Origin of the sequence: Cytobacillus massiliigabonensis, assembly GCF_900199725.1 — a bacterium.
Taxonomy (GTDB): domain Bacteria; phylum Bacillota; class Bacilli; order Bacillales; family Cytobacillaceae; genus Cytobacillus; species Cytobacillus massiliigabonensis.
In genome coordinates this window covers 733,375-899,053 of the sequence record NZ_LT904902.1, presented here as the reverse complement: position 1 = coordinate 899,053, position 165,679 = coordinate 733,375, and the positions used below count along the sequence as shown (strand labels likewise).

General features: G+C 37.6%; 156 protein-coding genes, 1 tRNA gene, 4 pseudogenes, 3 riboswitches and 1 other annotated feature. Of the genes and pseudogenes, 120 read left to right on the top strand and 41 right to left on the bottom strand.

What is annotated here, in order from left to right:
• Positions 1–76: 76 nt before the first annotated feature.
• Positions 77–1,197 (top strand): IS3 family transposase gene (locus tag C1726_RS04885; RefSeq protein ID WP_142385044.1). Its coding sequence is split into 2 segments (ribosomal slippage): positions 77–326 and positions 326–1,197, totalling 1,122 coding nucleotides; the frame shifts between segments, so codons are not numbered across the junction.
• Positions 1,198–1,568: 371 nt separating this feature from the next.
• On the opposite strand, the pseudogene C1726_RS04880 reads toward C1726_RS04885, so the two are convergent.
• Positions 1,569–1,949, bottom strand: a pseudogene (locus C1726_RS04880) (Cthe_2314 family HEPN domain-containing protein); the annotation flags it as partial.
• Positions 1,950–2,013: 64 nt separating this feature from the next.
• Complete coding sequence (locus tag C1726_RS04875) at positions 2,014–2,322, bottom strand: hypothetical protein (protein ID WP_102272139.1); 309 nt, start codon at positions 2,320–2,322, stop codon at positions 2,014–2,016.
• A gap of 507 nt (positions 2,323–2,829) precedes the next feature.
• Here C1726_RS04875 and C1726_RS04870 point away from each other — a divergent pair.
• The 3 genes from C1726_RS04870 to C1726_RS26085 all read left to right on the top strand — a co-directional run bounded on the left by C1726_RS04870 (position 2,830) and on the right by C1726_RS26085 (position 4,813).
• A complete protein-coding gene (locus C1726_RS04870; protein WP_102272138.1) occupies positions 2,830–3,261 on the top strand; it encodes a nucleotide excision repair endonuclease in 432 nt (143 codons plus the stop codon).
• Between the two features lie 335 nt (positions 3,262–3,596).
• Positions 3,597–4,565: an Rpn family recombination-promoting nuclease/putative transposase gene (locus C1726_RS04865; RefSeq protein ID WP_102272137.1), complete on the top strand. Its 969-nt coding sequence runs from the start codon at positions 3,597–3,599 to the stop codon at positions 4,563–4,565.
• 77 nt (positions 4,566–4,642) lie between these two features.
• Complete coding sequence (locus C1726_RS26085; RefSeq protein WP_180968099.1) at positions 4,643–4,813, top strand: hypothetical protein; 171 nt, start codon at positions 4,643–4,645, stop codon at positions 4,811–4,813.
• Positions 4,814–4,998: 185 nt separating this feature from the next.
• Here the strand turns inward: C1726_RS26085 and C1726_RS04860 are convergent, their stop codons facing one another.
• Positions 4,999–5,604 carry a restriction endonuclease gene (locus tag C1726_RS04860; protein ID WP_235822694.1) on the bottom strand — a complete coding sequence of 202 codons (606 nt, stop codon included), beginning with the start codon at positions 5,602–5,604 and terminating at the stop codon, positions 4,999–5,001.
• A 129-nt stretch (positions 5,605–5,733) separates the two neighbouring features.
• On the opposite strand from C1726_RS04860, the gene C1726_RS04855 reads away from it, so the two are divergent.
• The 7 genes from C1726_RS04855 (at position 5,734) to C1726_RS04825 (ending at position 13,897) form a co-directional block, all read left to right on the top strand.
• On the top strand, positions 5,734–5,994 hold the full coding sequence (locus C1726_RS04855; RefSeq protein WP_102272136.1) for a hypothetical protein: 261 nt from the start codon (positions 5,734–5,736) through the stop codon (positions 5,992–5,994).
• On the top strand, positions 5,991–6,374 hold the full coding sequence (locus C1726_RS04850; protein ID WP_102272135.1) for an aspartyl protease family protein: 384 nt from the start codon (positions 5,991–5,993) through the stop codon (positions 6,372–6,374). Before C1726_RS04855 ends, C1726_RS04850 begins: the two co-directional genes overlap by 4 nt.
• A gap of 304 nt (positions 6,375–6,678) precedes the next feature.
• On the top strand, positions 6,679–7,956 hold the full coding sequence (locus C1726_RS04845) for a DUF2399 domain-containing protein (protein WP_102272134.1): 1,278 nt from the start codon (positions 6,679–6,681) through the stop codon (positions 7,954–7,956).
• On the top strand, positions 7,932–9,341 hold the full coding sequence (locus C1726_RS04840; protein WP_102272133.1) for a hypothetical protein: 1,410 nt from the start codon (positions 7,932–7,934) through the stop codon (positions 9,339–9,341). Before C1726_RS04845 ends, C1726_RS04840 begins: the two co-directional genes overlap by 25 nt.
• A complete protein-coding gene (locus tag C1726_RS04835; RefSeq protein WP_102272132.1) occupies positions 9,301–10,008 on the top strand; it encodes a hypothetical protein in 708 nt (235 codons plus the stop codon). The genes C1726_RS04840 and C1726_RS04835 overlap by 41 nt, the downstream gene beginning before the upstream one ends.
• Positions 9,989–13,192: an AAA family ATPase gene (locus tag C1726_RS04830; RefSeq protein WP_102272131.1), complete on the top strand. Its 3,204-nt coding sequence runs from the start codon at positions 9,989–9,991 to the stop codon at positions 13,190–13,192. Before C1726_RS04835 ends, C1726_RS04830 begins: the two co-directional genes overlap by 20 nt.
• A 483-nt stretch (positions 13,193–13,675) precedes the next feature.
• A complete protein-coding gene (locus tag C1726_RS04825) occupies positions 13,676–13,897 on the top strand; it encodes a hypothetical protein (RefSeq protein ID WP_102272130.1) in 222 nt (73 codons plus the stop codon).
• 180 nt (positions 13,898–14,077) lie between these two features.
• On the opposite strand, the gene C1726_RS04820 is transcribed toward C1726_RS04825, so the two are convergent.
• Entirely contained in the window at positions 14,078–15,181 is a 1,104-nt protein-coding gene (locus tag C1726_RS04820) for a 5-methyltetrahydropteroyltriglutamate--homocysteine S-methyltransferase (RefSeq protein WP_102272129.1), read from the bottom strand.
• A gap of 355 nt (positions 15,182–15,536) precedes the next feature.
• Positions 15,537–15,637, bottom strand: a riboswitch (SAM riboswitch).
• Between the two features lie 218 nt (positions 15,638–15,855).
• Positions 15,856–15,902, top strand: a riboswitch (PreQ1 riboswitch).
• Between the two features lie 126 nt (positions 15,903–16,028).
• Here C1726_RS04820 and queF point away from each other — a divergent pair.
• The 5 genes from queF to C1726_RS04795 all read left to right on the top strand — a co-directional run bounded on the left by queF (position 16,029) and on the right by C1726_RS04795 (position 20,296).
• Positions 16,029–16,529, top strand: a complete 501-nt coding sequence (gene queF / locus C1726_RS04815) for a preQ(1) synthase (protein ID WP_102272128.1) — start codon at positions 16,029–16,031, stop codon at positions 16,527–16,529.
• 56 nt (positions 16,530–16,585) lie between these two features.
• Positions 16,586–17,254 (top strand): 7-cyano-7-deazaguanine synthase QueC, encoded by a 669-nt coding sequence (gene queC, locus C1726_RS04810; protein ID WP_102272366.1) that lies wholly within the window; start codon positions 16,586–16,588, stop codon positions 17,252–17,254.
• Positions 17,255–17,275: 21 nt separating this feature from the next.
• Complete coding sequence (locus C1726_RS04805) at positions 17,276–17,818, top strand: VUT family protein (protein WP_102272127.1); 543 nt, start codon at positions 17,276–17,278, stop codon at positions 17,816–17,818.
• A gap of 326 nt (positions 17,819–18,144) precedes the next feature.
• Positions 18,145–19,242: a TcaA NTF2-like domain-containing protein gene (locus tag C1726_RS04800; RefSeq protein ID WP_102272126.1), complete on the top strand. Its 1,098-nt coding sequence runs from the start codon at positions 18,145–18,147 to the stop codon at positions 19,240–19,242.
• A 388-nt stretch (positions 19,243–19,630) separates the two neighbouring features.
• Positions 19,631–20,296: a hypothetical protein gene (locus C1726_RS04795; RefSeq protein ID WP_102272125.1), complete on the top strand. Its 666-nt coding sequence runs from the start codon at positions 19,631–19,633 to the stop codon at positions 20,294–20,296.
• Between the two features lie 527 nt (positions 20,297–20,823).
• On the opposite strand, the pseudogene C1726_RS26510 reads toward C1726_RS04795, so the two are convergent.
• A pseudogene (locus C1726_RS26510) lies at positions 20,824–21,133 on the bottom strand (sugar phosphate isomerase/epimerase family protein); the annotation flags it as partial.
• A gap of 270 nt (positions 21,134–21,403) precedes the next feature.
• Between C1726_RS26510 and C1726_RS04785 the strand changes: the two are divergent.
• From C1726_RS04785 to C1726_RS04760, 6 genes are read left to right on the top strand one after another with little or no spacing between them, the layout of a single operon-like run.
• Positions 21,404–22,384, top strand: a complete 981-nt coding sequence (locus C1726_RS04785; RefSeq protein ID WP_102272124.1) for an HNH endonuclease — start codon at positions 21,404–21,406, stop codon at positions 22,382–22,384.
• 57 nt (positions 22,385–22,441) lie between these two features.
• The gene (locus C1726_RS04780) at positions 22,442–22,843 is read left to right on the top strand and encodes an SMI1/KNR4 family protein (RefSeq protein WP_102272123.1); all 402 of its coding nucleotides are present in this window, start codon (positions 22,442–22,444) and stop codon (positions 22,841–22,843) included.
• Positions 22,844–22,862: 19 nt separating this feature from the next.
• Positions 22,863–24,539, top strand: coding sequence for a dynamin family protein (locus C1726_RS04775; protein ID WP_180968098.1), 1,677 nt, complete (start codon positions 22,863–22,865; stop codon positions 24,537–24,539).
• 12 nt (positions 24,540–24,551) lie between these two features.
• Positions 24,552–26,783: a dynamin family protein gene (locus tag C1726_RS04770; protein WP_102272121.1), complete on the top strand. Its 2,232-nt coding sequence runs from the start codon at positions 24,552–24,554 to the stop codon at positions 26,781–26,783.
• 23 nt (positions 26,784–26,806) lie between these two features.
• A complete protein-coding gene (locus C1726_RS04765) occupies positions 26,807–28,132 on the top strand; it encodes a dynamin family protein (protein ID WP_102272120.1) in 1,326 nt (441 codons plus the stop codon).
• Positions 28,129–30,669, top strand: a complete 2,541-nt coding sequence (locus C1726_RS04760) for a tetratricopeptide repeat protein (RefSeq protein ID WP_102272119.1) — start codon at positions 28,129–28,131, stop codon at positions 30,667–30,669. Before C1726_RS04765 ends, C1726_RS04760 begins: the two co-directional genes overlap by 4 nt.
• A gap of 242 nt (positions 30,670–30,911) precedes the next feature.
• Here C1726_RS04760 and C1726_RS04755 read toward each other — a convergent pair whose 3' ends face one another.
• Positions 30,912–31,880: a sugar phosphate isomerase/epimerase family protein gene (locus C1726_RS04755; protein WP_102272118.1), complete on the bottom strand. Its 969-nt coding sequence runs from the start codon at positions 31,878–31,880 to the stop codon at positions 30,912–30,914.
• A 372-nt stretch (positions 31,881–32,252) separates the two neighbouring features.
• Here C1726_RS04755 and C1726_RS04750 point away from each other — a divergent pair, with 372 nt between their 5' ends.
• The 5 genes from C1726_RS04750 (at position 32,253) to C1726_RS04730 (ending at position 37,474) form a co-directional block, all read left to right on the top strand.
• Positions 32,253–33,242 carry a LacI family DNA-binding transcriptional regulator gene (locus tag C1726_RS04750; protein ID WP_102272117.1) on the top strand — a complete coding sequence of 330 codons (990 nt, stop codon included), beginning with the start codon at positions 32,253–32,255 and terminating at the stop codon, positions 33,240–33,242.
• Positions 33,243–33,256: 14 nt separating this feature from the next.
• On the top strand, positions 33,257–34,264 hold the full coding sequence (locus C1726_RS04745) for a Gfo/Idh/MocA family protein (protein WP_102272116.1): 1,008 nt from the start codon (positions 33,257–33,259) through the stop codon (positions 34,262–34,264).
• A 295-nt stretch (positions 34,265–34,559) separates the two neighbouring features.
• A complete protein-coding gene (locus C1726_RS04740; RefSeq protein ID WP_102272115.1) occupies positions 34,560–35,366 on the top strand; it encodes a sugar phosphate isomerase/epimerase family protein in 807 nt (268 codons plus the stop codon).
• 10 nt (positions 35,367–35,376) lie between these two features.
• On the top strand, positions 35,377–36,369 hold the full coding sequence (locus C1726_RS04735) for a Gfo/Idh/MocA family protein (RefSeq protein ID WP_102272114.1): 993 nt from the start codon (positions 35,377–35,379) through the stop codon (positions 36,367–36,369).
• A 145-nt stretch (positions 36,370–36,514) separates the two neighbouring features.
• On the top strand, positions 36,515–37,474 hold the full coding sequence (locus tag C1726_RS04730) for an ABC transporter substrate-binding protein (RefSeq protein WP_102272113.1): 960 nt from the start codon (positions 36,515–36,517) through the stop codon (positions 37,472–37,474).
• A gap of 102 nt (positions 37,475–37,576) precedes the next feature.
• Here C1726_RS04730 and C1726_RS04725 read toward each other — a convergent pair whose 3' ends face one another.
• Positions 37,577–38,026, bottom strand: a complete 450-nt coding sequence (locus C1726_RS04725; protein ID WP_102272112.1) for a hypothetical protein — start codon at positions 38,024–38,026, stop codon at positions 37,577–37,579.
• Positions 38,027–38,477: 451 nt separating this feature from the next.
• Here C1726_RS04725 and C1726_RS04720 point away from each other — a divergent pair, with 451 nt between their 5' ends.
• The 3 genes from C1726_RS04720 (at position 38,478) to C1726_RS04710 (ending at position 41,736) form a co-directional block, all read left to right on the top strand.
• A complete protein-coding gene (locus tag C1726_RS04720) occupies positions 38,478–39,977 on the top strand; it encodes a sugar ABC transporter ATP-binding protein (RefSeq protein WP_102272365.1) in 1,500 nt (499 codons plus the stop codon).
• Positions 39,978–39,983: 6 nt separating this feature from the next.
• A complete protein-coding gene (locus tag C1726_RS04715) occupies positions 39,984–41,042 on the top strand; it encodes an ABC transporter permease (RefSeq protein ID WP_102272111.1) in 1,059 nt (352 codons plus the stop codon).
• A 259-nt stretch (positions 41,043–41,301) separates the two neighbouring features.
• Complete coding sequence (locus C1726_RS04710; RefSeq protein ID WP_102272110.1) at positions 41,302–41,736, top strand: NUDIX hydrolase; 435 nt, start codon at positions 41,302–41,304, stop codon at positions 41,734–41,736.
• A 780-nt stretch (positions 41,737–42,516) separates the two neighbouring features.
• Here the strand turns inward: C1726_RS04710 and C1726_RS04705 are convergent.
• The gene (locus C1726_RS04705; protein WP_102272109.1) at positions 42,517–42,888 is read right to left on the bottom strand and encodes a VOC family protein; all 372 of its coding nucleotides are present in this window, start codon (positions 42,886–42,888) and stop codon (positions 42,517–42,519) included.
• A 202-nt stretch (positions 42,889–43,090) separates the two neighbouring features.
• Here C1726_RS04705 and C1726_RS26080 point away from each other — a divergent pair, with 202 nt between their 5' ends.
• Both C1726_RS26080 and C1726_RS04700 read left to right on the top strand, forming a co-directional pair.
• The gene (locus C1726_RS26080; RefSeq protein WP_180968097.1) at positions 43,091–43,258 is read left to right on the top strand and encodes a hypothetical protein; all 168 of its coding nucleotides are present in this window, start codon (positions 43,091–43,093) and stop codon (positions 43,256–43,258) included.
• A gap of 92 nt (positions 43,259–43,350) precedes the next feature.
• Positions 43,351–43,827: a hypothetical protein gene (locus C1726_RS04700; RefSeq protein WP_102272108.1), complete on the top strand. Its 477-nt coding sequence runs from the start codon at positions 43,351–43,353 to the stop codon at positions 43,825–43,827.
• A gap of 329 nt (positions 43,828–44,156) precedes the next feature.
• Here the strand turns inward: C1726_RS04700 and C1726_RS04695 are convergent, their stop codons facing one another.
• The 6 genes from C1726_RS04695 to C1726_RS04675 all read right to left on the bottom strand — a co-directional run bounded on the left by C1726_RS04695 (position 44,157) and on the right by C1726_RS04675 (position 47,236).
• Positions 44,157–44,348 carry a hypothetical protein gene (locus tag C1726_RS04695; protein ID WP_102272107.1) on the bottom strand — a complete coding sequence of 64 codons (192 nt, stop codon included), beginning with the start codon at positions 44,346–44,348 and terminating at the stop codon, positions 44,157–44,159.
• Between the two features lie 153 nt (positions 44,349–44,501).
• Positions 44,502–44,849, bottom strand: a complete 348-nt coding sequence (locus C1726_RS04690; RefSeq protein ID WP_102272106.1) for a cell division protein FtsK — start codon at positions 44,847–44,849, stop codon at positions 44,502–44,504.
• Between the two features lie 106 nt (positions 44,850–44,955).
• Positions 44,956–45,510, bottom strand: a complete 555-nt coding sequence (locus C1726_RS04685; RefSeq protein ID WP_102272105.1) for an alpha/beta hydrolase — start codon at positions 45,508–45,510, stop codon at positions 44,956–44,958.
• Between the two features lie 175 nt (positions 45,511–45,685).
• Positions 45,686–46,456 (bottom strand): isocitrate lyase/PEP mutase family protein, encoded by a 771-nt coding sequence (locus tag C1726_RS04680; RefSeq protein WP_102272104.1) that lies wholly within the window; start codon positions 46,454–46,456, stop codon positions 45,686–45,688.
• A 153-nt stretch (positions 46,457–46,609) separates the two neighbouring features.
• Positions 46,610–46,762, bottom strand: a complete 153-nt coding sequence (locus C1726_RS26075; RefSeq protein WP_180968096.1) for a hypothetical protein — start codon at positions 46,760–46,762, stop codon at positions 46,610–46,612.
• A 39-nt stretch (positions 46,763–46,801) separates the two neighbouring features.
• A complete protein-coding gene (locus C1726_RS04675) occupies positions 46,802–47,236 on the bottom strand; it encodes an NUDIX hydrolase (RefSeq protein ID WP_102272103.1) in 435 nt (144 codons plus the stop codon).
• A 306-nt stretch (positions 47,237–47,542) separates the two neighbouring features.
• Between C1726_RS04675 and C1726_RS04670 the strand changes: the two genes are divergently transcribed.
• The 28 genes and pseudogenes from C1726_RS04670 to C1726_RS04535 all read left to right on the top strand — a co-directional run bounded on the left by C1726_RS04670 (position 47,543) and on the right by C1726_RS04535 (position 73,626).
• Positions 47,543–48,007: a DinB family protein gene (locus C1726_RS04670; RefSeq protein WP_180968095.1), complete on the top strand. Its 465-nt coding sequence runs from the start codon at positions 47,543–47,545 to the stop codon at positions 48,005–48,007.
• 144 nt (positions 48,008–48,151) lie between these two features.
• Positions 48,152–48,574, top strand: a complete 423-nt coding sequence (locus tag C1726_RS04665; RefSeq protein WP_102272101.1) for a hypothetical protein — start codon at positions 48,152–48,154, stop codon at positions 48,572–48,574.
• A 134-nt stretch (positions 48,575–48,708) separates the two neighbouring features.
• Positions 48,709–49,278: a dihydrofolate reductase family protein gene (locus C1726_RS04660; protein ID WP_102272100.1), complete on the top strand. Its 570-nt coding sequence runs from the start codon at positions 48,709–48,711 to the stop codon at positions 49,276–49,278.
• 405 nt (positions 49,279–49,683) lie between these two features.
• Complete coding sequence (locus C1726_RS04655; protein ID WP_102272099.1) at positions 49,684–50,055, top strand: DUF2089 domain-containing protein; 372 nt, start codon at positions 49,684–49,686, stop codon at positions 50,053–50,055.
• Positions 50,055–50,444 carry an SHOCT-like domain-containing protein gene (locus tag C1726_RS04650; protein ID WP_102272098.1) on the top strand — a complete coding sequence of 130 codons (390 nt, stop codon included), beginning with the start codon at positions 50,055–50,057 and terminating at the stop codon, positions 50,442–50,444. Before C1726_RS04655 ends, C1726_RS04650 begins: the two co-directional genes overlap by 1 nt.
• 3 nt (positions 50,445–50,447) lie before the next feature.
• Positions 50,448–50,717: a hypothetical protein gene (locus C1726_RS04645; protein WP_102272097.1), complete on the top strand. Its 270-nt coding sequence runs from the start codon at positions 50,448–50,450 to the stop codon at positions 50,715–50,717.
• Positions 50,718–51,033: 316 nt separating this feature from the next.
• Positions 51,034–51,654: an alpha/beta hydrolase gene (locus C1726_RS04640; protein WP_102272096.1), complete on the top strand. Its 621-nt coding sequence runs from the start codon at positions 51,034–51,036 to the stop codon at positions 51,652–51,654.
• 204 nt (positions 51,655–51,858) lie between these two features.
• A complete protein-coding gene (locus C1726_RS04635; protein WP_102272364.1) occupies positions 51,859–52,350 on the top strand; it encodes a DUF2798 domain-containing protein in 492 nt (163 codons plus the stop codon).
• A gap of 250 nt (positions 52,351–52,600) precedes the next feature.
• Positions 52,601–53,650 (top strand): DUF418 domain-containing protein, encoded by a 1,050-nt coding sequence (locus C1726_RS04630; RefSeq protein ID WP_102272095.1) that lies wholly within the window; start codon positions 52,601–52,603, stop codon positions 53,648–53,650.
• Between the two features lie 222 nt (positions 53,651–53,872).
• Positions 53,873–54,628 (top strand): ABC transporter ATP-binding protein, encoded by a 756-nt coding sequence (locus C1726_RS04625; RefSeq protein WP_102272094.1) that lies wholly within the window; start codon positions 53,873–53,875, stop codon positions 54,626–54,628.
• Entirely contained in the window at positions 54,629–56,554 is a 1,926-nt protein-coding gene (locus C1726_RS04620) for an FtsX-like permease family protein (RefSeq protein ID WP_102272093.1), read from the top strand.
• Positions 56,555–56,796: 242 nt separating this feature from the next.
• Complete coding sequence (locus tag C1726_RS04615; RefSeq protein WP_102272092.1) at positions 56,797–57,159, top strand: YxeA family protein; 363 nt, start codon at positions 56,797–56,799, stop codon at positions 57,157–57,159.
• A 72-nt stretch (positions 57,160–57,231) separates the two neighbouring features.
• Entirely contained in the window at positions 57,232–57,939 is a 708-nt protein-coding gene (locus tag C1726_RS04610) for a response regulator transcription factor (RefSeq protein WP_180968094.1), read from the top strand.
• 2 nt (positions 57,940–57,941) lie between these two features.
• Positions 57,942–59,348 carry a sensor histidine kinase gene (locus C1726_RS04605; protein ID WP_102272090.1) on the top strand — a complete coding sequence of 469 codons (1,407 nt, stop codon included), beginning with the start codon at positions 57,942–57,944 and terminating at the stop codon, positions 59,346–59,348.
• A gap of 317 nt (positions 59,349–59,665) precedes the next feature.
• Positions 59,666–61,735, top strand: a complete 2,070-nt coding sequence (locus C1726_RS04600) for a methyl-accepting chemotaxis protein (protein ID WP_102272089.1) — start codon at positions 59,666–59,668, stop codon at positions 61,733–61,735.
• 250 nt (positions 61,736–61,985) lie between these two features.
• Positions 61,986–62,426: a CoxG family protein gene (locus C1726_RS04595; RefSeq protein WP_102272363.1), complete on the top strand. Its 441-nt coding sequence runs from the start codon at positions 61,986–61,988 to the stop codon at positions 62,424–62,426.
• A gap of 1,057 nt (positions 62,427–63,483) precedes the next feature.
• Positions 63,484–63,945 carry a DinB family protein gene (locus C1726_RS04590; RefSeq protein ID WP_102272088.1) on the top strand — a complete coding sequence of 154 codons (462 nt, stop codon included), beginning with the start codon at positions 63,484–63,486 and terminating at the stop codon, positions 63,943–63,945.
• Positions 63,946–64,016: 71 nt separating this feature from the next.
• Positions 64,017–64,847 carry a GNAT family N-acetyltransferase gene (locus C1726_RS04585; RefSeq protein ID WP_102272362.1) on the top strand — a complete coding sequence of 277 codons (831 nt, stop codon included), beginning with the start codon at positions 64,017–64,019 and terminating at the stop codon, positions 64,845–64,847.
• 112 nt (positions 64,848–64,959) lie between these two features.
• Positions 64,960–65,235: pseudogene (locus C1726_RS04580) on the top strand (DUF2441 domain-containing protein); the annotation flags it as partial.
• A 38-nt stretch (positions 65,236–65,273) separates the two neighbouring features.
• Complete coding sequence (locus C1726_RS04575) at positions 65,274–65,708, top strand: NUDIX hydrolase (RefSeq protein WP_102272087.1); 435 nt, start codon at positions 65,274–65,276, stop codon at positions 65,706–65,708.
• A 223-nt stretch (positions 65,709–65,931) separates the two neighbouring features.
• A complete protein-coding gene (locus tag C1726_RS04570) occupies positions 65,932–66,897 on the top strand; it encodes a quinone oxidoreductase family protein (protein WP_102272086.1) in 966 nt (321 codons plus the stop codon).
• 79 nt (positions 66,898–66,976) lie between these two features.
• On the top strand, positions 66,977–67,570 hold the full coding sequence (locus C1726_RS04565) for a hypothetical protein (RefSeq protein ID WP_102272085.1): 594 nt from the start codon (positions 66,977–66,979) through the stop codon (positions 67,568–67,570).
• A 75-nt stretch (positions 67,571–67,645) separates the two neighbouring features.
• Complete coding sequence (locus tag C1726_RS04560) at positions 67,646–68,302, top strand: HAD family hydrolase (protein ID WP_142385063.1); 657 nt, start codon at positions 67,646–67,648, stop codon at positions 68,300–68,302.
• Between the two features lie 719 nt (positions 68,303–69,021).
• Complete coding sequence (locus C1726_RS04555) at positions 69,022–69,405, top strand: hypothetical protein (RefSeq protein ID WP_102272083.1); 384 nt, start codon at positions 69,022–69,024, stop codon at positions 69,403–69,405.
• A 171-nt stretch (positions 69,406–69,576) separates the two neighbouring features.
• Entirely contained in the window at positions 69,577–70,014 is a 438-nt protein-coding gene (locus C1726_RS04550; RefSeq protein ID WP_180968093.1) for a hypothetical protein, read from the top strand.
• Positions 70,015–70,356: 342 nt separating this feature from the next.
• Entirely contained in the window at positions 70,357–70,902 is a 546-nt protein-coding gene (locus C1726_RS04545; RefSeq protein ID WP_102272082.1) for a sigma-70 family RNA polymerase sigma factor, read from the top strand.
• Entirely contained in the window at positions 70,871–72,235 is a 1,365-nt protein-coding gene (locus tag C1726_RS04540) for a DUF4179 domain-containing protein (protein WP_102272081.1), read from the top strand. The genes C1726_RS04545 and C1726_RS04540 overlap by 32 nt, the downstream gene beginning before the upstream one ends.
• A gap of 116 nt (positions 72,236–72,351) precedes the next feature.
• On the top strand, positions 72,352–73,626 hold the full coding sequence (locus C1726_RS04535; protein ID WP_102272080.1) for an MFS transporter: 1,275 nt from the start codon (positions 72,352–72,354) through the stop codon (positions 73,624–73,626).
• Between the two features lie 103 nt (positions 73,627–73,729).
• Here C1726_RS04535 and C1726_RS04530 read toward each other — a convergent pair whose 3' ends face one another.
• Positions 73,730–74,791 carry an undecaprenyldiphospho-muramoylpentapeptide beta-N-acetylglucosaminyltransferase gene (locus tag C1726_RS04530; RefSeq protein WP_102272079.1) on the bottom strand — a complete coding sequence of 354 codons (1,062 nt, stop codon included), beginning with the start codon at positions 74,789–74,791 and terminating at the stop codon, positions 73,730–73,732.
• 480 nt (positions 74,792–75,271) lie between these two features.
• Here C1726_RS04530 and C1726_RS04525 point away from each other — a divergent pair, with 480 nt between their 5' ends.
• The 6 genes from C1726_RS04525 (at position 75,272) to C1726_RS04500 (ending at position 78,831) form a co-directional block, all read left to right on the top strand.
• Positions 75,272–75,724, top strand: a complete 453-nt coding sequence (locus C1726_RS04525; RefSeq protein ID WP_102272078.1) for an NUDIX hydrolase — start codon at positions 75,272–75,274, stop codon at positions 75,722–75,724.
• Positions 75,725–75,752: 28 nt separating this feature from the next.
• A complete protein-coding gene (locus C1726_RS04520) occupies positions 75,753–76,151 on the top strand; it encodes a VOC family protein (RefSeq protein WP_102272077.1) in 399 nt (132 codons plus the stop codon).
• A 221-nt stretch (positions 76,152–76,372) separates the two neighbouring features.
• Positions 76,373–76,843, top strand: a complete 471-nt coding sequence (locus tag C1726_RS04515; RefSeq protein WP_102272076.1) for a hypothetical protein — start codon at positions 76,373–76,375, stop codon at positions 76,841–76,843.
• A gap of 2 nt (positions 76,844–76,845) precedes the next feature.
• Positions 76,846–77,349: a hypothetical protein gene (locus tag C1726_RS04510; protein WP_102272075.1), complete on the top strand. Its 504-nt coding sequence runs from the start codon at positions 76,846–76,848 to the stop codon at positions 77,347–77,349.
• A 278-nt stretch (positions 77,350–77,627) separates the two neighbouring features.
• The gene (locus C1726_RS04505; RefSeq protein WP_102272074.1) at positions 77,628–78,161 is read left to right on the top strand and encodes a sigma-70 family RNA polymerase sigma factor; all 534 of its coding nucleotides are present in this window, start codon (positions 77,628–77,630) and stop codon (positions 78,159–78,161) included.
• Entirely contained in the window at positions 78,145–78,831 is a 687-nt protein-coding gene (locus C1726_RS04500) for a DUF3600 domain-containing protein (protein ID WP_102272073.1), read from the top strand. The genes C1726_RS04505 and C1726_RS04500 overlap by 17 nt, the downstream gene beginning before the upstream one ends.
• Positions 78,832–79,114: 283 nt before the next feature.
• Here C1726_RS04500 and C1726_RS04495 read toward each other — a convergent pair whose 3' ends face one another.
• The 3 genes from C1726_RS04495 to asnS all read right to left on the bottom strand — a co-directional run bounded on the left by C1726_RS04495 (position 79,115) and on the right by asnS (position 82,581).
• Positions 79,115–80,032, bottom strand: coding sequence for a serine hydrolase domain-containing protein (locus tag C1726_RS04495; RefSeq protein ID WP_102272072.1), 918 nt, complete (start codon positions 80,030–80,032; stop codon positions 79,115–79,117).
• A gap of 806 nt (positions 80,033–80,838) precedes the next feature.
• Entirely contained in the window at positions 80,839–81,036 is a 198-nt protein-coding gene (locus C1726_RS25870) for a hypothetical protein (protein WP_142385056.1), read from the bottom strand.
• 153 nt (positions 81,037–81,189) lie between these two features.
• On the bottom strand, positions 81,190–82,581 hold the full coding sequence (gene asnS, locus C1726_RS04485; protein ID WP_102272360.1) for an asparagine--tRNA ligase: 1,392 nt from the start codon (positions 82,579–82,581) through the stop codon (positions 81,190–81,192).
• Positions 82,582–82,634: 53 nt separating this feature from the next.
• Positions 82,635–82,876, bottom strand: a binding site (T-box leader).
• Positions 82,877–83,198: 322 nt separating this feature from the next.
• Here asnS and C1726_RS04480 point away from each other — a divergent pair.
• The 4 genes from C1726_RS04480 (at position 83,199) to C1726_RS04460 (ending at position 85,966) form a co-directional block, all read left to right on the top strand.
• Positions 83,199–84,041 (top strand): DUF5700 domain-containing putative Zn-dependent protease, encoded by an 843-nt coding sequence (locus C1726_RS04480; RefSeq protein ID WP_142385055.1) that lies wholly within the window; start codon positions 83,199–83,201, stop codon positions 84,039–84,041.
• Positions 84,042–84,097: 56 nt separating this feature from the next.
• On the top strand, positions 84,098–84,559 hold the full coding sequence (locus C1726_RS04475; RefSeq protein WP_102272069.1) for a GNAT family N-acetyltransferase: 462 nt from the start codon (positions 84,098–84,100) through the stop codon (positions 84,557–84,559).
• Between the two features lie 345 nt (positions 84,560–84,904).
• Positions 84,905–85,333, top strand: coding sequence for a GNAT family N-acetyltransferase (locus tag C1726_RS04465; RefSeq protein WP_102272067.1), 429 nt, complete (start codon positions 84,905–84,907; stop codon positions 85,331–85,333).
• A gap of 96 nt (positions 85,334–85,429) precedes the next feature.
• Entirely contained in the window at positions 85,430–85,966 is a 537-nt protein-coding gene (locus C1726_RS04460) for an SMI1/KNR4 family protein (protein WP_102272066.1), read from the top strand.
• 101 nt (positions 85,967–86,067) lie between these two features.
• Here C1726_RS04460 and C1726_RS04455 read toward each other — a convergent pair whose 3' ends face one another.
• The 4 genes from C1726_RS04455 to C1726_RS04440 all read right to left on the bottom strand — a co-directional run bounded on the left by C1726_RS04455 (position 86,068) and on the right by C1726_RS04440 (position 88,598).
• Complete coding sequence (locus tag C1726_RS04455; protein WP_102272065.1) at positions 86,068–86,817, bottom strand: ABC transporter permease; 750 nt, start codon at positions 86,815–86,817, stop codon at positions 86,068–86,070.
• The gene (locus C1726_RS04450; RefSeq protein WP_102272064.1) at positions 86,818–87,579 is read right to left on the bottom strand and encodes an ABC transporter ATP-binding protein; all 762 of its coding nucleotides are present in this window, start codon (positions 87,577–87,579) and stop codon (positions 86,818–86,820) included. It lies immediately after the preceding gene.
• A gap of 282 nt (positions 87,580–87,861) precedes the next feature.
• Positions 87,862–88,206 (bottom strand): DUF1048 domain-containing protein, encoded by a 345-nt coding sequence (locus C1726_RS04445; protein WP_102272063.1) that lies wholly within the window; start codon positions 88,204–88,206, stop codon positions 87,862–87,864.
• Positions 88,207–88,277: 71 nt separating this feature from the next.
• The gene (locus C1726_RS04440; RefSeq protein WP_102272062.1) at positions 88,278–88,598 is read right to left on the bottom strand and encodes a PadR family transcriptional regulator; all 321 of its coding nucleotides are present in this window, start codon (positions 88,596–88,598) and stop codon (positions 88,278–88,280) included.
• Between the two features lie 396 nt (positions 88,599–88,994).
• Between C1726_RS04440 and C1726_RS04435 the strand changes: the two genes are divergently transcribed.
• A complete protein-coding gene (locus C1726_RS04435) occupies positions 88,995–89,429 on the top strand; it encodes a helix-turn-helix transcriptional regulator (protein WP_102272061.1) in 435 nt (144 codons plus the stop codon).
• Between the two features lie 2 nt (positions 89,430–89,431).
• Entirely contained in the window at positions 89,432–90,619 is a 1,188-nt protein-coding gene (locus tag C1726_RS04430; RefSeq protein ID WP_102272060.1) for a macrolide family glycosyltransferase, read from the top strand.
• A gap of 178 nt (positions 90,620–90,797) precedes the next feature.
• Here the strand turns inward: C1726_RS04430 and C1726_RS04425 are convergent, their stop codons facing one another.
• Complete coding sequence (locus tag C1726_RS04425; protein WP_102272059.1) at positions 90,798–91,736, bottom strand: LysR family transcriptional regulator; 939 nt, start codon at positions 91,734–91,736, stop codon at positions 90,798–90,800.
• A gap of 259 nt (positions 91,737–91,995) precedes the next feature.
• Between C1726_RS04425 and C1726_RS04420 the strand changes: the two genes are divergently transcribed.
• The 7 genes from C1726_RS04420 to C1726_RS04390 all read left to right on the top strand — a co-directional run bounded on the left by C1726_RS04420 (position 91,996) and on the right by C1726_RS04390 (position 98,887).
• Positions 91,996–93,174: an amidohydrolase gene (locus C1726_RS04420; protein ID WP_102272058.1), complete on the top strand. Its 1,179-nt coding sequence runs from the start codon at positions 91,996–91,998 to the stop codon at positions 93,172–93,174.
• 21 nt (positions 93,175–93,195) lie between these two features.
• A complete protein-coding gene (locus C1726_RS04415; protein WP_102272057.1) occupies positions 93,196–94,386 on the top strand; it encodes a M20 family metallopeptidase in 1,191 nt (396 codons plus the stop codon).
• 42 nt (positions 94,387–94,428) lie between these two features.
• Entirely contained in the window at positions 94,429–95,616 is a 1,188-nt protein-coding gene (locus tag C1726_RS04410; protein ID WP_102272056.1) for a hypothetical protein, read from the top strand.
• A 32-nt stretch (positions 95,617–95,648) separates the two neighbouring features.
• The gene (locus tag C1726_RS04405) at positions 95,649–96,920 is read left to right on the top strand and encodes a metal-dependent hydrolase family protein (protein WP_102272055.1); all 1,272 of its coding nucleotides are present in this window, start codon (positions 95,649–95,651) and stop codon (positions 96,918–96,920) included.
• A gap of 175 nt (positions 96,921–97,095) precedes the next feature.
• Positions 97,096–97,551, top strand: coding sequence for an SRPBCC family protein (locus tag C1726_RS04400; protein ID WP_102272054.1), 456 nt, complete (start codon positions 97,096–97,098; stop codon positions 97,549–97,551).
• A gap of 129 nt (positions 97,552–97,680) precedes the next feature.
• A complete protein-coding gene (locus C1726_RS04395) occupies positions 97,681–98,076 on the top strand; it encodes a VOC family protein (RefSeq protein ID WP_102272053.1) in 396 nt (131 codons plus the stop codon).
• Between the two features lie 103 nt (positions 98,077–98,179).
• The gene (locus tag C1726_RS04390; protein WP_102272052.1) at positions 98,180–98,887 is read left to right on the top strand and encodes a DNA alkylation repair protein; all 708 of its coding nucleotides are present in this window, start codon (positions 98,180–98,182) and stop codon (positions 98,885–98,887) included.
• 303 nt (positions 98,888–99,190) lie between these two features.
• Here C1726_RS04390 and C1726_RS04385 read toward each other — a convergent pair whose 3' ends face one another.
• Positions 99,191–99,952 (bottom strand): SDR family oxidoreductase, encoded by a 762-nt coding sequence (locus tag C1726_RS04385; protein ID WP_102272051.1) that lies wholly within the window; start codon positions 99,950–99,952, stop codon positions 99,191–99,193.
• A gap of 157 nt (positions 99,953–100,109) precedes the next feature.
• Between C1726_RS04385 and C1726_RS04380 the strand changes: the two genes are divergently transcribed.
• The 4 genes and pseudogenes from C1726_RS04380 to C1726_RS04365 all read left to right on the top strand — a co-directional run bounded on the left by C1726_RS04380 (position 100,110) and on the right by C1726_RS04365 (position 104,422).
• Positions 100,110–100,685 (top strand): TetR/AcrR family transcriptional regulator, encoded by a 576-nt coding sequence (locus C1726_RS04380; RefSeq protein ID WP_102272050.1) that lies wholly within the window; start codon positions 100,110–100,112, stop codon positions 100,683–100,685.
• Between the two features lie 28 nt (positions 100,686–100,713).
• Positions 100,714–101,973 (top strand): annotated as a pseudogene (locus C1726_RS04375) (mechanosensitive ion channel family protein).
• A 170-nt stretch (positions 101,974–102,143) separates the two neighbouring features.
• Positions 102,144–103,307, top strand: a complete 1,164-nt coding sequence (locus tag C1726_RS04370) for a DUF4317 domain-containing protein (protein ID WP_102272359.1) — start codon at positions 102,144–102,146, stop codon at positions 103,305–103,307.
• A 254-nt stretch (positions 103,308–103,561) separates the two neighbouring features.
• Positions 103,562–104,422 (top strand): YitT family protein, encoded by an 861-nt coding sequence (locus C1726_RS04365; protein WP_102272049.1) that lies wholly within the window; start codon positions 103,562–103,564, stop codon positions 104,420–104,422.
• 34 nt (positions 104,423–104,456) lie between these two features.
• Here the strand turns inward: C1726_RS04365 and C1726_RS04360 are convergent, their stop codons facing one another.
• Complete coding sequence (locus C1726_RS04360) at positions 104,457–105,383, bottom strand: DMT family transporter (RefSeq protein ID WP_102272048.1); 927 nt, start codon at positions 105,381–105,383, stop codon at positions 104,457–104,459.
• 129 nt (positions 105,384–105,512) lie between these two features.
• Between C1726_RS04360 and pdxR the strand changes: the two genes are divergently transcribed.
• Entirely contained in the window at positions 105,513–106,904 is a 1,392-nt protein-coding gene (gene pdxR / locus C1726_RS04355; protein ID WP_102272047.1) for a MocR-like pyridoxine biosynthesis transcription factor PdxR, read from the top strand.
• Between the two features lie 55 nt (positions 106,905–106,959).
• Here pdxR and phnE (C1726_RS04350) read toward each other — a convergent pair whose 3' ends face one another.
• The 4 genes from phnE (C1726_RS04350) to C1726_RS04335 all read right to left on the bottom strand — a co-directional run bounded on the left by phnE (C1726_RS04350) (position 106,960) and on the right by C1726_RS04335 (position 110,324).
• Entirely contained in the window at positions 106,960–107,763 is an 804-nt protein-coding gene (gene phnE, locus C1726_RS04350; protein WP_102272046.1) for a phosphonate ABC transporter, permease protein PhnE, read from the bottom strand.
• On the bottom strand, positions 107,760–108,554 hold the full coding sequence (gene phnE / locus C1726_RS04345; protein WP_102272045.1) for a phosphonate ABC transporter, permease protein PhnE: 795 nt from the start codon (positions 108,552–108,554) through the stop codon (positions 107,760–107,762). Before phnE (C1726_RS04345) ends, phnE (C1726_RS04350) begins: the two co-directional genes overlap by 4 nt.
• Positions 108,554–109,324 (bottom strand): phosphonate ABC transporter ATP-binding protein, encoded by a 771-nt coding sequence (gene phnC, locus C1726_RS04340; protein WP_102272044.1) that lies wholly within the window; start codon positions 109,322–109,324, stop codon positions 108,554–108,556. The genes phnE (C1726_RS04345) and phnC overlap by 1 nt, the downstream gene beginning before the upstream one ends.
• Positions 109,325–109,406: 82 nt before the next feature.
• Positions 109,407–110,324 (bottom strand): phosphate/phosphite/phosphonate ABC transporter substrate-binding protein, encoded by a 918-nt coding sequence (locus tag C1726_RS04335; protein ID WP_102272043.1) that lies wholly within the window; start codon positions 110,322–110,324, stop codon positions 109,407–109,409.
• Between the two features lie 193 nt (positions 110,325–110,517).
• Here C1726_RS04335 and C1726_RS04330 point away from each other — a divergent pair, with 193 nt between their 5' ends.
• Positions 110,518–112,116 (top strand): bifunctional metallophosphatase/5'-nucleotidase, encoded by a 1,599-nt coding sequence (locus tag C1726_RS04330; RefSeq protein ID WP_102272042.1) that lies wholly within the window; start codon positions 110,518–110,520, stop codon positions 112,114–112,116.
• A gap of 25 nt (positions 112,117–112,141) precedes the next feature.
• Here C1726_RS04330 and C1726_RS04325 read toward each other — a convergent pair whose 3' ends face one another.
• From C1726_RS04325 to C1726_RS04290, 8 genes are all read right to left on the bottom strand, one after another.
• The gene (locus C1726_RS04325) at positions 112,142–113,587 is read right to left on the bottom strand and encodes an MFS transporter (RefSeq protein ID WP_102272041.1); all 1,446 of its coding nucleotides are present in this window, start codon (positions 113,585–113,587) and stop codon (positions 112,142–112,144) included.
• Between the two features lie 82 nt (positions 113,588–113,669).
• Positions 113,670–114,452, bottom strand: coding sequence for a TrmB family transcriptional regulator (locus C1726_RS04320; RefSeq protein ID WP_102272040.1), 783 nt, complete (start codon positions 114,450–114,452; stop codon positions 113,670–113,672).
• Between the two features lie 81 nt (positions 114,453–114,533).
• The gene (locus C1726_RS04315; protein WP_102272039.1) at positions 114,534–115,337 is read right to left on the bottom strand and encodes an alpha/beta hydrolase; all 804 of its coding nucleotides are present in this window, start codon (positions 115,335–115,337) and stop codon (positions 114,534–114,536) included.
• Between the two features lie 8 nt (positions 115,338–115,345).
• Complete coding sequence (locus tag C1726_RS04310; protein ID WP_102272038.1) at positions 115,346–116,146, bottom strand: ABC transporter ATP-binding protein; 801 nt, start codon at positions 116,144–116,146, stop codon at positions 115,346–115,348.
• A gap of 14 nt (positions 116,147–116,160) precedes the next feature.
• Complete coding sequence (locus C1726_RS04305) at positions 116,161–117,156, bottom strand: FecCD family ABC transporter permease (protein WP_102272358.1); 996 nt, start codon at positions 117,154–117,156, stop codon at positions 116,161–116,163.
• Between the two features lie 28 nt (positions 117,157–117,184).
• Positions 117,185–118,192 carry a FecCD family ABC transporter permease gene (locus C1726_RS04300; protein WP_142385062.1) on the bottom strand — a complete coding sequence of 336 codons (1,008 nt, stop codon included), beginning with the start codon at positions 118,190–118,192 and terminating at the stop codon, positions 117,185–117,187.
• A 20-nt stretch (positions 118,193–118,212) separates the two neighbouring features.
• On the bottom strand, positions 118,213–119,190 hold the full coding sequence (locus C1726_RS04295) for an ABC transporter substrate-binding protein (protein WP_102272036.1): 978 nt from the start codon (positions 119,188–119,190) through the stop codon (positions 118,213–118,215).
• A 430-nt stretch (positions 119,191–119,620) separates the two neighbouring features.
• On the bottom strand, positions 119,621–121,846 hold the full coding sequence (locus tag C1726_RS04290) for a YcdB/YcdC domain-containing protein (protein ID WP_102272035.1): 2,226 nt from the start codon (positions 121,844–121,846) through the stop codon (positions 119,621–119,623).
• A 242-nt stretch (positions 121,847–122,088) separates the two neighbouring features.
• Here C1726_RS04290 and C1726_RS04285 point away from each other — a divergent pair, with 242 nt between their 5' ends.
• The 3 genes from C1726_RS04285 to C1726_RS25865 all read left to right on the top strand — a co-directional run bounded on the left by C1726_RS04285 (position 122,089) and on the right by C1726_RS25865 (position 130,930).
• The gene (locus C1726_RS04285) at positions 122,089–123,225 is read left to right on the top strand and encodes a response regulator (RefSeq protein WP_180968092.1); all 1,137 of its coding nucleotides are present in this window, start codon (positions 122,089–122,091) and stop codon (positions 123,223–123,225) included.
• A 255-nt stretch (positions 123,226–123,480) separates the two neighbouring features.
• Positions 123,481–124,080: a class D sortase gene (locus C1726_RS04275; RefSeq protein WP_102272032.1), complete on the top strand. Its 600-nt coding sequence runs from the start codon at positions 123,481–123,483 to the stop codon at positions 124,078–124,080.
• A 16-nt stretch (positions 124,081–124,096) separates the two neighbouring features.
• Entirely contained in the window at positions 124,097–130,930 is a 6,834-nt protein-coding gene (locus tag C1726_RS25865; protein WP_142385054.1) for a collagen binding domain-containing protein, read from the top strand.
• A 61-nt stretch (positions 130,931–130,991) separates the two neighbouring features.
• Here C1726_RS25865 and C1726_RS04230 read toward each other — a convergent pair whose 3' ends face one another.
• A complete protein-coding gene (locus tag C1726_RS04230; protein ID WP_102272031.1) occupies positions 130,992–132,152 on the bottom strand; it encodes a transglutaminase domain-containing protein in 1,161 nt (386 codons plus the stop codon).
• A 40-nt stretch (positions 132,153–132,192) separates the two neighbouring features.
• A riboswitch (cyclic di-GMP riboswitch) is annotated at positions 132,193–132,276 on the bottom strand.
• A gap of 281 nt (positions 132,277–132,557) precedes the next feature.
• Here C1726_RS04230 and C1726_RS04225 point away from each other — a divergent pair.
• From C1726_RS04225 to nagE, 3 genes are read left to right on the top strand one after another with little or no spacing between them, the layout of a single operon-like run.
• Positions 132,558–133,040: a PTS sugar transporter subunit IIA gene (locus C1726_RS04225; protein WP_102272030.1), complete on the top strand. Its 483-nt coding sequence runs from the start codon at positions 132,558–132,560 to the stop codon at positions 133,038–133,040.
• A 35-nt stretch (positions 133,041–133,075) separates the two neighbouring features.
• Complete coding sequence (locus C1726_RS04220; RefSeq protein WP_102272029.1) at positions 133,076–133,906, top strand: PRD domain-containing protein; 831 nt, start codon at positions 133,076–133,078, stop codon at positions 133,904–133,906.
• A 29-nt stretch (positions 133,907–133,935) separates the two neighbouring features.
• Positions 133,936–135,384 (top strand): N-acetylglucosamine-specific PTS transporter subunit IIBC, encoded by a 1,449-nt coding sequence (gene nagE, locus C1726_RS04215; RefSeq protein WP_102272028.1) that lies wholly within the window; start codon positions 133,936–133,938, stop codon positions 135,382–135,384.
• A 630-nt stretch (positions 135,385–136,014) separates the two neighbouring features.
• Here nagE and C1726_RS04210 read toward each other — a convergent pair.
• Positions 136,015–137,214: an iron-containing alcohol dehydrogenase gene (locus tag C1726_RS04210; protein ID WP_102272027.1), complete on the bottom strand. Its 1,200-nt coding sequence runs from the start codon at positions 137,212–137,214 to the stop codon at positions 136,015–136,017.
• Positions 137,215–137,409: 195 nt separating this feature from the next.
• Between C1726_RS04210 and C1726_RS04205 the strand changes: the two genes are divergently transcribed.
• Positions 137,410–137,483: transfer RNA gene (locus C1726_RS04205), tRNA-Gly, on the top strand.
• An 82-nt stretch (positions 137,484–137,565) separates the two neighbouring features.
• Here the strand turns inward: C1726_RS04205 and C1726_RS04200 are convergent.
• The gene (locus C1726_RS04200; protein ID WP_102272026.1) at positions 137,566–138,234 is read right to left on the bottom strand and encodes a B3/B4 domain-containing protein; all 669 of its coding nucleotides are present in this window, start codon (positions 138,232–138,234) and stop codon (positions 137,566–137,568) included.
• 98 nt (positions 138,235–138,332) lie between these two features.
• Here C1726_RS04200 and queG point away from each other — a divergent pair, with 98 nt between their 5' ends.
• From queG to C1726_RS04180, 4 genes are all read left to right on the top strand, one after another.
• The gene (queG, locus tag C1726_RS04195; RefSeq protein WP_102272025.1) at positions 138,333–139,466 is read left to right on the top strand and encodes a tRNA epoxyqueuosine(34) reductase QueG; all 1,134 of its coding nucleotides are present in this window, start codon (positions 138,333–138,335) and stop codon (positions 139,464–139,466) included.
• A 167-nt stretch (positions 139,467–139,633) separates the two neighbouring features.
• Positions 139,634–140,512: an amidase domain-containing protein gene (locus C1726_RS04190; protein ID WP_102272024.1), complete on the top strand. Its 879-nt coding sequence runs from the start codon at positions 139,634–139,636 to the stop codon at positions 140,510–140,512.
• 58 nt (positions 140,513–140,570) lie between these two features.
• Positions 140,571–141,044 carry a tRNA (uridine(34)/cytosine(34)/5-carboxymethylaminomethyluridine(34)-2'-O)-methyltransferase TrmL gene (trmL, locus tag C1726_RS04185; protein ID WP_102272354.1) on the top strand — a complete coding sequence of 158 codons (474 nt, stop codon included), beginning with the start codon at positions 140,571–140,573 and terminating at the stop codon, positions 141,042–141,044.
• 440 nt (positions 141,045–141,484) lie between these two features.
• Entirely contained in the window at positions 141,485–143,380 is a 1,896-nt protein-coding gene (locus C1726_RS04180) for a PrkA family serine protein kinase (RefSeq protein ID WP_102272023.1), read from the top strand.
• Between the two features lie 49 nt (positions 143,381–143,429).
• Here the strand turns inward: C1726_RS04180 and C1726_RS04175 are convergent, their stop codons facing one another.
• Positions 143,430–144,848, bottom strand: coding sequence for a zinc ribbon domain-containing protein (locus C1726_RS04175; RefSeq protein WP_102272022.1), 1,419 nt, complete (start codon positions 144,846–144,848; stop codon positions 143,430–143,432).
• Between the two features lie 213 nt (positions 144,849–145,061).
• Here C1726_RS04175 and C1726_RS04170 point away from each other — a divergent pair, with 213 nt between their 5' ends.
• The 24 genes from C1726_RS04170 to C1726_RS04060 all read left to right on the top strand — a co-directional run bounded on the left by C1726_RS04170 (position 145,062) and on the right by C1726_RS04060 (position 165,115).
• Positions 145,062–145,268, top strand: coding sequence for a hypothetical protein (locus C1726_RS04170; RefSeq protein ID WP_102272021.1), 207 nt, complete (start codon positions 145,062–145,064; stop codon positions 145,266–145,268).
• A 264-nt stretch (positions 145,269–145,532) separates the two neighbouring features.
• Positions 145,533–146,654, top strand: coding sequence for an AAA family ATPase (locus C1726_RS04165; RefSeq protein ID WP_102272020.1), 1,122 nt, complete (start codon positions 145,533–145,535; stop codon positions 146,652–146,654).
• A complete protein-coding gene (locus C1726_RS04160; protein ID WP_235822693.1) occupies positions 146,647–147,891 on the top strand; it encodes a CpaF family protein in 1,245 nt (414 codons plus the stop codon). Before C1726_RS04165 ends, C1726_RS04160 begins: the two co-directional genes overlap by 8 nt.
• A gap of 16 nt (positions 147,892–147,907) precedes the next feature.
• Entirely contained in the window at positions 147,908–148,855 is a 948-nt protein-coding gene (locus tag C1726_RS04155; protein WP_235822692.1) for a type II secretion system F family protein, read from the top strand.
• Between the two features lie 6 nt (positions 148,856–148,861).
• Complete coding sequence (locus tag C1726_RS04150) at positions 148,862–149,725, top strand: type II secretion system F family protein (protein ID WP_102272019.1); 864 nt, start codon at positions 148,862–148,864, stop codon at positions 149,723–149,725.
• 33 nt (positions 149,726–149,758) lie between these two features.
• Positions 149,759–149,950, top strand: a complete 192-nt coding sequence (locus tag C1726_RS04145) for a Flp1 family type IVb pilin (protein ID WP_102272018.1) — start codon at positions 149,759–149,761, stop codon at positions 149,948–149,950.
• Positions 149,951–149,966: 16 nt separating this feature from the next.
• Complete coding sequence (locus tag C1726_RS04140; RefSeq protein WP_102272017.1) at positions 149,967–150,599, top strand: TadE/TadG family type IV pilus assembly protein; 633 nt, start codon at positions 149,967–149,969, stop codon at positions 150,597–150,599.
• Between the two features lie 32 nt (positions 150,600–150,631).
• The gene (locus C1726_RS04135) at positions 150,632–152,704 is read left to right on the top strand and encodes a DUF5702 domain-containing protein (protein ID WP_102272016.1); all 2,073 of its coding nucleotides are present in this window, start codon (positions 150,632–150,634) and stop codon (positions 152,702–152,704) included.
• A 26-nt stretch (positions 152,705–152,730) separates the two neighbouring features.
• The gene (locus C1726_RS04130; protein WP_102272015.1) at positions 152,731–153,393 is read left to right on the top strand and encodes a hypothetical protein; all 663 of its coding nucleotides are present in this window, start codon (positions 152,731–152,733) and stop codon (positions 153,391–153,393) included.
• A gap of 275 nt (positions 153,394–153,668) precedes the next feature.
• Positions 153,669–154,334 carry a hypothetical protein gene (locus C1726_RS04125; RefSeq protein WP_102272014.1) on the top strand — a complete coding sequence of 222 codons (666 nt, stop codon included), beginning with the start codon at positions 153,669–153,671 and terminating at the stop codon, positions 154,332–154,334.
• 108 nt (positions 154,335–154,442) lie between these two features.
• Positions 154,443–155,087, top strand: a complete 645-nt coding sequence (locus C1726_RS04120; protein WP_102272013.1) for a DUF4352 domain-containing protein — start codon at positions 154,443–154,445, stop codon at positions 155,085–155,087.
• Between the two features lie 337 nt (positions 155,088–155,424).
• Positions 155,425–155,748, top strand: coding sequence for a hypothetical protein (locus tag C1726_RS04115; protein WP_102272012.1), 324 nt, complete (start codon positions 155,425–155,427; stop codon positions 155,746–155,748).
• A 73-nt stretch (positions 155,749–155,821) separates the two neighbouring features.
• The gene (locus C1726_RS04110; protein WP_102272011.1) at positions 155,822–156,262 is read left to right on the top strand and encodes a hypothetical protein; all 441 of its coding nucleotides are present in this window, start codon (positions 155,822–155,824) and stop codon (positions 156,260–156,262) included.
• A 4-nt stretch (positions 156,263–156,266) separates the two neighbouring features.
• On the top strand, positions 156,267–157,037 hold the full coding sequence (locus C1726_RS04105) for a hypothetical protein (protein WP_102272010.1): 771 nt from the start codon (positions 156,267–156,269) through the stop codon (positions 157,035–157,037).
• Entirely contained in the window at positions 157,038–157,445 is a 408-nt protein-coding gene (locus tag C1726_RS04100; protein ID WP_102272009.1) for a hypothetical protein, read from the top strand.
• Between the two features lie 47 nt (positions 157,446–157,492).
• On the top strand, positions 157,493–157,765 hold the full coding sequence (locus tag C1726_RS04095) for a barstar family protein (RefSeq protein ID WP_102272008.1): 273 nt from the start codon (positions 157,493–157,495) through the stop codon (positions 157,763–157,765).
• 24 nt (positions 157,766–157,789) lie between these two features.
• On the top strand, positions 157,790–157,963 hold the full coding sequence (locus C1726_RS26070; RefSeq protein ID WP_180968091.1) for a hypothetical protein: 174 nt from the start codon (positions 157,790–157,792) through the stop codon (positions 157,961–157,963).
• Positions 157,964–158,026: 63 nt separating this feature from the next.
• The gene (locus C1726_RS04090; RefSeq protein WP_102272007.1) at positions 158,027–158,596 is read left to right on the top strand and encodes a TadE/TadG family type IV pilus assembly protein; all 570 of its coding nucleotides are present in this window, start codon (positions 158,027–158,029) and stop codon (positions 158,594–158,596) included.
• A gap of 14 nt (positions 158,597–158,610) precedes the next feature.
• The gene (locus C1726_RS04085; RefSeq protein WP_102272006.1) at positions 158,611–159,138 is read left to right on the top strand and encodes an A24 family peptidase; all 528 of its coding nucleotides are present in this window, start codon (positions 158,611–158,613) and stop codon (positions 159,136–159,138) included.
• A 39-nt stretch (positions 159,139–159,177) separates the two neighbouring features.
• A complete protein-coding gene (locus C1726_RS04080; RefSeq protein WP_102272005.1) occupies positions 159,178–160,839 on the top strand; it encodes a DUF6382 domain-containing protein in 1,662 nt (553 codons plus the stop codon).
• Positions 160,840–160,845: 6 nt separating this feature from the next.
• Entirely contained in the window at positions 160,846–161,790 is a 945-nt protein-coding gene (locus tag C1726_RS04075) for a PP2C family protein-serine/threonine phosphatase (RefSeq protein WP_102272004.1), read from the top strand.
• The gene (locus C1726_RS04070) at positions 161,783–162,697 is read left to right on the top strand and encodes a serine/threonine protein kinase (RefSeq protein WP_102272003.1); all 915 of its coding nucleotides are present in this window, start codon (positions 161,783–161,785) and stop codon (positions 162,695–162,697) included. Before C1726_RS04075 ends, C1726_RS04070 begins: the two co-directional genes overlap by 8 nt.
• Before the next feature lie 100 nt (positions 162,698–162,797).
• Positions 162,798–163,598: a zinc ribbon domain-containing protein gene (locus C1726_RS04065; RefSeq protein WP_102272002.1), complete on the top strand. Its 801-nt coding sequence runs from the start codon at positions 162,798–162,800 to the stop codon at positions 163,596–163,598.
• Positions 163,599–163,648: 50 nt separating this feature from the next.
• Entirely contained in the window at positions 163,649–165,115 is a 1,467-nt protein-coding gene (locus tag C1726_RS04060; protein ID WP_180968090.1) for a type VII secretion protein EssB/YukC, read from the top strand.
• Positions 165,116–165,679: the final 564 nt, after the last annotated feature.

The following is a 165,679-nucleotide window of genomic DNA, read 5'->3' as shown; positions in this document are numbered from 1 at the left end:
TGGATAGGCTACACTTAGTTGGACAGAATTTTTAAGGTCAAGTAGACTACAAATAACACATTTGAGGAGAATCTACATGACTAAAAGAGAACGCCGAACATTTACTGAAGATTTCAAGCAACAGATCGTGCAGCTGTACCAAAATGGAAAACCAAGAAAAGAGATTATTCGTGAATATGATCTTACTCCTTCATCTTTAGACAAGTGGGTGAGTCAGAGTCAAAAATCAGGTTCTTTTAAGGAGAAAGATAATTTAACAGATGAACAAAAAGAATTGATGGAACTCCGAAAAAGAAACAAGCAACTAGAAATGGAAAATGACATTTTAAAGCAAGCCGCGCTGATACTAGGACGAAAGTAAATGTAATTAAGAATAATCAACACAAATACTCGATATCAGCAATGTGCAAAGTCCTGCAAATCCCTAGAAGTACTTATTATTATGAAGCAAAAGAAAGAGTATCGGAGGATCCCGTTACCTCTGATGTAATCGATATTTTTCACGCAAGCCGTCAGAACTATGGAACACGTAAAATCAAAGTAGAATTAAAAAAGCGCGGTCATATTGTTTCCAGGCGAAGAATTGGGCGCATCATGCAGGAGCAGGGTCTCGTTTCTTCATACACAATCGCTCAATTTAAACCACATACAAAATCCTGTAATGAATCAGAACAAACAAATGAACTAAATCGTGCATTCGCACAGGAACAAGAAATGACTACAATCGTTAGCGATTTAACGTACGTAAGAGTCAATCAAAAATGGAACTACGTATGTGTCTTTGTCGATCTCTTTAATCGGGAAATCGTCGGTTTTAGTACAGGGCCAAATAAAGATGCATTACTCGTTTATCGTGCGTTAGCTTCTATCAAAGTCGATCTTAATAAGATACAGCTTTTTCATACGGATCGTGGAAATGAGTTTAAAAACAATTTGATTGATGATGCTTTAAAGACTTTTAATATCCAACGATCCTTAAGTATGAAGGGCTGCCCGTATGATAATGCAGTAGCTGAAGCAACATTTAAAATCATCAAAACAGAGTTTGTGAAGGGCAGACATTTTAGTAGCTTAGAAGAATTAACAAGGGAATTACAGGACTATGTTCACTGGTTTAATAACTTACGAATTCATGGAACCCTTGGATATGAAAGCCCAATTGAGTACAAACATAGACACCTTAAAAAAATTGTCTAGTTTAGTGTTGACATACCAGAATGGACCGCGGAGGATTTACTTCCTTATGTAGAAGAGAAAGAGTTTTTTACATCTAAGTACGCAGCGTTTATTGATGAGTCCCTTCGTGTGAAAATGCATGTAGGGAATGAGGTTGATATTGAGGGAGCGGTGGGGTATTTTGAGAAGTATGAATTTAAGAGTATTGTTTTAATATAGAAAGTTTCATTAGTTTTGACGAAGGAATTTTTAGATTAGAGTTTAATATCATGGAATTGGCTGTATAAATGAACGTTTTAAAAGGCTCAATCAGAGGAGGGGGCATTAGATAAAAGTAATTAATGCCCTTGTTTTTATATACAGATTACATGTTAAAATGCCCATTTTATATTTCAATTCATAGGGATAAATTTTTCTCTTATTCCATCTATCATTTTTCCCATTAAATCAATACTATCTTCGCTGCTTTTAACAAACTCTGTAGTTGTAGTATAGTTACCAAGACCCCCAGATATATGGACATGATTACCTTTCCGTTCTCTTTTTATACTTGAATCAATTTGAGTAGGTCTATAATTATGAGTTAAATCATTTCTAAACTTGTTTACTGTTTTATAAATTTCTACTTGACGAATGTTTATTAAGAATGAATAAAGGGAATTGTCGCTAGATTTCAATTTTTCAGCAACTTTATTACCGAAACCAAGAGTAGGTTCAAGATAAAATCCATAATTAATGTTGATAAGATGGTAGACTGTGTCTATTAAACTGAAAAATCTAGTAAATTATCCATCCATGTAAAATGTAAACCAATAAAAATAGGCATGGTGATCTTCTTCAAAGTGAGGAAAAAAATATATCCTCCTTTTTGTTCTTTGTAACCCATTCTTCATCTGGAATTCCCTTATCATAGTAATGAAACAGCATTACATAACTATTAGCCAAATCGAATGCTTTATCATTAAATTCATCAAGCCAAAAACTTAATTCCATGTCCTGTATGCCTTTACTACTTAAAATTGAAAAGCTCTGGTTTCCTTCTTTCACTTGTAAATAGATCTTATCAAACGATTCCTTTTTTCTGTTATAAATTTGTATCCAATTTTCTTCTGTTGGGTAATCTGCACAATCAAATATACTTCCCATATTTATTCCTCCATAATTTTCCTACTAAATTCAAGAGTAATATATAATTAGTGTGATATACAACAGATAAAGAAGGTATTTTGGAGGATAGGGTTAGATTGATGTAACTACTAAAAAATGTTCTACTTTAAATTACTGATTGGGTAATTTTGGGTATTAGGATTCATATAATTATTTTTAGACTAACCTTAAAAAAATTATCACAAATTAATTAACTAACAGTAAAAACCAGTTTGAAAGATTGAACAATAGGGAGGCTAGCTGCAGCTTTGCTGAATAGGTCCACCCCTTTGGTGTTTACATCCATGATAAGGGCCCAGTCTTCTTCGTTAATAACAATGGCATAATTGTGAAAATCACCACGTTATTTACTAAAAAATCTAAACGGCTAAAGTGGCTCACTATAGTTTGAACCGTTTCTTATACTCGATCCCTTTTTGTAACGTCGGTTTAGATCTAACTTATGTTATATTTAGGTAATTAAAGTTTTCTAGGAAGGTGAGAAAAGTGGATCTTACAATTTATCCGAGGGATGCATTGAAAGTGATTTTCCCTCTTTTAGGAAAATCAAATATGAGTGGTATTTACTTTATTTTCGGAGAAGATGGAGAATTAATTTATATCGGTAAGGCAAAATGTCTTTATTCAAGGTTGCGCTCACACTTTCATAGTTACTGGGATAATATATGGGATTATGAAAAGGAACTGTATTATTTTTCATATATTGTATTAGAAGCTTATTCATTATTAAAGAATGTAGAAAAGAACTTAATAATAAAATACCAACCTAAATTAAATGGTACCTATAACAAAAATACATTTCGAATTGACGATTTACAAAGGAAAAAAGATAAATACTTCGAGAGTGTTGCAAGAAGTAGAGGGTTTAAAGATGCTCAGGAAATGGTAGATCATGCAATGAACGATTTTTTTTTATAAAGATACTCTATCTAAATTTGATAAACTTCAGTATGAATATGAAAATTAAACAATAATTCATTTAAATTTCGGGTTAAACATTAATAATGAAAAGTAACTTGAATTAATTGAAAAGTGGTATAAATGTGCTATGTTCCAGCAGGAATTCCTAAAAGTTTGTCGAAAGAAGATGATTAAATACAGATATCCTTTTCTATGTCTCTACTAAATTGTAAATAAATTAGTACCCAGCCCATGTTTGCTTATCCTTTTTTATTAAAAGTTTTATTCACTCCTCTGAAGAAGATCCCCCCAACAAATTTTATAAAATTAATTCCCCGAAAGGATGACTCCACATGACAAAAGAATACCTCGATTTAAAAATGGATTTCATGTTTAAGCAATTATTTGGTGATCCTAGAAGAGAAAACATTACCATAACCTTCCTAAATGATTTACTTCATCGAAAAGGGAATGACCGAATTGTAGACGTGCATTATGAAAATACGGAACGGATCAAGGAAGATCCTGATGGAAAAACAAGCAGATTGGATATACTAGTATTTACCTCAACTGGTGAAAGAATTAATGTCGAAATCCAATTAGCGAACCAGCATGATATGGCAGAACGTGTGCTTTTTTACTGGTCTAAATTATTTTCTAGCTCTTTAGCTGCTGGAGAAAATTATCGACAATTGCCCCCTACCATTATGATAAGCATCTTAAACTATCCTTTATTCCCATATGAAACAGATAGCTTCCATAATGTATTTCATCTCAGAGAGGACACAGAACATTTCCTGTGGTGCCCCCATATAGAATTTCATGCCTTTGATCTTTCACAGTTCATGGTAAAATGGAGAAAATACAGACGTGAAATGAAAACAAATCCACCACCTGAATTGCCATGGTTAATGATGTTAACAGCCACTGATTATGAAAAGAAAACCGGTGATGCTGAAATTTTTCATGATTTGGAGGAATTAGCCATGAACGAACAAGAAGTACGCGAAGCACTGGTTGAATGGGAAAGTCTCAGTGCTAATAAAGAAAATAAAATGTTATATGAAGCTAAACTAAAATACTTACGTGATCAGCTCTCAAACATTAGAGGAGAAAGGCGGTTAGGGAGAGAAGAAGGAATAGAGGAAGGATACAAAAAGGGAATTCAAGTTGGGGTTGAAAAAGGTATTAAAAAAGGTATTAAAGAAGGAATGGCAAGTATTGTACGGAAAATGGAGGAAAGCGGCTTGTCTATTTCAGATATCGTCAGCATGACAGGGCTGAAAGAGGAAGAAGTAAAGGAAATGTTGATAAACACATGAAAATTAAGTAGTTCTACTGCAAAAAATCCATGATATTAAATGATTCGCCGCTGTTGTTTCAAGGGACGGTAGTAGAATTGTTTGTATTAGAATTGGCACTTGAATTTGTATTGTTATTTGTGCTGTTTGATAAAGAAGATATTGTATTGCTGCTGGATGTTAGTTTTTTAGAATCCGTATCTGAGGAATTAGCATTCTTAGTTGGGGAGCTAGAAAATAGCACATTTTTAGTCCCCGTACGATGGTGACACACTCAAGGGTTCTAATTGAAAATATTCTGCAGAAAGTTATGGAATATGAAACAATCGGAGGCACTAAATGTTCATGGGCCAAATTCAAACGATGACTATGCTTTGAGACTCTGGTTCATACAGCTGATCATATAGCTGAAATAAATTGTCCCCTAACCATCTATCTGATTAGGGGACAGTTCTTAAATCGGCGTATCAATTTTATTTGTAGTTTGGTTATGAACCGACTGTATTTTTATACTTTCAGATAATGGATTAGTATAATTCAACCACATTTCCACTAAATCAGTTCCAGTTATCAAATCTATCTGTAAACCTTGAGCATATGAACGAGCATTTTCAGTAAAGTTAGAAGTTGTTACAACATATCCCTGTGAAACATTTTGCTTTACCATATTAGAATGTAATAAAGCTATCGGTTCATAGCTAACATCATCTTTGTAACATTTTACTTGTCCTAAAACTTTCTCTTCGCCAACGCCATGTTCTATATCAACACCAAAATCCCCTGAACTTTTCGTTACAAACGTACTTCTACCATATTTATGTTTAAATATATCAGCGATGAAATGTTCAAATTCTAAGGGATTATTTTTTAAAAAGATTGATGAATAAGATTTTTCTTCATTCTCTTTACAAAAACGTTGATAAATACCAAAAGCTAACGTTCTTTTAAATTCTTCAGTGGCTAAATAATTTTTATAGGTTTCTTCCGATCTAAAATTTTTTATTTTATTCCAATGATAAAAGATAAATCCTAACAAAACACATAATAAAAAATACTCCACATTATCACCTCAATCACCAGTATTATCAAATTTATGGAAAGTATTCAAACTTGAATTAAGAATGAAACTCAATCAATTAAAAATGCTATAATTTAAAATAAATTAGGCATAAATTGGAGGCGTATATAAATGAAATGGTCTGAAGTACGTAAGCATTTTCCAGAACGTTGTGTCTTAGTAGAATCATTAATATCAGAAACAAGAGGAAAAGAAAGAATCATCAAGGAAATGTCTGTAATTGATGACTTTGAAAACGGCAATGCAGCATGGAAAGTGTATAAAAAATTACATGCAGAAAATATAAATCGTGAATTATATATCTTTCACACCAATAACGAAGAAATAAAAGTAATTGAGCAGCCATATATAGGAGTGCGAGGAAGAGTATGAAATTTGAAATGAATGATTATCTGCCGCTAGTCGCTGTTCAGATTGAATACAACGGAATGAAAAGGACTTTTACTAATGTACTGCTTGATTCTGGTTGCTCTTCAAGTATTTTAGATACGGATTTATGCGAAGAAATTGGGTTAATGCTCGATTTAGAAAATGCCATTACACGTAAAATGTACGGAATTGGTGGGACTGAAATTTGTATAGAACAAAAAGTGAGCGGCATGACAATAGATACGTTCCACCTGAGAGATTTCACTATACAGCTCGGTGATGTAAGAGAAATGCATGGATTTGACGGAATCATCGGAAGTGATTTTTTTCTTGCAAATAAATTAATCATCGACTTTGAAAATATGGAAGTACGAAAAAACTAGTTTAAGGTAAACATTACTACATCTATATGAATCTGCCATCACCATCCAATCCATGGAATACTTAGTTTTTTACCTAGGTATAGATTACAATCCCCACAGGTTCCATCGTCCTTACACAATTCCTCTCAAACCTTTCAAATGACGTAATATCCTGGATTATTAAATGCAAATAGGCCTGTTAATGCCAATGAATTCTGATATAAAAAGTAGGTAAAGTACAATTCACATATATTGTTATTTCTTTAGCAGAAAGCTACTCCCTGCTCTATGATAAAATAAAATTGTGGTAGAGGGGGATTAGGCTTTGATTAATAATACATGGATAGATTATTTGTATGAAAATATTTTATTAAAAGATGAGGAACTTAATCTACTTGATATTAGAGAAAATAATGGGATTATCGATATTCCTATAATAAAAAAGACTACTAGAACTAGAAGGACGGTTGCAATGTTAACAGTGGGGGGGAATAACCAAACTGTACCACCAATAAACCTGGTGAAAACCTTCACAAGCCCAAGAACTAAAAAACAATTTGAACTTACAAATATGATATATGAATGGATTAGAAACGGATGGGTCATTCGTGAGTATCGCTTGGCAAAAGACGAGCGAACGGTGAAAAGTGAACAGTTTCGAATGGGAGTGTCTTTATTCCAGTATAAAAAGCAAATAAAGGATCAACAAGAAACAGAGAAAAATGAATCCTTCCTCGAATGGAAGAATCAATGGAAACAAATACAGAAATCTTATTCTTCACCTAACCTTAAACGTAAAGAAAAGCTTAATAGATTAAATGATATTTTTGATGAAATGGCGACGAAGGGGAATATTGACGATATTGGCTCTACGTGGAGGTTTCAAAAACAACTGCTATTTTTACACTTTTTAACTGCGTTTTATCAAATTTCAACAATCGAACATCATTTTGATTGGAAGCAGATTGGTGCAAGTTATTACCGGAAAATTGGTGGCTCGAAAGAATTCGATGCTTATAAAAAGGAATTCATTGAAGTTGCCGAAGAGTTGCTTGAATATCCATTGCAATTACTAGGGCTAAGCAGTTTAGGGACGATTACCCCCATTTATTTTACAGGACCTATGGAAGGGAAAAGTGTTTCGTACAAGTATGGACCGATACATGCAACAACCGATTTAGCGGTTTTTACCGAGGATTTTCGAACGGATGCAGAAGTCTTGTGGGTAGTTGAGAATCGAGGAATTGTTACACGGATGGCTTATGAAAAGAACTTCCTGATCGATTCAAAGAGCTTTGTAGTAGGAATTGATGGTCAATTAAGATCTGCCCATCGACGATTGATTGAACAGCTTGTATCAAATGTAAAACAAGTGATTATTTGGACCGATGTGGATGAAGCAGGACTTATCATTGCTAAAGATGTAGGACAAATAGTAGGAAAAAGCCAGGCAGTAACGAAATGGGTTGTTCCACCATTAGAAGTCGTTCTGAATTTAGAAGCGTTTCAATCAAGATATGAAGGAGCTATACAAGTTCAGAAAGAGGAACAGGAGCAAGAGATTGGGGGCGTAGAACGGTGGGAAAAATGGATCAGTCCCTAATTTCTATATTTAATATGGATATGGAGAAACCGGAGCTTCTCCAAACGATGCGTGACATGGCTGCATTAGCAGGTGTTTTAAATGAGTTAAGTGATAAGGAATCGTTCCATGCTCCAATGAATGTATTACGTTTTATCCGTGTACTCAATCTCATTAATCAAGAAGCACTGGGGATGACCGATCCAATTGAAAATGAGGACACACTCTTTTATCGGTATCGTCACACGTATGGCTATGACGAAGGGATGACGATTGAATATGTGAAACACTTAACTTATATATTGTTGAAGTTTAATTGGATAACGAAAACAGCGAAGCGTATTAAGATGCGTGATCTTGGAAAAAGAATGATGGATGTTTTAATTCGATTGGCCAATGATTCGCTTGCTTATTATATGAATGACGATGTTGCCAGGTCCTTATTCCAAGCGAAAAGGGATGCAGAAATTAGTGAAGCCTATGATGACAAAGGCATTTCTGGAGGAAATAAGTTAGCCAGTATGATTAAAAATGTAGAGGAAGCTATTTCGCTGCTTACTGAAAGGGAGTTAGAATATTTAGCTGATCGAAATGCATTATCCCAAGTAGAAGTCATCCATCAATTAATGAAAGAATTGGAAACGAAAATGGTGGAGCGTCTGGCCAAATTTGAAACTTTTGATCAGGAATTAGTATTCGCCCCCATTAAACAGAGAGGGTTGACAGCGATAAGTGCGGGAACAAAGATAAGTCTTGGTACCATTAATAAAATTCTCAAGTTCGCACACTTACAAAAAACAGATTTCATTGAAACGATCCAACCAGATTTACTAAGAAATTTTATCGTGCAATCATTTGATCCGCCGATTGGTTCGGAAATTCCCAATGCACATCAAATCCTTAGTTTTATGGAACAAGGTCAGTATGAGGACGAAGATTTAGATGGTCTATGGGTACCTGTTAAATTCGCTAGTCCCTTATCTCCAAATGCGATTGACGAGGGGATCGACCATATTGAAAATTACGAACCAATTACTGATGAAATTGAAGAAGAACTGGTGGAGGATTTTCAAGAGATTGATGAAATCATGGAAGATCATTTAGAAGAAATTATGGGCGATTCTAAATGGCAAATGACGAAGCAAATGATTCATACGGAAGATATTGAAAAATACCTTGATGAGGTAGAAGAAGCGGGATTAGATGAGTTGGTCATACAAGCCGGTTCCGACAAGTGGAGTGATGTATTGAACGGCTTAATCGGAGTGTCTGCACTCGTTGCAAATAAAAAGGCAGATATTGATGAAAATGCAAACAGAAAAGTACACGGAAATATGGAAGAAAGAGATTGGAGGTGGACAGAAGATGAACAAGGAAGCTATGGAATTAGAAAACGAAGAAAATGAGTACATGAACGATCATCCTTTAAGTGCATTACAGTCCATTCAAGGATTTTTAACAAAGGAAGAAGAGCTTACATTTATGCAAATTTTGTTTTCCTCCTCTGCTACCATTCGAATGGGGAATTTTGGGCTTTCCCGAAAAGAGGTAGAAAAATTGCTCGGTGCAAATAGCGAGGAAGAATTTTTTTCTTTTTTAAAACGAGTGAATCAAGCTGTTTGCCGTTATTTCAAAGTGATTTATGATGAACGCAGGAATCAAGTTGTCGCACTGATGCATGTTCCTGCAAAACAAGCAAAAAACGTATTAAATAAAGAAGGCTTAGCCATTCTTATGTTTATTTTTTATCATCAGGAAGTGCTGCAGAATGAGTATACCTTGTTCTCTCAATTGATCAATAGCTTTGGGCATGAATCTTTACAGGTGACAAGGAAAATACAAGCAAATTTAGATCCCTTGAAAAAAATTGGTGCAATTGAAATCTATGATACGAACTCGGATGAAGAGGCCTATCAGTTAACAGCGATTGGTGCGCATCTTTTTTCTGATTCATTTTTACGGAGATATGCTGAGTTCAGTCAATCGAATCAGCTCCATATGGAGGATGTTCTCCGGTTCTTTAAACGCTATAACATGAATGGAGGGGTACCGGATGATACCATGGAGACTTAGATTCTCTGGGATCAGGGATTATATTCCAACCGTAATGGATTTATCCGGGGAGCATGATCATATTCTTATTTCCGGCCCTAACGGAGCGGGTAAATCAACGGTAACCTTTTGTATGGGTGGAGTTCTTTACTCAAGTAAAGTGGATGTGGATGGATTAAAGTCTAATAATCTACCAGCTAATCAGACGTGGCGAGCTAAAATTGATCTTCTATTCAAAAATGCTGGGAAAATGAAAGTTGATGCCCCCCTATATGTACAATTTCGCTTGGAAATAGAGCAAAAACCTGGTGATCCCATTAAAAGAGAGTTTTACATTGAAGAGGGGGATGAAATTGACAAATGGGAGCGGACGACGAAATTTACGAGTGGCGGCAATTTGAACTTTTCGGAATACAAAAATCAAGTGCTGTATAAGTATGCGGTCGACCCAGATGCCTTTTATTTAATTTGGTATCAAAAAGAAGTCAATCAGTTTGCCATCATGCATCCAGAAGAACGTTTCCGAATTTTTAGCGAAATGAATGGCATTGATAAAATCCAGAAAAACTGGGAAGAAAGTAAAGAGCTTGTTAAAGAGACAGAACAAAGCCTGAAAGAAGCGGAAAGCAAGCAAGGTTTAAATAAAATGCATTTAAAGCAAAAGAAAATGGAACTGGATCGCTACCATGATCGCAATCGCCGACGCGAAGAAGGCTTTACCCAATATTACCGTGGATTAAAATGGCTGGAAACCCATTATCTAAATCAAATCGACTCTTTAAAGTTGCAAATAGAAGAATTGTTAACGGATAAAGAGGAAAAGATTGATGCCAAACGAGTGAAGGAAATTCATTTCTCTGAGAAAAAGGATGAGCTTGAACAGTTCAGGCTGCTGCTTCGTCAGCTTGAAGGCAGAGAAGATGAATTGGGGCTTGAAGTAGAGGGAATAAATAACGAGCTAAAAATAACCAACGAGAAGATCGATGAAATATCTGAACAAATTGCCGAAATTACAAAACAAGTCGACCGGATTGGACTGTCAGAGGCAGACGTTCAGGTTAGCCTGAGTGAAGCGGAAAAGAAATATAAAGAAATCGATGCTTCAATTAAAGCAATGGATTCAAAGGTTATTAGTCTATCGAATCACCGAATGGATTTAATTGAAGAAAAGGCGATCTTGTCTGTAAAAATAAATCAGGATAAAGATCAGGAGAAAAAGTTTAAGGAATTAATTGACACGTATCAAAGCAGTAACGCCGTTCAAGCTGAGATGGATAAAAACAATCTTGAAATGGAGCAGAACAAAGATAGATTACGTGTTTTAGATGAAAGTGAACGAAAGATTGATAGAGAACTGACACTGCTAAAAAATAATAAAGTGTATAATCCCCGTCAGGAGCAGTCCATCCGCTTTTTTAAAAAGAATCAAATCGAAGCCTACCCTTTACGTGAGCTTGTGGAATTAGATGAGACAGCGAGTCAGCAGGATGAATATGTTTTCGATACGATCAAATATACATTATTCGTTAATAAAAAGGCATTTGAAGCACCTAATGACCTTTATCACGTTTCATTACCTAACCTAATTCCAGACAAAACCATCATGCATTTACCGGACAAGCATCTAAAGGTTAAAGATCGTCTAGAGGAGCACCTTTACCCCTATGCAATAAAAGCTCTTTGGTGGGTTGAGTCATTTTTTAAAGAAGAAAAACCTTTGATTGTGAATGGTCAGCTTGTAGATGAAAAAGGGATTCGTGGACCCCAAGAGGATAAACGAATTATCTTAAGTGAGAAAGTACTGCAATTCCAACAAGCGAAATTGGAAGAAGACCTAACACGGATAAAAGAAGAAAATCTTCAATTAGAAGAGGACAATCTTAGACGCAATAATCGAAATTCAACTCTTTTTAACAGGAGAGAGTCGTTAAAAGAGGCAGAAGCATTTTATACGAAAGAAAATGAAAGAGAATGGCGACAAAGTCAGTTTGATAAAGTATGTAAAGAGATAGAAACGATTGAAAAGGAACTTCGAATGATTCAAGTTGAGTTAAATGAACAGAGAACGTTATTCGCTCAATGGGAGCAATCCCTATCAACTCACCGAAAGTATCTAGAAATCTACGAACAATTTCGTAAAGAACAAGCAAAAATAGCGGAAGTTCAGAGGTTAAATAGCCTGCTAAAGGAGCTTAAGCAACATAAAAAGGAAAAAACGCTTCAATTAGATGAAATCTCAGATACATTAGATATAAAAAGACGTGACGAAAAACAGCTATCAAGAAGACTGGAAGATTTAGATGTGGGTCTTTATCAGCAGGATCGAGAAATCGAACAAATAGAGCGGCAAATAAAAATAAGGTCAGAAGAGCGAGTATCAAATGAAGAGGGATATTCTCGTACAAGAAAAGATATACAAAAGCTTCAAGAAAGCGCAAAAGACTTAGTTGCTAAGTACAATGAAGAGGAGGGACATGTTGCCGAGTTAACAAAACCGCAAGCTGGGGACTTATGCAATAATGGACGATCAGTCTTTGAATTTGCGGTAAATGAAAAGGGGATAGATGAAGCTGCACCTGAAAATTATGCAAAGATGAAAGAAGAATACGATCGGTCAGAGAATGAAGTGAAAAAATCGAGACTATTATTAGAAGAATATTCGGAACGAATGGAACGATCGAAAGAAGACTTAGAAGATACCATCAATATGAAGATCATTGGTGTAAACCAGAAATTTGTTAACTATATGTCTTTATTCGGTTTTGAAGGAAAAATTGAATGGGATATGAACACCGATCGTCGAGGACAGATTCGGTATACCCTTTTTATTAAGGCAAGAAAAGAAGGGCACCGTGGGAAATTAGAAGATGTTAGTGTGAAAGCACGTGGCGGCAAGGTAGGAAAAGGTGTATCAGGTGGAGAGGAGTCACTTAGTTCTTTATTGTTTGCACTCGCGTTATTGCAAACAATCGAAGCATCACCAGGATACATTGTATTAGATGAATTTGATAGTGCCCTTGATGAAGGCCGAAAAGATAAAGTGTTCGAATTATATGAACAAGAATTACAGCGGAAAATGATTATTCTTACACCAAAATCCCATGAAGAAGAATACCTGTATCGTTTCTCTAAAGCATATGTGGTGCATCACAATCCAAATATACCAAAAAGTACTGTGTTTAAAGTGAAGCGGGTCAGCTACTAAAGGATCGATTTATCGTATTTAGGGGTCAAATTTAAAAAAAGAACAATTTTGAAGAGATGTAAATAAAATAGTTTTGGATATTTTACTATGAGCACCATAATATATCATAGACGAATGATAGCAGTGAGGATATTAAGCTCTTAGTTGAATATGTGAATTGTGCAGGAAGTGGATCTTCGTCAGTATAATCAGAATCAGCTAAGTATCCTGAGGGCAGTCCGAAAAGTGGAAATCTTCTAAAATGTAAAACTCAAGAATGTTGAAATATCAAGGTTATAAAACAACAAAAGGGGGCATCCAGAAGTTGAAAATAAGACTTTTTGGACAGCCCCTATTTCTGTGGGATAAAAAATTGCTTGTCTGATTAATTGACATCAAAGATATTATTTATTTAAGATATGCATCTTATTATAGATGAAGTTAGAATAATTAGATACTTTTGCAATATATGTTAAAATATTACTATAAAAAGGAGGGACTCCAATGGATGAGAAGAAGAAAAGAAAACTAACAACTTGGTTAATGATTGTCATGATCGTTTCACTTGTAGGTTCTTTTGTACTATTTTTTATGGGTCATTATATGATTGCTTTTGCAGTTGGTGGGGTTTTTATGATTCTGGCTACCTTTTTAGGGCAGTGGTCTTCAAACAAAAGTAAAGATTACGTACATAGACATACGCATAATAACAATAATAAATGGTAAATGCGTTTGGATTTTATTCCAAACATTTTTTTCTTCTTAAATCAATTCAACGGTTATGATATTGATTTTTCGCACCCCGAAATGACCAAGAAAGCAACACTCTATACGAAAAAACAGCCTAATTAATAATAAAAAGGAAAGTAAAGTGAACATACTCATTATGATGTTCACTCCACTTTTTTATCCCCAAATCTCCTCCGAAATCTCAACAATATACTTCAGCTTCGCCCACTGCTCCTCTTCCGTTAAGATATTCCCATGGTGAGTAGAGGCAAACCCACATTGCGGACTGATGCATAATTTTTCAAGCGGGACATACTGAGACGCTTCCTTCACACGTGCGAGGATGTTTTCCTTCGCTTCTAATTTGCCATGCTTGGATGTAAATACGCCAAGAACGACCCGCGGGCCATCATTTGGAATATGTTCTAATGGCGTGAAATCGCCTGAACGGTCATCATCGTATTCTAGGAAAAAGCCGTTTACTTTCTCTTTCGCAAACAGGACAGGTGCAATTTTTGCATAGCTGCCTTCGAATGCCCAATTGGAACGATAGTTGCCGCGGCAAAGATGGGTAGTAATGGTTAAATCCTCTGGTTTGTCCTCGAGCACCCCATTTACAACCTTTAATGCCAATTCAATTAATTCCTCGCGGGTCGCACCGCTATCATTAAAAGGAATATTAGGTGCATTCAGTCCTGCTATGTACACATCATCCAGCTGCAGGTACCGGCAGCCAGCCTCGTAAAAAGCCTTGATTGCAGCGCGATAGGTTTGAATCACATCATTTGCATATTCCTCAATGTTCGGATAGATGTCCTTGTTGCGAATCCCAGCATTAAATAATTGATTCGGGCTTGGAATCGTTTGTTTTGCAACGGCACGATCGCCAACAATTTCTTTAAATTCAACAAAGTCTTTAATATGCGGATGGTCAGGGTTAAACGAAATTTTTCCAACGACGCGCACATCATAGCGCTCCGTTTCTTCTCCCTTAAATTTAAACCCGTGTTCAGGCACATACCCCTCGACCCCATTTAAGTGCTCAAGGAAATCGGTATGCCAGAATCTCCGGCGGAACTCGCCATCTGTCACGGCTTGTAAGCCCACTTCAATTTGCTTATCGACTACTTTTTTGATTTCTTCTGTTTCAATTTCGTGAAGCTCCTGAGCCGAGAGTGTTCCTGCTTGGAAATCCTTTCTTGCTTGATGAATTCTTTCAGGGCGTAACAAACTTCCCACATGGTCTGCACGAAATGGAGCTTTAACTAATGTTTTTGTCATTTTCATCTTCTCCCAATTTTTTTTTATCGCTCTGATATTTTCGTGTATGTATGAGAACTAATAAGCGGAGAATTTCCGTCTATTTATTGAAAAGAGGCATAAGAAGCAGAAATAAGCGGAGATATTCCGGTTAACTGCTCAATTTCAGCCAAAATCCAAAGATTTGGAGACGATAAGCGGAAAAACTCCCTTTATTTTTAAGGAAATATAGGTATTTCCCGATTTAACCGGAATGTTTCCGTCTATTTCTCAAACACCGCAAAATCAGCATTCAGTTATAACAGAGCATTTAATACAAAAAACCCTCTTCTTGAAAATAAGAAGAGGGCTAATTATATACATGAGTGGTCCGCTCTTCTTATCTTGTAGCAATTTGCTACTGGAATTGGCACAGTACTTAAAAAGTCCGCTGCCGAGGCTTCAAAGGGCCAGTCCCTCCACCTCTCTGGATAAGAAAATTTGAAAATATGAAATTATTAACCAATTTACACGTTAAAAGGCAGAATGTCAACTCGATTTTTAAAATAAATGCATAATTGCATGGAAAGGATGCTGGGAACGGGAGGCTGTTCCTTTTCTTTCTAGAAGGGATCCTACTGGAATGATGAAATTTTCCATTTGACATTTATCCGCATTCATTATACGATATGCAAAGATAAAATACCTGAAACTTTTCAGGAGAGGTTCATAGCTGATACCCTCTATAAAAAACTATGGATACATGACAAACAGGCCATGTCCATATACGGACATGGCTTTTTTTGATTTCATCCTATGGATTTCTATAGAACCTGTCAGAGCCCCTCCTTGAAAAGATTTGGTATTACTTTTCAAGGAGGTTTTTTTTATGTCTGGACGAAAGTCTGCTGAAGGATTAAACGATTTAACATTGTTAGGAAATCAGAACGTACAATATGCATTTAATTACGCACCCGAGGTATTAGAGTCAGTCGATAATCTGCATGCTTCTCGTGATTATTTCGTGAAATTTAATTGCCCGGAGTTTACGAGTTTATGCCCAATCACACAACAGCCGGATTTTGCCACGATGTATATCTCATACATTCCTGATCAAAAAATCGTTGAAAGTAAATCACTGAAACTCTATTTATTTAGTTTCAGAAACCACGGGGATTTCCATGAGGATTGCGTGAATATTATTATGGATGATTTAATCAAACTTTTAGACCCAAGATATATTGAGGTTTGGGGGAAATTCACCCCGCGTGGCGGAATCTCTATTGATCCATGGTGCAATTATGGTAGACCAGGTACGAAATACGAAGAAATGGCAAACTATCGTTTAATGAATCATGATCTAAATCCTGAAACGATTGACAATCGGTAAAAGGGGAGGTTAGCTGCACCTCTTTTTAAAAGATGAAAGATGAAGGGGATGTGTACATGAATCAGGATAAAGCACTTGTCGTATTTAGCGGAGGGCAAGACAGTACGACATGTTTATTTTGGGCGATTGAACGTTTTGCGCATGTGGAGGCAGTGACCTTTGATTATGGACAGAGGCATCGTCTTGAAATTGAATGTGCCCAAGAAATCGCCAAGGAACTTGGAATTCATCATCATATCCTTGATATGTCTCTGCTGAATCAGCTTGCTTCGAATGCATTGACACGTGATGAAATCAAGATTGAAGAAGGAGAGAACGGGGAGCTGCCCTCAACCTTTGTTCCTGGACGCAATCTCCTTTTTCTTTCATTTGCTGGGGTTTTGGCCAGTCAAATCGGAGCAAAGCATCTTGTGACAGGCGTTTGTGAAACGGATTTTAGCGGCTATCCTGACTGTCGGGATATGTTTGTCAAATCATTAAATGTCACATTAAATTTATCAATGGATCAATCCTTTGTTATTCATACCCCACTGATGTGGATGAACAAAGCACAAACATGGGAGCTAGCAGATCAACTTGGCGTATTTGAGTTTGTGAGAGAAAAAACGCTCACTTGTTATAACGGGATTATTGCCGATGGCTGTGGAGAATGCCCGGCTTGTCAGCTGCGAAAAAGAGGGCTTGAGGGGTACTTGCATGCAAAAAGTATGGCTAAGCATCTATAAAAATAGTAAGGGGGAGACATCATGAGAATCATATTCTATTTAGTTTCAATTGTTACGGCGAACGTAGTAACTGCAAGATTTGCCCCGTTAGAGTTTGGGATATTCATTGTTCCAATGGGGACATTGTTTGTTGGAGCAACCTTCATTTTTCGGGATCTTGTGCAAAATAAGTATGGCCGAGCGAAAACATATGGCTTTATTTTCATCGCATTACTCTTATCCGGTGTCGTTTCATTTTCACTGGGAGACACGCTGATGATTGTTGCTGCATCCGCGTTATCATTTGTGATCGCTGAAACAGCCGATACGGAAATTTATACACGCTTGAAGCTTCCAATGGCTTGGCGAGTATTTTACAGCGGAGTGGTCGGCGGCTTTTTTGACTCTGTCGTTTTTGTCATCGTTGGGTTAAGCCCGCTTGGCGCAGGTTTTATCCCATGGGAAGCTGTACCAGCTGCTATTTTCGGGCAAATCATTGTGAAGACCATCATTCAAATGCTAGGGGCTTTAATTTTAAGCCAAGGACTGGCAATGAAGAAGAGAAATCTGACTAAATCATATTAAGAATATTTACTAGTGTACTAAGCAAACAAGCTGCCAACCCCACTGCTTATGTGGTGGGTATGGTCAAAGAAAATAATAGATACCAGGAGGCACGCTTTTAATAAGTAAATAACGATCGCTAAATTTAAATTACATGGCTGAAAAGGGTGTAGATAAGGCATTAGATAATGGCTTGTCTGTACCTTTTTTTATTGATGAATGATCTATTTGATTCCTTTATAAATAATATAGAGATATTGTTTATTAATATATGATTTTAGGATAATATTAATAGGTAATTAGTAGGGGATTATAGATTAAAGCAATTATAGTGGAGGATATCAAGAATGAAGAAAGTAGTGCATGTTATTTATTTTATTATGTTAATAATGTTCCTAGCAGCTTGTTCTAATTCTGAAAAAGATGAAATTCTTGAACAAGTACAAATAAGTGTTGAACGCACGGGTGGATTATTAACAGGCATTGGAAAAGTTAAAGTATATATTGACGATGAAGAAGTGATGAAAGTAAAAAATAATAAAACAGAAACTTTAGAAATGTCAATGTCGACTGGTATTCATACCATTCAAACGAAGGGACAAGGGGATAAAAGTGATGTAGTGGAATTTGAAGTAGTGGCAGGTGCCAATAATATTTTCCATTTTAATACAGAAATCAGTAATGTATATGGAGTTAAGTTAAAGTTACTTAAACAGGATAATGGAAAGCAAGAGGATACACAAAATGAAGAAGAAGTAGAAGAAGAAGTTTCAATTAATGGGATTACAAAAGATGAGGCTATTAATTTGTCTAAAAGACTGCCGAGTTATTCAGATTTAGTTGCAAATGGCGATACGTTTGCTGAGCCAAGAGTCCACGATGATGTTTGGGCAATTGATATTAGCAGACCGAATGGGCTAGCAGAAGGATCAATCATAATTGATAAAGATAGAACAGTATCATTTATGTATCCTAACGGTGATGTGGATGAAGTTACTCCATATGGGGAAACAGTTACGTCTACACAAGGAGATACTCAAAATGAAACAAGTCAAGCAGATTTAGATGTGGTACCTGTTCAAGGGGCAAATAATACGGCAGAGTCAGCACGAGATCAAATCGGCTACTTAATCATGTACTATTTGCAAACATATACAGATGGTGATACGGCATCTCTTGGTAATTATATTTATCCATCATCGGCATTCTATTCTGAGCAAGAAAACTATATGGAATCGTTAAATTCTCGTGGAATTGTTTTAGATTTAATTGATTACGAACTTATTTCAATAGAGCAAATAGCAGATAAGAAGTATGAAGTAAATGCGGATGAGTATTATACAATTGATCATCCTGAAAAGGGCCTTAGTGATACCAAACAAACGAGCAAATATACAGTTGAATTAATTGACGGAGAGTTTTATATTACAGGTGTAGAGTTATAATTATTTAAAAAAATGCTCTTACATTTGTGGTCGTGAATCGTATCATATTTAAACGAGGTAAATATCCAAGTGCCTCTCCCTAAGGCTGGGGGAGGCTAGAACATAAAAGACTATTGCGCAATATTAAGAAAATAGATTGACTAATTTAAGAATTCTATTAAACTAAAAATAGTTCTATCCTCAAATGCTTCTTTTATATTTACTACTTTCTCCAATTGATTAAACCTCTTTTTTACACTCTCAATTAGTTTTAAAAATCTGCCCAACGTTCAAAGTAGAGATGTTTCATTCGTGGCATTGAATATGGAGGGTTCCATATTAGTTAAGATTTGTCCGCAAATATATTAATGTGGAAAATACATGACCATTGGATAGGAGGAGGGATGCTATGGGATTTGAAGAAGAATACCAGGCTTTTTTGAATTCTCATTTGCAGGCAAGAACCGGTGAACGGCTGCGGCGCTTGCAAGAAGGTCACAATCAGGCTGAAATGCTGTTTTTGAAGCAAGTATGGTGGCCTTTATTTTTCCATTTCAAAAATCTTCATCCAGAATATGAAGTTGATGATTTCAAGGATGGCAAAAGATATTTGGATTTTGCTTATATTCGTCCAGCCATCCGGATTTGCTTTGAGGTTGACGGGTATGGTCCTCACCTAAAGAACATAAGCAGATGGCAATTTTCCGACAGCCTGGAACGGCAAAACCAGCTGGTGATTGACGGATGGACCTTGATCCGCTTTTCTTATGACCAAGTGAAAGAGAAGCCTCGTCGATGCCAACAGATTGTTCAGCAAGTAATTGGCCAATGGCTGGGTGATGAAATAGACCAGACATCTTTGTCCTTTGTAGAAAAGGAAGTGCTTCGGCTAGCGATTCGAAATGGAAAAGCCATATCCCCTAAAGAAGTGGAAAATTATTTGAAGCTAAGTGACAAGACGGTAAAAAAGGCACTTTCTCAACTAGTCGAAAAACAGCTGTTGATTCCTGCATCTGGGATCAAGAGAGTCCGCACCTATCGGTTAGGGAATCAGGTTAAGCATCCGTTTAGATAATAGCCGGAAAAACTCCGCTTATTCACCACAAAATGAGCTCCAATCTGCATTTAACCGGAAAAAATCCGCTTATTGACTCGAAAAACACGAAAATCGTGGGTTTTGCTTTGAATAGTCGGAAAAACTCCGCTTATTTAGTAAAAATAATAAAATATCCCTAAAATAGCCGGAAAAATTCCGCCTATTGACTCGAAAAACGCAAAAATCGTGGATTTTGCATTGAATAGTCGGAAAAATTCCGCTTATTTACCCCAAAATGAGCTCCATTCTGCATTTAACCGGAGAAATTCCGCCTATTGCCTCGAAAAACGCGAAAATCGTGGATATAGCATTGAATAGCCGGAAAAACTCCGCTTATTTAGTAAAAATAATAAAATATCCCTAAAATAGCCGGAAAAATTCCGCCTATTGACTCGAAAAACGCAAAAATCGTGGATATTGCATTGAATAACCGGAAAAAATCCGCTTATTCTACTTAGGCTGGGTATTTTATTCAGGAATGGAAGTGAGATGAAAACTGGCCCGTACTTTTCTTCATGCCCAATCTCAACAGTGCGGAAATACCAAGAGCGGTTGCAATTAGGGGTCATATCGGTTAAGCCGTTTCGATTTTTATTCGGCTGCTCAATAATCGTGTCCTTCGCATGGAAGTAATGAATCGCATTTTTACGTCCTAGTATTTTAATAGATTCGACTGGGTCGATGCCCTGCCACCACATATGGCTTGGGTCCAGGTTGGCACTGATTGCTGGACCTCAAGCTTCTCTTAGGCGTAGCAGTGTGGCAGGGGTATGTACGGAGAACCCGAAAATGCATATCAAGAACAATTTTCACATTGACTGTTCAACTTTTGAAGCATTTTTCTTCCTATTTTTGGGTGATGGAGGGAACTCGTTTTTCCTTAGAAAGCTTGCTGAAAATACTTCTTTATACCGGACTATTTTCGTGGTATATTTATCCTAATTCAAACAATTGAGAGCAAAGATAAAGGGATTTTATTCTTTCTCTGTAACAACATTTAGTCAGTTGCAAGAATATTTCATAAAGATTGAAAGTGTTTCTGCAAAGGGGCACTTTTCTTTTTTTTTTCTGAAAGGGGGAGAATATTTGGGTTTTTTTCAGTATACAGGAGAATTGTTTGGACAAGCCTCTACTGCTTTTATAGGGAAACCAGTTCAATTTTTAGGTAATAAAGTCAATAGTCACTTTATAACCGACATTGGAAACACGATTGAGCACGCTGGTGAGTCATCTTGGAAAATTCTAGGGGCTGCTGGTGATGGCGTTAGTGACACATTAACTGGGACCTTGACTCGTGATTCTGAAAAAACAAATCACGGTGTACAGATACTAAAAGAAGTGATTGAACAAACCGGTAGTGGAATTGAAAGTGCTGTTACAAATACGGCTGAAAATGTACGTGACGTATATGAAGGGATTGTCCATAAAGATTACGATAAGCTAAAAAGTGGCAGTAAGGAAGTATTAAAGTTAATCATTGTTGGCGGTGTGACTGTTGGAATCGTGGACGTATTAAACGGACCAACCGTTGTAGGAGCCGAAAATCAAATAGATAGTTATGATGATAGTGACCAATTTATCAACTCAAATGAGAAAACTGAAACACAACCTTCGACTGGTATGGAAACCATATCTGCAAATGATGAATATGTGCTGCAAACAATTAATTCTGAACTTGATGGTGAAGAACATACTGAGACAAATGTGCCGTTTGAGAAATCTACTATTGAACTAGCAAATGGTGACACAGTGACAGGCGTATTCCCAGATTTTGAAGAGGTGACTGCTGTGACAATTCCAGAAGATTTATATTTAGAAAGTGATTATATGCAATTTGAAGCAGCCAATTCGGTTTTAGCTCAGAAGGTTGAAAATATTCCAGAGTTACGATCTCAATTTACGCCAATGCAGCTAGAACAAATTTCTCAGGGGGAAACACCTGATGGATATGTATGGCATCATCATGAAACACTTGGCAGACTTGAGCTTGTAGATGAATCCATTCATGCCAGCACCGGGCATACAGGTGGCAGATTTATTTGGGGTGGAGGTTCGGAATATCGCTGAACTGCCTGATCTGCTAAATCTTTTAAGTACAGAAACCCTATTATAGGAAGTGATGAATTGAAGTGGTCATACAGCAAAATTCCTTTAATGATTGAAGATGTCAGAGAACTCGAAAATACACTTCAAGTAACATATCCATCTGAATATAAAAAAATTATTCTAGTAAACCATGGAGCAAGGCCAGACAAAAAGAGGTTTCTAACTAGTACACAAACTGAACGAGTCATAAAATCATTTATTCCTGTTACTCGTGATTATGATATAAACTTGTTCTCTCTAATAGATTGGCTGGATCTTCCTATTGGTGTTATCCCATTTGCAAGTACTCCTTCAGGAGACTATATATGCTTTCACTTTAAGGATGCTGCAGATCCGGTGATTATTCTCTATCATCATGAAATTAATTCGTTTGAAAATGTCAATAAGAACTTTGATCAATTTATACAATCTTTATATTAAACAACAACGGAGGATTCTCATGCAACCTAAACAAATGTACAAGCAAGTACTTCTTGAAGTAAAAGAAATGGCAGAGAAATATACACTTTCAAATGATTTGAAAGTCCAAATAGAAGAAATTGAAAAGGAAATATCAAACTTTGCTGTTAAACTGCCAATCGTTGGCGGTTTTAATGCAGGAAAAAGTTCTTTAATCAACACATTCCTAGGTGATGATCTTTTGCCAGTCGAAGTTCTTCCAGAAACTGCGATTGCAGCTGAAGTAAAATATGGTCCTAACAAAATCATTGCGCATGACCATAATGGGAACCAAAAGGAATATGCTCTTACAGATATCAAACAAATTGACGCAAATACATACAAACACATTGAGGTTTTTTTAGAAAATAAGAAACTCAAAGACTTAGAGGACATCATACTTGTTGACATGCCTGGCTTTGATTCTGGAATTGCTGAGCATAATAAAGCCATTTTTCAGTACTTAAAGGAAGGAGTACAGTTCTTAATTGTAGTAGAGTGCTCGGATGGTTCATTAAAATCTAGTGTATCAAACTTTCTATATGAACTAGGTTTATATAATTTGAATTTTGGCGTCATTGTCAACAAAATTGACAAAGTGACGGATGAGATGAAGAACCGAGTTGTAAGTAATATGAAGGAACATGTTACAACCATCAAAAAAGATGCCGCTGTTATTACTGCTTCGGATCGTTTGGAAAGCGGAAATCAAGGGTTCCTTGATTATTTACAAGGATTAGATAAAAATGAGATCTTCATCCAACAATTCAAAACAAAAGTTCAGCAGATTATTTCAAGAGTGAAAATGAACCTTCAAGTTCTTCTCAATAACTCTGATTCGAACGTTGATGCCATTAACAAACGAATTAAAGAAATCGAAACAAGGATTGGTAAACTTAACGATCAATTTAAAAAAGAAGAAATACTAATTACTCACAAGATTCGTAATGAAGTAAAAGAAAATATTTTACGTGATGTTGAAGCTGTTTTATCAAATGAGTCACATTCTCTTGCAATAAGTGCTCAAGCAGGGGAGACAAGCTTTAATCAAAAGGTAAATGAACTAATAAGACCAGTATTGATCGCTTCTACGAATAAACAGTTGGAGTTAACATTCTCTGAGTTCATTACAAAAATGTCGATTGAGATGAAAGATTTATCTTCAATTGCTCAAGGGGTATCTAAAGTAAATCAAGCATTAGATGGAACAATGAAAAAAGTAGCAGATGGCTTTGAAAAAATAAGGACTAGCGGAGAGGCAATAAAAAAATATGAAAAACTATTTAAAATATCTGTGGGCAGCCTTGCTATTGCAACAGCAGTTGTAGCTCCTTGGATTGAATTAGTCCTTTTCTTTTTACCAGATATTTTAAAAGTATTTGGGTTTAATAATAAAGAAAAGCACCTTGAAAAACTAAAAGTAGAAATAGAAAATCAAGCAATTCCACAAATTGTCGGAAAGATAAGAAATAATATCGTGGACAGCTTAGAGAATGTAAAAGAGCAAGTACTTTCAGATTTAAAGACTGAGATGCAAGAAGAAATGCAGGATTTACATGCATCTCTTAATCAATCAATTGAAGATAAGCAAAAAGCAGAGCATGACTTTAAGAGTTATCTAGAGCAATTGAAAAAGGACATCGAAGCAATCGACCAACTTGCAGTTAAACTGGGATAAGGAGTTTACAAAATGACAAAACATCATAGTGAATTACATGATCAATTTTCACAAATAAGCTCTACCTATCTACAAGCAGAGAAGCTAATATCCGATTCTCTGCAAACTAATCTTCAAGTGTTTGTAAATGAATTTAAAGATAAAATCGACCAAATTGTGGCAAATGAAAAAACACTAAAAATCGGAATCGTAGGAGAAGTAAAGGCCGGTAAATCGTCATTTTTAAATGCGTTATTATTTGAAGGGCGTAAAGTATTGCCAGAAGCACCTACACCGATGACGGCTGCTTTAACGAAGATCGGGTACTCCCAACAATTAAAAGCAGAAGTATTCTTTTATAACCGGAAGGATTGGGAAACAATTGAAGAGCTTTCTCTCCAATATGATGTGGAATATGAAAGACTGGCGCGAGAGTATAAGGAACAAAAGAAAGGCAGATCAGCTTCTAATCCGTTTGCACAATTCCGTTTGAAAGATGTTACTGAAACGAAAGAGGTTGAGGTGTCTGAAGAAGAAATTAGATTTTATGTACAAGAGCGAATTTCAGAAGAGAAAATTGGATGTAAAGAGTTAACTGATTTAGTTATCAAAAATGGAATCGATCTAGATGCATACTTAGATCAAACAGAGGAAATATCAGGTGTGGAAACCATTGAGGATCTTGTTGGCCGCTTGAACTATTATGTTGGATCTGACGGGATTCTAACACCAATAGTGAAAAGTACCAATATATATTTGGATCTTCCAACATTAAAGGATTTGGAGATCATCGATACACCAGGAACGAATGACCCAATTGTTTCTCGTGGATTAGTGACCAGAAAATATCTAGCTCAATGTGATGCTATTTTCCTTTTAAGCTATGCTGGACAATTTATGAAGAGCCAGGATGTTGAATTTATTGTCAACACCTTACCAACAGAAGGTATTCGAAAAGGGATCATTGTCGGAAGCAAATTCGATTCAGCACTCTTAAATACGAAGCCTGGCGGTGATTTAAGACAAGAGTTAATGCTGTTACGGAAAAAGTTACATAACTATGCCAATTATGTAATTGAAGAAGAATTAAAGAAAAACCCAGGAAATATTACCTTACAATCATTAAAGGAATATTTACCTCCACAGTTTGTATCTTCCGTAGCGTATAGTATTGCTGTAAAAGATGGTCAAAACTTGAATGAACTGGAAGAACATATTCTTGATAGGCTCCAATTCACTTTTCGAGACTTAGAATATGATCGCAATTTATTCATGCAGCTTTCGAATGTAGAAAGAATAAAGAACAAAGAGTTCCAGTCCATCATATCTCAAAAAAATGAAATACTAGAGTTTAAGCTAAAAGACACAATTACAGGACAAAAACAGAAATTTAAACAAATCCTTCAATCAATTGAATCCGAAGTCATATCAAGGCTGGATAATCTTACAAACTATGATAAAAAACAATTAGAAGATAAACATAATATGATTATATCTAAACTAAAGGATGCCAATAGCAAAGTAGAATTGTTGTTTGAAAAGGAAGCCATTGAGGTAACCAAAAAAATTCAGCGATTACAGCAGGATTTACGTGAAGCCCAAGATTCATATGCGAACGTAGATGTGTCGTCTGATTCAAGAGAGACATATTCTCATACTAAAGGAGTTTTATTTTGGAAAAAAGACGTCTATAAAAATGTCACATATCATTATGCCAAAGTAAACCAAGTCATCGATAATATCAGCAAATATACGGTAGACATTCAACGGCATGTTATGGATGTATTTAATGATATTGTTGATAGCCAAAGGCTGCGAAAAGAATTGAAAAACGCAATTTTATCACTTTTTGACCTAAAGGATGGCAGATTTAATGAAAGCGAGATTCTAAATCCAATCGAAATCCTCCTAAATAAATTAACCATTTCGGAATTTCAAATGGATACGAATAAGTATGAGTTAATGCTTTCCAATGCATTTACAACAAGTGTGGTGGAAAACCAAGAAATTCATCAATTAGTAAGAAAGCAAAAAGAAGTACTATCAGCGATAATTAAAGATACCGTTCACTTACTCGATAAGGAAAAAGAAAAAGTATCCTCTACCTTAACGAAGGAAAGTAAACAATTTACAAATAATGTTGCAGCGAGTATTGCTGATGTTCTTAATGATTTACAAAGTCAGCTTTCTGATAGAGAATCTTATATTCATGCATATCAGGATTTAATAGATTCCTTAAAAAAGGATATAAAACAAATCAATTAGTTTAACTAATAAGGATTGATCGTATGGAGCTTTGGGATGAAGTTGAAGAATTAGGTCATATAGACAAAAAAGATAAACTTTCAGTGGACACAGATGATCTATGGGATAGTGTGGAAGAAGAAGGTGATTTACGAGAATCAGCAGAAAAAATTGGCAATAGATATTTGGAAAATCCAAACGAAGCCTTGGATTTAATTTCAAAACTTTTTCAAAGAAATCAAAAGGCGAATAGTGAGACAAAAATAACTAAAAGACTCGATAAGCTAATTTACAATCAGTTTTTGTCAATCGCAAGTTCAATTCGTTTTAAGGAAGACAGGGAGATCTATCAAGAACTTCTTGTCTTAAAGGAGAATATGAACCTTCCTGAGACAATACATAATCTCCTGCATAAAAATGTTGTGGCGATTGCGGGCGGGTTTAGTGCGGGTAAGTCCAAATTTATAAATTCGTTAATTGGATATCCTGTCCTTCCAGAGAATCAAACACCTACAACTGCGGTCGCCACCTATATTACGAATGGTCCATTCGAAGTAAAAGGTATTACTGATAGGTCAAATGAAGTTGAATTAGACATGGAGGCTTTTCAAGCGATTTCCCATGCCTTTTATCAACAGTATCATGTGAACCTGCCAGCGTATATCGATAAAATGATTGTCCAGGTTCCATCGCTAGACTTTGAAAATATTACATTTATTGATACTCCTGGGTATACAAAAGCAGATGGGTTTAAGGATGAGTCACAAACTGACCGGCAAATAGCAAAACAGCAATTGCAGATTGCTGATTTTTTAATATGGCTGGTTGATATTGATAATGGCACCGTAAAAAATGAAGATTTAAAGTTTATAACTGATTTGCAATTTACTAAGCCCATTTTAATTATTTTTAATCAAGCTGATAAAAAACCTTTATCTTATATTAACCAAACAATTGAAAAGGCCTATGATGCGATTAAAAACAAAGGGTTCACAAACGTATATGCAATCGCGGCGTATTCATCTCTTGAAGAAAAGGAATATACAGGAAAATATATTCATGAGTTCTTAACTGAATGCAATCACAGGAATAGCCGGAAAACGTACGGTCAGCCATTTCAAAGACTTGAAGAGTTTATTAAATCGAAACAAAGAGAAATGGAAGGTACTAAAAAGGTCATAACTGATTTGATTTCTACTGCATCACAACTAGGCCAAGTTGGCGAATTACTGCCTTTATACTTGCTTAAAGAATTGGAGCTGCAACAGATTACTGAAGTACAGCAAGATGTAGATCATATTAAGAAGAAACTCGATGGAATTATTATGAATTCAGTGTTACATAAAGAAAAGGGGAGTTTAGACAAATGAATGATTACGATCAAACAGAGCAGCAAATTGAACTCCTCGCTAGAATTTTATCACAGGAATCTCCTCAATCAAGCATTCAAATGCAATGGAAAGACATGAAAGAGATAGTTGGCGAAATCGAAGGCATGCTAGATGAAGAAGCTCCATTTGGAAAACTAGATATCATGAATCGGCTAATAGATAAAGTAGAATTAATTGAAGAATTCCTAAAGCATCCTGGTTCAATTGGCAAATCACGTATTGGACTATTATATGACTCTAGCAGAGCACGAACCCAGCTATATAGCGAAATATTTAAGACATCTAAATTCCAGCCAATTTTACTAAAAAATAATGACATTCCACTTATTCATCAATTCAATAAAGAAGATCAATATACAATTGTGAATAGGCATCAGCATGAAGAGAAGATTGATGGGAAAGCGCTATATACGATAATAAGGGAGTTCGTTCATACTAGACAAATGGACTTGAAAGAAATGATTCAGCATGTACTCATTGAATCAGCACTTCCTTATGAACATCTAACTTTCACAGATTTAAATTTAACAGGAAATGTAAAGAAGCATAGAATGCTCATAAAAAATACTGATATTATCATTCTTAATCTTACTTTTACAAAAAATTGGCAAAGTATCCTTGGATTTTTACACGAGATTAAGTATGAGGGCAGAGTAGTTATCCTTGTGAAGGATAAAAAGGATGAATTGCACCAATTGATCAAGGGGGTAAACCTAGAAATATTTGTTTTAAAAGATTCTAGATTTGATAAGGTGAAAAAGCTTCTTGATACTTGGAATAAACCCATTAACAATCTTTTTATGAGTGAAACGATTGAGGAATCAATTCTAGAATTATTGGCGGACCTGCAAAACCAATTGCAGCAAAGCTATCAAATAATGGAAACAATTAATAAAACTTTATTATTTGTTGGCCAAGGTGAAAACAGTCCTTTTTATGAACTTAGGGACGCTTATCAGGAAAAAATCAACAAACAAGACCAGTTGATACAAGTACTAACGAAAAGAAAAGTTTCTTTGCAAGAAATCATTACAGAATTAGAAAAATCCTTGAAGCATGAGTTTATTGATCATCAAGGAATTACAATTGACCTTCTAGCTCCTGTACATAAACACCAGAAAGAGGTTACCTATCGATTAACAGAACTTCTTATACAAACAGGTGAGTATGAAAGAGCGAAACAGTTTATTCACAAACTTCTTTCACATAACTATAATAAAGCTCATATCTTATTAATTTATCTGCAAAAGAAGAAAGGTCTTGCACCTATCAAGTACTCAATTGATAAAATTTTATCGCTTCCAAACAATGATGACAAAATCATTGAAGCGAAAATATGGTTAAAGGAAGCCTTAGCATTAAATCAATCCCAGGTGGCAGGTTTAAGCAGGAAACTAAAAGAGACACGCTATCCAAAAGCACTCTATTATAAAGGCGTTTCCTTTGAAACAGCTGATTTGGAACAAGCAGTTTCCTATTATAAAAAAGCTTTTCAGCTTGGCTGCAAGGAAGCGGGTGACCGTTTATTCAAAGTATGGAATAAAAAAGGGCAACTAAGTATAGAGAATCTTACTTTTTTAGGTGATCTACTACATCCTGAAGCAAATTATTTATTAGCACAAGGGCTAAAATCAATGAAACCAGTTCAAGCAGCTCTTGTAATCGGGTTTTTAGCACCATTATTCTCCAACTGGAATGTCTCGAATTTAATTCTTTATCGATTAAGTCTTGCAAGTGCTGCAGGATATAGTAAAGCAGCAAGTGACCTATCGGATGTATATATGGCAGATAAAAAATATGAGCAAGCGATACAAGTTTGTTTATTTGCAATTGATAAATTTGATACAGATTTGAATTTTCAAGAAAAACTAGGGGTGGCTTATTTTAAAAGTAATCAATTTGCTAAATCAGCCGAAATACTCCAAAAAATAAACACAGGTGAATCTTGCTTTTTAATTGGTCTCATGTTTGAGAAAGGCTATGGAAAGGTAGTGAATTTACCAAAAGCACTAGATTATTATAGAAGAGGAAAAGAACTAGGATCTAGTGAAGCACATACTCATTACATAAAGCTTTCAACAAGATTAGAAGAAGAGAAAAAAGCGAAAGAACAAAACAAAACGAAAAGCTATAACAGCTCTCAAAATTATACGAGCAGTTCCAGCTCATACAGTTCAAGCTCAAGTTCAAGTTCCTGCTTCTTAACAACAGCAACATGTAAAGCAATGGGAAAAGAAGATGACTGTGAAGAAATCCTTTCTTTCAAAGCCTTTCGAGATTCCTGGCTCATAAACGAAGGCGATGGAGTCAGCCTTATAAAGGAATACTATAAAATTGCGCCACTCATTGTTGATCAAATTGAAAATAGTTCGGCTCCATTAGATGTGTACACATCCATATGGAATACTTACATCCAAAAAGGATATGACTATTTACTTCAGCAGGAATTTGAGAAGGCAAAGGACCTTTACATTGCAATGGTTTTGGAACTGAAGAGGCGGTATTTAAGTTACTAGAAAATAACAATTTTGATTGATTTGTATTAGCTCCCAACGTGCTAATAGCAAAAAAATTGTTTAATAGATAAAAGGAAATTCAAATCCAATAAAAAGCCATGAAGGTTATAAAAAATGAGTCACTCCATTCTAGGAACATCGCTATATTTCGACATAGAGCCTAACACACTTTTTGCGGCTCTATGTCAAATATGGTACTTGATTCTGTGATTCGAATGTTTCAATCCTTTTTCTATTATGCCTTAAACCCACCACATTCCCCCAACCGATTCTCTCACCAATACCGGCTTCAATGTCTGAATCGCCTTCGCAAAACCTTCATCCACCGACATCAGCCCATCCTCATGTTCAATGCTCACCACATAATCATATCCATATAGCCGAAGTGTACTAATCATATCCGCCCACACTTTGGAATCATGCCCAAATCCTACCGTGCGGAAGTACCAAGAGCGGTTTTGCATGTCACTATAAGGAGTCATATCGGTTAAGCCGTTGCGGTTTGTATTTGGCTGATCAATAATCGTGTCCTTCGCATGGAAGTGATGAATCGCATTTTCACGTCCTAGTATTTTAATAGATTCGACTGGGTCAATGCCCTGCCACCACATATGGCTTGGGTCAAGATTCGCACCGATTGCTGGACCGCAAGCTTCTCTTAGGCGTAACAGTGTGGCAGGCGTATGTACGGAGAAACCGCCATGCAATTCAAGTCCAATTTTTACATTGAGCTGTTCAGCCAATGCTGCTTTCTCCTTCCAGTAGGGGATGATTTTCTCTTCCCACTGCCATTTCAAAATTTCTAGGTATTCGTTGGGCCAAGGGGCTACAGGCCAGTTCGGGTATTTCGCCCCTTCATGGTCACCAGGGCAGCCGGAAAAGGTATTAACGACAGGCACCCCAAGCTTGCTAGCTAATTGAAGAGTTTTCACAAATATGGAGTCCGCTTCCTCAGCAATGGGCTTTTGCGGATGAAGCGGATTCCCATGGCAGCTGAGGGCACTAATCATTAATCCTCTGCCAGCAATCTTTTCTAAGAAATCCTTCTGCTTCTGCTCATCCCCAAGCAGCTCATCCACCTTACAATGCGCATCCCCTGGATACCCTCCAGTCCCCAGCTCCACCGCCTCAATCCCCATCGAAGCAACATAATCAAGCATCTCATCCAAACCCTTATCTGAAAATAAAACAGTAAAAACGCCTAACTTCATATAAAAACACCATCCTCAAAAAAGAAATTTGTAATCCGTTACATCCGAATATAAAAAGCAATATGAATAAACCGTGTGAGTAAAAACTGCAAAAAAGATTAAGTTGATTGAAGCGGAAGGTGCGAGACTCCTGCGGGAAGTGTGGGACAGCTGAGACCCCACAGGCGCTCGCGCCGAGGAGGCTCAGCCCCCACCCCGCGGAAAGCGAGCACCTGAAGCGGAAATCAACCTCTACCAAACTATATTTTTTATAAGAAACAGCCATAATTACGGCGTTACCATAATATATTGGGTAACAATCCAATACATTCTAAAATCATTTTGTAATCGATTACAAATTGCTGTCATAGAGTATGAAAGAGGGAAATGATCATGGCAAATATCCAGCAGGTAGCTGAAAAAGCAGGAGTTTCCGTCGCAACCGTTTCAAGAGTGCTAAACCATGCGGCATCAGTAAGCACAAAAACGAGACTAAAGGTAGAAAATGCAATTAAGGAACTAAATTACGAGCCGAGCATGCTCGGGAGAAACCTAAGAAACTCTGAAAGCCGGCTTTTACTCGTGCTGCTCCCTAGCATTTCCAATCCTTTTTACACAGAAATTATCAACGGAATTCAAAATACAGCGATTGCCAACAGCTACAACATTCTTCTTTGCGAAACCGATTCAAATCCACAGCGGGAAAATATCTATTTCAATATGATCAAAAACAAATTGGCTGACGGGGTCATCTCAATGGATCCGGCAGTCAATAGGCAGAAGCTGACTGAAATAGCGGAAAGCTACCCTGTAATCCTTTGCAGTGAGTATGACGAAGGCGGGAGTATTCCCTTTGTCACTATTGATAGTGAGCTGGCTGCTTACCAAGCGGTTAAGCATCTCATTCGATTAGGGAATAAAAAGATTGCCCTCATTAATTCCGATGAAAAGTTCCTTTATGCAAGACAGCGAAGGAGCGGATATGAAAGAGCCCTAAAGGAGTTTGGCCTTCCAATCCGTGAAGAATGGATTTTCCACACAAAGGATCTAGAATTTCATAACGGTGTTCAAGCAATAAGGGTGCTGCTTGAGCTAGAAGAGAAGCCAACTGCCGTATTCGCAGTTTCCGATACATTAGCGATTGGCGCGTTAAAAGGCATCAATGGAAGCGGGCTGCATGTACCAAATGATCTGGCCATTATCGGCTTTGACAATATTAGTTTTTCAAACATGACGAATCCAACACTGACAACGGTTTCTCAGCCGATGTACAAAATGGGGGTGACAGCTGCAAATATGCTGATCATGAATATTAAAGGAGAACAGGTGGAAAGCGTTGTGCTTGATCATGATTTAATCATTCGTGAGTCAACAATGGGGTAAGGAGGTTTTTGGCATTGGGAATAAAAGTAGGAATCATCGGCTGCGGTTCGATCGCTAAATTCCGTCATGCACCAGAGTATAAAGCCAATCCTCATGTAGAGGAAATGGTTTTTTATGACCGAAATGAGGAAAGAGCGAAGGAAATGGCGATGGAATTTGGCGGGCGAGCTGTAAAAACAGTGGAAGAACTATTCAATGATCCAGCGATTACCGCGATCAGTGATTGCTCCTCCAATGAAGTGCATCATATTAATACTTCAAATGCACTGTTAAGCGGCAAGCATGTTCTCTGTGAAAAGCCCTTAGCAATGAACGTAAAGTTTGCCGAGGAAATAATTGAAGCCGAAAGCAAATCAGGTAAGAAATTAATGATTGATCATAACCAGCGCTTTACAAAGGCACACCAAAAAGCAAAGGAAATTCTAGAAAAGAAGGAACTAGGCGAGGTGCTAACCTTTAAAACCTCGTTTGGCCATCAAGGCCCAGAAAACTGGGGAGTAGACAAATCGAATGCGACCTGGTTTTTCAAAAAAGACCGTTCCCACTCGGGTGTAGCAGGCGATCTCGGCATTCATAAAATCGATTTAATCCATTACTTATTGGACGATGAGATCGAAGAAGTGCATGCCTTTCACGGGTCACTTGATAAGGTGGACGAAACAGGAAAGCTAATCGAAGTTTGCGACAATGTAGTCTGCGCATTAAAAACGAAAAAGGGCAGGCTAGGAACAGCTTCCTTTTCGTGGACCTACTATGGATCAGAAGACAATTCAACTACAATCTATTGCCAGGAGGGAATAATCAAAATCTATCAACACCCCGAATCCCAGCTCATCATCGAAAAGAAAGACGGCACCGTTATTAAATATGAATTAGAGCCAATCCAAACAAACGACAACCAAACAAGCTCCGGCGTCATTGATGCCTTCATTGATTGCATCATCCATGACCGCGAACCCCCAGTCACTAGTAAGCAAGCACTTGCTTGTCTAAAGGTAATTGATAAGATACTAGCTTTGTAGACTCAGATTTTAAAAACTATTTCCTGCAGAATTATTGTGAAACTACAAAAAAAGTAGTTGATTGAAGCGGAAGGCGGCGAGACTCCTGCGGGAAGTGTGGGACAGTTGAGACCCCACAGGCGCTGTGCGCCGAGGAGGCTCAACATCCACTCCAAGGAAAGCGAGCCACTTGGAGCGCAAATCAACCTTTACCCACAAACTTTTTACCTATAAAAACAAATTTTCATACTAAACATGTAATGGATTTCATATTTTTAAATCAATGACACCCACTAATCAGACAGGAGGGGAGAGAATGCTAAAGCAGCTCGCAATCAACTCCAACACATATCACGGCTTTTCACTGGAAGAAGCGGTCAAGGGCGCAAGCCAAGCCGGATTCACACAAATTGAATTATCGGCAGTCAAAGACCATACCGCTCATGTCCTGCCAGAAATGTCACCCAAGCAGCTCCGTGAAATCAAAGAATGGCTTCACGAATATAACATGCAATGCGCAGGAATTGGCGCCCATAGCAACGTCATGAGAACAGAAGGAATTGATAACTTATTAAAAAGCATCGACTTGGCCGTTGAATTTAATTGCCCCTATATCATTACAGCCACAGGCGATTCCCATCATGATTCCGACATCATTGAGGACGAAAGAGTGCTTGCTCGAAATTTAGAACCTGTCATTCAAAAGTGCGAGAAATTAAATAAAACCCTTGTAATAGAAACACATGGAAATAACTATGCGACGGGGCTTTCATTGAAGAAACTGGCTGCCTCACTAAACAATCGCGTAAAAATAAATTATGATACCGCAAATGTAGTTTTTTACGGAAATACCTTGCCATATGAGGATTTAGAAGAGTCCGCTGACTGTGTGGCATTTATCCACCTAAAGGATAAACGCGGTCCTTTTAATGAATGGAACTTTCCCGCAATAGGGGACGGCGAATTAGATTTCCGCAAAGTCTTTGGCATATTAAAGAAAGCAGATTACAGGGGACCAATTAGTGTAGAAATCGAATTTACCCCAGCAGGTCCATCCAATCTAGAAGAAGTGAACGAAGCAGTAAAAAGGTCGTACGACTATCTTTCAAGACTGCTAGAGTAAGGAGGACGATATGAAAAACATTGGCCTCGTTGGTTTAGGATTTATCGGCAAAATGCATTTGAAAGCTTATCAATCACTTGAAAATTGTCGAGTTGCTGCAATTTGTACGCGTAGTGAAGTAGAGGACAAGGAAATCACCGGTATTTATAATGGTACCTTTGTTTCTGACTATGATGATTTATTGCGTCATGAGGATATCGATATCATTGATATTTGCTTACCTACCTTTTTGCATGAAGAATATATAATCAAGGCGGCAAGAGCAGGGAAGCATATCATCTGCGAAAAACCGCTAACCTTGTCATTGGAATCTGCCAACCGGATTTTTAAAGAAGTTCAAGAAAATGGCGTGAGATTATTTGTCGGCCATCTGCTCCGCTTTTGGCCAGAATATAAGCGGATCAAGGCCTATAGCGAATCTGATCAATTAAAGGATATCGAAATCGTTCATGGGCAGCGGCTAGGTCAGACTCCAGGATGGAGTGATTGGTTCCGGCATCCAGAAAAAAGCGGTGGAGCTTTGTTCGATCTCCATATTCATGATATCGATTTCATTTCATATCTGCTCGGTGAAGCAGAATCCGTTTATGCAGCAGGCACGAAAAATAAATATGGTGCTTGGGATCATATCATGACGACTCTTCTTTTTAAAAATAATAGCAAAGCCTTTGTGGAAGCCTCTCACCGAATGCCAAACGGCTATCCGTTTACGATGTCGTTTCGAGCACAGGCTGTCCAAGGAACATTGGAGTATCGTGTGGCTGCTGGTGAAAATATTGAGCAAATCAATCATCAGCAGTTTGTTTACTACAATGAAATGGCCAAATCTTCCATCGATATTGTAGATGAGGATGCCTTCAAAAATGAACTATCGTATTTTGTCCAATGCCTAGAAACGAATCAAGAAAACGATGTGATTCCTCTAGAAGATGTATTTTATACGCTTAAGCTGCTGAAAGCGATTGAAGCCTCATTGGAAACAGGACAGAAAATTCGGCTCTAACGCATATCTCATCACATCCAATTCACAGGAATCATTCCTCTCAAATGTAAACGGTCCCGCTGTTTATTGGTATTCATCCTGTCATAGATTACAAGATTTTCAAACTAAGGGGGTTAATGGAATAAAAAAGACTTTCTATCTCTTTATGCTGCTTGTGTTGTGCCTGATTCCAGTTTTAAGTGCATGTAACACAGAAAAAACAAATGAAGGCGGCGGGACAGATTCAGAAGGGGATTCAGGAGAGAAGAAGTATAAGGTTGGGATTCTTGCACCTGCTGTTACACATGGATGGGTTGCAGCGGTTGCCTACCATGCAGAGGCACGTGCAAAAGAGCTTAACAGTGAAATGGAGTATCAAATCCAAACAAGCAGCAATGCCGAGGAAATGACCACACAGTTAGATGATCTCATGACTTGGGGAGCAGAAGCGATTGTCGCCTTCCCGCAGTGGGAAGGAATGGAAGTGCCGATTCAAAAAGCAATCGATGAAGGAATTAAGATTGTTAATTTTGATATCGTCATTGATTCAGAAGAGGTATACCGTGTAGCTGGAGACAATGAAGACATGGGAATCCAAGGGGCGAAATATATTGTAGACAAGGTTGGGACAGAGGGGAATGTCGTCATTCTTGAAGTGCCTTCATCAGGCTCTGTTTCAGAGCTTAGAGGAAAAGGCTTTACTGACACAATGAAAGAAATTGCCCCTAACATGGAGCTTCACACGTATGCCACCCAGTTTACGCGTGAGGATGGCTTAAAGGATTTCGCAGATATTTTAACAAGCCTTGATAAAATCGATGCCGTCTACTCAATGGACGATGAAACGTCTATCGGTGTTCTGCAAGCGATCAAAGAAGCCGGAAGAACGGATATTAAAGTCGTCACAGGGGGAGGCGGCATGCAGGAGTATTTTAATATGATGCCTGAAAATCAAGACATTTGGATTCAGTCTGCCCTATACAGCCCAGCAATGGTCAAGGATGCTGTAGACGTCGCCCTTAAAGTATTAAAAGGAGAAGACGTAGAAAAGGAAACAATCATCCCGACAACAATCGTAGATAGAGACAATTACGAAGAATTCCTAGACGAAAATTCCCCATATTAAGTCTTCATTTCATAGAAAAGCAATAACGATCAAAGAGGGGGTATGGCAACTGCTATAGCCTCTCTTTTGTAAGGAGAGGCAAAGAAAAGGTGCTTAGGTATTTCATTGGTCAATCATTTGTTTGGCCATATCGATGATTTCATTTTTGTGTTGTTCTTTAGGAATGTCATCATTCATATAAGTGACCGTGTAAGAGATTCCATCAAGATGGAAGGAAAGGGTTTTATTTGTATAAAAAGCAATTACATCACGGCTTAATTTAACCTCTTCTGAATTAGAACGATCAGAGTCTGCATCCCTATTAATAGCAGTAATCATTAAAATAATTGATTTACCAGCGTTGCTTTTTGAGGCAGTTTTAAATTCAGCCATCAATTGCTTGCCATCACGAGACATATCTTGAATAGTAGGCGGTTGAAAAGGCTGAGCGTTAAAAGGCAGAATGTCCGGCAATGCCATTTTGAATGGTAGGGCAGAAAGTCCTTCTTTAACAGAAGGTGCTTGATAAGTGATTGGCATCCTTTCCTTTTGTGTTTCTGTCACATCATTCATCTCTATCTCCTTTAATTTAGAAGTATCGAGAGTTCCGTCTTCATTAAACTGACAGCCGACAAGTAAGAATGAAACAAATGCAGATAAAGTAATAATTTTCTTCAGAAATGTCGCCCCCTTTTCATTCGTTTCTATTTAATACGAAAGTATATTGGAAATGTTTCATTATTCTGGATTTAGCATTGAGCATAATTTTCAAACCATGTTTCTAATTAATTGTTATTTTAGAGATAACATACCAATGGCAAAAAATCTCGGTTGATCGTAGCGGAAGGTGCGAGACTTTAGCGGGAGTAGTGGGACAGGTGACCCCCCGGAGGCGCTGCGCGTCGAGAAGGCTCACCGCCACCCCGCGGAAAGCGAGCAACCTGGAGTGAAGATCAACCTCTACAAATAATGTTAAATGATTGCAGAAAGCAGCCTTTCTACAAATCTATCCGGATGTGATTCTATGATTGACATGCGAAATATCAAGAAGTCTTTTGGAAGCAATGATGTCATTAAGGATGTTTCTTTTACGCTAAAAGGCGGTGAAATCTGCGCATTGCTAGGCGAAAACGGCGCAGGCAAATCAACATTAATGAACATTCTCGGCGGCGTCCATCAAATGGATTCAGGCGCAATTTTTGTCAATGGAAAGGAAGCTGCATTCCATACCCCGAAACAATCACAGGAAGCCGGAATCGCCTTCATCCATCAGGAATTAAACTTGATTAACGACTTGCCCATTTACGAAAATATGTTTTTAGGAAGAGAACTGAAAACAAAAAGAGGGAGTCTTGATACAGAAAGAATGCAGCAAGAAACAGATAAGATTTTTAAACAAATGAATGTAAATCTCGATCCTGCAATGATGGTCCGGGAGCTAGATGCTTCCTACAAACAAATCGTTGAAATCTGCAGGGCCATGATGACGAACGCCTCGTTCATTATTATGGATGAGCCTACGACGTCATTAACAGATCAAGAGATTGAACGGGTCTTTAAAATGATGAAAACATTAAGCGAGCATGATGTCGGGATCATCTTTATCTCTCATAAATTGAATGAAGTGATGCATGTTTGCAATCGCTATCTTGTACTCCGAGACGGAAGCCTTGTGGCTGAAGGAAATGTTCATGAAGTCAATACAAATGATCTTGCCCGTTTTATGGTGGGTCATGACGTTAGGACCGAACCGTTAAACAGAGAGAAAAAAATAGGCCAAGAGATTTTGCGTGTGGAAGAACTTTCGAATCGCCCTTTCTTCAGAAACATTAGCTTTTCGATTAAGGAAGGGGAGATTGTTGGCTTTACGGGCCTTCTTGGTGATGGACGGAGTGAGCTCTTTCAATCTATTTTCGGCGCGGAAAGGATCTCATCTGGAAAAATCTATCTGAATGATAAAGAAGTGAAAGTGGCGAGTACCCAACAGGCAATTAAAGAGGGCATTGCGTATCTGCCTAGGAACCGCAAGGAAAATGCCATTATTAAAGATATGGATATAATTGAGAATGCCTCCATCGTTACATGGCCGCACTTTTCAAAAAATGGCACGATCAATAGAAAGAAGCATGAAGAGGTTTTTGAAGAGCAGCGCAAAGCACTAAGAATAAAGATGGGGGAGCTGACGGACAGCATTACGAGCCTTTCAGGCGGAAATCAGCAAAAGGTGATCCTGGCTAAATGGCTTGCGGCGAAGCCGAAACTATTAATCTTGGACAATCCTACGCAAGGGGTGGATGTCGGGGCGAAGGAAGATATATATGACATGATCTTGAAGCTTGCGGAAGAAAATATCGCCATCGTTGTGCTTTCTAGTGAAGCCAATGAAATTATACGTCTTTGTGACCGGGCACTTGTTATGTATCATGGTGTCATTCAAGGGGAAGTGGCTAACGAAGAGATGAACGAGCATTCGATTATGCGTCTTGCTACCGGCGGTCAGCTGACTAATGCAAAGGAGGGATAAATCGGAATGAAGCCTAGTCTGGATCATGCCGCGATAAAAAATAAGCGCAGCTTTTTTCAATGGTTTAAATACAAGTGGTCTAGTGACCCGCTTTTTAGCATTGCGATTGCACTCATCATCATGATTATCCTGCAGACGCTCGTGTTAGGATTTGATTATGATTCCTTTGGCAGCTGGTTTCAGGCATGGATCAACAACTGGATCAACATCCTGCGAAATAACGCCGCAACTGCCATCGTTGCCTTAGGGATGACTTTCGTGATTATGACAGGCGGGATTGATTTAGCTGTCGGCTCTACCCTTGTTGTCACAGGTGCCTTGTCCATGATGCTCCTTGATACGGGAACAAAAGGGTTCTTACTCGCAATGGGGATCACAGGTGTTCCTGCCTTTGCGATTACAATTCTCGTTGTTTTGCTTTTCGGCTATTTACTAGGCTCTTTAATTGGCGTATCGATTACAAAAGGAAAGGTGCCGCCATTCATTGCCACTCTAGGAGCGATGATGATTTTTCGAAGTGTGACACAGCATTTTATGCAAGGCTATAATCCGAAGGTGCCGACAGAATTTCTACAGATTGCGAGCTTTAAAATTGGCAGCTTTATGATTATGCCAATCATTTATTGGGCCATCATTGCTTTCATCCTTTACTATGTTTCGAAACGAACGACGTTTGGCAGACAGATTATAGCGGTTGGATCAAATGAACGGGCGGCTAAGCTTTCTGGCATCCATGTCGAAAAGGTAAAGCTGCGTGTCTATGCGCTCATGGGGCTCCTTGTCTCGATTGCAGCAATCATTCAAGTGTCCAGAATTGGCTCCATGGATTTCTCAAATGCAGGCAGAGGCATGGAAATGGACGCCATTGCAGCAGCTGTAGTCGGCGGAACCAATATGATGGGCGGAAGGGGCTTTATCCTTGGCACAGTCTATGGCATGCTGATCATTGCGGTGATGAACAATCTCTTAAATCTATTTGGAGTACCGCCATTCTTACGCGAAGCCTTTAAAGGCGTGATCGTTATTGCCGCCGTGCTATTGCAGAAGAAGGAGAAGACTTCGTGAGCAAGTCTGTCTTTGATTAGTTATTGAATTTCATTCTTTGTATATTTTACCTTGATTGGCTAAATTGCCTCTCAAGGTTTCTTTTTTATAAGGAAATAGCTAAGAAAATCAATAAATGACAATCGAATAAGTAAGTTTATTTCTCAATATGGGGAATGTGTTTTATTAAGGAAAAGAGTGGAATTAACGTATTGTGAGAATGGTCAATATTTGAAATAATTGTTACGAGATTCATAGCAGTTTAACTAGGAGTGATGAAATGCAAGGGTATAATGTGTTAATGGTTTATAACAAAGATATGGATATGTTGTTAATGTGTGAGAGATTGAAGAACCCATATAAGGGTTTAAGTAATTTAGTCGGCGGAAAAATTGAAAGAGGAGAATCAGGTATAGATGCTGCTTATCGAGAACTTCTTGAAGAAACCAGCATTTCCAAAGAAGATATAATCCTTCATCATTTAATGGATTTTAAATACTATCTTCAGGATTGCTACGTTGAAGTATATGTTGGTAGATTAAAGCGAGAAGTAGCGGTTTCTGGTGATGAAAATATTCTGTATTGGTCTGATTTAAATAATAACTTTTTTGATCTGTCCTTATATGGTGGAGAAGGAAATATTGGTCATATGATAGAGCAGGTAAACAATGTGAAAGAAAGGTTATTTTCGGATGAAAATTCTCTCAGTACGTAGGATCAACCTCTCAAAACGATATAGGTATATCCATTCTTTCTTATTCTGCCATAATATAACGTTCTGGATTTGCCTATTCTACTTTAAGGAATAGAACAGCTTGATTGCCATCTGCATTAGGCCCAATTGTATCTTTTTCTTCAATTCTGAGATTTTCCATCATTTCGCCTGATTTGCATCTGCAGACATAAAGAAGGTTTCATCTGCTCCATGATCTTATTTTGTTGCAGTGCCTCCCCAGCTTAAATCCAAGATCTTAGAAGTGGGAAAGGCACTATTTTATTTGCAAATCTGTCTGCCTAATTGCAAAATATCATTTATATATGCAACTCCCGTCTACCTATTTGCAAAATATCATTTATATTTGCAAATCTGCCTGTATATTTGCAAAATATCATTTATATTTGCAAATCTGTCTGCCTAATTGCAAAATATCATTTATATTTGCAACTCCGTCTGCCTAATTGCAAAATATCATTTATATTTGCAAATCTGCCAGCATATTTGCAAAATATCATTTATATTTGCAAATCTGCCTGCCTATTTGCAAAATATCATTTATATATGCAACTCCGTCTGCCTATTTGCAAAATATCGTTTATATTTGCAAATCTGCCTGCCTATTTGCAAAATATCATTTATATTTGCAACTCCGACTGCCTATTTGCAAAATATCATTTATATTTGCAACTCCGTCTGCCTATTTGCAAAATATCGTTTATATTTGCAAATCTCCCAGCTTATTTGCAAAACCCCATATTTATTTGCTAAATCTCATTTTTATCTATGCTGATCCACAAGAATTTGATTGCCATCCGGATCTTCAATCGTAAAGTGTGCAGGTCCTTCGCTTGATTCGTCTGCTTCATTAAGTATTTTTATTCCTTTTTCTTTAAGCTGCTTTTGCAGGTCGCGAATGTCTGTAAATGATTCAAGATTTTCGGCATTTTCGTTCCATCCAGGATTAAAAGTCAGGATGTTTTTATCAAACATTCCTTGGAATAGACCGATGATGCAGTTTTCATTTTTCATAATAAGCCAATTTTGGTCTATATTGCCCCCAAACTCTTGAAAGCCTAGGTTTTCGTAGAATGCTTTTGAAATATGAATATCCTTTACAGTTAAACTTACAGAAAATGCACCAAGTTTCATCGTCTACCACCTTTTTTTGTTTATAAAAAAATTGAACCAATGTCTATATCAAGTATAATTGAATAAAGGTCAATTCACAATAATTCCCATTTGCTGAAGTGAAGCCTGTATCAATCTATCATCATGAACGTGTATCCATATTTAATTAGCCAGCCATATAAAGATATTCCAAGAAATAGTTTGCGAAGAAAGGGGATGTGACATGAAAAACAGTTTATACACTTTCTATTTTATCGTGCTTGGCATTGTTTCCTTTTTTACAAGGGAAATAGTTACGTTTGTCATGTTAGGTGCTATTTTAATCGCACTTACAAATATTCATACTACATTGAAACAGATATTAAAAGTGAATCAGGATAAAGATAAGTAGAAGAAAAAAAGATCTGATTACTGAATAGGAATGATTCTTTTGGATATTTTAATAAAGATGAGTTGAATCAGAGGGTTAAGGTGACATCAGTTATGATTTCGAAAAGGCATTTCGTATTTAATATATGTATGATTGTGATTCCTTGGCTTTCAGTGCTATTTTTAGGAAAACGTAATATGAAACGCTTTTCTATAGCAGGGTTCGTAATCATCATATTTGAGATTATCAATCATAAGTTTGGGCAGAAACGTAAATGGTGGATTTTTTACGATAAAAGAAAATCGTTTTTAACGAATGAGCTTCCTTTTAGTATTGGTCCCTATATGCCTCTTTCGATGTGGCTGCTTAAGCTATCGTATGGAAATTTTAAAAAGTTTCTCGTGCTTAATGCCATTGCGGATGGATTGTTTGCATTTCTTTTTATCAATCTTTTTAAAAAGATAAAAATAGTAGGCCTAAATAAATTAAATAATTTTCAATTCTTCTTGTATCTATACTATAAAGCCTTTTTATTGTACGGCGTGCAATACTGGGTGGAAAAAAGAAACCCGTTTGGCGTGAGGGGATAAACATTTTTAAAGGACATGACATATTGAATATGCCATGTCCTTTATCTTCTTAAGATGACTCTGTTATAACTGTGTTTGAAAAATAAACGGAAAAATTCCGTTTAAATGGGGAAATACCGATATTTCCTTAAGAAAAAGGGGAGATTTTCCGTTTAAAGTATCAAAATCGTTGGATTTTGTCTTATTTAGAGCAGTTAAGCGGAATATCTCCGCTTATTTCTGCTACTTCTGCTCCCTTTTTATACAATAGCCGGAAATTCTCCGCCTATTCATTTTCATAACTACGCAAAAATCAACAATGGATAATATCTGTTCACTCAATAAATACGTTAAGGGTTCATTCTTGTACTAATGTCCGTTACCTTTGAATTAACAATATTTGACTCCGTACTTTTTGCGATTAATTGTATTTTTTTGAGCAGATCTTCTCTTAACCATAATGTGTTTACTACCGAAACAAGGGCACCAATTACTACAATAATAAGTACCTCTGCTATACGGCTTTTTCGAGAATTCCACATATATAATAATCTCCTTTTTGTATATATAACTGTATGTTGTGTAAAATTTAGGGATTTATTCAAATTATTTTCCTATTTCAATTAAATGGCTGCCTTCGTACAACGGAAAAATCGGGATATACCAATCAAAATAGATTTTAGCTTGTGGCAATATTAGAGGATTAAATGATGAGCTTCGCCCTTAATGAACATATATAATCCTATGAAAGAGAGTATGATTCCTATATAAAACGGCCAAGGATTATCTTCTTTTTCCTTATCAAATGTAAACATCGTTACGATGCAAAAGATAAGAGTAATTACAGGAATAAAACCATATTTTGGTCCAAATGCAAATGCAATTGCACCAATGATTAATCCGATAATTCCATAAGGATTTTGAGTGGGGAGACTGTCTATATATTCTTTATCTTTATCGGATAATCCCTCATTTCTATAACCTAAAAGGTCTATGTCCTTCAATTTATTGAGAAACTCGATGAATCTTTTAAATACCTTCATAAGTTGAGCCTGCTTTCCAAATCCTAAAATTTATTTTCTGATATTAACCAATAGGCTTGTGCTTGTATTATTTTACCATATATACCCATCAACTTTCTCAGCTTGTTTAGCAGCCAGAACGTAAATCATTCACTAGAATAGGTAATCCATTCAGAAATAAATGTTCCTTTCCTTCAAGTTCCCGTATGGCTGCTTGTGGAAGTTTTTCTGCATACATTTTATGGTGTGAAAAAGGAACGATCTCTTCGTCACGACTATGGTAAAGGAATAAATTAGGGATTTTTGGGAGATGTTCCTCAAAATTTTTTTGCAAAAAGAAATCCTTTAATTGCCAATCTTCATCAAATCCCCAGTATGGTGAGGCGATGATAAATAGACCACTGATAGGCAGGCTACATGATTCTTCAGAAAGGTACTTTAATAAGACAGAACCGCCTAATGAATGACCAACTAAAATGACCTCTCCGTTAAGCTTTTTTAATTCTTTTTCAAGCTGATTCTTCCAGGGGGCATATTTTGGATTTTCTGGTGCAGGCATTTTTGGGAAAATAAATTGATAGGTATCCCTAAGTTCTTTTTCTACATACGCTGACAGTTTGCTGCTTCCTAGATCCTGGCCTTGTGGACCAGCACTATGTATAAATAAAACAGTCCTTTTCATCTTAGTCACTCCTTTCTAATCTTTTAACGCTGCCTTCAGCAAGCTGGCCCGATTCGATAAAAAATTTTTGTGTATCTGTTAAGGTGTTTTGTTCGTTCATAACTTCAACGAAAAAGACGTTAATCCTGCTTGGATTAACGCACTCTTTGGTCTTTTGCTGCAGAATTCTGCTAGATTAGTTCTCATACAAATGAGCGGTATCCATCGCCTCTACTAATTTGACAGCATTCCTTTCTAAATAAGCAATGATTTTATCAGATAGGGCATTTCCAAAACTAAAACGTCTCACACCCAGTTCCTTAAGCTTGCTGCCATTTGTTAGTCCAGGCAAAGACATGACATTTAGAGGAGCATTCACATTCATTGTGATTTCTTTAATCTCATCATCCGCCATTAAACCAGGAACAAAAATCCCGCTCGCACCACTTTCAACATATGCGTTTGCTCTTTCAATCGTCTCCAGCAGAGGACTTTGCTTTTGTAAGTATGTATCGGTTCTGGCGTTTATATAAAAATCCTTATACCCATGATTTTCTAATGCCGTCCTAATCCTGCTTAAAAGGTCACTGTGCACAGATAACTCTTTCAATCCATTTTGTTTTTTTAATGAATCTTCAATATTAATTCCTGCAGCGCCTGCATCTGCCGTTCTTAAAACATGATCAACAATTGTTTGGGAATCTTCTCCATAACCTGCTTCAATATCAGCTGAAACTGGAACCTTCACATTCTGTGCGATATTTTTAATGATCTCTAAATGTCTATCAAAATCGATTAATTCTCCATCCGCATATCCCAGTGAGTTCGCAATTCCCCAGCTGGTCGTACCAATTGCTTTGAAGCCTGCTTTTTCAAGCGTTAAGGCAGAGAGCAGATCCCAAGCGTTTCCAAGAAATAAAATTTCCTCAGAAGAGTGCAGTTCATTGAAAGTTTGAATCTTGTTCATTTTCATTCCTCCTAATTGGTAATGATCACATTCTAACAAGTATTCGCTCTCCATTTCGCCCTCATTCTTGCTCTTATGGTCAATATTTTAGACAAAAAAAACAGTGAAGCCATCTTCTGCTTCACTGTTCTTACTGCTGTTTGACACAACTGATTATAATATATCAGTTAAATAGGACTGAATCGATGCTGGTAAGAGCTGAAAGAATAATCCTTCATATTTAATATCAAGCAAACCAGCGATGAATAAGAGAATAATGATTGAAAACAATACCGTTTTCTTGTTTTTCTTAATGAACGACTTCAAAAATGTTCCCCCCAATGCTGTACGAACCGGCCAAGATTTTTAGAAAGATTTATTTTTAAGGAGTTTCTCGGCTTCCTTTATACTATCCATTAACCAAATGGGCGTCTTGGGATGATGAACGATTTCATCCGTTGTCATCCAATAGACAGCAGCCACTTCTTCCGGACTCTTCGGAAACGGCTCACCCTCTTCCAACTCACATAGGTAAACAATATCAATGACTTCACTGCTATCGTCTAATTTGAAAGAGGTATTTCTTACATATTCCATCTTTTCTTTTACCTTCACTCCAACCTCTTCAAATAATTCTCGTCTTAACGTTCTTTCTAAAATATCGGTAGAGTTCCCCTCGTTTTCAACTGTACCTCCCACGAAGGAAAGAAGACCACCTGCATGTCCTTCTTTCATACTTCTTTCAATAATCAGCCACTTATTTTCTTTATAAACGGCTCCTTCCACATTAACATAAAACATGTAAAGCTCCTCCCTTTATATGGTTTTAATAAATATTTTGCTTCAGTGCTGATAATTTTTTAAGTATCAATATAGTAATTTACAATAAAGTCGCTTGAAAAGTAATAAAATGATTAAAAAAAGTATGTCTGACTATTTAACTCAGATTGTTGTATATCTGTTATAATATAAAGTGCTGAATATTCAAACTTTTTTATTGGGTGTAAAATGTACAAAAATACGATAAACAGCGGGAAGACCGAAAGACTTACTCATTTTGTTGGAAGAAAAAGGTTTGTTCATTTTTGTAAAGGTGGGGGAATGCGTATGTCATCATATTTCTTCGAAAACGGGTTACATGGGGTAAATGCTCATGTTGATCCTTTGGAGGTATTTGAGGGTTTACGGTGGGAGAAAGCTGGGGATACACCTGCTAACTGTCCCTATTCAGTGTGGCAGGTTCTTAACCATATGATTTTCTGGCAAGATTTTTATCTTACCTACTTAAAGGGCAAGGTGCCTGAACATCCAGAGCATGATGCAGACTCATGGCCAGATGAAGCAGGTCCGTCAAATGAAACCGAATGGAGTGACACACTTCTTCAATTCAGTAAGGGGTTAAAGGAAGCTGACAGCGAAGCAAAAAAAGATCTAAATGAACTAAAAGACGTTAGATTGCAAAGGACCCGGGGGGAGATTTTAGCCACTCTTATGGCACACAACAGTTATCATACCGGACAGATCGCACTAATTCGGCAATTAATTGAAGAATGGCCTCCGCCTTCTTGGTGATCCTTGTTAGCTGACTGCTGATCGTTTTAGTTTTGAAAGTTCAAAGAATGTACCATAAATAAATAAGTTGGTTTCCACAAGAAGGAATCTTAAAAAGATGAATTGAATTATTTATATAGTGCTAAGATTTTACAGGGGGAAACGATGAAAGAGAAAATTGAGGAAATGGTGCAAAACAGCAGCAGCCAAGCGGTTGAATATGCCAAATCATTCGATAAAGTCTTTAACTATACAGAAAATAATATAGCGGACTTAGAAGAAATATTAGATTATTATTCTAATGATTTAAAAGTCAGTAAGCCTGCTGAAAGCCAAATTTATTCAATGTCTTTTATATGGGGAAGCTATTTAGGTCAATTGATAAAAATGCATATTCATTTAGATTTATGCTGGGTGAAAGAGGATGTATTTGGGGATGGTGAGATCATTCATCTTAATTTTGGCGTGAACAGAATTTTTCCAATTGATAAAGTCTATAAGAGACTCATTAATGGGGAAGAAGACAATATTATCTCTTTTTATGAGGTAATGAAACAGATGGATATAGAAAATAAATCATTAAAATAAATTGAAGAGAGTTACAAACTAATTTTCAATCCGGTGAGTGCATATCTAATAAGTAGGTATGCCTTTTTAATAATGAAAATATAAAAAATTAGCGGAAGAAACTACTTTTTAAATGATTAAAGGGAGGAAGAAGGATGTCCAATCCTATTAGACCAAGAAAAATAATTTTGGATTTAGCAGTTACTTTAGATGGTTTTATTGAAGGGAAAAATGGAGAAATTGATTGGTGCATTATGGACCCTGATATGGATTTCATTAATTTCTTGAATCAAATTGATACGATTTTTTATGGCAGAAAAAGCTATGACTTGTGGGGACAATATATTCCTAAAAATGAAGATTCTGATTCAGATAAGGAAATGTGGAAGCTGGTTCATAGTAAAGAGAAATATGTGTTTTCCAGGACACAAAAAGGGACTGATCATAAAGCTATCTTCATAAATGATCATATTATTGAGGAAGTAAATAAAATAAAGAATAAGCCTGGTAAAGACATCTGGCTATATGGTGGAGCCAGTCTAATTACAACTTTCATCCATTTAGGGCTTGTGAATGAATTTAGATTATCCGTTCACCCTGTTGTTTTGGGAGAAGGAAAGCCGCTGTTTGTTGATATAAATGAGAGGATCAATTTAAAATTGGTTCATACAAGAACATTCTCCTCTGGTGTTGTGCAGCTAATTTATCATTTAAATGAGGAATAATATGATCTGTTTTTGCGTAAAAACTTTTATGTTCGTAATTAGATGTGAGATGAACAATTACCGGGGGAGACTAACTCTCAGGATGGATCAACTGAAACCTTAAGAATTTGGTTCGATTTTGGTGCAGTTTTTGATATATTAAAAAGTGATCAAGAGTAGCTTACTTGATATCTTAAAAGACCATTTAACCGAAGAACAGGCTCTTATCTCTTACTCGGCAACTAGACAGACTCTCCAATGAGTCTGTTTTTTTACTTTAACTCAAACAATCGACGATTAACTTATTTAATATTGAAATTAAATTATTTAATAAAATTATAAATTTTTATAAATAAATTTAAATTAATGTTTGAAAATAGAAAAATATGGTGTATGATATGTTTATATAAAAGAAAGGAGAACAGTATGGCGTATCCTTTACTCACTAATTGTCCTGTTTGCAGCAAAGCGCTTAAAATTACAAAGCTACAGTGTACCCATTGCCAGACAACAGTTGAAAATGAATTTGAAGTTTCAAAACTGGCAGCTCTCGGTCAGGAACAGCTGCATTTTATTGAGATTTTTCTTAAATGCCGCGGAAATATCAAAGAGGTCGAGAAGGAGCTCGGAATTTCCTATCCGACTGTCAGAGGAAAATTAGATGAAATTATCTCTGCACTGGGATTTTCCACTCAAAAGAAACCGGAAGTAGATAAGAAAAAAATTGTATCGTTATTAGAAAAAGGCGAAATTACGGCAGAGAAAGCCATTCAGTTATTAAAAGAGGGGGAAGAATAATGAAGGACGAAATCTCGAGAGTCTTAACGCTGGTGGAGGAAGGAAAGATTGATAAGGAAAAAGCGAGTGAATTAATTACAATCTTACAAGGAAAAGATCAGCCAGAGCGAGTAACAATAAAAAAAGAAGTTCCATATGGAAGTAAAATGTTAAAGATACGTGTCAAATCTGAAGATGGCGATAATGTAAATGTGAATCTACCGATTAATCTGGTGAAGGCTGTTTTAAAAGTAGGCACAAATATTGCTGAAAAAATACCTGAGGCAGAAAAATATGTAAAAGATATTAACATTGACCTGCTCATCGAAGCCATTGAAAACGAATTGGACGGACAGATTGTTGACATTACTTCCTCCAATGGGGATAAAGTTTTCGTGGTAATTGAGTAGCTTATGTTAAAAGTCAAAGTGAAAGTAAAGGATAAACGATTCTTCATACCTGTTCCCTATGCGGTTTTACATTTGGGCAGTGTGATTATTACATCAAAAAGGCTGAATCGCTTAATTAATAAAGCCATTGAAAAGGATGGCAGCAAATTCATCTTCCCTGAAATTGATAGAAAAGACTTGAAGCCATTGCTGCAGGGATTTTCTAAGAACAGTGGATTGATCCTTGTTGAAACGAAATTAAAGGATGGAACAGAGGTAAAAATAAAGCTTTAAATAAAACTTCTAAAAAGCATTTTAATGGAAACAGCTGGTCCACTATACCAATTAAAAATTTGTCAACCAGTTGATAAAGCAACTTCAACACGGACGTTAATTGAAGTTCCTATAAAATGTTATTTGATTAAACGATTTTCAGCAACCGAGCGCTTTCCTTAAATAAGGATAAGTGCTCATTTTTATTTAAGGACCATTTAATGAATGACCGGAGTGTGCTGGAAATATAAGCTAAAGGGCATTTTCCTAAAAAAGGAATATTGGTTTATAGTGAAGAATAGAGAACAATTATAAAGCTTTAGGGAGTGAAAAAATAGTGAACAATAATGATAGTACAGGTTCTAAAAATATCCCTACTAGATTGATTGAACAAAAAGAAGACACAAATAACTTAGCTATTGTTTTACCTGGAGCTGGTTACACAACACAAGCTCCATTGTTACACTTTACAACAGGTTTATTTTACAATAAAGGTTTTGATGTATTACACGTTAACTATCTATTTAGCCGGCAAGAAATGTCTGTACTTAATGAAAGAGATTTTGCAAGAGATGTACAGCTTGCAATCGACAATGCAATCAAGGACAAGGAATACAGTAATTATTATGTTGTGGCGAAATCAATTGGAACAAAAGCTTTGAGTGATCTGCTAGATAATCCAATGTTAAAAGATGCAAAAGTAGTATGGCTGACTCCATTACTGCAAAATGATGGCGTATTTAATGCAATGGTTCACAGTAATCATAAAGGAATTTGTATTTTTGGAGAAAATGATCATTTTTGTTTTATTGAAGAACGCTTTGAAAAATTGAAAAGCAATCAAAATCTCATATTAAAAGTGGTTGACGGTGGAAATCACAATTTAGAGCTAGATAAAGAACCAATAAAATCTATTGAACTATTAAAAAGTGTAATTTCTGATATTAATGCGTTTTAAAACGAACGAGCGCAATTCTGCCGCACACCCAGTCCAAATCCTTTTAGAATAAAGACATATATGTACAAATTGCTCCATTTTTAAAGAAATTTATTGGCGGCATTCAATATCTTCTTTCAAGAAATGTTCACAAAATGTTCACTTACGAAGATGTTCTTACTATCCCTATAATACTAAAGGTAGTAAATAGAAGGGATGATGAAATTGCCGACAACTAAGAAGGAAAGTTTACAATTTGGTTTAATCATGTGTTTTGGGATGGTATTAATTATGACTTTCTATAATTTTTACCTAAATGGAATGATAGGTAAGATAACTTTTATAGAAGGAATATCCGATTTTTTTATTGGGTTTATCATTGCCTTTATACTTGATATGTTAATAGTAGGACCTAATGCTAAAAAAATAGCATTGAAATTAACTGTAAATACAAATAAGAAAATTTATACAGTCCTAGCGATATCCATATGCATGGTTTTAGGAATGGCGTTTTTTATGTCTATTTACGGATTAGTCTCCACTTATATTCATTATGGTTTTGCCTCAAACTCAGTGGTTGCAGATTATTTTGCAGTTTTTGGTAAGAACTTAATAATGGCTCTGCCTTTGCAAATCATTATTATGGGACCATTTGTGCGTTTTATATTTTCAAAGTATATTAAATCCAATAAAAGAAATATACAAATGAATAATTAATAATCATCACATTTTCCCAAGAAATAACTTCATAAATTGCATCAGCTTAAGTGTGAATTTTTCCAAGCCCCAAGAATGTTGATATAACAATATTCCTGGGGTTTTTCATTTGCAGATATTGACGATAGTGACTGATTTTTGGAAGAGTCCTCTATTTTTAAGGTTAATGTAAGGTTTAGATTACAATCGTTTAAGGTTGGGTATTTATACTTTGGTTTATCAACATTACTGTTAAAGGGAGTAAGAAAGTATGAATCCATCCATTAAACAAAAGGAAAGAATCATTTCCTTAGATATTATCCGCGGTTTTGCTTTGTTTGGAATTTTGTTTATTAATGTCGGGGCTTATAAAATCCTGACCGATGGCGTACAGCTGCCAAATTATCATGGCATGAACGCAATCATTGATAAGCTAATCGAAATTTTTGTCGAGAAAAAATTCTTTTCTATTTTTTCTTTTCTATTCGGGGCAGGGTTTTTTATTTTCGTCTCACGTGCTGAAAGTCGCGGGGATAAGCCGCTTTGGCGTTTTGCAAGACGTTTATTAGCTCTCCTATTAATAGGTATTATTCATTTATTCTTTTTTTGGGGTTCGATTTTAGCGGTATATGCTTTCATCGGTTTTCTCCTGATTCCTTTTTACCGGTTAAAGGTTACAACCATTAGCAAGTGGCTCGGAGGAATTATAATCGTCTATATAGCATTGCTTTTATCGAAGGTTTTTGCTTTTGATATTGGAATAATCTCAATCATTGCCGATTTTCTTGGAAATGATGCTATTGCAATCTTCATCATGTTTTTAACAGGGTTTCTAGCAGCCAAAGCGAATTGGATTAGAAGAATAAGTGAGTTGTCTAATCGAATAAAATGGATCCAACTAGTCACACTGCTATTCTTTATTGGCTTCTCTATTTGGATTTGGTTCACACCAAATAGAGATTATGAACATATGCAAACAATCATCGGTTTAGGTCAAATACCGGCAACTTATTTGTACTTATCAACTTTATTTCTAATCTTAGAAAACAAACATATCGCAAAACTGCTGCAGCCGATTGCCCGTGTTGGTCAAATGGCGTTTACGAATTATTGGGCACAAAGCTTTATTGGACTGGCTATCATTTCGCTAATGGGTCTTGAAGTCGTTTCGCCGATCAACATTGTCATCATTTCCGTTATCATTTTTGCGATTCAAATGATTTATAGCGTCATTTGGTTTAAGTTCTTCAAGATGGGGCCATTAGAAAAGGTATGGCGATTTATGACGTATGGCAGAAGAACAGCTTCCAACGGGAAATAAAGATTGTATATCCGATGGGACTGTCTTAAAAGTCTGCTTCAAATTGAATTTTCTCTAAACCAAAAAGCCCAATAATGCTGATATAACAGCATTATTGGGCTTTTGTCATTTAAAGGTTTAGCTCGAAACACAATTTTTAAGGTTAATGTAAGGTTTAGATTAAAACGATGTAAGGTTGGACCCATATAATCTGAAAGGTAGTCATTAAAGGAGGACTTTTCAATGAAAACGATCTTACGTGCAAAAAACGTTCAAAAAGTATACGGGACGAAAGGAAATCAATATAAGGCATTGGAAGATATTGATTTGGAAATAAAAGAAGGAGAATTTATCGGCATCATGGGACCATCGGGTGCTGGTAAATCGACATTACTCAATATATTATCGACCATTGATACGCCGACTTCGGGAGAAATTATGATTGCCGATCAAAATATTGTCACGATGAAGGAAGAACAATTATCAGATTTTCGCCGCAATAACCTCGGCTTTATTTTTCAAGATTATAATCTGCTTGATACGTTAACGGTTAAGGAAAACATCTTGCTGCCACTGGCATTATCAAAAGTGCCGGCAAAAGAAATAGAAAACCGTGTCAAGGAAATCGCCGATACGTTTGGGATTCAAGGAATACTTGATAAATATCCGTATCATATCTCTGGGGGACAGAAGCAAAGAACAGCTGCTTCAAGGGCGATGGTGACAAAGCCGAGCCTTATATTGGCGGACGAGCCTACAGGAGCCTTGGATTCAAAATCCGCTGCTGATTTACTAGAAAGCTTAACATCACTTAATGAGCAGAATCATTCAACGATTATGATGGTCACTCATGATGCGTTCGCAGCAAGCTTCTGTAAGCGGATTTTATTTATTAAAGATGGCGGAATCTATGCAGAAATTCAAAAATTACAGAATTCACGTCAGGAATTCTTCCAAAAAATACTAGATGTCCTTGCTTCACTTGGGGGTGGGCATTAAATGACGTTATTTAGCATTGCCAGAAAAAATATTCGAAAAAACTTTACGAATTATTTTTTATATATCGGCTCAATGATTTTCAGTATTGTTATTTACTTTACCTTTGTTTCTTTAAAATATGATCGAGCTATACAGGAAACAACTGATTCGTCTACCAAAATTAGCTCGGTCTTTAATGGTGCATCCGTTGTGCTCATGATTTTTGTAGCTGTATTTATCTGGTATTCCAATTCTTTTTTTACAAAGAAACGCAAAAAAGAAGTCGGACTCTATTCTTTACTTGGCGTTCGCAAAAAGCAAATCGGCCGGATGTTATTCTATGAAAACTTTCTCATGGGGATTATCTCTCTATTAATAGGGATCATCCTTGGTTCCATATTGTCAAAGTTTTTTGTCACCATTTTGATGAAGGTCATGGGGTATGATGCGCTTGGAAACTTTGCTATTTCCCCGCAAGCAATCGTAAATACCATTATCGTATTCACGCTATTGACGGCGATTACTTCGATCCACGGCTATCGCTTAATTTATCGCTTTAAGTTAATTGAGTTATTTAAAGCCGAGCAGGAAGGGGAAAAAGAACCTAAGGCTTCTGTCATCACAGCGTTGATCTCCGTTCTGTTACTTGGATTTGGCTACTGGCTTGCACTGCAAAATATTCTTGAATCAGAAGTGTGGAGAAAAATAGGTTTTTTGATAACCCCGCTTGTGATCTTAGTTACAGTCATTCTTGGTACGTATTTATTATTTAGTACATTAACGGTTTATTTATTAAAGCTATTACGAAAAAATAAACCTCATTTTTGGAATGGAATCAATTTAATCAGCATATCCCAGCTTCTCTACCGAATAAAGGGAAATGCACGAACACTAACCATTATTGCTGTTCTAAGTGCAACGACATTAACAGCGGTAGGAGCGGCCTACAGCTTTTACTATAACAACAGAAGTAATGCTGAACTAGCAAATCCGAATAGCCTGATGTTTATAGCAAAAGACGAAAATGTAACTAAACAGATCAAAGAACGGGTATTAAAGGACAAAGAACATAAAATTGTCTATCACATGACCGTCCCGACATTGATGCTTGATGCCGATATCACAAATCTTCATAGCAAGTTTTATTCAGATGAAATGGAATACAGCATTATCAGCAATAAAACGTTTAATCAATTAGCTAAATCACAAAATAGAGAGGAATCCCTATCATTAAAAGGAAATGAAGCAGCCGCTCTAGAAGCCGGCTATTCCAAAGATTTCTCACCGAAGTATGTTGGAGGAACGATTTCGCTAAAAGTAAATGACCACAGCGAGAATATTACTTTTAAAGAATTGAAGAAATATAATGTCCTCAATCTCCAAACAGCGGGTATTACGATAGTTATTAGTGATGAGTTATTTTCTAAGCTTGCAAATGGAACAGACCTTGTCAACATGGAAGCTTACAAACTGAAAAATGAAGAGGATGCAAAAATAGTAACAAAAGAGGTCCAAACCTTGTTGCCGGAGGAAGCAAGTTTCTCAAGCTTTTATTCCGATTATGCACGGGGAATGGAGACAACTGGATTACTCATTTTTATTGGCGGCTTTTTAGGATTGGTATTCCTGGCAGCAACAGGAAGCATTATTTACTTTAAACAGCTGACAGAAGCAACCATGGATAAAGACCGTTATGTGATCTTATACAAAATTGGTGTGAATAAGAAGGAAGTAAAAAAATCCATTTCAAAACAGATTTTATTTATTTTCGCCTTGCCATTACTAGCTGGTATTGCCCACTCTATTGTGGCATTGACCGCGTTATCTAAATTAATGCAATCGAATTTAATGACGCCTGTCATCATCTGTATAGGCATTTATGCTTGTATTTACATTGCCTATTACTTCTTAACTGTAAGGAACTACTACAAAATTATTATCAAATAGAAATGCTGTTTTCTAAAAGATTGTTGTTTTAGAAAAATTTACCGTTTACCAAAAAGCCTAGTTGATTGGAGAGGAAGGTGCGAGACTCCTGCACAGAGGAGTGGGACAGGTGAGATCCCACAGGAGCTATGCTCCGAGGAGGCTCAGCGCCCACCCCGCGGAAAGCGAGCAACCTGGAGCGCAAATCAACTTCTACCCAATTATGTTAAAAGCAACAAAGTTTTCGAAAAGAGGAGAAAATAATGAAAAAATTTATCGGATTTATTGCAGCGATCGCAGTATTTTTAGTTGGCGGATTAGTTATTCTTCAAAATGTAAACTTTAATAGACTAGGGGCCGATGAATATTATACTCAAATTATTGGCCAAGGAAAGAAGCTAGAAGATAAAAGTGATAATGGACAAAAGTATGTAGCCTATGAATATAAACTTTCAGCATTTGATAAAGATGGTCGAAAAAAGACATTGACCTTTACTGCTCAAAAACAGCTTCGGGAAAATGCGTATTTATCTTTATTTGTAAAAGATAGTAAAGGGGTCACCTCCTATCAGGAAGTGAAAAAGGAAGAACTTCCTAAAAAAGCAAGTGAGAAGTTATCGAAGTAAGAATGAAGGAATCCTTTTGAAAAGGGATTCCTTTTTACTATAATGTAATAGGAAAGCAAGGAGGCATGTATTTTGTCAAATAACAAGAAGGTTTTAATTATAGATGATGAAGAAGATATTCTACGGCTGATCAAAACGGTGTTAAATAAAGAAGGAATCGATCATGTGGCCACTGCAGCTACTGCTAAAGATGGGTTTCAGCAATTTCAAGCCTATCAGCCAGACATTGTGCTGCTAGATATTATGCTGCCGGATGGGGAAGGCTATGATGTCTGCAAACAAATCAGAAATATTTCCAAGGTGCCTATTTTATTTTTATCAGCAAAAAACGAGGAAATTGATAAGATCTTGGGATTTGCAATCGGAGGCGATGATTACATTACGAAGCCATTTAGCCCCAAAGAGGTTGCTTATCGGGTAAAAGCCCATTTGCGCCGGGCAGAATACATGCAGACTGAACCGCAGAAGGAGACAAAAATTCAGGCAGGACCGTTTGAATTAAACGAGGAAAAGGCACAGCTGACAAAGAATGGGCAAGTCATTCAGTTGAAGCCAAAGGAACTAGGGCTAATGAAGGTTTTTCTCCAAAACAAGAACAAGGTAATTAGTAAAGAACAGCTTTACGATTCAGTCTGGGGAGAAGACTTCTTCGGCATGGATAATACAGTCATGGTTCATATCCGCAGACTTCGAGAAAGAATCGAAGACCAGCCTTCTCATCCTCAATATCTGATAACAGTAAAAGGCTTAGGGTATAAGCTCGTTATAGAGGAAGCGTAGGGATGAAGTGGAGGCTGACGGGAAGGTATTTATTATCTATTGTTTTGGTTGTTGTTCTAATTATTTTCATCAATCTCATCCTTGGGATCGCACTGCTTACGGCACAAATCGCTTTTGATGTCCCGATTTTTCAAAACCGAGAAATATCTCCGGAACAATTCACGAGAAATTTTCAACAAGAAATGATCACATTGGATCAAAATGTAGCTATTTCAGAAACAGGACAAAAAAAGTTAGCTAAAAAGAATGCCTGGATTCAAATTTTAGATGAAAATGGCAAAGAGGTATACAGCTTCGGGGCCCCTGTAAATAGGAAGCAAAAATACATCCCAGCAGAAATTGTTCAAATGTATAAGTATAAAGAAGTTGATGAAAAGACGGTTGTTTATGTTGGGGAAAAGGAACAAAACGACCGTCGGTATAGCTATTTGATTGGAATTGAAAATCGGAATATAGAACGGCAATTTATCTCCTACAATATTCAGGATATTATTAGAGTCTTTAAAATAGGGATGGTTATTTTACTAATAGACATCTTAATCGCGCTATTGATTGGCTACCTTTTTAGCAAAAGGCTGACCCAGCCATTACATACGCTAATTGATGGCATTAAAAAATTGGCCAATCATGAATTTAATCACCATACGGAATCAAGAGGTTTATATAAAAATGTATTCTATAATTTAAATCATTTAGCCGATCAATTAAAGCTCAGTGAAAAAGAAAGAAAAAAGTTAGATTTGATGAAGGAGGAATGGATTGCCAACATTTCTCACGACATAAAAACGCCGCTGTCTTCGATACAAGGTTATGCGGAAATGATCAAAGATCCAGAGTATGACTTTTCACCGGAAGAAGTAAGGGAATATGCAGGAATTATAGAAGCAAAGTCCCTTTATATTAAAGAAGTCATGGAAGATTTAAATTTATCAACCAGGTTAAAAAATAAAGAACTCACATTAAATAAAAAAGAAGTAAATATTGTCGCTTTGCTGCGAAAGATTGTGATTGATCTATTGAATGATCCGAAATATGCCAACCGAGATATACAGTTCCATGTGAACGAGGAGAACATCATGGCAGAAGTGGATGAAATTCTTTTCCGGCGGGCAATCAATAATTTAATTTTAAATGCGATTGTTCATAACAATGATCAAGTAAAGGTAGAAGTAAGCATTGAAATGAAAGAACAGACACATATTTTGATCAAAGATGATGGAAAGGGGATTAAGGAGAAGGAGCTTGAGCGGATTTTTGATCGGTATTATCGAGGGACAAATACGGGAGCTGCCCATAAGGGTTCAGGGCTAGGCATGGCCATTGCACATGACATTATTAAAGCCCACGACGGTCAAATTACCATTCAAAGTGAAATAGGCTGCGGAACATCAATTGAAATTCAAATATGATGGATGAAAATGCATGTGCTTATTTACAAAGTGAATCTTATTGGCAGTTATTCAGTTATGGGCGCAATTCGGCAGTAAGAATTACGCTCTTTTTCTTTGTGAAAAGAATTAGAAACTCATTTATTCAGGAATCATTGAAATGGCTAGTGATACTTAACAATCACCAAACGGGGAGCATTGTATCTTTACTATTTTAAAGATACTTTATTACCAACAATTACCGAAGAGATGTTTAGCAGGATCACTTAATAAAACGATTCGCACAGACGATAGAATGCATATAGAAATCTAAAAATAATCGTAAATAGGGGAGAATTATGCATCGTAAGAAGAGTATTGCTACATCGTTGATCTCGTTTATTATTCCTATCATTATCATCGCTCTGGTAGTCATATCTACTATTGGGTACACATTTTCAAGACAAATTATTACGAAGCAATTAGATTATGCAATGAATACGAAGCTTCGAGAAGCATCTCAGGAAATTAACACGATATTAGAAAAGGAAAATGGGCTTGCCCAAAGCTTGGCAAAAACTATTGAAGTAAATTCTAATTTGCTATCGGAAAGTAATTATAATGATTTACTGCAGAACTATATCCCAATGTACAATGAAACATTTGGAATGGGCGTTTGGTTTGAACCATCTGCTTTTAAAGGAAAAGAAAAATATGCACCTTATGCTTTTAGAGAGGGTGAGAAGGTTTCCGTTGATGATTCGTATACAATAGGAGATCTAGATATATGGGCAACAGAGTGGTATAAAGTGGGTTCTCAACCGGACGGAGGGTGGACAAAGGCTTATGCTGACCCGTCTACCAATGTTTCAATGGTAACTGCTGCTTATCCGATCAAAAAACAAAACGATGGCTTAATGGGTGTCGTTACAGTGGATGTTGATATAAGCAGTATTCAAAAATTAATTACTGAAACGAAAATTGATTATGACGGAAAAGCTTTATTGGTACAAAGTGATGGTGTTCTTCTCGGTGGTGTAGATGAAGATCGTTTAACAAAGGAAAACATATTGGATGATAAAAATTCCTCTTTGGTTACAGCAGCTGAAAACATGTTGGAGAATGAGGTTGGAAAAACAGAATATACAATAGATAATGAAAAATATATTTTCTATTTTTCTACTATTCCTCATACTAACTGGAAGATCGGTATAAGTGTAAGTGAAACCAATTTATTTGCTAGTTTAAATGACTTGTTACGTATTTTTGTTTTATCTAGTATCGTTTCGATTGTGATTGTCACTGCGGTCATTGTTGTTTATTCAAACCGTATGGGGAAAACAGCTAAGAAATATAGCAGAATTGCAGAAGTTGTAGCTGATGGTGGTTTAGTAAACGAATTTGGAGAGAATGACTTAGCAAGAAAAGACGAGCTAGGGGATATTGGAAGATCTCTTAACACGATGCAAAATAACTTAACAGATGTTATTAATAGCTTTCAAGCGAATGCCTTAAGTATTGATGACCATGCTCAAAACTTATCTTTCTTCTCTCAGCAGATGAGTGCTACTTCGGAAAATGTAGCAGCAGCTATTACGACTGTTGCTGAAGGAGCAACAATGCAGCATGAGAAATTAGCAAGTGTAAATAAAAGAATCAATCAATTTGGAACAAGCTTGGATGTCATGAATCGATCGATTAATGAAGTGGATACTTCAGCAAGCTCCATTTTGATGATGGCTAATGAGAGTAATCAAGAAATGACTAAGATGATTAAATCATTTGAATCACTGAACCATACGTTTATGGAATTAATCGAACGAGTCAAGTCGGTCGAAGTAAATATTCGCAATGTGAATGAGATGACAGAAATCATTAATTCCATTTCTGACCAAACGAACTTACTGGCATTAAATGCTGCCATAGAAGCAGCTAGAGCTGGAGAATCGGGAAAAGGCTTTGCGGTTGTTGCAAATGAAATAAGGAACTTAGCAGAAAAAAGCAAAGAATCTTCTGGGAAAATTGATTCCATCATTAAAGGAGTCTCGCAAGACACCGGTAAAATGGTTGCTTCTACAGAAGAGGTAAATAATGATATTCGATTACAGAGAGAGCAGTTAGATACGACCATTCAATCCTTTGAGGAAATCATTCAGGCGATTGAGCGTATTTCTCCTAAAATAAAGGAAACCAAAGAATCCTCTGCAGAGATTCAAAAAGAAAAAGATCGAATTGTTCAAGACTTAGATCAAACCGGAGCAATTGCAGAGGATGTAGCTGCATCCGCACAGGAAATTTCGGCGTCAGCAGAGGAAATGTCTGCTTCGACAGAAGAAGTTACTGCCTCAGCCATTAGTTTAGGAGAAATGACCAATGAAATGAGAAATAAAATGAACTTTTTTCAGATTAAGAAACAGGATAATAAGTAGGATGAAATATGAGCAGGCAGGAACCTTTTAGAGTTCTTGCCTTTTTTTAGTAATGATTACTCATTTCAGGAAGTTCTTATCAATGAATAATGGGTACTGCTTTAAGTATGGAGATACAAGTTTTGGTTTTACAAATAATCATGGGATAGGAAAGTTATGTATAATTGATGTGAGTTTCCTATTTTTATGTCATAATAATTTTGTAGGAATGCAAATTTACAATTCATACATAGTGAAAGTGGGAATCAGAATGGCAACGGGAACACATACAGTAGAAATTCCAGTAGATGTACAAACAGTTTGGGACTATGTCAGTGATCTTGAAAAATGGGCAACGACAGTTCCTGCCTATAAAGAACATGAAATCATTAATGACAAGCAATCGATTTGGACATTTGAAGGCAGTGTAAAAGGGATTAGAAAAACAATAAAAGCGCAAGTAGATATTACCGAATGGAATGAACCTTCCAATATTAAGTTTGAACTAAAAGGTTTATCAGATAATTTTACAGGAAGCGGTCACTTTACTGCAGAAGAAGCGAATGGGAAAACAACGATGACTTGTACGGTGAACGTCCATGCAGGTGGAATATCAGGTGCGGTGTTAACACCAATTATTAAATGGGCTGTTCCAAAGGTAGCCTCTCGTTTAACAGAATCTATTGCACGTAAAATTGCCGTATTCTCATAGTTTTCAAAGAGTGGAATCCGACTCATTTTGAAGATGTCTTATCAAAAGTATAAATGGTAACATTCTGAGGTGACCATTGTAAGTAATGATCTTTTTTAGAAATATTATAATTAGCGAAAAAGGGGCTATCCAAAAATGGATGGCCTCTTTTTCTATATTTCACGAAAGGATCATTTAATGGAGACAAGGGCAGAACAGAGAGGATCAGGATATGATTCATTATCAAATGTGAAGAGTCTAACTAAATGTTCTTTTCTTTGTTTTTATAATTGCTTATGACATGATTAAAGGAATTGAAAACGTAATTTTATAAAGTAATATCGGAAAAGGGGCTAACAATCGTTCCTTTTTCTTTCGGTTATATATGGATTTTTGTTACGCAATCGGACGTATTTCTGTAATAAGGGTTTAGATAAGTAGCCGGTCTTTAAAATAGACGGAGAAATTCCTCTTAATTAGCAAATAGATTGGAAAATAGCGTAAATAAGAATGGGGAATTGCAAAAATAAACGGAGAAATTCCGCTTAATTAGTAAATAGAATGGAAAATTGCATAAATAGACGGAGAAATTCCGCTTAATTAGTAAATAGAATGGAAAATAGCATAAATAGACGGAGAAATTCCGCTTAATTAGTAAATAGAATGGAAAATAGCGTAAATAGACGGAGAAATTCCGCCTAATTAGTAAATAGAATGGAAAATAGCTTAAATAGACGGATAATTTCCGCCTATTGACGTATAAAACATGAAAATGAGAGCTTTTTATTAAAATAACCGGAAAAACTCCGCTTATTTCCCCAAAAACGGGCATCTTTCCGCATATAACCGGAAAAACTCCGCTTATTTTAGTTTCGTTTGTCAAACGAGGATTTGCTTACTTATATAAAAGGAATGAGATAAAGGTTATCGGGTACTTATTAATTTTGTATTTATTACATTTGGTGGAGTATTCTTATAAGGCATTCTTAGAAAAGTGATTTTTTAACAAGGAAAAATACGTTATTAAACGAATAATAACTCTATTGATAAAAATAGTTTTGCCGAAAGGAGATAAAAGATGAAAGAACGTCACATCATTCTGTTCAACCAATTAGACGCTTACCGAGAAGAGATTCTACATTGTTTGAACGATATAAGTGCGGAAGCAGCGGAAATAATCCCAAATAATTTCAAGAATAATATTAGATGGAATATGGGGCATATTTATCTGGATCAATACTTATGGATTGAGGCTTTAACGAAGAAGAAAACAGAGGTCCCAGATAGCTTCCGCAGCTGGTTTGGTTTTGGAACAACGCCGGCTCACTTTTCAGCAGAAACCCCCTCTTATATAGAGCTAAAAAAATTGCTGAAAGAACAACCGGCAAAATTAATGAAGACCTATGGTCATGTATTAGAAGAAGAGTATCCGCCTACAGAAATGGGGATGCGAACAATCGAGCAGGTGTTAATACGAACGATCATCCATGAAGGAATGCATTTACAAGCCATTATCGATATTAAAAAGTGTTTATCTTAAAATAACAGAAAATTTAATCAATAATAACTTTAGTTTGTTGAGTACGAGTTGAAAGAGGTATGGGATTTTTTATGATAACAGAATTGGACAAAACTGAATTTAGTAAATGTAGAAAATTGTTAAATGAACATGGGCAAGCAGAAGCAATTGCTATTGTTGAAAATATAAATCCGGGTCGTATCTTTGTCGATGATATCAATAATCCTGCATCTGGGCTAATTTGGTTAGGAAATAATGATGGATTTATATTTTTTGGAAGTGAGCAAAATGAGGAATTTAATAATGAGTTAAACGATTTTATTAACAATGTCATCATACCAGAAGCAAAAAAGGTTCAGCTAAAATGGTTTGAAGGAGTTGGCAATCACGAAAAATGGAATAACAAGATTGAAAAAGTTTTTGAACATCGAAAATTAGGGCGTTGGAATCAAAGGGTTTATACCTTACGGAAGGATGATTATAAAGGGAATGATGAACCTGTAATTGAACGAGAATATAAGGTTATAAAAATTTGTCATACTCTCTTTGAAAATAGTAATAACTCAATAAAAAACATTGAATTTTTACAATCAAAAATAGCAGCGTATTGGTCCTCACCTGAGAGTTTCTTTAATAATGGTATAGGTTATTGTATTGTTTACAGGAATGAAATTGTTAGTGTTTGTTTTTCAGGTTTTGTGGCTGGAAATGTACATTGCATAGATATTGAAACATTAGAGCCTCATCAGGGGAAAAAATTAGCTCAAAGGGCAGCACATCGTTTTGTTAAAGAATGTTTAGAGAACAATATGGTTCCGTATTGGGATTGTATGGAAGTGAACAAGCCCTCTGTTGCAGTTGCAGAGAATATAGGGTTCAGAAATATCTTTAACTATGTTGGATATGAATTTTCACTCGAATAATTAGTCAATTATAGGTTGATGAACCTTGATTTGACTATGTCAGTCGCGATCCTTCAAAAAGGGAGATCGCTTTTTTCATTTTCAATTAAGTAAGCAGGTTTTTTTAAGAAATATGTGGAAGTCGAAAAGCTATGAGGATGCCTTGAAATGGAAAGAATTATTTGATTCATATAATTGTAAAGTTTTACAGATTGTTAAACTGCGAGTTAAGGGCGCTTATTTTGAGGGGGATGGAAACCTTTTACCAAAAGAAGATGGAATTTCTTTCTCTCAAAAAATTGAACAAGCGAGAGAATATTGGAAGGATAATGTGAAAAATGAGCTACCGGAGCTTTTGATAAACGGAAAAATTGATGTAGTTGAAATTATTGAAGATTTTTCATCTTAATTTATTGAACTTTATTCCAAAAGATTTTAGGTGACAATATGAAAATCGAATTTTATTATTTAGATTCTGTGGATGAAAAAAAATTAGAATTTGCAGTAATTAGTGCTATGTATAAGGGGAAGTGGGTTTATGTCAGACATAAAGAAAGAAAAACGTGGGAAATAGCGGGTGGTCATAGGGAACAGGGAGAAACAATCGAGGAGACAGCAAGAAGAGAGTTATTTGAAGAAACTGGTTGCATAGAAGTTGATTTAATCCCAATTTGCGACTATTCAATGGAGGATTCTGTTTCTAGAACTTTTGGAAGGCTATATTTTGGGAGGATAAAGAAGATGGGGCTATTGCCAGTTTCAGAAATTAATGAAGTAAAACTATTTGATAGTCTTCCTAATAGCCTTACTTATTCAGAAATTCAACCAAAACTATTTGAAAAGACACTTGTTTTTATTCGAGATTATGAAGATATGCAATGAAGCTAATAGGTGCTTTAGACAGTTATGCCATTTATATTCAGCTAAAGGATGCTATCCTTGAAAAAAAAAGATAGTGCCTTTTTACTTTTAAACTGCAAGATAACATAAGGGCAAAGAAAAAATACATAAGAAAAACTTATTAAATTTAATAGAATTCATTGAATTTTATAATGACAGTCGGAATGGTAAAATTTTATAAAACAATAGGGAGCGGATATAGAAAATGAAAGCTGTAATCCAAAATGAGTTTGGTGATGCAAATGTACTTTTATACACTGATATTGACATGCCGAAAATAGCAGAAAATGAAGTTCTAATAAAAACAGCGTATACGAGTGTAAATTATGCAGATATAAAACAGCGCCTAGGGAATAAAGGAAAAGGGGATTTTCCATTCATCTTAGGCTTGGATGTTGCAGGGACAATAGAAGAAGTTTCAGCTCATTCCTCTTTTTCCAAAGGAGATCGGGTCATCGCTTTTCCGAAAGGTGGTTCATATGCGGAATATGTAGTTGCGAATGAACAATTAGTCTTTAAAATTCCAGATAGTCTATCGTTTGAACAGGCATCCTCCATGCCAACTGTATCGATTTTATCGTATATGCTTCTGCATGAAATTGGCCAAGTACAAAAAACAGATGCCATTGTTATACATAGCGCAGCTGGCGGAGTGGGTTCAATGCTTGTCCAATTAGCAAAATTAGCAGGCGTACAAAAAATTATTGGAACTGTCGGAAGTTTAGATAAAGCAAATTATGTGAGAAAATTAGGGGCTGATGCTGTATGCACCTATGAAACATTTACAGAGCAAGTCTTAAAGGAGACAAATAATCAAGGGGCAAATGTTATCTTTGATTCGGTCGCTGGTGATGTTACTAGCAAGAGTATTGAGTGCTTAGCTTTATATGGCACGCTTGTTCAATTTGGAAATAGCAGTGGGAAGGCTGGTACCTTTAAAACGAGTGATGTACATAGCAGCTGCAGAAATATTAAAGGTTTTAGTTTAGGAACAATGAGAAAACATAATCCAGGACGATTAGCCCCTGTTGCAGAAAAAGTAATAGAACTATTCGATTCAAAGCAAGTGACCCTTCCGATAGCACAAGTATTCCATTTAAAAGAGGCAGCAGAAGCGCATAAATTAATTGAAAGCCGCAATTATGAAGGGAAGGTTTTGATTAAAGTTTAAAGAATAATCGCTTAGGTGCAAATTTATGAAAAAACATTAGAGGTGGTAATAGATGAATTAGAGGAGGTGAAGCAAGATATTGAATAGGAAAGAGGACATTCAAAAACAGTTTTATAACATTTATAAAGGGCATATCAGCATCTCAGAATTTGAAGAATGGCTTTATAAAACACAAGAAATTGAAAATGTTTATGGCAATGACTTCTACTTTAACTTACTTGATTTAGATTATAGAAATAAGTATATAAAAAATGAATTAGAGAAACGTATTGCGATGAAAATTCCGTTTGGTGAATTCGAACAGACACGGATTATTTCACTTTTGGAAAACATCATATATGAAAAAGGTGATGTGGTAGAGATATTAGAGCAATTATATGATGATTATTGCAATGGATATTCATTTCTTCGATTTTTGGGGCTTACATATATTACTGGGATTGATGCTGTACCTAAAATACAGCAAAGAGATAAATGGGATAAAGATGAATTTGACAGTAAAAGAGAAATACTAAATATGATTAACCCTAAGATTATAAATGAAGCAAAGCGATTGTTATCTTTCTTTCAAAATGGACGGTTAAAGCTAATTGATGAAAATAAATATAAAGATAATCGAAAAGAAGAAGAAAAGATAGAACTTAATAATATTGGTAAGATGTTCAATGACTAAATCTTATTGTGCGAACGAGGGATTGTTTATATCATGTGGGAAAGGCAGTGAAATGATGTGAGAGATTATAAAGCAATGCTATTTGATTTAGATGATACCTTGCTTAATAGAGATAAGGCAGTAGATAACCTGTTTTTACTTCTTTTAGAAAAGTGTTATGAGGATGTGAACCATTCAGTAAAAAACGAAATGCTGCAGAAATTTAAAGAATATGATAATAAAAGCTATGGCAATAGTGATAAAAGCAAAGTTATAGAATCATTTTTTGATAAATTTCCGCCAAAATATAGACTGCCACGCAATGACATTCAAGCTTTTTGGAATAACCATTTTCCTCAATGTTTTTCTATCAACCAACATACGATAAATATTGTAAACACTATAAAGATGCAAGTGAAAGTTGGAATTATAACAAACGGCTCCACTCAGCGACAAAAGGCAAAGATCATTCACACTCATTTAAATAGTTGTTTTGATCTAATCATTATTTCTGAAGAAGCGGGGTTTAGTAAACCTGACAAACGCATATTTGAATTAGCATTAAATAAGCTTAATGTGCAGCCGGAAGACACATTATTCGTTGGAGATGACTTAGAAAAGGATATTGGCGGCTGTCAAAATGCAAATATAAAGGGCATATGGTTCAATCCTCATAGAATCCAGAATCATACCGAAATAAAACCATATGCCGAGATCCATTCTCTTGATAGACTATCAAGCTATTTTTCATAATAAACATAAATAGAAGCTGGTTTCCTTCCTAATATTTTTGAAATGAGTTAAAACTGAAAAACCTGATGTACCTTCGAATAATCTCTATTTGTGTTGTCGCTTAACTAAAATTATGGGAACCAATGGGTCCTATTGAGAACAGTTTAATCAAGATTTACACAGTTACGGAAACCAAAAAGCCCTATTGAGTACAATTTTAACTAAACTTACACAGTTACGGGAACCAAAGAGCCCTATTGAGTACAATTTAAACAAGATTTATACAGTTTCGGGAACCAATAGGCTCTATTGAGTACAGTTTATTCTAAATTTACGCAGTTTCAGGAACCAATAAGCCCTATTGAGTACAATTTAAACAAAATTTACACAGTTACGGGAACCAATAGGCTCTATTGAGTACAGTTTAAACTAAATTTACACAGTTTCAGGAACCAAAGAGCCCTATTGAGAACAATTTTAACTAAACTTACACAGTTTCAGGAACCAATGGGTCCTATTGAGTACAATTTAAACTAAATTTACACAGTTTCAGGAACCAATGATACTTATTAAGTTCAGCTTGAAATTAACGTGTTTTGGTGATTAAACAAAAAAGGGGCTGTCCAATAGTCTAAAAATAGACTTATTGGGCAGCCCCTTTTACTTCAAATAAATAACAATTCTCTCTAAATTTTTATGGTATAATTTTACATATATGATCACATGAAATGGGGGATAGAATGAAAAAGTTTATTGTTTTGGGCGCCTTGCTGTTAATACTTTTATCAGGTTGTTCGACTGAAACAACTTTAACTACTGATGAAAAAGTTGCAAACCTTGTAAATAATTACTTAGAGGCTTTAGAAACAAAGGATAAATCATCAATGGTAAAATACACTGATGATCTAAGGTTTCCAGATAAAGAGGAGCAAAAAAAGCAATATTCGAGTATTGACGAAGATATTACTGATACTAAAATAGTCGAGCTTAAAAAAGTGAGTGAAACGGAGTTTGAGGTAACTGTAGAACTAGCCAATAGTGGAGACTTATCTACATTCACTTTTCCTATCCAAAAACAAAAAAAAGGTTGGAAAATTATCGTTGGACAGGATACTTATAATTAAGTTCTTGGTAATATCCAATTAATTGGGCACAGTTCTGCAATCAGGATTGTGCTCTTCCTTTATGTTATGTTCCAGATTGTGGAGGAAGGGAGGCAATTTTCTAATCTTCCGCAAATATAAATCTATATATATATGGATACTCATCCGGAATTGTGGATAGGAGGAGTTGGGTTGAAAAGAATCTTGACAGTATTATTTGCAATGATCATATTAAATGCCTGTTCGAACGAAGAAATCATTCACTATGAATACAGATATATTGGAGAAGGTGAATATTGGGAGGCTGAATATGTATTTAAAGGAACAGAGTTATGGGGCGAAGAGAACGGGAGGGGCACATACTCTAATGAAAATAATGATGAATTGGTATTGAAGTATAAAGGATCTCTAAAAGATTTGTCGTCGGTGAAAAAACTTGAATACTCTTATGAAACATCCGCTGGAAGCGGGAGCAATACAAGAGAATTTGATCATCCTCCTAATGGAAAAACTTTCAAAAGTGCAGGAAGTTCAAAAAATGGGGCAAAGGTAAATGAAAATGAAATGATACAAGTTCATGTAAAATGGGATGACTATGAAGAGTCGTTTAAACTGTATAATAAGAAGTAATTTGTCGGTAGGACGTTGAACTTGGGATTTTGGATTATATAATGATAAAAAAATGCTGAAAAACATAAAAGAGGTATATTCAAGAATTTTTGAAGCAATTGAAAGATTGGATCATGAAAAAAACTTCGCCTTTTGATTAAAAGGGCAGTTTTAGTAAAAGAAGCCTTCTGTTAAATCAACAATATGATTAATATAACAAGGAGAGACGTCAAAACAAGACGCTCTTTTTTTATGCGAACCAGCACTGCTTCATGTCTTCCTAGAGGAAAATTTTCAAGGGAATGAAAAAGTTGAAACTTATTTATACGAGTTTCACTCTAATAGGCGAAAGGGGGGCACACAATGAATGAACTTAAACTCATTAAGAAGGCAATAAAGGGGAATAAAAAATGTCTTCAGGAACTTCTTATTCTACATAGTGATCAATTGTACCGTACGGCGTACGTATATGTTAGAAATCGTGAAGATGCTCTCGATGTTGTTCAAGAGACATCCTATAAAGCTTTTTTGTCGATCAGTCAACTTAAAAATGAGCATTTCTTTTTGACTTGGCTAACTAGAATCCTAATAAATTGTGCCTTTGACGTTTTGAGAAAGAGCAAGAAAGAGATCCCTATAGACAATTTGATTGAACGAGAGTTTGATAGAGGAGTAACAGGAGCAGAGAGGCTTGACTTATTGGAAGCAATTAACCAGCTAAATGAAAAATATAAAAATGCAATTATTCTTTTTTACTTTCAGGATCTCCCAATAAGTGATGTGGCTAAAATCATGAACATCCCTGAAAATACAGTAAAAACATATTTAAGCAGAGGAAAAGAAAGATTAAAAAAAATGTTAGGAGGAATGAACCATAATGGAGAAAAACTCATTTCAAAAAGTATATGAGAAGATTGAAGTACCACAAGAGGATGTTTTAAAAGCCATTCAAAATGGAATGATCCAGGCTAGTTTTGAGGAACCTAAAACTAAAAAAAGTACAAAAACAGCTGTATGGTCGACAGCTGCAGCAGCTGCGATTTTAGTTTCTTCCAGTTTCATTTCTCCTTCCATGTCTCATGTTATGGCTGATGTCCCTTTACTTGGAAAGGTATATGAAACGTTTAACGATGCCATTGGCAGAAGCTTACAATCGCAAGAATTAATTACTGAACTAAATAAAACAGCTAGCAGTAAAGGAATAGATGTCACTATGACCAACGCATATTATGACGGTGCGGTTGTTGGAGTCACTTTTCATGTTAAAGGAGATGTGAACACTAATGAAGGCGGGAAGCTGGTTGGGTTTTATGAGATTTTTGATGGGGATGGAGGAATTTCTGATAGTAAAGAACTTGTTCATATGGAACCGGAAGCTGATGGGTATATTGGGCATATCCAATTAAGTTACCCTGAATCAGAATTACCATCAGAAGCTACCTTCCCACTTGAATTCAAAACAATTGGGGGGAAGGAGGGAAGCTGGAGGTTTGATGTTCCGATTGACCAGCTGCCATATGAAACAGTTACTATTGATAAAGAGAGCAGTGAGGAATTTTCAGATGTTAAAATTCATTTTGATTCCATTCTCTTTGGCCAAGCATCGACCGCAATTAACTATACTGCCACTTTTCCGAAACAAGGAAAGCATGATCAAGTGAGATTACAAGTCTATGATGACAAAGGGGATGAACTAAACATCTCAATGGACGGGATTGACCTGAAAACGATTGAGGCAAACGGCTATATGATTGTTAAAGGAAGAAGTATTATTCCACAGTCGGTAAAAGGGGAATCAAAGTATTTAGAGGTACACCCGAAAGTAGCAATAACTGAACAAGATCAATTTGTGTCACTGAATGCATCAACACCTGTTGAAATGAAGGCAGTTAGACAGAATCTGGCTGCTGCTATTGAAGAGATAACGGTTGATGATACAAGCGTTAGTGTTGATTTTCAAGTTAATAACGGGGATGAAATGGATTGGAACTTTGGTTTCTTTAAGGATTTTGCTCGAAATGATGTCAATTTAGTTAAGGAAACAGAAAAGGAACAATATATGGAACCTATCCAGCACACAGTCAAAACCATTGATAAAGATGAATTGAGATTTAGAAGCACATTTGATATTCGTCATCTTGATGGTTTTCACTTAAACAATTATGTAATAAGAGTTAACTTAGGCTCTTTAAGTGCAAATATACCTGTTGAATTAGATAAGATTAAGATAGAATTAAATTAAATGTGGAATGTAGATATTAATAAAATCGTATTCATTAGAAGATAGGTTTAGAGAGTGCCAGCAATTAACAACACACACGCATAAGCGGGGGAATAAACAGAAGAAGGTGTTTATAGATGTCTAGTAAAGCACAAGATCAAATTGAGAGTTATATAGATTCACCAGAAAAACTAAAGAGCTTGTATAGACGTGTGTTGTTCGTTGTCAGTCTATCACAGATTTTTGGTGGAGCAGGGCTAGCTGCAGGGGTTACGGTAGGTGCATTATTGGCACAGCAAATGCTTGGGACTGATGCTTACGCAGGAGTGCCGGTAGCTTTACTAACCTTAGGGTCCGCAGGTTCAGCTTTAATCGTAGGGAAACTTTCACAACGATATGGGCGCCGTACAGGTTTATCAGCAGGTTTTATTGTAGGCGGACTCGGTGCCATTGGCGTTGTGATTGCAGCCATGTTAAATAGTGTAGGTTTATTATTCGCTTCTCTGCTAATCTATGGGGCAGGAACTGCGACAAATTTACAAGCTCGTTATGCTGGAACGGATTTAGCAAGCAACAAACAACGGGCAACTGCTATTAGTACGACGATGGTTATGACAACCTTCGGGGCTGTTGCAGGTCCGAACCTCGTAGAAGTGATGGGTGAATTTGCTAGTTTCATTGGTGTTCCATCACTTGCAGGTCCATTTATATTATCAGCTGCTGCTTTTATTTCAGCAGGCCTTGTCCTTTTTATTTTGCTTCGTCCCGACCCATTAGAAATTGCTAACAAGATCGCAGCCTATAAACAGGAACATGAGCAGACATATAGAATGGATTCTGCTGATAAAACAATGAATAAAAGAGGTCTAATAGTCGGTGCCACAGTTATGGTCCTTACTCAAATTGTAATGGTTGCCATTATGACGATGACACCTGTACATATGAAACATCACGGCCACGGTTTAGGTGAGGTTGGAATTGTTATTGGTTTTCATATAGCTGCTATGTATCTTCCCTCGCTTATCACAGGCATTTTAGCAGATAAGGTGGGGCGAACAGCGATGAGCATTGCCTCAGGTATTACATTGCTATTTGCTGGTTTATTAGCAGCATTCGCACCCAGTGATTCAATGATTCTGTTAGTTATTGCTCTTTCTTTGCTTGGATTGGGATGGAACTTTGGCTTAATTAGCGGGACTGCACAAATCGTTGATTCGACAGAGCCTTCTACCCGTGCCAAAACGCAAGGAACACTTGATGTTTTTATTGCATTAGCAGGAGCTTCCGGCGGTGCCCTTTCGGGAATGGTCGTCGCTAATACGAGTTTTGCTACATTATCTTTGAGTGGGGGACTTTTGTCTTTAATTCTCATCCCTGTTGTCATTTGGTATCGCAGAGGCAGAGTAAAATAGAGCTGTTCAAAGATAAATTGCATTATTAGCCTTGTTACAATAAGCAGGGAAGGTATGGAAGGGCTAGCAGCACTGATACTAGTCCTTCATGTAGCCTAAACGATTATTTTTGAATTTCTTTAAGCAAAACGGAAAGCGCGTCACCCATAGGTGAAATGTTCATGGAATGAATGATTGTTCCTCTATATTTTTCGAGGTTTTCTAATGATTCAATGAGTCTGTGTTTCGTTAATTTTTCTTCATCTAATGTCAGGGCGAATCCTTTTTTCGTAAAGGCTTCTGCGTTTAAAATTTGATCGCCTCTGCTTTGTTTTTTAGTCAGAGGGATAATTAACATAGGGATTTTTAAAGCCAGAAATTCAAAAAGGGCGTTTGATCCTCCTCTTGTAACGATAGTGTCTGTTGCAGCAAGGATATCAGGGAGCTCTTTGTTTACGTATTCAAATTGCCGGTAATTTGTCATGTTATTTAAGCTTTCATCTTTCTGCCCTTTTCCGCATAGATGGACAATTTGGTACTGGGAAGTAAGCTCATTTAGGCATCCCCTGATTGTTTCGTTAATTTTTTTCGCCCCCAGGCTGCCCCCCATGACAGTTAAAATAGGCTTATCATTCTGAAACCCAAGAAACCGTTTTCCACTCTCCTTATCCCCTGAAAAAATCTCCCTCCTTATTGGAGATCCGATGGCAGCCGTTTTATGTGCTGGAAAATGCTTGGCTGCTTCTTCAAAGGATGTAAAGATTTTTGCAGCAAAACGCTGAGAAATTTTATTGGCTAAACCTGGCGTCAAATCACTTTCATGTATATATATTGGTATGTTTAGTGAACTGGCAGCAAGGATTACTGGAACAGAGACAAAGCCTCCCTTTGAAAAAACAAGTTTAGGCTTTAGCTTTTTGAGAAGCTTTCTTGCTTCCAGCATCCCCTTTAATACACGAAATAGATCCTTCACATTTTCTGCATCCATGTACCGGCGGAGCTTGCCGCTGCTAATTTCGTAATAGGGAATATGCATGGAGGAAATTAGCTCTTTTTCTATTCCTTTTTTCGATCCTATATAATGGATCACCCACTCTTCTTTTGAAAGCTCATTCAAAATGGCGATATTGGGAGTCACATGCCCTGCAGAGCCGCCTCCAGTAAATACGATTGATTGTTTATTCATTTTATACCTGCCTAAGAGTTTATTCCTTTCATTATAATTTATAAAGTCATGCAACATAAGGTGAAAACTGATTTGCTGTTGAAAAAGGGATGGAAAGTAAAGTATTGGTTTCTTGAGGAAGGAAAATGAAGATGTGGAAGCGAAAAGAGTAGTTAAAATAACCATTAAATATAAATAGGCTCTGCTAGTATTCATTGATGATTTTTCCGTAGGTATGAGAATTCCTTAAGCGGAAAATTTCCGGCTAATGTATTAAGAGGAAGCTTAAGAAGCAGATATAAGCGGAGATATTCCGCTTAACTGCTCTAAACAAGACAAAATCCACCGATTTGGATTCTTTAAGCGGAAAAACTCCGCTTATTTTTAAGGAAATATCGCTATTTCTCAATTTAAACGGAATTTTTCCGTTTATTTTTCAAACACTGGAAAAGCAGCATTCAGTTTTAACAGTGCCTATAAATAACATACAGAGGAGAAAAAATGGCTAATCATCCGATTGTTTTAGTTGCTAGTGTTTCTATAATCAAAGATGAAGAAGTTTTCATTATTAAGGAAAACCAACCAAATATCATTAATAAATGGAATTTTCCAAGTGGACGGATTGAATTTGGAGAAGACATCCTTCATGCAGCCAAAAGAGAAGTGAAAGAAGAGACGGGACTCGATGTGGAACTGACAAATACAACAGGTGTGTATAACTTTATCAGCAGTTCTCAAGATCAAGTTATCATGTTCCATTTTACAGGAGAGGTTATTGGAGGATCGATCAAGCTCGAAGATGGTATAATAGACAATAACTGGGTGAAGGTGAGTGATTTAGTGAAATTTAAAGATGATGAACTTCGCAATCCTCATGTAATAAAACAAATAGCAAATTGCCTTCTTAATAAAAGTTTTCACCCAATGAATGTATTTCATAAACAAATTATATGAAAATCCCATAGGACAGGAGTCGATTCATGTGGAAAAGGTTACACCATTCTTAATGTTTCAAGATGGCAAGGCAGAAGAAGCAATGAATTATTACATATCAATCATTGACGATTCAAAAATTACAAGTATTGTTCGCTATGGGGCAAATGAAACTGGGGATGAAGGAACGGTCATGCAGGCTACTTTTTCCTTGAAAGGGCAGGAATTTATGTGCATTGACAGTAATTTGAAACATTCGTTTTCCTTTACTCCGTCATTTTCAATTTTTGTTACTTGTGATACGGAAGAGGAGCTTGACAATCTTTATGAGAAACTCATGTCAGATGGGCAAGCACTTATGCCGCTTGGTGACTATGGTTTCAGTAAGAAATTTGGCTGGCTAAATGATCGGTTCGGTGTTTCATGGCAGCTGAATCTTCCGAAGTAAAATGGATATTGTTTGGCAAAAATGAGCGCTTTCTTTTGATAAGAATCAGCGCTTATTTTTATTTTAAATCAGATTATAAAAGAAATTATTTGTTTAGTGTTTCACATAAATAGCAGGAAATAGAGTTACATATTTTAGAGTTTTCTTTACATTGCGATTTTTTATATGGCTTTTGGAAATAATACGTCTATCTGCCATTTTACTTCAAAGGATGATTTATTATGCCGCTTGCAATACTAGCGCTGTTAGCTTGGTTCGTATTGATTGTTTTTGCAATAATACCCAAAAAGTTATCTCTTACTGAAATGATTTTTTTATACTTCATTATCGGAATAATAACAATTACCATTTTCACTATACTTGATGTCAATTTGCAATGGGTTCCACTCACTCGCAGTGTTGAAGGTTCCTTTGCCATGTATATTTGTCGCTTTATAATCATCCCTCTTCAGATTCTCATGTCTGTATGTACACTGCTCAATTCGCAATTAAAAATTAAATGGCGTTGGGGATTATCAGCACTGATATTATTGCTTTTGTGCTTAGAAAACCGAATATATTTGGAGGCTGGCCTCATTACCTATCAAAAATGGAATGAATTTTATTCAGCCATGATGTATGGGGTTTTTATGGTCATAACATGGTGGATCGCCAGGTGGTTTTTAGGATTAGAAAAGGGTGAAGCCAAGTAAACATGAATATCTTTCGTTATGTAATGAATTATAATGCGAACGAGTGGTGTATCATCCTTTCACTAATTGCTGGCTCTTTTCTGGTGTTAAAACTGCCTAGACGTTTTTCGAAAAAAACGACCTGTGTTTATCTCATTTGTGGCGTATTTTTTGGTTTTCTATTCGATCATACTCTAAGTGTGCTTCCAGTCAGTTATTATGTTATAAATGATAGCACTTCTTTTGAACTGATGGACTTTTTATCCCATGTAATGTACGCTCCAATCAGCTACCTTTTCTTTTACCTATATGACTACTTTAACATCAAATCTGCTTATTCTTTATTGTACATCTTAATATGGGCGTTTGTGAGTGCTGTGATAGAGCGATTTTGTGTGATGATAGGGATCTTTCACTATCAGCATGGCTATAGTATTTTTTATTCTTTTGTTATTTATTTATTGGTTCAAAGCTTTTGGGTTGTCTTTTACCGGATGATTCAAACATATGGTGAGAAACACTATTGAAAGCCTTCAGTAAAACTTCTCTACATTATATCTAATAATACTTCAGGAGAGGGTGTAATTCTGGCAGCAGTATTACACTCTTTCTTTATGTGAATGTACAGGTGATAAACCAAAACCCTTTAAAGCTAAATAAACATAACATTAAAAAAATCACACTGAAATCTATAACAGGTTTGATAGAAATATCTCTATACATAAAAATATAATGAAGAAATTTAAGCCAAATGACTTTCTTGTTTGTCTAATAGATGTAGAGCCAAACGAAAGGAGGAAGTATGATGAAGCTTGAACGGCTAGTAAAGAAAGCGCAAAAAGGAAATGACAAAGCCTACTTAACGCTTTTCCAGCGGTATGAAGAAGATATTTATCGAATGGCTTATGTTTATGTGAAAAACCAAGATGATGCATTAGATATTGTTCAAGAAGTAGCCTATCAATCTTTTAAGAAAATCGGCACATTGAAAAATCCAGAGTATTTCAAGACATGGCTAATGAAAATTACAATCAATTGTTCGTTAAATGTCATTAATAAAAATAAAAAGGTGATTCCGCTATATCCGGATTTTGAAGTACTTATCGGGTCAGAAAATCAAGATATTGCCCTTTCTTTATCCTTAGATGAACTGATGAATACTTTGCAGGAGGATGAGAAAAGCGTCGTTCTCTTAAAGTATTACGATGATCGTACGTTAAAGGAAATAGCAGAGATATTGGACATGCCGCTTGGAACAGCAAAGTCTGTATTATACCGTGCTTTAGATAAGCTCCGTCAAAATATAAAGGGGGTTGGGAACTATGGAAAATCAGTTTAAACAAGAGGTAGAAAAAATTGAAATTCCAGTAGAACTTCACAAGCGAAGCAAATTGGGGATTCATAAAGCAAAGACGGAAATGGGAGGAAGAGTGACCCGTTTTGTCAAAAAGAGAGTAGCTATAGCTGCCATATCCGCTTGTTTACTCATTCCAACAGGTGCATTTGCCTATCAATCCCTGCTTGCGGATGATTTATATGGATCATTTGAAAATCTCAAAAAACATGTAGCGAGTGTCACAATGGAAAGTTACTTATTGTTTGATGCAAAATTAACGCAGGCGAAAGGTGAGCTTGGAAAAGAACAATATGATCAATTTAAAGATTTACTAAATGTCATCACTGATGCAAAACTTGAGTTTGGCGATAAAAATGGAAACATCGATTATTCTCAAGTTCCTGCAGCACAACTAGAGGAAATGAAAGCAGCTATGTACGAAATTCAGCCATACTTTGATAAATTAAACGGTGTCTCATCAAGCGAGGAGGTTTTAACAACGGAAGAATATGATCAATATATTCAAGCCTTGTTGACTTACGAAACGATTATGGCGCAAATAGGCGTTTCAACCGCTCCTGAAATTGAAATGATACCTGCCGATTCACAAGAGACTTTCTTAAAAGCACAAGAATACTTGATTTATGTAAGTGAAAAGCAAATGAGTAACTAAATGGTCAAAAAACATTCATGAGCATCTGCTCACAACCAAGTATATAAATGTCGGACTGCCTACTTTCAACTGCAGGGATTTTACTCCGTACATAAAGGCTTATTCTAGAAGTCAGACTGCCAATCTCTTTTTTTACACAGAAAGAAAACAGCTTGGTCATTCCAAGTTGTTTCTTTTTCGTTATTTCGGGTAAGCACGTGATTGCTGATTATGGAAAAATAATGTCCTTTAGTTGAATAAGAAATTAGTATAATAGACCCCGAGTTTGACTTGCTCAAAGCTTTCACCCATCCTGCCAGCTGCCTATTAGCTCTTCGAAAAAGAGTCTTGGTGCAGATTGCAGGTCATTTTGCAGATGACTTTTTGCCACAGCCATAATATTTAACTTCGGAACAATAAATATATATTGCCCAAACATGCCATTAGCATAGTAATATTCAATCGGGCTGCTAGAATTAGTATTTTCATATGTCCATAGCTGATACCCATATCCATATGTTCCTACACTTGCGGTTTCAACTTCTTTATAAGGTCTTGTTGCCTGATGGAGCCAGTTAGATGAAATCAGCTGATTAGAATGAAAGCGCCCTTCGTTTAAAAGTAATAATCCAATCTTCACCATATCCTCTAAATTTAATGAAATACTAAATCCGCCTCCGTGAATTCCTTGTGGGTCCTTTAGCCAAGAGTATTTATTTATCCCTAATGGACGGAACAGATATTTTTCAGCAAATGAAGCAGAGGGAATACCAGAAATTTTTTGTATAATTGCACTTAGTAAGTGAGAGTCTCCCGAATGATACTGAAAAGTTGAACCAGGTTTGTATTTAATGGGCTGTTCTAGTATGAATGTAACCCAGTTTTTTGATCCTTGAAAATTTCCTGCTTGTAACCCCGAAGTCATGGTGAGCAAGTGAAATAGTGTAATTTCTTTCTTCTGCAGGTCATTAGACTCTACTATTTCCGGAAAGTAGTTTTGAATGGGTTCGTGAATATTTTTTATTAAGCCTTTATCTACCAAGATTCCAATTAGTAAAGAAACAATGCTCTTTGTAATGGAATAAACCTTGGACGGCTTTTCTGCGGCCTTTTTATTCTTCAAGTATTCGAAAATCCGTGTATTCCCTTTATAAATGACAAAAGCTTCAATTCGAATGCTTTTAAGTTTCTTTTCAAACTCATTAAAAAATATTTTACTCATCCCTCTAATCCCCCTTTCACAAACACTGCTACATATTCTATCTCTATAACTGATTTCCTTTTATCTATTAGAGTTAAATATAAAGCTGCTTCATTAAGCCTGCAATAATATACTATAAGCCATTTAACTTATTGCCTTGAAACCGGGTCACTGAATACTGGGTTTCCTGTGATTAAAAAATAAACGGAAAAATTCCGCTTAATTTGGGGAAAACTCATATTTCCTTAAAAATAAAGGGAGTTTTTCCGGTTAAATTCTCAAAAACTTTGGATTTTGGCTAATTTACTGCAGATAAGCGGAATATCTCCGCTTATATCTGCTTCTAAAGCTTCTTTTACATCCTTTAGCGGAAATTCTCCGCTTATGTATTCATATTACTACACGAGAAACAGCAAGAAGGATTATTACCATCCCCTGATGCAAAGGGGGATCTGCTCGAAGACATGATTGCAAGAGAATTTCATTTTAATTATTCATAATATTATGTAAAATAGCATTATGCGAGCGATCGCCTAGTATTCTCTAGTCATTCACAATGCTTCAGAAAAGGAATGGATAAATAAAAACATAAAAATTGGAAATATTAAGAATTCCTTGTATAACATGTAATATACAATGTTTATAATAGGAGGGAGTTTCCCGAAAATCATTTTTGCAGATTAAATGAGGAAAATTTAAAGTAAGGCATGGATGATTTTAAAGAAGAGATCAAATTTAATTAAAAATAGAAAACTTACTATAAAGGAGAAAAAAATGGCTGGAAATATTTATGAAGAGGAACATTTTAAAAAGTTAATTGCTTTTAGTTATATCATGCTTGCATTTCTTTTTTCATCAATATTTTTGTTAATAAGCATCTTTATTTTATTTTTTCCGCTAACAGGAATTTTAGACTTTCCATATTTTCCATCAAAAGTTGCAATTACATCATTTATCCTTTCTTTAATATTTTCAGTTTTAGCTATAAGAAAGTTATTTGGAAAGATTTTGTTAGTATCTAACATATGTCTATTGCTATTTATGATTATTTATGGACCATAAATAATCTACAAGGCTATTCAAGACAGCAATGATCAGGAAAAATAAAAGGAGGGTTAGGGTAAAAAATGAACAATAGAATGCAGCATTCTATTGTTCATTTTTTTATATCTATTTAATTAAAAATCTGCATTTCCTGGTGTACGAGGGAATGGGATGACATCGCGGATGTTCTTCATTCCAGTTAAGTACATGACAAGTCGTTCAAACCCAATTCCATAGCCGGAATGCTTTGTACCGCCATATTTTCTAAGCTCGAGATACCACCAGTAATCTTCTTCTGCCATACCTAGTTCTTTAATTCTATTCGCAAGGACTTCTTCTCTTTCCTCACGCTGGCTTCCTCCAATTAACTCGCCAATGCCGGGAACCAATAGGTCAGTCGCAGCTACTGTCTTGCCATCTTCATTCGCTCTCATGTAAAATGCCTTAATTTCTTTTGGATAGTCGGTTACGAAGACAGGACGCTTGTAAACTTCCTCGCTAAGATAACGTTCATGTTCTGTCTGCAAATCCGTCCCCCATTCAACAGGGTAGTCAAATTCCTTGCCGGAGTTCTTTAATAATTCAACAGCTTCGGTATAAGTAACTCTTCCAAAGTCGGATTCTAAAGCATTCTTTAATCTTTCAATAAGCGTTTTATCAATAAAGCTATTAAAGAAGGCCATTTCTTCAGGTGCATGTTCAAAAACGTAATCAATGACATACTTGACCATTTCTTCTCCGAGGTCCATGATATCCGGTAATTCCGCAAAGGCAACCTCCGGCTCAATCATCCAGAATTCTGCGGCATGCCGTGCTGTATTCGAATTTTCTGCTCTAAAGGTCGGACCAAAGGTATACACATTACGGAATGCGAGCGCAAAGGTTTCTGCATTTAATTGACCGCTAACCGTTAAATTGGATTCTTTGCCGAAGAAATCTGCACTTTCATCCACTTTTCCGTCTTGAGTTTTTGGAAGCTTGTTTAAATCCATTGATGTCACACGGAACATTTCCCCGGCGCCTTCTGTATCGCTTCCAGTAATAATCGGTGTATGCACATGGACAAAACCTTTATCTTGAAAGAATTTATGAATCGCGTACGATGCAAGAGATCTAACTCTGAAAACGGCTGAGAAGGTATTGGCTCTCGGGCGTAAATGTGCGATTGTTCTTAAATATTCAAGGGAATGTCTCTTTTTTTGTAACGGATAATCTGTATCTGATAATCCTTCTACAACGATTTTTGTCGCTTTAATTTCAAAAGGCTGTTTCATTTCAGGAGTTGGAACAAATTCTCCTTCTACTAAAACAGAAGAGCTAATCGGCAGCTTCGTAATTTCTTTGAAGTTATCAAGGGTATCTTCAAAAACTACTTGTACACTCTTAAAGAATGTACCGTCGTTTAACTCCATAAAGCCAATGGTTTTAGAATCACGAAGAGTACGAATCCAGCCTGAAATTTGAACAGTTTTGTCTTTAAAATTTTCTTGATTTCTGTATAAATCTTTAATTACGGTCTTAATCATCATTCTTCTTCTCCTTATGGTAATTTTGTAATAAAAAAAGCCTTCTTCCCAAAAAAAGGGACGAAAGGCTAACTTCCGCGGTACCACCCAAATTGTCATAAAATGACCAACTTTAAAGTAATATTGCTTACTTAACCCAGTCAATAACGTGCTGGAAACGTCTAAGCCTACTAAGAGTATCCCTTTCGGTTAGATCTCAAAGGTGTTCTTCATTTATGCTTCATCCCCAGGCTTCCACCGTCCCCAGATCGCTATCGAATATAGCAAAAACTACTTTCCTCTTCACCGATTTATAAGTATATCATTTTTTATAAATTATATTGTAGTAATTTATCACAAAACATAATCTTTTGTCCAGTTGCCCCTAAAGACATCATTTGTATATTTGTGAAACAATGCTTAAATATATAAGGTTCAATAGTGGAAGATCATTAATATTGTCTCTTAAAATTATCTTGAAATCAAGTCTTCTGTTAAAGTGTGCCATTCCGCAGCAAGAATGATGCTCTTTCATTATGTAAATAGTCAGATTGTGGAATTAGCAGGAACTTAAAATTATTTGGAGAAATAAAGAAATATAGTGCGAAGAGGATTGCTATGGAATGGAGACGGTAAGGTTGAAAATTTATAATACAGTTCCATATTTTTTAGTAAACTACATGCCTTCAGAGAAGTTCTTAAAACACTACCATGAAAAGTTCTTCCAACACTTCAAAGAATACTTCCTGTACCATTGCAAAGATGCAGATGAGAAGATAAAAAACGCCATTCAAAAATACCCTTCTAAAATGAATGAAATAAAGGAATCGAGTGGAAAAATCGAAAATCTAATTCAACAAATGGTGTCTGCTTATAGACAAAAATATCATGTCGAGTTTACTAATGATGTACATATTATTGTTGGAGCCTATGGATCAAATGCATTTACACATCGTCAAATTATTCCCGAAGTGACCTTTTGTTTAGAAAAGCTCTCTTCTAATGATAAGCATTTAAAGGTAATTATTGCTCATGAATTCGGTCATGTTCTTCATAATATTTTATCAGATCAGGAGGGGATGGATTGGTCTAAGGTTCAGTGGTTTCATCCTTTTACGATGTTGTTTCAGGAAGGATGGGCTACGTATTTTTCAGAACAAGTTGCTGAAACTGACAAATCGGTCTATTTTTCATATGACGATAATGGAGATGAATGGCTACAATTTGCAGAGGACAACAAAAATGAGATTTTCAATACTTTTTTAGAAGATATAAACAAACGTACATACCCTGAAATATTCCATGAATGGTTTTCAATTAATGGAGGATCGTACTTTGGTTTCACACGGTTAGGCTATTATATTGGATACAATGTTGTTCAATTCTTAATTGAAAAGCATCAGGAGAAAAAGAGCATAACACTTTGGAAGGAATCAGCCTTTCATAAAGAAATAGAGAATATACTTTTAGAACTTAGTTAAATTGTTCAGATTGGTTTAGTTGAAGAAGCAATAAATTTAATAAGAGGTGAAATTAGTTGAACATCCGACTTGCTGAAGCAAAAGATAGTAAGCAATTAATTAAAATGAGATGGGATAATACTATTGAATTTGATGAAAGTAAAAAAAACGAATCATATGATGATTTTGAAAAAGAATGTCAAATATTTTTAGAGAATGCACTTAATAGTGGACAATGGTTTATTTGGGTTGCTGAGGAAAATGAAAAAATTGTATCACATATATACATTGAATCAATACAAAAGGTGCCACGCCCTGGTAGAATAACCTATCCATTTGCTTATATGACAAACGTATACACAATTCCGGAATATAGAAATAAGGGTGTTGGAGGTAAAGTACTAAGAGAAATAAACAAGTGGATTAAAGAAAATAAGTATGAATTTGTTATTGTATGGCCAAGTGAGGAAGCGACTAATTATTATAAGAAAAATGGTTACGTTCATAGTACGGAGCCTATGGAGTATTTTCCTACCTGAAGCAACTGGTGGTTTACTTAAAGATCGGCTGCAATGACAGCCGAATTTTTTTCAACTATAGAAGCATTTAGTGGAATAAAATGTATAATAGAAAAACTAATACTTTCTGAAATAAATGAACTAGGGGGAACGATGAGTGGAAATGCAAAGACTCTCGAATTGCCTTATTGCGAAGTGATTTTTGCATTACAGCGAACGGTGGGTGATAAGAGTTACCCTCCCTTCTTGGGGTAGAAAGTGTTAGTGATGAGGGGAAGGAATTACAGTTTAATATTGAGATTCTCTTTAGAATCCGCAAAGGATTGGAAAGATAAAATATTATCCAAATATTAGGGGGGATGAAAGATGCGTAAATTAGTGATTGACACAGAGTGGAATCCAGAGGATACTCCGTACATTCGGCAAAGATTAAGGGAATACAATATTAAGCATCTTTCAAAAAAAGATGCAGACTTCGTTAATGAAGATTTTTGTTTTAAAGTTAAGGATGAAGAAGGCAATATCCTTGGCGGCATTTCGGGAAATACGAAAATGCAAAGTCTTTTTATCCAATTTCTTTGGGTTGATGAAAGCATTCAAGGGAAAGGTTTTGGCAAAAAGCTAATAAAACAGGCTGAAAATTTCGCTTTGGAAAAGAAATGCCGAATGATCAAGGTAGATACGTTTAGTTTTCAAGCTCCTGATTTTTATAAAAGCTTAGGTTACGAGATTTATGGCACAATAGATGATTTCCCCGAAGGACACAACCATTATTTTTTATTTAAAAAATTATAATAGTAAAGTTGGATTGTTCTTGTTCTATTAGAAGAGTCTTCTTTTTTTATCCCTAGAATAGTATTGGTGAAGTTGAGACGTAAGGGAGGATGAGAAATGATAAACAAAGCTGAAAGGTTATGGCAGCGTATAGTTGAAAGAGGATTAAATAATGATAGTAATTTTAAGGAATCATTAAATCTTCAACCGGGTGCAAGCGATGAAGAACTTCAACTGATTGAAGATACACTAGGGGTGACACTCCCTGAAGAAATGAAGTGCTTTTACAAGGTGTATAACGGACAAGAGTGGGACCTTGGGGTGAATCCATTTGTAAGGAATTTGACTCTATCACCGACTTCTGAAATTATTGATAATTGGTGTTTTTTACAAGAGGAATTTGATCCAGATGATGATTTAGAGTTAGATTCCAGCAAAGAACTTAAGCCCTTTCTTTGGAATTCAAAATGGATACCAATTGCAGCGAATGGTGGCGGTGACTATCTTTGCATTGATACGGATCCCTCTGAAGCAGGGGTGGAAGGACAATTATTATACTTTTGGCATGATTGGGGAAATCGTTCTGTTAAAGCAAAAAGTCTCTTTGAATTCATCGAGATTTGTCTGAAAGAAGATTATGAAGAATATCAATAAGATAAATTGGTAAACGAAGAAGAACTATGAATCACATCCCAGCTGAAATGTAATCCATAGTTCCTTTAGATTATTTTATTTATCACCAAATTCGTTTTAAGTTACCCTAACTGGCGTTTAAATACTTTACTGGCAAAGAAGTAAGCGATGACCATGATGCCTGCGCACCAGGCAAGCGCGATCCAGATATCGCTGCCGACTGAACCTTCATATAAAAGAGCACGAATCGCATTCACGATTGAAGTCACGGGCTGGTTCTCAGCAAACGCACGGACAATTTTAGGCATGGTTTCGGTAGGGACAAAGGCTGAACTGATAAACGGAAGGAAAACCAATGGGTACGAGTAGGCAGTGGCCCCTTCCATAGATTTCGCTGTCAATCCGGGAATGACTGCCAGCCATGTGAGCGCCATCGTAAACAGTCCAAGTATCCCAGCTACGGCTAGCCAATCCAGAATAGCAGCGCTGGAACGGAAGCCCATCAAGAGCGCGACGAGGAAAACCACGACAACAGTGAGCATATTGGAAACAAGCGAAGTCAGCACGTGAGCCCACAATACCGACGAGCGCTTGATCGGCATGGTAATGAAACGCGCCATCAAACCGCTTTTTACATCATTAAACAAGCGCAGTGAAGTGTAAGCGACGCCGGATGCGATAGCCATCAGCAAGATTCCCGGCAATAAATAATTAACGTAATTGTCCGTTCCTGTCTCTATGGCCCCGCCAAATACGTAGACAAACAGCAGCATCATCATAATCGGCGTAATCGCCACCGTGATAATCGTATCCGGACTGCGCATGATGTTGCGCATTAAACGACCTAGTAATACACCTGTTTTGCTTTTCATTTACATTTCCTCCTTTTTGCCGATGATCGCGAGGAAAATTTCCTCCAATGTCGGCTGCTTCTCGATATACTCTACTTTTGCTGGCGGGAACATTTCTTTGAGTTCAGAAAGGGTGCCGGTTGTGATGATTTTTCCGCCATGTAGGATGGCGATGCGGTCCGCCAGCTGTTCGGCTTCCTCCAGGTATTGGGTCGTCAGCAAGATAGTCGTGCCGCCATTGGCCAGCTCCTTGACGGTATTCCAGACTTCAATCCGCGCTTCGGGGTCAAGCCCTGTCGTCGGTTCGTCAAGAAAAATAATTTCTGGTGTGCCAATCAGACTCATGGCGATGTCAAGCCGGCGCTTCATCCCGCCGGAATACTGGTCTGCCCGGCGGCTGGCAGCATCAGTCAGGCTGAATCTTGCAAGCAGATTGTCGGTGACTTCAGCAGGATTGGAAACTCCCCGCAGCTTGGCGATCATCATCAAGTTTTCCCTTCCTGTGAGCATGCCGTCTAAAGCTGCGAACTGCCCTGTCAGGCTAATGCTCTGGCGAACACGGTCCGGTTGACGCTGGACATCAAAGCCACAAATTCCTACTTCCCCGCCATCTGCCTTCATCAGCGTCGAGAGGATGTTGACCGTCGTTGTCTTGCCCGCACCGTTTGAGCCCAGCAGTGCGAAAATTTCCCCCCGCCGCACTTCAAAATCAACCCCCTTTAAGACTTCCTTGTCTTTATAGGATTTTTTTAACCCTTTTACAGAAATCGCTGCATTATTCATACTTTCTTCCTCCTTATAAAATGTGTAGATTTCCAATAATCCTCTATTTAGTCTGACTGATAATCTGTATGACTTATTACTGGATGAAAAATTAACTGAATAGCGAAGGTGACGATTTAAATTTATAATCAGCTATTCAGTGGGCTTTTTACGGAGCTAGATTTCTTTTACACTCCTATTTAGTGTGACTGATAATCTGTATAACTTATTACTGGCTGGAAATATAACTGAATAACGATGGCGGCCATTCACATTTGTAACCAGCTATTCAGTCCGTATGATCTATTGTTTTTTTCCCAGCCGCTTCATGATACTTTGATTTAAATCTTCACGATACTTAGCGACATAGGTTTTAGCGTTTGCTACTAGTTCGTCGGCAAAGGATGCTACGTCGTCCCCAGTGATTTCCAGCACTTGTCTGCCATCTGCAGCACCGGCTTCAAACAAGTCAATTAATTCATACTGCATATGCAGCATATCCATCCCGTTGCCCGCTGAGAAATTCCACATGTAGTTTTGAATTTTCTTAAATACAAACTGGTAGTCTTCTGGCAGGGCTTCAACCCGTGCCATCATCATCTTATACTCTTTTTTATCACCAATCATTTTTTTGAACAATTCCATCATGTTATTTATCCTCCTTTTTTATATAGCTGAACAAGATATTCCAAAAATATTGGATGGAATATCTTATGAAGCTAGATTGACTTTAAGACGTTGATTTTTGATGATACAAAATCCCACTTTTTCCAAAATAATTCAAGTTCCTGGCGGCCAGCGTCATTAAGGGAGTAAAACTTGCGGGGCGGTCCCATATCTGACGGTTTTTTTTCTATGTTCACCAGTTTTTTCTTTTCTAATCGCACGAGGATGGTGTAGACCGTTCCTTCGACGACTTCGGTAAACCCAAGATCGTTGAGGCGGCGGGTAATCTCGTAGCCATAGGTTTCATGGCGGCTGATGATTTCCAGCACACAGCCTTCCAGCGAACCCTTCAACATTTCCGTTAAATTTTCCATGTACAGTGCCTCCTCTATTAGGTATGACTTATATTCAGTATAACTTAGTACTGGGGAAAAACTTACTCAATAGCTTTTCACTATTAAGTATCGCTTATTACATGTATATCGTAACACTGAGTAGCGAGGGTGTCAACTGGTTTTTTAAAAATTTCTGTTAAAACTGAATGTTGTTTTTCTGTACTTGAAAATAAACGGAAAAATTCCGTTTAAATTGGGAAATACCGCCCTATGAATTCTCATATCTACACGAAAATCAATAAGCGATGATAAAGAGAAGCAGCAAAAAGATAATAATCCCATCCTATGCCACAATTTTTAACATAAAATGCCGCAGAATGTTGATAGACTTCATTCATTTTCCCGCTTATATTTAATCTTATAGGAGTTGAAGATATGATTGGTATGAATATTCGTGTGCTGCGGAAGAAAAACAAAATGAGCCAGGAACAATTAGCTGAGAGGGTAAATGTTTCTCGTCAGACCGTAGCAAAGTGGGAGAATGAAGAGGCGTTGCCTGATATTCATAAATGTAAAATGTTAGCCGAACTCTTTCAGTTAACATTGGATCAATTATCCGGCAGTATGAGTGAAGAAGAGGTGGAGCATCTTGGTCCAAAGGGGAAGCAGTTTTTCGGTGTTGTGAAGGTGGGGGAGCGGGGGCAGATTGTTATTCCAAAGCAAGCGCGGGAAATGTATCAAATTCATGCGGGCGATAAGCTTGTTGTTTTAGGGGAAGATGCGTCAAAAGGAATAGCTATCTTAAAAACGGAAAGTTTCCTGGAGTTTGCAGATCTGATCCGTAAGGCAGACCCGATGGAGGAGGAATAAGAATGAGCAGAATTGTATTCTTTTCGATCCCTGCACATGGGCATACGAATCCGACCTTACCGGTAGTAGCTGAGCTTGTTAATAGAGGGCATGATGTCTGGTATTACTCATTTTTAGAGTTTAAAGAAAAAATTGAAGGTCTCGGTGCAAAGTTTATTCCCTGTGATGAGTATTTGCCTCCGATTTCACAAGAGGAATTGGAGCGCAAAGCTGGAAAAGATTTTGCAGCATTGATTGAGATGATTGTTGATACGACCATCGCTTTAGATGAAAAAGTATGTGCGGAATTGAGAGATTTTCAGCCAGACTGCATTGTTTCTGATTCTTTATGCTTTTGGGGGAAATTATTTGCTAAGAAATTAGTGATTCCCTATATTTGTTCAACAACTACCTTTGCATTTAATCGTCATACAGCCAAGCTGATGAAACGCAGTTTAAAAGAAATAGTGAGTATGATTACTGGAATGCCAAGAATTAATAAAAAGCTCCAGCTGCTGAGATCCCATGGGTATGAAGCAGAGAATTTTATATCGATTATCCAAAATGATAATGAAACAGACACAATAGTGTATACATCGAAAAAATTCCAGCCGATGGCTGAAACGTTTTCCGGCAAATATGCCTTCGTCGGCCCTTCGATCGGGCAGTATTCAGAGAAAGCATCCGAAGATAGGAAAGGCAGGAAGTTTATCTTTATTTCATTAGGAACGGTACTTAATCAAAATAAGGACTTTTACCAAAATTGCATCCAAGCATTTGCGGACAGCGATTTTGATGTTTTGATGTCTGTTGGTGAAAAAACCCAGATTGATTCTCTTGGACGCATCCCAGCCAATTTTAAAGTTCAAAACAGAGCAGACCAGCTGGCCATATTACAAAAGGCAGATGTATTTATTACCCATTGCGGAATGAATAGTGTGAATGAAAGTCTGTATTATGGCGTTCCAATGGTGCTATTTCCTTTGCATAGCGAGCAAAGGGCAGTGGCTGATCGGGTTGCTGAGCTTGGTGCAGGCATAAAATTAAAAGGAAATAAGCCAAAACAACTGGAGAAAGCTGTTGCACATGTGCTAGCGAATAGGACATACCTAGAAAACGCCCGGGTCCTCTCTGAAGACTTCAGGAATGCAGGTGGAGCTGCAAGGGCAGCGAATGTAATAGAAGTTAAAATGAATGGTTCGGAATTTTAAGAGACATTAGATTTCAAGTTTTGGCTTAATGCCATACATGAAAAAATTTGCTCCCATACGCTAAAAGTGTGGGGGCTTTTTCTAATGGTTCAGCCTAAAATGTGTGCGGATGTTAAATAACAGCGAAAATAATAGAGTAAATTCGTAATGTGAATTCACTCTATAAATAGATTATTTTTTAAACTGCATATTCAGCAATAAATGAAGTAGTTAACATCTTCTCAATCGATTGGATCGGTGCAATGAGTGGAGACTGCTTGTTATATTCCAAATAAATATCAACACTAGGAAAGGAACTGCCTAATGGGGTGACCTTAACTGGAAGAGCAGAGAGATTGCCTAATTGATTCAAACCCGTTTTTGGCAAGATGATATATCCTTTATTAGATGCAATTAATGTCAGCATGACATTGGCATGATCTACGATTTGGCACTTTTTTATATTTAATTTGCTGCTAATTGTGTTAATAAGCTTCTTATTGTTTGCCAGTACCGGATTATCAAATAATAAGAATGGACTGTCTAGTAATTTGATATTACTTATATCCTCACCTATTAAACTCCAATCATCATCCGAACATAATAGCACCATTTCATCATTCATCAATAGTCTGCTGCAATGCACCGAATTTGTTTCATTTTGGTAATAAATAGCCATCTGAATCTCTTCATATTCCATCAATTCTTTTAATGTATTCGTTGGCCGGGTAATGAAACTAAAATCCAAGTGAGGGAAATGTTTGCTCAGTTCGGTAATAATGGCATTTGAGAAAACAGGGGCAAGCCAAACATTGATACCAATTCGTAAGCTTTCATTATTTTTGGCTACTTCTCGAGCAGCTACTTCGGATACAAAATCTTTGAATGAAGCGATGGCAGTCGATGCATTACTAAACTCGTGAAGGAAGTGAACCGCAAAGGGTAAAAAGTATTGCCCCTGCTTGGATAGTCTGACTCCTTCCCAGCTCCTTTCCAGCAATGGGAAGCCGAGATCCTCTTCTAGCTTTTTTATCCTGGTGCTAAGAGTGGGCTGTGTCATATGAAGAGTGGCAGCCGCTTTGGATATGCTCTTCTTATTGGCGACCATTAAAAAAGATTCCAGACCTTGTAAATTCATAAACAACCCCACCTTTTTTATAGAAGATTCCGCATTTTGTTTATCTTACAATAATCGTTTGCTGTTATCAATCAATTAGCCAGGTACGATTTCTTATATAAATTATTTTTATACCTATTTAAAGTACTGCTAGATCAATACTTTAAAGGGGTATAAAAATAATTTATTTCTTTATTTTTAAAATAAAATGCTAAGATTCATATACTATTTAAATTCTTCTGAAAAATAGAATATTCAAAATAATAAAAGGGGTGGAGACATGCTTCAAACAAATGAAGATGATCAAATGATTGAAGCTATTAAGGATATGGTTAAGGAGTGGAGAAGGCATCTTCATCAGCATCCGGAATTGTCCTTCCAAGAAGAAAAAACTTCACAGTTTGTCTATGAGCAGCTTGTTTCATTTGGCGGGCTGAAGGTAACACGGCCAACGAGAACAAGTGTGGTTGCTTCCCTTATTGGAAGTCAGCCTGGTAAAGTCTTAGGCTTGCGAGCAGATATGGATGCCCTTCCAATCCATGAAGAGAACGAATTAGAATACGTTTCTGAAAATCCTGGTGTCATGCACGCATGCGGACATGATGGACATACGGCTATGCTGCTTGGTGCAGCCAAGATCTTGACGGAAATGAAAGGGGAGATCAAGGGGGAAATCAGGTTTATTTTCCAGCATGCTGAAGAGTTGCCTCCTGGTGGAGCACAGGAATTGGTAGACGCCGGAGTCGTTGATGATGTGGATTATATCGTTGGCATCCATCTTATGTCGTTACTGCCAATAGGAAAGGTAGGCATCGTCTATGGACCGGTAACTGCAAATTCGGATATGTTTGATCTTAAAATCATTGGGAAGGGAGGTCACTCTTCACAGCCTGAAAATTCGATTGATCCAGTCATAATGGCAGCCCAGTTCATTACAAATATACAGCAAATCGTGTCAAGAAGCTTGAATCCGAAAGAACAATTAGTTATCTCAACGACAACCTTGCAGGCAGGAAGCGCGAAAAATGTTATTCCAGAATCTGTCCAAATCGGGGGTTCTGTTAGATCCTTTAGTCCGGAAGTAAGAGAGCAAGCTGTTTCCTTCATTGAACGAATCGCAAAAGGTGTAACAGAAGCACATGGCGGAACGTATGAATTCAACTATCAATATGGCTATAGCACGGTCTTTAATGATAAAGCGTTGACAAAAATCGTTGAAGAATGTGTAGCCGAAGCTTTAGGCGAGGAATTTGTTGAATATGGAGAAGGGGCAATGGGCGGTGAAGATTTTTCCGCTTATTTACAAAAAGCACCTGGCTGCTTTATTCCTTTAGGGGCTGGGAATGCCGAAAAAGGCATCGTGTATCCGCATCATCACCCCCGATTTGATATTGATGAGGATGCATTAGAGTATGGCGTTCGCATTTTCGTTCAAGCAGCAAAAAATATCCTTGGATAAAAATAGGAAGGAGTCAAGACCATGATTGAAACAATAAATATTGATCTATTAATTGATTCAGTAAAGGACACCGTAGTCGAGTGGAGAAGATATCTTCATCAAAATCCTGAATTATCGTTTCAGGAAGAAAAGACCTCACAATTTGTTTATGAGAAATTGGAAAGCTTCGGAAACCTGGAGTTATTAAGACCAACGAAAACAAGCGTAGTTGCACGTTTAATTGGGAATAAGCCAGGGCGTGTCATTGCCTTAAGAGCAGATATGGATGCCCTTCCTATTCAAGAGGAAAATGATTTTGATTTTGTCTCACAGAACCCTGGTGTAATGCATGCATGCGGGCATGATGGCCATACGGCGATGCTTTTAGGAGCTGCTCAGGTTCTTTCCCAATTAAAAGATCAGCTAAGCGGAGAAGTGCGGTTCCTCTTCCAGCACGCCGAGGAAGTCCCTCCAGGCGGAGCGATGGAAATGGTAGAAGCTGGTGTGCTTGATGGGGCAGACCAGGTGATTGGCTTGCATTTAGCATCGCCTATCCCGACAGGAAGGATTGGGGTCGGTTATGGACCAGTTTCAGCTAATTGTGATGTGTTTACGATTTCGATTAATGGAAAAGGCGGCCACTCTTCACAGCCAGATACAGCTATTGATCCGGTTGTCATAAGTGCTCAAGTCGTAAGCAATTTGCAGTCGATCATTTCCCGGAATATCGCCACAAGTGAAAAGGCTGTTGTTTCGGTCACGCAAATTCATGGGGGCTCCGCACAAAATATCATTCCGCAATCTGTAGAATTGAACGGAACAGTACGCAGCTTTGATCCAAAAGTAAGGGCAGAGATTCCAAAGCTAATGGAAAGAATTGTGAAGGGGATTACGGAAGCACATGGGGCTACATATGATTTTACCTATGAATTTGGTTATAGTTCTGTTGTAAATGAGGAAAATCTGACAAGACAAATGGAAGAACTCATTGGTGAGGTGCTTGGTGAGGAATTTATCCTTCCTTTAGAACAGGGCACGATGATGGGCAGTGAAGATTTCTCCGCCTTTTCAGATGTCGTTCCAGGCTGTTTTCTAATGGTGGCAGCAGGAAATAAAGAAAAGGGAATCATTTATCCTCACCATCATCCAAAGTTTTCAGTGGACGAAGCGTCGCTTGAACATGGTTTAAAGCTTCTAGTGTATGCACCATTTAAGCTCAATAAGGAAGATTAATTTCGTGTTATAAAAATATATGTTAGAAGGAAGGTAGACACCATGGATCCGGTAACCGCATCGTTAATCGTTTTAGCCATGATTGCAGTTGGGGAAGTTGTCTCCATTTGGACCAAAGCAAAAGTGCCGACATTGCTTGTTGTCATGATTCTTATTTTTACCGGTTTTAAAACAGGAATTGTTCCTGCCAATATTATTGAAGCTTCAACATTTGCTATTGTTGGTTCGTTATTGCAGCCAATATTACTTGTACATATGGGAACGCTGATTCCAATGAAGGTAATGAAAAGTCAATATAAAGCTGTTTTAATTACTCTGATTGGTTTGGTTTGTTGCGTTGCTTTGATCCTTGCTATTGTTCCTATCTTTTTTGATTACAGTACTGCAGTTGCTGGGGCAGGACCGTTAACAGGTGGTTTGATAGCATATTTAATCACTGCTGAAGCCCTTCAAAAAGCAGGTCTCGTTGCATTAGCTGCGATCCCCATCATTGTTCTTACCCTTCAGGGATTAGTTGGGATGCCGTTAACAGCGATCTTATTGCGTAAACATGCGTTGAATCTGCGCCGTACAATGGACGCCGGCACATTTTCAGCTGCATCTGTTGCTTATGCAGGTGAGGAAGTTGTGGAGGAACAGGAGGAAGAGACGGCAAAACGCAGCCTGATTCCAGCGAAATATCAACAAAGCAGTTTTATCCTCTTATTCTTAATTTTTATTGGTGGTGCGCTGGCCGTATGGCTGCAAAATCTTACAGGTGTGAACTATAGCCTTTGGGGCTTGGCCATCGGGATTATTGGTGCTTACTTTGGTTTTTATCCTCAAAATGTTTTGGAAAAGGCCAATGGATTTAGCATTGCCATGGTTGGATTAGTCTTCCTAGTTCTTGCCTCTTTAGCTTCCATTACAGTCCAGCAAATTCTAAGTGTCCTGCCAGCGGTTGCTGCAATCATTATCGTCGGTACGATTGGTTTAGTAATCGGAGGATATTTCGGTTCAAAAATCTTTAAATGGGACCCATATAAAGGAATTCCAGTTGTTTTAACAGCGCTATTTGGATTCCCTGGCGACTATCTTGTTTCACAGGAAGTCAGCCGCAGTATCGGCAGAACGAAGGAAGAAGAGGAGAAAATCTTAGGTGAAATCCTGCCGCCTATGCTAATTGGCGGATTTACCTCCGTTACGATTGCCTCCGTTGTGATTGCTAGCATTTTAATAAAAACCATTTAATAGGAAACAAGTTTAAAAGGAGGAATATAAAAATGGCCTATAAATTAGTGAAAAATGGAAATCTTATTGACGGAACTGGACAAGGATTAGTTGCTAACGCAGCAGTTTTGATTCAAGACAATCGAGTTGTTTCGGCTGGTGCGCTAAAAGATATAGCTATCCCTGATGAGACAATGGAAGTCATTGATGCCCAAGGCGGCTATATTCTGCCGGGATTCATCGATACTCATGTTCATATGATGCTAGAAATTAAGGATATGCGGGAATCCTTGGTGACTCCGTTTGCTCTAAAATTCTATCAAGCGATGGAATATATGAAACGCACCTTGGATGTCGGAATCACCTCTGTCCGTGACGCAGGATTCACTGATTTAGGTGTAAAGAAAGCCGTTGAACAAGGATTAATAAAGGGGCCGCGGATGCAGGTTAGTATCAATCCATTGACGATTACTGGTGGGCATGGAGATTCTTGGATGCGTTCGGGGATTGATGTGACTAGTAAAGAATATCCGGGTATGCCTTCTGGAATTTGCGATGGTCCTGAAGAAGTTCGAAAAAAAGTAAGAGAAATGCTCCGAGCGGGGGCTGATATTATTAAGGTTCACGCAACAGGCGGTGTGATGAGCCCGACTGATCACCCAGAGTTCACGCAATTTTCTCAGGAAGAATTATCAATCATTGTACAAGAGGCAGCGTTTCGCCGGGGGATAAAGGTTATGGCCCATGCCCAAGGAGCGGAAGGAGTGAAAAATGCCGTCAGGGCCGGCATCCATTCGATCGAGCATGGCATCTTCCTTGATGATGAAGCAATTGAACTCATGCTAGAAAAGGGAACCTACCTTGTGCCAACCTTGCTGGCTCCAGTATCTGTCCTTGAAGCAAGCAAAAACAGTGATGACATGCCTGCATATGCCGTTGAAAAGGCCCTTGAAGTTGTAGAAATTCACGCGGAGAGTGTTGCCAAAGCCTATCGAGCAGGAGTGAAGATTGCCATGGGAACCGATGCAGGTGTCATGCCTCATGGAACAAACCTGCTAGAACTAGGTTTAATGTGTAAAATTGGGATGTCCCCGATGGAATCAATTGTCGCAACAACGAAAGTAGCAGCAGAATGTATGGGCTGGGACGATAAACTCGGAACAATCGAGGCAGGAAAACTAGCAGACTTTGTGATTACAAAAACAAATCCATTAGAAAATATTCGCTCACTAGAGGATAGCAGCAATATTATTGTCGTTGCGAAAGATGGAATCCTTGAAAAAGATATTCGGGTCATAAGCAAGGAAGCAGTCGTACAAGGCTAATCAAAACAGCCCCTGATTCAGTAAATTTGCTGAAATCAAGGGCTGTTTTTTTATTATAGGAGAATCTGCTATCAAGAAAATACAATAAGTATTATTTGATAATTCTGTCTATAATTAAAAATACAAATATGATTGTATGATATACTTTTAAAAAAGTTTTAAGGAGCGATTCAGCTTGAGTATTTATTTTGAAGTGAAAAGAACGACGAAGGTATCTAAACAAACAGCCTATACAGGTTTGCTAGATCTTGATTCAGCAAAGAACTGGATGCAAGGATTAGTGAGAATCGACCGATTAGATGAGGGACCGATGAAGGCAGGAAGTCAGTGGATGGAAACGAGAAAGATGTTTGGAAAAGAAGCCACTGAACATTTTGAGGTTGCCGAACTAAAGGAACAAGAGAGAATTGTTCTCCGCTGTGATGGAACGAAGGGAACAACTGGAAAAGGAGAATTTGTGTTTACATACATAATCGCTTCTGAGGGTGATCAAACAGTCATTACACTGAATGGAGAAATAAGGGGACTTACCGGTTTGACGAAAATTTTTGGGAAAATGATGGCGGGAACCTTTAAAAAAGCATGTGCGAAAGATTTGGATGGGCTAATAGGCTATTTGGAAAATGAGTGAGTGTTTTCTAAAACCGCGGCTGCCAAATGAATAGTTTTTCCAATGTTTTGCAATAATGAAAAAGGTGTTCTGTTAATACGGGTTGAATATATTAAGAGAAATTATTTTCAGAAAAATCAGGAGGTAAACATGGGAAGATTAATTCATTTCGAAATTCATGTGGATGATATGGAACGGGCGAAGAAATTTTATGGAGATGTATTTGGCTGGACCTTTGAAGATTGGAGCGACTATGCGGGAATGCCTTATTTCGGTGCTGTAACTGGCGATGCGAGTGAGCCTGGGATTAATGGGGCATTGATGCAGCGTCAAAGTCCGCCCCCGGCACCTGGTCAGGCAATGACTGGCTATGCTTGTACCATGGGAGTAGAAGATTACGATTCGACTGAAGCAAAAATCATGAGCAGCGGAGGTCAGGTGGCACTGCCCAAACATGCGCTGCCAGGAATGGCATGGCAGGGATACTATATGGATACGGAAGGAAATGTATTTGGGATTCATCAGCCAGATGAGAACGCTAAGTAAAGGTAGCAGTAAATAGCTAACTTTAATTAATGGGGTGCTTTTCTTTCATGCGAAAAGTGCCTTTTTTAATTAAAAAAATAAAATTTATGAAAGGCTGAATCAAATGACTTATGAAGAAATAATGCAAAAGCTTGAAGAATTAGGTTCTGAGCAAATAAAGCAAATTTATAAAAATCATGGGGTGAAAGAGCCGCATTTTGGTGTAAAAATAGGGGATATGAAGAAATTAGTTAAATCTGTAAAGAAGGATCATGAATTAGCATTAAAATTGTATAATTCAGGCAATCATGATGCAATGTATTTGGCAGGTCTTTCGGTTAATCCAAAGATTATCTCTAAGGAGACTTTGCAGGACTGGGTAAGCAATGCCTACTGGTATATGGCTGCAGAATATACTGTTGCGCAAGTGACTGCAGAAAGCCCCTATGCTCTCGAATTAGCGAGGGAATGGATGAAATCAGGGGAAGAAATGATAGCCGTTTGTGGCTGGAGTACGTATGCTAACTATATTTCTATCACACCTGATGAAAAATTGGACATTGCTGAAATAAGCACAATGCTGGATCAAGTGAAAAATACGATCCAAAAAGAGCGTAATCGGGTCCGGTATGTGATGAACGGCTTTGTTATTTCTGTCGGAACCTATGTGGCTGAATTAAAGGAGGAAGCAAAGCAAGTTGCAGAATACATTGGCAAGGTGCATGTCGATGTCGGAAATACCGCTTGCAAGGTCCCGCTCGCTTCAGATTATATTAAAAAAGTAGAAGAGAAGAACAGAATAGGTATGAAGCGGAAGACATGCATTTGTTGATAAGTTCCCCAATAAAGTGTGAACACAAAGAGGCTGTCCTAAAAGGAAGGACTCTTGAGTGTGAATTATTGTAAAATTACCCATAAACAAGAACCAAAGAGCCTTATTAAGTATAGTTTTACCTAAAATTACATATTTTCGGGAACCAATCCTCCCACTTAAGTCCAGTTTGAACTAAGCTGGACGTTTGATGAATTAGGGGCATATGATTGCACTCTTATAGCACCCCATCTTTATAAAAAAAGAGCTGTCCAATAGTCCAAAAATAGATCCATTGAACAGCATCTTACATTTAATATTCTATTAGAATGCCGCCGTCCAGCCGCCGTCAGCTGTAATCACAGTACCATTGACGAAGCTTGATTCATCAGAAGCTAAGAATAGTGCTACTTGTGCGATTTCTTCAGGCTGTCCAATTCGCGGCATAACGCCTTGTACTGCTTTCGTGCGCTTCATGCCGAACTGATTAAAGTTTTGCATCGAAGAAGCAATATTCGTTGCTACTCCTCCTGGAGCAATGGCATTACAGCGGATGCCTTTGTTTGCGTACATATAACCAGTATTTTTCGTAAGACCAATGACTGCATGCTTGGATGCTCCATATGTTGCACCTGCATGAGCTCCATTTAGTCCCCCAGTGGATGCGGTATTAATGATTACTCCGCTTTCTTTTTCTAAGAAAATTGGGAGTGCTTTGCGCATCGCTCTCATAACGCCTTTTGTATTAATATCGAAAATTAAGTCCCAGCGCTCATCAAGAATATCGGCAACTGGTTCGAAGCCATCCATAATTCCAGCATTATTTACTAAAACATCCAATGTTCCATATTCGCTGACAGCTGTGTCGATCATGTTATCAATGTCAGCTTGTTTTGCCACATTGACCTGAACGGCTTTTGCTGTGCCGCCTTTTTCTGTAATCGCTTGAACTACTGCTTCGGCACCATCAAGATTAAGGTCAGCTACAATTACTTTTGCCCCTTCAGCTGCATACAATTCTGCAATGGCTTTCCCCATTCCTGAAGCTGCCCCTGTTACGATTGTTACTTTGTCTTTTAATTTCATCCCATATCCCTCCGCTATTTTCAAAGAATATATATTGAACACGTGTACAATAAAAATTATACTAGAGAAGGTAAAGCAGTACAATCGACAGAAAATCTGAGTAATGTTGAGTAATAGACACTTATTAATATTAGTGTTCAGTACGGGGTGAAAAAAATTGAAGCAGGACCTTCGAATTATTAAAACTAAGGATAGTTTGCGCCTTGCCTTATTGTCATTGTTAAAACAGAAGCCATTAGAAACGATTACAATCGCCGAATTGTGCCGGGAAGCTACGATTAACCGTGGAACATTTTACTTGCACTATAAAGAGGTCCATGAAGTATTTAAGGAATACTTAGAGGTCATTGTTGAGGATTTAAAGCAATCGTACGAAGAGCCTTATTATAAAACGAATTATCATATCCAGAATCTCGAGGCAGATATGATAAAAATCTTTCATCATGTTAAGGAATATAAAGACTTTTATCAAATAATATTTGATGAGCGCATTCCGATGATGTATTATTATCTTCTATTTGATACGATTCGTTCATTTATGAAGGAATCGATAGAAGGACACTTTGAATTAGATCAAAGCATTCAGCTAGATTATCTCATTAGCTATCAGACCAATGCGATTTTGGGCATTCTAATAGAATGGCACCGTCATGGATATGCAACATCAATCCAAGAGCTGAATCAGCATCTGATCACAATCTTGTCGATCAATAGCCCTTTCGAAAAATATTAGAAAACATTTATTTATATTGGAGGAACATATGGAGTTTATTAGTAATTGGCTGTCGGACTATCATTTGAATCCTACGGTACATAAGTATCTTTCAACGATTATTACGATTCTTTTCATAGCGATGATATGTATTATCGCAAATTTTATTACGAAAAAGATTGTAATTAGAATCATCTCTCATATCGTAAACAATAACAAATTCCAATGGGACAATATGCTTTTGGATTGAAAGGTTTTCCATAAGCTATCACATTTTGTTCCTGCAATTATTATTTATAACCTCTCTACTACCTATAAGTACTATGAGGGTTTGATAGAAAAGAGTGCGATCACATACTTAATCATTGTGGGGCTCATGGTTCTTAATAGTCTATTAAATGCGATCAATGATATTTATCAAACCTATGAAATATCGAAGACAAGACCGATAAAGGGATATATTCAGGTTGTTAAAATTATCGTCATTACACTTGGGATTATTGTGATTATTGCGAACATGCTGGGTGAAAGTCCCATTATTCTTTTAAGCGGGATTGGTGCTCTCTCAGCTGTACTTATGCTGGTGTTTAAAGATTCGTTATTAGGACTGGTTGCCGGGATCCAGCTGTCTTCGAATGATATGGTTCGGGTTGGAGACTGGATTCAAATGCCTAAATACGGAGCAGATGGGGATGTAATTGATATCTCTTTAAATACTGTCCAGGTGCAAAATTGGGATAAGACGATTACGATGATACCAAGCTATGCTTTAATCTCTGATTCTTTTATCAATTGGAGGGGGATGCAAACCTCGGGAGGACGCAGAATTAAGCGATCTTTATTTATCGATAAAAATAGTATTTCATTCTGTACTGACGAGATGATTGAAAAGTTTAAAAGCATCCACTATCTTTCAGACTATATTATCAATAGAGAACTTGAAATTGCCGAGCATAATGCAAAGAACGACATTAACCGCAGCAATCCGGTGAATGGAAGAGCGCTTACGAATATCGGTGTTTTTCGCGTGTATATTAACCATTACCTGCAAAAACATGCCGGAATCAATCAAGACATGACTTTAATGGTTAGACAGCTAGCCCCAACAGAGCACGGGCTGCCATTAGAAATATATGCTTTTTCAAATGACGTCAGATGGGCAATATACGAATCCATTCAGGCTGATATCTTCGACCATCTATTTGCAGTCGCTCCGGAATTTGGACTTCGCTTATTCCAAAATCCATCTGGGAATGATTTAAGAACGATGTTGGATGAACCGAGACGGGATGGAGAAAGAGCGCATTAACGTGAAAACACTCATGAATCTTGTATTTGTGGGTGTTTCTTTTGTTTGTGAAAAGGTCAGAAATGTTCATGAAAATGACGAAATCCCTGTTTGCTAGTAAAGCTGGTAAAATATCAAGTATTACTATTTTTTTGTCTGAACAGTATAATCAGGAATGGGAGATGAGACAGATGAACAAAAAAGACATTGCAAACATCCGAAAACAATTTAAATTAAATAATCGATATATGAATATTCGGGAAATATTTAATGTGTATATAAAGAAAGAATCGGGTGAGATTTACCATCAGGTTAGCCAGCCGTTTCAATTGCTGGAGCAGGAAGCGCAAGAATTATTTTTAACAAATTTCAAAAAAGTTTTAACAGGCAGTCTAGATGCAAAGCTATTTGAATTGAAATTTAGAAGAGATGTGGAAGATAGCACCCAAATGATTCTCTACAATGGATTGCGGGCAGATACAGATGAATGGATGGAAAGCATGCTGAGAATCGTTCAGAAAATGTTTGCTCATGCCGTTTATGAATTTGATACAGTGGTCACGTTTATCCGGGGGGAATACCAAAAGGCGACAAGAAAACGTGATCTCGAATCTGGAGAAGGAGGGGACGATGAGGTCTATTCCAATGAATTTACCCTCTGCACGCTTAATAAAACCGATCAGCCGAAAAAAGCGCTGCTGTTTGATTATATCGAGAAGGAATTTAAATCAAATAACGCAGTCGACCCGATTATCAATTTGACTGCTCCGTTAACAGGCTTTATGTTTCCTGCCTTTAATGATCATGCGGCTGACGTCAATCATATTCTCTATTATGGCGGAAAAGCGAATCAGCCAGATACGATGTTTATCGAAGAAGTCCTCCATTGTGAAGACATAATCACGGCAATAGAAGAGAAGGATAGCTTTGAACAAATTGTAAAATTGGTAGCTGGGGACGAAGTCGCTACCGACGTCATTTCGAATGTGTATGAAGAGATTGATAAGATGGTACAGGAGAGTATAGAGAATGAAGAAAGTGAACCTCCTAAACTCGATTCTCGCGACATTGAACGCATCTTAGAGGTAAGCGGTGTGGAAGATGTCGATACCGCCAAAGTGGAGCATGCCTTCAAAAGTGTCGTCTATGATGTCAATCATGAAATTAAAGCGAGCAGTGTCATACCGAAATCAATAAAGATCAACACAAAGATTGCTGACGTATCCATCCATCCGAAAGAACTGAAAAATGTTAAATACATTACCTATGAAGGAAAAAGATGCCTTTTATTAGAAGTTGATGAAGATATTGTTGTTGAAGGCTTCCGCTTGCCGAACATGTCCAATCATCAATAAAAAGGCAAAAGGAGATAGCCATTTATGAAATGGCTATCTTTTTTTCCTAATTTCAGTAACATTTGGACTATTAAACATATATGAATTTGAAATTGTTAATAAATGTAAAGTGTGGTTGATAATATTTATAAAACTATATATTCCAATAAATGCAACATGCGGTTCTTATAAGTTTTTAATACGTTTTAATGATTTTTCACCCGAATTTATGTTAAAATGCCAAGGTTATATAGTAAAGAAAGGAATCGGAAAAAATGAATAAACAAACAACTCAGACGAAGTTACTGAAGGAATACTTTTTTATTATCATTGGCTCAATTTTAGTTGGTTTATCCTATAATATTTTCCTATTGCCTGCTAGACTAGCGGCGGGCGGGGTTTCCGGAATTAGCACGATTCTTTATGAGCTGTACCAGTTTAATCCTGCTTACGTGCAATGGCTAATTAATATTCCGCTATTTTTTGCCGGTCTCATCCTTTTAGGGAAGGATTTTAGTATAAAAACATTAGTAGGAACTTTTTTTGTTCCATTTACGATTTGGGTTAGTGCCGATATTCCTTTTACCATTGATAATCCGCTGCTCGCTGCCATTTATGGAGGGATTCTTTTAGGAGTTGGGCTAGGAATTGTTTATCGCGGAAAAGGCTCTACAGGAGGCTTGGCAACAGTTGCACAAATTGTTAAAAAGTATACTGGTTTTTCCAGCGGCTATTCCCAGTTAATTGTTGATGGATTTGTTGTTGTCGCCTCTGCCTTGGTGTTTAATTTAGAATTAGCTTTATATGCCATGATGGCGATTTATGTGACAAGCAAGGTGATTGACTTTGTTCAGCTGCAAACTTCTCCGTCCAAGCTAGTGCTTATTATTACTGAACAGGAAGAGCAAATCCAAACCATTATTAAAGATGAAATTGATCGAGGTCTAACAAAGGTGCGCTCGATCGGCGGCTTCTCCAATAAGGAAAAAACACTGATTCTTTGTGTGGTAGAGCAGGAGGAAGCCATTTATTTAAAAAAGGTGCTGCAGGAGCAGGAACCTTCCTCATTTGTTGTCTTCCTTAACGCCTCCGAAATTCTGGGACGCGGGTTTTCTCTATCAAAAAGTAATGGATAAAAAGCTGACACCCGTTGTGTCAGCTTTTATCATGTTATGAAACTCTTTCTCTCGCAACAGTCCCCAGTTCCTTCTCTGGCAAACTTAAAGCTGCAACTGCTATGACAATGAGCACCCCGCCAATTAGCTGGTAGCCGCCAAATGATTCGTTTAGCCACGTAATGGAAACAATAACGGCAACAAGCGGCTCGATGCTTGATAGAAGGCTTGTCTCCATCGCACTCAAATGCTTTAAACTTCCAATATAAAGTACAAATGAGAGGGTTCCACTTAGGATGGCCAGAAATAGCATAGTAGAGGTTTCAAATGTAAGTGTATTTGCAATGGCCTGAAAGCTAAATTGACGATTAAATACGAGCAAAGCAATACCCGCAAGCAGCATCCCCCAGCCAACAATGAGCGGCGATCCCCATTTTTTTATTAATGAAGCAGGCTGAAGCGTGTAGAAAGTGAATCCAATCGCAGTCAGCAAGCCAAAGATGACAGCGATTTTTGTTAAAATAATATTTTCGATCGATCCGTTTGTAATAAGAAAAAAGATTCCCGAAAGCGCAATAATGATTGACAGAAATTGAATAAACGAAGGGAGTTTCTTATACTGGACAGCAACGTAGACCGTAATCAGCACCGGACCAAGAAATTGAAACAAGGTAGCCGTTACCGCGTTGCTAATTCTCACTGTTTCAATAAAGGCATATTGCGCGCCTAACATCCCAATGATTGCGAAAATGACTAACTGTATCCATTGGCGCGGATCCTTCCAAATAGCAAAAATACTTTGTTTTCTAATAGATAATACAGCTAATATGAGGATTCCTGCTAAAATCAGCCGAATAATTAAAAACTCTATGGATGTAATGGCTGTTTGCTGAAAAAGCCATTGAATGATCGGGCCAGAAATTCCCCATAATGTAGCTCCAGTTATGATCATCATTAATCCAAGACGGCGTGATGTTTTCATGATGCATACCTCCTAAATACACGATTGCATGATTGTTATGATTGAAAATGCTAAGCATAGAGGTATTATATAGAATAACTGATACTATATTAAGTATCAGATTTTAGAAGGTTGAAGGGGTCAGTTTTGATGCTAGAGATCACACCAAAGCTTGATAATCAAAGTGAGAAGCCATTATATGTTCAGCTATATGAGTATATAAAACAAGAAATTAAAATGGGCAACTTAACTCCGGATGTAAAGCTTCCATCTAAAAGAAGACTTGCCGCACATTTATCTCTAAGTCAAAATACAATTGAAGCCGCCTATGAGCAGCTTATTGCAGAAGGGTATCTGCTATCCATTCCACGGAAGGGCTACTATGTTAGCGAGCTGGATCAACATTTAGTGGAAAATAATAATAGTCAGCGGTCAGCAAGTTTTATTAAAGAAAAACAATATCAAGATTCTGATTGCTTATATGATTTTACCCAAACGGGAGTAGATGCACGTTCCTTCCCATTTAGTTTATTTCGCAAACTAACGAATGAAATATCACGCCCAGAAAACGATCGTTTGTTAAAGCTTGGCCATCCGCAAGGTGACTATGATTTCCGGAAAGCCATTGCAAAGTATCTCTATGAATCACGAGGGGTTTGCTGTTCGCCAAGTCAAATCATTATCGGAGCAGGAACACAATATTTAATGCGGCTGCTGTTTCAGCTGCTTCAAAAGGGAGTATTTGCAGTTGAAGACCCAGGATATCACCGCAGACATGTAGCTTTTGAAAAATGGGAACGGGTGAAGATGATCCCATTAGACCAAGATGGGATGATTGTTTCACGTCTTGAAGAAAGCGGGGCTAATATAGCATTTGTTACACCATCACATCAATTTCCATGCGGAATGATCATGCCGATTTCAAGAAGGATGCAGCTGCTGCATTGGGCCAATTTGGGTGAGGGGAGATATATTATTGAAGACGATTATGATAGTGAATTTCGCTATTCGGGTAAACCGATTCCTGCTTTACAAGGCTTAGATACGAATGGAAAAGTTGTTTATATGGGCACTTTTTCAAAGGCACTGCTGCCATCGCTTAGAGTAAGCTATATGGTTCTTCCCAAACCGCTTATCGAAATCTATCAAAATGAATATTTTTTCTATGCACAAACGGTTTCACGAATGGATCAAGATCTCTTAAGAAGGTTTTTAGAAGAGGGGTACTGGGAGAAGCAAATAAACAAAATGAGAGTGATCTATCATAAAAAGAGAGATATCCTTGTTTCAGAAATCATGAAACAGTTCCCTGATCCAGCTGAAATTATTGGCCAGGACTCCGGTCTGCATGTATTAGTCCGTGTCAAAAATGGCATGACAGAGCAAGAACTAATCGGCATGGCAGGAAATTTTAAGTGCAAGGTTTATCCGCTATCCGCCTATGGGAGCCATGATAATATGACTGTTTTACTAGGCTATGCTGCTTTATCTGAGGAAGAAATAGAGGAATCGGTTAAATGTCTGGCACGGGCTTGGTTTTAAATTGGAAAAGGTACTAGAATACTCATCCTAGAGCCTTTTCCGAAAAAATTTAAACCTACACAATTTTCTTCCGAATATACCCAGACAATAAATCGATCAGCGTAACCATCACGATAATACCTAGAAGAATAATCCCCACCCGGTCCCAATCTCGCGAGCTTAAGGCGAAAATGAGCGGTGTGCCGATTCCGCCTGCACCAATAATGCCAAGGATAGCGGCAGAGCGTACGTTGATTTCAAATCGGTATAGCGTATAGGATAAGAATCCAGGCATGACCTGCGGCAGGATGGCAAACCAGATGATTTGCAATCGGGTGGCGCCAGTAGCAGCTAATGCTTCTGCAGGTCCAGGATCAATGCTTTCGATCTCTTCTGCGAATAGTTTGCCAAGCATGCCGATAGAATGCAATCCTAAAGCAAGCACGCCTGCAAACGATCCCGGTCCAACCGCTTTAATAAATAGAATGGCCATGACGATTTCTGGAAAGGTGCGAACAAAGCTTAGCATGAATTTTCCTGTATTTGCTGCTGTTTTTCCGCTGTTCATATTTGCTGCTGCCCAGAAAGCGAAGGGAATGCAAAGAAAAGCAGAAATGAACGTGCCTAATATGGCGATGGCTAATGTATCGAGGAGGCCGCGTAATAAATCCTCTCCATCAGGTAAGTAAACGTAATCCCAATCTGGGTTAAATATGCCAGCAAAAATGGCTTTGGAAATCTGACCGGCTGTTTCTTTTACGCCAGCAATCGGCATCCCAGAAAATGCCCATATGTAGAGAACGAGTAAGGCAATAACAATAATGACACGCTGGATTCTATTTTTTCTTGGTTTAAATGGGGTGATTACCGCTTTATTCATAATAATTTCTCCCGTAGTTTTATGCTAATATAGTCGATGAGCAGAACCACGACCAAAGTAAATAGAATAATTGAGCTTGTTTTATCATATTCAAAGAATCCGAGCGTGCGGTCATAATACAAGCCGATTCCGCCAGCACCGACTAAACCCAAGACAGCTGCCGCACGGATATTAACTTCAAACGTATAAAGAACATATGAAATATAATGCGGCAGTACCTGTGGAATCACTCCAAAAAAGATCCATTGAACTTTATTAGCCCCGACAGCTGTCATTGCCTCCAAGGGACCATTATCGATTGACTCGATTGCTTCATAGGTTAGCTTGGCAATCAATCCGATTGAAAAAATCGTTAGGGCAAGTATGCCCGGCAGTGTTCCTAAGCCAAAGATGGATACAAAAATAGCTGCAAGAAGCAAGTCTGGCACAGTCCGTATTATGTTCAAAATAAATCTTGCTGGATAGTAAAATAAATAACTTTTAATTATGTTATTTGCAGAAAACAGGGCAATCGGGATGGCGATAATTGCACCAAAAGTAGTTCCTAATAGGGCCATACGAATCGTTTCGAGCATGGCTGGAAGGATTTTTTCAAAATAAAGCCAGTTTGGCGGAAGCATTTGTCCAAGCAGCTCAAGCATATTGGGAAACCCGGCAACAAGTTCAGAAATAGATGCATTGGTCTTTATGCCGCTTGCGAAAAATAGCAGCAATAAGATAATAACGGTTAAATAGGTTTTAAGTTTACTAGGCGGTTCAGGATATTTCCTTTTTTCTAAAGGATGATTCATCACGCTTCGGCTCCTAGCAGTTCTTTTTCATGGATTGGCCTTCCGTAGATTTCTGCGAACTTTTCGTCTGTTGCCGCTGAGACCGGTCCGTCAAAGACTACTTCTCCTGCGCGCAAGCCAATAATCCTTGTCGCATATTCCCTTGCTAAATCTATAAAGTGAAGGTTAACTATTGTCGTTATGCCTAGATCTTGGTTAATTCTCTTTAAGTCATCCATGACTTGCTTTGTTGTTAATGGATCTAATGAAGCAACAGGTTCATCAGCCAAAATGATTTTTGCCTCCTGGGCTAGTGCACGGGCAATGGAGACACGCTGCTGCTGCCCGCCTGAAAGTTCTGTTGCCCGTGAGTAGGCTTTTTCAAGAATATTCACGCGCTCTAGAGCTTGGTAAGCAGAGTGGATATCCTGTTTTGGAAACAATCCAAGAAGTGTCCGCCAGGTTGGAAGATAACCGACACGGCCAGACAGCACATTTCTTAAAACGGTCGAGCGTTTAACTAAATTAAATGTTTGAAAAATCATGCCGATGTCCCGCCGGATTTTTCTTAAGCTAATTCCTTTTGCCATTGTAATCGATTGCCCATCGATGAGTATTTCTCCATCAGTTATTTCAATTAGACGGTTAATTGATCGTAATAAAGTGGACTTTCCCGCACCAGATAAGCCGACAATGACTACAAACTCCCCTTCGTGAATGGTTAAGTTAATATCATTTAATCCCTTTACTCCATTTGGGTAGGTCTTGGAGACGTTTTGAAATTCAATCACTGTGATTCCACCTTCAATTGTTTTGATAAAAAAAGCCAAACCAGTTCATGATGGAAACTGGATGGCGTTTCTGCAGGCTAGGCTACTCTGTTTTCACTTTTTCTGCGTAGTCCCGGACAATTTCGAACATTTTATCTTCAGAAGGGGTGTAGCCTTCATGAGAATAGATATCTTTAATAATTTCATGTCCCTTTTCGTCCTTGCCAATGGCAATAAAGGCATCTTGAATTTTCTTCGACCATTCCTCTGTCATGTCAGGACGAATGGCAATTGTGTCATTTGGGATCGGTTCTGTGAAATGCAGGACTTTTGTGTCTTCAAAAACTGTCGGATAGTCACCCTTCACAATATTTCGTGCATCTTGGAAAATAACAGCTGCGTCGACATCCCCATTTAAGAGGGCAATAACGGCTTGATCATGTCCTTTTACTGTAATCCCTTCTACGTCAGTTAGCGGATCAATTTTGGCATCCATTAACGCTGCTGCCGGCCAAACATACCCTGCTGATGAAGTCACATCTTGAAAAGCGATTTTTTTGCCTTTTAAATCTTCTATGCTATCAATATCGGAATCTGCGTTAACAATAAACATTGATTTGTAGAAATCTACTAGCTTATCGTTGGGTGCTCCCGTTTCATCGCTCACACCAAAGCGCTGTGCCTGAAGGATTACGTTAGCCGCCCCTTTTTCATGGGCTTGGACATATGCAGTTGGAGGCAAGAAACCAATATCTACTTTTTTCGATGCCATTGCTTCTACGATCGTATTGTAGTTTGTTGACACACTAACTGTAACAGGGATTCCCAGCTGTTCCTTTAGCAGCCCCTCTAATGGTTTCGCTTTAGCTTCTAAAGTGTCAGCATTTTGTGAAGGAACGAATTGAACTGTTAAGCTTTCAGGTTCATACTCTCCTCCCGCCGCTTCGCTTGATCCGCATCCACTTAAAATACTAGCTGCCAAAACAAAAGATAGACCAATTCCAGCAAACTTCTTAAACATCGTGTTACCTCCATATTGGGAAAGTTATTTTCATTACGAGTTGAATTATAGCAAAGCAATATGGTGTTTTTTGTAAAATAGTTGTTAATTATTGTAAAGGGATTGTTATGTTTAATAGGAATTCCATTTACAGCTTCCAATTGAATATATAATTGAGGGGATGATTAGAAAAAGGCGGAAAGGGGATAAGATGATGCTTGAAAATAAACAATGTCAAATGGTTATTTTAGTAACAAGTGATCTTCATGGGCATGTATTCCCGCATAACTATCGAAACAATCGAGAGGTTTCTATCGGATTAGCAAAGCTTGCCACAATGATTCACAGAGAGCGGGAAAGCTATGATTATTCGATCCTTATTGATAATGGAGACCTCATACAAGGCACCCCTCTGACCTACTATTACTCAAGGTTTATGAAAGAGGGGATTCATCCAATGGTAAACATCTTAAATCATTTAAACTATGATTGTGCCGTGATAGGCAATCATGAATTTAATTTTGGAATAGAGGTATTGCAGGCTGCAATAAAGGATTCTAACTTTCCTTGGCTATCGGCAAATACGATCCAATACGGGATGAAGAACTGTGCATTTGGAAGACCGTATGTTGTTAAAGTGTTCGAAAATGGGCTTCGTGTCGCCATTTTAGGAATCACCACACACTATATTCCGAATTGGGAAAATCCGAAGCATATAGCAGGGCTTCAGTTTGAGGATGCATTCATTAGTACAAAAAAATGGGTCAAATTTATTCAAAAGTATGAGACATATGATCTGTTAATTATTTCTTATCATGGGGGATTTGAACGGGAGCCCTCAACTGGCGAAGAAACGGAAAACATGTCAGGAGAAAATCAAGCCTATGCAATTTGCGAGGAAATTGCCGGAATTGATGTATTGCTCACTGGTCATCAGCACCGGATGATTGCAGATACTGTGAATGGAGTGACGATTGTTCAGCCAGGATGTAATGGCCAGGCAATCGGGAAGGTTGTGGTTACATTTGAAAAGGTTTGCGGTCAATGGGTTATTAGCAATAAAGCAGCAGAGCTGGTAACCATTGATGAAACGGCAGAAGCAGATCGAGAAATAATAAAAATGACTAAGGAGACGGAACGGGAGACACAGGCATGGTTAGACCAGCCGATAGGGAGGATTATTGGCGATATGACCATTCATGATGCTTTTGCAGTTCGTCTAGGTGCCCATCCACTGATCAAATTTTTAAATCAAGTACAAATGGATGCATCTGGAGCAAGGATATCAGCCACTGCACTTTTTGATAATGGTTCTGAAGGGTTTAACGAAGAAGTAACAATGAGGAATATAGTCTCCAATTATATTTATCCCAATACCTTAAGGGTGATCAGAATAAAGGGCTATGAGATGGAAGCAGCACTTGAGAAGTGCGCTAGTTATTTTATGCTAGACCACACGGGGGATATCGTGGTAAATCCATCCTATTTGCAGCCAAAGCCACAGCATTATAACTATGATATGTGGGAAGGGATTGAATATGAGCTGGATATAAGGCGTCCTGTAGGGGACCGAGTAACGAAGCTTATGATTTCAGGTGAACCCATTGAAATGGAAGGGGAGTATGAGGTTGTAATGAACAATTACCGTGCGAGTGGCGGCGGTGACTTCCATATGTTTCAAAATAAGCCAGTAATTAAAGAAATCCAAACAGATATGACAGAGCTCATTGCCGATTATTTTTTGAAAAGAAAGGTGGTCTATGCGGATAACGATAAAAACTGGCGGGTTATTTGGCAGGGGTATACAGATTAAGTGTATCCCCCATACCTATAGATATTTAACTTTTCCCTGCAGTTCTTTTGTTCAATAAGAAGATAAGTATGAATGTAATCATTGCTAAAACAATACTGCTGTACAAAGCGATGTTAAACGAATCTAAATAAGGGATGTGGCTGGCGATGTTATGATTCTTTTTTTCTAAAACTGAAAAAAAGATGGTACCGATCACTGCTACTCCAAGAACATTAGCAATTTGCATGAAGGTGCTTAGTATGCCAGAAGCTGAACCGGCATGCTGGCTCTTGCTCCCGGCTAATATAATGCCCATCAATGGGGCACCGATCAGTCCTTGGCCAAAACCGATCAGAAAGAAAGGAATGATAAAGTGCTGCCAAGCGATTGTCATTTCAAAGGAATGAATGCAAAGGATTACAAATGCATAGCCGGCAATGAGGATGATTGCTCCCCAATTTAATACAGTTCCTTTCATTTTTTTTACCCATTTTGGTGCAAGCAAGCAGGAGAGAAAAAATGCCCCTCCAATGGGAGTAAAAGCAATAGCAGAATCGATGGCAGATAGAGCGAGCCCATCTTGTAAAGTTAAAGAAACCGTTAAGAAAAAGCCGCTATTGCCTATTTGATAGGCAAGAATGGTGAATACTCCAAGCGAAAAAGAGCGGTCTGAAAATATGGATAGAGGGATTAAAGCGGTTTGCCCTGCTTGAATCACTTTTCTCTCATGGAATAAAAATAAGAAGAATGACAGCAAGGAACCGATGAAGCTTACATATATCCATAGCGGCCAGCCAGCTTCTCTTCCAGCAATCAACGGGAACACAAGAAGGAGGAGACTGATCGTCAGGAAAAGAATCCCTTTCCAATCAACCCTGCTGTTTTGATCTGTACGAATTTCTGGAATCATAGAGCGAATAAGAATGACAGCGATAAGACCAATCGGTATATTAATGAGAAAAACGTTCCGCCAGCCTAGACCCCAAATATTCCAATCGATAAGCAGGCCGCCAATCATTTGCCCAGCAATTAATCCGAGCCCGCTTATCGCGCCGTAAAACCCGATTGCCTTTCCTTTTTCCTCGGGAGGAAAAATCACTTGGATAATACTTAATACCTGTGGAATAAGAATCGCGGCGCCTATTCCTTGGATAACGCGTGAAAAAATTAATAGGTTTGTATTTAAAGCCATGCCGCACAAATCCGAAGCAATAATAAAGATGACCATACCAACGATAAACATTCTCTTTCTTCCATATTTATCACCGATGCGTGCCCCTGTAATTAATAAAACGGCATAGGACAACACATAGGAAGCAACAATAAGCTGGATTTCAGCGGCACTTGTGTGCATTTGTTCTTGAATCGTTGGGATTGCTACATTAACAATAAATGTGTCCAATATGACCATAAATGTGCCAAGCAAAAGAATAAACAAAGCAAGCCACCGTTTAGGATAAGCAGATGTACTTTCTTGAGCTAATTCATTCATTTTGTTTTTCCTCGTTTCTTTAAAATTGGAGGTATTTATAAATACTACTAATGAAAGTGTAAAAAAAGGGAAATACAAAAGATCAACTTAGTATTTCCTTATAACGCTGTATAATGTTTTCATAATCAGTTCCATATTTCTCATCTAGTTCTGCTTTAAAATCTTCTTCAATTTGTTTCATGACCAGGTCATGATAGAAGTCGTTTTTCAATAGTTCGGTGATGGAAGGATGATCAGTTTCCAGCGCAGAAAGCTTATATGCTTTTCCGAAGCTGCCGATTACAGCAGCTTGCGAGTCACATAAAATTGAGAATTTCCTCGACTCCATCTGGTCCCATTCTTCGCTTCGTTTATGTGTAATCACATGTTTTAAGCTAGTATGACTTTCACCAATAACGATTAAGGTGACATCCACACCTCTCTTTTCTGCTTCTGCCAAAGACTCTTCAATCCAATGAACATCCTCTGACCAAATATCAACGAGAATATGTTTGTCTGCATTCGAAATTACACGTCGAATAACGGTCTCGAGCGCCTTATCCCCTTGCCAATTATAAAAAGAGCTAGCAGATTTAGGCGGTGTGCGTAATTCCTCTACCAAGATTTTTGCTGTTTGCTCAAAATCAGTCTGCAGTAAACGAACCATTTCATCGATGGGTACTGGTGTATACAGAACAGGATTGGCTTCAATTGTTCTGCACATTCCTTTATCCTTTAAAGCTCTTAGTGCCGCATACACATTGGTCCGTGATACAGAAACCCGCTTGGCAATTTCATAGCCTGATAAATCAGGTTCTTCATACAATGTTAAATAACATCTTGCCTCTAGATCAGATAATCCTATTTTTCGAAGTTGGTCAATCAATTGGATTCCCCCATATAAAAAGCTCCATTTAGTAGTATATAAAAATACTACTAAATGGAGCGGTAAAATGTCAAGTGCTTATTAGACCTCGTTCGCAAACCGAATAGCCCTGCTCATGACTGTTGGCACGACGGATGCGTGATTTTCTTCATGAGCCACATATAGATCACAGTCTACAAATAGACGCTGTGTTGCCCGTAATTGTTCAAGCAATTTCCTTGCATCATCAACCATAAAGCCTTCAAGCTCACCAACTGCCATAAACAGGCGCCTTTTCTTGTCTTCTTTTGCTTGATCGGAGAACCAGTCCTTAAAGGCAAGCATTTCATGATTGTTCCACCAAATGGAAGGACTAACAGCAAGATAGGTCTGAAAAGCATATGGCTCTTTGAACAATGTCCATAGCGTAAATAGACCGCTGAGAGAATGCCCGAATAAAGCTTGTCTTTCCATATGAATGGAGTAGCGGCTTTCAATTTCAGGTTTTAATTCCTCTTGAATAAATGCAAGAAATCTTTCTGCACCACCATGCTCTCCTAAATCTCTTCCTCTTAGCCGATCTGGATATGTATAGTTTTCCGCCGGTGCAGTAAAATCGTGAAATCGGCGTTTGGAGACATCTTTATCTTCTCCGGTATGTCCAATACCAACGATAATGGCGTCATTGACAAAGGTTTTTAGTGCATTCTTGGATTGCAGACGGACAACATCTCTAGCGAACTGAAAATAAGAATTGCCATCAAGAATATAGATAATCGGGTACCCTTCCTGGTTGGGAGGGAAGGGAGGCAAAGCAACTTTAATGTGATATGAATTATCCGTTCTTTTTGAATGTAAAATCCATTCTTCCGTATTAGCTAAAGCAACTTCACGAGCTGAGTTCATATTTCCTCCTATTCACGCTCTCGCAGGGCATCATATCCAAAGCACACAGGGGATCCGTTTTCTGGATCGACCATAATACGTGCATCAATATGGAATACTTCCTTTAATACATTCTTTGCGATGATTTTTTCAGGTGGTCCGACAGTAATAATTTCTCCGTTCTTCATAGCAATAAGTTCATCAGAAAAACGGGCTGCATGGTTAATATCATGTAGAACCATAACAATCGTACAGTTATGCTCCTTATTTAGCCGTTCGACGATCTGCAGCACTTCTAGCTGATGAGCTAAATCTAAATAAGTAGTTGGCTCATCTAATAACAAAATATTCGTTTCCTGTGCAAGAGCCATTGCCAGCCATACCTTTTGCCTCTGCCCTCCAGAAAGCTGAGCAATTTCACGGTACCGGAAGGCACTCGTTTTTGTAATGTCCATTGCCCATTCAATCACTTCTATATCCTTGCTGGACAGTGTTCCAACATTCTTACGATGAGGGAAGCGGCCGTAAGAGATAAGCTCTTCAACCTTTAATTGCAATGGTGCCTCAGGGTTTTGAGAGAGAAGGGCGAGCTGCTTGGCTATCGCTTTTGTTGAGATGCCTTTCATATCCTGTTCTTGTAAAAAAACATCTCCGCTTTGCTGCTTCAATATCCGTCCAATTGTTTTCAATAAAGTCGATTTCCCGCAGCCATTCGGTCCAATGATCGTTGTAATTTTTCCTTTTTTAATTTCCGCGCTTAGGTTTGTAAATACAGTAAACTTTTCATATTTGGTTGTTAGCCTTTCAGCACGAATAACTGTTGTATCCATCTTTCATTCTCCTTCTATGCTTTTGTTTTGATTAATAAATAGAGGAAGTAAGGGACACCAAGGATGGCCACGATGATACCAACCGGAATTTCTGCAGGTGCAAATATGGTTCTTGCAAGATAATCGGAAAAGATAACAAGAAACATTCCGATTGCTGCACTTGCCGGGAGTACATACCGATGATGAATCCCTACAAGCTGCCTCGCAATATGGGGCGCAATTAGTCCAATAAAACCAATGCTGCCTGATACGGAAACACAGGCACTAATGACCCCGATGCTGCTTAATAGCAGAATTGCCTTTTCTTTTTCGACTTGAATCCCAAGACTCTTAATGGATGCTTCCTCCAGCTGGAAATAATCCAATAGATGGGCTTTTCGGTAAATGACAGGTATTAGAATGACCAGCCATGGGATCATGGATAGGATAAACATCCAGTTTGCATTATAAATACTGCCTGACATCCAAACGGTTGCCATCTCAAAATCACTTTCCCGCATCTTTAATGAAATATATAAAGAAAGTGCACCAAACCCTGTGCTTATCGCTATTCCTGATAAAATTAATCGCTGTGTATCTAATTTTCCATTTGTCCAGGCAAAGACATAAATGAGAATGGCAGCAGCCACTCCGCCGACAAAGCCAAAAATCGGCATGATTAAAATCGATAACCAGTTTGAGGTGCCAGAGACAGCAAGCTCCATTTGAAAGAAAAACATAAAGATAACGATGGATGCACCCGCTCCAGCATTGATGCCTAATATACCCGGATCAGCTAACCCGTTCCTTGTAATTCCTTGAACAACCGTACCTGCAATTCCTAATCCTAGTCCTACAAGTGCAGCAATCACAATGCGCGGAAGACGGAATTGGAAGATGACTAAATCAAATTCATTCGTTGGGTTCATTCGAAGCAATGTCGTAATGATGTCCTTTACCGACATATCAAAGGTACCGTTTGTAATATGAATATAGATGGCGAATAAAATAGCTCCAATTAGAAGCGACATGTTGATGAAAAAACGGCTGCGATACTTATTATGCACGGCGCTCGCCTCCTCTTGTTTTTATTAAATAGAGGAAGAAAGGAACACCGATTAATGCAGTAACCACACCGACTGGCGTTTCAAATGGGAAATTTATAAAGCGGCTCGCCACATCGCAAAGGGCAAGAAAGATGCCGCCGATAATTGCAGAACATGGGATCACGAATCGGTAATCCATTCCAACAATAAATCGAGTCATATGAGGGATAATTAATCCGACAAAGGCAATCTTGCCAACGAGTGCGACAGCCGTTCCTGTTAAACAAACAACAATGATGATACTAATCGCCTTTACCCATTTTGTCCGCTGACCAAGACTGATTGAGATATCTTCACCAAGCGATAAGATGGTGATCGATTTAGAAATGATCAGGGCAAGGACAAGTCCAATGAGACCGATAGGAAGTGCAAGCAATAGAATTTCTGGATCAGCCTTATGGATTTTCGCATGATACCAAAAGGCTAAGTCTTGTGAAATTTGAAAATGAGTGGCTAGCACAGATGATAAACTGCTTAAAAAAGTACCAATAACGGTGCCGATAATCGCTAATCTGACGAGCGAAAGACCATTGCGCATGACCGAGCCAAAACCGAAGACAATTCCAGCGCCAAGTGCTGAACCAATCATGGAAAAAATGATCATATTCATATTTGACATGGCTGGGAAAAAAATCATACACATGGTAATCATAAATGCCGAGCCGTCCGTTACACCCATAATAGAAGGGGAGGCAAGATAATTTCTTGTCATCCCCTGCATAATGGCTCCAGAAATGGCTAGGAAGGCACCAACAAGCAGTGCCGCTAACACCCGAGGCAATCTAGACTGCATGATAATGTTATGATCAACATTCGCAGAATCAAAGTGCACAATCGCCTGCCAGATGGTTGACGAATCAATCCCTTTTGTCCCGTATAAAACGGATAATGCGATCGTAAGGATGAAGAGAAACGGTGATGCGCAAATAATTAGAAATGGCACAGAACGGGTTTTCCGCAAACGTTTCATCGCAACATCCATTACTTAGATAAGTTTTCGACAGCAGCACGTAAGAAGTTCACCTTGCTCCATGCAGTACCGCCTTGTGCCATAGGATCCACAGCATTCACGAATATTTGATCATTCTTTGCTGCGTCAATGCTTTGGAAGATCGGGTTCTTTAATAAATCATCTAAAGCTGCAGGGGTGTCGCTGTTTTCACTTTTCTCAAATTGTAGGAAAATGATATCTGGATTGACATCTGCCAATGTTTCTAGACTAATCTCTTCTTGAGCAGCTGTTTTCTCAATTAATTCAGGGACTTTTAATCCTAAATCGCTATAAATGACTGGATTTAAATAAACATCGGCTGGATAAACAAACATGCTTCCTTGACGAACTCTTATTACGAATACCTCTTTATCTTGTAAACTAGCAGAAAGAGTGGCTTTCGCTTCCTCTGCATCTGCCTTGTAATCAGCTATAATTTTATCTGCTTCTGCTGTCTTGCCTGATAATGTTCCCATTAAACGCAGATTATCTTCCCAGTTTGTAGATATATGAGAGACAGGAATCATTGTGCCAATTTTATTTAATTGAGTGGCAACTTCTTCCTTATATTTAGATGAACCTAAGATAACATCCGGCTTTAAAGAAAGAATCGTTTCATAGTTTGGCTCAGTTTTTTCCCCGATGGATGTGGCGCCTTCCAAATCAGCAGCCAGATAGGCTGGCAATTCACCTGCGGTAGTTACAGCACCTAACGGCTTCACTCCAAGAATGGCAGCATCCTCCATAGCTTCTAAGCTGGCGGCAATGATATTATTCACCTCAGCTGGGAGCGTATAGGATTGACCTAAGTATGTAATCGTCTGTTCTGCTGGTGCAACTTCTTTTTTCGCTACTTCCTCTGTTTTCTTTTCCTCATTCGTTTCCTTATTAGTAGACGCATCTTCACTGTTTCCGCAAGCTGCTAAAAAAGCAGCAGTCATTCCAATTAATAAAAGACTCTTTTTCATATGCTAGATCCCCTTTTTTGTCTTGTTCGTGTAAGCAGGCCTACTTATACAGTTGTAATAAATGATAACGATTATCAGTTTCAATTACAAACTCAATTTAATTCATCCCAAAGGAAATGTCAACCATATTTTTAGAAAAAACTGCCTAATCGATTGATAAAAATTCACAAAAAATTCAAATGAAAACAGAGTCTAAACAAGAACATATAAGAAATACTTGATAAAGATAGAAAGTTGCTAGATAAAAAGAAAAAAAGGCTTAATAAATAAAAAATGGAACTAGATCACTCCGTGAAGTTGCCTGAGAATATGAAAGGGGAAGAAGTATTGATGCTTTCGCCAATCCCTTATGACATCTGTCATCAAACGATTAAAGAAATGAATCTAATAAAAAATATCCGCCCACTTTCCGGGCGGATACTTACTCTTCTTAATAAATATTGAATTCAATTCCTTTTTTATATGCTTCATGAGCTAGAGGGATAGTGGAAACTGCTAGGTCAGCATAGGACACTTCCTGCTTTGGATTGAACTTATTATCACTGGTTGTTAATATTCCTAATGAGTGTGCTAGTGCAATATAGCCAATATTTTCATTTTTTATATCTTTTGCATCATCAAATGGAAGCTGGTAGATTCCTTGATTTTTTGCCGCTTGTTCAAGACCTAATATACGAATATACCAAACCGCAAGCTCTTCTTTTGTAAGATGCTCGTCCAGGTTAAAGGTTGTCCCTTCTTTCTTAAGTAATCCTAGTGTGACCGCTCGTTCAACGACCTGATATAATGGATGATCCGATTTAATATTTTCAAATGACTGGCTCGTATTTTTTTGACCAGGATATACGTCATAGAATCGAGTCAGAGATTTCATAATTACTTTTAGAGCGGCACCTTTAGTAACCTTCGCATTTGCGTCAAATGTTTTTGCATCCTTGACATCAATAATTCCAGCTTGGATAAGGTAATTAAGCTCTTTTTCAGCCCAAGGATGGGAAACAGTTTGTTGATTATTCTCAATCGAATGATTCCACTCGCCTGTGTATGCATTTAAATAGCTAAAAGAATTGTTATTATATTCCGGTGTATATACAAGATGATAGTGATTGTATTTATTGCTATGTCCTTCTCTTGTATAATTAAGATCTAGGCTTAGCTGTTCAAAAAATTTTGTATTGGCTTGATCCTTTGAGATCACTTTTTCAGCGGATGGCCAATTTTGAATGTTTGAATAACTTACATCGAGACCAAGCAATGAGCCATCAGCTCCTATTGATACTGAAATTTGCTCACCGTTTACGAGAATTCCATTCACTACTCTTGGAAAGCTGAAATGATAGGTTTCTCTATCCTCATCATAATAATTTTCTCCGACTGGCATTGAATAGTTATGAAGATAAGATGGAGAGTACTGTTTTAAATATTTTACTGCTTGATTTAGTGCTTCCTCACTGGAGATAGCTTGTCCAGCTTTTTTATCTTCACCATTCTCTTCAAGGACTTCTCTTCTTAGGTCGTGATACTGAATAATTTCTCCAGTATTTTTATCTAGTTCCAGGTTTGTTCCAGTTCCGCCATTGCTGTATTCATACATATAACTAATGCTAATCACTTCTTGGCCATTGTAATTTTTCGTTTCATCAATGGATTCAATTCTTAGCTTAATTTCATCCGAATCGATTTTAAGTAAGTTTTCAGCAAATGCCTTCGCTTCCTCTAATGAATAATGAGTTTGCTTAGACCCAATTGGCTGAGAGACAATGTGTTCAATCTTCTTTTCCTTTGGCAGCTCTGGAGAAAAGCCATTCATCGTTTGCCATTCGCCTGAAAGTGCATGGATACCAGCTACATGAATGGCTGGCTGATAAATGAGGTTTACACGCTTTTCACCTGTTTGAAAATCTGTATCGATGCTGTACTGTAAATTAACTGAAAGATTCTCTTTAATCTTTGCTATTACTTCATTCGCAGACAGCACTTTTGAAACATCGTCATAGGATGGTGAACCACTGCTGCCTGAATTTCGGTAAAAGTCAGTGACCTCACCATTGCCTAGTACCGTAATTTGAATACTTTGATCTGAGATGGGAACTTTATTCTCTGTCTTTACGAAGAAGAATGTATAACGAATCGGCTCTGTAAGGAGCTGATTACCCGGAAAGAAATCGGTGATACTTGTATCAAGCTGATATCCATTGCTATCAGGGAACTTTTTCAGAAAAGCTTTAGCAACTTCTTCAGCTTTTACTTTTGTTATTTTTGCTGGAAATAAAGCATCCTCTGCATTTGCAGGTTCATAGTAAAAACGTTCAATTTCTAACTGATCCCCAATAAAACCAATAGTTCCATGCGTGTATTTTCCGTTTATTTTTTTATGAAAGCTTAAATCATATCGAACAGTATCATCATTTGGGTATTGATAGCCTGTTCCCATATGTAAATCATTATCAGTCAAAAATGTAAATTGCGGGAATAAATCCCTGAATTTCTTTATGAGCTCACTTTTTGAAACAACCTTTTCTGACTGTGCCATTTGGATTTGTACGTTGCTATCATTCTCATTTCCAGGTGATGCGGCACTAACACTTGGTGCAAGAATTCCAATAGACAGACCAGTGGACAGTGTGAAGATACCTAGCTTTCTTAATTTTCTCAAACATACCCCTCCTAATATTTAGCGTTCTTACCAATTATATCCTAAATTACAAGAGGAGTGGGACAATATTGTATAAGTACAAGCAATTATTTATGTAAGGCTGTGAAGAAAGATACGAAATATTATTGATAATAATTATCAATATAGGAAATTATATTTATTTACAATTAATTCTATAATATTTAGAATTTAGTATTATATGAAGAAATTAACAGTGATAAAGGATGGTAGAGGAGATTATCATGCGAGTTTTGTTAATTGATGATGAGAAGCTTGCTTTAGATATGTTAGAAGTTTTATTAAACAAAATGGATGGAATGGAAATTGTGGGGAAATATCAAAATCCTGAGCATGCCCTTGAGAATTTAAACAGACTGAAAGTCGACGTTATCTTTCTTGATATGGACATGGGAGGAGTACATGGAATTAAATTTGCCAGGAAGTTAGTAGGAGAGTATAGCCATATCATAATTATATTTGTGACAGCTCACCCACAGTTTGCACTTGACGCATTTGACGTGGATGCAATCGATTATTTATTGAAACCAGTTAGCATAACCCGCCTTTCAAAAGCAATTGCAAAAGCAAAAGATAGGCTAAAAGTTATAAAGTTATATGATAATAGTGAGATTGTTCAAACGAGTGAGTCATTATATGCATATACGATGAGTAATTTTCGTTTAAAGGATTATAAGCAGAATGTTATTAAATGGCGTACCAAGAAGGTAAAGGAGTTATTTGTCTTTCTTTGGCATAATCGAGATATTCCCATTCATAAGGCGCGTATTATTGAAGAGCTTTGGCCGAATACGGATGCAGATAAAGCAATGGTTTTGTTACATACAACCGTTTACCAGCTTAGAAAGGCGCTTAAAAAAAATGGAATAGAAAAGCCTGTTGCCCTTCTAAATGATCAATATGTTCTATCTGTCCCTTTAACTAGTGATATCCATGAATTAGAGGAACTTATTCAATCCGAAAAGGTATTACCTGAAAATGTTGAAAGAGTACTAGAATTGTATAGCGGCGATTATTTAGAAGAAGAGGGGTATTCATGGGCAACACAGCACCAGCTTTTTTTAAGGCAATCATTCATCAGCTATCTTGATCAATTTATTTCAGATTCAATGAAAAATCAGGTGAATCATCAGCTAGTAGAGGCTAGTCTAGAAAAAATGCTTCAGTTAGATATATATAATGAAACCTTTATGCAAAAATTATTAAAACACTACGGAGAAACGAATAATTATAAAAAATTACAGATCTTCTTTGAAAAAGTTAAAAATCAATTTGTAGGGGAATTAGGAATTGATGTTCCGAAAGAATTAAAGGATATATTTACTAATTATTACTATAAGTTGAAACCACTTAACTCTTAAGAAATTAGAGATGAGTGGTTTTTATTTTTGGGATAATTTAACGATATTAGGAAAAAGTTCAGAATTTGTTCAGAATTGGAAGTTTATTATTAAATGGGCATTTCTTTCTATAAATACGTTTGTAATATTGGAAAATCAGCTGTTGCTCAGCAGAAATGCCAAAAGAAAAAATCATAGGACAACATCAATAGAGAGAGAAAAGGAAAGGAGAAGATATGTTGTAAAGTAACAAAAAAGAATGGAAGGGGATTTATATTGCGATTTGTATGGAGCTTTGTATTTATATCAGCTGGCTTACTTTTACTCTTTTATCCGCAAATTGAAAAGGAAGCTGCAGATACGAAACAGGAGAAATTAATACAAACCTTCAAGCAGCTGGGTGATGTAGTCGAGACTGAAGAACAGGCAGATTTAACTGAGATAAAAGAAGACCAAGATCAGGTAGAGCTATTAGATGGGGCAAGAGGCATTCTCTATATCCCGGATATTGACCTAGAAATGCTTATTTTTGAAGGTGCTGGTAAAGTCCCTTTGAAAAAAGGTACAGGGATGATTGAACCGGACAAGGAATTTGGAATAAATAATGTCGGAATCGCCGGACACCGTTCCACTACATTTGGCAAGCAATTTAACCGGCTTGATGAGCTTTCACGCAACGATGAAATTATAGTAGAAACGAAGACTGGTACATATGAGTATGTTATAGTCCAGAAATTTGTTGTTGATCGTTCGAAAATTGAGGTCCTAAATGATCAGAAGGAACCAGTTCTTACTCTCGTTACTTGTACACCTATAGGCCAAAAAAATCCCACAGATCGCCTCATTGTACAGGCAAAGTTAAAAAATAAAAGCTGAAAGTAAGGAGGTCACCATGAAGAAGTTTAGTCTCATTTCTGTGATGATTTTATTAATTGTCAACAGTTTTTTATCCCCGCTGGCTGCTAGTGCAAATACGGGAACGGGGCAATTGTTTACGCTAGGAGAGGCAGTGATTGAACCGGATGCTGCAGATGACACCAAGGTAAAAGTAAGGTTTGATTGGACATTCACAGCAGATCAAGAAGGAAAGGGAGGGACATATACTTTCCAAATATCGTCTGATGTGAAAATTGAGGAAGAACAATCGGGCAACTTATCCATTGATGAAGGACCGATTGGTTCGTACAAAGTATCAACTGATGGAATAATCACTGTAACCATTAATGAAGGGCAAAAAAGCGATGGATCAGGAAGCCTTGAGCTTGCCGCTAAGCGTGCAGGAACAGAAGAAAACCCAACTGAAGATAACACTTCTAATGAAGGGCAAGTCAACGAAGAGGGGATAGCCGATCCTGATAAAAATGCTGGATCTGGAGAAGAAACAGCCGATCCTGAAAAGGACGCTGGGACTGAAGAAGATCATGCAGATCCAGGTGAAGATACTGAAGTAGTGGAGGATGGCAATACAGATCCGGAAACTGAAGCAGGAGCGGAAGATGGGGAAGCAGGCAAAGAAGGAGTAAAGGATCCTTCAGCTGGTGCTGGGACAGTTATTGCGGAGAATATTTTAACGAGTTCAAACCTCACATGTGATCAAGGCAGTTGTGATAATGGTGCCAGCAGTTCAACAGTAATTGCAGTGAACTATGAATGGGCACTTGAAAATAACCATGGCTATAGAGATGGGGCTACTTATACATTTGAGCTTCCTGTAGAACTTGATGTATATGAAAATGTTAATAGTGATTTGCTATTTGATGGGGTTTCGATTGGAACATTTAGTGTTTCAAAGGGGAGTCGAATAGTTACTGTAGTTTTTAATGATTTTATTGAAACTCACTCTAATATTAGGGGAACCATTGAGGTCTTATCAACGTTAAGAAAAGATATAGTTATATCGGAAGATAAGGTAGTAACTATTACACCTATTGAGGGGAAAGAGTCGCATGAAATTCCGATTATCTTCACACCTAATGGGTCAACGATTGATAAACAGGGAACTCCAAATAAACAATACAATGCAGAAACCATTACATGGACGGTTAATTTTAATAAACACCTTGATGTAATTGAAAATGCCGTTTTAAGTGACCTTATTCAAGAAGGTCAAGAGCTAATACCTGGTTCGGTTAAGATTTATAAGTTAATCACTCGTTTAGATGGAAGTGTAGAACAAGGGGATGAAATTACACGTGCAATAACAGATGGAACAAACTTTGAAATCAGCTTTGGGAAAATTTCATCCGCCTATCGAGTCGTCTTTGATACTAAGATTATAGATGCAGAGAAAACAGACTATAATAATACAGCGATTCTAAAAGGTGACTCATTTGGAGAGCAGGAAGCATCTGCATCTGTTGGTGTGAAACGCGGAGAAGCATTAGCAAAAAGGGTTGCACATTATGATCCTGCAAAACAAACGATTACGTGGGAAATTAGATATAATTTTAACGAAAAGCATATTGATCAGGCTGATGCTAAGCTAACCGATCTATTTAACAAAACACAAGAACTAGTAATAAAAGAAGATGGCAACTATGACATCGCAGTGCAAAAAGTGGAAATCGATGTGAATGGGAAAGAAATAGAACCTGGAACACAATACAGTGATTATTCTTTAACTCCAACAAATACAGAAGATAAGAATGGTTTTGTTCTTCAATTTAATGAAGATATCAATTCGGCTTTCAAAATTGTTTATAAGACAAAAGCAATTAATAGAGTAGTTGATGGGGAAACGATAAAAAATGAAGTTACTGCAAATAATATTACTAAATCTTCAGAACAACCCATTTCACAGCAAATCCTAGAAAAGTGGGAAAAGGATCCTAATTATAAGGACAAAACTGTTAATTGGGTTATTGACATTAACAAAGACAGTCATAAAATGGAAAATGTTGTACTTGAAGATACCTTTGCAAATGGGGGATTAGAGCTAAAAGAAGACTCAATAAAGATCACCAATAGAACGACAAAAGAGGAATACACAGATTTTACAATGACTCCAAAGGATAATGATGGAGGGTTTATCATAACGTTTAATCAGTCAATTACTGACCCTCATAGAATTGAGTACACAACATATTTCAATTATGAAGAAAGAATCAATAAAGATGATAAATTTTTAAGTAATCGTGTATTGCTTACTTGGATGAATGAAAAGGGTGAATCAGGCAGTAAGGATTATACCGATAAATTTACGCCAGACACTTATACACAATCCAACGGTTTTAAAAACGGCTCCTACAATGCCGTTGATAAAGAAATTACATGGCAAGTAGGAGTTAACTACAATCTGAGAACACTAGAAGAAGCAGCTGTTGTTGATGAGATATTAGATAATCAACAATTCATTAAAGACTCATTAGAAGTATATGAGATGTCCTTGACTGGAAGTGCTAATGGAGTAGAGGTTAAAGAGTTGCGTGAAGGTGTAGATTATACAGTTCATGAGCATCCAGAAGGGAAACCAGGCTTCCAGATAATATTTAAAGGGACCATCGACTTCGCTTTCTTGATTAAATATAGAACTAGCTTAAAAGACCAGTTAATCAAAGATTCTTACTCAAATGAAGCAATTGTTTCTGATAAAGGAACTGAAATTGCAAAGCTTTCAGGTAAAGTATCTGTAAAACACGGTGGAGAATATGTTAACAAATCAGGTCAGCAAAACGGGAAAGTAATAGATTGGAAGGTTAATATTAACTTTAGCCAGTCCACCGTTAATAATGCAAAATTAGTAGATACACCTAGTATGAATCAAGCGTTTATTGAGCAATCCTTCCATGTGTTTGGAACGAACGTGGGGGATGATGGAACAGTTACAATAGACAGGAAAAATGAACTTAAGCGAGATAAAGACTATACGCTTTCCATCTCAATTGATGATGAGGGGCAAGAGATATTTGAACTGATATTCTTAGAAGAAATGAGCAGTCCTTTCATTTTAGAATATCAGTCACTAATCCTTGCAAAACCAAAGGAGAAAGTTAATAACGAAATCAGTTTTACTGGTGATGGGATCACTACTGAACAAATTAGCAGAGCGAAGGAAATTGAGATTAAACAAACATCAAGCTCTGGTACTGGCAGTGGTGAGGTAGGTAGTTTAGAAATTATTAAGACTGATAGCAAAGATGATACCATCAAGCTGAAAGATGCTGTTTTCTCGTTAATTGATCCTGATAGTATGGCAGTTATTAAGACAGGGAAAACTGACGATGGAGGGAGATTAACATTTGACAGGCTGTTATATGGTGAATATCTCCTAATAGAAGATCAAGCACCTGAAGGCTATGTTGTCGGGATTCAAGACTCGCAAACGATTGAAATAAAAGAAAAAGAAAACAAAGTAGAAATCGAAAATGAAAAAATCCATCAAGCTGTAGAACTTACCAAAAAAGATAAAGCAAACCAATCACTTCTTCAAGGAGCAGAATTCGAACTCCAACGGAAAGATGGCTCAGACTTTGTCAAAATAAGCACACATTTTACTAATGAAAACGGTAAGATCATCATTAACAACTTAGAGGCAGGCGAATATCAATTTGTCGAAACAAAGGCTCCTGAGCATTACTTGCTAGATAATACACCAGTTACTTTCACAATCAAGGAAAAACAAACCTCGATCGTGGAGGTAGCTAAAGAGAATGAAAGAGGCAAAGGAAGCCTCACCGTTCTTAAAGTGGATGGCTCAACGAATAAACCGCTAGATGGTGCAGAATTTGAGCTTTACAATAGCAAAAATGAGTTAGTTGAAAAGAAAACAACGGATGCAGAAGGAAAAGCAACGTTTGAAAACTTAGCCTTTGATAACTATGTTTTAAAAGAGGTTAAGGCTCCAGCAGGGTATGTGATTCAAAAAGCATCCGAAAATATGGCAGTAAAGCTTGATGATGAAAAGAAGGAAGTAACTGTTAAAAACTATAAACCAGGTGAACCAGGAGAACCAGGCAATCCGGGAGAACCAGGTGAACCAGGAGAACCAGGCAATCCGGGAGAACCGGGAGAACCGGGAGAACCAGGCAAGCCGGGAGAACCAGGTGAACCGGGAGAACCGGGAGAACCGGNGGACAAAACTGTTAATTGGGTTATTGACATTAACAAAGACAGTCATAAAATGGAAAATGTTGTACTTGAAGATACCTTTGCAAATGGGGGATTAGAGCTAAAAGAAGACTCAATAAAGATCACCAATAGAACGACAAAAGAGGAATACACAGATTTTACAATGACTCCAAAGGATAATGATGGAGGGTTTATCATAACGTTTAATCAGTCAATTACTGACCCTCATAGAATTGAGTACACAACATATTTCAATTATGAAGAAAGAATCAATAAAGATGATAAATTTTTAAGTAATCGTGTATTGCTTACTTGGATGAATGAAAAGGGTGAATCAGGCAGTAAGGATTATACCGATAAATTTACGCCAGACACTTATACACAATCCAACGGTTTTAAAAACGGCTCCTACAATGCCGTTGATAAAGAAATTACATGGCAAGTAGGAGTTAACTACAATCTGAGAACACTAGAAGAAGCAGCTGTTGTTGATGAGATATTAGATAATCAACAATTCATTAAAGACTCATTAGAAGTATATGAGATGTCCTTGACTGGAAGTGCTAATGGAGTAGAGGTTAAAGAGTTGCGTGAAGGTGTAGATTATACAGTTCATGAGCATCCAGAAGGGAAACCAGGCTTCCAGATAATATTTAAAGGGACCATCGACTTCGCTTTCTTGATTAAATATAGAACTAGCTTAAAAGACCAGTTAATCAAAGATTCTTACTCAAATGAAGCAATTGTTTCTGATAAAGGAACTGAAATTGCAAAGCTTTCAGGTAAAGTATCTGTAAAACACGGTGGAGAATATGTTAACAAATCAGGTCAGCAAAACGGGAAAGTAATAGATTGGAAGGTTAATATTAACTTTAGCCAGTCCACCGTTAATAATGCAAAATTAGTAGATACACCTAGTATGAATCAAGCGTTTATTGAGCAATCCTTCCATGTGTTTGGAACGAACGTGGGGGATGATGGAACAGTTACAATAGACAGGAAAAATGAACTTAAGCGAGATAAAGACTATACGCTTTCCATCTCAATTGATGATGAGGGGCAAGAGATATTTGAACTGATATTCTTAGAAGAAATGAGCAGTCCTTTCATTTTAGAATATCAGTCACTAATCCTTGCAAAACCAAAGGAGAAAGTTAATAACGAAATCAGTTTTACTGGTGATGGGATCACTACTGAACAAATTAGCAGAGCGAAGGAAATTGAGATTAAACAAACATCAAGCTCTGGTACTGGCAGTGGTGAGGTAGGTAGTTTAGAAATTATTAAGACTGATAGCAAAGATGATACCATCAAGCTGAAAGATGCTGTTTTCTCGTTAATTGATCCTGATAGTATGGCAGTTATTAAGACAGGGAAAACTGACGATGGAGGGAGATTAACATTTGACAGGCTGTTATATGGTGAATATCTCCTAATAGAAGATCAAGCACCTGAAGGCTATGTTGTCGGGATTCAAGACTCGCAAACGATTGAAATAAAAGAAAAAGAAAACAAAGTAGAAATCGAAAATGAAAAAATCCATCAAGCTGTAGAACTTACCAAAAAAGATAAAGCAAACCAATCACTTCTTCAAGGAGCAGAATTCGAACTCCAACGGAAAGATGGCTCAGACTTTGTCAAAATAAGCACACATTTTACTAATGAAAACGGTAAGATCATCATTAACAACTTAGAGGCAGGCGAATATCAATTTGTCGAAACAAAGGCTCCTGAGCATTACTTGCTAGATAATACACCAGTTACTTTCACAATCAAGGAAAAACAAACCTCGATCGTGGAGGTAGCTAAAGAGAATGAAAGAGGCAAAGGAAGCCTCACCGTTCTTAAAGTGGATGGCTCAACGAATAAACCGCTAGATGGTGCAGAATTTGAGCTTTACAATAGCAAAAATGAGTTAGTTGAAAAGAAAACAACGGATGCAGAAGGAAAAGCAACGTTTGAAAACTTAGCCTTTGATAACTATGTTTTAAAAGAGGTTAAGGCTCCAGCAGGGTATGTGATTCAAAAAGCATCCGAAAATATGGCAGTAAAGCTTGATGATGAAAAGAAGGAAGTAACTGTTAAAAACTATAAACCAGGTGAACCAGGAGAACCAGGCAATCCGGGAGAACCAGGTGAACCAGGAGAACCAGGCAATCCGGGAGAACCGGGAGAACCGGGAGAACCAGGCAAGCCGGGAGAACCAGGTGAACCGGGAGAACCGGGAGAACCGGGAGAACCGGGTAACCCAGGAGAGCCGGGAGAACCGGGGAAACCAGGAGAACCAGGTAAACCGGGAGAGCCGGGAGAACCGGGTAACCCAGGAGAGCCAGGAGAACCGGGAGAACCAGCAGAGCCGGGAGAACCAGGAGAACCAGGAGAACCAAGCAACCCAGTCAATCCAAATAATCCAGGGGATTCAGATAACCAAGGGAAACCAAATAATCCGGGCAACTCAGATAACCCAGGTGATCCGGAAAAGCCAAGCAATCCGAATCAAGGAAACCCAATTAGCGGACCTAAGGAGTCTAATCAAGGAAGAGCAGATGTACTCCCTCAAACAGGCGAAGAGGCGAATATGGGCTTGCCATTAGCTGGAATTGCATTGATTCTAATTGGTTTAGGAATCGCATTCAATAGAAGAAAAATAGAATCCTGAGAAAAAGAGGACAATGGTTTGGGGCATCCCGGTCATTGTCCTCTTTCTTTTAGCATAGCTTTTAATTAATTTTTACAGATCCTTTTGCACCTGTTGCTTTATTCGTAAATATCAGTTTATCCTTTTCAACATATAGATCAATTGAATGGATATTATTAATTTTTTTTAATTGGGTTCCGTCAAGCTTAGCCTGATAAAGATAGCCGCCATTGGAATAATTGCTCAAATATATATAGTTTTTCGTTAAAACAAAGTATGGAGTGCTGACATTAAGCAGTTTTTTCTTTCCGCTTCCATCCTTTTTCATTCTGTAAAGTTTTTGATTATCTTTGTTGCTTGAGTAATAGAAAAAGTCACCTGATTCTTTTACAGTGTAAAAGTCCTGAAAATAGGAATACTTCGTGCTAGTTGCAGCAGGAAATTGCTTTTCATCCCAAGAATGATCTTTCTTTAAAGCAGCTGCTGGTGTAAGAAAATACTTGTAGCTAATTTCGCCAGCGCGGTTTGGCACAGGATCATCCCATGTTGAATCCACGTAGTAATACTTTCCATCCACTTTAACTAAATTCCATGCATGTGCCCCGCCATTTGCTTTGCCTGTCACAAAGTAAGCTTCAATCCCTGCTTTTTTTAATAGCAGCTGCATCGTTTGGGCATAGCCTTCACAAACGGCTTCTCCATTCATCATTAAGCCATAGGCGGTATAGGAGGCATCAGGGACTTGTCCCTTAGTATAGTTTTCCCAATCATAAGCAGTGTTTAAAACAATGTAATCATGAATGGCTTTCACCTTATTAAAATCTGAATCACCGGGTTTTATCATTTGTTTTAATATTTGTTTAACCTTCGCATCCTGATTTTGGACCATTTCTTTGATTTTTTTCACTGGATATTTATACTTCAGTTCAATTTTACCATTGGAGTAGGCGATCGTACCTTCATGTTTAAAATAAAAAATTTCAGGGTGATCCTCTAAAACTTGATTAATGATTGTACCAACATTTTTGTATGAGATTGATTGCGAAGGGAAGCTAGCAGTGTCTTTCAAGCTAGTAATAGCTTGGAAAATGTGATTATATGTCTCTTTATTAGCTTTTGCATCAGCTGAAGATACAGAAATTTCATTTTTTTCAGTGAGCGTTCCTTCTGCAAAAGCAGAAAAACATTGCATAAAGAGGATTGTAAGAATAAAAGGTGAAACGAAGAAAAATTTTTTAAACATAATAAACTCTCCTTTACGATTTTATCCTTTGCAGGATAAATACGGTAACCCAGCCGTCATAGCACTTGGCCTTAGACCCGTGGCTTTGCGTCTCAATCTTTCAATTGATTTGCCATTACTAGAATTATATACCAAATTTAAGTATTTTAATAGAACAATAGTCTTGAATTCTTTCGGATATACATGGGAGAAAAATCCCGATAAAAAACAAGCATGAGAGCAAGAAGTGGTGTATATAATAAGAGTAACAAAATTCAGAAAACAGTTGAATTTTAATATTGGATCACATGTGACTGATTCGATCAGGCATGGCGGTAAAGATAAAGAGATATTCCTCTTTTAATTGCCCCATGCCTTTTTACGTTCCTTTGCATCCATAATATTTGAAATAAGGAGTTAGTCCATATGCTATCAAAATTATTCAAGAAACGCAGATTGCAAGTTTTTGCTCCATTAGAAGGGGAAGTATTTTCATTGGATCAAGTTCCCGATCCTGTCTTCAGCAAGAAAATGATGGGGGAAGGAGCAGCTATTTTGCCAAAGAAGGGAGGCGTTCATGCTCCTTTCGAAGGGACGATTATCCTTGTAGCTGAAACAAAGCACGCCATAGGAATACGTGCAGATGATGGGACAGAGGTGCTTATTCATGTTGGTTTAGAAACAGTTTCACTTAAAGGAGAGGGGTTCCAAGTTCTCGTGAAAAATGGAGATTTGGTTTCTGCTGGACAGCTGCTTATGGAAGTGAATTGGAGAGCTGTCGGTGAAAAAGCAAAAAGCTTGATCACGCCTATTGTGATTACGAATAGTGGAGAAAGAGAGATCCAAGTAAACCATATAAATGAAAGTAAAATTGGCGAAACAGTGCTGATGACCGTATGGTCTAAATAATAGATTTCTATTTTACTGGAAAGGAGGAGCTAACGATAAAGATCAAAAAGATTCTCAATAATAATGCGGTGATCGTCCAGGATGATGGCAGAGAAAAAATTGCGATTGGAGCTGGAATTGCGTTTAACAAGAAACGGAATGACGTTGTGTCCAGCGGAAAAATAGAGAAGGTATTTGTCATGCAGGAGAATGACAAATTTGAGCAATTGTTGAACATAATTCCTGAAGAACATTTCACGATATCAGAAAAAATCATCTCCTATGCGGAAAGGAATATGGAAACGAAATTAAATGATCATATTCATATTGTTTTAACAGACCATCTCTCTTTTGCGATCGAACGAACGAGAGAAGGCATTCATATTCATAATAAGCTATTATATGAGATTAAAATCCTCTATCCTAGAGAATTTGAAATTGGGGTTTGGGCAATTAAGCATATAAATAAGAAGTGTCAGATTGAGATGCCTATTGATGAAGCTGGCTTTATTGCCCTCCATTTACACACGATGAAACCGCAAGGAGGTGATTTGCGTCAAACGATCCGCCAAACGACGATTATTAGAGATATGGTCCAATTGATCAAAAGGCATGTAAGAATTGCAGTTGAAGAGGATGACCTTTCCTATCAGCGTCTCATTTCACATCTTCGCTTTACTTTAACAAGATTAGGCCAAAATGAACTACACACAATGGATGAAGAAATGCTCGTCATGCTTAAAAAGAAGTTTCCGTACTCATTCAGTTATGCTAGAAAAATTGCACAGGACTTAGGAAGGCAGCATGGAATCACCCTTCCTGAGCAGGAGTTAGGCTATATTGCCCTTCATATTGAGCGCTTAATGAAGGGGATAAAGACGACTTAAGAAAATAATGAATAGGGGTTGAGTCTGTTATGAAGAAGTTTTTACAAAGGCTCGGACGCTCGCTCATGCTGCCGGTAGCTGTACTGCCAGCGGCTGCTATCCTGATGGGGATTGGATATTGGATTGATCACGATGGCTGGGGTTCTGGCAATGCTTTGGCAGCGTTTTTAATTAAAGCAGGAGGTTCTATTCTTAACCATATTCCGATACTTTTTGCCGTTGGGGTTGCACTTGGAATGTCTAAAGAAAAGGATGGATCTGCCGCATTAAGCGGATTAATCTCATTCTTAGTTGTAACAACCATGCTATCAACGGATACGGTTGCTTTATTGCAAGGGATTGATCCAGAGAACGTCAATGCAGCATTTGAAAAAATTGATAATGCATTTATAGGTATTCTTTCCGGACTTATTGCTGCATGGATGTACAATCGATTTAGTCATGTGAAACTGCCAGACTTTCTGGCGTTCTTCAGCGGAAAACGGCTTGTGCCGATCATGTCTGCCGTGTCGATGCTTGTAGTTTCTGCTGCCTTATTCTTTATTTGGCCAGTTGTTTACAGTGGATTGGTTTCCTTTGGTGAAGCGATTAGCAGTCTAGGGGCAGCTGGTGCAGGAATTTATGGGTTCTTCAATCGTCTCTTAATCCCAACTGGTTTGCATCATGCCTTAAACGCCGTTTTTTGGTTTGATACAGTAGGGATTAACGATATCGGGAACTTCTGGGCAAGCGCTGGAGAGAAGGGCGTAACTGGCATGTATCAAGCTGGTTTCTTCCCGATTATGATGTTTGGTTTACCAGCGGCAGCATTGGCGATGTATCATACGGCGAAAACTGGGAAAAAGAAAATGGTTGCTTCTTTAATGCTTGCCGCAGGCTTTGCTTCATTTTTCACAGGTGTAACGGAGCCGATTGAATTTGTATTCATGTTCTTAGCACCAGCTCTTTATATTGTGCACGCCGCATTAACAGGTCTTTCTTTATTTATTGCAGCAGCCTTCCAATGGACTGCCGGCTTCAGTTTTAGTGCAGGATTAATAGATTTTGTTTTAAGCTTGCGCATCCCGATTGCCAATATGCCATTGATGCTAGTGGTGCAGGGGTTAGGATTTGCTCTCGTTTATTATTTCTTATTCCGCTTCTTAATCGTCAAATTCGACTTGAAAACGCCTGGCAGAGGGAATGATTTGGAAGACGAGGAAGAAGGCACTGTTGGAAATGCTTCAGTGAATAAATTTTCAAACATGGCAGCCGTTATTTATGAAGGCTTAGGCGGGGATGATAATGTTATATCCGTTGATTATTGCGCTACTCGTTTACGAGTCGAGGTAGAGACAGTTGATAAAATTGATCAAAAGAAAATTAAATCAACAGGTGTGCCCGGAATCAATATTATTGGACCGCAAAGCATTCAAGTCATCATCGGAACAAATGTCCAATTTGTTGCGGATGAAGTGGAAAGGATTCGTAAAAAGTAAGATGGTCATTGTGTGAGATTTTGCTTAAAGTGGTGGAGTGTAGCTGGGTTAGTTTCTCGAACCTGATAGATTTCAAAGAAGTGGTAGCATATAAGTAGTATTGGTTCCTGAAAGTCACCTATTTTTGCAAAAACGGTCGCCAATAAGTAGAATTGGTTCCTGAAAGTTACCTATTTTTGCAAAAACGGTCGCCAATAAGTAGAATTGGTTCCTGAAAGTCACCAATTTTCAATAAAACGGTCGCCAATAAGTAGAATTGGTTCCCGAAAGTCACCTATTTTTGCAAAAACGGTCGCCAATGAGTAGTATTGGTTCCCGGAAGTCACCAATTTTCAATAAAACGGTCGCCAATAAGTAGAATTGGTTCTCGGAAGTCACCAATTTTCAATAAAATGGTCGCCAATAAGTAGTATTGGTTCCCGAAAGTTATCTATTTTTGCAAAAACGGTCGCCAATAAGTAGAATTGGTTCCCGAAAGTCACCTATTTTTGCAAAAACGGTCGCCAATGAGTAGTATTGGTTCCCGGAAGTCACCAATTTTCAATAAAACGGTCGCCAATAGACCTTATTGGCGACCAAAACTCTATTATTCTCTTCAAAATTGTTCCCAAGAGAATTTAGCAGATTTTCTTAGTCTTTAATCATTTGATAAAGAGCCAGCAGATCCTTCCTTGATAAAATTTGCGGTACAGGGTAGAGAGGATTTGCTTCTTTTATTGCACGCTCTACCATTAAGGGAATATCCGTATCAATAATCCCGCTCACCTTAGCAGGAATGTTCATTTTTCTATTTAGGTCCTTTATAGCTTCAATAAACTTAACTGCTTTTTGCTCGATTGAATCAGCAGCTCCGCCAATTCCGGCTATATCCGCTAATTCGGCTAATGGCTTATGGACAGACTTGCCATAGTAAGTGAGAACATAAGGCAAAATAATGGCATTTGCCAGTCCATGGGGAACCCCATAAAATCCGCCTAATGTGTGTGCAATCGCATGGACGTACCCTACATATGCACGCGTAAATGCCATACCAGCAAGATACGCTGCTCTTTGCATGTTGATTCGTGCCTCGATATTTGTCCCATTAGAATAGGCTTCATAGATGTTATCGAAAATCAGCTTTACCGCCTCTTGACTATAAGCTATTGTCTCGGTTGTATTGCTTTTGCCAATATATGCTTCTATGGCATGTGTTAACGCGTCAATCCCTGTTGTTGAAGTAATATGAGGGGGCAGCTGAACTGTAAGCAAAGGATCAAGAACGGCATAATGCGGAATAAGTGACATATCATTGATTGCATACTTTTCATGGGTTTGGCTATTTGATACAACGGCAACAACTGTTGCTTCGCTTCCTGTGCCTGCAGTAGTTGGAATTGCAATGAGAGGAGGGATCTTTTTCCTTATCTTTAGTTCGCCTTTCATTTGTGGAATGCTTTTTTCAGGTCTGGCTACACGTGCACCAACACCTTTGGCACAGTCCATAGGTGAACCGCCGCCAAAGGCAATAATCCCTTTACAGTTAGCTGCTTTGTATTGTTCGAGAGCTTCTTCAATATTGTCAATTGTCGGATTAGGGATCGTTTGATCATATAAAACATATTCAATGTTTGAATCTTCTAACCCTCTTAGTAAACCATCGATCAGTCCGAGTGAGGCAATCCCTTTGTCAGTAACGATTAGTACACGATCAATTCCCTTGTTCAAAAGGAGTTTAGGCACCTTGCTTAAGCTGTTTTTTCCTTCTATTAGTTCGGGCTTACGCCAGGGCATAAAGTTTGATGCCAATCTGAAAGCACCTTGATAAACCCTGCAATATAATTTATACATAATTGCCCTCCGTTTGATTTGGAATATTCTATCTATTTTATTTAATCGTATCATTTTAAAGGAGAAAATAGTTCTAACTGACAAATAACTTTTTTCGACAAATTTCTCGAAAGTTCTTGACCATTTTATGGAACAGGAGTATTATATAGAAGTTGATTGATTGACAAAGGATTTTTACATAGAATTATCTATTTTGCGGGTGTAGTTTAGTGGTAAAACCACAGCCTTCCAAGCTGTTGTCGAGGGTTCGATTCCCTTCACCCGCTCCATACATATCACAACGCAGTGTTTCGTTTCGAAGAGAACGAGGTGCTGCGTTTTTTCCATTTTAATAGAAAAAAGGATGCTGAATCAGCACCCAAAAATTTCAAAATTCCCATCTCCGCCATGTACTTGAATAAACATATTCATTAATGACTCTACCATTCTAGAAGCTTCATCACTGCTCATTGAAGGGCGCAAATAAACAATTTGCACAGCATTCTTCGTTTTTTCCGTTACACATGTCCTTTCCGAATCAACGAAAGGACTGCCAAATGGTCCTTTGTCATCTGCGCTTAAAAGCAAATTCTGCAGAGAGTTCACCCGCCCATTTAATCCTATGTATTCTTCGCCTTCAGAACCCTTTCTAATTTCGAGCGTGCCGCCTAGTTGATCTGCATCATAGATGCCAATCGGTATTTGGTATTGTAAGGAGAAGAAATTATTTATATCTGTTGAACTGTTAACTGGCTTTAAATAATCTTGCTTCTTCACTCTTCTGTATAGGGCTTCAGCAGAATGTCGATAACGGTTAGGATCCTTCCCGCAGGCTTTAAAAATCTGCCGCCATTCTTTAATACCTTCTAAGTCCGTAACATTCTTCTCCTCTAAATCAAAGAAAATCGATTCCTGAAATAATTGCAGACGTCCTTTGACCATTTGCGGGGAGTCGCCTACTTGTATATTCTGATAATGAATCACACCAACTTTAAATGTTGGGAAAAGTGTACAAAGCTCATGTGAAATATGAATTTCCAACCTTTCCACCTCCAAAAATAGTTAAAAATAGTTTATCATAATAGTCGATGCCTTTTAAAATACTTTCATTAATATATATGTAGAAAAGAGAGAAGCTTATGGACTTTTCACAGTTAAAAAAAGAGATCATTGAATATAGCAAAACAATTGGAATAGATAAAATCGGATTTACGACTGCGAGCACCTTTGATGAATTAAGAAATCGGCTGATTCGCCAGCAGGAGCTCCAGTACCAATCAGGTTTTGAGGAAAAGGATATTGAAAAGCGTGTAAACCCTGCACTGCTGATGGACAGCCCGCGTTCAATTATTGCGATTGCCCTTGCCTACCCATCCAAAATGAATGAACGAGTAACAAGTAAAAAAGGAGAGAGGCGAGGCATTTTTAGCCGTGCTTCCTGGGGCGAGGATTATCATCTCATTTTACGTGATCGGCTGAAAAAGCTAGAAGAATATATTATAGAACGAGTGCCTGAAGCGAAATGCAAGTCAATGGTGGATACAGGAGAACTTGTAGATCGAGCTGTTGCAGAACGTGCTGGCATTGGCTGGAGCGGAAAAAATTGTTCCATAATCACTCCAGAGTTTGGTTCCTATGTATACTTAGGAGAAATGATAACGACCATTCCCTTTGAGCCGGATCAGCCAATTGAGGACCAATGCGGAACTTGCAATAAATGTTTAGAAGCCTGTCCGACAGGTGCGCTTGTTCAAGGCGGACAAATTAACGCACAGAAGTGTATTGCTTTTCTTACGCAAACAAAGGGCTTTATTGAGGAGCAATATCGTGAAAAAATCGGCAATCGGGTATATGGCTGTGACTCTTGCCAGACTGCTTGTCCTGAAAATAAGGGAAAGAACTTTCATTTTCATGAAGAAATGGAGCCAGACCCTGAAATTGTTAAACCGCTTTTGAAACCCATTCTGCAAATAAGCAACCGGGACTTTAAAGAGAAATTTGGACCGCTTGCTGGTTCATGGAGAGGGAAAAAGCCAATTCAGCGTAATGCTATTATTGCCTTAGCCCATTTTAAAGATGAAACAGCTGCAGATGAATTAATTGAAGTGATGATGAAGGATCCGCGCGCTGTTATTCGCGGAACAGCTGCTTGGGCTTTAGGGAAAATTGGCGGGGAACGAGCCAAAGTGGCATTAGAGAAGGCCCGGGAAACAGAAAGCGATGAAGACGTGTTAGTAGAAATCGAACGAGGATTAGCTTTTTTCAGCGAATAATTCCTGGTTTAACAAAAAACGAGAACCTCGGTTATCAACCAGGCTTTTTCAAATCTAATTCATTAACTTTTATAAAAAATGAGGAATGTCCCCTGGGCTTCCTTATTTTTTATGAGGTGAAATCTGCACTTCTTTCATATCTATAATAATGAAAGGAGTGTTGGGCAGTGAGAGAACAGCTTCAAGCGCATTTGGAGAAAAGGGTTCAACAATGTGTTTCGAATAAGGGAAGCACGATCCATTCTTGTCAAAAAATTGAGCAGAAAAAAGCATGTTTGGGGAGTCGTTCAGGAGAAATTATTAAAGCTCATGCAATCGGGACGATTGTTTCATTAGGGGAAGAAAAAGCGGATGTTCGCACCATTCAATATCATGTCCATTTTAAATATTTGATCAAGCAAAAAAGCTTATTTTATATAGAAGAGGAAATCGAGACTAGAACAGCAGAATTTTATAAAGGCGTACTAGTTGAAGATAAAGAGGTCAATCCTTATGAGGAGTTATTGGCTGATGATGAACCTATCAAGGAGGAAGAGATAGTACTGGAAAGAATTTCTTATCAGTATAATCGGTTAAAAGCGGTGCAATATGCAGAAAGGTGGTGGAATAGTTATAATCCTGCTTATAAATCTTTTGATGTGGATTGTACCAATTATATTTCACAATGTCTCCATGCGGGAGAAGCACCTATGCGCGGATACCCGAATCGTTCACAGGGATGGTGGATGAGAAACAATAATTGGAGCTACAGCTGGACAGTTGCAAATTCATTAAGATGGTACTTGCCGGGGTCAAAGGCTGGCTTAAGGGCAAAAGAGGTCTCATCACCTGAAGAATTACTATTAGGGGATGTGATTTGCTATGATTTTCAAGGGGATGGACGCTTTGATCACACAACAATTGTTACGGCAAAGGATGCATTTGGCATGCCTCTTGTGAATGCCCATACGACCAATAGCCGCATGAGGTACTGGGCATATGAAGATTCAACAGCATATACGCCAAATATAAAATATAAGTTTTTTTCGATAGTGGACGATGCATGATTCGTGAAGAAAACAGTGCTATAATAATAGAGAAAGCATGAATTTTGAGGTGAAAATCGTGGCATTGCATGTAGTTTTATATCAACCAGAAATTCCAGCAAATACTGGAAATATTGCTCGTACTTGTGCGGCAACAGATACGGTATTACATTTAATTCGTCCGCTTGGGTTTTCTACAGATGACAAAATGTTAAAGCGTGCTGGCTTAGATTACTGGCAGTATGTAAACATTGTTTATTATGATTCGCTTGATGAATTTTTCGAGAAAAATGAAGGCGGTGAATTTTTCTATTTAACGAAATTCGGTCAGCAGCCGCATTCTACTTTTGATTACAGTAACAAGGAAAAGGATTATTACTTTATCTTTGGCAAGGAAACAACTGGATTGCCAAAGGATGTGATTGAAGCAAATAAGGATCGTGCATTGCGGATCCCAATGAACGGAAATGTCCGCTCCTTAAATCTATCCAACACGGCAGCTATTCTTATCTATGAAGCATTGCGCCAGCAGGATTATATCCATTTAAAATAAGAAAAAAGCTGCTGTAACCCACAGCAGCTTTTCTAATTATTTTTCCACACCAGACCCTGGCTTGTCTTCGTACCCAGATGTTAGAATAGCTGTTAAAAATGCAACCATAACACCAAGAATGAGAATAAGCTTCATTACTATGTATCCCCCTTTACAATAGTCAAGCATCAATAACAAATTTATTATAGCCCATTTACAAGAAACTGTGAATGAAATGTGTGGAGATTTTTCTACACTTCTTTACTTAGCCATCCGATCATGCATCTCTATTATTGACATTTTTCCCCTTTATCATCCCATTCATTTCTTCATGTAAATAGATGACCATATTTTACCTATAAAAAGGACAACCGAAAGAAGGCACAGATTAGCATGTTCATTTGCCGGGTCGCATAGATTATATTAATCGTCTTGCGATAATGCGACAGGGGGAGGTCCTTATGGATATTCTGAAAAAAATTGAGCTGTATCGCCATGAAGAGGAAAAGCTGAAATGGGAAGGGACTTTTGGAGAGTATTTAGAAATTGTTAAAGAAAAGCCATGGGTTGCCCAGTCCGCACATTCCCGGGTTTATAATATGATTAAAGATGCCGGTGTAGAAGATGTAAAGGGGCAGAAACGATATCAATTCTTCAGCAATCAGTTATTTGGTTTGGAGGAAGCGCTGGAAAGACTTGTAGAGGAATATTTTCATCCGGCTGCTAAAAGGCTGGATGTCCGAAAACGAATTCTTTTATTGATGGGACCTGTCAGTGGAGGGAAATCTACTTTAGTCACCATGTTAAAGAGAGGGCTGGAAGCTTACTCCCATCATGAGAAAGGGGCGGTTTATGCGATAAAAGGCTGCCCGATGCACGAAGATCCGCTTCACCTAATTCCTCATCATCTCCGCAAGGATTTCTATGATGAATATGGCATTCGAATTGAAGGGAATTTATCTCCATTAAATAGCATGCGGCTTGAACAGGAATACGGAGGACGGATCGAAGACGTTCAAATTGAAAGAATTATTTTCTCAGAGGATCGCAGGGTGGGAATCGGAACGTTCAGTCCATCCGATCCGAAGTCACAGGATATAGCTGATCTAACAGGGAGCATTGACTTTTCAACGATTGCTGAATATGGATCGGAGTCCGATCCGCGTGCATACCGCTTTGATGGAGAATTAAATAAAGCAAACCGCGGAATGATGGAGTTTCAGGAAATGCTTAAATGTGATGAGAAGTTTCTTTGGCATTTATTATCCTTGACCCAGGAAGGAAATTTCAAAGCCGGAAGATTTGCGCTCATTTCTGCGGATGAATTGATCGTAGCACATACGAATGAAACGGAATATCGTTCATTTATTTCTAATAAGAAAAATGAGGCGCTCCATTCCCGGATTATTGTCATGCCAATTCCGTATAATTTAAAGGTCACACAGGAAGAGAAAATCTATGACAAAATGATTCGTGAAAGCGATGTAGCAGATGTCCATATTGCTCCGCATACGTTAAGAGTTGCGGCTATGTTTACGATATTAACCCGTTTGAAGGAGCCGAAAAAGGGTGATATCGACTTAGTAAAGAAAATGCGTCTATATGATGGAGAAAATGTGGAAGGCTATAATCGTGCAGATGTCGAGGAATTGAAGAAGGAATACGCAGATGAAGGAATGAGCGGCATTGACCCTCGTTATGTCATCAACCGAATTTCTTCAACCATTATTCGAAAAGAGATCTCATCGATCAATGCACTGGATGTGCTGCGATCCTTGAAGGAAGGGCTAGATCAGCATCCATCGATTACGCCAGAACTTAAGGAACGTTATTTAAACTTTATTTCACTTGCACGTAAGGAATATGATGATATTGCGAAAAAAGAAGTTCAAAAAGCATTTGTGTACTCGTATGAAGAATCTGCGAAAACGCTAATGGACAATTACCTTGATAATGTAGAAGCGTATTGCAATAAGTCAAAGCTTCGCGACCCATTAACAGGTGAGGAAATCAATCCAGATGAAAAGCTGATGCGTTCCATTGAGGAGCAAATTGGCATTTCTGAAAATGCAAAAAAAGCATTCCGCGAAGAAATATTAATCCGTATTTCTGCTTATGCCCGCAAAGGAAAACGGTTTGATTATAATTCACATGACCGTCTTCGTGAAGCGATTCAAAAGAAATTATTTGCTGACTTGAAGGATGTTGTCAAAATTACAACATCCACAAAAACGCCAGACGAACAGCAGCTGAAAAAGGTCAATGAAGTGGTAGCCCGGTTAATCGATGAGCATGGCTATAATTCAACCTCTGCCAATGAATTGCTTCGTTATGTTGGAAGTTTGCTGAATCGATGAATACATGAATGAATTAGAATAGGAAAAGGACAGTCCATTCAGACTGTCCTTAACTGATTTCAAATGTTTTAATCTCGTTAGATTCCCTCAGAAAAAAGCTGCCATCTGCATAGTCTTCAATCTTCCATTTGCTTTCTTTTTCATCATAATATAGCGACATATAGAAAGTGGTCGTTGCCTTGTCCCCATCTCGTAAAAGCGAGTAATTGTGAAGCTGGGGCTCTAAGAGTGTGTACTCAGCCTCAACCTTTAATTCATACCTGTTTTTGTCTTCATTGTATATAGGCATTTTTATTGATTCCATATCGTATCGTGCCTGGATAAAGGTGGCAGTATATTTTTCCGATAAGGTTGCTAGTTGGAGTGCCGATTTTTTTACTGATTCCTTATATTCCTCTGGAACGAGCATCATTTTGGAAGTGTCTGCTGTTTGCAATGCTTCCGTATGCTGTGACCAATTCTCATTTAATAACGTCATAATTTCCTCTTGCTGCTCTGGGGATAAAACGGTAAATTGATTCATATTTATATATTTTTCTGTCACAGCAAATTCATCCGATTTTGCAAGTCCCCATGGAAATTCCTTTTCTAGTGTAAAGGTGACACTTCCATCCGTTGGGAGAATCCCTATTTCTTCCCGTGCACTTCCAAGTGTCATTTCTGTTTTTTGCCCATTGATATAAAGACTTGTATCCTCATAAAATGTACTAGCTTCAACAGTGCTTGCTTGGATAGAAATGCTTTCATCCATTTTGCTGTTCTTCACCTCGTATAGAACAACTTCTTTCTTTTCTTCAGCATCCACGTATTTCCCTTCTATGACTGCCTTGATTTCATGCGTTCCTATGGAAAAGGGTCCATATGTTTGATAGTCGTCTGCCTTCGTCTGATCTTCTATTTTCTTTCCGTTTATAAAAATTTTTGCATCATCTTTGTTTACTTTTACACGCAAGTATACAGGTACCACTTGTAAGCTGTATTTATGGAAAAATAGCCATTTCTTTCCTTCCTGTTTCAGTGCAATGGCAGCAAAGGGCTCATCATCAAAGCGATAAATCTCTTGATTTTCCTCATATTCTGCTGCTTCTTTGTCGAGTCTTTTGAATAACTCATTTTTATCATCTGTTTGCTCACTAAAATAGGCGAGCAAAAGCTCTGCATCAGACTTCTGAAAGGTCCAATCGGATACGGAGGAATGGAGAAGAGAAGTGATTTTTTCTGCATCCTTTTTATTTACGGCTTGTTTAAATTCATTTACTAGCTTCACAGGTGAAGAGGAATTGTTTCCAATGATGTAGAGCACAGCAGCTGCTGCAATTAATAGGATAACTGTGCCTATAAGGATAAGAAGCTTTTTGGAAAAGGGTCTTATAAGAGGTTGTCTATTGTTTTCTTCAGCTTGAGCTCCACACTCAGAACAAAATCCTGCACCTGCACGTAAAGGAGTCTTGCAATTTTTGCAGATCATTCTAGCCCCTCTTTCCTTATTTAATAGAAAAACTATAGGTGATACTATTCACTTTTTGATTCTACTTATAGTTGGATGATATTACCACATACGAAAGTCATGGGAAAAATTACCGAATCCATTATTTGTATATTTTGGTAGTATTTTATTGAAGACAAAAGTTTGTCACATTTACAGTCCATAGAAAAGATGGTAAACGATGGGGTGAGAAAGATGGCTGAACAGGATGATACGGTTTTATTAGAAATGGTTACAGCTGCCCAGTACCCAAATATACAACAAGATTCGGGGCAATTATACATAAATAGAAATAAGCATCAATCTTTGTATAAGTGGAGAATCATTACATATGTCCCTTTTGCTATTTCCTTCATTTCATTATGCATATTAACGATATATTTGCTATTTTTTAAGGTCTAAATCCCTATAAAAATTCGAATCTTTGTATAACCAACTGCTCATTTTTTATCCTTTTATTAGGTATAAAGTGCATCATTGTTTATTTGGGCAATTAGTAAACGATGAGAGAATGTAACTTTTCTCCTAGAAACCTGAATAGTCTACACATGTTGTGGAAGGAGAATGTAAAAAGACTAAATCTGAGTATTTATACCCAAATTTATTAAATTACAAATGAAAATAACTTAGAAAGCTATACTACTTTAATGAAAGTTGGTGGTGTTTTTGAAAAAATTGCAGTTAATCCTATTAGATTCTGACTCTCTTTTTTTGAAATCCTTTAATGAGTATATTATTTCTTCAAACTTGCATTCAAAGTTTGATATTAAGCTTTTTTCAACAAAGGAGAGCATGAAGCATTTTCTGGCATCAGGGCAAGGATATGATATATTGCTAGTCCAGCCAGCTCTTTATGCGAAGGAGATGCTAGTTAGTGAGAAAGGCATGGTCGTTTTTTTACAGGAGGGAGAGAACTTTGCTAAAGAAGGGATCTTTGAAGTATTTAAATTTCAGCCCTTAAATAAATTGCTTTCTTCCATTCTTTCTATCTATTATGAGAATTTTTCAAACTTTTCCGGTCTTGCTCGCAAGGGAATTAAAACCAAGGTCATTTCCATTTATTCTCCGATAGGCGGGTCTGGCAAAACAACGATTGCTGTCAATATAAGCAGGCAGCTGGCATTAAAGGGGCATAAAGTATTTTATTTAAATCTTGAACTGCTCAATTCGACGTCTCTTTATTTTCGCTCTCAAGGGGACCTGCCTTCCCTGCAAATTCTCTATTACTTGAAGGCGAGACCTGACCAGCTGTTAGCAAAGGTAGAGGCATTAAAGAAGTACGATGACCACTCGAAGGTCGATTATTTTGATCTTCCTCCTTGTCCAGATGAAATGATGTCTATTACAAAAGATGAAATTAAAAAACTGATACATGCACTTATAGAGACAGAACAATATGATTACATTCTTATTGACCTTGACAGCTCTGTTCATGAGCGAAACATTGCTGCTTTTGAGGAAAGCAATCAAGTAGTCTGGCTATTGAATAATGATATTCAAAGCTTCCAGAAAACATCAGCATTGCTTGAGAGATTAGATGATGTCATAGGCACAGAGCACGGATTAGCAGAAAAGGCGTCATTTGTGATGAATCGTTTTATGGGACATTTCCCGCAAGCCTATTACCCGTATAATCTGCCAATTATCGGCTATCTTCCAAACATTATGGAATGGGCACAAGTGGTGGATGCACAGCAAGTCTTCTACCATCCATTATTTACGCAAGAGCTTCTTTCCATAACAGAGGATATCGTTGTTGGAAAACAGGCAGGTGTGACCATTGATTGATGAACGAATTGTAAAGGACATTATTCAAAAGCTCCGCGAAACATTGGATTTAATGCATTCAATTCCAAATGAGGAATTATTGGAATATGTGGAAACCGCCGTCTTTGAAGCAGCACAAACGAATCATATGAATTCTGAACAGATTAAATGGCTAGTGGAAAGAACGTATCATGCCTTTCGGGGCTATGATGTGCTACAGCCTTTGATCGATGATAAATCAATCACCGAAATTATGGTCAATAACCATAAAGAAATTTTCATTGAGCGTGATGGGGAAGTTTCCAAAGTGAATATTCAATTTGAAAGCCAGCAAAAATTAGAGGATATCATTCAAGCAATCGTGTCAAAGGTCAATAGGGTTGTCAATGAATCATCGCCAATTGTTGATGCAAGGCTGCAGGATGGCTCCCGGGTAAACGTTGTTTTACCGCCACTTGCCTTAAAGGGCCCGGTCATGACGATTCGTAAATTCCCTGAACGGCCATTAATGATTGAGGATTTAATCGAAAAAAAGGCAATTACAGAGGAAGCTGCTGATTTCCTGCGAGATTTAGTTGCTGCTAAATACAATATTTTCATAGGGGGAGGAACAGGTTCAGGTAAAACAACCTTCCTAAATGTATTGTCAAACTTCATTCCGAAGCAAGAGCGGATCATCACGATTGAGGATTCGGCAGAATTACAAATCAACAATGTGCCGAATATTGTTAGCCTGGAAACAAGAAACGCCAATACCGAGGGAAAAGGGCAAATTACGATCCGCGATCTGATCCGTACATCGCTTCGTATGAGGCCAAACCGTATTATCGTTGGGGAGGTCCGTGGAGCCGAGGCATTAGATATGCTCCAGGCAATGAACACGGGGCATGATGGTTCCCTTTCAACTGGACATGCCAATTCAACGAAGGACATGCTTAGCCGTTTGGAAACAATGGTGTTAAGCGGGGCAAGCCTGCCCATTCAGGTTATACGCCAGCAAATCAACTCAGCCATCGATATTATGGTTCACTTATCCCGGCTGCGCGACAATTCCCGCAAGGTTGTTTCGATTAGTGAGCTAGTCGGGTTAGAGGATGGAGAAATCATCCTAAATCCTTTATATGAATTTGTTGAAGAAGGGGAAAGCGACACTGGGGAGATATTAGGCAGGCTGCTGCCGACAGGAAATCAGCTTCAATCCGTTTCGAAATTAAAGCAGGCAGGGATTTATAAGCCGGTTGAGGCGAATGTTTTTTAAGGATGGGGGTGGATAAATGAACAGCGATATGTTAATTCTGCTGCTTCTTCCAGTCATTTTTGGGATTTATTTTTTTTTGAATCATCGGAAAAAGAAGCAGGAAAAGGAAGGCGTAATTGTCGGAAAAAAAGAAGCGAATAAAAGCGCACTTGTTCAAAAAGCAGTCGAGAAAAGAGAAGAAGCGGCAAGAAAACGAATCAGAAAGGTAGAAGGGCACCTAATTGATTATTCTGCCTATCATTTAAGCTTGAAGGAATATCTTTTCTATATGATTACTTCCATGGTTGTCCTCTTTCTTGTTGGCTATTTGTTCTATGAAAGCATTATTGCTTCAATGATCGTTGCCGCTGTCGGGTTCTATTATCCGAGAATTCAGCGGAAAAGCTTATTGGAAAAGAGGAAGGAAAAGCTGGCTGTTCAATTTAAAGAAGCCATTGCCTCGCTCTCCTCATCCTTGGCTGCAGGCAGGTCTATTGAAAATAGCTTTAGGGAAGTCGTAAGCGATTTAAAGCTTTTATATCCTGATCCCAATACGCATATCATAAGAGAATTTGAAATTATTAACCGGCGTGTGGAAAATGGGGAAACGATCGAAAGGGCGGTTCAAGATTTTGCGATTCGTTCTGATCTGGAAGACATTATTAATTTTTCCGACATCTTCATTACTTGTAAGCGGACTGGCGGCAACTTAGTAGAGGTTATTCGGCGAACGGCAGACGTCATTAGTGAGAAGATTGATATTCAGCAAGAAGTGCAAGTAATGGTTGCTCAAAAGAAGTTTGAATCAAGAATCCTTTCTGTCATGCCCATTGTCATGATTGCATTGCTCAAATACAGCTCTGGCGATTATTTAGCCCCGCTTTATGAGTGGGGGAGCATCGGTCCAATTGTTATGACATTTTGTTTAGCGCTGCTCGTGTTTTCTTTTTGGCTAAGCCAGCGAATTATGAATATTAAGGTGTGATCGAAATTGATTGTATATGGAGTATTATTCTTTGTTCTTGCGCTAATTTATTTTCTTCTCTCACTAGCGTCGCGCAATAAATATGAGGGGGTGATTGCTGAATTCAATGGAAAGTATCCTTTGCTGTTTATGGCACCCGTGTCATTGCACATAGTGACAAAGCTGAAGCTATTGGAGCGTCTGCATACACAAGTAGCATTCATCCAGCAGAAGATGATCAGCCTGCATGGCAGCCGTGATGCACTCAAGCATTCGCGCATGTTTATTGTTCAGCTTATATCCATTCTGCTGCTTAGTCTATTAGGCTCATTTATGCTTGCTTTGCTTTCATCAGGTGATCATTTGCTATTTATGGTAGGTCTCATGTTTACAATTATTATCCCAACCTATTTGATCAATCAGCTTTCCACAATGGAAAAAGAGAGAAAGCAGAAGATATTGATGGAGCTCCCTGAATTTGTAAACAAAATCATTCTGCTTGTAAATGCAGGGGAAACGGTCCAGCAGGCATTAATTCGCTGTGTGGAGATGAAGGAGAACCATAACTCGCCACTTTATAAAGAATTAAAAGATTGTGTAAACATGCTGACAAGTAACGAACCGTTTACCCATGTTATGAATGAGCTAAGTAAAAAATGTGCCATTCAGGAAGTAGCCATTTTTACAACGACGGTTCTACTAAACTATCGTAAAGGTGGACAAGACCTTATTTTGTCCTTGCGTGAATTATCGCAAAACCTATGGGAAAAGCGGAAAAACATTTCGAAAACAAAAGGGGAAGAAGCTTCCTCGAAGTTGGTATTTCCGTTAATTTTAATTTTCGTTGCTGTTATGATAATCGTCGGTTTTCCGGCAATTACCATATTGTAATACCAAAAAAATGAATAAATGGAGGATTTGAAAATGAGTGCAGTTTCTAATTGGTTTACTAAGTTTTGGGAAGATGAGGAAGGGCTTCAAACACTGGAAATCATGCTTATTATTGCGGTTATTGTAGTTATTGCTTTAGCGTTCAGAAAGCAAATCAGTTCATGGGTTAAAGACCTACTGGATTTTGGCGGCAATAAAGTTAAAGAATTCCAATCAGATAAATAGGTTGGAGAAGCTCGCTATGAAAAAGCAAATAAAAGCTTTTCTAGCAAGTGATAAGGGGAATTTCACCATTGAAGCATCGATGATTTTTCCGATGCTTCTCCTTATTACTTTATCACTTGTGTTCTTTAGTCTTGTCATTTATTACAAATCGATTTTGCAATTTGATGCGAATCGCATTGCTGACAATATAGCTTTCACCTGGAGCAACAGCTCAAAGGATGTAGAAACTGGGGAGTTTGATACGTATACGACCGATTTGGATGATGGGTTGTATTGGCGGTTAACCTCTAATAATTTCTTGGAGCAATTTGGCATAAAAGGAGATAATGACAGCGCCTTAGTTGAGAAGAAGGAACGGCAGGAACTGATTGCAGAGATTCCTGGTCCGATTGATGGAGAAGTAGAATTTAAGAATGGTCTTCTTGGAAGCAAAGTTGTCGTCACGCTTCAACAGCCGCTTTATTTACCGGGAGTGGTCAAGAAGTTGTTCGGTCTTGATTTCATGGAAGCGAAAGCAACCCGCTCTTTCAATGAGCCGGTCGAATTTATCCGTATGACAGATTTTGTCGCCTACTTTGTTAAAGATATTAAAGAATATGGTGGATATATCACAGATTTTAAGAATAAGAGCAAGAAAAAGAAAAAATAACAGAAATTTAAAGATAGAAAGGAGATGAATAAATGGGATGGGTGAAAAAATGCTTTCATAAGTTTTTTATCGATGAAAAGGGAGCAGTATCCATATATGCAATTATCATTACTCTTCTCCTTTTTATCTTTAACGGTGTGTTAATTGATTTTGTCCGCATTATGGCTGCAGAGCGCGAAACGGATAATGCCATTAAAGCCGCGATCCGTTCCACCATGTCTGCTTATAATCAGGATGTAAAAGGCTATGGCCTATTTGGCTTTGATGGGGGACAAGGGGAAGCGGATGAAATATTTAAAAAGGTATTCGAAGAAAACTTAGACCTGGAGGAAGGCGATTATTACCGCTTTATTGATACGAAGCCGGAGGGAGAAATCACGACAACACTTGATGAAGATCGGATGCTGTCAAATAAGACAACGATTGAATACCAAATCCTAGAGGAAATGAAGTATATTGCCCCAATGGAGGTTGGAAAATCAATCATTGAAGGCTTTCTTCAAGTATCTGAAGCAATGGAACAGGCTTCGGTTTATGTGGATATTGCAGAGAGTATCCAGAAGGATGTCGACAAGCGTGAGGAAAAGCTTGATAAGGCAAAGGAAAAGCTTGACGATGCACGCGGGAAAAGCAGCAGCTCAAGCATTCTTGCAACTGCTTTGGAAAAAAGTATAGAAGCATACAATGACCTTATCAGCAATCCGCCTGACGATGATGCGTCGGATGAGGACAAGGCAGCCTATGAGCAAAGCGTAAAAACCGCAGAAGCAGCGGTGATTGCGGCTGCAACAGCTTTACTGGCCGAGTTAAATAACGTTTTAGCTGATTTACAGGAAGCGTTGAAGCTTGTTGAAGAGGCAGAAGAACTAAATAAGAAAGTGGAAAAAACGATCAAAGATAAACGGGCGGAAGCGAGAAACAATTACGGAAGTGCCAACGAAGCAGCAAAACTGAAACAAAAGGACAAAGGGAATGCCAACGGAACAAAGGATGGAATTGCCGAAGCCAATGCAAAGCTTGACGATTATGTCATTAAACAGGCATTCTTTGACAGCCTGAAAGGAAAAATTAATGAGGCCATCATCCTAGTGGAAAGCAACATTGTAGGAGTTAGCCAATTCCTTGCAAGCTTTCCCGGAGGCGGCGGTTTATCCATTGATATCAGCGGCCAGACATCAGCCATTGATGGAGCCGTAACGATAATAACCAAGGATCGCCCTGTCATTAAGGATGAAGAAGTCAAAGAAAAGGATAAAGAAGCAGACAAGAATTTAGAAGATGTGAATAAACAATTAGATGATGCGCTTAGAGAGGCAGCAAAATATACACATGATAATCAATTGCTTCAAGAAATTGCTGTGTTAGCTGAGAAATACCAAGGCGCGATCGAATCAAGCCAAAATGAATTTAACCGTGAGGATCCAGACAAAGCCGCAAAAGATGCCATGGACTTCGTAGACAAAGTCTTCAAAGCCATCGGCGATACCTTACTAGATTCACGAGACAAGGTCTATATCAATGAATACATTTTAACGAAATTCAAAAGCCATGACTTCAAACTAACTGGGGCAGACAGCTTCTCACTTGAAAACAACGAAGTCGAATACATCCTGTATGGGCTGAACACAACAGGTGCAAACTTCAGTGCCGCCATGACCGAATTATTCGCCTTTCGCTTTGCGGTGAACTTTTTGGAGGCATTTACGAAGCCTCATGTAAGGGCATTTGGTCCATATATGTGGGTAGCGGCATTGGCCTATGCTTTAGAAAAAACAATTGATGATTTAGTAGAAATTCAAAAAGGAAAATCCATACAATTTTTTTCGAATCTAAAATTTGAAACAACATATAAGGATTATTTAAGGATATTTTTATTGATCCATCCAGAAGGTAATAAAATCGCACGTATGATGGCTTTAATTGAAAATAATACTGGGGCGGACCTTACAATGTTACCTACTTATATGAGTGGAGAAGCTTCAACCTCAGTTAAATTATGGTTCTTACCAGGGGTAACGAAAATGCTTGGACAAACAGGGGCAATTACAGGAAGAGTAGAAAATGGTCGATATTTTATTGATAAGAAAATTGATTACTCTTACTAAGACCATTAATCGGAGGTAAAAGACATATGAAAAAAATAATAGTTTTATTTGCAGCAACTATAATTAGTGCAGGTATATTAACTGCATGTTCATCGGATTCCACAGATAAGGAAGAGGCTAAACCAATTAAAGTTGAAATGAATAATGAAGAGGAAAAAGGTGAAGATGTCCAAGTTTCAGGAGAAAACAAAGAAAATACTGAAACAGATGATACTAAAAAGGAAGAAAAAGCAGATACAACTATAGGAGATTTTAAAGATCAAATGGATTTAAATATAGGAGATACAGGTCAAGCCGAGAGTACCTTAGGTAAATATCAAATTACAGTAAATAATGTCCGCATGGAAAATGAAATAAACGGTGAATCTCCCGATGTTGATCATTTTTTTGTGGTTGAATTTACTGTGAAGAATATAGGTGAAAGTAATATTGATGCAATTGAAACAATAGGTACTCTTGAGTTGACTGATGATTTAGAAGGTGGTGGTAGGGGTGAGTATAATGACTTCTACCCTCCAAGTAATCCGCTTAAGGGAGCAATTGAACCAGAACAATCTATAACAGGTGAAGTGGTTTTTCAAGGATTCGATTCGGACAAATACTTTATCCGAACAAATAGTGGTTTAATAGCAGCTGGTGCAGTCAAAAATAAAACAACATGGACATTTGATAAAAGTGAAGCCCAATAAATTATGAGTGAAAAACACCATTTGGCAAACTAAGCGCTAGTTTGCCAAATGGTAAAAAGTTTTAGTTTCATCTAAGTAAATGATAGATCTTCATTTGTTTAGGTGAGGTTGAAACTGAATAGCTTGGAAGATTTGAAGGGATAGTATCCTATTAGATTAATAAATGCTCTACAAACAAAAACCAATTACGGGAAGAGTAAGAAACGATCGTTATTTTATTGAATAGGAAATGTATTACTCTTACTGAGTCCATTAATCGGGGGTAAAAAAGAGATATGAGGAAAATATTCATTTTATTCGCAGCAGCTATAACGAGTACAGGTATCCTAACTGCATGTTCATCGGATTCCACAGATAAGGAAGAGGCTAAACCAATTAAAGTAGAGATTAATAATGAAGAGGAAAAAGGTGAGGATATTCAAGTATCGGGAGTAAGTAAAGAAGATAATGGCTCAAGTAAAGAGGAAAATAAAAAAGAAGAAAGTACAGCAACTTTAGGGAACTTTATTGATCAAACAGACTTAAGAATAGGTGATACTGGACAAACAGAAAGCACAATAGCAAAATATGAAATTACTCTCAACTCGGTAAAAATAAAAAATACTATAGATGGCAAGACACCTAGTCTTGATCACTACTTCTTAGGTGAGATTACTTTAAAAAATATAGGGGAAACGGCCTTTGATGCAGCGGATATTGTGGATAACCTTGCATTCACAGAGGATTTAAAGTTTGGTGGTGATGGTGACTTTTCTAAATTATATACAGAGGTAAATCCACTAATTGGAAAAGTTGAACCTGGTCAATCAGTTACCGGAGATATTCTTTTTCAGGGCATAGATTCAGATACATACTATATTCGAACAAAGAAAGGACTTCTTTCATCGGGTGCAGTGAAAAATGATACAATATGGAGTTTTACCAAAAAAGAAATACAGTAAATAAAAATATATCAAATTGTTATCAGATCTGCTAAATATTAGTGACCATGCAATCATGAAGTTATGTAGGTATATTTTTAAAATAATTCATTTACGAGGTAATAACGGATGAGAAAAATTATTGTGCTATTAGGCACCATTGGTATAAGTTTAAGCATTCTTGCTGCATGTTCATCAGATACAACAGAAAAAGAAGCTAAGCCAATAAATGTAGATATAAATAATAAAAAGGAAAAAAATGAGAATGTACAAGTTTTGGGTGACAACAATCAAGATACTGAAGCGGATAAAGTAGAAGTTACAAACTTAGGTAATTTGGAAGATCAAATAGATTTAAAAATTGGTGATACGGGTCAAACTGAAACAACGATTGGAAAATATGCAATTACAATAGATTCAGTAACAATGAAGGATGAAATAGATGGAAAGACCTCTATGTTTGATCACTTTTTTATTGCTGGAATTACTGTAGATAATATTGGGAATGATCCTATGAATGTTCTGGATATCATTGATAATCTAGAACTTTCAAGCGATATTGATGGTGGCGGTGCTGGTGACTATTCAAAAAATTACCAAAGCATTAAGGCATTATCAGGTGTAATTGAGCCTGGAAAATCCATAACAGGTGAAATTGTATTTCATGGGTTAGATTCAGAAACATATTACATACGGACTAAAAAAGGTTTGGTAAAGTCAGGGGCGGTTAAGAACAATACCGTTTGGACATTTGATAAAAGTGAAGCGCAATAAATTATGAGCAAAAATACAATTTGGCAAACTGAACGTAAGTTTGCCAAATGTTAATAAGTTTTAGCTTCAGCTAAGTAAATGAAAGTTCTTCGTTTGTTTAGGTGAGGTTGAAAATGAATAGCTTGGAAGATTTGATGAGATAGTAATCTATTAGATTAATAAATGTTCCACAAACAGGAGTAATTCCAGAAAGAGTTGGAAATTGATCTCTTACAAAGGCCTAATGGAGGTAACAACAAATGAGAAAAGATATTACGTTATTAGGCATCGTCGTCTTAACCTTAAGTATTCTAGCTGCATGTTCATCAGATACAACAGAAAAGGAAAATTCCAAACAATGAGTTTAAAAGAAAGAATATCTGAATTAATCATAAAGAGAAAGAAAATAAACCCGAACGATCCGGCAATTAAAGTGATATGGAGCCAACTGGTCTGTATTTTGAAAGACGATGAAGAAGAAACTATTTCTTTGTTAAAAGCAAGTAATAAAGAGGAATTGTATTGGTTAAGTGAGATTTTTGAAGATTTATCTTTTGCATTTCAAAGTAATAAATTTATCGATTGTCTTTTAGAATTGCAGGAAAAGTTCCCTGATATAGGAGTGGAAGAGGATATAAAGTATGCGATTCAATCATTGAAGTCAAATGAATCAAACCATTAGGTTCTGATGGAAAATAGTATAAAAATCAAAGTATCGATGCAGTCCACACTCCAAATAAAGGGAGACAAAAAAGATGGAGCTGAAATGTTACCAATCACTTCCAGATATTTTATCGATAGAAAAAATAGCCTTGATGTTTAATGAGGTGCTTGAATCTTATCAGAAAAATCAAAGGGATAAAGAAATTTTTTTGAAGATATTAAGTGTGCTAACTGAAAGACAAACGATGACATATAAAATACTTGCAGAAGATTTAAGAGAGAGGATTGATAAGGAGCTTTGTAAACTTTGGAATACTGACTCTTATGACGATGTCGATACCATTTTATATATCGTTGTAAACCTAGGTCTTGAGAAATGTTTTACGTTAGCTAAGAATTCAATCATGACTATTAGTAATCTATCTCCATCTATTAAGTCAGAAATAGAGGATACCATTAATGAAGTAGGAAATCATATTTTGAATCCTTATCATGAACTGGATGAAATGAATAGTAGAAACGAAAAGGAATGAAATAATGAAAACAAAATTTTTATCTAAAATGATTCCATTATGCATTCTCATTATGATGTTAGGTTTTCAATTATTACCTGTGTCACATGCCTTAGCACTAGAGAAACAATCGATTCTTTCAGAATTAAATTCTAACAATATAACAGTAAGTGTAAGTATGGATGATGACAATTGGTTTGATTATATTACCGGATGGTTTGACTCTGTTAGTGAGGATTTTCGAGATACCGGTGAAAAAATTAAAAAGAAGTTTGAGAGTATAAAAAACTCAATATCGTCTTTGTTTAGTTCTGTAGATGACGGGGTAGATACATTTTCCTCTGATGAGGGAAATGAAGATCAAAAGGCAGATGAAATTAATGAAGCGATTGATAAAACGACAGAGGAACTAAATAGGGGGTTAAATGGGAACGAAGAGAATCCCAATGATAAGGATAATGGTTCAAATGGCAATGAAAATATTATAAATATTTCAGATGCAAATATGTATCAATTAGGTAAACATTTTAATAAGCATGGGCGAAATATGGGCTATACATCTAAGAAAGATTATAATTTAGCTGCTTATCACTTTGCTAAAACTAATCAAGTTAATCCAAAAGCAACAATATTTGAAGGTGTTTGGAATGGTCCTGGTCAATTAAATGGTACTGTCCAAAGGGCAATTATCTATGAAGGAAAAACAGTGATAGTTGACAAAAAAACAGGCCAGTTAATTGATTTTTATCAAGGCTCTGAATTAAGAGGGCTAATTCATTTAAAGGAGATAAAGTAAATGGATAATCTCTCAAGCGGAGAAATAATCCCGGGCGAAAGAATAGGAATTTTTCGATTGGGATGTAAAGTAGAAACTTTTAAAAAAAATTTAACTAATCAATATCAGATTGAAGATAGAGAAGGTAAATATATTATTTTAGAAGAAAACTTCAAATTCTGGGTTGATAAGACTAGTGAAACGATTACACAAATTACTGTTTTTAATAAATTTCAAGGCCGCTTTAAGGAACGAATAGGCATTGGATCCACATTGGATGAATTGCAAAGGTACATTGGAAATTGGCAGGAACAGTTTGGTGTTTATATCATTCCAGAGTATCCGGGAATTTGCTTTGAACTACTTGATGAAGAGTGCTGGGATGAATGTAAATCACCGATTGAATATATTTCTATCTATAACTCTTAGTTCAATGAAGCAATATGTATAGCAAATCATTCAAACGGGGGAGTGCTATGACCAAAGTAATTATAAACGGCGAACATTTTGTTAATATGCAAAAGTTTCATAAACATATAAAAGATAAGCTAGAACTCCCTGATTACTATGGAGGAAATCTAGACGCACTATGGGATTGCTTAACTGGATGGATAGACATGCCATTACTCATAGTATGGGAAAACTTCGAGAAAAGCAAAGAGTACTTAGGAGATGAAATCCATAAAATAGTGCAGGTTTTTAAAGATGCTGAGGAAGAAGTGGAGGGCTTTATACTTGTACAAAATTAACCCCCTTTTTGAGTGGATGCAAAGATGAACATTCATACGAGAAATCAATTTAATGAATGTTCCGCTATGGAACTGTATTTCTTATATCTTGATTTGCTCGCAAAAGAATTTACTGGGAAATATCCGCTGGAAAGATGTATGGTTAATGACTATCTATGTGAGATTAAGAGGGTACTTCTAGGCAAGGATGCTTGTTAGCATATAAAAAATTAGTGTGTACCAATGTTGGAATATTGAAATAAAGGGGGGTGGAACAGCTCAATGCTTAAGAAATTTAGAAGAAGTGAGGATGGCAGTTTGACATTGGAGGCTGCGATGGTGATGCCGGTGTTTCTATTATTTGTAGTTTTTTTAGCAACGATTATTCGGATTTCCGTAGCAGACATGGCTTTAAGAAATGCGGTGAATGATACAGCAGAGGTTGTTGCGGCTCATGTTTATCCTGCAGCCTTGTTGGAAAAAGGGGTAAATGATGCATTGGATTCAAAAATAAAGGCATATACAAGATCTGTTATCTCATTAGACGATATAAAGACACTGGCGAATTCAGTATTGAAGGAACTCGACATTAGCATAATGGATTATGTCAATGGTTTAGCAGGAAATATATTAACAAGTCCTGTTCAATCCAAGTTCGAACAGTCGAATAAGGATGCCCTATTTAATAAGGATAAATTAAAAGTGGAGGTGGAGCTTCCTTCAAGCTTATCTGGGGGAGAGGCGTATGTTGAAATAAAGGCTTCCTATGAAGTAAGCATCACAGCCCCATTTGTGAATAAGAAAATAACCTTGCATAAAAAAGCATATGAACGGCTCTGGTCAGGAGCTTAAGGAGGTGTTAAGACATGCAGCTGCATATTTATGATTATTGTCTATTTATCTATTTACTTATTGCGTTATATTTCGATGTGAAATATAGCAAACTGCCAAACTGGCTCACCGTTTCTGGAATCGCCTTCGGGCTTAGCTTCCATCTGATTGCTGATGGAATTCAAGGTCTTATTTTTTCCGTATTAGGCTTATTAGTCGCAGGAATTATTTTTATTCTATTATATATTTTTCGTGCGGTTGGTGCTGGGGATGCGAAATTATTCGCTGCGATCGGCTCAATCGTAGGGATAGAGGTTTCCCTTTACTTGACAATGTATTCTATTGTTTATGCGGGAATTATTGGTGTCATTATCCTTTTGTTTACTCGAACGATTTTGTACAAGCTGACAAGCGCCTTTTTTGCTTTGTTAGGTTCAGTGCTTTCAAAGGATTTAAGCGAATTAGAGGATTTTAAGGCAACGAAAGGGACGAGATTTCCTTTTATGTATGCCGTAATTCCTTCCGTGATAACAACCTATTACTATTATTATTTTGTTTATTAGGGACGCAGGAACTTTAATCTACTTTTAGGAGGGAACCAGATGGATTCAATCTACGGAATTGGCTATGACTTTTATCAAAAAAATGGGCACTACTTAGTGCTTCAGGAAAAGAATGGAGAGCAGTTAGCAGAAAACATGCTGATCCCATTACAAATGCGGATGATGGAATCGAATCAAATTCCTAATCTCCTTCCTCTTTCAATTGAGGAGCTGGATTTTAAAATTCGTCTTTATTATGACATTACATCGAAACGAAATTTGCGGTCTCATTTAAAGAATCATACGTTATCTTCCTACGATTTTTATCAGCTTTTTATCCAAATTATTACGACGCTCGAGCAGAGCAAACTATACATGTTAAATGAACATCACTACATATTAAATGAAGACTTTATCTATGTTGGAAAGGATGCGAAAGAGCTCTTCCTTATGTATTTGCCAATGGATTCATTTGAAAAAGAAGGAACGACTTTAGAAGAATTAAAGAAGCTTTTAGCAAGTGTGGTGAAAAGAGTAGAAAGCCTTCAAGGAAGCGAGCAGAAGCATATTACCCAATATGCAGAGGACCCAGCTTTCAGCTTGAAAGGGTTAAAGGAATTGCTGCTTGATTTACAGCGTCTGCGCCCGACTCCATACAATGGGTATCAGCCACAGCCATTTCAGCAGCAAGTGCATACACCCTTTCAGCAGCAGAACCCTGATCCTTTTCAGGCAAACGGGCAAAATCCGCAGCTGCAAGGAATGCAGCAGCAGGTTCAGCCCAATGCAGCTGCAGACAATCCAATTAAGACTGAAAAGGCTCCCTCTAAAAAGAAGAAGAAAAAGGATACTGCGGCAACAGGAAAGAGGGGATCTGCTTTTACGCAAAGGCAGAAGGTATATATTATTGTTCTTGCCTTGCTGACGTTAACAATTATTTGGAAAGTATATGAGGCAATTCCGAATCAAGGGATGCTGTATACGAGCGGGGTTCTTTCTATCGTTGTCCTTGCAGCCGGCATATTCTTATTTTTAAAACGTGCGAATGGAGAAATAACAGCGATTGAGGAAGTAGCTGCTGGCAATCAGCAGCTTGAACCCCAAGTTCAAAACATGCATATGGGACAGGGAATGAATCATCCGACTTATGCTCCTTATGGCGGTCAGCAGCCTTATTACAACAGTGTGGGAGCAGCGGGAACAATGATGCCGCAAAACAGCAGTATGCAAGGATATAATATTGAATCGAATATTTCGCAAAATCAGCCAGTTCAACAGCCAATAAACAAAGAGAGAACAGAGAATCATTACTATCAGGAACCACAGCCTTCTTTTTCATTAGATACAAATCTTCTTGTTGAGAATGATGATACTGTATTGCTAGCTGATGGTGAAGAAGAGGACAATTCTTTCCAGCAGAAATTAGAACCCTATTTAGAAGTTGAACGCGATGGTGAACGTGAAAAAATCTCTTTGTCTGAAAGTCATTATACGATTGGAAGAAATGAAGAGGCCGTTCATTATGTGGAGGATAGTGTGGGTGTTTCCCGTATCCATCTGGAATTTATCCAAATTGATAACAGCTATGGCGTTAAGGATTTAGGCTCTCGCAATGGAACGAAATTAAATGGTGAAACGCTCGTCCCATATAAGATTTATGCCCTAAATGAAGAGGATATCATTTCGATTGGAAAAGTCGAATATCGATTCCTGTGGGAGTAAAGAGGAATGATCTCTAATGAAAACTGGCAGGTAGGTATTTCTTCCGATACAGGTCCTGTCAAAAGAAAAAATGAAGATTTCTATTTCTGCAAGATCGTTGAAGATGGGGATGGCCATGATTTCACGATGGTAGCCATTGCCGATGGAATGGGAGGCTATCAGGGCGGGGACACTGCTAGTCAAATTGCGATAGAGAGGCTGAATCAGTGGTGGGAGAAGAACATCCAGAAGTTTCTGAAGAAAAGGGATATGCTGCAAAAGCTGATTAAGGAAATGACCCAATTATGCAAGAAAATGAATGAGGAATTATTGCGGTTTGGGACAAAAATTGGTACGACACTGTCTATTTTAATGCTATATAAAGGAAGATATGCGATTTGCCATGTAGGCGATAGCCGTATTTACCAATTTAAAGGCGGAAATGTAGGCTTCCAAAATTTTTTCCGGTCAAAGGGTCAAGAGGAGAGACTTACACGTCAGCATACGGAGACATTGGAAATGGACGTGGAGATGACACAATTAACGGAAGACCATTCATGGGTGGAGCAGGAAATAAAAAAAGGCAGATTAACGAAGGAAGAGGCAAGGCAGCACCGAAAACGCAATGTGCTGACACAATGCCTCGGGATTGAAAAAGGGGTAGATCCATGGAGCCAGCTCGGATTCTATCAGCCTAGTGATTTATTCCTGCTTTGCAGTGACGGGTTTTATTCGATGTTTTCAAATGAGGAAATTAGCGAAACGATTCTTGGGCTTGAAAAAGAATATACCAATTTTCAGACATTGACGGATTATCTCGTTAAGCTCGCTGCCTATTCGGGAACTAGAGACAATATTACGGTCATCCTGTTAAGAAATATATTTGAAAAGGAAGCAGGAAACAAAGATCATGAAAAATCGAGGCTTCTTTCATTTTTGAAATATAAACAGTGGGGCAGAAAAAATGGCTAAACATAATATTCACTTGGAATGTGGCGAGATATTGAAGGATCGTTATCAAGTTATTCGTCCAATCGGTGAAGGTGGCATGTCAGTCGTCTACTTAGCGAATGAAATAAAAGAGCCGAACCGCTTATGGGCAATTAAAGTCGGTGATATGGAGAAGAAAATCTCCAAAAGGCTTTTCTCGGAAGCAAAAATTTTGAGTGAGCTGGATCATCCAGGGCTTCCAAAGATTGCAGATTTTTTCTCCTCAAGTGATGAGCGCTATTTTTACTTAGTTCAGGAATTTATTGAAGGGCAGACGCTGCTTGAAGTGTTTGAACAGAATGAATCACATCTGGAAGAGGAGGATGTTGTCGATATCGCTATTCAAATATGTGATGTGCTTCATTATTTGCATACGTTAAAGCCAACTCCAGTAATCTACCGGGATTTAAAGCCAGCAAATATTATGATGACCAAAAGCGGCGGACTGAAGCTGATTGATTTTGGGATAGCAAGAAAGTATGTGCATGAGAAGGGCAAGGATACCTTGCAAATTGGGACCGTTGGCTTCGCTGCACCTGAGCAATTCGAAAAGCAGCAGTCAGATACAAGAACGGATTTGTTCTCCCTTGGCGCGCTCATGTATTACTTGCTGACAGGCGGAAAGTATGTGTACATTGCCCAAAAGCCAGTCCAAGCTATTCGAAAATTCTTATCCAAGAGTACGAAGAAATGCATACGGCTTTTAGTCAAAACCAAGCAGGAGGAACGGATTCAATCTGCCGCTGAAGTAAAAGAACTGCTCCTTTCGGCAAAGGATGAAATCGTGAAAACAAACGTGCCACCATGGAAAAAAAGCTGGGTGCGAACAAATTATGTCCTTTCCATCCTTTTCTTCCTAGGCGTCATTTTTTACATTTTAATCGATTAGGGACAGGGGTAGGGACAGGGGGACAGGTTCCTCGTCCCAATTTAGGGAATGTGGGACAGGGTTCCTGTCCCCTTGTCCCGATGAAGGGAGAGAACAAAAGATGAATTGTGCTGGATGTGGGAATGAACTGATAGATAATGATAAGTTTTGTATGGTTTGCGGAAAACAGGTAACAGAAATGGAGGTTGCCGCTTCGCTACAGCCTCATATTGATATGTCAATGGGAGATGGTGCACAGCAAAAGCAAGACCAAAATAAAGAGAAAAATGAAAGCTTGGAAAAAGTTCAAAAAACAGCAAAAAACTATTGGCACTTTGTGATTGAGAATTTGAAGGCGCCGGTCCAGAAAGGTTTAAGTCATGGAAATCAAGATTTTCTTTATGGGTATATAAATATTTTTGTTCTTTCGTTTCTCTATGCTTTAGGAAGTTATTTCCAATTAAAATCAACTGCTGGCATGTTTAGTTTTTTTGCAAGCAGTGTTAGCTTTGCTGAGACCTTTTTCTCCGTCTTCATTTATGCCGCACTTGCTTCATTTGTAGTTGTTGGCGTCATCTTTGGGATCTTGAAATGGCTATTAAAGGTAGATGTAAGTTTTCATCAAGTACTAGGGAGATTTGGTGCATTAATTACCATTCCAACTGCGTTATCCGTACTATATTTTATTTTGGCTCTGCCTGGGTTAGGAAAGATGACAAGCTTTGTGTCAATGCTAATTTTATCCGGATTACAAATTGCACTTATCCTGGCTTTCTTTTCTTATCGTATGCAAGCAAAGGCAAAGTTTGATGCGATTTATGGCATTTTTATCGCCTATGCAGTATTTGCCATTTTTATTGCCTTAACATCCGGAACATTTTCAAAGTATTTCTTCGGCGGATTATTAAATTTCGGCTTTTAGGCAGGGACATGGGGACAGGAACCATGTCCCATTAGTTAGGAGGTATGAAAATGATCGAACGAATACAGCTGCCTCATGGAGTCTTGTTACAGGACACTCATGAAGCAGTGATGGAGATTCCATTAGGGATGACAAATGTACAGGAGGAAGAACAGCTTAGTGAATTAAGAAAAGAGGACAGCTTTTTTCTCAAATGCATAAAACAAGAATTGACCGAAGGAAAGATTTATTTAAGCTACGAGCTTCCATCTGGGTTTCGGCCTTTAAGAGCTAGAAACCAAGAATCATTACAAAAGAAGCAAAAGATCGCAAAGAACATTTTAAAAATCAAGCAAATTCAAGGAACCCAATTTACAACCTATATTCATCCAGATAATATATATTCCAACGAGGAAGGGGAAGTGAAGTTTGTCCATCGGGGTATACGAGCGCTCCTTCCGCCGGAACAAGATAATGGAAAAGAATTTATTTTTCAAATGAAATGCTTGTTGCTCTCCTTATTTACTGGTAAATCCTTTTTTGAATTGCTTGAAAAGAATTTAACAACGATTCCTATTCAAAACGCATTTATTGAAAAGCTGGCAAAAGCGAAATCTTTTTCTGAAATGGAACAGGCACTTTCTATGAAGGTGCAGGAAAGGAAGCAAGTTCCTGAGAAAAAGATAAAAAAGCCGACACCAGCTGTACCCGTACAATCAAAGGCAGAAAAAGCAACAGCTATAGATACTAAGGTGGAAAATAAACGTATTAAGTTAGAGACACCTGTTCAAAAATGGGGGGCTGCATTAGGAATACTAGTGTTTGGATTATTGGCTGGAACAATAATTACTTATCTTGTTCAGGTAAAGCCGGGATCGTCTGCACTCGCTGCAAGCAACCAAGATAAAAGTCAGCTTAAAAGCCAGCTGGAACAGGCAGAAAATGAAAAGGAAGCCAAGGAGCAAATCTTAGCTGGATATAAAATGATTTTAGCGGGAGAAAGTGAAGAAGCGATTAAAGCGTTAGAGGCTGCCGGAGATCTTTCAGATGAAGAAAAGAAGGTTTTAGCACAGCAGTATGTTGAACTCAATACACCGGAAAGCTTAAGCAAGGCAGCAAATCTTGATTCTGAGTTACATGGAGCGATTGCATCAAAGCTAGTAAGTTTGAATACAGATGATGCGAAAAAAGCGCTTTTATCCTTGAAATCAGATTCACCAGTTGTACAAATCGAACAAGCATGGCTTGGAAAAGAAGATGATCGGATAATCAAAATTTTCAGTGAGCAGCTAAAAGATGACAAGCGTGCAAAAAAACTTGCTGCACACAGCTATTTGAGACAAGAGAAAATCAATGAATCTTTCCGCTTAGCAGTAGAATTGAAGGATGTGGCCCTGCAAATAGCAGTGAAAAATAAACAAATTGCAATGATAAATAGCGATGGTACGAAAACTCAGAAGGAAAAAGAAGAACAAATCAAAGTGATTCAGAAGGAAATTGAAAATATAAATAAAGCAAATATAGATAAAAAGCAATAAAGTCTTCTTATTTTGGAAGACTTTTTTTATGAAATGGGAGTTGTTGGCAATGAGTTCGGACACTTGCAAACAAAATTCTGTTCACCGAGTCCGAAGCAGTCACGAGTTCGGACAGCGTCAGCGAAAATCCATCCGATCGAGTCCGAAGCAGTCGCAAGTTCGGACAGCATCAGCGAAAATCCATCCGATCGAGTCCGAAGTAGCCGCAAGTTCGGACATCATCAGCGAAAATCCATTTGTTCGAGTCCGAAGTAGTTGTAAGTTCGGACAACATCACCGAAAAATCATCAGATCGAGTCCGAAGTAGTTGCAAGTTCGGACAACATTAGCGAAAATCCATCAGATCGAGTCCGAAGTAGTTGTAAGTTCGGACAACATCACCGAAAAATCATCAGATCGAGTCCGAAGTAGTTGCAAGTTCGGACAACATTAGCGAAAATCCATCCGATCGAGTCCGAAGTAGTTGTAAGTTCGGACAACATCAGCGAAAATCCATCCGATCGAGTCCGAAGCAGTCGCAAGTTCGGACAGCATCAGCGAAAATCCATCCGATCGAGTCCGAAG

What these genes read in the sequence shown, in the direction of transcription:
- C1726_RS04170 (WP_102272021.1), top strand. Translation starts at nt 145,062, where the DNA reads ATGGCTGAACAGGATGATACGGTTTTATTAGAAATGGTTACAGCTGCC.
- C1726_RS04850 (WP_102272135.1), top strand. Translation starts at nt 5,991, where the DNA reads ATGAAATTTGAAATGAATGATTATCTGCCGCTAGTCGCTGTTCAGATT.
- asnS (WP_102272360.1), bottom strand. Translation starts at nt 82,581, where the DNA reads ATGATTAAGACCGTAATTAAAGATTTATACAGAAATCAAGAAAATTTT.
- C1726_RS04460 (WP_102272066.1), top strand. Translation starts at nt 85,430, where the DNA reads ATGATAAACAAAGCTGAAAGGTTATGGCAGCGTATAGTTGAAAGAGGA.
- C1726_RS04710 (WP_102272110.1), top strand. Translation starts at nt 41,302, where the DNA reads ATGCAAGGGTATAATGTGTTAATGGTTTATAACAAAGATATGGATATG.
- C1726_RS04495 (WP_102272072.1), bottom strand. Translation starts at nt 80,032, where the DNA reads ATGAGTAAAATATTTTTTAATGAGTTTGAAAAGAAACTTAAAAGCATT.
- C1726_RS04095 (WP_102272008.1), top strand. Translation starts at nt 157,493, where the DNA reads ATGACCAAAGTAATTATAAACGGCGAACATTTTGTTAATATGCAAAAG.
- C1726_RS04515 (WP_102272076.1), top strand. Translation starts at nt 76,373, where the DNA reads ATGCCGCTTGCAATACTAGCGCTGTTAGCTTGGTTCGTATTGATTGTT.
- C1726_RS04395 (WP_102272053.1), top strand. Translation starts at nt 97,681, where the DNA reads ATGGGAAGATTAATTCATTTCGAAATTCATGTGGATGATATGGAACGG.
- C1726_RS04415 (WP_102272057.1), top strand. Translation starts at nt 93,196, where the DNA reads ATGATTGAAACAATAAATATTGATCTATTAATTGATTCAGTAAAGGAC.
- C1726_RS04730 (WP_102272113.1), top strand. Translation starts at nt 36,515, where the DNA reads ATGCTGCTTGTGTTGTGCCTGATTCCAGTTTTAAGTGCATGTAACACA.
- C1726_RS04605 (WP_102272090.1), top strand. Translation starts at nt 57,942, where the DNA reads ATGAAGTGGAGGCTGACGGGAAGGTATTTATTATCTATTGTTTTGGTT.
- C1726_RS04650 (WP_102272098.1), top strand. Translation starts at nt 50,055, where the DNA reads ATGAAGGACGAAATCTCGAGAGTCTTAACGCTGGTGGAGGAAGGAAAG.
- phnE (WP_102272045.1), bottom strand. Translation starts at nt 108,554, where the DNA reads ATGAATCATCCTTTAGAAAAAAGGAAATATCCTGAACCGCCTAGTAAA.
- C1726_RS04285 (WP_180968092.1), top strand. Translation starts at nt 122,089, where the DNA reads ATGCGAGTTTTGTTAATTGATGATGAGAAGCTTGCTTTAGATATGTTA.
- C1726_RS04585 (WP_102272362.1), top strand. Translation starts at nt 64,017, where the DNA reads ATGATAACAGAATTGGACAAAACTGAATTTAGTAAATGTAGAAAATTG.
- C1726_RS04115 (WP_102272012.1), top strand. Translation starts at nt 155,425, where the DNA reads ATGAGTTTAAAAGAAAGAATATCTGAATTAATCATAAAGAGAAAGAAA.
- C1726_RS04820 (WP_102272129.1), bottom strand. Translation starts at nt 15,181, where the DNA reads ATGACAAAAACATTAGTTAAAGCTCCATTTCGTGCAGACCATGTGGGA.
- C1726_RS04705 (WP_102272109.1), bottom strand. Translation starts at nt 42,888, where the DNA reads ATGAAACTTGGTGCATTTTCTGTAAGTTTAACTGTAAAGGATATTCAT.
- C1726_RS04645 (WP_102272097.1), top strand. Translation starts at nt 50,448, where the DNA reads ATGTTAAAAGTCAAAGTGAAAGTAAAGGATAAACGATTCTTCATACCT.
- C1726_RS04405 (WP_102272055.1), top strand. Translation starts at nt 95,649, where the DNA reads ATGGCCTATAAATTAGTGAAAAATGGAAATCTTATTGACGGAACTGGA.
- C1726_RS04715 (WP_102272111.1), top strand. Translation starts at nt 39,984, where the DNA reads ATGAAGCCTAGTCTGGATCATGCCGCGATAAAAAATAAGCGCAGCTTT.
- C1726_RS04875 (WP_102272139.1), bottom strand. Translation starts at nt 2,322, where the DNA reads ATGGGAAGTATATTTGATTGTGCAGATTACCCAACAGAAGAAAATTGG.
- C1726_RS04310 (WP_102272038.1), bottom strand. Translation starts at nt 116,146, where the DNA reads ATGGATACAACAGTTATTCGTGCTGAAAGGCTAACAACCAAATATGAA.
- C1726_RS04060 (WP_180968090.1), top strand. Translation starts at nt 163,649, where the DNA reads ATGATCGAACGAATACAGCTGCCTCATGGAGTCTTGTTACAGGACACT.
- C1726_RS04135 (WP_102272016.1), top strand. Translation starts at nt 150,632, where the DNA reads ATGGGATGGGTGAAAAAATGCTTTCATAAGTTTTTTATCGATGAAAAG.
- C1726_RS04590 (WP_102272088.1), top strand. Translation starts at nt 63,484, where the DNA reads ATGAAAGAACGTCACATCATTCTGTTCAACCAATTAGACGCTTACCGA.
- C1726_RS04365 (WP_102272049.1), top strand. Translation starts at nt 103,562, where the DNA reads ATGAATAAACAAACAACTCAGACGAAGTTACTGAAGGAATACTTTTTT.
- C1726_RS04775 (WP_180968098.1), top strand. Translation starts at nt 22,863, where the DNA reads ATGCAACCTAAACAAATGTACAAGCAAGTACTTCTTGAAGTAAAAGAA.
- C1726_RS04675 (WP_102272103.1), bottom strand. Translation starts at nt 47,236, where the DNA reads ATGTTTTATGTTAATGTGGAAGGAGCCGTTTATAAAGAAAATAAGTGG.
- C1726_RS04670 (WP_180968095.1), top strand. Translation starts at nt 47,543, where the DNA reads ATGTCATCATATTTCTTCGAAAACGGGTTACATGGGGTAAATGCTCAT.
- C1726_RS04465 (WP_102272067.1), top strand. Translation starts at nt 84,905, where the DNA reads ATGCGTAAATTAGTGATTGACACAGAGTGGAATCCAGAGGATACTCCG.
- C1726_RS04795 (WP_102272125.1), top strand. Translation starts at nt 19,631, where the DNA reads ATGGGATTTGAAGAAGAATACCAGGCTTTTTTGAATTCTCATTTGCAG.
- C1726_RS04575 (WP_102272087.1), top strand. Translation starts at nt 65,274, where the DNA reads ATGAAAATCGAATTTTATTATTTAGATTCTGTGGATGAAAAAAAATTA.
- C1726_RS04630 (WP_102272095.1), top strand. Translation starts at nt 52,601, where the DNA reads ATGAATCCATCCATTAAACAAAAGGAAAGAATCATTTCCTTAGATATT.
- C1726_RS04225 (WP_102272030.1), top strand. Translation starts at nt 132,558, where the DNA reads ATGCTATCAAAATTATTCAAGAAACGCAGATTGCAAGTTTTTGCTCCA.
- C1726_RS04230 (WP_102272031.1), bottom strand. Translation starts at nt 132,152, where the DNA reads ATGTTTAAAAAATTTTTCTTCGTTTCACCTTTTATTCTTACAATCCTC.
- C1726_RS04770 (WP_102272121.1), top strand. Translation starts at nt 24,552, where the DNA reads ATGACAAAACATCATAGTGAATTACATGATCAATTTTCACAAATAAGC.
- C1726_RS04370 (WP_102272359.1), top strand. Translation starts at nt 102,144, where the DNA reads ATGAACAAAAAAGACATTGCAAACATCCGAAAACAATTTAAATTAAAT.
- C1726_RS04740 (WP_102272115.1), top strand. Translation starts at nt 34,560, where the DNA reads ATGCTAAAGCAGCTCGCAATCAACTCCAACACATATCACGGCTTTTCA.
- C1726_RS04735 (WP_102272114.1), top strand. Translation starts at nt 35,377, where the DNA reads ATGAAAAACATTGGCCTCGTTGGTTTAGGATTTATCGGCAAAATGCAT.
- C1726_RS04455 (WP_102272065.1), bottom strand. Translation starts at nt 86,817, where the DNA reads ATGAAAAGCAAAACAGGTGTATTACTAGGTCGTTTAATGCGCAACATC.
- C1726_RS04800 (WP_102272126.1), top strand. Translation starts at nt 18,145, where the DNA reads ATGAAGAAAGTAGTGCATGTTATTTATTTTATTATGTTAATAATGTTC.
- C1726_RS04595 (WP_102272363.1), top strand. Translation starts at nt 61,986, where the DNA reads ATGGCAACGGGAACACATACAGTAGAAATTCCAGTAGATGTACAAACA.
- C1726_RS04760 (WP_102272119.1), top strand. Translation starts at nt 28,129, where the DNA reads ATGAATGATTACGATCAAACAGAGCAGCAAATTGAACTCCTCGCTAGA.
- C1726_RS04360 (WP_102272048.1), bottom strand. Translation starts at nt 105,383, where the DNA reads ATGAAAACATCACGCCGTCTTGGATTAATGATGATCATAACTGGAGCT.
- C1726_RS04660 (WP_102272100.1), top strand. Translation starts at nt 48,709, where the DNA reads ATGTCCAATCCTATTAGACCAAGAAAAATAATTTTGGATTTAGCAGTT.
- queG (WP_102272025.1), top strand. Translation starts at nt 138,333, where the DNA reads ATGGACTTTTCACAGTTAAAAAAAGAGATCATTGAATATAGCAAAACA.
- C1726_RS04500 (WP_102272073.1), top strand. Translation starts at nt 78,145, where the DNA reads ATGGAAAATCAGTTTAAACAAGAGGTAGAAAAAATTGAAATTCCAGTA.
- C1726_RS04665 (WP_102272101.1), top strand. Translation starts at nt 48,152, where the DNA reads ATGAAAGAGAAAATTGAGGAAATGGTGCAAAACAGCAGCAGCCAAGCG.
- C1726_RS04430 (WP_102272060.1), top strand. Translation starts at nt 89,432, where the DNA reads ATGAGCAGAATTGTATTCTTTTCGATCCCTGCACATGGGCATACGAAT.
- C1726_RS04390 (WP_102272052.1), top strand. Translation starts at nt 98,180, where the DNA reads ATGACTTATGAAGAAATAATGCAAAAGCTTGAAGAATTAGGTTCTGAG.
- C1726_RS04385 (WP_102272051.1), bottom strand. Translation starts at nt 99,952, where the DNA reads ATGAAATTAAAAGACAAAGTAACAATCGTAACAGGGGCAGCTTCAGGA.
- C1726_RS04615 (WP_102272092.1), top strand. Translation starts at nt 56,797, where the DNA reads ATGAAAAAATTTATCGGATTTATTGCAGCGATCGCAGTATTTTTAGTT.
- C1726_RS04435 (WP_102272061.1), top strand. Translation starts at nt 88,995, where the DNA reads ATGATTGGTATGAATATTCGTGTGCTGCGGAAGAAAAACAAAATGAGC.
- C1726_RS04825 (WP_102272130.1), top strand. Translation starts at nt 13,676, where the DNA reads ATGGATGAGAAGAAGAAAAGAAAACTAACAACTTGGTTAATGATTGTC.
- C1726_RS04425 (WP_102272059.1), bottom strand. Translation starts at nt 91,736, where the DNA reads ATGAATTTACAAGGTCTGGAATCTTTTTTAATGGTCGCCAATAAGAAG.
- queF (WP_102272128.1), top strand. Translation starts at nt 16,029, where the DNA reads ATGTCTGGACGAAAGTCTGCTGAAGGATTAAACGATTTAACATTGTTA.
- C1726_RS04725 (WP_102272112.1), bottom strand. Translation starts at nt 38,026, where the DNA reads ATGAATGATGTGACAGAAACACAAAAGGAAAGGATGCCAATCACTTAT.
- C1726_RS26070 (WP_180968091.1), top strand. Translation starts at nt 157,790, where the DNA reads ATGAACATTCATACGAGAAATCAATTTAATGAATGTTCCGCTATGGAA.
- C1726_RS04105 (WP_102272010.1), top strand. Translation starts at nt 156,267, where the DNA reads ATGAAAACAAAATTTTTATCTAAAATGATTCCATTATGCATTCTCATT.
- C1726_RS04175 (WP_102272022.1), bottom strand. Translation starts at nt 144,848, where the DNA reads ATGATCTGCAAAAATTGCAAGACTCCTTTACGTGCAGGTGCAGGATTT.
- C1726_RS04305 (WP_102272358.1), bottom strand. Translation starts at nt 117,156, where the DNA reads ATGTCGCTTCTAATTGGAGCTATTTTATTCGCCATCTATATTCATATT.
- C1726_RS04695 (WP_102272107.1), bottom strand. Translation starts at nt 44,348, where the DNA reads ATGTGGAATTCTCGAAAAAGCCGTATAGCAGAGGTACTTATTATTGTA.
- C1726_RS04450 (WP_102272064.1), bottom strand. Translation starts at nt 87,579, where the DNA reads ATGAATAATGCAGCGATTTCTGTAAAAGGGTTAAAAAAATCCTATAAA.
- C1726_RS04835 (WP_102272132.1), top strand. Translation starts at nt 9,301, where the DNA reads ATGAACAAGGAAGCTATGGAATTAGAAAACGAAGAAAATGAGTACATG.
- C1726_RS04085 (WP_102272006.1), top strand. Translation starts at nt 158,611, where the DNA reads ATGCAGCTGCATATTTATGATTATTGTCTATTTATCTATTTACTTATT.
- C1726_RS04075 (WP_102272004.1), top strand. Translation starts at nt 160,846, where the DNA reads ATGATCTCTAATGAAAACTGGCAGGTAGGTATTTCTTCCGATACAGGT.
- C1726_RS26080 (WP_180968097.1), top strand. Translation starts at nt 43,091, where the DNA reads ATGAAAAACAGTTTATACACTTTCTATTTTATCGTGCTTGGCATTGTT.
- C1726_RS04130 (WP_102272015.1), top strand. Translation starts at nt 152,731, where the DNA reads ATGAAAAAAATAATAGTTTTATTTGCAGCAACTATAATTAGTGCAGGT.
- C1726_RS04445 (WP_102272063.1), bottom strand. Translation starts at nt 88,206, where the DNA reads ATGATGGAATTGTTCAAAAAAATGATTGGTGATAAAAAAGAGTATAAG.
- C1726_RS04535 (WP_102272080.1), top strand. Translation starts at nt 72,352, where the DNA reads ATGTCTAGTAAAGCACAAGATCAAATTGAGAGTTATATAGATTCACCA.
- C1726_RS04100 (WP_102272009.1), top strand. Translation starts at nt 157,038, where the DNA reads ATGGATAATCTCTCAAGCGGAGAAATAATCCCGGGCGAAAGAATAGGA.
- C1726_RS04120 (WP_102272013.1), top strand. Translation starts at nt 154,443, where the DNA reads ATGAGAAAAATTATTGTGCTATTAGGCACCATTGGTATAAGTTTAAGC.
- C1726_RS04065 (WP_102272002.1), top strand. Translation starts at nt 162,798, where the DNA reads ATGAATTGTGCTGGATGTGGGAATGAACTGATAGATAATGATAAGTTT.
- C1726_RS04315 (WP_102272039.1), bottom strand. Translation starts at nt 115,337, where the DNA reads ATGAACTCAGCTCGTGAAGTTGCTTTAGCTAATACGGAAGAATGGATT.
- queC (WP_102272366.1), top strand. Translation starts at nt 16,586, where the DNA reads ATGAATCAGGATAAAGCACTTGTCGTATTTAGCGGAGGGCAAGACAGT.
- C1726_RS04335 (WP_102272043.1), bottom strand. Translation starts at nt 110,324, where the DNA reads ATGTTTAAGAAGTTTGCTGGAATTGGTCTATCTTTTGTTTTGGCAGCT.
- C1726_RS04830 (WP_102272131.1), top strand. Translation starts at nt 9,989, where the DNA reads ATGATACCATGGAGACTTAGATTCTCTGGGATCAGGGATTATATTCCA.
- C1726_RS04155 (WP_235822692.1), top strand. Translation starts at nt 147,908, where the DNA reads ATGAACAGCGATATGTTAATTCTGCTGCTTCTTCCAGTCATTTTTGGG.
- C1726_RS04805 (WP_102272127.1), top strand. Translation starts at nt 17,276, where the DNA reads ATGAGAATCATATTCTATTTAGTTTCAATTGTTACGGCGAACGTAGTA.
- C1726_RS04505 (WP_102272074.1), top strand. Translation starts at nt 77,628, where the DNA reads ATGAAGCTTGAACGGCTAGTAAAGAAAGCGCAAAAAGGAAATGACAAA.
- C1726_RS04625 (WP_102272094.1), top strand. Translation starts at nt 53,873, where the DNA reads ATGAAAACGATCTTACGTGCAAAAAACGTTCAAAAAGTATACGGGACG.
- C1726_RS04410 (WP_102272056.1), top strand. Translation starts at nt 94,429, where the DNA reads ATGGATCCGGTAACCGCATCGTTAATCGTTTTAGCCATGATTGCAGTT.
- C1726_RS04080 (WP_102272005.1), top strand. Translation starts at nt 159,178, where the DNA reads ATGGATTCAATCTACGGAATTGGCTATGACTTTTATCAAAAAAATGGG.
- C1726_RS04110 (WP_102272011.1), top strand. Translation starts at nt 155,822, where the DNA reads ATGGAGCTGAAATGTTACCAATCACTTCCAGATATTTTATCGATAGAA.
- C1726_RS04325 (WP_102272041.1), bottom strand. Translation starts at nt 113,587, where the DNA reads ATGAATGAATTAGCTCAAGAAAGTACATCTGCTTATCCTAAACGGTGG.
- C1726_RS04570 (WP_102272086.1), top strand. Translation starts at nt 65,932, where the DNA reads ATGAAAGCTGTAATCCAAAATGAGTTTGGTGATGCAAATGTACTTTTA.
- C1726_RS04090 (WP_102272007.1), top strand. Translation starts at nt 158,027, where the DNA reads ATGCTTAAGAAATTTAGAAGAAGTGAGGATGGCAGTTTGACATTGGAG.
- C1726_RS04330 (WP_102272042.1), top strand. Translation starts at nt 110,518, where the DNA reads ATGCTTGAAAATAAACAATGTCAAATGGTTATTTTAGTAACAAGTGAT.
- pdxR (WP_102272047.1), top strand. Translation starts at nt 105,513, where the DNA reads ATGCTAGAGATCACACCAAAGCTTGATAATCAAAGTGAGAAGCCATTA.
- C1726_RS04125 (WP_102272014.1), top strand. Translation starts at nt 153,669, where the DNA reads ATGAGGAAAATATTCATTTTATTCGCAGCAGCTATAACGAGTACAGGT.
- C1726_RS04765 (WP_102272120.1), top strand. Translation starts at nt 26,807, where the DNA reads ATGGAGCTTTGGGATGAAGTTGAAGAATTAGGTCATATAGACAAAAAA.
- C1726_RS04865 (WP_102272137.1), top strand. Translation starts at nt 3,597, where the DNA reads ATGACAAAAGAATACCTCGATTTAAAAATGGATTTCATGTTTAAGCAA.
- C1726_RS04070 (WP_102272003.1), top strand. Translation starts at nt 161,783, where the DNA reads ATGGCTAAACATAATATTCACTTGGAATGTGGCGAGATATTGAAGGAT.
- C1726_RS04750 (WP_102272117.1), top strand. Translation starts at nt 32,253, where the DNA reads ATGGCAAATATCCAGCAGGTAGCTGAAAAAGCAGGAGTTTCCGTCGCA.
- C1726_RS04420 (WP_102272058.1), top strand. Translation starts at nt 91,996, where the DNA reads ATGCTTCAAACAAATGAAGATGATCAAATGATTGAAGCTATTAAGGAT.
- C1726_RS04440 (WP_102272062.1), bottom strand. Translation starts at nt 88,598, where the DNA reads ATGGAAAATTTAACGGAAATGTTGAAGGGTTCGCTGGAAGGCTGTGTG.
- phnE (WP_102272046.1), bottom strand. Translation starts at nt 107,763, where the DNA reads ATGAATAAAGCGGTAATCACCCCATTTAAACCAAGAAAAAATAGAATC.
- C1726_RS04510 (WP_102272075.1), top strand. Translation starts at nt 76,846, where the DNA reads ATGAATATCTTTCGTTATGTAATGAATTATAATGCGAACGAGTGGTGT.
- C1726_RS04855 (WP_102272136.1), top strand. Translation starts at nt 5,734, where the DNA reads ATGAAATGGTCTGAAGTACGTAAGCATTTTCCAGAACGTTGTGTCTTA.
- C1726_RS04755 (WP_102272118.1), bottom strand. Translation starts at nt 31,880, where the DNA reads ATGAAGTTAGGCGTTTTTACTGTTTTATTTTCAGATAAGGGTTTGGAT.
- C1726_RS04145 (WP_102272018.1), top strand. Translation starts at nt 149,759, where the DNA reads ATGAGTGCAGTTTCTAATTGGTTTACTAAGTTTTGGGAAGATGAGGAA.
- nagE (WP_102272028.1), top strand. Translation starts at nt 133,936, where the DNA reads ATGAAGAAGTTTTTACAAAGGCTCGGACGCTCGCTCATGCTGCCGGTA.
- C1726_RS04690 (WP_102272106.1), bottom strand. Translation starts at nt 44,849, where the DNA reads ATGAAGGTATTTAAAAGATTCATCGAGTTTCTCAATAAATTGAAGGAC.
- C1726_RS04700 (WP_102272108.1), top strand. Translation starts at nt 43,351, where the DNA reads ATGATTTCGAAAAGGCATTTCGTATTTAATATATGTATGATTGTGATT.
- C1726_RS04555 (WP_102272083.1), top strand. Translation starts at nt 69,022, where the DNA reads ATGAAAAAGTTTATTGTTTTGGGCGCCTTGCTGTTAATACTTTTATCA.
- C1726_RS04655 (WP_102272099.1), top strand. Translation starts at nt 49,684, where the DNA reads ATGGCGTATCCTTTACTCACTAATTGTCCTGTTTGCAGCAAAGCGCTT.
- C1726_RS04140 (WP_102272017.1), top strand. Translation starts at nt 149,967, where the DNA reads ATGAAAAAGCAAATAAAAGCTTTTCTAGCAAGTGATAAGGGGAATTTC.
- C1726_RS04720 (WP_102272365.1), top strand. Translation starts at nt 38,478, where the DNA reads ATGATTGACATGCGAAATATCAAGAAGTCTTTTGGAAGCAATGATGTC.
- C1726_RS25870 (WP_142385056.1), bottom strand. Translation starts at nt 81,036, where the DNA reads ATGTTAGATACTAACAAAATCTTTCCAAATAACTTTCTTATAGCTAAA.
- C1726_RS04545 (WP_102272082.1), top strand. Translation starts at nt 70,357, where the DNA reads ATGAATGAACTTAAACTCATTAAGAAGGCAATAAAGGGGAATAAAAAA.
- C1726_RS04600 (WP_102272089.1), top strand. Translation starts at nt 59,666, where the DNA reads ATGCATCGTAAGAAGAGTATTGCTACATCGTTGATCTCGTTTATTATT.
- C1726_RS04525 (WP_102272078.1), top strand. Translation starts at nt 75,272, where the DNA reads ATGGCTAATCATCCGATTGTTTTAGTTGCTAGTGTTTCTATAATCAAA.
- C1726_RS04210 (WP_102272027.1), bottom strand. Translation starts at nt 137,214, where the DNA reads ATGTATAAATTATATTGCAGGGTTTATCAAGGTGCTTTCAGATTGGCA.
- C1726_RS04540 (WP_102272081.1), top strand. Translation starts at nt 70,871, where the DNA reads ATGGAGAAAAACTCATTTCAAAAAGTATATGAGAAGATTGAAGTACCA.
- C1726_RS04620 (WP_102272093.1), top strand. Translation starts at nt 54,629, where the DNA reads ATGACGTTATTTAGCATTGCCAGAAAAAATATTCGAAAAAACTTTACG.
- C1726_RS04180 (WP_102272023.1), top strand. Translation starts at nt 141,485, where the DNA reads ATGGATATTCTGAAAAAAATTGAGCTGTATCGCCATGAAGAGGAAAAG.
- C1726_RS04680 (WP_102272104.1), bottom strand. Translation starts at nt 46,456, where the DNA reads ATGAACAAGATTCAAACTTTCAATGAACTGCACTCTTCTGAGGAAATT.
- C1726_RS04560 (WP_142385063.1), top strand. Translation starts at nt 67,646, where the DNA reads ATGCTATTTGATTTAGATGATACCTTGCTTAATAGAGATAAGGCAGTA.
- C1726_RS04295 (WP_102272036.1), bottom strand. Translation starts at nt 119,190, where the DNA reads ATGAAAAAGAGTCTTTTATTAATTGGAATGACTGCTGCTTTTTTAGCA.
- C1726_RS04530 (WP_102272079.1), bottom strand. Translation starts at nt 74,791, where the DNA reads ATGAATAAACAATCAATCGTATTTACTGGAGGCGGCTCTGCAGGGCAT.
- C1726_RS04685 (WP_102272105.1), bottom strand. Translation starts at nt 45,510, where the DNA reads ATGAAAAGGACTGTTTTATTTATACATAGTGCTGGTCCACAAGGCCAG.